The organism is Sphingopyxis sp. J-6 (assembly GCF_046603995.1).
GTDB lineage: Bacteria > Pseudomonadota > Alphaproteobacteria > Sphingomonadales > Sphingomonadaceae > Sphingopyxis.
On the sequence record NZ_CP145810.1, the window covers coordinates 2,254,959 to 2,481,996 of the forward strand.

At 65.4% G+C, this 227,038-nt stretch carries 214 protein-coding genes, 3 tRNA genes, 1 other RNA gene and 1 riboswitch (2 of these 219 only partly in view); of the genes, 86 read left to right on the forward strand and 132 right to left on the reverse strand.

The genetic code is table 11. The features are described from left to right. The 3 genes in view from thiD to glmM are tightly spaced (each overlapping or abutting the next) and all read right to left on the reverse strand, a layout consistent with a single transcriptional unit that may run on beyond the window. Positions 1-128, reverse strand: partial view of a bifunctional hydroxymethylpyrimidine kinase/phosphomethylpyrimidine kinase gene (thiD, locus tag V6U71_RS10900; protein ID WP_411342245.1) — the 5' end (the start) only. Its footprint begins 1,015 nt before the window's first position; only the first 128 of its 1,143 coding nucleotides appear in the window; the start codon lies at positions 126-128; its stop codon lies beyond the left edge, outside the window. After that, entirely contained in the window at positions 125-349 is a 225-nt protein-coding gene (locus V6U71_RS10905) for a DUF1272 domain-containing protein (RefSeq protein WP_054587981.1), read from the reverse strand. Before V6U71_RS10905 ends, thiD begins: the two co-directional genes overlap by 4 nt. Beyond that, positions 342-1,688 carry a phosphoglucosamine mutase gene (gene glmM, locus V6U71_RS10910; RefSeq protein WP_411342246.1) on the reverse strand — a complete coding sequence of 449 codons (1,347 nt, stop codon included), beginning with the start codon at positions 1,686-1,688 and terminating at the stop codon, positions 342-344. Before glmM ends, V6U71_RS10905 begins: the two co-directional genes overlap by 8 nt. 124 nt (positions 1,689-1,812) lie before the next feature. On the opposite strand from glmM, the gene V6U71_RS10915 reads away from it, so the two are divergent. From V6U71_RS10915 to arr, 3 genes are all read left to right on the forward strand, one after another. Next, positions 1,813-3,066, forward strand: a complete 1,254-nt coding sequence (locus tag V6U71_RS10915) for a dicarboxylate/amino acid:cation symporter (RefSeq protein WP_411342247.1) — start codon at positions 1,813-1,815, stop codon at positions 3,064-3,066. Continuing rightward, positions 3,063-4,058 carry an aldo/keto reductase gene (locus V6U71_RS10920; protein WP_411342248.1) on the forward strand — a complete coding sequence of 332 codons (996 nt, stop codon included), beginning with the start codon at positions 3,063-3,065 and terminating at the stop codon, positions 4,056-4,058. Before V6U71_RS10915 ends, V6U71_RS10920 begins: the two co-directional genes overlap by 4 nt. A gap of 143 nt (positions 4,059-4,201) precedes the next feature. Beyond that, complete coding sequence (gene arr, locus V6U71_RS10925) at positions 4,202-4,624, forward strand: NAD(+)--rifampin ADP-ribosyltransferase (protein ID WP_411342249.1); 423 nt, start codon at positions 4,202-4,204, stop codon at positions 4,622-4,624. Here the strand turns inward: arr and V6U71_RS10930 are convergent. From V6U71_RS10930 to V6U71_RS10950, 5 genes are all read right to left on the reverse strand, one after another. Further along, on the reverse strand, positions 4,617-5,159 hold the full coding sequence (locus V6U71_RS10930) for a DUF1003 domain-containing protein (RefSeq protein ID WP_411342250.1): 543 nt from the start codon (positions 5,157-5,159) through the stop codon (positions 4,617-4,619). The genes arr and V6U71_RS10930 overlap by 8 nt on opposite strands. Before the next feature lie 7 nt (positions 5,160-5,166). Next, entirely contained in the window at positions 5,167-5,865 is a 699-nt protein-coding gene (locus V6U71_RS10935) for an NnrU family protein (protein WP_411342251.1), read from the reverse strand. A 140-nt stretch (positions 5,866-6,005) separates the two neighbouring features. Further along, on the reverse strand, positions 6,006-7,307 hold the full coding sequence (locus V6U71_RS10940; RefSeq protein WP_411342252.1) for an amidohydrolase family protein: 1,302 nt from the start codon (positions 7,305-7,307) through the stop codon (positions 6,006-6,008). Beyond that, entirely contained in the window at positions 7,304-8,716 is a 1,413-nt protein-coding gene (locus tag V6U71_RS10945; RefSeq protein ID WP_411342253.1) for an amidohydrolase, read from the reverse strand. Before V6U71_RS10945 ends, V6U71_RS10940 begins: the two co-directional genes overlap by 4 nt. Before the next feature lie 3 nt (positions 8,717-8,719). Beyond that, positions 8,720-10,360, reverse strand: a complete 1,641-nt coding sequence (locus V6U71_RS10950) for a peptide MFS transporter (protein WP_054727486.1) — start codon at positions 10,358-10,360, stop codon at positions 8,720-8,722. 187 nt (positions 10,361-10,547) lie between these two features. Between V6U71_RS10950 and V6U71_RS10955 the strand changes: the two genes are divergently transcribed. Together V6U71_RS10955 and V6U71_RS10960 are read left to right on the forward strand one after the other, a co-directional pair. Then, positions 10,548-11,129 carry a nitroreductase family protein gene (locus tag V6U71_RS10955; protein ID WP_411342254.1) on the forward strand — a complete coding sequence of 194 codons (582 nt, stop codon included), beginning with the start codon at positions 10,548-10,550 and terminating at the stop codon, positions 11,127-11,129. A gap of 71 nt (positions 11,130-11,200) precedes the next feature. Then, a complete protein-coding gene (locus V6U71_RS10960; protein ID WP_054587989.1) occupies positions 11,201-11,548 on the forward strand; it encodes a GntR family transcriptional regulator in 348 nt (115 codons plus the stop codon). 222 nt (positions 11,549-11,770) lie between these two features. Here V6U71_RS10960 and V6U71_RS10965 read toward each other — a convergent pair whose 3' ends face one another. From V6U71_RS10965 to V6U71_RS10980, 4 genes are read right to left on the reverse strand one after another with little or no spacing between them, the layout of a single operon-like run. Next, positions 11,771-13,615: a tetratricopeptide repeat protein gene (locus tag V6U71_RS10965; protein WP_411342255.1), complete on the reverse strand. Its 1,845-nt coding sequence runs from the start codon at positions 13,613-13,615 to the stop codon at positions 11,771-11,773. Position 13,616: 1 nt separating this feature from the next. Further along, positions 13,617-14,993 (reverse strand): PEP-CTERM-box response regulator transcription factor, encoded by a 1,377-nt coding sequence (prsR, locus tag V6U71_RS10970; protein WP_411342256.1) that lies wholly within the window; start codon positions 14,991-14,993, stop codon positions 13,617-13,619. Beyond that, positions 14,990-17,125 carry an XrtA/PEP-CTERM system histidine kinase PrsK gene (prsK, locus tag V6U71_RS10975; RefSeq protein WP_411342257.1) on the reverse strand — a complete coding sequence of 712 codons (2,136 nt, stop codon included), beginning with the start codon at positions 17,123-17,125 and terminating at the stop codon, positions 14,990-14,992. The genes prsR and prsK overlap by 4 nt, the downstream gene beginning before the upstream one ends. 2 nt (positions 17,126-17,127) lie before the next feature. Beyond that, positions 17,128-18,516, reverse strand: a complete 1,389-nt coding sequence (locus V6U71_RS10980; protein WP_411342258.1) for a TIGR03013 family XrtA/PEP-CTERM system glycosyltransferase — start codon at positions 18,514-18,516, stop codon at positions 17,128-17,130. A 319-nt stretch (positions 18,517-18,835) separates the two neighbouring features. Here V6U71_RS10980 and V6U71_RS10985 point away from each other — a divergent pair, with 319 nt between their 5' ends. The 5 genes from V6U71_RS10985 (at position 18,836) to V6U71_RS11005 (ending at position 26,161) form a co-directional block, all read left to right on the forward strand. After that, on the forward strand, positions 18,836-19,738 hold the full coding sequence (locus V6U71_RS10985) for a carbon-nitrogen hydrolase family protein (protein WP_411342259.1): 903 nt from the start codon (positions 18,836-18,838) through the stop codon (positions 19,736-19,738). Between the two features lie 231 nt (positions 19,739-19,969). Beyond that, complete coding sequence (locus V6U71_RS10990; RefSeq protein ID WP_411342260.1) at positions 19,970-20,941, forward strand: NAD(P)H-dependent flavin oxidoreductase; 972 nt, start codon at positions 19,970-19,972, stop codon at positions 20,939-20,941. A 93-nt stretch (positions 20,942-21,034) separates the two neighbouring features. After that, positions 21,035-22,069, forward strand: a complete 1,035-nt coding sequence (locus tag V6U71_RS10995) for a mannose-1-phosphate guanylyltransferase (RefSeq protein WP_411342261.1) — start codon at positions 21,035-21,037, stop codon at positions 22,067-22,069. A gap of 105 nt (positions 22,070-22,174) precedes the next feature. Then, positions 22,175-24,001, forward strand: coding sequence for a DUF885 domain-containing protein (locus V6U71_RS11000; protein ID WP_411342262.1), 1,827 nt, complete (start codon positions 22,175-22,177; stop codon positions 23,999-24,001). 99 nt (positions 24,002-24,100) lie between these two features. Then, a complete protein-coding gene (locus V6U71_RS11005) occupies positions 24,101-26,161 on the forward strand; it encodes a transglycosylase domain-containing protein (RefSeq protein ID WP_411342263.1) in 2,061 nt (686 codons plus the stop codon). Positions 26,162-26,251: 90 nt separating this feature from the next. Here the strand turns inward: V6U71_RS11005 and V6U71_RS11010 are convergent, their stop codons facing one another. From V6U71_RS11010 to V6U71_RS11025, 4 genes are all read right to left on the reverse strand, one after another. Next, on the reverse strand, positions 26,252-26,590 hold the full coding sequence (locus V6U71_RS11010; RefSeq protein ID WP_411342264.1) for a hypothetical protein: 339 nt from the start codon (positions 26,588-26,590) through the stop codon (positions 26,252-26,254). A 40-nt stretch (positions 26,591-26,630) separates the two neighbouring features. Further along, positions 26,631-26,966 (reverse strand): hypothetical protein, encoded by a 336-nt coding sequence (locus V6U71_RS11015; RefSeq protein WP_411342265.1) that lies wholly within the window; start codon positions 26,964-26,966, stop codon positions 26,631-26,633. A gap of 107 nt (positions 26,967-27,073) precedes the next feature. Continuing rightward, positions 27,074-28,378, reverse strand: a complete 1,305-nt coding sequence (locus V6U71_RS11020; RefSeq protein WP_411342266.1) for a sensor domain-containing diguanylate cyclase — start codon at positions 28,376-28,378, stop codon at positions 27,074-27,076. A 123-nt stretch (positions 28,379-28,501) separates the two neighbouring features. After that, positions 28,502-29,890, reverse strand: a complete 1,389-nt coding sequence (locus V6U71_RS11025) for a helix-turn-helix domain-containing protein (protein WP_411342267.1) — start codon at positions 29,888-29,890, stop codon at positions 28,502-28,504. 139 nt (positions 29,891-30,029) lie between these two features. Between V6U71_RS11025 and V6U71_RS11030 the strand changes: the two genes are divergently transcribed. Then, the gene (locus V6U71_RS11030; RefSeq protein ID WP_411342268.1) at positions 30,030-31,622 is read left to right on the forward strand and encodes an isocitrate lyase; all 1,593 of its coding nucleotides are present in this window, start codon (positions 30,030-30,032) and stop codon (positions 31,620-31,622) included. A gap of 217 nt (positions 31,623-31,839) precedes the next feature. Then, positions 31,840-32,139, forward strand: coding sequence for a hypothetical protein (locus V6U71_RS11035; RefSeq protein WP_054588000.1), 300 nt, complete (start codon positions 31,840-31,842; stop codon positions 32,137-32,139). 44 nt (positions 32,140-32,183) lie between these two features. On the opposite strand, the gene V6U71_RS11040 is transcribed toward V6U71_RS11035, so the two are convergent. Then, entirely contained in the window at positions 32,184-33,173 is a 990-nt protein-coding gene (locus V6U71_RS11040) for a TerC family protein (protein WP_411342269.1), read from the reverse strand. Between the two features lie 72 nt (positions 33,174-33,245). Next, complete coding sequence (locus V6U71_RS11045) at positions 33,246-33,428, reverse strand: hypothetical protein (protein ID WP_411342270.1); 183 nt, start codon at positions 33,426-33,428, stop codon at positions 33,246-33,248. Positions 33,429-33,675: 247 nt separating this feature from the next. On the opposite strand from V6U71_RS11045, the gene V6U71_RS11050 reads away from it, so the two are divergent. Next, a complete protein-coding gene (locus V6U71_RS11050) occupies positions 33,676-34,443 on the forward strand; it encodes a crotonase/enoyl-CoA hydratase family protein (protein ID WP_411342271.1) in 768 nt (255 codons plus the stop codon). Positions 34,444-34,445: 2 nt separating this feature from the next. Further along, on the forward strand, positions 34,446-35,333 hold the full coding sequence (locus tag V6U71_RS11055) for an alpha/beta hydrolase family protein (RefSeq protein ID WP_411342272.1): 888 nt from the start codon (positions 34,446-34,448) through the stop codon (positions 35,331-35,333). A 117-nt stretch (positions 35,334-35,450) separates the two neighbouring features. Here the strand turns inward: V6U71_RS11055 and V6U71_RS11060 are convergent, their stop codons facing one another. The 5 genes from V6U71_RS11060 to V6U71_RS11080 all read right to left on the reverse strand — a co-directional run bounded on the left by V6U71_RS11060 (position 35,451) and on the right by V6U71_RS11080 (position 40,484). Continuing rightward, a complete protein-coding gene (locus V6U71_RS11060; protein ID WP_411342273.1) occupies positions 35,451-36,275 on the reverse strand; it encodes a helix-turn-helix domain-containing protein in 825 nt (274 codons plus the stop codon). 164 nt (positions 36,276-36,439) lie between these two features. Continuing rightward, positions 36,440-37,756, reverse strand: a complete 1,317-nt coding sequence (locus tag V6U71_RS11065; protein WP_411342274.1) for an amidohydrolase — start codon at positions 37,754-37,756, stop codon at positions 36,440-36,442. 20 nt (positions 37,757-37,776) lie between these two features. Further along, positions 37,777-38,364 carry a DUF4893 domain-containing protein gene (locus V6U71_RS11070; RefSeq protein WP_411342275.1) on the reverse strand — a complete coding sequence of 196 codons (588 nt, stop codon included), beginning with the start codon at positions 38,362-38,364 and terminating at the stop codon, positions 37,777-37,779. A gap of 159 nt (positions 38,365-38,523) precedes the next feature. Next, complete coding sequence (locus V6U71_RS11075; RefSeq protein WP_411342276.1) at positions 38,524-39,309, reverse strand: 3-hydroxybutyrate dehydrogenase; 786 nt, start codon at positions 39,307-39,309, stop codon at positions 38,524-38,526. A gap of 26 nt (positions 39,310-39,335) precedes the next feature. Next, positions 39,336-40,484 carry a patatin-like phospholipase family protein gene (locus V6U71_RS11080; RefSeq protein ID WP_411342277.1) on the reverse strand — a complete coding sequence of 383 codons (1,149 nt, stop codon included), beginning with the start codon at positions 40,482-40,484 and terminating at the stop codon, positions 39,336-39,338. A gap of 156 nt (positions 40,485-40,640) precedes the next feature. On the opposite strand from V6U71_RS11080, the gene V6U71_RS11085 reads away from it, so the two are divergent. Both V6U71_RS11085 and V6U71_RS11090 read left to right on the forward strand, forming a co-directional pair. Continuing rightward, positions 40,641-41,546, forward strand: coding sequence for a neutral zinc metallopeptidase (locus tag V6U71_RS11085; RefSeq protein ID WP_411342278.1), 906 nt, complete (start codon positions 40,641-40,643; stop codon positions 41,544-41,546). After that, on the forward strand, positions 41,519-42,805 hold the full coding sequence (locus tag V6U71_RS11090) for a metal-dependent hydrolase family protein (RefSeq protein WP_411342279.1): 1,287 nt from the start codon (positions 41,519-41,521) through the stop codon (positions 42,803-42,805). Before V6U71_RS11085 ends, V6U71_RS11090 begins: the two co-directional genes overlap by 28 nt. Here V6U71_RS11090 and V6U71_RS11095 read toward each other — a convergent pair. Then, positions 42,802-43,560 (reverse strand): HPP family protein, encoded by a 759-nt coding sequence (locus V6U71_RS11095; protein ID WP_411342281.1) that lies wholly within the window; start codon positions 43,558-43,560, stop codon positions 42,802-42,804. The genes V6U71_RS11090 and V6U71_RS11095 overlap by 4 nt on opposite strands. A gap of 116 nt (positions 43,561-43,676) precedes the next feature. Further along, on the reverse strand, positions 43,677-44,360 hold the full coding sequence (locus V6U71_RS11100; protein WP_411342282.1) for a hypothetical protein: 684 nt from the start codon (positions 44,358-44,360) through the stop codon (positions 43,677-43,679). 53 nt (positions 44,361-44,413) lie between these two features. Here V6U71_RS11100 and V6U71_RS11105 point away from each other — a divergent pair, with 53 nt between their 5' ends. Beyond that, on the forward strand, positions 44,414-46,483 hold the full coding sequence (locus V6U71_RS11105; protein ID WP_411342283.1) for a prolyl oligopeptidase family serine peptidase: 2,070 nt from the start codon (positions 44,414-44,416) through the stop codon (positions 46,481-46,483). A 116-nt stretch (positions 46,484-46,599) separates the two neighbouring features. Here the strand turns inward: V6U71_RS11105 and V6U71_RS11110 are convergent, their stop codons facing one another. After that, positions 46,600-46,941, reverse strand: a complete 342-nt coding sequence (locus V6U71_RS11110) for a cupin domain-containing protein (RefSeq protein WP_411342284.1) — start codon at positions 46,939-46,941, stop codon at positions 46,600-46,602. A gap of 86 nt (positions 46,942-47,027) precedes the next feature. On the opposite strand from V6U71_RS11110, the gene V6U71_RS11115 reads away from it, so the two are divergent. From V6U71_RS11115 to V6U71_RS11140, 6 genes are all read left to right on the forward strand, one after another. Then, positions 47,028-49,709, forward strand: coding sequence for a valine--tRNA ligase (locus V6U71_RS11115; protein ID WP_411342285.1), 2,682 nt, complete (start codon positions 47,028-47,030; stop codon positions 49,707-49,709). Continuing rightward, the gene (locus tag V6U71_RS11120; RefSeq protein ID WP_411342286.1) at positions 49,709-50,194 is read left to right on the forward strand and encodes a hypothetical protein; all 486 of its coding nucleotides are present in this window, start codon (positions 49,709-49,711) and stop codon (positions 50,192-50,194) included. The genes V6U71_RS11115 and V6U71_RS11120 overlap by 1 nt, the downstream gene beginning before the upstream one ends. Before the next feature lie 107 nt (positions 50,195-50,301). Next, complete coding sequence (locus V6U71_RS11125) at positions 50,302-51,657, forward strand: MATE family efflux transporter (protein WP_411342347.1); 1,356 nt, start codon at positions 50,302-50,304, stop codon at positions 51,655-51,657. 95 nt (positions 51,658-51,752) lie between these two features. Then, complete coding sequence (locus V6U71_RS11130; RefSeq protein ID WP_411338539.1) at positions 51,753-52,919, forward strand: sensor histidine kinase; 1,167 nt, start codon at positions 51,753-51,755, stop codon at positions 52,917-52,919. Next, positions 52,913-53,650 carry a LytR/AlgR family response regulator transcription factor gene (locus V6U71_RS11135; RefSeq protein WP_411338540.1) on the forward strand — a complete coding sequence of 246 codons (738 nt, stop codon included), beginning with the start codon at positions 52,913-52,915 and terminating at the stop codon, positions 53,648-53,650. Before V6U71_RS11130 ends, V6U71_RS11135 begins: the two co-directional genes overlap by 7 nt. Before the next feature lie 61 nt (positions 53,651-53,711). Continuing rightward, a complete protein-coding gene (locus V6U71_RS11140) occupies positions 53,712-54,212 on the forward strand; it encodes a hypothetical protein (protein ID WP_411338541.1) in 501 nt (166 codons plus the stop codon). 7 nt (positions 54,213-54,219) lie between these two features. On the opposite strand, the gene V6U71_RS11145 is transcribed toward V6U71_RS11140, so the two are convergent. After that, positions 54,220-54,633 (reverse strand): hypothetical protein, encoded by a 414-nt coding sequence (locus V6U71_RS11145; RefSeq protein ID WP_411338542.1) that lies wholly within the window; start codon positions 54,631-54,633, stop codon positions 54,220-54,222. A gap of 128 nt (positions 54,634-54,761) precedes the next feature. On the opposite strand from V6U71_RS11145, the gene V6U71_RS11150 reads away from it, so the two are divergent. Next, the gene (locus V6U71_RS11150) at positions 54,762-56,294 is read left to right on the forward strand and encodes a BCCT family transporter (RefSeq protein WP_411338543.1); all 1,533 of its coding nucleotides are present in this window, start codon (positions 54,762-54,764) and stop codon (positions 56,292-56,294) included. 17 nt (positions 56,295-56,311) lie between these two features. Here V6U71_RS11150 and V6U71_RS11155 read toward each other — a convergent pair whose 3' ends face one another. Next, complete coding sequence (locus tag V6U71_RS11155; protein WP_411338544.1) at positions 56,312-58,387, reverse strand: M13 family metallopeptidase; 2,076 nt, start codon at positions 58,385-58,387, stop codon at positions 56,312-56,314. 245 nt (positions 58,388-58,632) lie between these two features. On the opposite strand from V6U71_RS11155, the gene uvrA reads away from it, so the two are divergent. Beyond that, positions 58,633-61,527 carry an excinuclease ABC subunit UvrA gene (gene uvrA, locus V6U71_RS11160; protein ID WP_411338545.1) on the forward strand — a complete coding sequence of 965 codons (2,895 nt, stop codon included), beginning with the start codon at positions 58,633-58,635 and terminating at the stop codon, positions 61,525-61,527. A 92-nt stretch (positions 61,528-61,619) separates the two neighbouring features. After that, positions 61,620-62,354 (forward strand): hypothetical protein, encoded by a 735-nt coding sequence (locus V6U71_RS11165; protein ID WP_411338546.1) that lies wholly within the window; start codon positions 61,620-61,622, stop codon positions 62,352-62,354. Between the two features lie 74 nt (positions 62,355-62,428). Here the strand turns inward: V6U71_RS11165 and V6U71_RS11170 are convergent, their stop codons facing one another. Further along, positions 62,429-62,977, reverse strand: a complete 549-nt coding sequence (locus tag V6U71_RS11170) for a hypothetical protein (RefSeq protein WP_411338547.1) — start codon at positions 62,975-62,977, stop codon at positions 62,429-62,431. Positions 62,978-63,387: 410 nt separating this feature from the next. Further along, positions 63,388-63,699, reverse strand: a complete 312-nt coding sequence (locus V6U71_RS11175; RefSeq protein WP_411338548.1) for a putative quinol monooxygenase — start codon at positions 63,697-63,699, stop codon at positions 63,388-63,390. A 359-nt stretch (positions 63,700-64,058) separates the two neighbouring features. Here V6U71_RS11175 and V6U71_RS11180 point away from each other — a divergent pair, with 359 nt between their 5' ends. From V6U71_RS11180 to phoB, 8 genes are all read left to right on the forward strand, one after another. Beyond that, positions 64,059-64,685 (forward strand): AAA family ATPase, encoded by a 627-nt coding sequence (locus V6U71_RS11180; protein WP_411338549.1) that lies wholly within the window; start codon positions 64,059-64,061, stop codon positions 64,683-64,685. Between the two features lie 36 nt (positions 64,686-64,721). After that, positions 64,722-65,339, forward strand: a complete 618-nt coding sequence (locus V6U71_RS11185) for a hypothetical protein (protein ID WP_411338550.1) — start codon at positions 64,722-64,724, stop codon at positions 65,337-65,339. Positions 65,340-65,482: 143 nt separating this feature from the next. Continuing rightward, positions 65,483-66,544, forward strand: a complete 1,062-nt coding sequence (locus V6U71_RS11190) for a substrate-binding domain-containing protein (RefSeq protein ID WP_411338551.1) — start codon at positions 65,483-65,485, stop codon at positions 66,542-66,544. A gap of 172 nt (positions 66,545-66,716) precedes the next feature. Next, a complete protein-coding gene (pstC, locus tag V6U71_RS11195; protein ID WP_411338552.1) occupies positions 66,717-68,093 on the forward strand; it encodes a phosphate ABC transporter permease subunit PstC in 1,377 nt (458 codons plus the stop codon). Then, positions 68,086-69,342 (forward strand): phosphate ABC transporter permease PstA, encoded by a 1,257-nt coding sequence (gene pstA, locus V6U71_RS11200; protein ID WP_411338553.1) that lies wholly within the window; start codon positions 68,086-68,088, stop codon positions 69,340-69,342. Before pstC ends, pstA begins: the two co-directional genes overlap by 8 nt. A 7-nt stretch (positions 69,343-69,349) precedes the next feature. Then, on the forward strand, positions 69,350-70,132 hold the full coding sequence (gene pstB, locus V6U71_RS11205) for a phosphate ABC transporter ATP-binding protein PstB (protein ID WP_411338554.1): 783 nt from the start codon (positions 69,350-69,352) through the stop codon (positions 70,130-70,132). 25 nt (positions 70,133-70,157) lie between these two features. Next, entirely contained in the window at positions 70,158-70,880 is a 723-nt protein-coding gene (phoU, locus tag V6U71_RS11210) for a phosphate signaling complex protein PhoU (protein ID WP_411338555.1), read from the forward strand. Further along, positions 70,880-71,575: a phosphate regulon transcriptional regulator PhoB gene (gene phoB / locus V6U71_RS11215; RefSeq protein WP_054588028.1), complete on the forward strand. Its 696-nt coding sequence runs from the start codon at positions 70,880-70,882 to the stop codon at positions 71,573-71,575. The genes phoU and phoB overlap by 1 nt, the downstream gene beginning before the upstream one ends. A 75-nt stretch (positions 71,576-71,650) precedes the next feature. On the opposite strand, the gene V6U71_RS11220 is transcribed toward phoB, so the two are convergent. Both V6U71_RS11220 and V6U71_RS11225 read right to left on the reverse strand, forming a co-directional pair. Continuing rightward, complete coding sequence (locus tag V6U71_RS11220; RefSeq protein WP_411338556.1) at positions 71,651-72,058, reverse strand: hypothetical protein; 408 nt, start codon at positions 72,056-72,058, stop codon at positions 71,651-71,653. A gap of 235 nt (positions 72,059-72,293) precedes the next feature. Continuing rightward, a complete protein-coding gene (locus tag V6U71_RS11225; protein ID WP_411338557.1) occupies positions 72,294-73,655 on the reverse strand; it encodes an OprO/OprP family phosphate-selective porin in 1,362 nt (453 codons plus the stop codon). Between the two features lie 197 nt (positions 73,656-73,852). Here V6U71_RS11225 and V6U71_RS11230 point away from each other — a divergent pair, with 197 nt between their 5' ends. Together V6U71_RS11230 and V6U71_RS11235 are read left to right on the forward strand one after the other, a co-directional pair. Continuing rightward, a complete protein-coding gene (locus tag V6U71_RS11230) occupies positions 73,853-74,755 on the forward strand; it encodes an SDR family oxidoreductase (RefSeq protein WP_411338558.1) in 903 nt (300 codons plus the stop codon). A gap of 121 nt (positions 74,756-74,876) precedes the next feature. Beyond that, positions 74,877-75,950 carry a hypothetical protein gene (locus V6U71_RS11235; RefSeq protein ID WP_411338559.1) on the forward strand — a complete coding sequence of 358 codons (1,074 nt, stop codon included), beginning with the start codon at positions 74,877-74,879 and terminating at the stop codon, positions 75,948-75,950. On the opposite strand, the gene V6U71_RS11240 is transcribed toward V6U71_RS11235, so the two are convergent. The 8 genes from V6U71_RS11240 to eno form a co-directional block, all read right to left on the reverse strand. Next, positions 75,928-76,275 (reverse strand): DUF2794 domain-containing protein, encoded by a 348-nt coding sequence (locus V6U71_RS11240; protein ID WP_054727583.1) that lies wholly within the window; start codon positions 76,273-76,275, stop codon positions 75,928-75,930. The genes V6U71_RS11235 and V6U71_RS11240 overlap by 23 nt on opposite strands. Next, positions 76,275-76,985: a serine O-acetyltransferase EpsC gene (epsC, locus tag V6U71_RS11245; protein ID WP_411338560.1), complete on the reverse strand. Its 711-nt coding sequence runs from the start codon at positions 76,983-76,985 to the stop codon at positions 76,275-76,277. The genes V6U71_RS11240 and epsC overlap by 1 nt, the downstream gene beginning before the upstream one ends. Before the next feature lie 86 nt (positions 76,986-77,071). Continuing rightward, positions 77,072-77,647, reverse strand: a complete 576-nt coding sequence (locus V6U71_RS11250) for a hypothetical protein (RefSeq protein ID WP_411338561.1) — start codon at positions 77,645-77,647, stop codon at positions 77,072-77,074. 46 nt (positions 77,648-77,693) lie between these two features. Further along, complete coding sequence (locus V6U71_RS11255; protein WP_411338562.1) at positions 77,694-79,076, reverse strand: pyruvate dehydrogenase complex E1 component subunit beta; 1,383 nt, start codon at positions 79,074-79,076, stop codon at positions 77,694-77,696. A gap of 1 nt (position 79,077) precedes the next feature. After that, complete coding sequence (pdhA, locus tag V6U71_RS11260; RefSeq protein WP_054588037.1) at positions 79,078-80,148, reverse strand: pyruvate dehydrogenase (acetyl-transferring) E1 component subunit alpha; 1,071 nt, start codon at positions 80,146-80,148, stop codon at positions 79,078-79,080. Between the two features lie 139 nt (positions 80,149-80,287). After that, positions 80,288-80,614 (reverse strand): FtsB family cell division protein, encoded by a 327-nt coding sequence (locus V6U71_RS11265; protein WP_411338563.1) that lies wholly within the window; start codon positions 80,612-80,614, stop codon positions 80,288-80,290. A 92-nt stretch (positions 80,615-80,706) separates the two neighbouring features. After that, a complete protein-coding gene (locus V6U71_RS11270; RefSeq protein WP_411338564.1) occupies positions 80,707-82,167 on the reverse strand; it encodes an EF-hand domain-containing protein in 1,461 nt (486 codons plus the stop codon). A gap of 133 nt (positions 82,168-82,300) precedes the next feature. Further along, on the reverse strand, positions 82,301-83,575 hold the full coding sequence (gene eno / locus V6U71_RS11275) for a phosphopyruvate hydratase (RefSeq protein ID WP_411338565.1): 1,275 nt from the start codon (positions 83,573-83,575) through the stop codon (positions 82,301-82,303). 212 nt (positions 83,576-83,787) lie between these two features. Here eno and V6U71_RS11280 point away from each other — a divergent pair, with 212 nt between their 5' ends. The 5 genes from V6U71_RS11280 (at position 83,788) to V6U71_RS11300 (ending at position 85,821) form a co-directional block, all read left to right on the forward strand. Continuing rightward, positions 83,788-84,333 carry a hypothetical protein gene (locus tag V6U71_RS11280; protein WP_054727599.1) on the forward strand — a complete coding sequence of 182 codons (546 nt, stop codon included), beginning with the start codon at positions 83,788-83,790 and terminating at the stop codon, positions 84,331-84,333. A gap of 6 nt (positions 84,334-84,339) precedes the next feature. Further along, complete coding sequence (locus V6U71_RS11285; protein ID WP_411338566.1) at positions 84,340-84,789, forward strand: phage holin family protein; 450 nt, start codon at positions 84,340-84,342, stop codon at positions 84,787-84,789. Next, complete coding sequence (locus V6U71_RS11290) at positions 84,789-85,181, forward strand: hypothetical protein (RefSeq protein ID WP_411338567.1); 393 nt, start codon at positions 84,789-84,791, stop codon at positions 85,179-85,181. The genes V6U71_RS11285 and V6U71_RS11290 overlap by 1 nt, the downstream gene beginning before the upstream one ends. Then, a complete protein-coding gene (locus V6U71_RS11295) occupies positions 85,165-85,521 on the forward strand; it encodes a hypothetical protein (RefSeq protein ID WP_411338568.1) in 357 nt (118 codons plus the stop codon). The genes V6U71_RS11290 and V6U71_RS11295 overlap by 17 nt, the downstream gene beginning before the upstream one ends. A gap of 81 nt (positions 85,522-85,602) precedes the next feature. After that, the gene (locus V6U71_RS11300) at positions 85,603-85,821 is read left to right on the forward strand and encodes a DUF4170 domain-containing protein (protein ID WP_411338569.1); all 219 of its coding nucleotides are present in this window, start codon (positions 85,603-85,605) and stop codon (positions 85,819-85,821) included. Between the two features lie 30 nt (positions 85,822-85,851). On the opposite strand, the gene V6U71_RS11305 is transcribed toward V6U71_RS11300, so the two are convergent. From V6U71_RS11305 to V6U71_RS11320, 4 genes are all read right to left on the reverse strand, one after another. Continuing rightward, positions 85,852-86,130, reverse strand: a complete 279-nt coding sequence (locus tag V6U71_RS11305) for an ETC complex I subunit (RefSeq protein ID WP_411338570.1) — start codon at positions 86,128-86,130, stop codon at positions 85,852-85,854. A 190-nt stretch (positions 86,131-86,320) separates the two neighbouring features. Further along, complete coding sequence (hrpB, locus tag V6U71_RS11310; protein ID WP_411338571.1) at positions 86,321-88,786, reverse strand: ATP-dependent helicase HrpB; 2,466 nt, start codon at positions 88,784-88,786, stop codon at positions 86,321-86,323. Then, positions 88,783-89,166: a DUF1801 domain-containing protein gene (locus tag V6U71_RS11315; protein WP_411338572.1), complete on the reverse strand. Its 384-nt coding sequence runs from the start codon at positions 89,164-89,166 to the stop codon at positions 88,783-88,785. Before V6U71_RS11315 ends, hrpB begins: the two co-directional genes overlap by 4 nt. 10 nt (positions 89,167-89,176) lie before the next feature. Continuing rightward, positions 89,177-90,190: a polyprenyl synthetase family protein gene (locus V6U71_RS11320; RefSeq protein WP_411338573.1), complete on the reverse strand. Its 1,014-nt coding sequence runs from the start codon at positions 90,188-90,190 to the stop codon at positions 89,177-89,179. A 108-nt stretch (positions 90,191-90,298) separates the two neighbouring features. Between V6U71_RS11320 and V6U71_RS11325 the strand changes: the two genes are divergently transcribed. Beyond that, positions 90,299-90,586 carry a chorismate mutase gene (locus V6U71_RS11325; RefSeq protein ID WP_411338574.1) on the forward strand — a complete coding sequence of 96 codons (288 nt, stop codon included), beginning with the start codon at positions 90,299-90,301 and terminating at the stop codon, positions 90,584-90,586. Next, positions 90,583-91,275, forward strand: a complete 693-nt coding sequence (locus V6U71_RS11330) for a glutathione S-transferase N-terminal domain-containing protein (RefSeq protein ID WP_411338575.1) — start codon at positions 90,583-90,585, stop codon at positions 91,273-91,275. Before V6U71_RS11325 ends, V6U71_RS11330 begins: the two co-directional genes overlap by 4 nt. Positions 91,276-91,314: 39 nt before the next feature. Here the strand turns inward: V6U71_RS11330 and V6U71_RS11335 are convergent, their stop codons facing one another. The 12 genes from V6U71_RS11335 to V6U71_RS11390 all read right to left on the reverse strand — a co-directional run bounded on the left by V6U71_RS11335 (position 91,315) and on the right by V6U71_RS11390 (position 101,686). Further along, complete coding sequence (locus V6U71_RS11335) at positions 91,315-92,619, reverse strand: sensor histidine kinase (protein ID WP_411342348.1); 1,305 nt, start codon at positions 92,617-92,619, stop codon at positions 91,315-91,317. 99 nt (positions 92,620-92,718) lie between these two features. After that, positions 92,719-93,384: a response regulator transcription factor gene (locus tag V6U71_RS11340; RefSeq protein ID WP_054727617.1), complete on the reverse strand. Its 666-nt coding sequence runs from the start codon at positions 93,382-93,384 to the stop codon at positions 92,719-92,721. A gap of 110 nt (positions 93,385-93,494) precedes the next feature. Continuing rightward, positions 93,495-93,806 (reverse strand): hypothetical protein, encoded by a 312-nt coding sequence (locus tag V6U71_RS11345; protein ID WP_411338576.1) that lies wholly within the window; start codon positions 93,804-93,806, stop codon positions 93,495-93,497. 101 nt (positions 93,807-93,907) lie between these two features. Further along, a tRNA-Val gene (locus tag V6U71_RS11350) sits at positions 93,908-93,982 on the reverse strand. A 171-nt stretch (positions 93,983-94,153) separates the two neighbouring features. After that, complete coding sequence (locus V6U71_RS11355; RefSeq protein WP_054588053.1) at positions 94,154-94,426, reverse strand: HU family DNA-binding protein; 273 nt, start codon at positions 94,424-94,426, stop codon at positions 94,154-94,156. 171 nt (positions 94,427-94,597) lie between these two features. Then, positions 94,598-96,994, reverse strand: coding sequence for an endopeptidase La (gene lon / locus V6U71_RS11360; RefSeq protein WP_411338577.1), 2,397 nt, complete (start codon positions 96,992-96,994; stop codon positions 94,598-94,600). Between the two features lie 125 nt (positions 96,995-97,119). Continuing rightward, positions 97,120-97,455 (reverse strand): YbaB/EbfC family nucleoid-associated protein, encoded by a 336-nt coding sequence (locus V6U71_RS11365; protein WP_054588055.1) that lies wholly within the window; start codon positions 97,453-97,455, stop codon positions 97,120-97,122. Continuing rightward, entirely contained in the window at positions 97,452-99,164 is a 1,713-nt protein-coding gene (locus V6U71_RS11370) for a DNA polymerase III subunit gamma/tau (RefSeq protein WP_411338578.1), read from the reverse strand. Before V6U71_RS11370 ends, V6U71_RS11365 begins: the two co-directional genes overlap by 4 nt. Before the next feature lie 43 nt (positions 99,165-99,207). Then, an RNA gene (gene ffs, locus V6U71_RS11375) (signal recognition particle sRNA small type) lies at positions 99,208-99,305 on the reverse strand. 73 nt (positions 99,306-99,378) lie between these two features. Next, positions 99,379-100,260 (reverse strand): class A beta-lactamase, encoded by an 882-nt coding sequence (bla, locus tag V6U71_RS11380; protein ID WP_411338579.1) that lies wholly within the window; start codon positions 100,258-100,260, stop codon positions 99,379-99,381. Beyond that, a complete protein-coding gene (locus tag V6U71_RS11385) occupies positions 100,260-100,598 on the reverse strand; it encodes a 2Fe-2S iron-sulfur cluster-binding protein (RefSeq protein ID WP_411342349.1) in 339 nt (112 codons plus the stop codon). The genes bla and V6U71_RS11385 overlap by 1 nt, the downstream gene beginning before the upstream one ends. Further along, a complete protein-coding gene (locus V6U71_RS11390) occupies positions 100,595-101,686 on the reverse strand; it encodes a cysteine desulfurase family protein (protein WP_411338580.1) in 1,092 nt (363 codons plus the stop codon). The genes V6U71_RS11385 and V6U71_RS11390 overlap by 4 nt, the downstream gene beginning before the upstream one ends. A 141-nt stretch (positions 101,687-101,827) precedes the next feature. Here V6U71_RS11390 and V6U71_RS11395 point away from each other — a divergent pair, with 141 nt between their 5' ends. Then, complete coding sequence (locus V6U71_RS11395) at positions 101,828-102,484, forward strand: alpha/beta hydrolase (protein WP_054588059.1); 657 nt, start codon at positions 101,828-101,830, stop codon at positions 102,482-102,484. A gap of 6 nt (positions 102,485-102,490) precedes the next feature. Here the strand turns inward: V6U71_RS11395 and V6U71_RS11400 are convergent, their stop codons facing one another. Beyond that, positions 102,491-103,132 carry a hypothetical protein gene (locus V6U71_RS11400; RefSeq protein WP_411338581.1) on the reverse strand — a complete coding sequence of 214 codons (642 nt, stop codon included), beginning with the start codon at positions 103,130-103,132 and terminating at the stop codon, positions 102,491-102,493. A 56-nt stretch (positions 103,133-103,188) separates the two neighbouring features. Continuing rightward, on the reverse strand, positions 103,189-103,380 hold the full coding sequence (locus tag V6U71_RS11405; RefSeq protein WP_411338582.1) for a hypothetical protein: 192 nt from the start codon (positions 103,378-103,380) through the stop codon (positions 103,189-103,191). Positions 103,381-103,492: 112 nt separating this feature from the next. On the opposite strand from V6U71_RS11405, the gene rpiB reads away from it, so the two are divergent. From rpiB to V6U71_RS11430, 5 genes are read left to right on the forward strand one after another with little or no spacing between them, the layout of a single operon-like run. Continuing rightward, on the forward strand, positions 103,493-103,957 hold the full coding sequence (rpiB, locus tag V6U71_RS11410) for a ribose 5-phosphate isomerase B (protein ID WP_411338583.1): 465 nt from the start codon (positions 103,493-103,495) through the stop codon (positions 103,955-103,957). Next, positions 103,954-105,261, forward strand: coding sequence for a serine hydroxymethyltransferase (gene glyA, locus V6U71_RS11415; protein ID WP_411338584.1), 1,308 nt, complete (start codon positions 103,954-103,956; stop codon positions 105,259-105,261). Before rpiB ends, glyA begins: the two co-directional genes overlap by 4 nt. 4 nt (positions 105,262-105,265) lie before the next feature. After that, positions 105,266-105,484: a hypothetical protein gene (locus tag V6U71_RS11420; RefSeq protein ID WP_411338585.1), complete on the forward strand. Its 219-nt coding sequence runs from the start codon at positions 105,266-105,268 to the stop codon at positions 105,482-105,484. A gap of 3 nt (positions 105,485-105,487) precedes the next feature. Beyond that, on the forward strand, positions 105,488-105,952 hold the full coding sequence (gene nrdR / locus V6U71_RS11425; protein WP_054588065.1) for a transcriptional regulator NrdR: 465 nt from the start codon (positions 105,488-105,490) through the stop codon (positions 105,950-105,952). After that, positions 105,949-106,686 carry an RNA methyltransferase gene (locus V6U71_RS11430; RefSeq protein ID WP_411338586.1) on the forward strand — a complete coding sequence of 246 codons (738 nt, stop codon included), beginning with the start codon at positions 105,949-105,951 and terminating at the stop codon, positions 106,684-106,686. The genes nrdR and V6U71_RS11430 overlap by 4 nt, the downstream gene beginning before the upstream one ends. Here the strand turns inward: V6U71_RS11430 and V6U71_RS11435 are convergent. Beyond that, entirely contained in the window at positions 106,683-106,991 is a 309-nt protein-coding gene (locus tag V6U71_RS11435) for a chorismate mutase (RefSeq protein WP_411338587.1), read from the reverse strand. The two genes, V6U71_RS11430 and V6U71_RS11435, sit on opposite strands and share 4 nt — an antisense overlap. Before the next feature lie 200 nt (positions 106,992-107,191). Here V6U71_RS11435 and rpsD point away from each other — a divergent pair, with 200 nt between their 5' ends. Next, on the forward strand, positions 107,192-107,803 hold the full coding sequence (rpsD, locus tag V6U71_RS11440) for a 30S ribosomal protein S4 (protein ID WP_037557879.1): 612 nt from the start codon (positions 107,192-107,194) through the stop codon (positions 107,801-107,803). Between the two features lie 72 nt (positions 107,804-107,875). Here rpsD and V6U71_RS11445 read toward each other — a convergent pair whose 3' ends face one another. Beyond that, entirely contained in the window at positions 107,876-109,849 is a 1,974-nt protein-coding gene (locus V6U71_RS11445) for an alpha/beta fold hydrolase (protein ID WP_411338588.1), read from the reverse strand. Between the two features lie 130 nt (positions 109,850-109,979). Here V6U71_RS11445 and V6U71_RS11450 point away from each other — a divergent pair, with 130 nt between their 5' ends. The 3 genes from V6U71_RS11450 to aguB are packed head-to-tail and all read left to right on the forward strand — an operon-like array spanning position 109,980 to position 113,519. Then, a complete protein-coding gene (locus V6U71_RS11450; protein WP_411338589.1) occupies positions 109,980-111,662 on the forward strand; it encodes a M28 family metallopeptidase in 1,683 nt (560 codons plus the stop codon). Between the two features lie 12 nt (positions 111,663-111,674). Further along, a complete protein-coding gene (locus V6U71_RS11455; RefSeq protein ID WP_411338590.1) occupies positions 111,675-112,658 on the forward strand; it encodes an agmatine deiminase family protein in 984 nt (327 codons plus the stop codon). 9 nt (positions 112,659-112,667) lie between these two features. Beyond that, positions 112,668-113,519, forward strand: coding sequence for an N-carbamoylputrescine amidase (gene aguB, locus V6U71_RS11460; RefSeq protein WP_411338591.1), 852 nt, complete (start codon positions 112,668-112,670; stop codon positions 113,517-113,519). Positions 113,520-113,522: 3 nt separating this feature from the next. On the opposite strand, the gene V6U71_RS11465 is transcribed toward aguB, so the two are convergent. Beyond that, on the reverse strand, positions 113,523-114,983 hold the full coding sequence (locus V6U71_RS11465; protein ID WP_411338592.1) for a helicase HerA domain-containing protein: 1,461 nt from the start codon (positions 114,981-114,983) through the stop codon (positions 113,523-113,525). 104 nt (positions 114,984-115,087) lie between these two features. Between V6U71_RS11465 and V6U71_RS11470 the strand changes: the two genes are divergently transcribed. Next, positions 115,088-115,351, forward strand: coding sequence for a hypothetical protein (locus V6U71_RS11470; RefSeq protein WP_054727653.1), 264 nt, complete (start codon positions 115,088-115,090; stop codon positions 115,349-115,351). Here the strand turns inward: V6U71_RS11470 and V6U71_RS11475 are convergent. Together V6U71_RS11475 and V6U71_RS11480 are read right to left on the reverse strand one after the other, a co-directional pair. Beyond that, positions 115,341-115,655, reverse strand: a complete 315-nt coding sequence (locus tag V6U71_RS11475; protein ID WP_054588073.1) for a DUF1905 domain-containing protein — start codon at positions 115,653-115,655, stop codon at positions 115,341-115,343. The two genes, V6U71_RS11470 and V6U71_RS11475, sit on opposite strands and share 11 nt — an antisense overlap. A gap of 6 nt (positions 115,656-115,661) precedes the next feature. Further along, a complete protein-coding gene (locus V6U71_RS11480) occupies positions 115,662-116,681 on the reverse strand; it encodes a peptidylprolyl isomerase (protein WP_411338593.1) in 1,020 nt (339 codons plus the stop codon). A 74-nt stretch (positions 116,682-116,755) separates the two neighbouring features. On the opposite strand from V6U71_RS11480, the gene V6U71_RS11485 reads away from it, so the two are divergent. After that, positions 116,756-116,846 (forward strand) — tRNA-Ser (locus tag V6U71_RS11485). 34 nt (positions 116,847-116,880) lie between these two features. Here V6U71_RS11485 and V6U71_RS11490 read toward each other — a convergent pair. Genes V6U71_RS11490 through V6U71_RS11510 form a run of 5 tightly spaced genes read right to left on the reverse strand, consistent with a single transcriptional unit; the run spans position 116,881 to position 124,481 of the window. Next, a complete protein-coding gene (locus V6U71_RS11490; RefSeq protein ID WP_411338594.1) occupies positions 116,881-118,188 on the reverse strand; it encodes an erythromycin esterase family protein in 1,308 nt (435 codons plus the stop codon). After that, positions 118,185-119,786, reverse strand: coding sequence for a serine hydrolase domain-containing protein (locus V6U71_RS11495; protein WP_411338596.1), 1,602 nt, complete (start codon positions 119,784-119,786; stop codon positions 118,185-118,187). Before V6U71_RS11495 ends, V6U71_RS11490 begins: the two co-directional genes overlap by 4 nt. Continuing rightward, positions 119,783-120,835 carry a DUF1611 domain-containing protein gene (locus V6U71_RS11500; RefSeq protein ID WP_411338597.1) on the reverse strand — a complete coding sequence of 351 codons (1,053 nt, stop codon included), beginning with the start codon at positions 120,833-120,835 and terminating at the stop codon, positions 119,783-119,785. Before V6U71_RS11500 ends, V6U71_RS11495 begins: the two co-directional genes overlap by 4 nt. After that, on the reverse strand, positions 120,832-122,334 hold the full coding sequence (locus V6U71_RS11505) for an amidohydrolase family protein (protein WP_411338598.1): 1,503 nt from the start codon (positions 122,332-122,334) through the stop codon (positions 120,832-120,834). The genes V6U71_RS11500 and V6U71_RS11505 overlap by 4 nt, the downstream gene beginning before the upstream one ends. 5 nt (positions 122,335-122,339) lie before the next feature. After that, positions 122,340-124,481 (reverse strand): TonB-dependent siderophore receptor, encoded by a 2,142-nt coding sequence (locus V6U71_RS11510; RefSeq protein WP_411338599.1) that lies wholly within the window; start codon positions 124,479-124,481, stop codon positions 122,340-122,342. 152 nt (positions 124,482-124,633) lie between these two features. On the opposite strand from V6U71_RS11510, the gene V6U71_RS11515 reads away from it, so the two are divergent. Beyond that, positions 124,634-125,551 (forward strand): MurR/RpiR family transcriptional regulator, encoded by a 918-nt coding sequence (locus V6U71_RS11515; protein WP_411338600.1) that lies wholly within the window; start codon positions 124,634-124,636, stop codon positions 125,549-125,551. A 57-nt stretch (positions 125,552-125,608) separates the two neighbouring features. Beyond that, positions 125,609-125,717: riboswitch (SAM-I-IV-variant riboswitch) on the forward strand. A gap of 50 nt (positions 125,718-125,767) precedes the next feature. Beyond that, complete coding sequence (locus tag V6U71_RS11520) at positions 125,768-126,844, forward strand: threonine aldolase family protein (protein WP_411338601.1); 1,077 nt, start codon at positions 125,768-125,770, stop codon at positions 126,842-126,844. Here V6U71_RS11520 and V6U71_RS11525 read toward each other — a convergent pair. From V6U71_RS11525 to V6U71_RS11540, 4 genes are all read right to left on the reverse strand, one after another. After that, on the reverse strand, positions 126,835-128,379 hold the full coding sequence (locus V6U71_RS11525; protein ID WP_411338602.1) for an AMP-binding protein: 1,545 nt from the start codon (positions 128,377-128,379) through the stop codon (positions 126,835-126,837). The genes V6U71_RS11520 and V6U71_RS11525 overlap by 10 nt on opposite strands. A 13-nt stretch (positions 128,380-128,392) precedes the next feature. Beyond that, a complete protein-coding gene (locus tag V6U71_RS11530; RefSeq protein WP_411338603.1) occupies positions 128,393-129,517 on the reverse strand; it encodes a DUF5938 domain-containing protein in 1,125 nt (374 codons plus the stop codon). Positions 129,518-129,549: 32 nt separating this feature from the next. Beyond that, positions 129,550-130,320, reverse strand: coding sequence for an SDR family NAD(P)-dependent oxidoreductase (locus V6U71_RS11535; RefSeq protein ID WP_411338604.1), 771 nt, complete (start codon positions 130,318-130,320; stop codon positions 129,550-129,552). A 77-nt stretch (positions 130,321-130,397) separates the two neighbouring features. Further along, a complete protein-coding gene (locus V6U71_RS11540) occupies positions 130,398-132,998 on the reverse strand; it encodes a TonB-dependent receptor (RefSeq protein WP_411338605.1) in 2,601 nt (866 codons plus the stop codon). Positions 132,999-133,178: 180 nt separating this feature from the next. On the opposite strand from V6U71_RS11540, the gene V6U71_RS11545 reads away from it, so the two are divergent. Continuing rightward, positions 133,179-135,875 carry a LuxR C-terminal-related transcriptional regulator gene (locus V6U71_RS11545; protein ID WP_411338606.1) on the forward strand — a complete coding sequence of 899 codons (2,697 nt, stop codon included), beginning with the start codon at positions 133,179-133,181 and terminating at the stop codon, positions 135,873-135,875. Position 135,876: 1 nt separating this feature from the next. Here the strand turns inward: V6U71_RS11545 and V6U71_RS11550 are convergent, their stop codons facing one another. The 12 genes from V6U71_RS11550 to V6U71_RS11605 all read right to left on the reverse strand — a co-directional run bounded on the left by V6U71_RS11550 (position 135,877) and on the right by V6U71_RS11605 (position 154,507). After that, positions 135,877-136,968, reverse strand: a complete 1,092-nt coding sequence (locus V6U71_RS11550) for an amidohydrolase family protein (RefSeq protein WP_411338608.1) — start codon at positions 136,966-136,968, stop codon at positions 135,877-135,879. Further along, positions 136,965-138,149 (reverse strand): dipeptidase, encoded by a 1,185-nt coding sequence (locus tag V6U71_RS11555; protein ID WP_411338609.1) that lies wholly within the window; start codon positions 138,147-138,149, stop codon positions 136,965-136,967. The genes V6U71_RS11550 and V6U71_RS11555 overlap by 4 nt, the downstream gene beginning before the upstream one ends. Further along, positions 138,146-139,723, reverse strand: a complete 1,578-nt coding sequence (locus V6U71_RS11560) for a serine hydrolase (RefSeq protein ID WP_411338610.1) — start codon at positions 139,721-139,723, stop codon at positions 138,146-138,148. The genes V6U71_RS11555 and V6U71_RS11560 overlap by 4 nt, the downstream gene beginning before the upstream one ends. Continuing rightward, the gene (locus V6U71_RS11565; RefSeq protein WP_411338611.1) at positions 139,720-140,859 is read right to left on the reverse strand and encodes a hypothetical protein; all 1,140 of its coding nucleotides are present in this window, start codon (positions 140,857-140,859) and stop codon (positions 139,720-139,722) included. Before V6U71_RS11565 ends, V6U71_RS11560 begins: the two co-directional genes overlap by 4 nt. Beyond that, complete coding sequence (locus V6U71_RS11570) at positions 140,856-141,896, reverse strand: DUF1611 domain-containing protein (RefSeq protein WP_411338612.1); 1,041 nt, start codon at positions 141,894-141,896, stop codon at positions 140,856-140,858. Before V6U71_RS11570 ends, V6U71_RS11565 begins: the two co-directional genes overlap by 4 nt. A 20-nt stretch (positions 141,897-141,916) precedes the next feature. Then, positions 141,917-144,067 carry a TonB-dependent receptor gene (locus V6U71_RS11575; RefSeq protein ID WP_411338613.1) on the reverse strand — a complete coding sequence of 717 codons (2,151 nt, stop codon included), beginning with the start codon at positions 144,065-144,067 and terminating at the stop codon, positions 141,917-141,919. 34 nt (positions 144,068-144,101) lie between these two features. After that, positions 144,102-145,244, reverse strand: coding sequence for a dipeptidase (locus V6U71_RS11580; protein WP_411338614.1), 1,143 nt, complete (start codon positions 145,242-145,244; stop codon positions 144,102-144,104). A 137-nt stretch (positions 145,245-145,381) separates the two neighbouring features. Continuing rightward, the gene (locus tag V6U71_RS11585) at positions 145,382-146,422 is read right to left on the reverse strand and encodes a dipeptide epimerase (protein ID WP_411338615.1); all 1,041 of its coding nucleotides are present in this window, start codon (positions 146,420-146,422) and stop codon (positions 145,382-145,384) included. Continuing rightward, positions 146,422-148,401, reverse strand: a complete 1,980-nt coding sequence (locus tag V6U71_RS11590; RefSeq protein ID WP_411338616.1) for a serine hydrolase domain-containing protein — start codon at positions 148,399-148,401, stop codon at positions 146,422-146,424. Before V6U71_RS11590 ends, V6U71_RS11585 begins: the two co-directional genes overlap by 1 nt. A gap of 324 nt (positions 148,402-148,725) precedes the next feature. Further along, positions 148,726-150,135: an efflux transporter outer membrane subunit gene (locus tag V6U71_RS11595; RefSeq protein ID WP_411338617.1), complete on the reverse strand. Its 1,410-nt coding sequence runs from the start codon at positions 150,133-150,135 to the stop codon at positions 148,726-148,728. Continuing rightward, on the reverse strand, positions 150,132-153,323 hold the full coding sequence (locus V6U71_RS11600) for an efflux RND transporter permease subunit (protein WP_411338618.1): 3,192 nt from the start codon (positions 153,321-153,323) through the stop codon (positions 150,132-150,134). Before V6U71_RS11600 ends, V6U71_RS11595 begins: the two co-directional genes overlap by 4 nt. Further along, positions 153,320-154,507, reverse strand: coding sequence for an efflux RND transporter periplasmic adaptor subunit (locus V6U71_RS11605; RefSeq protein WP_411338619.1), 1,188 nt, complete (start codon positions 154,505-154,507; stop codon positions 153,320-153,322). The genes V6U71_RS11600 and V6U71_RS11605 overlap by 4 nt, the downstream gene beginning before the upstream one ends. A 158-nt stretch (positions 154,508-154,665) precedes the next feature. Between V6U71_RS11605 and V6U71_RS11610 the strand changes: the two genes are divergently transcribed. After that, on the forward strand, positions 154,666-155,250 hold the full coding sequence (locus tag V6U71_RS11610) for a TetR/AcrR family transcriptional regulator (RefSeq protein ID WP_411338620.1): 585 nt from the start codon (positions 154,666-154,668) through the stop codon (positions 155,248-155,250). Positions 155,251-155,264: 14 nt separating this feature from the next. Here the strand turns inward: V6U71_RS11610 and V6U71_RS11615 are convergent, their stop codons facing one another. Continuing rightward, positions 155,265-156,269, reverse strand: coding sequence for a pyridoxamine 5'-phosphate oxidase family protein (locus V6U71_RS11615; RefSeq protein WP_411338621.1), 1,005 nt, complete (start codon positions 156,267-156,269; stop codon positions 155,265-155,267). Beyond that, positions 156,266-156,655, reverse strand: a complete 390-nt coding sequence (locus V6U71_RS11620; protein WP_411338622.1) for a hypothetical protein — start codon at positions 156,653-156,655, stop codon at positions 156,266-156,268. Before V6U71_RS11620 ends, V6U71_RS11615 begins: the two co-directional genes overlap by 4 nt. A gap of 214 nt (positions 156,656-156,869) precedes the next feature. On the opposite strand from V6U71_RS11620, the gene V6U71_RS11625 reads away from it, so the two are divergent. After that, positions 156,870-158,000 carry a GGDEF domain-containing protein gene (locus V6U71_RS11625; protein WP_411338623.1) on the forward strand — a complete coding sequence of 377 codons (1,131 nt, stop codon included), beginning with the start codon at positions 156,870-156,872 and terminating at the stop codon, positions 157,998-158,000. Between the two features lie 9 nt (positions 158,001-158,009). On the opposite strand, the gene V6U71_RS11630 is transcribed toward V6U71_RS11625, so the two are convergent. From V6U71_RS11630 to V6U71_RS11660, 7 genes are all read right to left on the reverse strand, one after another. Next, positions 158,010-159,119 carry an NAD(P)-dependent alcohol dehydrogenase gene (locus V6U71_RS11630; RefSeq protein ID WP_411338624.1) on the reverse strand — a complete coding sequence of 370 codons (1,110 nt, stop codon included), beginning with the start codon at positions 159,117-159,119 and terminating at the stop codon, positions 158,010-158,012. A 70-nt stretch (positions 159,120-159,189) separates the two neighbouring features. Then, positions 159,190-160,206, reverse strand: a complete 1,017-nt coding sequence (locus V6U71_RS11635; RefSeq protein ID WP_411338625.1) for a Rieske 2Fe-2S domain-containing protein — start codon at positions 160,204-160,206, stop codon at positions 159,190-159,192. Further along, positions 160,203-161,366, reverse strand: a complete 1,164-nt coding sequence (locus V6U71_RS11640) for an ATP-grasp domain-containing protein (protein ID WP_411338626.1) — start codon at positions 161,364-161,366, stop codon at positions 160,203-160,205. Before V6U71_RS11640 ends, V6U71_RS11635 begins: the two co-directional genes overlap by 4 nt. After that, entirely contained in the window at positions 161,359-162,609 is a 1,251-nt protein-coding gene (locus V6U71_RS11645; RefSeq protein ID WP_411338627.1) for a hypothetical protein, read from the reverse strand. Before V6U71_RS11645 ends, V6U71_RS11640 begins: the two co-directional genes overlap by 8 nt. After that, a complete protein-coding gene (locus V6U71_RS11650; RefSeq protein WP_411338628.1) occupies positions 162,599-163,447 on the reverse strand; it encodes an MBL fold metallo-hydrolase in 849 nt (282 codons plus the stop codon). The genes V6U71_RS11645 and V6U71_RS11650 overlap by 11 nt, the downstream gene beginning before the upstream one ends. Further along, a complete protein-coding gene (locus V6U71_RS11655; RefSeq protein ID WP_411338629.1) occupies positions 163,444-164,439 on the reverse strand; it encodes an NAD-dependent epimerase/dehydratase family protein in 996 nt (331 codons plus the stop codon). Before V6U71_RS11655 ends, V6U71_RS11650 begins: the two co-directional genes overlap by 4 nt. Beyond that, the gene (locus V6U71_RS11660) at positions 164,439-165,431 is read right to left on the reverse strand and encodes a 3-oxoacyl-[acyl-carrier-protein] synthase III C-terminal domain-containing protein (RefSeq protein WP_411338630.1); all 993 of its coding nucleotides are present in this window, start codon (positions 165,429-165,431) and stop codon (positions 164,439-164,441) included. The genes V6U71_RS11655 and V6U71_RS11660 overlap by 1 nt, the downstream gene beginning before the upstream one ends. 102 nt (positions 165,432-165,533) lie before the next feature. Between V6U71_RS11660 and V6U71_RS11665 the strand changes: the two genes are divergently transcribed. After that, positions 165,534-166,139: a TetR/AcrR family transcriptional regulator gene (locus V6U71_RS11665; RefSeq protein ID WP_411338631.1), complete on the forward strand. Its 606-nt coding sequence runs from the start codon at positions 165,534-165,536 to the stop codon at positions 166,137-166,139. A 3-nt stretch (positions 166,140-166,142) separates the two neighbouring features. Here the strand turns inward: V6U71_RS11665 and V6U71_RS11670 are convergent, their stop codons facing one another. The 20 genes from V6U71_RS11670 to coxB form a co-directional block, all read right to left on the reverse strand. Further along, complete coding sequence (locus tag V6U71_RS11670) at positions 166,143-167,447, reverse strand: sugar MFS transporter (RefSeq protein WP_411338632.1); 1,305 nt, start codon at positions 167,445-167,447, stop codon at positions 166,143-166,145. A 44-nt stretch (positions 167,448-167,491) separates the two neighbouring features. Next, positions 167,492-169,978 (reverse strand): glycoside hydrolase family 3 protein, encoded by a 2,487-nt coding sequence (locus tag V6U71_RS11675; protein WP_411338633.1) that lies wholly within the window; start codon positions 169,976-169,978, stop codon positions 167,492-167,494. A 78-nt stretch (positions 169,979-170,056) separates the two neighbouring features. Further along, positions 170,057-171,259: an MFS transporter gene (locus V6U71_RS11680; RefSeq protein ID WP_411338634.1), complete on the reverse strand. Its 1,203-nt coding sequence runs from the start codon at positions 171,257-171,259 to the stop codon at positions 170,057-170,059. A gap of 26 nt (positions 171,260-171,285) precedes the next feature. Beyond that, a complete protein-coding gene (locus V6U71_RS11685) occupies positions 171,286-172,350 on the reverse strand; it encodes a LacI family DNA-binding transcriptional regulator (RefSeq protein ID WP_411338635.1) in 1,065 nt (354 codons plus the stop codon). After that, positions 172,350-173,282 carry a glycoside hydrolase family 16 protein gene (locus V6U71_RS11690; RefSeq protein WP_411338636.1) on the reverse strand — a complete coding sequence of 311 codons (933 nt, stop codon included), beginning with the start codon at positions 173,280-173,282 and terminating at the stop codon, positions 172,350-172,352. Before V6U71_RS11690 ends, V6U71_RS11685 begins: the two co-directional genes overlap by 1 nt. Beyond that, on the reverse strand, positions 173,279-174,778 hold the full coding sequence (locus tag V6U71_RS11695) for a tryptophan halogenase family protein (protein WP_411338637.1): 1,500 nt from the start codon (positions 174,776-174,778) through the stop codon (positions 173,279-173,281). The genes V6U71_RS11690 and V6U71_RS11695 overlap by 4 nt, the downstream gene beginning before the upstream one ends. Continuing rightward, positions 174,775-175,806 carry a cupin-like domain-containing protein gene (locus V6U71_RS11700; RefSeq protein WP_411338638.1) on the reverse strand — a complete coding sequence of 344 codons (1,032 nt, stop codon included), beginning with the start codon at positions 175,804-175,806 and terminating at the stop codon, positions 174,775-174,777. Before V6U71_RS11700 ends, V6U71_RS11695 begins: the two co-directional genes overlap by 4 nt. After that, on the reverse strand, positions 175,799-176,518 hold the full coding sequence (locus V6U71_RS11705) for a SapC family protein (protein ID WP_411338639.1): 720 nt from the start codon (positions 176,516-176,518) through the stop codon (positions 175,799-175,801). Before V6U71_RS11705 ends, V6U71_RS11700 begins: the two co-directional genes overlap by 8 nt. Next, positions 176,515-178,080, reverse strand: a complete 1,566-nt coding sequence (locus tag V6U71_RS11710) for a tryptophan halogenase family protein (protein WP_411338640.1) — start codon at positions 178,078-178,080, stop codon at positions 176,515-176,517. The genes V6U71_RS11705 and V6U71_RS11710 overlap by 4 nt, the downstream gene beginning before the upstream one ends. 104 nt (positions 178,081-178,184) lie before the next feature. Continuing rightward, positions 178,185-181,226, reverse strand: coding sequence for a TonB-dependent receptor (locus tag V6U71_RS11715; RefSeq protein WP_411338641.1), 3,042 nt, complete (start codon positions 181,224-181,226; stop codon positions 178,185-178,187). 169 nt (positions 181,227-181,395) lie between these two features. Next, on the reverse strand, positions 181,396-182,286 hold the full coding sequence (locus V6U71_RS11720; protein ID WP_411338642.1) for a class I SAM-dependent methyltransferase: 891 nt from the start codon (positions 182,284-182,286) through the stop codon (positions 181,396-181,398). Next, positions 182,279-183,676, reverse strand: coding sequence for a threonine synthase (gene thrC, locus V6U71_RS11725; protein ID WP_411338643.1), 1,398 nt, complete (start codon positions 183,674-183,676; stop codon positions 182,279-182,281). Before thrC ends, V6U71_RS11720 begins: the two co-directional genes overlap by 8 nt. 182 nt (positions 183,677-183,858) lie before the next feature. Further along, entirely contained in the window at positions 183,859-184,503 is a 645-nt protein-coding gene (locus V6U71_RS11730) for an SURF1 family protein (RefSeq protein WP_411338644.1), read from the reverse strand. Beyond that, positions 184,496-184,933, reverse strand: a complete 438-nt coding sequence (locus tag V6U71_RS11735) for a DUF983 domain-containing protein (protein WP_411338645.1) — start codon at positions 184,931-184,933, stop codon at positions 184,496-184,498. The genes V6U71_RS11730 and V6U71_RS11735 overlap by 8 nt, the downstream gene beginning before the upstream one ends. Continuing rightward, the gene (locus tag V6U71_RS11740) at positions 184,893-185,768 is read right to left on the reverse strand and encodes a cytochrome c oxidase subunit 3 (RefSeq protein ID WP_054588118.1); all 876 of its coding nucleotides are present in this window, start codon (positions 185,766-185,768) and stop codon (positions 184,893-184,895) included. Before V6U71_RS11740 ends, V6U71_RS11735 begins: the two co-directional genes overlap by 41 nt. A gap of 81 nt (positions 185,769-185,849) precedes the next feature. Then, a complete protein-coding gene (locus V6U71_RS11745; RefSeq protein WP_054729331.1) occupies positions 185,850-186,407 on the reverse strand; it encodes a cytochrome c oxidase assembly protein in 558 nt (185 codons plus the stop codon). Continuing rightward, positions 186,404-186,553 carry a hypothetical protein gene (locus tag V6U71_RS11750; protein ID WP_167346282.1) on the reverse strand — a complete coding sequence of 50 codons (150 nt, stop codon included), beginning with the start codon at positions 186,551-186,553 and terminating at the stop codon, positions 186,404-186,406. The genes V6U71_RS11745 and V6U71_RS11750 overlap by 4 nt, the downstream gene beginning before the upstream one ends. After that, positions 186,550-187,461: a heme o synthase gene (locus V6U71_RS11755; RefSeq protein WP_411338646.1), complete on the reverse strand. Its 912-nt coding sequence runs from the start codon at positions 187,459-187,461 to the stop codon at positions 186,550-186,552. The genes V6U71_RS11750 and V6U71_RS11755 overlap by 4 nt, the downstream gene beginning before the upstream one ends. 72 nt (positions 187,462-187,533) lie before the next feature. Then, positions 187,534-189,204 (reverse strand): cytochrome c oxidase subunit I, encoded by a 1,671-nt coding sequence (gene ctaD, locus V6U71_RS11760; RefSeq protein ID WP_054729337.1) that lies wholly within the window; start codon positions 189,202-189,204, stop codon positions 187,534-187,536. A gap of 17 nt (positions 189,205-189,221) precedes the next feature. After that, complete coding sequence (gene coxB / locus V6U71_RS11765; RefSeq protein WP_411338647.1) at positions 189,222-190,331, reverse strand: cytochrome c oxidase subunit II; 1,110 nt, start codon at positions 190,329-190,331, stop codon at positions 189,222-189,224. Between the two features lie 232 nt (positions 190,332-190,563). Between coxB and pyrE the strand changes: the two genes are divergently transcribed. Genes pyrE through V6U71_RS11790 form a run of 5 tightly spaced genes read left to right on the forward strand, consistent with a single transcriptional unit; the run spans position 190,564 to position 194,263 of the window. Next, on the forward strand, positions 190,564-191,154 hold the full coding sequence (pyrE, locus tag V6U71_RS11770; protein WP_411338648.1) for an orotate phosphoribosyltransferase: 591 nt from the start codon (positions 190,564-190,566) through the stop codon (positions 191,152-191,154). Then, a complete protein-coding gene (locus V6U71_RS11775) occupies positions 191,151-191,900 on the forward strand; it encodes a pyridoxine 5'-phosphate synthase (RefSeq protein WP_411338649.1) in 750 nt (249 codons plus the stop codon). The genes pyrE and V6U71_RS11775 overlap by 4 nt, the downstream gene beginning before the upstream one ends. After that, positions 191,897-192,298 carry a holo-ACP synthase gene (gene acpS, locus V6U71_RS11780; protein WP_411338650.1) on the forward strand — a complete coding sequence of 134 codons (402 nt, stop codon included), beginning with the start codon at positions 191,897-191,899 and terminating at the stop codon, positions 192,296-192,298. The genes V6U71_RS11775 and acpS overlap by 4 nt, the downstream gene beginning before the upstream one ends. Before the next feature lie 7 nt (positions 192,299-192,305). Next, positions 192,306-193,148, forward strand: coding sequence for a signal peptidase I (gene lepB, locus V6U71_RS11785; RefSeq protein ID WP_411338651.1), 843 nt, complete (start codon positions 192,306-192,308; stop codon positions 193,146-193,148). Between the two features lie 11 nt (positions 193,149-193,159). Then, positions 193,160-194,263 (forward strand): AI-2E family transporter, encoded by a 1,104-nt coding sequence (locus V6U71_RS11790; protein ID WP_411338652.1) that lies wholly within the window; start codon positions 193,160-193,162, stop codon positions 194,261-194,263. Positions 194,264-194,355: 92 nt separating this feature from the next. On the opposite strand, the gene V6U71_RS11795 is transcribed toward V6U71_RS11790, so the two are convergent. Continuing rightward, positions 194,356-194,889, reverse strand: coding sequence for an FKBP-type peptidyl-prolyl cis-trans isomerase (locus V6U71_RS11795; protein ID WP_054729359.1), 534 nt, complete (start codon positions 194,887-194,889; stop codon positions 194,356-194,358). Between the two features lie 161 nt (positions 194,890-195,050). Then, positions 195,051-195,395: a DNA-directed RNA polymerase subunit omega gene (rpoZ, locus tag V6U71_RS11800; protein WP_054588129.1), complete on the reverse strand. Its 345-nt coding sequence runs from the start codon at positions 195,393-195,395 to the stop codon at positions 195,051-195,053. Between the two features lie 145 nt (positions 195,396-195,540). On the opposite strand from rpoZ, the gene V6U71_RS11805 reads away from it, so the two are divergent. Next, positions 195,541-196,737, forward strand: a complete 1,197-nt coding sequence (locus V6U71_RS11805) for a phospholipase D-like domain-containing protein (protein ID WP_411338653.1) — start codon at positions 195,541-195,543, stop codon at positions 196,735-196,737. Between the two features lie 3 nt (positions 196,738-196,740). Here V6U71_RS11805 and V6U71_RS11810 read toward each other — a convergent pair whose 3' ends face one another. Next, positions 196,741-197,376 carry a class I SAM-dependent methyltransferase gene (locus tag V6U71_RS11810; RefSeq protein WP_411338654.1) on the reverse strand — a complete coding sequence of 212 codons (636 nt, stop codon included), beginning with the start codon at positions 197,374-197,376 and terminating at the stop codon, positions 196,741-196,743. 162 nt (positions 197,377-197,538) lie between these two features. Between V6U71_RS11810 and V6U71_RS11815 the strand changes: the two genes are divergently transcribed. Further along, entirely contained in the window at positions 197,539-198,837 is a 1,299-nt protein-coding gene (locus V6U71_RS11815; protein WP_411338655.1) for an MFS transporter, read from the forward strand. 3 nt (positions 198,838-198,840) lie between these two features. Here the strand turns inward: V6U71_RS11815 and V6U71_RS11820 are convergent, their stop codons facing one another. Then, on the reverse strand, positions 198,841-201,165 hold the full coding sequence (locus V6U71_RS11820) for a CDC48 family AAA ATPase (RefSeq protein ID WP_054729368.1): 2,325 nt from the start codon (positions 201,163-201,165) through the stop codon (positions 198,841-198,843). 162 nt (positions 201,166-201,327) lie between these two features. Here V6U71_RS11820 and V6U71_RS11825 point away from each other — a divergent pair, with 162 nt between their 5' ends. After that, on the forward strand, positions 201,328-202,206 hold the full coding sequence (locus tag V6U71_RS11825; RefSeq protein ID WP_054588133.1) for a LysR substrate-binding domain-containing protein: 879 nt from the start codon (positions 201,328-201,330) through the stop codon (positions 202,204-202,206). 122 nt (positions 202,207-202,328) lie between these two features. Here V6U71_RS11825 and V6U71_RS11830 read toward each other — a convergent pair. Continuing rightward, positions 202,329-202,403, reverse strand: a tRNA-Thr gene (locus tag V6U71_RS11830). 118 nt (positions 202,404-202,521) lie between these two features. Here V6U71_RS11830 and V6U71_RS11835 point away from each other — a divergent pair. Beyond that, positions 202,522-202,650: a hypothetical protein gene (locus V6U71_RS11835; RefSeq protein WP_411338656.1), complete on the forward strand. Its 129-nt coding sequence runs from the start codon at positions 202,522-202,524 to the stop codon at positions 202,648-202,650. 86 nt (positions 202,651-202,736) lie between these two features. Beyond that, on the forward strand, positions 202,737-203,177 hold the full coding sequence (locus V6U71_RS11840) for an MAPEG family protein (RefSeq protein ID WP_411338657.1): 441 nt from the start codon (positions 202,737-202,739) through the stop codon (positions 203,175-203,177). A gap of 6 nt (positions 203,178-203,183) precedes the next feature. Here V6U71_RS11840 and V6U71_RS11845 read toward each other — a convergent pair whose 3' ends face one another. Next, the gene (locus tag V6U71_RS11845; protein ID WP_411338658.1) at positions 203,184-203,861 is read right to left on the reverse strand and encodes an MBL fold metallo-hydrolase; all 678 of its coding nucleotides are present in this window, start codon (positions 203,859-203,861) and stop codon (positions 203,184-203,186) included. A 41-nt stretch (positions 203,862-203,902) separates the two neighbouring features. Next, positions 203,903-204,787 (reverse strand): EamA family transporter, encoded by an 885-nt coding sequence (locus V6U71_RS11850; RefSeq protein ID WP_411338659.1) that lies wholly within the window; start codon positions 204,785-204,787, stop codon positions 203,903-203,905. Between the two features lie 83 nt (positions 204,788-204,870). Here V6U71_RS11850 and V6U71_RS11855 point away from each other — a divergent pair, with 83 nt between their 5' ends. Next, on the forward strand, positions 204,871-205,359 hold the full coding sequence (locus V6U71_RS11855) for an Lrp/AsnC family transcriptional regulator (protein ID WP_411338660.1): 489 nt from the start codon (positions 204,871-204,873) through the stop codon (positions 205,357-205,359). A 25-nt stretch (positions 205,360-205,384) separates the two neighbouring features. Here V6U71_RS11855 and V6U71_RS11860 read toward each other — a convergent pair whose 3' ends face one another. The 3 genes from V6U71_RS11860 to V6U71_RS11870 form a co-directional block, all read right to left on the reverse strand. Next, on the reverse strand, positions 205,385-205,945 hold the full coding sequence (locus V6U71_RS11860) for a retropepsin-like aspartic protease family protein (RefSeq protein WP_411338661.1): 561 nt from the start codon (positions 205,943-205,945) through the stop codon (positions 205,385-205,387). A 61-nt stretch (positions 205,946-206,006) separates the two neighbouring features. Then, entirely contained in the window at positions 206,007-206,618 is a 612-nt protein-coding gene (locus V6U71_RS11865) for a hypothetical protein (RefSeq protein ID WP_411338662.1), read from the reverse strand. Between the two features lie 32 nt (positions 206,619-206,650). Further along, entirely contained in the window at positions 206,651-207,376 is a 726-nt protein-coding gene (locus V6U71_RS11870) for a YgfZ/GcvT domain-containing protein (protein ID WP_411338663.1), read from the reverse strand. Positions 207,377-207,432: 56 nt separating this feature from the next. Here V6U71_RS11870 and pyrC point away from each other — a divergent pair, with 56 nt between their 5' ends. Beyond that, on the forward strand, positions 207,433-208,458 hold the full coding sequence (gene pyrC, locus V6U71_RS11875; RefSeq protein WP_411338664.1) for a dihydroorotase: 1,026 nt from the start codon (positions 207,433-207,435) through the stop codon (positions 208,456-208,458). Here the strand turns inward: pyrC and rarD are convergent, their stop codons facing one another. Both rarD and V6U71_RS11885 read right to left on the reverse strand, forming a co-directional pair. Then, positions 208,459-209,376, reverse strand: a complete 918-nt coding sequence (gene rarD / locus V6U71_RS11880) for an EamA family transporter RarD (RefSeq protein ID WP_411338665.1) — start codon at positions 209,374-209,376, stop codon at positions 208,459-208,461. It lies immediately after the preceding gene. Positions 209,377-209,400: 24 nt separating this feature from the next. Continuing rightward, a complete protein-coding gene (locus V6U71_RS11885; RefSeq protein WP_054588143.1) occupies positions 209,401-209,622 on the reverse strand; it encodes a hypothetical protein in 222 nt (73 codons plus the stop codon). A 185-nt stretch (positions 209,623-209,807) separates the two neighbouring features. On the opposite strand from V6U71_RS11885, the gene V6U71_RS11890 reads away from it, so the two are divergent. The 4 genes from V6U71_RS11890 to V6U71_RS11905 all read left to right on the forward strand — a co-directional run bounded on the left by V6U71_RS11890 (position 209,808) and on the right by V6U71_RS11905 (position 212,233). Beyond that, positions 209,808-210,215, forward strand: a complete 408-nt coding sequence (locus tag V6U71_RS11890) for a glycine zipper 2TM domain-containing protein (RefSeq protein ID WP_054588144.1) — start codon at positions 209,808-209,810, stop codon at positions 210,213-210,215. Between the two features lie 181 nt (positions 210,216-210,396). Continuing rightward, positions 210,397-210,948 (forward strand): GNAT family N-acetyltransferase, encoded by a 552-nt coding sequence (locus V6U71_RS11895; protein WP_411338666.1) that lies wholly within the window; start codon positions 210,397-210,399, stop codon positions 210,946-210,948. Next, positions 210,945-211,391, forward strand: coding sequence for a DUF1330 domain-containing protein (locus V6U71_RS11900; protein WP_411338667.1), 447 nt, complete (start codon positions 210,945-210,947; stop codon positions 211,389-211,391). The genes V6U71_RS11895 and V6U71_RS11900 overlap by 4 nt, the downstream gene beginning before the upstream one ends. Before the next feature lie 86 nt (positions 211,392-211,477). Beyond that, positions 211,478-212,233: a hypothetical protein gene (locus V6U71_RS11905; RefSeq protein ID WP_411338668.1), complete on the forward strand. Its 756-nt coding sequence runs from the start codon at positions 211,478-211,480 to the stop codon at positions 212,231-212,233. A 70-nt stretch (positions 212,234-212,303) separates the two neighbouring features. Here V6U71_RS11905 and V6U71_RS11910 read toward each other — a convergent pair whose 3' ends face one another. Together V6U71_RS11910 and rpsU are read right to left on the reverse strand one after the other, a co-directional pair. Next, on the reverse strand, positions 212,304-212,486 hold the full coding sequence (locus V6U71_RS11910) for a CsbD family protein (protein ID WP_054729406.1): 183 nt from the start codon (positions 212,484-212,486) through the stop codon (positions 212,304-212,306). A gap of 343 nt (positions 212,487-212,829) precedes the next feature. After that, the gene (gene rpsU, locus V6U71_RS11915; protein ID WP_003047635.1) at positions 212,830-213,036 is read right to left on the reverse strand and encodes a 30S ribosomal protein S21; all 207 of its coding nucleotides are present in this window, start codon (positions 213,034-213,036) and stop codon (positions 212,830-212,832) included. Between the two features lie 273 nt (positions 213,037-213,309). On the opposite strand from rpsU, the gene V6U71_RS11920 reads away from it, so the two are divergent. Then, entirely contained in the window at positions 213,310-214,074 is a 765-nt protein-coding gene (locus V6U71_RS11920; protein ID WP_054729410.1) for a class II aldolase/adducin family protein, read from the forward strand. Positions 214,075-214,101: 27 nt separating this feature from the next. Continuing rightward, a complete protein-coding gene (locus V6U71_RS11925) occupies positions 214,102-214,647 on the forward strand; it encodes a (2Fe-2S)-binding protein (RefSeq protein ID WP_054588150.1) in 546 nt (181 codons plus the stop codon). 31 nt (positions 214,648-214,678) lie between these two features. Here the strand turns inward: V6U71_RS11925 and V6U71_RS11930 are convergent, their stop codons facing one another. Further along, entirely contained in the window at positions 214,679-215,155 is a 477-nt protein-coding gene (locus tag V6U71_RS11930; RefSeq protein ID WP_411338669.1) for a hypothetical protein, read from the reverse strand. Here V6U71_RS11930 and V6U71_RS11935 point away from each other — a divergent pair. Further along, a complete protein-coding gene (locus tag V6U71_RS11935; RefSeq protein ID WP_411338670.1) occupies positions 215,114-215,713 on the forward strand; it encodes an RcnB family protein in 600 nt (199 codons plus the stop codon). The two genes, V6U71_RS11930 and V6U71_RS11935, sit on opposite strands and share 42 nt — an antisense overlap. A gap of 120 nt (positions 215,714-215,833) precedes the next feature. After that, entirely contained in the window at positions 215,834-217,114 is a 1,281-nt protein-coding gene (locus tag V6U71_RS11940; protein ID WP_411338671.1) for a metal-dependent hydrolase family protein, read from the forward strand. 15 nt (positions 217,115-217,129) lie between these two features. On the opposite strand, the gene V6U71_RS11945 is transcribed toward V6U71_RS11940, so the two are convergent. Then, positions 217,130-219,781 carry an EAL domain-containing protein gene (locus tag V6U71_RS11945; protein WP_411338672.1) on the reverse strand — a complete coding sequence of 884 codons (2,652 nt, stop codon included), beginning with the start codon at positions 219,779-219,781 and terminating at the stop codon, positions 217,130-217,132. Between the two features lie 146 nt (positions 219,782-219,927). Here V6U71_RS11945 and V6U71_RS11950 point away from each other — a divergent pair, with 146 nt between their 5' ends. Next, positions 219,928-220,959 carry a fatty acid desaturase family protein gene (locus tag V6U71_RS11950; RefSeq protein ID WP_411338673.1) on the forward strand — a complete coding sequence of 344 codons (1,032 nt, stop codon included), beginning with the start codon at positions 219,928-219,930 and terminating at the stop codon, positions 220,957-220,959. Positions 220,960-220,962: 3 nt separating this feature from the next. On the opposite strand, the gene V6U71_RS11955 is transcribed toward V6U71_RS11950, so the two are convergent. From V6U71_RS11955 to V6U71_RS11965, 3 genes are all read right to left on the reverse strand, one after another. Continuing rightward, positions 220,963-221,442: an asparaginase domain-containing protein gene (locus V6U71_RS11955; protein ID WP_411338674.1), complete on the reverse strand. Its 480-nt coding sequence runs from the start codon at positions 221,440-221,442 to the stop codon at positions 220,963-220,965. Beyond that, complete coding sequence (locus tag V6U71_RS11960) at positions 221,439-223,040, reverse strand: lysine--tRNA ligase (RefSeq protein WP_411338675.1); 1,602 nt, start codon at positions 223,038-223,040, stop codon at positions 221,439-221,441. Before V6U71_RS11960 ends, V6U71_RS11955 begins: the two co-directional genes overlap by 4 nt. A gap of 220 nt (positions 223,041-223,260) precedes the next feature. Then, the gene (locus tag V6U71_RS11965; RefSeq protein ID WP_411338676.1) at positions 223,261-223,650 is read right to left on the reverse strand and encodes a hypothetical protein; all 390 of its coding nucleotides are present in this window, start codon (positions 223,648-223,650) and stop codon (positions 223,261-223,263) included. Positions 223,651-223,989: 339 nt separating this feature from the next. On the opposite strand from V6U71_RS11965, the gene V6U71_RS11970 reads away from it, so the two are divergent. The 4 genes from V6U71_RS11970 to V6U71_RS11985 form a co-directional block, all read left to right on the forward strand. After that, on the forward strand, positions 223,990-224,316 hold the full coding sequence (locus V6U71_RS11970) for a PilZ domain-containing protein (RefSeq protein WP_411338677.1): 327 nt from the start codon (positions 223,990-223,992) through the stop codon (positions 224,314-224,316). Between the two features lie 95 nt (positions 224,317-224,411). After that, the gene (gene istA, locus V6U71_RS11975; protein WP_068878314.1) at positions 224,412-225,926 is read left to right on the forward strand and encodes an IS21 family transposase; all 1,515 of its coding nucleotides are present in this window, start codon (positions 224,412-224,414) and stop codon (positions 225,924-225,926) included. After that, positions 225,913-226,641: an IS21-like element helper ATPase IstB gene (gene istB, locus V6U71_RS11980; RefSeq protein WP_031304487.1), complete on the forward strand. Its 729-nt coding sequence runs from the start codon at positions 225,913-225,915 to the stop codon at positions 226,639-226,641. Before istA ends, istB begins: the two co-directional genes overlap by 14 nt. Before the next feature lie 302 nt (positions 226,642-226,943). Beyond that, positions 226,944-227,038, forward strand: partial view of an ATP-dependent DNA helicase gene (locus V6U71_RS11985; protein ID WP_411338678.1) — the 5' end (the start) only. Its footprint extends 2,647 nt past the window's final position; 95 of the gene's 2,742 nt are visible here — the first part of the coding sequence; its start codon is at positions 226,944-226,946; its stop codon lies beyond the right edge, outside the window.

Sequence of the window (227,038 nt, forward strand, 5' to 3'; positions counted from 1 at the left end):
TGCGCGGTGATCGCGGCAATCGCGGTCATCGCATGGCCGCCGAGCATCGTCACCGTCTTGATATCGGCCTGGATGCCGGCGCCGCCGCCGCTGTCCGATCCGGCAATGATCAGAACGCGTGCGGTCAACCCTTATACTTTCGCACCGTCGATCCCGGGAATTTCGCCAGCGCCGCGCCTTCGCGCAGCGGCCGGTCGAGCAGGTCGCCGCCGCAATTGGGGCATTGCTCGTCGAGCCGGTCGGCGCAATTCGCGCAGAAGGTGCATTCGAACGAGCAGATGAACGCCCCATGGGCGTTCGCGGGCAGATCACGCCCGCACTTTTCACAATCGGGTCGCATTTCAAGCATGGCGGTTCGCTGCCTCCTTTACGGCGTCGCATATCATATCGACGACCTGTTCAACCTGTTTCGCGTCGTCCCCTTCGGCCATCACGCGGATCACCGGCTCGGTGCCCGAGGCGCGGATCACGAGGCGCCCGCGCCCGGCGAGCGCCGCCTCGCCGTCGGCGATGGCGGTCTGGACATTGCCGTTTTCGAGCGGCTTGCCGCCCGCGAAGCGGACATTCTTCAAAAGCTGCGGCACCGCATCGAACTGGTGGAGCAATTCGCTCGCCGGCCGGTCCGCCGCGACCAGCTCGGCGAGCACCTGAAGCCCGGCCAGCGTGCCGTCGCCGGTCGTCGCATGGTCCGACAGGATCATATGCCCCGACTGTTCGCCGCCGACGTTGAAGCCGCCTTCCTTCATCCGTTCGAGGACATAGCGGTCGCCGACCTTGGTGCGTTCGAGCCGCAGTCCTTCGCCTTCGAGGAAGCGCTCGAGGCCAAGGTTCGACATCACCGTCGCGACGACGCCGCCGCCCTTCAGCCGTCCCTGCCGCGCCCAGCTCGCGCCGATCAGCCCCATGATCTGGTCGCCGTCGACGATCGCGCCCTTTTCGTCGACCACGATCAGCCGGTCGGCGTCGCCGTCGAGCGCGATGCCGATGTCGGCGCCGCTCGCAACCACGGTTTCCTGGAGCAATTGCGGTGCGGTCGAGCCGCATTTGTCGTTGATGTTGGTGCCGTTGGGCGAGACCCCGACCGAAATCACGTCGGCGCCGAGTTCCCAGAACACCGTCGGGGCGCTGTTGTAAGCGGCGCCATTGGCGCAATCGAGGACGATCTTCAGCCCGTCGAGGCGGACCGATTCGGGCAGGCTCTGCTTCACCGCGTGGATATAACGGCCGCGCGCGTCCTCGATGCGCTTGGCGCGGCCGATCTGCGCCGGTTCGGCAAGCTTCGGCTCGCTCGCGAGCAGCATTTCGATCTGGATCTCGTCCTCATCGGACAATTTATAGCCGTCGGGCCCGAACAGCTTGATCCCGTTGTCGTAGAAGGGGTTGTGGCTGGCCGACAGCATAACGCCAAGGTCGGCGCGCATCGAGCGCGTCAGCATCGCCACCGCCGGGGTCGGCATCGGCCCGACCTGCACGACGTCCATGCCGACGCTGGTAAAACCCGCGACGAGCGCGTTTTCCAGCATATAGCCCGAAATACGCGTATCCTTGCCAATGACGACGCGATGCTTGTGATCGCCGCGCAGGAAATGCGCGCCCGCCGCCATGCCGACGCGCATCGCGACCTCGACGGTCATCGGAATCTGGTTGGTCAGTCCGCGGATACCGTCGGTTCCGAAAAACTTGCGCATGCCACCTCTGCTACTTAAGCGGAACATCGAGACAAGAGCTTGTCCCGGCCACCCCCGGCGACGGCCCTAGGTCACCCGTTTTTGCTTGGCAAGCTGGCCGGAGGGGTTCGCAGGTGAATCGGTCGTGAAATCCGCATGGATCATCCTCTCGGCGCTGATCGTCGGCATGTTGCTGGGCGTCGCGGTCGAGACAATCTCGGCCCCGTGGGGCACGGCATCACTGCCCTATATCGAATGGGTCGGCCTGCTCTGGCTGAACGCGCTCAAGATGACGATCATCCCGCTGATCGTCGCATTGCTGATCACGGGTATCACCGCGACCGCAGATGCCGCGCGGGCAGGCAAGCTGGCGGGCCGCGCCGTGGCGATCTTCATCGGCGCCAATCTGCTCGCCGGGCTGATGACCCTGCTGGTGCTGCCGCTCCTGCTGCGCGCCTTCCCGATGTCCGCTGCGGCGGCCGAAGGGCTGCGGCACGGGCTTGGAGGGGCGACCGACGCCGTCCCCTCGCCCACCTTCACCGATTTCGTCCTCGGCCTGATCCCGACCAATCCGATCGCCGCGGCGGCCGACACCTCGATCCTGCCGCTGATCGTCTTCACGACCATTTTCGCCTTCGCGATCAGCCGCATCGGCAGCGCCGAGCGCGCAACGCTGTCGGGGTTTTTCAAGGCCTTGGGCGATGCGATGCTCGTCGTCATCGGCTGGGTGCTGGCGCTCGCGCCGCTCGGCGTCTTCGCGCTCGGCTATGCGCTGGCGATCAAGGCCGGGGTCGCGGCGTTCGGCGGCCTCGTCCATTATGTGCTGATGCTGTCGGCGATCGGCGTCTGCACGATCATCCTCGGGATCGTGCTTGCGGTGTTCGTCGTCGGCATAGCCTTGCCGCGTTTCGTGCGCGCGATGGTGCCGACCTTTGCGGTCGCGATCAGCACGCAAAGCTCGCTCGCCAGCCTGCCCGCGATGCTCAAATCGTCGGCCGAGCTCGGCGTCGAACCGAAGAAAGCCGACATCGTCCTGCCGCTCGCGGTCGCCTTGTTCCGCTTCACCAGCCCGGCGATGAACCTCGCGGTCGTCGTCTATGTCGCGTGGCTGTTCGGGGTCGAACTGACGCCGTTCGAAATGGCGGTCGGCCTCGGCGTTGCGCTGGCCGCGGCGCTCTCGTCGGTCAGCCTACCCGGTTCGATCAGCTTCGTGACCTCGATTGCGCCGATCGCCATCGCAATGGGCGTGCCCGTCGCGCCGCTCGGCCTGCTCGTCGCGGTCGAGACCTTTCCCGATATCTTCCGCACCCTCGGCAATGTCGTGGCGGACGTCGCGGCGACCAAATATGCCGCCGACGGTGTAGAAGACGACAGTCCCCCCGCAGGAGTCGCCCCATGAAATATCGCACGCTCGGCCACGGCCTTAAAGTCTCCGCCATCGGCATCGGCTGCATGCCGATGATCAAGGGCGGCAACATCCTCTACGGCGAAAATGCCGATCTCGGCGAATCGACGCGCACCATTCATCGCGCGATCGACCTTGGCGTCACCTTTTTCGACACCGCGCAAATCTATGGCCCGTTCAGCAACGAGGAACTGCTCGGCGAAGCGATCCGCGGCAAGCGCGACGGGCTGGTCATCGCGACCAAATTCGGTTTCCGGTTCGAGGGGCAGAAGATCGTCGGGGTCGACGGATCGCCCGCCAACGCCCGCGCCGCGTGCGAAGGCTCGCTCCAGCGGCTCCGCATCGACACGATCGACCTGTTTTACCAGCACCGCGTCGATCCCTCGATCGCGATCGAGGAGGTCGTCGGCGGGATGATGGAGCTGGTGAAGGAGGGCAAGGTCCGCCACATCGCACTGTCCGAAGCCGGCCCCGAAACGATCCGCCGCGCCGCCAAAGCGGCGCCGATCACCGCATTGCAGAGCGAATATTCGATCTGGGAACGCGAGATTGAGGATGAAATCCTGCCCGCCTGCCGCGACAACGGCATCGGCTTCATCCCCTATTCGCCGCTCGGCCGCGGTTTCCTTGCCGGCACGATCCGTAGCCGCGACGAATTGCCCGAGAATGACTGGCGGCGGAACGACCCGCGCTATTCGGAGGAGAACCTCCCCGCCAACCTCGCGATCGTCGATGCGATTGCCGGGGTCGCGGCGAAGCACGGCGTGTCGAACGCGCAGGTCGCGCTCGCCTGGCTGCTCGCGCAGGGCGACGATATCGTCCCCATCCCCGGCACCAAGCGCCGCGCGACGATGGAGGACAGCGTCGGCGCCGCCGACGTGACGCTGACCGCCGACGACCTTGCGGCGATTGACGCAGCCGCGCCGAAGGGCGGGACGAACGGACCGCGCTACGGGGAACAAGGGATGCGGATGGTGCGTCTGTAGGGCGGCCGACGGCAGGTCTTTTTTGCCTTCGTCACCCCGGACTCGATCCGGGGTCCATGACTTAGGCGCTGCGATGGACACCGGATCAAGTCCGGGGTGACGATGAGAAATCGCAAGCAGGGTCGCGAATAGGAACGATGACGATGGCCGAAATGCTGGACGAGGGGCCGTTCTTTCACGGCACGATCGCCGATTTGCGCGTCGGCGATTTCCTCATGGCGGGCCACCGCTCGAACTATCGCCCCGAAGTGGTGATGAACCATATCTACTTCACAGCGCTCGTGAGCGGTGCAGGGCTTGCCGCTGAAATTGCGGCAGAACTTATCGAAGGCGACGCCGTCCCGCGCGTCTATCTCGTCGAGCCGACCGGGGCATATGAGAATGACCCCAATGTGACCGACAAGAAATTTCCGGGCAACCCCACCCGGTCTTACCGCAGCAGTGCGCCGCTCAGGATCCTTGGCGAAATCACGGATTGGCCGCGATTGACGCCCGAAGCGCTGCAGATGTGGCGAGAGAGGTTGATCGCGCTGCCTTCGGACGAGCGCGGCGAAATCATCAACTGATGCCCTTCTTATCCATGCGCGCGCACAGTTCCTCGACCTTCGCCGCCAGCTCGCCGATCCGCATCTGGTCGAGCTTTTCGTGCAGCCGCATGATTTCGAGTTCGGCGCGCAGGTTGATCTCGTAGTCGACGCTGGCGGTCAGCCGGTCCTTTGCCGACTGGCGGTTCTGGCTCATCATGATGATCGGCGCCTGCACCGCGGCGAGCGTCGAGAGCATCAGGTTGAGGAAGATGAAGGGATAGGGGTCGAAGGCGAGCCCGAAGCGCTGCAATACTTCCGAATTGAGCAGCATCCAGCCGAGCAGCACCAGCGTAAAAACGATGATGAAGCCCCACGAGCCGCCGACCGCCGCAACGCGGTCGGCGAGCCGGTCGCCGGTGCTCGCCTGCGCATCGCCGATATCGGCGGCGTCGCGGCTGCTCGGCGCGCGCGCGGCGATCGCCTGCACGACGCGGACTTCTTCGGGATCGAGCTGGTCGAAGGCGCGGCCGAGCAGGCGCAGCGACAGGTCGTTAAAGTGCGTTCCCGCGTTCATGCCGCTCCTATCCGATCCAGCGCCAGATGCCCGCGACCATATAGCCGAGCGCGCCATGCGCCCAGGTCGCGGCGATCCACAGGACGATGCCGCCGAACAAGGCGTGCGGCCGCGGCAGCGTATCGCCCCATGGCGCACCGCCGAGTTGGCGGGCGAAGGGTATGAAGTTCGTCCGCGCCGCCCAGTGCCGCCAGCTATCGCCCATCAACCGCGCCTTTTTCACATCCTGCCCCGCCGACCCGGCAAGCGCGAGGAAGGCGATCATCCCCGAGAGTATGAACTGCGCCGGCGTCGGCATCACCAGCGCGTGCGCGAAGGCCCAGAGCGCGAAGCCCCACATCATCGGATGGCGCGTGATCGCATAGACGCCGCGCGGTGCGCCCTGCGCGGCAAAGGCGGCGTTCGGCGCGGGCAGCGCCGGGTTGCCGATCAGCGACCCCATGAACAATATGCTCGCGAACAGCACGACCAGCGAGGCAAAGGCCCAGAGCGCGTCACCGGCGACCCACAAGGGCGGCTCGGGCGGCATGCCGCGCCACGCCTGCACGACCATGATGAACGTCGCGATCGCGACGATCGAATAGATGATCAGGAACGCCCGCTCGCCCATCCGCCCGGCGAGCGGGGCGCGCAGCGGATGCGACAGCGCGAAATGCGTGCCGACGAACAGGACGCATGTGGTGATGAGAAGCGACATGGGTTGCATTGGAGCGCTCTCCCTCTCCTCCCGGCATCAGCCAGCATATCATATTCGTCATCCCGGCGCAGGCCGGGATCTCATCGGCTCGTTATAACGCGAAGTCGAGATCCCGGCCTGCGCCGGGATGACGGTAAGGGGGTAGCAATCTACCGATCATAGGCTTTCGGGAGCGCGCCCTCGCCCGGCGTCGCATAGCGGTCGCGCAGGCGATCCTGCCGCGTCGTCAGCGACTGCGCCTTGCCGTCGATCCACACGGCGGTCGGCCGGCTGCCGAGTTCGAGCGGATCGTCGTCCCAGATCACGACGTCGCCGACGCGGCCGGGGCGCAGCGATCCGATGCTGCCCTCCATGCCGACGGCGCGCGCCGGGGCGCTGCTGATCGAGGCGAAGGCCTGATCCCAGCTCAGCCCGCTCGCGCCCGGCAGCTTCGCCAGCCCGACGAGGTTGCCGGCATATTGCATAGCATAGCCCATTTTATGCGCATCGTCGTCGTCGAAGACACCGACCGAGATGTCGACGCCCGCGGCTTTCAACCGCCCGGCGTTGGATTGCGTGGCGCCGAGCCGTTCGAAACTGTCGGGCAGGTCGCTGAGCGGCGACACCAGCACCGGCACCTTCGCCGCCGCGATCTCGCGGGCGACCAGCCAGCCTTCGGTGACGCCGACGAGGACGAGTTTCAGCGCCGGGAATTCGCCCTTCAGCTTGATGACGTTCAGGATGTCGGCGGCGCGGTCGACGCGGACGAACAGCGGCGTCGTGCCGTCGATCACCCGCACCAGCGCCTCGGCATCGGCGCGCTGGATCATCGCGTCATTGCCCCATTCGGCCAAGGTCGCGGGATTGCGCGCATAGCTGCGCGCGGCGAGCAATTGTTCGCGGAACAAGAGGAAGGTCGCGGCGCGGCTGCCGCCCGCCTTAGCCGACCCGTCCTCGCCGAACGCGACGAATTGCAACGCGCGCGGACGCGTCACCATGTCCATGTCGTCGGCAAGGTCGACGACCGCGCCCTGCCCGGCGAACAAATTGCTGCTCGCGCTCGGCGCGACGATCGCGCGGGTGACGCCCGAGGCGCGGTTGACCGCGACCGGCGAGCCCATCGGGTTGAGCGCGGGCGCGATGTCGAGCCCGGCAGAAAAGCGCGAACGCGCCGCGCCGCGGTCGTTCGTCCCGGCAACGGCATCGACCTCGACCAGCCCGACGCGGCTGAACGCCGCGACGATGCCCGGCGTCACATAGCGGCCCTGCGCATCGACACGTTCGATCCCGGCGGGCACGGCAACGCCGGCGCCCGCCGCGACGACCTTGCCGCCGCGGATGACGACCGAACCGCCCTCGACCGGGGCGCTGCCGTCGCCGATGACGAGCTTCGCATTGACGATCGCGACGTCCTGCGCGGCGGCGGGAAGCGCGACCAGCGCGGCGGCGGAAAGAAGCAGCGCGCGGATCATTTCACATCTCCCTCGCCCGGCTGGCCGAGCTCGAAGTCGCTCACCGGCCGCCGTTTCGGGTCCATCGCGTCGAACATCAGCGCGCCGTCGATCCACACCTTTTCGGGGCGCGTATAGGCGCTGAACGGATTGCCGTTCCACAGCACGACGTCGGCCATCTTGCCGGGTTTCAGGCTGCCGGTCTTGTCGCCGATCCCCAGCGCCTTTGCCGGGTTCCACGACAGCCAGGTCCACGCCTGTTCGTCGCTGATCTGCATTCCCATGCGGCGCCCGGCCTTCAGCGCCTTCGCCGCTTCCTGATTGAGCCGCTGGATCTGGTTCGCATCATCCGAGTGGACGATCGTGCAGGCGCCCGCCTTGTACACCAGCGGAATATTCTCGTTGACGCTGTCATAGGCTTCCATCTTGAAGCCCCACCAGTCGGCCCACATCGCCGAACAAATACCCTCTTTCGCAAGGATATCGGCGATCTTGTACGCCTCGACCGCGTGGTGGAAGGTCGACACCTTATAGCCGAATTCCTTCGACATATCGATGACCAGCGCCATTTCGTCGGCGCGGTAGCAATGGTTGTGGACGAGGATTTCGCCCGCCAGCACGCCCGCGAGTGTTTCCATCGCGAGGTCGCGGTCGACGACCTTGCCGTCGTCCATCTTCTTCTTGTACGCCGCCGCCTTCTGCCACGTCGCGCGATTGACCGCGAAATTGCCCATGCGGGTCGAGGGCATCCGCCCCTTGGCGCCATAGACGCGCTTCGGATTCTCGCCGCACGCCATTTTGAGGCCGTAGGGGGCGCCGGGGAATTTCATCCCCTGCACCGTGCGCGAGGGCACATTCTTGAGCGTGATCGAGCGTCCGCCCATCAGATTGGCGCTGCCCGGCAGGATCTGGAGCGACGTCACGCCGCCATTGGCCAGCGCGCGGCTGAACCCCGGATCCTGCGGCCAGACGCTGTGTTCGGACCAGACTTCGGGCGTCGTCGGCGAGGTCGCCTCATTGCCGTCCGAATGCGCATCGACGCTGGGCGAAGGATAGTCGCCGAGGTGGCTGTGGATGTCGATCACGCCCGGGGTCACGAACTTGCCCGTCCCGTCAACGATATCGGCGCCCTCGGGGATCGGCGTGTCGGCGCCACCGACCGCTTCGACCTTGCCGCCCGCGAGCAGCACGGTGCCATTGTCGATCCGTCCGCCCTCGCCGTCGAAGATGGTGACGCCGCGCACCGCCGTCGGGCGGCCCGGATAAGGCTTGTAGGTCGACGGATAGGGATCCTTGTCGAACTTGACCGGCTTCGCCGCCGGCGCCGCGGGCTCGTCGCCCGCCGATTTCGCATCGGACCCCGTCGCCGCACAACCGGCGAACGCCAGCGACACCGCAGCCAGCAGGCTGCCCTTCACGCCCCGGATCATCGCTTACGCCCCCTTCGGTTCGGGATGGGTGCCGGCGGCTTGCGGTTCGCCGAGTTCTTCGCGGCCGGCGATGTCGCGGTCGCGCAGCGTGTCGAGGTGCATCCACTTCTTCACGATCGGCGACAGCGCGAGCACGACGACGCTGACGCCGATGGTGATCAGGCCGATTTCCCAATAGATGCCGAGCGTCGCTTCCTTCGTCATGTTGCCGCTTTCGCCGCCCGTCGCCTCGCCGATCTTGCCGGCGACGAAATTGCCGACCGCGGTCATGTAGAACCAGGCCCCCATGATCAGCGACGCAAGGAAGCTCGGCGCCAGCCGGTTCATCGCGCTGAGCCCGACCGGCGACAGGCAAAGCTCACCCGTCGTGTGGAGCAGATAGAGCATGAAGACGAAGAAGACCGGTGTCGCGACCGCGGGCCCGACGCTGTTCGCGCCCCAGACAAAGACGAGGAAGCCAAGGCCGACTTGGGCGAGCGCCAGCGCGAACTTCGCGGGCGCCGACGGTTCGAGCCCGCGCTTGCCGAGCCATTGCCACAGCGCCGCAAAGACCGGCGCGAAGAGGATGATGTAGATGGGGTTGATCGACTGGAACACCGACGCGGGGACGCCGCCCTTGTCGACAAAGCGGTCGGTATAGAGGTTGAAGCTGCCACCGGCCTGTTCGAAGAGGCCCCAGAACAGCGGGTTGAGCGCGATCAGGAACAGGATCGCGAACATGCGCTCGCGCGGCTCCTTGTCGAGCTTGAAGCTTTCGTAGAGGACATAGCCGAGCAGCGCGAGGCCCGAGACGATCAGGATATTCTGGATGACGTCCTGATACTGGACCAGCGCCCACATCACCGCGACCGCGGCGATGCCGATGCCATAGATGGAAATTTCCTTGTTGCGCGCCAGCGGCGCCGGCGCCTCGCCCGCGCCGAGCAGAACATTCTTGCCGAGCACGAAGACGATCAGGCCGGCAACCATGCCGATGCCGGCGAGGCCGAAGCCATAGGCCCAGCCGATCTTCTGGCCGAGATAGCCGACGAGGATCGTGCCGAGCGCGGCGCCGACGTTAATCCCCATGTAGAAGATGGTGTAGGCGGCGTCGCGGCGGGCATCGGTCAGACGATAGAGCTGACCGACCATCACCGAGATATTCGCTTTCAGGAAGCCCGAACCGACGATGATCAGCGCCAGCGCCAGCCAGAAGACGTTGATCGCGCCTTCGGACTGCTTGACCGCGGCATCGGTGATCCCGTGATCGCCCTCGACCGCCATGAACAAATGGCCAAGTGCGAGCAGGACGCCGCCGAACAGCACCGCCTTGCGCTGTCCCAGATAGCGGTCAGCCAGATAGCCGCCGAGCACCGGCGTGATATACACAAGGCTGGTATAGGCCCCATAGATCAGGTTCGATTTGCCGTCCGAAAACAGCCAGTGCTGCGTCAGGTAGAAGATCAGCAGCGCGCGCATGCCGTAATAGGAAAAACGCTCCCACATCTCGGCAAAGAACAACATGTAAAGGCCCTTGGGGTGGCCGGCGAATTCGGGTTTCTTGCTGCCCGCGATCAGCGCCCCGATGGTCAGGAACACCCCCAGCACGACCAGCGCGATAACCGCGATCCAGTCGCCTTCGTCCCAAAGGCCCATGTCTTTCATGTAAATGCGTCCCTTTTCCCGGATATTTTGACCGCGGCTTCCCGCCGCGCGAATGGGGCAACCTAGCGCGAAAATTTCTCATGGGAAGAATCTAATTGCGCGTGAAACCGGTTCATCCGGGCCAAAAACTGTTGCGAACGATTCGCAACACTTGCGTTATGCGCCTGAAAACGCCACATGCGCTGCCATGTTCAACGACACCTCCTCGCTGCTCGCCCACCTCGCCACCCGCCGCTCGGGAAAGGCGCGCGACATGATTGCGCCCGGCCCCGATGCCGCCACGCTGAAGGACATTATCGCGCTCGCGCTGCGCACCCCCGACCATGGCAAGCTCGCCCCCTGGCGCGTCGTCACGATCGCCGACGGCCAGCGCGAAGCCTTCGCGACCTTGCTCAAAAATGCCTGGGTCGCCGAAAATCCCGGCGCGGCGGGAATGGACCTGTCGGCGCTCGACCAGTTCGCGCATCAGGCGCCGACGCTGCTCGTCCTTCTGTCCACCCCCGTGCAGGGCGTGAAAATCCCGCTGTGGGAACAACAGATGTCGGCCGGCGCCGTCGGCATGAACGTGCTCCACGCCGCGCACGCGCACGGTTTCGTGGGAAGCTGGCTGACCGGCTGGGCGGCGTACAGCCCTCAGGTGGCGCAGGCTTTCGGCGCGCGCGAAGGAGATACGATCGTCGGCTATTTCTTCCTCGGCACCGCCGGCGGCGCGCTGTCCGAACGGCCACGGCCCGAATATGACGACGTCGTGAGCGCTTGGGACATTTAATTTCAGAGGCGTGCCAGAATTTGTAAGGAAGCACGTTTGACTGTGCTGCTGTCTTATGGCATTAAGGCGGCATGCTCGATCAGTCCAAACCCGTGTACCAGCGCCTGCGCGATGTCATCGCCAACGCCATCCTCGACGGCAGCTTCCGCGACGGCGACATGTTGCCGTCGGTACGCTCGCTCGCGGCCGAGCAGGGCGCCAACCCGCTGACCGTCGCCAAGGCCTATCAGACCTTTCAGGACGAGGGGCTCGTGACGGTAAAGCGCGGGGTCGGGATGTTCGTCGCGCAAGGTGCGACCGAGCGGCTGCGCACGCTGATGCGCGAAGACTTCCTCGCCAATGTCTGGCCCCCGGTCGCGGAGCAGATGCGGCGCATCGGGCTGGACGCGCGGACCTTGCTCGACCTGACCGAGGCCTGAGACGGACGAAACCCGGCTCGGTCGTGGTGACCTTATCGGCTGGAGGGGCTTTGGGGTGGAGAGCTGCCGTTCCCAATCCGTCGCCCCCGCGAAGGCGGGGGCCGCTGGCAACCTTGCGCTAGGCCGATAGCGGCCCCCGCCTTCGCGGGGGCGACGGTTATTGGGCTAGTGTCCGCAAACGGCCGTTAGCCGTCATCCGAACCCTGAAACCCGACTTCGCCCTTACCGTCCGATCTGTCGCGCCTTGTCGCGCAAATCGGCGGCGCCCTGCGCATCGCCCGCTTCGGCCAGCCGGTCGGCATAGAGCCGCATGATCTCCGCATTCAGCGGCTGCAGGCGATAGGCAAGCGCGATCAGCCTCGTCGCCTGCGCGCGATCACCCTTGGCACCCCAGGCCTTCGACAATTCGCGCAGCACGACGACGTCGCGGTTGCCGATGCGGCGGCGGACGCGCTCGAAATGCGCGATCGCCTGATCCCAATGTTCGAGGTCCATCGCCAGATGACCCGCGAGCCGGTCGGCGGCGATGCTCGACGGCTGGCTGTCGCGCAGCGCAAGGATCGCGGCGCCCGACCCGGCGGCATCGCCGGCCCGGAACAGCGCATGCGCCAGCCGCAACGTCGTCCGCTCGCCCGCATCGAGATCGCGCGCCGCGCGATAGGATTGGACCGCAAGCGCGAACTGCCCGCCCGCCATCGCGGCATCGCCGAGCAGGATATGCGCGTCGGCAACCCCGCGGTTGGCATCGCGCAGCCGCGTCGCCCTCTCGATCGCGCGCCCCGCCTGCCCCGCCATGATGTCGGCGCCGATCGCCGGGATCGCCCGCGCCGGATTGAGCGGCTCGGCATCGGCGGCCATCGACAGGAACCCATAGTCGTTATCGGCCGCGAACGGCGCCGCATCGCCGCGCGACAGTGACGCCGCGCGCGCGAGATAGTCGGCCGACTCGCCGCGCCGGCCGAGTTCGGCCGCCACGCGCCCGGCCAGCAGCAGCGACCAGCTGTCGGCATCCTCGCGGTCGACGATCGGGATCAGCGCTTCGGCCGCGCCGTCGGCATCGCCGCCTGCCCAGTCCGACAGCGCGAGGATCCGCCGCGCGGTCATATTGCCCGGCTGTTCGGACAGCAGCCGGTCGGCCCAGGTCGCCGCGACGGCTTCGCCCCCCAGCTCCAGTTCGACGATCGCGCTCAGCAGCATGAAACCGGGGACTTCGTCCATCTGCCCGCGTGTCCGCTGCAACAGGCTGCGCGCCAGACGATAGTTTCCGCCGCGCGCCGCAAGGACCGCCTGCAGATAATAGATGCGCGGATTGCCGGGCGTGAGCGTCGCGGCATGGCGGAGCGCGCCGAGCATGTCGCGATAACGGCCGAGGTCGCCGAGCGTCGCCGCCTGGTCGATCAGCGCGCCGGCGTTGTCGGGATCGGCGGCGAGCGCCGCGTCATACCATTCGAGCGAGGCCGTCAGCCCTTCTTCGGTGCGGATGAGGTTCGCCTTGTAGGCGAGCGCGGCGCCGTTCGCCTTGTCGAGCTCGATCGCATAGTCGATCGCGTCGCGTGCGCCCAATGTGTCGGCATTGGCGTCGCGAAAGCGCGCGACATCGACCCACAGCGCCGAAGAGCGCGGCAGTTCGCGCACCGCGCGGTCATAGGCGTCGCGCGCTGCGCCGAGATCGCCGTCGTCGAGATGGACATTGCCAGCGACCCACGCCGCCTCGCCCATCGCTTCCGGCGCGATCGGTCCGGCGTCGAGCGTCTGGAGCGCCCGCATACCGTCGCCCTGCATGGCAAAGGCGCGCGCCAGCAGCGGGCGGAGCATCGCCTCGTTGCCGCCGGCGTCGATCGCCGCCTTCACCGCCGCTCCGGCCGCCACCCCGTCGCCCAGCCGGAACGCGATGCGCGCCAGTTCGACGCGTTCGGCGATCGCTTCCGGATTGTCGGCAACCGCGTCCTGCAATTCGGCGCGCCGCTGTTCGAGCGCCTGCCGCGTGTCGACCGGGCGCGGTCCACCGCATCCGGCCAGCATCGCCGCGATCAGCAGCGTGCCTGTCCAGAAACGGCCTTGCCTCATTTCAGGCGTGCATCCGATATTGCTTGAGCAGGTCGTAAAGCGTCGGCCGGCTGATCCCGAGCAGCTTGGCGGCCGCCGAAATATTGCCCTCGCTCTGCGTCACGGCGCGGCGGATTGCGACGCGGTCGGCCGCCTCGCGCGCGCTGCGCAGGTTCAGCCACGCCTCGTCGTCGCCGTCCGCCCCGCCCGACATGTCGAGGTCGTCCCGCGTCACCAGCTTGCCGTCGGCCATGATCACCGCACGCTTGATCCGGTTTTCCAGCTCGCGGACATTTCCCGGCCAGCGCGCCTCGTCGATCGCCTGCAACGCATCGGGCGCGAAGCCGCGCACCGCCGGGTTCATCTCCGGCGCATAATGATGGAGGAAATGCCGCGCGAGCAGCACCGCGTCGCCGGGCCGCTCGGCGAGCGCGGGGATCTTCACGACCATTTCGGCGAGCCGGTAATAAAGATCGTCGCGAAAGCTTTGCGCGGCGATCATCGCATCGAGGTCGCGGTGCGTCGCGCAGATGATGCGGGTATCGACGGCAATCGCCTTGCGCCCGCCGATGCGTTCGATCGTCCGTTCCTGCAGGAAGCGCAGCAGCTTGACCTGAAGCGGCAGCGGGATGTCGCCGACCTCGTCGAGGAACAGCGTGCCGCCATGCGCCAGTTCGATCTTGCCTTCGGTCGTCTTGACCGCGCCGGTGAAGGCGCCCTTCTCGTGCCCGAACAGCTCGCTTTCGAGCAGATTCTCGGGGATCGCGGCGCAGTTGATCGCGACGAAGGCGCCATCGCGGCGGCCGCTCGCCTCGTGCAGCCCGCGCGCCAGCAATTCCTTGCCGGTCCCGCTGGCGCCGAGCAGCATGACCGAGACGTCGAGATTGGCGACGCGCTCGATCGTCCGCGCGACCTTCAGCATCTCCGGCGCGCCGGTGATCATCCCGCCGAGGATGCGATTGTCGCTGGCGCCCTGCTCGGCGAGCCGGGCGTTTTCGACCTCGAGTTCGCGGACGTGAAAGGCGCGGCGGACGATCAATCCCAGTTCGTCGATATCGATCGGCTTTTGGTAAAAATCCCACGCGCCGCTCGCGATGGCATTGAGAGCGCTGGCGCGTTCGCCATGCCCCGATACGACGATTACCTTGGTGTCGGGTTTTGCCTCCAGAATCGCCTTCAAAACCCGAAACCCCTCGCGCGTCCCGTCGGGATCGGGCGGCAGGCCGAGGTCGAGCGTCACGACCGCGGGCTCCTCGGCGCGCAGCAGGTCGATCGCGCTGTCATGATCGCCCGCGATCAGCACCCGATAGCCGTCATAGGCCCATTTGAGCTGCGCCTGCAGCCCGGGATCGTCCTCGACGATCAGCAGCGCGGGAAGGTCGGAGCCGGTCTCGCTCATTTCGTCGTCACTTTCACTATAGAATCTGGCGCCATCGGTTCGGGCGACCCCACGTCGCCCCCTGCGCTGCCCTCCGACAGCCATAGCGAGAATTTGCTGCCGCGCCCCGGCTCGCTCGCCACGTCGATCGTCCCGCCCATCGCCTGCGCCAGTTGCAACGCCTCGAAGGCGCCGAGACCGAAACCGGCTTCCTTGGTCGAGACGAAGGGCTTGAACAATTGCTCGCGGACAAAGGCGCGGCTCATCCCGCTGCCCTCGTCGATCACGTCGATGCGCACCCGCCCCTGCTCGTTCGCCGCGACAAGCTGTACCACGCTGTCGGGCGGCGACGCGTCGATCGCGTTGGCGGCGAGTTGCTGGACGATCTGGCGAAGCGAGGCCGCATCGCCCCATGTCGCGAGCCCGGCCTGGCAGCCGACGAACAGCACCCGGCGTGGCCGCAACTCGGCCGCCACCGCCTGAAGCACCGGTTCGACGAGCACCCGCTCCGCCTCCGCCGCGCGGCCGCGCGCGCGCGGCGACAGGCGAACGAGCAGGTCCGACAGGCGGCCAGCCGAAATCTTCAGCGTCTCCACCATGTCGGCGCGGAATTCGGGCTTGTCGGCGTGGCGCTCGGCATTGCGCGCGAGCAGGCCGAGCTGGCTCGCGAGATTCTTGATATCGTGCATGATGAAGGCAAAGCGGCGGTTGAATTCATCGAAGCGCCGCGCTTCAGACAGCGCCTGCTGGCTCTGCGCCTCGGCCAGATAACTTGCCGCCTGCTGCCCCGCGATACGCAGCACGTCGAGATCCTCCCAGTCGAGCGCGCGCGAGATTGCGGGGCGGTGGAGGACGACGACCGCGATCATCCGCTGGAAATGCAGCACCGGCACGATGACCCACGCCCGCGGATCGGCGACCAGCCAGTCGGGGATCGCCAGATCGGCGGCGACGCCCGTCGCGCCGCGGCGCAGCGCGTCGAGTTCGACGATATGCCGCGTTTCCTGCAGCATGAAGGCCGACCGCAGCGACAGCGTCGTCTCGTCCGCCTCTCCCGTCGGCCAGTGCCAATGGTCGGTGACGCGAAACCCGCCGAGCGCGTCGGGGCGCATCAGCAGCGCCGCCGGGCTGCCGGTCAGTTCGGCAAGCGCCTTGGCGACGCGGCGGTGGAGATTGTCGTCGTCGGGGCCCGCCTGCTCGCCCCCGTCGCCGAGCGTCGCGGTGAAGCGCATCCATTCGGTGCGATAATCATAGCGATGCTCGAAAAAATGCTTCGAGATGGTCACCGACAGCCAGGCGCGGGCCCGGCCCGACAGAAACAACAGCCCGCCCGCACCGAGCGCGACGATCAGCGAGATGCCCTGCGCCAGATCGCCATAGTCACCCCCGACGAGCCGCGCGACCGCGCCGGTCAGCCCGATCAGGATCAGATAGGCGGCGGCGCCGAGCAGGACGATCGTCCGCATCGCCGCGGTACGCGACAATTGCATGCGCTCGCGCCCGATATCCATCGCCGCGACGACATAGGCCGGCAAGGTCAGCAGCGCCATCGCCGGGAGCAGCGCGATCAGCGCCGACGCCGGCTTGCCGGTCAGCGCGCCGAGCAACTGGAAATTGAGTTCATAGCCCCACAGCATCGCAAAACCGCCCGCGACCGCCATGACCGGCATGCGCAGCGTCGTGCTCGCGTGGCGAACACCGCCATCGATGATCAGGAGGCCGCCCGATGCGACGATCATCGCCGCAATCCCGAGCGCCGGACCCAGCCACTGTCCCGCCGCGGCGCTGTCGCGCAGATGCGCCGCCGCGCCCATGATCAGGCTGATCAGGCTGATCGTGACGAGCAACCGGACGATCAGGCGCAGCGGCCGCGACATCGGTGCCGCGGGCGACCAGAAGGTTGCGGCGAGCCAGCCGAGCATCACCGCGTTGCGCAGCGACTGCGCGACGAGCGCCTCGGACGACCCGGAATCGAAGACATAGAGCGCGGCGCACCACAGTCCGGTCGCGGCGGCGGCGGCAATCAGCCAGCGCGGTGCGGGCACCAGCACCGCCATACGCGCCCGCGGCCGCGCCAGCAGCCACAGGGTGACCCCGACGAAGCCGAGCAGCGCCAGTCCCGACAGGATGTGCGAGGCGCCCCCCAGCACCATCGTCAGCGCGCCCCCTCCGGCCACAGCACGACACGGACGGTCTGCAGCAGGATCAACAGGTCGAGGAAGGGGGAATAATTCTTGGCGTAATAGAGATCATATTCGAGCTTCACCCGCGCATCCTCGACCGACGCGCCATAGGGGTAATTGATCTGCGCCCAGCCGGTCAGGCCGGGCTTCACCATGTGCCGTTCGGCATAATAGGGTAGTTGCTGTTCGAGTTCCTCGACGAAACTCGGGCGTTCGGGGCGCGGGCCGACAAAGCTCATGTCGCCCTTCAGCACGCACCAGAGCTGCGGCAGCTCGTCGATCCGCAGCTTACGGATGATGTTGCCGACGCGGGTGATGCGCGGGTCGTTCTCGCTGGCCCACACCGCCTTGCCCGCGGCTTCGGCGTCGGTCCGCATCGACCGGATTTTCAGGATGTCATAGGGCTCGCCGAACATGCCGACGCGCGACTGGCGATAGAAGACCGGTCCCTTGCTGTCGAGTTTCACCGCGATCGCGGCGATCAGCATCAGCGGCAGGCCGATGACCAGTACGAGCAGGCTGGCGAGGATGTCGAACACGCGCTTGCCCGCCTTCGAAATCCGCTGCCCCGCCGAAAAGCCGTCCGAAAAGATCAGCCCGCTGGGGTTGGTCGTCGCAAGGTCGACGCGTCCCGTTTCACGCTCGATGAAACTCGCGATATCGTTGACATGGACCCCCGTCGTCTTGACGCGCAGCAGGTCGGCCAGCGGCAAGGCGTTGCGCCGTTCCTCGAGCGCCAGCACGACCTCGCCGGCGCCGAGCGCGACGACATGATCGGACAGGTTGGCGATCTTCTCGCGCGGCACCGCGCGCGTCATCGTCCTTTCGACATCGGCCATCGCGACGAAGCCGGCGATCGTCAGCCCGCTTCCCGGCTGGTCGGCCAGCGCCTGCAACCGCGCCGCGCGCGGCCCGGCGCCGAGCACGAGGACGCGGCGGCGAAACGCCTCGGGCGCCGCGGTCTGGGTCAAGGCAAGCCGGATCAGCAACAGGGCGGCGATCGCGATTACCATCGCGTAGAGGCTGTTGGCGCGCCACAGCGTCGCCGTCGGCAACAGGAACCCCACCACCGCGAGGAAAATGACGCCCAGCGATACGGCGACGAGCAGCCGCGCGGTCGCGAAACGCATCGAACGCAGCGCCTCGGTCCCGTACATGCCGGTCGCCATCATCGCGAGCGAATTGGCGATCGCGAAGGTCGCAACGGGAAGCAGGCGGTCGCCGAACGTCCCCGCGTCGAAATCGGCCTGGTGCGCGTAAATGTGCCACGCCCCCTCGGCCGACAGGAGCAGCGCGAGGAAATCGACCAGCGCCAGCCAGACGACCGCATGGGGGACATAATGTTTGAACAAACGGAACATGCAGCACTGCGCCCTTTCGGGCTGCGACCCTAAGCGACAGGCGTGAAGTGTCGGTTAATTTTACACATGTTTATGCCGGGTCGGGATGGGCTGTAAACCGAAAGTTGGGATGGGTGGTTTCGGCCGGTAGTGGCCAAACAATCGTCGCCCCCGCGAAGGCGGGGGCCGCTATCGGCCTTGCTCAATGCTGCCAGCGGCCCCCGCCTTCGCGGGGGCGACGAATATGGAACGGCAGTTCACCACCCCAAAGCGGACATTCGCCTCACCCTCCCCGGCATCCCGATGGACAGCAGCCCGGGAGCGAGCCTAAAAGCCCGCCATGACCGCACCCGCTACGCCCGCCGCCGCCCCCGACAAGATTCGCGTCGCCGCCGTTCAATACAGGTTGCACGGCATTTCAGCGCCCGACGAACTCGAACGGCAGGTCGAATATTTCACCGCCTCGGCATCGGATTACGGGTGCGATTTCATCACCTTCCCCGAGCTGTTTCCGATGCAGTTGCTCTCGCCCGCGCGCCTGTCCGCCGCCGCGGCGATGGACGCGATCGACGCGCTGACCCCGCGCTTCAACGCCTTTATGGCCGGTCTTGCGCAGCAATATCGGATCAACATCATCGGCGGCTCGCATCCGGTGCGGATCGCCAGCGGTGCGATGCGCAACCGCGGCCATATCTTCCTGCGCGACGGCACCACGCACCATCGCGACAAGATCCATCCCACCCCCTCCGAGCGCGAGACATGGGGGATCGAGGGCGGCACTACGTGCGATGCCGACGTCATCGAGACCGATTGCGGGCCGGTCGGCCTGATGATCTGTTACGACAGCGAATTTCCCGAACTCGCGCGCCGCCTCGTCGATCAGGGCGCGACGGTGCTGTTCGTCCCCTATTGCACCGACGACCGCCGCGGCCATTTGCGCGTCCGCTATTGCTGCGCGGCGCGCGCGGTCGAAAATCAATGCTATGTCGTGACCGCAGGGGTTACCGGCAACCTGCCGAACGTCTTCAACATGGACATCCACCACGCCGAAAGCGCGATCCTGACGCCGTCGGATTTCCCCTTCGCCCGCGACGGCATCGCGGCCGAAGTCACACCGAACAGCGAAGGCATGGCGGTCGCCGACCTCTCGCTCGCCGACCTGCGCAAGGCTCGCGAAGGCGGCGCGGTCCGCAATCTCGCCGACCGGCGGCTCGATCTCTACAAGGTCGAATGGCTCGATTGAGCGCCGTCCCTACACTCCCGTCATCCCGGGCTTGACCCGGGACCCGCCTCTCTTGGCACGCTCGAAAGACAAGGCAGGCCCGGGGTCAAGCCCGGGGTGACGAAGAAGGACAGGGCCGCTTCCGGCCGAACCCCCCATTTCTTCCGCCCGCACAATTCACTCCGGCTCCCCCCTTGCGCAGCTTTCCGTTTACGTTAAGGTCAGTTGCAATTGGCAACCGGAGAGTGATTCATGGCCCTTCCCCCGATTTTCGACCGTCTGCGCCTGCCCGTCATCGGTTCGCCCTTGTTTATCGTTTCGGGCCCCGATCTGGTGATTGCGCAGTGCAAGGCGGGAATCGTCGGCAGCTTTCCGGCGCTTAACGCGCGCCCGCAGACGTTGCTCGACGAGTGGCTGCACCGGATCACCGAGGAACTGGCGGCGTGGGACCGCGACAATCCCGATCGCCTGTCGGCGCCCTTCGCGGTCAACCAGATCGTCCACAAGTCGAACGACCGCCTCGAACAGGACATCGCGACCTGCGAAAAGTGGAAGGTGCCGATCACCATCACCTCGCTCGGCGCGCGCGAGGAGCTCAATCAGGCCGTCCACAACTGGGGCGGCATCACGCTGCATGACGTCATCGACGACCGCTTCGCGCGCAAGGCGGTCGAAAAGGGCGCCGACGGGCTGATTCCGGTCGCGGCGGGCGCCGGCGGACATGCCGGCCGCCAGTCGCCGTTCGCGCTCGTGCAGGAAATCCGCGAATGGTTCGACGGCCCGGTCGCGCTGTCGGGCGCGATCGGCCATGGCCGCTCGATCCTCGCCGCGCAGGCGTGCGGCGCCGACCTCGCCTATATCGGCAGCGCCTTCATCGCGACGGCCGAGGCGAATGCCGAGGACGGATACAAGAACGGCATCGTCGAGGGGCGCGCCGCCGACATCGTCTATTCGAACCTCTTCACCGGGGTGCACGGCAATTATCTCCGCCAGTCGATCGTCGCCGCGGGCATGGACCCCGAAAATCTTCCCGAAGGCGATTTGAAGACGATGAACTTCGGTTCGGGCGGCAACACCAAGGTCAAGGCGTGGAAGGATATCTGGGGTTCGGGCCAGGGTATCGGCCCGGTCAGCGCTGTCCGCCCGGTGGCCGAATTTGTCGCCGAACTCGAAGCGCAATATGCCGCCGCACGGCGCGAGTTGGCGGCGAAGGTTCGTCTCTGACAAAGATGATGCAGATTGAGCGCACGAGACGCTATTCGCCGTATCCTGCCGATATGGCGTGACCATCGCCGCGCGGCGCGATAGGCTTGCGGCATGACCCTCATGATCCAGCCCGTCATCCTCTGCGGTGGCGCGGGCACCCGCCTGTGGCCCGAATCGCGTGGCACGCGTGCAAAGCAATTCCTGCTGCTGCACGGCCAGCGCAGCCTGTTCCGCCAGACCGTCGAGCGCACCCCCGCCGGCCCCGATTTCCTGCCGCCTATCGTGCTGTGCGGTGACGGCCATGTCGCGATGGTCCGCGAACAGATGGACGATCGCGAGGAGATGCTGCTCGTCGAACCGATGCCGCGCAACACCGCCGCCGCCATCGCGCTCGCCGTCGCGCAGGCCGATGCCGATACGCTGCTGCTCGTGATGCCGAGCGACCATGTGATTACCGACGTCGCGGCGTTTCACGCCGCCATCGGCAAGGGTGTGCGGCTCGCACAACGGGACTGGCTCGTCACCTTCGGCATCACGCCCGATCGCCCCGAAACCGGCTTCGGCTATATCGCCGCCGGAGCAGCGCTTGGCGAAGATGGCTTCGCAGTCGACCGGTTCGTCGAAAAGCCACCGCTCGCCGATGCCGAGGCGATGCTGGCGGCGGGCGGATATAGCTGGAACGCCGGCATTTTCCTGTTCCGCGCCGGCCGGATGCGCGACGCGATGCTGACCCATTGCCGCCCGATCTTCGAAGCGGCGGACAAGGCGCTCGCGGCGGGGATGCGCGATGGCGACGCCGTCTATGCCGACGCCATCGAATTCGCCAGGGCGCCGTCCGACTCGATCGACTATGCCGTGATGGAAAAGGACGATCGCGTCGCCGTCGTCCCTGCGGCGATGGGCTGGTCCGATCTTGGCAACTGGCACACGATCCACGCGCTCGCCGAAAAGGACGGCGCCGACAATGCCGTCACCGGCGACGCCTTTCTGCACGAAAGCCGCGGCAATCTGGTCCGCGCCGGCGACAAGCGCGTGTCGATCCTCGGCATGAACGATATCGCGGTGATCGTCGACGGCGACGACATCCTGGTCATCCCGCTCGAACGGTCACAAGAGGTGCGCGCCGCGGCGAAGGCGCGCGAATAGAGCGCCGCGACATCAAGCGCTTGCGCCAGCGGCGTCTTGCTATAACAGTACACCTATGAGGCGCGGGCCGAGGGCCCCGCCAAGCTCGATTCCGGGAGATCCAACATGCTCGAACGTCGTACCCTGCTGGCCGCCGCGGCGGCCTCCTCGCTGCTCGCGGCCATGCGCTCGCCCGCGCAGGCGGCGCTCGCGGCGCCCGACGGCGAGGGCGCAAAGCTCACCGCGCTCTACGAGCGCATCTATAATATGCTCGTCGACCAGGACCCCGAATTCGCGACCGCGCTCGGGCTCGACAAGGGCGAGCGTGCTGCGGCGAAATCGAAGCTCGCCGACCGCTCGCCCGCCGGGATCAAGCGCGGGCAGGATCTCTACCGCCTTGGCCTCAAGGAACTGCAGGCGATCGACGCGTCGAAGCTGTCGGGGATGGACCTCGTCAACTACGACACCTTCCGCGGCCCGTGGGAAGATTATGTCAAGGCTTACGACAGCTTCTCCTACGGTCTTCATAGCTGGCCCGAACCGCATCCGGTGACCCAGCTCAGCGGCACCTATCGCTCGATCCCCGACTTCCTCGTCAACCAGCACAGCATCGCGAACGCCGCCGATGCCGAGGCCTATCTGGCGCGCTGCATCGATTTCGCGGCGCAGCTCGACAATGAGACGGGGCGGATCAAGGACGACCATGCCGCGGGCATCATTCCGCCCGATTTCGTGATCGACCGCACGCTGAACCTGTTCGAGAGCATCATGGCGCCCGCCCCCGACGCCAATGTGCTAACGAAGAATATCAAGGCGAAGACGGCCGAAATCCCCGGCGAATGGGCCAGCCGCTGCGCCGCGATCATCAAGGACAAAATCTATCCGGCGATGCAGCGGCAGGCCGGCGAACTGCGCGCGGTTCGCCCGCGCGCGACGCACGACGCCGGGGTCTGGCGCCTGCCCAAGGGCGACGAATATTATGCCTATGCGCTGCGCTATGCGACGACCACGGGCATGTCGGCCGAGGAGGTGCACAAGCTGGGGCTCGACCGCATGGCCGAGTTGTCGGCGCGCGCCGACGCGATCTTCAAGGAACAGGGGATGAGCAAGGGCAGCGTCGCCGAACGGATGCGCGCGCTCGGCAAGGATCCGCGCTTCATCTATCCGAACACCGACGCCGGCAAGGCCGACCTGATCGCCAAGCTCAACGAGCAGATCCAGGAAATGCAGCGCCGCCTGCCCGAAGCCTTCGGCCGCCTGCCGAAAGCCAAATGCGATATCCGCCGCGTGCCGCCGGAGATCGAGGCAGGCGCACCGGGCGGCTATTACCAGATCCCCGCGCTCGACGGCTCGCGCCCCGGTGCTTATTATATCAACCTGCGCGATACCGCCGAAAATCCGTCGTGGACGCTGCCGACGCTGACCTATCACGAAGCGACGCCCGGCCATCACCACCAGATCGCGCTCGCACAGGAAGCCGAAGGCATCCCGAGCCTCCGCCGCCTCCCCGCTTACTCGGTCTATACCGAAGGCTGGGGGCTTTATGCCGAACAGCTCGCCGACGAGATGGGCGTCTATGCCAGCGATCCGTGGGGCCGCCTCGGCTATCTGCAAAGCTATATGTTCCGGGCCGCGCGCCTCGTCGTCGACACCGGGCTCCACCATTATCGCTGGAGCCGCGAGAAGGCGATCCAATATTATAACGAGGCGCTCGGCACCCCCGAGGGATCGAACGTCACCGAGATCGAACGCTATTGCGTCTGGCCGGGCCAGGCGACGAGCTACATGGTCGGCCAGACGAGTTGGGTCCGCATCCGCGAAGCGGCGAAGGCGGCGCTCGGCGACAAATTCGACCTCCGCGGCTTCCACGATACCGCGCTGTCGGCGGGCGCGATGCCGATCGAGGTGCTCGAATCGGTGATCGAACGGTGGACGGCGGGACTCAAGGCGTAAGGACGGCCGCCGATCCTCCCTGCCGCACCACGGCAGGGAGGACCCGCATGTTCAAGATATTTGCTTATGCTGTGTTGGCCCTGTAATACGGGGCGGTAGATGCTGTTTTTTCGCCGCCCCGCCACCCCCCAGCCCGAGCCCGTTCCGGCGGGTCTCCCGCCCTTTGCGGATGCCGCGCAGCCTGCGCCCGCGGCGCCGCTGTCACCGCGCCGCAAGTGGCTGCGCCGCATCTCGCGCGGCTTTGCGATCTTTTCGATCCTCTTCATCCTGCTCGTCGGCTGGCTCGCGATCACCGCGCCGCTGTCGAAATCGCTCGAACCGATCGCGCCGCCGCAGATCACCCTGCTCGCCTCCGACGGCACGCCGATCGCGCGCATGGGCGCGGTTGTCGACACGCCGGTCAAGGCCGCCGCGCTGCCGAAACATGTCACGGGCGCTTTCCTCGCGATCGAGGACCGGCGCTTCTACACCCATTGGGGGGTCGATCCGCGCAGCATCGCGCGCGCGGTGTGGAGCAACGTCACCGGCGGCCGCACGCAGGGCGGCAGCACGATCACCCAGCAACTCGCCAAATTCACCTTCCTGACCCCGAAACGCACGCTGGGACGCAAGGCGCGCGAAGCTCTGATCGCCTTCTGGCTCGAAGCCTGGCTGAGCAAGGACGAGATTCTCGAACGCTATCTTTCCAACGCCTATTTCGGCGACAACACCTATGGCCTGCGCGCCGCGTCGATGCATTATTTCCACCGTCAGCCCGAAAAACTCACCCCGGCGCAAGCGGCGATGCTCGCGGGGCTGGTGCAGGCTCCGTCGCGCCTCGCGCCGACGCGCAACCCCGATCTCGCCAAAAAGCGCATGCTCCTCGTCGTCGATGCGATGGTCGACACCGGCTATCTGACCGCCGGCGAGGCAAAGGCGATCCGTCCGCCGCGCCTCGACGTCCGCACGAAGGGCGCGCTACCGACGGGGACCTATTTCGCCGACTGGGCCCTGCCCGAGGCACGCAAGCTCAGCGACGTCGGCTATGCGCGCCAGACGATCCGCACCACGCTCGATTCGCGGCTGCAGGCGGCCGCCCGCCGCGCGATCAACGGCGCCAGCCTCGGCAAGGCGCAGGTCGCGCTCGTCGCGATGCGCCCGAATGGCGAGGTCGTCGCGATGGTGGGCGGACGCGATTACGCCGACTCCCCGTTCAACCGGGTGACGCAGGCGCGGCGCCAGCCGGGATCGACCTTCAAGCTGTTCGTCTATCTCGCCGCGCTCCGCGCCGGCTGGGAACCCGGCGATACGATCGCCAACGGCCCGATCGAAACCGGCTCCTACCGTCCGAAAAATGCCGGCGACGCCTATTCGAAGACGATCACGCTCGAGGATGCCTTTGCCTCGTCGAGCAACGTCGCCGCGGTCCGCCTGTTGCGCGAGGTCGGCGACGACAAGGTGATCGACATGGCGCGCGACCTTGGCGTCACCGCGCCGCTCGCCAGCGGCGATCCCAGCCTTGCGCTCGGCACGTCGAGCATGACCTTGCTCGAACTCACCGCGGCCTATGCCGGGGTGGCAGCGAACGCCTACCCCGTCGCCCCGCATGCGTTCAAGGCCGAGGAGCCGGGCTGGTTCGAGCGCTTTTTCTCCGGCCCCGACAGTTTCCGCTCGGGCGTGCATGACGATATAGAACAGATGCTCCGCGCTGCGGTCAATCGCGGCACCGGCCGCGCGGCGCGACTGCCGCAGGCCAATTTCGGCAAGACGGGAACCAGCCAGGACAATCGCGACGCGCTGTTCGTCGGCTATGCGAACGGCCTTGTCGTCGGCGTGTGGGTCGGCAACGACGATAATTCGCCGCTGAAGGGCGTATCGGGCGGCGGCGTGCCCGCGCGCATCTGGCGCAGCTTCATGACCGACGCCAGCGGCGCGAAGCAGCGTTCCGCTCCTGCGGCGAAAAACCCCGCCGGCCCGGTCGAACCGCTCGACATACCCGACATCGGTGCCATTCCGGTCGGCGAGACGACACGCGTCGGCGTACAGGACGGCAATGCAGTGGTCTCGACCGAAATCGGCGGCACGCGGATCGACCTGAAACTGCCGCTGGGCGGAAACCGCCCGGCCGAAACACCGCCGCCCGCGCCGACGCCGCCGCCTCAGCCGGCGCAACGCGAATAGGTGGCACTCGTAGTCGGGGGAACGGAGCTGTCGGCTTTGGGGTGGGGAGCGGACAAACAGGTTTTGCCGGGAGGATCAAATCGGGGGTAGTTAGTCCCATGCCTCTAAGGGTTCATCGAATACCCGCACGTTGTATTTGACCCGAAGGGCGTCGATGACTTGCTGAACATGTGGGCCGGCGGTGCAGGATTTCACCTGATGTGTCATCGACGTGAAGGTATCGATCGCCACCTTGTCAGCGCCATCCATGATCCAAATCCATGAATCTCCCTGGAGTCCTGCTTCCACGCTGGAGAAACAGCCCTTCAGAGTTTTCACCAAGTCTGCATGCGTATCCGCATAGTTTTCATGACCAGCCAATTCCGCGAAAATCATTTTTCCCACGACCTTGTGCCCTTCAAAAGTTCTGCAATGGGTCGGTTGCTGCATTTCCGTCCGATTCAAGGCGATTGCCCGAAATGGGGAGCCTCTATGCCTTCATACCATCCAGAATCGATTGCGCTTCGGCGCGGATTTGGCCCATTTCAGAGGATGCTAAAATCGCCTCGACATCCCCCGACGTTTTATCGACAAGATCACAAAACCTCTCTCCCAGAGCCATGATCCGTGCGTCCCAAGGCCCGAACACCGGTCGTCTAGCTTTGACATTTAGCGACAGGTTACTGCCGAAGAGCATCGAATGGCATAGCTCTTCCGGCACGCACATGACGCTCTGATCACGTCCCATCCAGTAATAGTCTTGGAAGTCCTTGTCGCTCAGCTCTTGAAGAGCCTCTAGCACTGCTTCTTTGTTCGGTTTGAACATGTCGGGCTTGCCTTGCTGCGATAGTTGCCAGTGGCTCTTTGGCCAAAAGGTCGAATGTCCACAATCGACCGAAACCGGCTAAGCCTTACACCGGTCGCTTCCCGCCGCTACGCGGTCGTCGCCCTTCGCTCGTCGAGCCGCACCACATGAACGCGATTCCGGCCTTCGGCCTTGGCCTGGTAGAGTGCCCGGTCGCACTGTTTGAGTAGCTCGACAGGGCCGACATCGGCGAGTTCGGGCGCAACGACGCTCCCGCAACTGATCGTCAGCATCGGGCCGACCGGCGACCCCCGGTGGGCGATCTGCCGTTTCGCGAGTTCCGCGATGATATGGTCGAGGATCGGTTCGGGCTCGTCGACGCCGGGCAGCATCAACAGATATTCGTCGCCGCCATAGCGCACCGCGAGATCATAGGGGCGCCGCGCCACCGACTGCAATATTTCGGCCACCGCCTTCAGCGCCTCGTCGCCGCGCACATGTCCCTCGGCATCGTTGTACAGTTTGAAATGATCGACATCGATCATCGCGAGCGTCAGCGGCTCGCCGGTTCGCGTCGCGTGAAAACAGGCCTTCGCCAGTTCTTCGTCGAGCCGCCGCCGGTTTGCGAGGCCGGTCAGCGGATCTTCGCGCGTCTGCTGTTCGAGCCGCGCCGTCGCATGCTGCACGTCGGTGACGTCGACGACGAAGCCGACCGCCCGCACTGGCAAGCCATCGTCGTCCGCGACGACCGAAGCGGTCGAACGGATCCAGCGTATCTCCCCGTCGGGCCGGACGATGCGGAAGACGATGCCGTAATTGTCTGCGTTGTCGGCGATCCTGCTCGCCGCCTGATGGACTTCGGTCGCGCGGTCGGCGTCGTCGGGATGGATGAAGCCGCGGAATTCGGCAATCGACCGGATCGGGCGCGCGGGGTCGCGGCCCATGATATGATACCATTGCGGGTCGCACTGCATCGCGTCGCGGGCGATATCATAGTCCCAGATGCCCAGCCCGCCGACCGCCGCCGCGATCGCCAGCCGCTCGTGCGCCGCACGCAGGTCGGCGGTGCGATCGTCGGTGCTCTCGGCCTCGGCCACGTCCAGCGCGACACCGAGGAACAGCTTGCGGCCGTCGACGACCTGACAGGTCAGCCGGACCTCGACCGGAAAGCGCGATCCGTCCTTGTGGACCGCGACGTCGCGATAGCTCATCGACAGCCCGGCGCGCGCCGCCTGCCAGGTCGCCAGATTGGCTTCCTTCGCCTCGCCGCCCGAAATATCGAGGATCGACATGCCCAGCAGTTCGTCGCGGGTGTAGCCGAGGTCGGTGCAGCAACGCTCGCTGAGATCGAGCAGGCGCCCGGTTTCGTCATGGACAAAAAAGCCGTCGGGCACGCCTTCCAACAGGGTTCGAAAGCCTTCGGCGCTGATCATGTTCAATGTCGGACCTCATGCATCGTCTGTCGGCCTATCGTGCCAGCTTTCAATCCGCTTCGCTAGGGTGTGCGACAAGGTTCGTCCAAATTGCCCGCTATTCCAGCGCCCTGCGCGGCATCGCTAGTCCGCGGCGAAATCGAACGCGCTGACCCCGCGCTCGCCTTCGCGGAAGCGCAGCGGCCGGCCGAGCGGCGGCATCGAACGCTGGACGCAGCCGTTGCGCGTGCAGCGGCGGCAACCAAGACCGATCGGCGTGGCAGGCGACCGCATCAGGTCGATCCCGCGCGCAGCGATCAGCGGCGCGGCGACCTTCGCGTCGACGCCGACACACACCGCAAAGCGCGCGGGCGTGCCGCTGCCGGTCGCGCCGGGCGCCGCGACCGAGCGCGACTGGGTGAACCAGCGCGACCCGTCCTCCAGCTCGACAAGGTCGGCGACGACCTCCCCCGGTCGCGCGAACGCGTCGTGTACGCCCCACAGCGGACACCGCGCGTCGCCATCGACCAGCGGCGACTGGCTGGCCCCGGCATAGCGCTTGCTCCCCTGCCCGGCGCGATCGATGCGCAACATGAAGAAGGGCAGCCCGCGGGCGCCGACGCGCTGGAGCGTGGTCAGCCGGTGGGCCACCTGCTCGAAACCCGCGCCGAAACGCCGCTGGAGCAGCAGCAGGTCGTAACCGGTCGCGTCGCATGCGCGGAGGAACCGGCCGTAGGGCATCATCAGCGCCGCGGCGAAATATTGGATCAGGTGGCGCTCGAACAACCGCGCCGCCGCGTTTTCGGCAAATTCGGCGCCGGCGACGAGCGCATCGATCTCGTCCTTCGCCTCGATCTGGGCGAGCGTCGCCGCGGCCTGGAAGGTGCGCGAAGCCGGACGCAGCAGTTCGTTCAGCATCAACTGCCGCGCGTGCCAGTCGAGCCAGCGGAGGCGGTCGGGCATCACGTCGCTCGGCAGGATACGGATGCCGAGCTGATGGCGCGTGCGCAAACGCTCCGAAATCGTCCCGTACAGGTCGCCGCCCGCGAGGCGCAGTTCGTCCGCCAGTTCCTCGGCGCGCGCGTCGAGATCGGGGAAATGGTTGCGCCATTTCTCGATCGCGCGGCGCACCGCGGCAACTTCGGGCGCATCGCCTTGCGCTTCGGCGCGGCCCTCGGGTGCGGCATCGAACAGCCGCGCAAAGGCCGCGGCGGTCGCGGGGGTGCTTTGCAGCCATTCCTCGACCTCCTGCGCCCCGATACCGAGATCGGCGAAGCGCGGATCGGCAAGCCGCCGCCGTAGTCCGGCGATGCCCCCAGGCAGGTCCTCGGCGCCGAGCTTTGCGGCATCGAAACCGAAGCGTTCGGCGAGTTTGACGATCACCGTGGCGGAAAGCGGCCGCTGGCCATGCTCGATCAGGTTGAGGTAGCTCGGCGAAATGGCGAGCGCCTCGGCCATCGCCGCCTGCGTCATCCCCGCCTCGCGGCGCACCTTGCGCACCGCCGGCCCCGCAAACACTCGCCGCTCCGCCATATTTGTAACTTTCTTTACTAATTTACACGCATTTTTACACCTAAATGCCATATTTCACAAATATTATTGACAAAGCTTTTCACTTTGTGCGGCACTTTCGCCACCTTCCACCCATCACCTCCGCACAAGGATCAAGACGATGGGTTATCAGGAAGACATGGCGCAGGCTGGCCGCCTCATCCGCGATTACGACGGCACGTGGGATGGCATAAGCGGCGAAAGCGTCGCCCGCATGCGCGCCCAGAACAAGTTCCGCACCGGCATCGACATCGCGCGCTATACCGCGCGGATCATGCGCGCCGACATGGCCGCCTATGACGCCGATCCCGCGAACTACACCCAGTCGCTCGGCTGCTGGCACGGCTTCATCGCGCAGCAGAAGATGATCTCGATCAAGAAGCATTTCGGCACCGTCAAGGGCCGCTACATCTATCTCTCGGGCTGGATGATCGCCGCGCTGCGCAGCGAATTCGGTCCGCTGCCCGACCAGTCGATGCACGAAAAGACCAGCGTCCCGGCGCTGATCGAGGAAATCTACACCTTCCTGCGCCAGGCCGACGCCCGCGAACTCGGCATGCTGTTCCGCGACCTCGACGCCGCGCGCGCCGAGGGCGACGAGCTCAAGGCCAAGCAGGTCCAGGCCGCGATCGACAATCATGAAACGCACGTCGTGCCGATCATCGCCGATATCGACGCGGGCTTCGGCAACGCCGAGGCGACCTATCTGCTCGCCAAGAAGATGATCGAAGCCGGCGCCTGCGCGCTCCAGATCGAAAATCAGGTCTCGGACGAAAAGCAGTGCGGCCACCAGGACGGCAAGGTCACCGTGCCGCACGAGGACTTCATCGCGAAAATCCGCGCCTGCCGCTACGCCTTCATGGAACTCGGCGTCGAGGATGGCATCATCGTGACGCGCACCGACAGCCTCGGCGCGGGCCTGACCAAGCAGATCGCCTTCTCGAAAGAAGCCGGCGACCTTGGCGACCAGTATAACAGCTTCCTCGATTGCGAAGAGGTCGAAGGCGCGGGCAACCCCGGCGACGTGCTGATCAACCGCGACGGCAAGCTGGTGCGCCCGAAGCGTCTTCCGTCGAACCTCTATCAGTTCCGTTCGGGAACCGGCGAGGACCGCTGCGTGATGGATTGCATCGCCAGCCTGCAAAATGGGGCCGACCTGCTGTGGATCGAAACCGAAAAGCCGCATATCGAACAGATTGCCGGCATGGTCGACCGTATCCGCGAAGTCGTCCCCAATGCGAAGCTCGCCTACAACAACTCGCCGAGCTTCAACTGGACGCTTAACTTCCGCCAGCAGGTGTTCGACGCGTGGAGCGCCGAGGGCAAGGACGTCAGCGCCTATGACCGCGCCAAGCTGATGAGCGCCGATTATGACGCGACGCCGCTGGGCGAAGAGGCCGACAATCGCATCCGCACCTTCCAGCGCGACGCGGCGAAGCGGGCAGGTATCTTCCACCACCTGATCACGCTGCCGACCTATCACACCGCGGCGCTCAGCACCGACAATCTCGCCAAGCAATATTTCGGCGACGAAGCGATGCTCGGCTACGTCAAGGGCGTCCAGCGCGCCGAAATCCGCCAGGGCATCGCCTGCGTGAAGCACCAGAATATGTCGGGCAGCGACATCGGCGACGACCACAAGGAATATTTCGCCGGCGAAGCAGCCCTCAAGGCTGCGGGCAAGGACAATACGATGAACCAGTTCGCCGCCTGATCCCGAATTGGCGCGGGGCGTTATGGCCCCGCGCCTCCCGAGCTTTCCTGGGGAGGAAAGCCTGTCCGTCGGAAGCCTCCGGGCCTCCGGCGGACATTTTTTGGTGCGCCGCAGACGAATTCGTAAAGAAACTTGTCGGTTTGGCCCTTGTCAGAACGCGGGGCTTGTGAAATTATGTTGCAATGCACAACGAATTTATCCCGGCGGCGGCCTGCGCATGAGCGATACCCGCCTCAAGATGATGGAAGCCATCGCGCGGCGGCGAAAGGTCACCGCCCAATATAATGGCAACCAGATGCTGCTTGCCCCGCACCTGATGTTCGAGCGGCGGGGCGACCTGTTCGTCAGCGCCCTCAACCTCAGCAAGAACTGGCGTTCAGCCGACGACTGGCGCCTCGGCTATTTCAAGCTCGACGGTCTTGCCGCGACCGAGGTACAGGAAGAGGGTTTCGACCCGCTCCCGACCTATGAGGCGGTGCCGCCGCACGAAGAGGATACGCTGGTTCTCGCGATCTGAGGGGCGGACACGCGAACGCCCGCCCCTCTTTTCGGACGCGGCCGCTACATCGGCAGCGCCGCCTTCCCTTCTTCGCGCGTCTTGACCAGCGACCAGATCACCCCGCCCGCGATCAGCGCCACGGTGACGCCAAGGCTGACCAGCGGCGGGAATTTGTCGCCGCCCAGCACGAAGTCGGCGACGAATATCTTCGATCCGATAAAGACGAGCACCAGCGCGAGCGCATATTTGAGATAGTGGAAGCGGTGCACCATCGCCGCGAGCGCAAAATAAAGCGCGCGCAGGCCAAGAATCGCCATGATGTTCGAGGTGTAGACGATGAAGGTGTCGGTGGTGATCGCGAAGATCGCCGGCACGCTGTCGACCGCGAACACGAGGTCGGCGAGGTTGATCACCACGAGCGCGAGGAAGAGCGGCGTCGCCGCGAGAACCAGCTTGCCCGTCTTCGTATCGGGCACCCGCACGAAGAATTTCTCGCCATGCAATTCGTTCGTGATCGGGATGTGGCGTGACAGCCATTTGACGACGGGATTGCCCGCAACGTCCATCGGCTTTTCGCCCGCGAACAGCATCTTCACGCCGGTGAAGACGAGGAAGGCGGCAAAGACATAGAGCAGCCAGCCATATTCGGTCACCAGCGCGGCGCCGCCCGCGATCATGATCCCGCGCAGCACGATCACCGCGACGATGCCCCAGAGGAGCGCGCGATACTGATAGCGCGGCGGGATGGCGAAGGTCGCGAAGATCAGCGAGATGACAAAGATATTGTCGATCGACAGCGCCTTCTCGATGAAGAAGCCGGTGAAATATTGGAGGCCCGCCTCGCCGCCCTTCGCGGCCCAGATCCAGCCGCCGAATGCCAGCGCGATGCCGATATAGAGGGTGGAGAGCTTCAAGCTCTCCTTGATGCACATTTCCTTGTTTTCCTTGTTCAATATGCCAAGGTCAAAGGCGGTCAGCGCGACCACGAGCGTGATGAAGGCGAGCCAGAACCAGGCCGGGGTACCCAGCCAGTCGGCGAAAAGAAAATCCATGATGACGATCCCTGGAACGCGCCGATCGCGCCGCCTTTTCAGGCAGCGCGTCCGGACAGCGGCTATATCGGCTTAAAAGGCGAGCGCGGGCCGCGGAGACAACGCCGCGAGGCGGCGCTTCACCGCAAGCTTGAGCGTCTTGAGCCGGAGCAGGCGGAACGGGTCGGCACCGCGCCGGCGCGACTCGCTGCGCTCGGCATCGTCGAGCTGGCGATGCAGGACGGTCAAGCGGTAGAGGTTGGGATTATATGTCACGAAAAGGGCCTCCTGATTGAAAATCAAGCAGGTGACGCCGATGCAAGGACCCCGGTTCAGGGGGGAGGAGGGCCGCAGAGCATCGGTGTCACCCGATGCGGTCCGACATCACGTGGCGGGAAAACTCCCGCCGACGCCAGAGGGGCCCGGCCCGCACAATTGTTATGTAGGAAGTCGATGCGGCGCTTGCAAGTCCCCGGCACGCGCGGCACCTTCGCGCCGGACTCGCTACAAGGAATATATCGCCATGTCCGTCCTTATCGACCGCGACGGTCCGGTCCTGATCGTCACGATCGATCGCCCCCAAAAGCGCAATGCCGTCGATCCGGATACCGCTAGCGCGCTTCGCGAAGCCTTCGCCGCCTTTGCCGATGACGAAACGGCGCGCCTCGCGATCCTGACCGGCAGCGGCGGCCATTTCTGCGCAGGGTTCGACCTCGGCGCCGTCGGCACGTCGCGTTACGATCCCGAAGGCCCTGGTCCGATGGGCCCGACACGGATGCTGCTCGAAAAGCCCGTCATCGCCGCGGTCGAGGGGCACGCCGTCGCCGGCGGGCTCGAACTCGCGCTGTGGTGCGATCTTCGCGTCGCCGCGGCGAGCGCGGTCTTCGGCGTCTATTGCCGGCGTTGGGGCGTTCCGCTGATCGACGGCGGCACCGTTCGCCTGCCGCGTATCGTCGGGCAGGGCCGCGCGCTCGACATGATCCTGACCGGCCGGCCGGTTGCCGCCGACGAGGCGCAGCGCATCGGCCTCGCCGACCGGCTGGTCGCCGACGGCGAAGCACTGTCCACGGCGGTCGAACTTGCCAAACAGATCGCCGCTTTTCCGCAGCTCTGCATGAACAGCGACCGGTTGAGCGCCTATCGCCAGTGGGATTTCGATATCGACGGCGCGCTCGCGCACGAAGCCCACGCCGGAGTCGCGCCCTTGCGCGAAGGCGCGGCGGCGGGCGCCAGACGCTTTACCGAAGGCGCCGGGCGCGGCGGCAGCTTCGCCGCTTTCAAGGGGGACTGACGATGAAGCCAATCAGCATATCGATCGCGGCCGCGCTGCTCGCGCTGCCCCTGCCATCGCTGGCGCAGGCGCCTGGCCTGCCCGCCGCCATCTACAGCGATCCGCCCGCCGACAAGGCGCATCCCGCAGCAATGGAGGTCGTCCACATCCCGAGCGGCGGCGTCGAAATCAACGGCGTCGTCTACATTCCGGCGGGCGCCGGCCCGCACCCGGCGGTGATCCTTTGCCACGGCCTGCCCGGCAATGAAAAAAGCCTCGATCTGGCGCAGGCGATACGCCGCGCGGGCTGGACGGTGATCACCTTCAACTATCGCGGCTCATGGGGCAGCCCCGGTCAATATCGCTTCGGACAGAATCTCGAGGATGCCGACGCCGTCCTCGCTTTCGCGCGCGACCCAGCCAATGCGGCAAAGCTGCGCATCGACCCCGAACGTCTCGTCATCATGGGGCACAGCATGGGCGGTTGGGTCACCGCGTTGACCGCAGCCAAGGACAGGAAGCTGCTCGGCGCCGCGATGATTTCGGCCGCGAATCTCGGCGCCTTCGGCCAGATGCCGCGCGAGCAGCTTGCCGCCGGCATGAAGGCCAATGGTCAGGAGGCACTCGCCGGCACCTCGCCCGAGATCATGGCCGACGAACTGATCGCAAAGGGCGACGCCTTCGACTTCCTGAAAGCCGCGCCCGCGCTCACGAACACCAGCCTCTTCATTCTCTCCTCCGACGATGGCCTCGCCCCGGGAACCGATGCGCTGGCCGCAAGTATCCGCGACAGTGGCGGAACAAAGCTGAGGACGCTGCACGTCGCAACGGACCATAGCTGGTCGGATGCCCGCGTGCGGTTGCAAACGGAGGTTTTGCGATGGCTCGAAACCCTGAAGACCAGAGAATGAACCGCCGCTACGCCGCTGCAACCGCCGCACATTCATCGACGTCCCCGGCCAGGCGGCCTGGTCGACAATAGATGCGTGATCATCGCACAATGCCCGGCCGTGGGCGCCAGACCGCGATCAACCGATCCGGTTGAAATGCGTCGTTTCCAGTTTTTGCCGATTGTCGCTCGACCAGACAATCGTTTCGGTCATGGATTTCAGATCCTTGGCAACGGTATAGACTCGCGTCGATACCCGCGTGCCGTCCTTTCCCAATGTCATGACCAATGTGTCCGGCGCCGGTTGGCGCAAGGCAACGCTGTCGATGAAATCCATGTTGCCGGTGATCGGTACGGGGACGCCATCAAGGGCGGCCGTCGATTCCGAATGCCTGATGGAGCCGTCCGGCGCGATGATTTCGACGCGCGTTGTCCATTTGCCATCTTGCGATGCGCGGAACGTCATCGTCACCCGTTGCGGCCGTTCTTTCTCCGGCATGAGCGATGCGTCGAGCGACCAGTTTCCGACCAGCGGCAACTGACTGGATGCGGCGCTGTAAACGGCGTTCGACGTTCCGGCGTGATCGGCGGAGGGCGCGGCTGCAACCATCAATCCAGCGGCAGCCATGGGTATTGCGAAGAGCATGACGATCATTCCTTTCGAACCGCGAACCCCCATGGTTGCGGTGTGCGCCACGTCCTTCACGGTGGAACGCGGTCTCGAAAGATCGATTTTTTTGTCACAAGTTTTCTGGAGGTCGAGAAGGCGCGCCAATTCGCGGCTGCTGCCCACTCCCGTCTTACGGCGGGCAGAGCGCAAACGCTCGTTGATCGACGTTTCCGAGCGGCCTAGCCGCGCTGCGATGGTCTTTACCGTATGCCCCGCGACCAACAGGCGCAGAACTTCCATTTCCCGGTCGGTGAGGAATGCAGAAACACCGGAAGCGGGTTCATCGGCAGACATGTCTTTTGCTCACCACAGCCTCACGAACAGGTCCATCCCAATTTATTTGGGAAACGGCAGCGGAGCCAGAGCATTGAGAGAGCGGCGGGATTGGACGAGCCCGCCCGCATCCGCAAATGCCTGCAACGTCGGCGGCCCGAACCGGGTTCTGCGTTTCCGCCCGGCTATTTCTTCGCCATCAGCTTCATCGCCATCGAGGTCAGCGCTTCGGTTGCGGTCGATATCACCGCGGGCGCATCGGGCGCCCAGAAGGGCGAGTGCAGGCTCGGCAGGGTGCGGCCTTCCTTTTTCGCCGCGTCATACTCGGCCTGCGGCACACCCCCGACCCAGACGATCAGGCCCTTCACATCCTTGTGTTCATCGCGCGAAAAGCGGCTGAAATCCTCGCCGCCCATGACCGGCGGCATTTTCACGACGCGCTCCTCGCCGAAACCCGTCTTCAGATAGGCAGCCATCTCTTCGGCAAATTCGGGGGTGTTGTACGTCGCGGGCGTATATTCGTCCTTTTGCACCGACACGACGGGCATGCGATCGTCGGGAATGCCCGCCGCGATCGCCTCGCCCTTGGCGATGCGGGCGATCCCGTCCAGCAGATGCTCGCGCACTTCGTCGGTGTAGCTGCGCACCGTCAGTTGCAACCGCGCCTCGTCCGAAATGATGTTGTGCTTGGCACCCGCGTGAAAACTGCCGACCGTCACCACCGCGCTGTCGAGCGGGCTGATCTCGCGCGAGACAAGCGTCTGGAGCGCGCCGACGATCCGGCTTGCCAGCACGATCGGGTCCTTCGTCGTCTGCGGATAGGCGCCATGACCGCCAAGACCCTTCACCAATATATCGACGCTGTCGACATTGGCGAGCGCATAGCCCGGCGTGTAGCCGATCTTGCCCGCCGGAAACTGCGCCGCGTCGTGAAAGGCGAGCGCATATTGCGGCTTCGGAAAGCGCGTGTAAAGGCCGTCGGCGAGCATCATCCGCGCCCCCGCGCCGCGTTCCTCGGCAGGCTGGCCGATCATCACCAGCGTGCCCGACCAGTTCGCCTTGTTCGCCGCCATCAGCCGCGCGACGCCGATCCACGCGGTCATATGCGTGTCATGCCCGCACGCGTGCATCACGCCCGTCTCGACACCCTCCTTTGTCGTGACGCGCACTTTCGACGCGCCGGCAAGCCCGGTCTGCTCGGTCACCGGCAGCCCGTCCATATCTGCGCGGACCATTACAACGGGTCCGGGGCCGTTTTTCATCACGGCGACGACGCCCGTTCCGCCGACCTTTTCCGTCACCTCGAAACCCAGCTTGCGCGCCTCGGCGGCGAGGATGCCCGCCGAGCGCACCTCCATGAAGCTGAGTTCCGGATTGGCGTGCAGATCCTTGTAGATCGTCATCAGCGACGGCATCTGCTTTTCCACGTCGCCGCGCAGCGTCTGCGCCGCCGCAGGCATGGCCAAAGCCAGCGCCGCCGCGCCGGTCCACAAAATCCGCATCCTTATTCCCCTGCTTTGCGTCAGCCCGCCGGGACCAGTTCGATCACGTCGAGCAAGGATTCATAGGCCGGCGCCGGCAGCACGAGCCGCCAGCGGTTGTCGCCGATCCGTTCGACCAGCCCCGCCATGTCGCGCATCCGGTCGCTGCCGTAGTTGACCGGGAGACTCTCGTCGCCGAGTTCGAGCGTCCCGAGGAATATCTGGCGGTTCAGATTGTCGGGGAAGATCAGCCCCACCGGGCGCTGCGATCCGGTGAGCTTGACGAGGCTGTAAAGCCCCTGCTCGGCCGCGACGCGGCAGCGGAACCAGTCATAGGCGATGTAACCGAGCCCGCCGCGCCCCTGCGTCCCGAGCTTGATCGTGCGGCACCTGTACTCGCCCGCCGGCAGGTGCGGGTTGGGCAGCGCGGCGGTCGGCTGCAGCAGGACGCCCTCGCGTTGGACAGCCCCGCCAAATCCCTTGGCGCGTGCGTCGGCGAGCGCGGCTTCCCAGCTCGAATACCAGCCGCGGACGCGTCCCTTGTCCTGTTCGGTCGCGGTCGCACGCCATGTGCCGGCATCGGACGGCTGCACGGGGGCGTCGGCCGCCGAGGGCGGCTGCGACGGCACCGTCTGACAGGCGCCAAGGCATAGCCCGAGCGCAAGGGTGGATATCGATGTGGCGCGACCCCGCATGGTCCGTCTCTCCCGGTCCGGTTCGTCTTAACCATAGGAGGACGAACAGGAATGCTCAAGGCTGCAACAAATCTATAGCTTTGCCGCAGATCCCTATGCCGCGGTCCAGCCGCCATCGACGCTGAGGTTCGCGCCGGTGATATTTGCCGCCTCGTCGCGGGTCAGGAAGGATGCGAGTGCCGCGACCTGTTCGACGGTCACGAACTGCTTGGTCGGCTGGCCGGCGAGCAGCACATCGTTGATCACCTGCTCGCGCGTCATCTTGCGCGCCTTCATCGTGTCGGGAATCTGGTTTTCGACCAGCGGCGTCCAGACATAACCGGGGCTGATGCAGTTCACCGTGATGCCTGCCTCGGCGACTTCGAGCGCGACGGTCTTGGTCAGCCCCGCCAGCCCGTGCTTCGCAGTGACATAGGCCGATTTGAACGGCGAGGCGACGAGCGAGTGCGCCGACGCGGTGGCGATGATCCGCCCCCATTTCTTCTTGCGCATCCCCGGCACGGCATGACGGATCGTATGGAAGGACGCGGTCAGGTTGAGCGCGATGATCATGTCCCATTTCTCGACCGGGAAATCCTCGACCGGCGAGACGAACTGCATCCCGGCGTTGTTGACGAGAATATCGACGCCGCCCAGATCCTTGTCGGCGCGCGCGAACATGGCCTCGATTTCTTCGGGCTTGGTGAGGTCGGCGCCGTCATAAGCGGCCTTGCCGCCGTTCAGCACCTCGAGCGCCGCGCGTTCGGCCTCGATCGCGGCCGCGTCGCCGAAGCCGTTGATGATGATATTCGCGCCGTCGGCGGCGAGCGCCTTGGCGATGCCGAGCCCGATGCCCGAGGTCGAGCCGGTGACGAGGGCGGTCTTGCCTTTGAGATGCATGGCGTAATCCTTTCGGTGGGGGGAGATCAGGAGCCGGCCTTGGGACGGAGGTCGCCCGACTGGACGGCGAAACTGTCGGAGCGCCCTTCGGCGATGCTTTCGGCCAGCAGATGGCCGTCCTTCATCGCGGCCTCGACCGCCGCGCGGCCGAGCGCCCAGTTGACCTCCATCGTCGTGCGCGAAAATTCGAAATCGCGCGCGCCGGTCTGCCAGGCGGGCGGCTGGTGGATGAGTTGAACGACGTTGAGCGCCTTGCTGTCGATCATCCGCTGCACCGCCTTCACTTCGGCAAGATCGGCGAACTCGGGCGGCAGCCTGTCGAGCATCCGGTCGATCAGTGCATGCTCCTTGCGCCGCCGCACGAGGCCGTCCGAAATCCGGCGCGTACGGCTGGAAAAACGGATATCCTTCTCGCGCGACCAGGCTTCTTCCATATCGTGCGGACGCTCGCCGCGCGCGGGAAACAGATCGACTTGAAAGACGAGCATATCGTCCCTCGCCGCCTCGACGACATGTTCGAGCGGGGTGTTGGATACCAGCCCGCCGTCCCAGTACCATTTGCCGTCGATCTCGACCGGCGGCAGCCCGGGCGGCAACGCGCCCGACGCGAGGATATGGCGAGCATCGAGAGCATCGGATTTCGTATCGAAGTAACGAAAATTCCCCGTCTCCACCTCGACCGCGCCGACCGACAGCCGCACCTTGCCGTTGTTGACCCGGTCCCAATCGACCAGCCGGCCCAGCGTTTCGATCAGCGGTGCCGTATCGTAAAAGCTGACCGCAGCGGGGGTCTGCCGCTCGGCAAACGCCGGTGGCGGCCAGCGCGGCGTGAAGAAACCGGGGACGCCGAACGCCGCGACCTGTCCCGCCGCCGCCCAGTGCGTCCATTCGCGAAACAGGTCATTGTCGACGGCTGGCAACTCCGGCAGCGCCGACGATACACCCTCCCAGAACTCGCGCATCCTGCCGACCGCCTGATCGCGCTCATTGCCGGCGATGATCGCGGCGTTGACCGCGCCGATCGAAATCCCCGCGACCCAGTCGAGCTCGATACCAAGGTCGATCAGCGCCTCGTACACCCCGGCCTGAAACGCGCCGAGCGCGCCCCCGCCCTGCAACACAAGGACGACAAGATCGGGCAGTGGCAAGGCAGCACGGGCGGCGCGGCGGGGCATGGACTCGGGACGATCCTTTGACGCGGGGCCAATTGGTGCACCGCAACACAAGCCTTTGCAAGCTCGCGATGAATCGAAGCGACGCGAAGCCTCTTCCAATTGCCGCACGCTACTGTCAGAACCGGGACAAACGGACCAAGTTCTGGAGTGCCTGAGATGCGTCTCGACGATTATGATCCCGGCGACGATATCCGCGACCTGGGCCGCGGCGGCGGTGGTTTCGGCGGTGGCGGGGGCGGCGGCATGGGCGGCCTCCTCATCGGGCTCCTGCCGATGCTGCTCGGGCGCAAGATGGGCTGCGGCACCCTGCTTCTGATCGGCGCGGTTGCCTTTTTCCTTCTCGGCCCCGGTGCCAACATGTTCAGCAGCGGTGGCAGCAGCGCCGACCCGATGGCCGACAGCCGCGGCGCGCAGGGCGTCGCGTGCGACACCGAAGGCGAGCGCTTTGCCTGCAACGTGTTCGGCTCGACCCATCAGGTCTGGGGCAGCCTGATCAGCGGCTATCAAAAGCCGACGCTCAATTTCTATCAGGACGAGAATGAATCGAAATGCGGTGCCGCTCAGGCCGCGATGGGCCCCTTCTATTGCCCGGCCGATCAGGGCGTCTATCTCGACACCAGCTTTTTCAACGAACTCGACCGCAAATTCGGTGCTGCCGGCGATGCTGCGCAGGCCTATGTCGTCGCGCACGAGGTCGGCCATCATATCCAGACGATAAGCGGCATTTCCGATCAGGTCCGCCGCGCGCAGGCGCGCGGATCGCAGGCCGAGGGCAACGCGCTGCAAGTCCGCATGGAGTTGCAGGCCGACTGCTACGCCGGCGTCTGGGCATCGCGCGCGAAGAACAGCGCCGGCCAGCCAGTGATGGAAGCGGGCGATATGGAAGAAGCGATGCGCGCCGCCAATGCGATCGGCGACGACACGCTGATGCGCGCCGCAGGCCAGCGCCCCGTCCCTGAAAGCTTCACCCACGGGACGAGCGAGCAACGCATGACCTGGCTGCGCCGCGGCCTGCAGACCGGAGATCCGCGCCAGTGCAACGCGTTCGATACCGCCATCTGACCGCCGCGCTCGCCGCGACCTTTCTGGCGACGTCGCCGGCTTCGGCCGCAACCCTCTATGTCCAGACGGGGCGGCTGATCGACGGGGTGACGAACGAGGTTCGCACCGGCCAGTGCATCACCATCGAAGCGGAGAAGATCAAGGCTGTCGGCGCATGCGGCAAAGCGCCGGACGGCGCGGCGGTGGTCGATTGGTCCGACTTCACCGTCCTGCCCGGCCTTATCGACCTTCACACCCACCTTGCCGACCTTGGCCAGAGCGCCGACCTTGCCGCGCCGATGAAGGCCTCGCCCGCCGAAACCGCGCTCGTCGGCGCCCGCAACGCGCGCGTGACGCTCGACGCGGGCTTTACCAGCGTGCGCGACGTCGGCACCTATCGCGGGCTCACCGATGTGACCTTGCGCAACGCGATCGACCGCGGCGACGTACCGGGGCCGCGCATGTGGGTCGCGGGCGCCTATCTCACTATTCCGAAGGGCGGCGGCGAGCTCAACGGCGTCGTCCCGAACGAGCAATTGCCGCCCGACATGCGCCTCGGCGTCGCCGCGACGCCGGAGGAAGCGGCCGCAAAGGTAACTTACCTGCTCGATCACGGTGCCGACTTCATAAAGGCGATCGCGACCGGCGCCGTTCTCGCAATCGGCACCGAACCCGGCGCCCCCGAACTCTCAGAGGACCAGCTCCGCGCGATCGTGACGGTGGCGCATGCCCGCGGCAAGAGGGTGACCGCACATGCCCATGGCGCGATCGGCATCCAGAATGCGATCAACGCGGGGGTCGACAGCATCGAGCATGCCAGCCTCGCCGACGAAGCCACGCTGCAACTTGCGAAAAAGCACGGCACCTGGCTGGTGATGGATATCTACAACGGCACCTACATCGACGAGGAAGGCACGAAGGAAGGCTGGCCCGAGGAATATCTGCGCAAGAATCGTGAAACCACCGATACCCAGCGCGTCGCCTTCCGGCGCGCGGTCGAGCTGGGCGTCAATATCGGCTATGGCACCGACGCGGGGGTCTATCCGCACGGGCTCAACGGCCGCCAGTTCCGCAACATGGTAAAATACGGGATGACGCCGATGCAGGCGATCCAGTCGGCCACCGGCCGCGCTGCCGAGGAAATGGGCCGCGACGACGTCGGCGCCGTCGTTCCGGGACGTTATGCCGATCTGGTCGCGGTAAGGGCAGATCCGCTCGCCGACATCGGCGTGCTCGAAAAGATCGATCATGTGATGAAGGGCGGCGCCCTCGTCCGTTAGGGGCCGACTTTTTCGCGCGGCCGCCCTTTGCCTTTCGCGGCGGCGACCTTTTTGCCTGCAGCCGCTATTTTTGCGTTCGCCACGCGCGCGGCGGCATGGGTTTCGGCGCGGCGCAGCAACAGCGCCAGATCCTCGCGGCTGATATCGAAGGTCTCGCCGAGATCGGCGAGCGCCCCGTCGATATCGTCCATCAACAGGCCGACCGGTTCCTGAGCCACGGCTTTTCCGTCGACCGGCCGGGCGCGGTGCGGATAGCTGTGCCCCGAGAAGCGATGGAACAGCATGCCAATCCCGACGAGGATCAGCGAGTTGAGCAGCACCGGCACCAGAAAATCGGTCGGATGCCCGGCAAAGCTCTGCCACCCGAGCACCGCGCTCAGCGCAGCGGCGCCGCCGGGCGGATGCAGGCAGCGGAGCAGCGACATCACGAGGATCGCGGTCGACACCGCCAACGCCGCGGCAAGTGCCGGCTCGCTGACCGCCTGCGCGACGACCACACCGAAGACAGCCGACAGGAAATTGCCGCCGACGATCGACCAGGGCTGCGCGAGCGGGCTCGCCGGGACAGCGAACAGCAGCACGGCGGACGCACCGATCGGGGCGATCAACCAGGGCATCGATGCGGGAAACAGCGCTGCGCACACCGCGCCGGCCAGCCCGATGCCGACCAGCGCCCCGATGCTTGCGATCATCCGGTCGCGCAGGCTCGCGCCGGCGAGCAACGGCACGAACAGCTTTTTGGGGAGGGATTTCAATCGGGGCACGCCAGCATCTCTCACGGGAGGCGTGATCCGATGGAGCGCCGCGAAGTTTTTCGCCAGAGAGCTTTGGTTTGCCGGCACCAAGTCCAATTTCGCTCACTAATCGACGACTAGGGTGGTGCGGGAACGAAGCGGTTGATTTTCACAACCTGCGGATCGGGGAAAATAAAACGCACTTCGGTGACGGTCTGCTGCGGTTCGCCCAGCCACATCACCGCCTCGCCGCTATTTTCCTTCACATGCCATGCCCGAAGATCGCGCAGCGCTGCCCTAATTCGCTCGTCATCGCGACATAAGCCGCTGCGGGTTGAATCCGAACATCGGAAACGAACCGCTGTCGCTTCGAGAGCAAACGACTTGAGCGCCGCGACCAGTTCGACGCCACGCTCGACAGACAATTCGGCGGATAGTTCCGAATAGATTGCCAGTTCGCATGGCAGATTTGATGAAAGCGCCACTTCTCTTGACGCATAAGGCGGTTGCATACGCCCAGTTCCGATCCGGCCCTCGATCGGCAACAGAAAACTCGTCGTCCATACCCGGCGCTCACATCCGGATCCTCGCCGTTCAGGGCTTTCCGCCAGTTTCAATTCGACCATCCCGGGAGGGCCAAATATTTTTTGCTGGCTTATCGCGATGATCGGACGGTGTTCGAAGCCCGCAAGGACCAAGTCACCGGCTTTTTCGGTCGACAGCCCCTCGATATCGATCAGTTGCGGTGAAGCAGTTGTTTGTGTCGAAAGCAGGATCGCAAGAATGGCAGAGAGCATGAATTCCGAAGTATCGGCCCACATCAGCGTTGGCAATCGGTCCTTGAACCTGCCCGCCGCGCCGCTAAACCGCTTTCATGCGTAACCACCTCCTCCCCAGCGCGATCGCGCTCGCCGCCGCCCTTTCCTCCCCCGCTTTCGCCCGGCCGATGACCGAGGTCGACCTGGCGACACTGAAACGTGTCGCCGCGCCTGCGGCGTCGCCCGACGGACGCTGGGTCGTGTATCAGATGACCGAAACCGAGCCGGCGACCTATAAGCGCTCGACCGGGCTGTGGGTCGTCGACCGCAACGCGAAGAATGCGCTGCCGATGCGCATCGCCGACACGCCCGGCAAGAATGAAACCTCGCCCGCCTTCGACAAGGACGGCGCGCTTTTCTTCCTTTCGAACGCTTCGGGCAGCGATCAGGTCTGGCGGATCGATCCCAAGGCCGCCAACGCCGCCGCGACGCAGGTCACCGATGCCAAGGCCGAGGTCGCGGGTTTCAAGATTTCGCCCGACGGTACGAAATTGCTCGCCTGGGGCGATGTGCCGCGCGAATGCACCAGCTTCGGCTGCGATGCAAAGGACAAGGGTGCGCAGCCCGGCCCCGGCACCGGCCGCCTTTACAAGGACGGGAGCGGTTTCGTCCGTCACTGGGACCAGTGGGAAACCCCGGGCACCTACAGCCGCCCCTTCGTCTTCAACCTCGAGGGCGGCAAGGCGACCATGGACCGGGCGGTTGACGGCGGCCTGGTCGGCGACACGCCGTCGAAACCGTTCGGCGACGGCAGCGAACTCGCCTGGGGGCCCGACAGCCGCACCGTCTATTTCACGCTGCGCAAGGCCGACCGCAAAGAGCCGACCTCGACCAATCTCGACATCTACAGCATGCTTGTCGATGCGCGGATGCCGCCGATCAACCTGACCGAGGCCAATCAGGCGACCGACACCCTTCCCGCCCCCTCGCCCGACGGCAAATGGCTCGCCTATGCGGCGATGGCACGCCCCGGTTACGAGTCCGACCGGCAGGTGCTGATGCTGCGCAACCTCGAAAGCGGCGAAACGAAAAAGCTCACCGACGCATGGGACCGCTCGGTCGCCTCGATCGCCTGGGCCCCGGACGGCAAGTCGCTTTATGTGACCGCGCAGGACGTGCTCGACCATCCTCTCTTCCGCGTCGACGCGGCGAGCGGCAAGGTCGAGAAGTTGAAGGCATCGAACGAGGAATATGACGGCAATATCGGCGACGTGACCCCGCTGGCGAACGGCGCTTTGCTCTATTCGCGCAACACCGTCCTCCTGCCGACCGACCTTTGGGTCCGCGATGCCAAGGGCAAGGCCGCGCAGCTCACCAACGTCAACGCCGCCGAACTGGCGCAGTTCGACCCGGTCAAGGTCGAGCGCCTGCAATTCGCCGGCGCGGGCGGCGACAAGGTGTGGGGTCAGATCCTCAAGCCCGTGAACGCCACCGGCAAGCTGCCCGTCGCGCTGCTCGTCCACGGCGGGCCGCAGGGCAGCTTCGGCAATGCCTGGTCGACGCGTTGGAACCCGCGCCTCTTCGCGCAGCAGGGCTATGGCACCCTCACGATCGATTTCCATGGCTCGACCGGTTACGGGCAAGCCTTCACCGACAGCATCAACAAGGATTGGGGCGGCAAGCCGCTCGAAGACCTGAAGCTCGGCCTCGCCGCGGCGGGCAAGCAGGATGCCGGGATCGACGTCGCCAACGCCTGCGCGCTCGGCGGGTCGTACGGCGGCTATATGATGAACTGGATCGCGGGCAACTGGCCGGACGGGTTCAAATGCCTCGTCACCCATGCCGGTATCTTCGACCTGCGCGCCATGTCGATGGAAACCGAGGAGCTGTGGTTCGACGAATGGGATCATGGCGGCCCGTGGTGGGAACGCACCGACGGCGAAAAATGGAATCCGGTGAACCATGTCGACAAATGGAAGACGCCGACGCTCGTGATCACGGGCGAACTGGATTACCGCGTCCCCTATTATCAGAGCATCGCACCGTACACCGTACTCCAGCGCCGCGGTGTGCCGTCCGAACTTCTCGTCTTCCCCGACGAGAATCACTGGGTGCTGAAGGGCGCGAACAGCGTGCAATGGCACCAGACGGTGTTCAACTGGCTGGGCAGCTATCTCAAGAAATAGGGCTGGTCTCCCGTCTTTCGTCACCCCGGACATGATCCGGGGTCCATCCCTGCGCCGGCGGGATGTATGCCGGATCAAGTCCGGCATGACGAGGAGGGATAGGACCGCTCAAACGATCACCCCTCGCCGCCCGCCTTGCCATAGAATATCCGCCACAACGCCAGATCGTCGCTGAAATCGGCGTAATGATGCTCGACCCCGGCGGCAACGAACAGCAAATCGCCCGCGGCAAAGGCCGTCCGCTCGCCGCCGTGGATCAGCACGCCTGCGCCGCGGATGACCGCGTAAAGCTCGTCCTGCTCGTGCGGCGTCTGGCGGTTCGGCGGGACGGGAACCGACAAGCGGACGTCGAGCGTGCCGCGTTTCAGCGCCAGCACCGATCGTTCGCCCTCGGGCGTCGGCACTTTCGCGGCATAATCGGCAAAGCGGATGACACCGCTACGCATTGCGTCGTCCATGACCTCGCTCCTGCAAGCCTGCGGCAGCTTAATCTCTGCCGATCCGGCTTGCCAGTCCGCACCCCGGCTGGCAAAGGCGCCCGGCTATGCCGATGGAAAAAACCTTCGATCCCGCCGCTATCGAGGCGAAATGGGCCCATGAATGGGAAAGCCGCGGGCTGTTTCGCCCCGCGCGTCCCGACGCGACGCCGTTCACGATCGTCAACCCGCCGCCGAACGTCACCGGCGCGCTGCACATCGGCCATGCGCTCGACAACACGCTGCAGGACGTCCTGATCCGTTACGAGCGGCTGCGCGGCAAGGATGCGCTGTGGGTCGTCGGCATGGATCATGCCGGCATCGCGACCCAAATGGTCGTCGAACGCCAGATGGAAGAGCGGCAGGACAAGCGCACCAATTACACGCGCGACGAGTTTGTCGAGAAGGTGTGGCAGTGGAAGGCGGAGAGCGGCGGCCAGATCACCGGCCAGCTCCGCCGCCTCGGCTGTTCGATGGACTGGGCGAACGAACGCTTCACGATGGACGACGGGCTCAACCGCGCGGTCGCCAAGGTGTTCGTCGACCTGCATAAAAAGGGGCTGATCTACCGCGACAAGCGGCTGGTGAACTGGGATCCGAAGCTGAGGACCGCGATCTCGGACCTCGAGGTCGAGACGCACGAGGTCCAGGGCGGCTTCTGGCACTTCAAATATCCGCTCGCCGACGGCGTGACGCTCGACGACGGACGCGACTATATCGAGGTCGCGACGACGCGTCCCGAAACGATGCTCGCCGACATGGCGGTCGCGGTTCACCCGGACGATACGCGCTACCGGAGCGTGATCGGAAAGGACATCCTCCAGCCGATCACCGGCCGCCGTTTCAAGGTCGTCGCCGACGAACATGCCGATCCCGAACTGGGCAGCGGCGCGGTGAAGATCACGCCCGGACATGATTTCAATGACTTCGACGTCGGCAAGCGCGCTGGGTTCAAGCCCGGCGAGATGCTCAACATGTTCGATGGTGATGCTAATGTCATTCAGACCAGCGATGGGCTGATCCCCGAGGAATATCTGGGCCTGCATCGCTTTAAGCGCGACGGCAAGGACGGCGCGCGCGAGCTAGTTGTGGCGCGGATGAAGGAAGCAGGCTTCCTGATCTCGCATGTCGACAAGGACGGCAACGAGCACGACGCCGAACCGCGCACGATCCAGACGCCGTTCGGCGACCGCGGCGGCGTGGTGATCGAGCCCTGGCTGACCGACCAATGGTATGTCGATGCGGAGACCTTGGCGCAGCCGCCGATGGCCGCGGTGCGCGACGGGCGCATCAACATCGTCCCCAAGACGTGGGAAAAGACCTTCTTCAACTGGATGGAAAATATCCAGCCGTGGTGCGTCTCGCGGCAATTGTGGTGGGGTCACCGGATTCCGGCCTGGTATGCCGAGGATGGCCGCATCTTCGTCGCCGAAACCGAAGAGGAAGCGCAGGCCGAAGCCGGCGCGGGCGTCGCATTGACGCGCGACGAGGACGTTCTCGACACCTGGTTCTCCTCGGCGCTCTGGCCGTTCGCCACGCTCGGCTGGCCCGAGAACACCGACCTCCTGAAACGCCATTACCCCAATGATGTCCTCATCTCCGGCTTCGACATCCTCTTCTTCTGGGATGCGCGCATGGCGATGCAGGGGATGGAGTTCATGGGCGACGTGCCGTGGCGGACGCTCTATCTCCACGGCCTGGTCCGCGCGCCCGACGGGGCGAAGATGTCGAAGTCGAAGGGCAATGTCGTCGACCCGCTCGGGCTGATCGACCAGTACGGCGCCGACGCGCTACGCTTCTTCATGTCGGCGATGGAAAGCCAGGGCCGCGACATCAAGATGGATGACGCCCGCCTCGCCGGCTATCGCAACTTCGCGACCAAACTGTGGAACGCCGCGCGTTTCTGCGAAGCCAATGGTATTTCGGCGTCGACCAGCTTCGAAGCGCCCGCCGCGACGCTGCCAGTCAACCGCTGGATCATCGGCGAAGTCGCTGCGACCGTCGCCGCGATGGAAACCGCCTTCGCCGCCTATCGCTTCGACGAGGCCGCCAACGCGATCTACAGCTTCGCGTGGGATCGCTTCTGCGACTGGTATCTCGAGCTGATCAAGGGCGCGATCGACGACGAGACCAAGGCCGTCGCCGGCTGGGTGCTCGACCAGATCCTCGTGATGCTCCATCCCTTCATGCCCTTCATTACCGAAGAGCTGTGGACCGGGCTCGGCGACCGCGCCGACTATCCGCTGATCACCGCGAAATGGCCCGAACCGAAGGCCGAGCGCGACACCAAAGCCAGCGCCGATATCGACTGGCTGATCAGGCTGGTCAGCGAGCTGCGCACCGCCAAGGCCGAGCTCGACCTGCCGCCGGGCGCGCGCCTGACCGCGCATTTCCCGGCGTCGCTGAAGGGCCGCACCGATAAGCTCGCAGCACAGCTCGACCGCCTCGCACGCCTCGAAGCGGTCAGCTTCGATCCGGCCCCCGCGGGCGCATCGGCGCAGCTTGTCGTCGAGGGCGAGACGATCACGGTTCCGCTGGAGGGCGTCATCGACATCGCCGCCGAGCGCGACCGCCTGACCAAGGCGCTCGCCGCAGCCGTTAAGGAACGCGACGGCCTTGCCGGGCGCCTGGGCAATCCGTCGTTCGTCGAACGTGCCAAGCCCGAAGCGGTCGAAAAGGCGCGCGCCGACCATGCCGCGAAGGAGGCCGAGGCCGATCGTCTGACCGCCGCACTGGCGCGGCTGGGGTAATGCGGAACGGGCGGATCCTGCTTCTGGCCACGGCGCTGCTTGGCGCCGTTCCGCTGGCTGCCAGAGACGCCTCGCCGTTGACGCCCGCCGCCGGCAGCGCCGACCGCACCGCCATATTGGCGGCGCTGCGGACCCATCCCGACATGCGCTTCACCTTCCGCTATCTGCGGGTGTGGCGCGACGGCGACCGCGCCATCGCTTATGCCGAGGGCGACAATGGCGTCATCGGCGGTTTCAAGTCGATCCTGACGCGCGACGGCCAGACGGGCTGGCGCACCGTCTGGGCCGAAGGCGATGGCGGCAGCGATAGCTGCGCCGCCGGCGCGCGGCATTATGCGTGGGCCATCGAACTGATCCAGTCGTACCACATCGCGCCGGACCGGCTTTTTCCCGACGTGACCCGGCAGACCAGCGACCTCGCACGCTCGGCAAAAAGCGATCCCGACCTGCAATGCGTCGGCGATCTCGAAGGCGGACGCGAATGAGCCCCGACTTGAACGATGTCCCGATCACCCCGACGCCCGTCGCGGCGGCAGCGGACCCGGCCGCGAGCCCCGTCCCGCCGCGCCAGACGGCGCGCGGCGGCGGACGGATGGACCTGACCAGCGGGCCGATCACCAAGACGCTGATCCTGTTTGCGCTGCCGACGCTTGCCTCGAACATCCTCCAGACGCTGTCGGGTTCGGTGAACTCGATCTGGGTCGGGCAATTCCTCGGCGAAGGCGCGCTCGCCGCGACCGCCAATGCGAACATCATCATGTTCCTGATGTTCGGTGCCTTCTTTGGCTTCGGCATGGCGGCGACCGTCCTGATCGGCCAGTCGATGGGGCGCGGCGACATCGATGCGGCACGCCGCGCGACGGGCGGCGTCATCGGCCTTGCGCTGCTCTTCTCGGTCCTGATCGCGGTGGTCGGCTGGTTTGCGTCGGATCGCATCCTGCGCTGGCTCGAGACCCCGCCGGAGGCCTTCACGCTCGCGCATGACTACCTCCGCGTCACCTTCCTCGCCGTCCCCGCCTCGATGCTGTCGGTGACGCTGATGATGGCCTCGCGGGGCGCCGGCGACGCAATCACGCCGCTCCGCTTCATGATCCTTGCCGTCGTGCTCGATGTCGTCTTCAACCCCGTGCTGATCCTCGGCCTCGGGCCCTTCCCGCGCCTCGGCATTGCGGGGAGCGCGCTGGCCACGGCGGCTGCCGGGACGATCAGCCTGATCGGGATGATCGCGTGGTTCTATCGCAAGAACCATGTGCTGCGCCTCCGCGGCCGCGAGCTTTCCTATCTCTATCCCAAATGGTCGGAACTGCGCTTCATCATCGGCCGCGGTCTGCCGATGGGCGCGCAGATGTTCGTGATTTCGGGGGCGGGCCTCGTCATGATCGGGCTCGTCAACCGCGAGGGCCTCGTGACCGCCGCCGCCTATGGCGCGACGCTGCAGCTCTGGAACTATATCCAGATGCCCGCGCTGGCGGTCGGTGCCGCGGTCAGTTCGATGGCGGCGCAGAATATCGGCGCGCGGCGCTGGGACCGCGTGTCGGCGGTCACCACCAGCGGCATCACGATCAACCTTGTCATGACGGGGGTGTTGATCGTCCTCCTGCTGCTTTTCGACCGCGCCGCGCTCGCGCTGTTTCTCGGTAGCGAAAGCCCCGCGATCGAGGTGTCGCGCAATATCCAGCTCATCGCGACCTGGACCTTCCTGCCGTTCGGAACGACGATCGTGCTGATCAGCACCCTGCGCGCCAACGGCTCGGTGGTCCCGCCGCTGATCATCCTGTTCCTGTCGATGTTCCCGATCCGCTTCGGCATCTATCATTTCGGCTATCCACTGATCGGCAGCGACATCATCTGGTGGAGCTTCCCGCTGTCGTCGCTCGCCTCGCTCGCGATGGCATGGGTCATCTACCGGCGCGGCAACTGGCGCGGCCCGATGCCGCAGCCTGCCTAAGGTGGCTTTCGACCAAAGCGCGCGCGCGTTCGACTGATGTCCCGGCGGCCGCTGGCCCTTGCATCGCCTTTGGCGCTAAAGCAGAGGCGATGAAGATGACGATCGACGACAATATCCAGCGCGACCAGCGCGCCCGCATGCTGGCGGCGGCGCCCGACTGGCGCGCGTCGGACGCGCGGGTCAATCCGCGGGTCGCTATCGGTTCGATCGTCGCGATGTGGCTGCTCTATTTCCTGATCAGCACCGGGCTGGCGCTGCTCACCGGGACGTCGGACCAGTGGGAGTTCGTCGGGCGCCGCGGAATTGTGGTGGTTGCGGGGATCCTCTGTACCTTCGTCCTCTACAAGCTGCTGCAGCGGATCCAGCCGCAAAGCTTCGGGGCCAGGCTTGCGGTCGCAATGGGCGCGGCGGTGCCGCTGGTCCTCATCTACGCCACCGTCAATCTGCTCGTTTTCTATTACTGGTTCCCCGCCGCCGATACCCACCAGATTATCGAGGAATTGCAGGCCCAATATCCGGTCGCATGGGAAACCGTGCTGATCCTCGACAGTTCGATCCGCTGGTATTTCTTCTTCGCGGTGTGGGCGGCGCTTTACGTCGCCTTCGGCTACGCCAACGAAATGCGCGCGGTCGAGCGGCGTGCCAACCATTTCCGCCTCGAGGCGAAGAACGCCCAGCTTCGTGCGCTCCACTATCAGGTCAATCCGCACTTCCTGTTCAACACGCTCAATTCGCTGTCGACGCTGGTGATGCGCGGTTCGAAGGCCGAGGCCGAGACGATGATCATGAACCTCTCGTCCTTCCTCCGTTCGAGCCTTGCCGTCGATCCCGAGCAGCTTGTCGCGCTCGACGAGGAAATCCGGCTCCAGCGGCTCTATCTCGACATCGAACAGGCGCGCTTCCCCGACCGTTTGCAGGTCGAGGTGACGATCCCCGAAGAGCTGGAGGATGCCTGCGTCCCGGTGCTGATCCTGCAACCGATCATCGAAAACGCGATCAAATATGGCGTCGCGCCGAGCAAGGGAAAGATCGCCGTCCGCCTGACCGCGACCAGCGAATACGGGCTTCTCGTCATCAGGGTCGAAAATGATATCGATCCGAAAGCGCCGGCGCCGGCGCCGGGCACAGGCCTTGGCCTCGGCAATGTCCGCGAACGGTTGCTGACGCGCTATGGCCCCGCGGCGGGTTGCGAGTGGGGGCGTTCGGACAATGGCGGCTTCGCCGTGTCGCTCTGGCTGCCGTTGGCACGGAACGGATGTTGACGATGCAGACGCTCCGCACCTTGATTGTCGACGACGAACCGCTCGCAATCGAGCGGTTGCAGATTCTGGCCGGCCAGCAGGAAGGGGTTTCGCTCGTCGGCACGGCCAGCGACGGTGCGTCGGCTTTGCGCATGGTCGATGCGCTAGCGCCCGATCTCCTGCTCTGCGATATCGCGATGCCGGGCCTCAGCGGCATCGATGTCGCGGCGGCGATCGAACGGCTCGACAATCCGCCCGCCGTCGTCTTCGTCACCGCCTTCGACCAATATGCCGTCGCCGCCTTCGACGTCGCGGCGGTCGATTATCTGCTGAAGCCGGTGTCGCCCGACCGGCTGTCACGAGCGCTGGCGCGCGTTCGCGAATGGCGCGCCGCCGATCGCAGCGGCACCGAAAAGAGCAAGTGGATCGGCGAGTTCTGGGTCCAGAACCGCGGCGAGATGTTGCGCATCGACGCAGGCCAGGTCGACCTGATCGAAGCCGAGCGCGATTATATGCGGCTGCACGTCGGCGCGCGAAGCTGGCTGATCCACCAGACGATCAAGTCGCTGGAGGCGCGCATGGACCCCGACCAGTTCATGCGCATCCACCGTTCGAAGATGGTCCGCCGCGACGGCATCGTCGGGCTCAAGCATCATGGCGACGGCGCATGGAGCGTCGACCTCGGCGAAGGCGGCATCCACCGCATCGGGCGCACCTATCTGCACGACGTCAAGGCGATCATGCAGCCTTGAACCGGGGCGCCGGAAAAGCCCGGGCTTGCTATTGGCGGCGCGGCATGGCCTGTTGCGCGCCATGGCGAGGAAAAGGGATCGGACCGCGAGTCGCGATGCCGGTTTCACCCGGCTCCTCATCGCGTTGACGCTTGGCGGCGCCGGGATTGCCGGCGGCATCCTGCTCGGTAGCGTTACGGTCGGGAACGGCCTCCGCGGCTCCGGAGGCGGCCCCTCCTACGCCGCGCTCAGTGCCAATCCCGACGCCTTGACCGCCGACAGCATAGCCGCGCCGGATTGCATCGACTGCCCCGGCAGTTACGGCGCCGCCGCGCGGCTGCGCGCGATCCATGCGGTGCGCAGCGACGAAGGTTTTCGCAAGCTCGGCGCGGTGGAAGTCGATTATCCGCCGATCCACCAGCCCAGTGACGATTATGTCTATGGGGGGCGCTTTCCCGACCGGGAACCCGCGACGGCAAGCGACCGGGCCCCGATCGTTGCGGCGCTGGACGGCGAAATGCCGATGACGATTCCGGCCACTGAACTGCCCCCTGCCGACGCACCGCCCGTCGTTCAGCAATGAAGCGCGATCAGGGGTGCTGCGGCGGCGGGCTTGCCGGTTTGGCGCAGCGGGTAAGATCGCCGGCCCGACACGCCACGGCATCGGCCTCCCACTTCATCCGCTCCTCGGCCGACATCGCCGCGACGCGCGCCTTTTCGGCCTCATAGGCGGCAGTTTCTTCGGCGAACGCGGCCTGATCGGCAGCGACCTGCTGTGCGGCGGCGGACACTTCCTGCTCATAGGTGACATTTTCCGCCTTGGCGCGGGCCGCCTGTTCGGCGTTGAGCCGGGCGGTGTTCGAACGCTCTTCGGGCGTCGTGCCGTCAGGCAATGTCTTGCCCGCGACGGGCGCCTCGGACTCGGGCTCGGCCTGAAAAGCCATGGCCTGCCCCGAAGCGATCAGCGCAAGTGCCGTAGCGGCCGCCAATATGTTCCTGTTCATCGAAGCATATCCTTCCATCATATACCTGCCCGCCCAACGTTCTTGCGGAGCGGCCGTTCCCGACAGTTTGACCTCGGCGCGCGGCGCCGTCATGCTGCCCTGCCACTCTTGTCCGAACGGCGGATCATTTGCCACCATCATCGCGCCATCCGATCAATCGCCCCGTCTTTTTTATTCCGCTGGCGGTGCTGTCGGCGGCGTTGATCGTCAGCGTGTGGCAAGGGGCCGCCTTTGTCGCGGCCGAAACCGCGGTCAATGACTGGATATTGCGCGTCTTCGGCCCCACCTTTGCCTTGGCTGGTGTCGCTTTTCTCATCCTCCTCGCAGTCGTGGCGCTGTCACCGCTTGGCAAGGTGATCATCGGCGGCGCGGAGGCGCGACCGCTGCTGGGGCGGTGGCGCTGGTTCGCGGTGATGCTCTGCACCACGATCGCGACGGGCATATTGTTCTGGGGCGCCGCCGAACCCCTGTTCCATCTGAATACGCCGCCTGCGATGCTCGGACTCGAACCCGGCAGCGACGGGGCAGCGACGTTCGCCATGTCGACGATGTTCCTTCATTGGACGCTCACGCCCTATGCCATCTATACCGTCGCCGGCTTGGCCTTCGCGCTCGTCTATTACAACCGCCGCGAACCGTTCAGCCTGTCGTCGCTGTTCGTCCCGCTGATCGGGCAGCGCGCGCACGGGCCCGTCGGCACGACGGTCGACATCGTCTGCCTCTACGCGCTCGTCGCCGGCATGGCCGCGTCGCTGGGCGCGGGCATCCTGTCGCTCGCGGGCGGGATCGAGGGGCTCGGCGGCTTTGCCGGCGGCACGCCCCTGCGCTGGGGGATCGCAGCGCTGATCGTCGGGAGTTTCCTGATCTCCGCGGCGACCGGACTGCAAAAGGGCATTGCCGGGCTGTCGGTGCTCAACACCTGGCTGTTCTTCGCTATCATTGCTTTCGTTCTGGTCGCCGGGCCGACCGCGAAGATGCTCGGCCTGTCGCTCCGCGGCGGCGCCGATTATTTCGCGACCTTCGTGCCGCGCAACCTTGGCCTTGACGTCGATGGCGACTGGCACCGGCAATGGACGATCTTCAACTGGGCGAACTGGTTTGCCTGGGCGCCGGTGACCGCCTTGTTTCTCGGGCGTCTCGCAGTCGGCTACAGCGTCCGCGCTTTCATCGTCGTCAATCTGATCCTGCCGGCGCTGTTCGGCGCGGTGTGGATGACCGCGATTGCCGGGGCGACGATCGCCCTCGACCGGCAGAGCGGCGCCAGCCTCTATGCGATCCTCAGCGAACAGGGCCCCGATCCCGTGCTGTTCCGGCTGTTCGACGCACTTGGCGGCGGCCCGATCGTCACCGCGACCGTGCTGTTCGCGATCTTCCTGTCCTATGTCGCCGGTGCCGATGCCAATGTGTCGGCGATGAGCGCACTGTCGACGCGCGGCATCTCCCCCGACGCGCCCGAAGCGCCGCTGGGGGTTCAGGCCGTCTGGGGCGTCACTGTCGGGCTAGTCGCGGTGATGCTGGTCGCCTCGTCGGGGATCGACGGCATCCGCATGATGTCGGTGCTCGGCGGCTTTCCCGCCCTGTTCGTCATCATCGGTGCGGCGCTGTCGCTTGTCGTGATGACGATACGGGGACGGCGCGAAGCCGCCCCCGCCTCATCCTGAGAAAGGGGTCTCAGGACTTACCAGATACGTGTGCGATCGTCGGGCTTCAGATAATATTTCGCGCCCGCGCCGACGTTAAACGCCTTGTACCAGGCATCGACGTTGCGCACCGGCCCGATGATGCGCCAGCGCGCCGGGCTGTGCGGATCGCTCGCCACCTGCTGCTTGATCGCATCCTCGCGCGCCTTGTCGCGCCACGCCTGCGCAAAGGCGAGGAAGAAGCGCTGGTCGCCGGTCAGCCCGTCGATCACCGGCGCTTCCTTGCCGTTCAGCGAGCGGTGATAGGCGTCATAGGCGACCTCGAGCCCGGCGAGGTCGGCGATATTCTCGCCCATCGTCAGGTCCGGATTGACGAATGCGCCGGGCGCCGCCTCATAGGTTGCATATTGCGCCCCGAACGCCTTCGCCTGCGCCTCGAAGCGCGCGGCATCCTCGGGCGTCCACCAGTCGCGGACCGCGCCACTGGCGTCGATCTTGCGCCCCTGATCGTCGAAGCCGTGGGTGATCTCGTGGCCGATGACGGCGCCGATTGCGCCATAGTTCACGGCGTCGTCGACATTCTCGGCAAAATAGGGCGCTTGCAGGATGCCGGCCGGGAAGACGATCTTGTTTTCGAGCCCGCCATTATAGGCGTTCACTTCCTGCGGGTTCATCGACCATTTCTTGCGGTCGACCGGTTTTCCGAGGTCCGACAGGCCATAGGCATATTCGAACGCCGCGCTGCGCTTCACATTGCCGTACAGGTCGGCGGGGTCGATCCTGAGCCCCGAATAGTCGCGCCACTTGTCGGGATATCCGACCATGACGTCCATCTTGTCGAGCTTCGCAAGCGCGGCTTCCTTCGTCGCCGGTGCCATCCAGCTATTGCTCCGGATGCGGTCGCCCATCGCGAGCTTCAGGTTGGCGACCAGCGTCTCCATCTTCGCCTTGGCGCTCGCCGGGAAATATTGCTGCGAATAGGTTTCGCCGACCAGTTCGCCGAGGCTGCCGTCGACCAGCGTCAGCCCGCGCTTCCAGCGCGGCCGCAATTCGCCAACGCCGCTCAGCGCTTTCGTATATTCGAAGCGGCTGTCGACCCAGTCCTTCGACAGATAGGTGGCGGCATTGTCGGCGACATGGAATTGCTGCCACAGCTTGATCGTGTCGAGCGGTGTCTTGGCATAGAGGGCGGCGATGTCGCGGATCGCGGTGTTTTCGTTGACGATGATGCGCTGCTGCGGCGCGATCCCGGCGCCCGCGAACCACGCCGTCCAGTCGAGGCCGGGGGCATAGGCGGCGAGCTCGGCCGACGACATCGGATTGTTGATCTTGCCGACGTCGCGGCGGTCGGCGATCGCCCAGCTTACCTTGGCGATCTCGGTCTCGAACGCGAGGATCGCATCGGCGGCCTTTTCGGGGTCGGCGTTGCCGATCATCTTCATCGACCGCGCGATATAGGCGCGATAGGCATCGCGCTGCGGCTTGAAGGCGTCGGTCAGATAATATTCGCGGTCGGGCAGCCCCAGCCCGCCCTGCCCCAGCCACAACACGTTCGTCGTCGGATCGTCGGTGTCGGCATAGGGCCCGCCGCCGACGATCGTCGCCCCGAACGTGCCCTGCGTCGTCCCCATGAAGCGCGCCATCGCGCTCTTGTCCTTGATCGCGGCGACCGCGGCGATGTCCGCCATCAACGGCTTCGAGCCGAGCGCGTCGACACGCTTCTCGTCCATGAAGCTCTGATACAGGCCGCCGACCTGGCTCGTCGCCGGCGCCTCGGTCACCAGCTTGCGGAGCTGGCGCTGGGTCAGGTTATAGACGTCGTAATCGACCCCCGCCGACGCCTGATCGGCAGGAATTTCGGTGCGCGCGAACCAGGTGCCATTAGCATATTTGTCGAAATCGTCGCCGGGCTTCACCGTCTCGTCGCGCGCCGACAGATCGACGCCCCATTTGCCGAAGGTCAGCGCCGTCAGCGATGCGTCGCCCGCGGTGCCCGCTTCATCGGCGCCCGCCGTCAGCGTGACCGCCCGTTCCATATCCTTTGCCGATGCCGGCAACGATGCCAGCGCCGCGGCGATCGCCAGCGACGCCGCGCCCGTAAAAACTGCTTTCATGTCCCCAACTCCTGAAATGCGTCCGCGCCGCACCGAAAGGGGCGGCGAGCATGACCGGAGTTGTCCGCCCGCGACGTCAAGCGGTCAAGCGGACGGGGTGCCATTGGTCGAAGCCCTTGGGGAGTTGGTGGAAACTTGTTCTGCGGCGCCCGCATTGCAGCGGCTGCACCCAGCGCCTATCTTGTCGTCAAAGTCCGCAAGCCCCCTCTTGCACCTCAAGAACAAATCTGGAACACACCTCTCCCATGAGTCTCACCCATATTTCGGTGCGCGGCGCGCGCGAGCATAATCTGAAGGGCGTTGACGTCGACCTGCCGCGCGACGCGCTGATCGTCATCACCGGCCTGTCGGGCTCGGGCAAGTCGAGCCTCGCCTTCGACACCATCTATGCCGAAGGCCAGCGACGCTATGTCGAGAGTCTCTCCGCATACGCCCGCCAGTTCCTCGAGATGATGCAGAAGCCCGATGTCGAGCATATCGACGGGCTGTCGCCGGCGATCAGCATCGAGCAGAAGACAACGTCGAGAAATCCCCGCTCCACCGTCGCGACGGTGACCGAAATCTACGACTATATGCGACTGTTGTGGGCGCGCGTCGGCATTCCCTATTCGCCCGCGACGGGTGAGCCGATCAGCGCGCAGACGGTCAGCCAGATGGTCGACCGTGTGATGGAATTGCCCGAAGGAACACGCGCCTACCTCCTCGCCCCGGTCGTGCGCGGCCGCAAGGGCGAGTATAGGAAGGAACTCGCCCAGTGGCAGAAGGACGGCTTCACCCGCGTCCGCATCGACGGCGAATTTTACGAGATCGGCGACGCACCGGCGCTCGACAAGAAATATAAGCATGACATCGAAGTGGTCGTCGACCGCATCGCGGTCCGCGAAGGCCTCGGCAGCCGGCTCGCCGACAGCTTCGAGACCGCGCTCAAGCTCGCCGAAGGGCTCGCTTATGTCGACCTCGCCGACGGCCCGGTACCGGGGCGCGAGGAGGAAGACACCGGTGGCGCGATGAAGGGCGCCGGCATCCCCGCCAACCGCCTGATCTTCTCGGAGAAATTCGCCTGCCCGGTTAGCGGCTTCACGATCGCCGAGATCGAACCGCGGCTGTTCAGCTTCAACGCACCGCAGGGCGCCTGCCCCGCATGCGACGGCCTCGGCGAGCGGCAGGAGTTCGACCCCGACCTCGTCGTCCCCAACCATGCGCTGAGCCTGAAAAAAGGCGCGGTCGTGCCGTGGGCGAAATCGAACCCGCCTTCGCCTTATTATATGCAGGTGCTCGAAAGCTTGGGCAAAGCCTATGGTTTCGACCTGACGACGCCGTGGCAGGATTTGCCCGGCGAGGTGCAGCTCATCATCCTCTACGGCACCGGCGGCAAGCCGGTCGAGCTGACGTTCAAGGATGGCAAACGCACTTACACGACGCACAAGGCGTTCGAGGGCGTCATCGGCAATCTCAACCGCCGCATGTTGCAGACCGAAAGCGCGTGGATGCGCGAGGAGCTGAGCAAATATCAGGCGGCGCAGCCGTGCGAGACCTGCCACGGCGCGCGCCTGCGCCCCGAACCGCTCGCGGTGAAGATCGCGGGCGAGGACATCAGCATGTCGGCGCAGCGCTCGGTCGCCGACGCGCTCGGCTGGTTCAGCACGCTCGAGGCGAAGCTGAACGACACGCAAAAGCAGATCGCCAAGGCGATATTGAAAGAGATCAACGAGCGGCTCGGCTTCCTCAACAATGTCGGGCTCGACTATCTGAACCTCAACCGTACCTCGGGCACGCTGTCCGGCGGCGAAAGCCAGCGCATCCGCCTCGCCAGCCAGATCGGCAGCGGGCTCAGCGGCGTGCTCTACGTCCTCGACGAGCCCAGCATCGGCCTTCACCAGCGCGACAACGACCGGCTGCTCGCGACGCTGAAGCGCCTCCGCGACCTCGGCAACACGGTGATCGTCGTCGAGCATGACGAGGATGCGATCCGCCACGCCGATTATGTCGTCGACATGGGGCCCGGCGCGGGCGTCCACGGCGGCGAGATCGTCGCCGAAGGCCCGCTCGCCGAGGTGCTCAAGAATAAGAAGAGCCTCACCGCCGCCTATCTCACCGGCGCGAAGAAGATCGAGGTGCCGACGCGCCGCCGCCCCGGCAACGGCTTCGACCTCGTGCTCAAGGGCGCGCGCGCCAACAACCTCCAGAATGTTACCGCGAAGATCCCGCTCGGCACCTTCACTTGCGTCACCGGCCTGTCGGGGTCGGGCAAGTCGAGCCTGATCATCGACACCCTCTATGCCAGCGCGGCGCGAACGCTCAACGGCGCGCGGATGATCGCCGGGCCGCACGACAGCCTGAAGGGGCTGGAGCATTGCGACAAGGTGATCGACATCGACCAGTCACCGATCGGCCGCACCCCGCGCTCGAACCCCGCCACTTATACGGGCGCCTTCACCGTGATCCGCGACTGGTTCGCCGGGCTGCCCGAGGCGCAGGCGCGCGGTTACAAGCCGGGGCGGTTCAGCTTCAACGTCAAGGGCGGGCGCTGCGAGACCTGCACCGGCGACGGGCTGATCAAGATCGAGATGCACTTCCTGCCCGACGTCTATGTGACGTGCGAGACGTGCCACGGCAAACGCTACAACCGCGAAACGCTCGAGGTGAAGTTCAAGGGGATGAGCATCGCCGACGTACTCGACATGACGGTCGAGGATGCGGCGGACTTCTTCAAGGCGGTGCCCGCGATCCGCGACAAGATGGCGATGCTGGTGCGCGTCGGGCTCGGCTATATCAAGGTCGGGCAACAGGCGACGACGCTGTCGGGGGGCGAGGCGCAGCGCGTCAAGCTCGCCAAGGAACTGTCGCGGCGCTCGACCGGGCAGACGCTCTACATCCTCGACGAGCCGACCACCGGGCTGCATTTCGAGGATGTGAGGAAGCTCTTGGAAGTGCTGCAGGCGCTCGTCGACCAGGGCAACAGCGTCGTGGTGATCGAGCATAATCTCGACGTCATCAAGACCGCCGATTATATCCTCGACCTCGGCCCCGAAGGCGGGGTCAAGGGCGGAGAGATCGTCGCGGCGGGGACGCCCGAGCAGGTGGTGAAGGAAAAGCGCAGCTTTACGGGCCAGTATCTGGCGCCGTTGCTGGGGAAGTAGTCGATAGAGCCCAAGTAAAGTCCCCAATTGACAAGGGTTTTTTGCCTTATCAATAGGGACGAACCGCGCTTTTGCGGTTTGGGGGAATATCTATGTTTTTCAGGGTCGCAACCGCTTTTGCGGGTTCCTTTGTCGTGCTCGCCGCTCCGGTCCATGCGCAGGATAGCGCGGCGCCGACCGCCGTCGCCGAAGCTGCCGTCACGACGGCGGACGACAGCGCACCGGTCGCCGCCGTCCCGGCAGCCGTAGCGCCGGTCGTCGCGATCGCCGCCACGGCACCCGCACTGGTGCTGCCGACCGCCACCGAAATCATCCTGACACCCGATGCGGAGGCGAACAGCAAGAAGCTGCGCGAGGGGCACAGCGTTCCGATGCACACCATGTTCGACGTGATGCATGGTGGCGCGATCGTGATCCCGAAGGGAACGCGCGGCATGGGCACGGTGACCTGGCGCACCGGCAAAGGCGCCTTCGGCAAATCGGCGAAGATGGAAATCACCTTCAATGAGTTGATCCTGCCGAATGGCGACAAGGTCGCGCTGACCGGCATGCATCGACAGGAAGGTCAGGGCAACACCGGCGCCGCCGTCGGTGCCGCGGTGGCGGTCGGCGTGTTCGGCGCTTTCGTCACCGGCAAGTCGGCGATCATCCCGACCGGCCAGCAACTGAGCGCGCGGACCGCGGGCCCGCTGGCCTATGCCCTTCCCGCGGAAGCGAGAATTGCGCCGGTTGCCGTGCCGCTACCCGCCGCAGCGGCGGAAACGGCCACGACGGGCGCCGCGCCTGCGGCGACGGCCGAAGCCGCCGACACGCCGACGACCAACTGATGTGAAGGGGGGAGCGGGCGCGCGTCCGCTCCCTTCCCGTCAGATCGGGCCGCCCCCGCAGCGCGCGCGAAAGCTCAATGCCACACCGCCGACAGCGGGTAGAGCGCGATCAGCCAGACGAGGCAGGCGACCGTGACGCGGCGGTGCCTTGTCCAGACGCCGAGCAGCGCGACGGGGAAGAAGGACCAGCTCACCACGAGGTTGCGGGCGCCGAACGACGGCGCCCCGGCATAGGCCGCGACGGTTGCCATCAGCGCGATATTGGCGAGGAGGACGCCGCCGAGCACCTTGCGCCGCTGGCGGTCGAAATGCGCGTCGAGGTCAGCCCATGCCGCGGGGTCGTCGGGAAAGACGAGGCTGGCGGCGATGAAATAGATGGCGGTGACGACGAAGCCGCCGAACAGCAGCGGCCAGCTCAGCGGCAACAGCTCGCGCATCGCCCAGCCGTACATCCAGAAGGTGACGACATCGCACGACACGAACAGCCCGAGCAGCGCGGTCGGCCAGCCGATGCGGACATGGTGGCTGGCCTTCAGCGCCCGCGCCAGCCCGCCCAGCCCCTCGGCCAGCGCAAGGCCGAGGATCAGCCCGAACAGCGAAAAGATGAATTCGAACCCGCTCATTTGCCCCCCGATGCGGCGCGCATGCCCCGCGGCGAAGCTGTGGCAAACAATGGCACGCCGGGCAAGGCGAAGCCCCGCCCCTGCCCTCGTCGTCACCCCGGACCTGATCCGGGGCCCGCGTGAGGACGCCAGCCCTGGTTCGGGAAAAGATTATCTCACACAAAGACGCGAAGGCACGAAGAGGGCTGTTTTCTATCGCTACCGGTCGATTGCCAAATGAGCGCCGTGTCGATCAATGCCGGACGAAGTCCGGCCATCTTCGCGCCAACGCCCAAGCGACACGCGGCATCGGCGGCCGAAGCCGCCCTCTTCGTGTCTTTGTGTGAGACTGAACGCCGCCGCGGCCGAACCCGCCGCCAGACACCCCACGCAACCCCTTTTTCGCCTTTGCGGCTTTGCGTGAGATTAATCTAAGGCGCCATCAGCGTCGCGGTGATATCCTCCGCCGCATAGATGCGGATCACCGGCGGCGCGGGCGACAGCGCGCGCATTTCGGCGACGAAGCCGCGCGCGGCGGGCAGCGCGAAATGGGCGCGGACCGCGTCGACGCTCTCCCACTCCTCGACGAACATCAGCCGGTCGGGGTTTTCGACATCGATATGGCAATTATGCGCCAGACACCCCGGCTCGGACCGCGACCGCGCGCTATGCTTGGCGCCGAGCGCGATCATGCGCTCGCGATGCTCGGGGGTGAGAATGACGTGGCCGGTGATAAGGATCATGCTTCGCCTTCAATTGGTTTCAAGGATAGACTAAATCCGCCTCAAACTCCCGAGCATTGACGTATCTCAGAATCAGCGCAAATGTCTACGCATGGTCTCTGCTATCAAATTTCCCTGTGATCTGTGTGGCTCGTCGGTGCACTTCGGCGGTGGTCGATATGAAGGACACACATTACCGCACTACGAAATGTTTCTTTGCCATCCCTGCTACTCAATGAATTGGGACGGAATTTCACCACTCCTTGAACCAAAATTCTTGGCACATTTGAAGCTTAATAATATACCGGTTCCGAAACGAAACCCTAAGGGATGGTTCCCAAGGTAGCTCACCTCCCTTTAACAGAAGAATTTGGTAGAAAATGACATCGAATCTAAAGCTAAAAGATGTTTTCACGCCGGGCGGCCAACCGTCGGTGACCTATGTTAGTCGAGACCATTTGAAACTGGAACAGCGAGTCAAAGAGGCCCTTGCCCGAGGCTACGCAATAAATGTGGTGACGGGGCCAACAAAGTCGGGAAAAACTGTTCTGTGCAATCACGTTCTATCTCAAGCTGGGGCCTCTGTATCTATAGAAGGCGGTCAAATTAGGACCGATGAGGAATTTTGGTCTCAAATTGCCCATCAACTTGAGCTGGGCCGGGAACGAGTGCGAACAGAATCTGGTAGTCAAACAGATACCGCATCGGGCGGACTAAAGCTCGGTATTGCGAATGTAGCGGAAATAAATTTCGGAGGAGACAGTGCTGTTGGCCGAACTACCGAACGCTCTATAACATACGATGTGAACCACAAGCTAGCTTCTTTACAGCACATGGTCGACAATGATGTCGCATTGCTGGTTGATGACTTTCACTACATACCTCAAGACGTTCAAAAGTCCATAATACAGACATTGAAGGGTGCAGTTTTTAAAGGTCTTTCTGTAATACTCCTAGCTGTACCACATCGCGCATTTGATCCAATTACTGTAGAGCAAGAACTATAAGGTCGATTTAAGCATATCGAAATCCCGCCATGGGACATGAATGACCTAGTCTTAATTCCTCAACGGGGATTCGAGGCGCTGAACGTCGAAACATCCACGCGACAGAATAATACAATTTGCGCAGAAGGGTTTGGGAACCCCTTGCTCGTTCAAGAGATATGCAGCGAGTTCTGCATAAAAAGCGGCATTTTCGGATGGTCAGCCGATAAGCAGAAGCTCGATATAGGCTCACTTGAGACCGCATTAAATGAAATTGCAAAAAGCAAAGGTTTTCCAAAATATAGCAAATTGAAGGCGGGACCCGATGCCAGAAAGAAAAGGCAATCTCGACAATTCAAAGACGGGACGTCGCAAGATAAATACTCAGCGATCTTGATGGCCGTCGCAACGCTCGGCCCGAAAACCCGCACGAGCTATGATGAAATTCGTTCCACATTACAGGCTATGCTTACCCCCTCTTCAATGCCCGCAAAGCACGAAATCACTTCTGCTCTTGTCAATATGAGTAAAATTGCTCGAGAAAAGATTGAAGGTGAGCCACCGATTGAATGGGTATCAAGTGAAGACAGCCTTGTTATTACGGATCCTTTTTTGTTATTTTACATGAAGTGGGCGACCCACCATGAAGCCCCTGGGACGCAAACACTACTATGAGGTAGGCAGCCATAGCTGCCTTCATGACACTTCCGTGACACTCCCTGTCACAAACACGTCACAGTACTCCCCCATTTGCGGCTCAGCGAGTCGCCGCGGGGGTGGCGGCTTGGATTGGTAACACCCCCTCAACAGGATTACCCATGCTGCAGAAATTTGCTCCCAAGGTCCTGGGCATCGCTGGCGCCGCGACGTGCGCTTTGGCGCTTTCCGCGTGCCAGGATCAGGCCTCCTCGGGCGGCGGCGCGCGCGATTATATCAGCGCGGTCGGTTCGTCGACCGTCTATCCCTTTGCAACCGCGGTCGGCGAGAAGTTCGCCGAAGCGACCGGCAACAAGACGCCCAAGATCGACAGCACCGGCACCGGCGGCGGCTTCGAGCGCTTCTGCGCCGGGGTCGGCGGCGACACGCCCGACATCGCGAACGCATCGCGCCGCATCAAGAAGAAGGAATTCGACACCTGCGCCAAGAATGGCGTCAAGGACATCGTCGAAATCCAGGTCGGCATCGACGGCATCGCGCTCGGCGAAGCGCAGCGCGGCCCGGGCTTCAAGCTGAGCGAAGAAGATGTTTACAAGGCGCTCGCCGCGAACCCCTATGGCAAGCCGAACGCCGCGAAGACGTGGAAGGACGTCAACCCCGCCCTTCCCGCGGTCGCGATCTCGGTCTTCGGGCCGCCGTCGACCAGCGGTACCTATGACGCGTTCAAGGAGCTGATCCTCGGCAAGGGCTGCGACGCCAATCCCGAGATGAAGGCGCTGAAGGACAGCGACAAGGACAAGCATGAGGCGACCTGCACCACGCTGCGCGGCGCGCCCTATTATGTCGAGCAGGGCGAGAATGATAACCTCATCATCTCGAAGCTCGACAAGAACCCGACCAGCCTCGGCATCTTCGGCTTCAGCTATCTCGATGCCAACAAGGACAAGATCAAGGCGGTTCCGGTGCAGGGCGTTTCGCCGACCTATGCCGCGATCGCCGACGGCAGCTATCCCGGTTCGCGTCCGCTCTTCATCTATGTGAAGAAGGCGCATGTCGGCGTCGTCCCCGGCCTCGCCGAATATGTCGCCGAGTTCCTGAAGGGCGCCGGCGAAGGCGGTTATCTGAACGCCAAGGGCCTGATCGTGTCGCCGAAGGATATCGCGGCGACCGCCGCGGCCAACGGCAAGGCGATGACCGTGCTCGACGGGTCGGTGCTGAAGTAAGGTTGCTCCCGATGGTGGCCGGGCGGGCTCGTCCGGTCCGGCCGCCGCCCCTTTTTATCGTCATTGCGAGCGAAGCGAAGCAATCTCCAGCAGGCGTCCAGCATTGCGATAGCTGGAGATTGCTTCGTCGCTACGCTCCTCGCAATGACGGGAACGGTTTGATGAGAAACACGTGACCTTCAACGCCGCCGCCCTTTTGCTTTTGATCGCGGGTCTCGCGCTGATCGGCTGGCTCGCCGGCCGCGCGCGGTCGAGTCTGCTCGCCGGCCGCGCCGGGACCAAGCTCCACTCGCGCCCGCAATATCATGGCTGGTATGTCGCGCTGTGGCTGTTCGCCCCCGCCGCGCTGTTCCTTGCCGTCTGGTCGTCGGTCTCGCCGGCGCTGATCACCAACCAGGTGCTCACGAGCGAGGCGGCGCAAAGCCTGCCGTCGTTCGGGTTCGAGCGCGGCGCGATCCTCTCCGACGCGCGCAACGTCGCCGAGGGCAAGCAGGCCGCGGTGCGGCTGCCCGCCGCGGCGCCGCTGGTGAAACCCTATAGCGACGCGACGCACCGCTATGCGTGGATCGGCATCGCCGCGATGCTGGCGCTGGCGCTGGCGGGCGGGCTCTACGCCTTCACGCGCATCCGCCCCGATTTCCGGGCGCGGACGCGGGTCGAAAAGATCGTGATGCTGTTCCTGCTGCTCGCGTCTTTGGTCGCGATCCTCACGACCTTCGGCATCGTGCTGTCTTTGCTCTTTGAATCGATCCGCTTCTTCCGCCTCGTCTCGCCCGCCGAACTGCTGTTCGGTACGACATGGGCGCCCACCAGTGGCGCGCCGCAGCCCGACACCTTTGGCGGCATCCCGCTGTTCTGGGGCACGGTGCTGATCGGTGCGATCATCGCGATGATCGTCGCGATCCCGATCGGGATGATGACCGCGGTCTACCTCACCCAATATGCCGCGCCGACGGTGCGCAAATGGGTGAAGCCGTTGCTCGAGATTCTCGCGGGCGTGCCGACCGTCGTTTACGGCTATTTCGCCGCGCTGACGGTCGCCCCGGCGCTGCGCGAGTTCGCGGTGATGCTGGGCATTCCGAACGCCTCGACCGAAAGCGCGCTCGCCGCCGGTATCGTGATGGGCGTGATGATCATCCCCTTCGTCTCCTCGATGGCCGACGACAGCATCAACGCGGTGCCGCAGGCGATGCGCGACGGCTCGCTGGCGCTGGGCGCCACCCCGAACGAGACGATCCGCCAGGTGCTGATCCCCGCCGCGCTGCCCGGTGTGATGGGCGGCATCCTGCTCGCGGTCAGCCGCGCGATCGGCGAGACGATGATCGTGGTGATGGCCGCCGGCCTCTCGGCGAACATGACCGCCAACCCCTTTGCCAGCGTCACCACGGTGACCGCGCAGATCGTCAAGCTGCTCACCGGCGACCAGGAGTTCGACAGCGCCAAGACGCTTGCCGCCTTCGCGCTCGGCCTCGTCCTCTTCATCGTTACGCTGCTGCTCAACATCGTCGCGCTGCGCATCGTCAAAAAGTATCGTGAAGCTTATGAATAGGCAGACCACCCCCACCGACTGGGAGGGCGCGACGATGCAGAAACGCATCGCGGGCCGCTATGCCGCCGAACGCCGCTTCAAGCTGATGGGGCTGGGCGCGGTGCTGCTCTCGGGCGCCTTCCTCGCCTTCCTGCTGTTCGTGATGGTCGGCAACGGCGCGCGCGGCTTTACCTATACGCATGTTTCGGTGCCGGTTGATTTCAAGGCGATGCCGCTGACGATCGACACGGCGCGGCTGGGCGACGCCGACGCCGATCAGGTGATCGCGAACGCCGGGCTTGCCGACATCGTCGCCTTTGCCGCCGACGAGGCGCTTGGCAGCGACGGATCGAAGCTGATCAGCGAGAACGCGTGGAAGGAAGTGCGCTCGGCGATCAAGGCCGATCCCGAATTGCTCAAGAGCAAGACAATGTTCGAACTGCCCGCGTCGAGCGAGGTCGATATCGCCGCCAAGGAAGGCGCCAAGGGCGCGCTCGGTGCGAAGGTCGACGCGCTGGAAAAGGACGGCAAGCTGTCGACCGGCATCCACTGGCCCTTCTTCAAGAACGCCGATGCGACCGACCCCGCGGTCGCGGGCATCTGGGGCGCGCTCAAGGGATCGGTGCTGACGATCTTCATCGCCTTCCTCATCGCTTTCCCGACCGGGGTTCTGGCCGCGCTGTATCTCGAGGAATATGCGGCGAAGAACCGCTGGACCGACCTCATCGAAGTGTCGATCAACAACCTTGCCGCGGTGCCCTCGATCATCTTCGGCCTGCTCGCGCTCGCGGTGTTCATCAACTGGTTCGGCCTCTGCCAAGCGAGCCCGCTCGTCGGCGGGCTGACGCTGGCGCTGATGACGATGCCGGTGATCGTGATCGCCAGCCGCAACGCGATCAAATCGGTCCCGCCGTCGATCCGCGATGCCGCGCTGGGTGTGGGCGCAAGTCCCGTGCAGGTGGTGTTCCACCATGTCCTGCCGCTCGCCCTTCCCGGCATCCTCACCGGCACGATCATCGGCATGGCGCGCGCGCTGGGTGAGACCGCGCCGCTGCTGCTCGTCGGCATGCGCGCCTTTATCGGCGACGTGCCGGGCGGCATCTGCTCGCCCTCGACCGTGCTGCCGATGCAGATCTTCCTCTGGTCGGATGAAGTCGACCGGGGCTTTGTCGAGAAAACCTCCGCCGCGATCATCGTGCTGCTTATCGTGCTGCTGTCGATGAACGCCTTTGCGATCTACCTTCGCAACAAATTCGAAAAACGCTGGTGACCCCACAATGACCCAAGACGATCTCACTATCGCCGATCCCAAGATGAAGGCGCACGGCGTCGACGTCTTCTATGGCGAGAAACAGGCGATCAAGGATGTGTCGATCGACGTCGGCACCGACCTCGTCACCGCCTTCATCGGTCCGTCGGGCTGCGGCAAGTCGACTTTCCTGCGCTCGCTGAACCGGATGAACGACACCGTCGCCAGCGCCAAGGTGACCGGCCGGATCGAGCTCGACGGCGAGGATATCTATGCACCGTCGATGGACGTCGTGCAGCTTCGCGCCCGCGTCGGCATGGTGTTCCAGAAGCCGAACCCCTTTCCCAAGTCGATCTATGACAATGTCGGCTATGGCCCGCGCATCCACGGCCTTGCGCCGTCGAAGGCCGAGCTCGACGTGATCGTCGAGCGCGCGCTGATCCGCGCCGGCCTGTGGGACGAGGTCAAGGACCGGCTCGGCGAAAGCGGCACCGCCTTGTCGGGCGGCCAGCAGCAGCGCCTGTGCATCGCGCGCGCGATCGCGGTCGACCCCGAAGTCATTTTGATGGACGAGCCCTGCTCGGCGCTCGACCCGATCGCCACCGCGAAGATCGAGGAGCTGATCCACGAACTGCGCGGCAAATATGCGATCGTCATCGTCACGCACAATATGCAGCAGGCGGCCCGCGTGTCGCAGCGCACCGCCTTTTTCCACCTCGGGACGTTGGTCGAATATGGCAAGACCACCGATATCTTCACCAACCCGCGGCAGGAACGCACCAAGGACTATATCACCGGCCGTTACGGCTAAGCCCGGCCGAAAAAGGACGAAGTAGATGGCAGTTACCAACGATCACACCGTCAAGGCCTTCGACGAGGATCTGAACCGCCTGCGCGGTCTGATCAGCGAGATGGGCGGCCGCGCCGAACAGGCGCTGCTCCAGGCGATGAACGCACTCAACAACGGCGACCTCGACCTCGCGGCGCAGGTCGTGCGCGACGACAAGAAGATCGACGCGCTCGAAGCCGAGGTCGAACAGCTTACGGTCCAGACGATCGCGCTCCGCGCGCCGATGGCCGACGACCTGCGCGAAATGATCGCGGCGCTGAAAATCGTCTCGGTCGTCGAGCGGATCGGCGACTATGCGAAGAATATCGCCAAGCGCGTCGCGCTGATGGACCCGACGCGCCAGATCGAAGCGATCCCGGTGCTGATGTCGATGTCGTCGGCCGTTGCCGAACTGGTGCACGACGCGCTCGACAGCTTCGCCGCGCGCGACCCCGAACTCGCCGTACGCGTCACCGTTCGCGACAAGAATGTCGACGATTTCTACAACAGCATTTTCCGCACGCTCGTCACCTTCATGATGGAAAATCCCAAGCACATCACCGAAAGCGCGCACTTGCTGTTCGTCGCCAAGAACCTCGAACGCATGGGCGACCATGCGACCAACATCGCCGAGATGGTCTATTATGTCGTCACTGGCGAGCGGATGGAGGAGCGTGAACGCGGGGAGACCCCCGAAGGCGCCGCGTCGGCGGAGCAGGAGCAAGGCTGATGCCGCAGCCCGACCTGCTGCTGATCGAGGATGACGAGGCGATCGCCGAACTCATCGTCTGGCACTTCGCCCGCGAAGGCTTTTCGGTCCGCCAGACCCCCGACGGCGAACAGGCGCTGGTCCTCGTCGAGGAACGCGTCCCCGATATCGTCCTGCTCGACTGGATGATCGAGAGCCTGCCGGGCATCGAGGTCTGCCGGCGCCTGCGCCGCAACCCCAAGTCGGCGAACGTGCCGATCATCATGCTCACCGCGCGCGGCGAGGAAGAGGACCGCATTCGCGGCCTCGAAACCGGCGCCGATGATTATGTCACCAAGCCGTTCAGCCCGCGCGAACTGGTCGCGCGCGTCCAGGCGGTGCTCCGCCGCCTGCGCCCCGCGCTCGCCGGCGAGATGCTGAGCTATGCCGACATCGAGCTCGATTCGGTCGCGCACAAGGTGGTGCGCGCCGGCCAGATCGTCGCGATGGGCCCGACCGAATTCCGCCTGCTCCGCCATTTCATGGAGCATCCGGGCCGCGTCTTCTCGCGCGGGCAGTTGCTCGACAGCGTCTGGGGACAGGACAGCGACATCGAACTCAGGACCGTCGACGTCCATATCCGCCGCCTGCGCAAGGCGATCAACCTGCCTGGCACCGCGGATATCATCCGCACCGTGCGTTCGGCGGGCTATGCGCTGGATGCCGGCAAGGGTTGACGCCATGCCCTATTTTGCGGTGGCTGGATACGACCGCTTGATACAGGGGCCGGACCGAGGCGGCTTATCCCACATTCACTTCTGGTGAATGGTCTTCAACCATTCACGGGACCCGATAGCGGCAAATACCGCTTCTTTGGGAGCGGCGCCGAGCGGCAGCGCGATCACCGCTTCCGTGCATGTCCCGCCAATATATATGCGCTCGCCGGCGAGCCCGTTATCGACCAAAGACCTGCGTGTCATCGCAAGCAAAACATCCGGCGCATGCTGCGGCGGCGATGCCGTGGAGCAAAGATAAACCGCCCCGTCGGGGATCAGCCTCACCGTTTCGATGACGTTGGAGAGCACCCGTGCGCGATCCTCCTCACTGCCGTCCGGCCCGTATCTCAGATAGAAAGGACCGTTGGCAACAACATCGGCTGACGCGAACGAACATTGCGCCAGCCCTGCAACGAATAGAGATAGAATTCGCAACGAGCGCATAGCTCGTCATTGTCCAAAATTTATCCCGCAGCAACGTCCGATTTCGGCCCTGGATGCTGCTGCGGTCGGATATATTTGGGTAGGAAGCGCCCTTACCCCGGTTCCTCTTGTGTCGGACGACTTCGAGACACCATCGACATGGCGAACAGCCAAGCGGCGTCTCGATTGCGCTCGACGCGAACGGCGAGAGGCGCGAAGTGTAGCGCCGTCCGAACCCCGGACGGCGCCCACCCGATCAGAAATCGACCTGCGTGCGCAGCCCGAACACGTCGGCCGAATAGTCGCGGTCGCCGGTCGCGCTGGCGATCGCGGCGTCGTTGATCTTCACCCGGCCGTAGTTGGCGGTGATCCGGATATAGTCGATCGGCGCCCACACGACGCCGATCAGCGCGGTGCGCTGGCGCCCGCCGATAATTCCGCCGTCGTTGAGGTCGAGATGGTCGTAGCGCGCGTTGATCTCGATCGCGCCGATGCCGCCGTCGGTGATCGGCTTTGCCGGCTTCAGACGATCGAAGGCGCCATCCTTGTAGCCGCGGCTTTCGCCCGTCAGCACAAAGCCCGCTTCGGCATAACCGCCGAAGAAGGTCGGATCGGTGTCGCCCGTCCGCCGCATCGTCTGCCAGAAGCCTTCGCCCGCGGCATGGAACGGCCCCGAAACGATCGCGGCCTCCAGCCCCATCCCGCGCTCGCCGCTTGCGCCGAGGGCGCGCGTATCGACAAGGCGCAGGTCGGTGGTGTGCGCGAAAGGCCGCGACCGGTAGCGCAGCGTCGCCGCCGGGTCGTTGAGATCGCGCCAATGCGCCGAACCGCCGAGATGGAGCTGCGTGTTGCCGAATTTCGGCATCCAGACGACGCGGCCGTCGACGCCGATGCTGTTGTTCGCATCGTCGAGCAGGTCGTTGGCATTGTCGCCGAACACGCCCGCCTGCACCAGCACCGCCTTGCCCTTATATTGCGTCGACAGGCCGACCCGACGCTCGAAACCGAAGGCCTGGGTAAAGGCCGCACGTTCGGTGAAGCTGGTGAACAGGTCGCTGGTCATATCGTCGAGCGACGAAAAGGGCTTGAGCTGACCGGCGGTGACCGACAGCGGTCCGGGGCCGTAGGTCATATAGACATCGGTCAGTTCGACCGAGCTGTTCGCGATATCGGCTTCGACGCGATAGGAAAAGCCGCCCGGAATCTTGCCGTCGACGCCCAGATAGACACGGCGAAATTCGGTCTTGAGCCCGCCGCGCGCGCCGGTCACCCCGTCGGGGGCGTCGATGCCCGCGAGGTCGAGCTGGATGCGGCCACGCGGCTTGAAGCTCCAGCCGTCGGCGGTCTTGATCTCGGGCGCGCCCTTCCAGCTGATTTCGGTCGCGGGCTTCGCAGTCACTGCGGGGGCGGCGGGAGGGGTCGGTACCGGAGCGGAAGCGGGCGCCTGCCCGGTTGCGGCGTCGAGCCGCGTTTCGAGCGTCTGGACCTGCGCCTTCAGCGCGGCGAGTTCGGCGCGCAGCGCGGCGGCTTCCTCGGCGCTCATCGCCTGCGCGTGGGCGAGCGTCGGGACGCCGAGCATCGAAGTGCCCAGCAGGGCGGCAGTCAGGAAGGAACGCATGGTTGTTGCTCCGTTGCGAAAGGGTGACAAACTCGGGGCGCTGTTATGACCGGTTCATGACAGATGCACGTCAATTGGATGACATTTTTGTTTCACAGATCGATTTTCACACCCCCTTGCCAGCGAAGTGCGAACGGTTAAGGACGTTCCGGTTTTTCGGGCAACCTTTCACGGGGCGCCCCTTCCGGGAGACCATCATGACGATCAAATTTGACGGGCGCGTTGCTATTGTGACCGGCGCCGGCGGCGGGCTCGGTCGCGCCTATGCGCTCGAACTCGCCCGGCGCGGCGCGAAGGTGGTCGTCAACGACCTGGGCGGCGCGCGCGACGGCACCGGCCATTCGGACGCCGCGCTGCAGGTGGTCGAGGAAATCCGCGCCGCGGGCGGCACCGCCATGTCGAACGGCGGCAGCGTCACCGAATATGAGCAGATGGTCGAAATGGTCGCCAAGGCGAAGGAAGAATGGGGCGGCGTCCACGTCCTGATCAACAATGCCGGCATCCTGCGCGACAAGAGCTTCGCCAAGATGGAGCCCGCCGATTTCGACCTGGTGCTGAAGGTTCATGTGTCGGGTAGCGCCAATGTCACCAAGGCATGCTGGGACATCATGCGCGAACAGGCCTATGGCCGCATCCTGATGACCGCGTCGTCGACCGGCCTCTACGGCAATTTCGGTCAGGCCAATTACGGCGCCGCCAAGCTCGGCCTCGCTGGGCTCACCAAGACACTGCACCTCGAAGGCGCGAAGTATAACATTCGTTGCAACACGATCGCGCCGGTCGCCGGCACGCGGATGACCGAGGACATCTTCCCCGCCGAGCTGTTCGAGAAGTTCACTCCTGAAAATGTCGCGCCAGCCGCGCTCTTCCTCGTCAGCGAGGATGCCCCGACGAACATGATCGTCGGCGCGGGCGCCGGCGCGTTCCACGCCGCCTATGTCACCATGACCCCCGGCGTCGCACTTTCCGAAGACGAGCGGACCCCCGAAGGCGTTGCCGCCGCCTGGGAGAAGATCATCGACCGCAACGGCGAAACCGTTCCGCAATCGGGCAGCGAACAGTCGATGGCGGTGATGCGCGCTCTCCAAGCACTGGGCTGACGATAGACCCTCCCCGTCGCGAAGCGATGGGGAGGACATAGCGCATCACTGTATTGACACACCAATACGCCGATGGCATAACATCTTCGGGGCAAGGGGATCGGACAGAAGGACGACCCCGATGTATAGTGAAAGCGACCTGCAAGCCGCGGTCGATGCGAACGTCTTGACGCCGGAGGCCGCAGCGGCATTCCGGTCGCATATCGCGTCGGTTCGCGCCGCGCCCGGGGCGGATGAGGAATCATTCCGCCTGATTACCGGCTTCAACGATATTTTCGTCAGCATCGCGGCGGTGATCCTGCTCGTCGCGGTCGGCTGGATCGGCGCCTCGATCCATCCCGCGCTCGGCGGCGCCTTCGTCGCCGCGTCGGCGTGGTTCCTTGCCGAATATTTCACCCGCCAGCGCCGCATGGCGCTGCCCAGCATCGTCCTCGTCCTCGCCTTTTCGGGCGGCGTCTTTGCGACGATGGTCGGTTTCCTGGTCAAGCATGGCGAGAATATTTTCGGCAGCAATCCGGGCGACACGGTCGGGGCGCTGCTGGTCGGCGGCATCGCGCTCGTCACCGCCGCGGCGACCTGGCTGCACTGGAAGCGCTTCATGGTGCCGATCACCGTTGCCGCCGGAACCGCAGCGTTGGCCGCGACGGCAGTCGCGCTGGTGCTCGCGGTGACCGGCGTACCGAGCCCCGATGGCACCCTGCCGATGATCCTCGTGCTGATCGCCGGCCTCGGCGTCTTCACCCTTGCCATGTGGTGGGACCGCAGCGACCGCGTGCGCCAGACGCGGCGCAGCGACGTCGCCTTCTGGCTTCACCTGCTCGCCGCGCCGATGATCGTCCATCCGATCTTCCACCTGCTCGGCGTGACGCAGGGCGACGATATCGGCAGCGGTGCGGCGATCCTTGTCGTCGGCATCTATATCGCTTTCGGGCTCGTCGCGCTGGCGATCGACCGCCGCGCGCTGCTGGTCTCGGCGCTCGCCTATGTACTCTTCGCGATGACGCAGCTCTTCAACACCTTCGGCGCGGTCGAGCTCAACGTCGCGCTGACGGCGTTCGTCATCGGATCGGCGCTGCTGCTGCTGTCGGCCTTCTGGCAGAATGCGCGGGCTGCGGTGGTCGGACTGCTGCCCGAAAATCTGGCCAACCAGTTGCCGGCGACGGCGCGGCCGGTCAGTCCCCAACCAGCTTCATAAGCTTGCGTTCGACGGGGGCGAGCACATTGGAAAGCTCGTCCCCGCGTTTAAGGATCGCCCCGGCTTCGGAGACAAGGGCCCACATGCCCTGCCGGCTCCGCAAGGCGGGGCGTTTTTCGATGCGATATTCGGGCCGCTCGGCGGTGCGGCGAAAGGCCGAGAAGATCGCGGCGTCGCGGTGGAAGTCCATCGCATAGTCGCGCCAGTGCCCCGCCGCGACCATGCGGCCATAGAGGTCGAGGATGCGCAGGAGTTCGGTGCGCTCGAAGCCGGTCTGCTGCGGTGCCGCCCGGTTCGCGAACGGCAGAGGCGTCACCGTTCCCATCAGGCGCTATTCCGGCTCCCTTTGCGCCGCGGCGCCTGCTCTTCGGCAACCTCGCGCTCGGCAAGCAGCGCCGAGAGTTGCTTCTGCATCTGTTCGAGCTGGCATTGCAGCAGTTCGACCTTCTGCGTCGCCGGGTCGAAAGTTTCGCTGCAGGGCGTGCCATAGGGCACGAATTCGCGCGCATATTCGGTCGCGTCGAGCAGGGTAGAGCGCGCCGGAATGCCGACCATCACTGCGCCTTCGGGCACGTCTTTCGTCACCACCGCATTGGCCCCGACGCGCGCGCGCGCGTTGACGATGACGGGGCCGAGAATCTGTGCGCCCGATCCGACGATGACGTCGTCGGCCAGCGTCGGATGCCGCTTGCCCGCGATGCCATTGGCGGGATCGGTGCCGCCCAGCGTCACGCACTGATAGATGGTGACATTATCGCCGATCTCGGCGGTCTCGCCGATCACGGTAAAGCCATGATCGATGAACAGGTGGCGGCCGATCTTCGCGCCCGGGTGGATGTCGATCGCGGTCAGCCAGCGCGAGAAATGATTTACGAAACGCGCGAGGAAGAACAGGTCCGCCTCGAACAGCCAATGCGCGATACGGTGCATCCCGACCGCCAGCAGGCCCGGATAAAGAAGGATTTCCCAACGCGAACGCGGCGCCGGATCGCGCGCCTTGATCGAATCGAGATAGGCGATCAGCCCGTTGAACATGCAGATGTCCCCTGCGACCCTATTTCTGTACCGGGCAAGATAGATGTTCGACGGCGGCATTTCCACCCCCGAGCGCGTTTTAATCGTCAGCGCCCGAACAGGCCGATACGGAGCAGTAACAGGCCTTCGCTGCGCCAGCGCCGCTCGCCATCGCGCGCGGCGATGGCTGCCGCCCAGCGGTCGAGCATCAGCAAGGCCTTGTTATCGCTGAAAGACCGAGCTTGCGGCGCTTTCTCGTTTCGCGCATCGGCGAACAATTGCCTGGCATCGGCGACGCTTTGCTGAAGCCCCGCGCCCCACAGCAAACCCCAGCGCGCGCCGCCTTCCCCGCCCGACAGCGCGAACAGCGCTTCGCCGAACGCCGCTGCCGCAGCCTTCGACGCCGCATCATCCTCGGCAAGCAGCATCGCCTCGGCAGCATCGACCAGCGCGTCGAGCCCGCCCTTGCCGACCCATGTCGCCTGCAGTTCGGCAAGCAGCGGCTCGCCCTTGGGTAGCGCCGCGGGGTCGCTCGCGAGCAGCGCCATCATGTCGCGCCACCAGGCGAGCTTGATCTGGCCGATCAGCGGCTCGCGCGCATCGTGCAGCAATCTGGTCAGCCGCTCGGCGAGCGCCCACAGCGCAGCGATGGCGGGGCGCCTCTCGCGAGGCACCGCCACCATCACGCGCGGATCGCGGATGTCCGGATAGGCGGCCGTTTCCGGCGCGTCAGGCGCGATTGCAGACAGCCTTCACCGCCGCGATGACGCGCGGCGTGTCGACGAGCGCCGCCTTTTCGAGATTGTGCGCATAGGGCAGCGGCACATCCTCGTTGCACACGCGCATCACGGGCGCATCGAGATCGTCGAAGCCATGCTCCATCGCGACCATCGCGATTTCGCTCGCGATCGAACAGGTCGGCCAGCCTTCCTCGACGACGACCAGACGGTTCGTCTTCCTGAGGCTGGCAAGCACCGTCACGGTGTCGAGCGGACGCAGCGTGCGCAGATCGATCACCTCGGCATCGACCCCCTCTCCCGCCAACGCATCGGCGGCCTCGAGCGCGAACCCGACGCCGATCGAATAGCTGACGATGGTGACATCGCTGCCCGCGCGCATGATCCGCGCCTTGCCGATCGGCAGGACGAAATCATCGACTTCGGGTACCTCGAAGCTGCGGCCGTAGAGCAGTTCGTTCTCGAGGAACACGACCGGATCTTCGGTGCGGATCGCCGCTTTCAACAGGCCCTTGGCGTCGGCGGCGTCATAGGGCGCGATCACGATCAGACCGGGAACGCTGGCATACCAGGGCGCATAATTCTGACTGTGCTGCGCGCCGACACGCGCCGCGGCGCCGTTCGGGCCGCGGAAGACGATCGGACAGCGCATCTGACCGCCCGACATATAGTTGGTCTTCGCCGCCGAGTTGATGATGTGGTCGATCGCCTGCATCGCGAAGTTGAAGGTCATGAATTCGATAATCGGCCGCAGGCCGCCCATCGCGGCGCCGGTACCAAGCCCGGCAAAGCCATATTCGGTGATCGGGGTATCGACGACGCGCTGTGCGCCGAATTCCTCGAGCAGCCCCTGCGTGACCTTGTAGGCGCCCTGATATTCGGCGACCTCTTCGCCCATCACGAAGACGCGGTCGTCCTTGCGCATCTCCTCGGCCATCGCGTCACGCAGCGCCTCGCGGACGGTGAGCTTCGCCATCGCGGTGCCTTCGGGGATCGCGGGATCGGCGGCGCGTTCGGTCGCGGCGGGCTTCTCCGCCACGGGCGCGGGAGCCGGCGCCGGAGCCGGCTCCGCGGCCTTGGGCTCCTCGGCGGGCGCCGGTGCAGGCGTGGCCGCAGGTGCCGCTGCCTCTTCGCCCTCGCCCGTGATCGTCGCGATCACGGTGCCGACCTTCACATTGTCGGTTCCTTCGGCGACGAGGATCTGTCCGACCGTGCCTTCATCGACCGCTTCGAATTCCATCGTCGCCTTGTCGGTCTCGATTTCTGCCAGGATATCGCCCGACTTCACCGTGTCGCCTTCCTTGACGAGCCACTTGGCGAGCGTGCCTTCTTCCATCGTCGGCGACAGCGCCGGCATCTTCAATTCGATGGCCATCTCAATATTGCTCCACCAGCACGTCGGTATAAAGTTCGTGAAGTTCGGGTTCGGGCGCGCTTTCTGCAAAGTCGGCCGATTCCGCGACGATCTGGCGGATTTCCTTGTCGATATCCTTGATCTTGTCTTCGGTGATCCCGGCGTCGACCATCAGCTTCTTGAGATGCTCGATCGCATCCGACTTGTCGCGCACCGCCTGCACTTCCTCGCGGCTGCGATATTTGGCGGGGTCGGACATCGAATGGCCGCGATAGCGATAGGTTTTGAGTTCCATCAGCACCGGCCCCTTGCCCGCGCGCACCCATTCGAGCGCCGCTTCGGCGGCACCGCGCACCGCGAGCACGTCCATGCCGTCGACCTGCATGCCCGGGATGCGGAAGCTTTCGCCGCGGCGATAGAGCTGGTCCTCGGCCGACGAGCGGTTGACCGACGTGCCCATGGCGTACTGGTTGTTCTCGATCACGAAGATGATCGGCAGCTTCCACAGCTCGGCCATGTTGAAGCTTTCATAGACCTGGCCCTGGTTCGACGCGCCGTCGCCGAAATAGGCCATGGCGACTCCGCCGTCGCCGCGATATTTGTGCGCAAAGGCAAGCCCGGTGCCGAGCGACACCTGCGCGCCGACGATGCCATGGCCGCCGTAGAATTTATGCTCGACGCTGAACATGTGCATCGAGCCGCCCTTGCCGCGCGAAATGCCCGCGGCGCGCCCGGTCAGCTCGGCCATGATCACCTTGGGATCGATGCCGTAGGCGAGCATGTGGCCATGGTCGCGATAGCCGGTGATGACGCTGTCCTTGTCGCCGTCGAGTGCCGATTGCAGGCCGACCGCCACGGCTTCCTGACCGATATAGAGATGGCAGAAACCGCCGATCAGGCCGAGGCCGTAAAGCTGCCCGGCCTTTTCCTCGAAGCGGCGGATCAGCAGCATCTCGCGGTAGAATTTCTCGAGTTCTTCCGGCGTGGCGTCATAGGGTGCGGGATCGCGCGGGGATTCGCGATTGGTCGCGGGAGCTGGGGTGGAAGCGACTTTTTTTGGCGCGGCAGTCTTGCGCGCAGGTGCTTTGGCCAAGGGAGGTTTCCTTTGCATTTAGCCGTTACGGCAAGGCTCCCTATAGGACCGCCATGTCATGCTTGGCAACGCCCCCGAACGGCGGCGCGCCATTGTCTTACGTATGCAGCAAAATACGAAAAACTACCCGTAGCAGCGCTCAGGGTTTCGCGTCGGGTTCCATCGGAATGATATATTCGTCGGGGTGATAGGCGCCGAGCTTTTCGCGCACATATTCCTCGGCCAGATCGGGATCGACCCGGCCGCGATCGAGCAGGTTGACGCGGTTCTGCAGCTCGTTCTGCTTCTTGGTCAGTTCGGTCAGCACGACGCGCTTCTTTTCGACCGACTGGCCATAATCGCCCCAAGCATAGAGCCCGGTCGGGCCGAAGATGATATAGCCGATCATCGCCAGCACCGCGATCACCGCCACCGCGGGGCCGACGGCCCGGTTCATCGATTTGCGGAATTTGTGGCGCTGCGTCATTTCGGCCCTTGAATCAGAGTTGATTCGTGGCGTCAAGGCGTCATTGCCCGTCTCTCCACAGCATCCCGACGAAATATGCGCAGCCTCCGCCGCTATTGCGACGAACGACACCTCGTACCACGGGACTCGCCGCTATTTTCGTTCACGATGCAACTGTGCCCCTGATCGCCTGGCGCAACGGGTACGCCCTTCGAGAAAATCAACGTCATCGAATGCGCCCCACCCATGCTGGGCGGCATATGGGCTATAGGCCGCAAAACACGAAATACGTCACTTTTTTCGCGTTTCACCGCGCCCGAACCGACGAGTTGCGAGATTCCCATCTGGCTCGGAAGCACGAGATATTTTTCGACCTTCGATTTCGAAACGACCTGCCCCGGATCGACCCTTACCAGCCCCGCCGGCCAATAGCGTACGGCGTCGGCCCAAGTCGCTGCATCGAACCCCTTCGGCACCGCAGCGTCCGTCTCCCGGGCCGATGCGATCTGCCCCGACGGCAGGGAAATGCCCTGCGGCGAATAGGTCGCGAACACCGCGTCAGGCTCGCGCTGCAGAGAGGACCGGATCGAGGCGAGCGACCTTTGGGCATCGGGCTCGCCGAGCTGGCTGAAATAGTTCGGGCATCCGGCCGGCGCGATCTGCACCTTGTCTGCCGAAACGCCGGTCACCCCCGAGGCCGATGTTCCGCCCGGCGCTGCCTTCAACGAAGACGCCACCACCTGGCGCACCCGGCCGGTCGCGCCGCGCAGCCGCCAGATCATCGATTCATAAGAGGTCAGGATCAAATAAAGCGGCCTCGAACCCGGCTCGATCGTCACGTCGATCAAATTGGTCTCGCTGTCCTGGCCGCCGATCACCGCCGACGAAATGGCCTGACCGTCATAGGTGCCAAAGACAAGCAGCTGCGCATCGGGCGGCAATGCCGCAAGGTTACAGATCGGAGCATTGCGTGCCGTCCGAATTTGCTGCACGCGATCCACGATTTGAGCATATTCGTCCTTCGACAGCGTCCCGTCGCCGTCGCTGTCGACGCGTTTGAACAATTGTTCGGCGCGCGCGATCAATTCGACCGCAGTCAGCTTGCCGTCGCCGTCCGGATCCAGCGCCAGAAAGCCGTCGAACGAACGGTCGCGGCGGCCACTGGGTTCGCGGTCCGCCGCTTCGCGCAAGGTCACGACGCCATCGCCGTCGGCGTCGTAAAGCGCCATCATCGCGGCAGCCTCCCGCGACCGCTGATCGGCGTCGCGGCCCGCCCCCCGTTCGATTTCCGCACGCGTCACGCGAAAATCGCCGTCATAATCATATGACAGGATCTGCTGGATGTTCCGCGCACGCTCCTGCGTTTCGCCCTGCAACCGCTGAAAATCGATATCGGCCCGGTCGAGGCCGTCACCGTCCCGGTCGATCGCTCGAAGGCGGCTCACCACCTGTGCGGTATATTGTTCGATATGGGCGCCGGGGTTGAGCCCTTCGGCCAGCGGTTCGGCGATTTCAGCCGCGCTGTTCTCTTGCGCAGCCTTCGCCACCGCAACCACGACCACCGCGGTTGCCATCGCCGCCGCGCCCGCTGCCAGAGCTCTTTTACCTTTGACCCACATGCAGCTTTACCCCTGCCAAACCGGCCGATGACCGGCCGGCCGATTTATCAGCGCGGGGTTAACGCATGCCTATCCGCGATCCATCCCATCAACCGAAAATCGCCGCTCCCGGATAGCGCGCCATGTCGCCCAGTTCTTCCTCGATGCGGATGAGCTGGTTGTACTTGGCGAGCCGGTCCGAGCGCGCGAGGCTGCCGGTCTTGATCTGACCGCAGTTGGTCGCGACCGCAAGGTCGGCGATGGTCGAATCCTCGGTCTCGCCCGAGCGGTGCGACATGACGGCGGTGTAGCGCGCGCGGTGCGCCATATCGACGGCGTCCAATGTTTCGGACAGCGTGCCGATCTGGTTGACCTTGACGAGCAGCGAGTTGGCGAGGCCGTCCTTGATGCCCTGCTCCAGCCGCAGCGGGTTGGTGACGAACAGATCGTCGCCAACGAGCTGGCACTTGTCGCCGACGAGGTCGGTCAGCGCCTTCCAGCCGATGAAATCGTCCTCGCTCATGCCGTCCTCGATCGACTTGATCGGGTAATCCTTGACGAGCGCGGCAAGATAATCTGCCATCTGTTCGGGGCTGAGCGACAGCTTCTCGCCGCTGATCTCATACTTGCCGTTCTTGAAAAATTCGGTCGCGGCGCAATCGAGTGCAAGCACGACGTCGGTGCCAAGCTTGAAGCCTGCCTGGTCGATCGACGCGGCGATGAAGTCGAGCGCATCGCGCGTCGAAGCGAGGTTCGGGGCAAAGCCGCCCTCGTCGCCGACCGCGGTCGCGAGGCCCTTCGCCGACAGGCCCTTCTTCAGCGTGTGGAAGATTTCGCTGCCCCAGCGCACCGCCTCGGCGATGCTGTCCGCGCCGACGGGCATGATCATGAATTCCTGCACGTCGATCGGATTGTCAGCATGCTCGCCGCCGTTGATGATGTTCATCATCGGCACCGGCAGCGTGCGCGCCGAAACGCCGCCGACATAGCGGTAGAGCGGCAGGCCGCGCGCGTCGGCGGCGGCCTTCGCGGCGGCGAGGCTGACGCCGAGGATCGCGTTGGCGCCGAGGCGGCTCTTGTTCGCCGTGCCGTCGAGGTCGATCATCGCCATGTCGATTTCGCGCTGGTCTTCGGCATCGAGGCCGATGAGCGCTTCGGCGATCTCGCCTTTCACCGCCGCGACCGCCTTGGTCACGCCCTTGCCGAGATAACGGCCCTTATCGCCGTCGCGCAGTTCGACCGCCTCATGCGCGCCGGTCGACGCACCCGAGGGTACGGCGGCGCGGCCGAAGCTGCCGTCCTCGAGCAACACGTCGACTTCGACGGTCGGATTGCCGCGGCTGTCGAGGATTTCTCTGCCGTGGATGTCGATGATGGCGGTCATGGATGTCGTCCTGCTGGCGGGCGCGAACGGCCCGGTGGGAAAGGCGCCCGCCTGTTATCGACGGCTTGCCGCTAGTGCAACCGTTCGATCGGGCGTGCAGGAATTTTGCTGGGCTATGGAACCATTGGGCGCGCCTTGCTATATATCCAGACAGGACCAAAGGGGACGTTTGCGAATGCAGCGCCCGACATAAGAAGAAGAGGACAAAGCCGATGGCCAAAGCCGCTACTCCCGCGACGAAGAAAGTTGCAGCTCCCCGTCCCAAGGCGCCCGCGAAGGCAGCCGCCACCAAGGCCGCGCCCGCGCGTAAGCCCGTCGCCGCGAAGGCCGCCAAGGATCATCCGATCCGCGACCAGATCGCCGCGACGCGCGATACCATCAAATCCGAAGCATCGAAGAAGGCCGCCTCGCTGAAAGACGAAGCGACGGCGCTGAAGAACCAGGCCTCGGCGAAGGCGCGCGACGCCGCGACGAAGGGCAAGGACAAGGCCGCCGAAGCCGTCGGCAGCCTCGCCAAGCTGCTCGAGGACAGCGCCGGCACCGTCGATACGAAATTCGGCAAGCAATATGGCGACTATGCCCGTTCGGCCGCCTCGACCGTCGCCGGCCTTGCGACGACGCTCGACAAGAAGGATCTCGACGAGCTCGCCGCTTCGACCAAGGATATGGTCAAGAAGAACCCGGCGATCGCCGTCGGCGCCGCCACGGTGATCGGCTTTGTCCTTGCCCGCATGCTCAAGGGCTCGAACAACGGCTGATCCGACTTGCCCTCTCCCGATCATGACACCCCGCCTTCCCCGGATCAGCGCAGCTTTGACGGCATAAGTCACGGCTACGCCCCCGGCGGGCGGCCGATCACGCCGCCGCCGGTGCCGCTCGAAAAGATCGTCGGCGACGTCGTCGACAATCTGCAATCGGCGGCCGAGGCCGAACTGACCCTGCTCAAGGCGCGCGGCGCGCTGGCGTACCACGGCGTTGGCTGGACCTCGGCGTGGGGCTTCGTCGCCGCGTGCGCGTTGCTTGTCGCTATGCTGGCGCTAGCGTTCGGCGCGATCCTCGTGCTTGCCCAGCATATCGGGCCGTTGCTCGCGACGCTGATCGTCTTTGCGGTGCTGCTGGCGATTGCCGCCTTTGCCGGATGGCGCGCGCGCCTCAGCTATGGCGACGTCAAAGCGGCATTTCGTGACGATCTGCTGGCGGAGGGAGACGATTGATGCGCCCTTCACGGACCCGCCTGATCAACGCCGCGCGGCGATCGATGATCGAACGTGCCGAATTGCGCCGCAAGCTGGGGGTGGCCGGCAACGCGTTCAAACCCGGCGCATTGCTCAGCCGCGGCAAATATCGCGTCGGCGAAAAGGTCGACGATGCCGCGCATGCGGTTCGCAAGGAATTTCAGAGCAACCGCCTGCCCATCGCGCTCGCCGCAGTGGCGGGCGTCGCGTGGCTGTTTCGCGAACCGATCAAGGAACATGTGCCCAAACTCGGGCGCAAAATACAGGAACTCGCGGCCTCGGTCGCCGACCGGCTGCACCCCGGTGACGCCGAACCAGCCGATGACGACGATATCGAGATAGTGGAGGACGATGATGAAGCCGCTCAGTGAAACCGCCAGCGACGCCCGCGCCAAAGCGAGCGAACTTGCCGAGAAGACCGCCGAAAACGCCCGCGCGACCGCCGAGGCGGCAAAGGCGCGCATCCAGGACGGTTATGGCCGCGCGCGTGCCGCAACCGGCGAGCTTGCCGCAAAGGCAAGCGAACAGGCCGAGGTCGCCCGCGAAGCCGCGGGTCAGGCTTATGAGAAAGGCAAGGTGCAGGCCAAGCGCGCGGGCAGCAAGCTCAAGACGGTGGCCGAGGAACAGCCGCTGGCATTGCTCGCCGGCGCGGTCGCGGTCGGGGCGCTGCTCGGTTCGTTGCTTCCCAAGGGCCGCAAGAACGAGGACTGAGGCGGACTTGCCGGAATGGCGCTGCACTGGTAGGGGCCGCGGCTTCTCCCCTCCCCGGCGCTAGCCCGCAAGGAAAGCATCATGAGCAAATTGCATCTCGTGTTCGGTGGACGCGTCAGCGATCCGCAGACGCTCGACTTCGTCGATCTCAGCAATCTGGACGTCGTTGGGCTGTTCCCCGACTATAAGTCCGCCGAAAAAGCGTGGCGCGCCGCCGCGCAGCGCACCGTCGACGATGCCGAGATGAAATATGTCGTCGTCCATCTGCACAAGCTGCTGCAGCCGGACAGCGAAGCCTGACGCCAGCGGCCCTTCGGGGCCGTTGTCATGTCAGCGAAAATTGTCGGCGTAAGCCTGGATCTTGAGCGTCCGCACCGGCGTCGCCGTCACCTCGACCTCGATGCCGTTTTTCTCGGCATAGGCGAGCGCCTCTTCCTGCGTCGCAAAGCCCAGCCGCAACTGGCGCTGCGTGTCGCCGCTACCGGCCCAGCCCATCAGCGGGTCGGCCTTGCGCGCTTCGGCAGGCGCGAATTCCAGCATCCAGCGCTGCGTTCCCGCGCGCCCCGACTGCATGGCATTCTTGGGCTTCTGGAAAATACGCGCTTTCATCGGGTCGTCCTGATCAGGTGGCTGTGCCGCCGCCTTAGCGCCAAGCCCTTCCAACGAAAAGAGGGAAAGCCCCGGTGCAATCCTTTCCATCGTCACCCCGGACTTGATCCGGGGTCCATTTGCGCCGGCGCTGGAAGAATGGATCCCGGATCAAGTCCGGGATGACGAAGATTTGGACGGATTGGGGCAGCTATTGCGCGTCGCGGCGTGCCTGTGCAGCTTTGGTCATCAGCGTCGGACGCGCATTCGCCGGGTCGTCGGGCCAGCTATGCTTGGGATAGCGCCCGCGCATCTCCTTCGCGACCTCCGCCCAGCTACCGCTCCAGAAGGAGGCGATGTCGCGCGTCGTCTGGATCGGGCGATGCGCGGGCGACGTAAGCGCGAGGACGAGCGGCACCGGGGGATCGCCGATCAACGGATGACGCGCGAGCGAGAACATCTCCTGCGCGCGTACGGCAACCGTCGGGCCGCCGTCGGCGCCATAATCGATCGCGTGGCGGCTGCCCGCCGGGGTCGCATAATCGGCCGGTGCCAGCTTCTCGAGCAATTGCCGCGCCGGCCAGTCTAGCAGCCCGGTCAGCGCGTCGGCAAGCCGCTGGTCGCCGATGTCGCGCAGCCCGCGCGATCTTTCGAGCAACGGCGCGAGCCAGATGTCGAGACTGTCCGCGAGCGCCGGCGCCGAGAGCGTATCTAGCCCGGCGAAGGACGCACGCTGGCGCAGCGCGTGCGAAGCAGGTCCCCAACCGAGGAGCCCGAGCCCCTTGTCGCGCACCGCGGCGAGACGCACCGCGACATCGTCTTCGGCGCCCTCGCTGCGCCCCGCCTGTCCGCTCGCCAGCGCGATGGCGCCGAGCCGGCGTTCGCGGCGATGGTCGACCCGGTCGGTCGCGGCGTCATAGCTGCTGGCCTGATGCGACACGACCTGTCCGGCGAAAATGGCCTCAACCTCGGCGCGGTCGATCGCCGCCGCCGCGAGGATGCGCACCCCCGCAGCATGGCCCTGCGCATCGGCAATCGCGAGCCACTCGCTGCCCGCCAGCGGGTCGAGCGGATCGATACGATAGGCGCGCCCGCCGACACTCAGATAGTCGCCGCGCTGGCCCGCCCGCGCACGCGCCACCCGGTCGGGCCAGGCCGTCGCGATCCAGCCGCCGACCGAACGCGTATCGATGGCGGCTGTATCGGCCGCCAGCTTTTCGCCGATTCCGGCCAGTCGCCGCGCGAGCCGCCAAGCCCCTTCGGCGCGGTCGCCCTTCGACCCTTTCCAGCGCGCGAGCCGCGCCTCGACATCGACACCGCGTCCGCCGAGCCCCGGTTCGGTGAGCAGCACCGCCAGCCGCGCCGCCAGTTCGCCTTCGCCCGCGCGCGCGGCATCGAGCAGCATATGCGCGAGCGGCACCGGCAGCGGGATGGCGGCGAGCGCCTTGCCGTGCGCGGTGATGCGTCCGTCGGCGGTCAGCGCCCCGATCGCCTGCAGCCGCGATTTCGCTTCGGCGATCGCGGCGGGCGACGGCGGGTCGAGCCAGCCGAGCTGGCGCGGATCGACGATGCCCCAGCTCGCGCAATCGAGCACGACGGGCATCAGGTCATTCTCGTGGATTTCGGGCGGGTCGAACGGCGGCATGCCCGCGGTCGCGGCCGCTTCCCACAGGCGATAGGCGACCCCCGCCCCCTGCCGCGCCGCACGCCCGGCACGCTGGGTGGCCGACGCCTGGCTCGCACGTTCGGTGACGAGGCGCGCGATGCCCGCCGCCTTGTCGAAGCGCGGGCGGCGCGACAGGCCGGCGTCGATCACGATCCGCACGCCCTCGATCGTCAGGCTGGTTTCGGCGATGCTCGTCGCAAGGATCAGCTTGCGCCCGCCGCCGGGATCGCGGACGAGCGCCTTGCGCTGCATGGCGGGATCGATCTGGCCATGCAGGCGATGGACGACGAGCGGCAGGCGCGCATCCTCGACGGCTTGCGCGGCGCGTTCGATATCAGCGGCACCGGGCAGGAAGGCGAGCATGTCGCCCTCACCCTCTTCGGCAAGCGCCTGCCGCACCGCGCCCAGCACGCTTGCCTCCAGCCGGTCCTCGGCGCGGCGACCGACGTGCCGCAGTTCGAGCGGCCAGATCTTGCCCTCGCTCCGCACCACCGGCGCATCGCCGAGCAGCGCCCCGAAGCGCGCACCGTCGAGCGTCGCCGACATCGCGACAAGGCGGAGGTCGTCGCGGAGCCCCTGTTGCGCGTCGATCGCCAGCGCCAGCGCGAAATCGCCGTCGAGGCTGCGTTCATGGACTTCGTCGAACAGCACCGCCGACACGCCGGCAAGTTCGGGATCGGCGAGGATGCGGTTGCGGAACAGCCCCGGCGTCATCACGAGCAGGCGCGTGTCCTTCGACTGTTTGCTGTCGAGGCGGGTCGCATAACCGACCGGCCCGCCCACCGCGACGCCCATCTCCTCGGCAATCCGTTCTGCCGCCGCGCGCGCGGCGAGGCGCCGCGGCGACAGCAGCCAGACCTGCCCCTTGCACCACGGCTGATCGAGCAGCGCCGGGGCGACGCGCGTCGTTTTGCCTGCGCCCGGCGGCGCGACGACGACGGCATTGGGTTTCAGTACCAGCGTCGCCATGATGTCGGGGAGCACGATATCGATCGGCAGCGGGATCGTCATGCGCGGGCCGCCGGATTGCCGAGTTCGGCGTTGAGCCGAAAGGCTTCGGAAGCAAGCTGCGTCACCATAGCGGGCGACACTTCGGTCGCCGGGGTTAGCACCAGATTACCAAGCTCGTATTTTCCGCTCGCTTTGATCCGCGGTTCGATGTCGCGGAGCCGCTTGCCGCGCCAGAAGCCGAGCAGGACGCGATGTTCTTCGGCGCGGATCAGGATGCACGGACCATTCGCCAGAAAGACGAGATTGGTCCATTTGATCGCTTCCTCGAACGGCGCCGCGGCCATGATCGCGGCGCGCATCGTCTCGCAGCGATCGCGCTGCCAGCCCGACAGCGCGGCGATATAGGCATCGGGGCTTTCGGCGGCCGGCCCCATCGTCATCGCGCCGGCCTCAATAGGCGCGCGCGACCGCGAAGGCGACCGCTTCGGTGAGCGCCGCTTTCGCCTGGCTGGCGCGGAAGCCGCCGATCGCGTCGACCGCGCGCTGGCCATAATGACGCGCCCGCGCAAGCGTGTCTGCGATCGTGTCATGCTTGCGGAGCAGGCTGGTCGCGAAAGCAAGATCCTCGTCCGACGTGCGATGACCGACGATCGCCTGCTTCCAGAACTCGCGCTCTTCGGCGCTGCCGCGAGCATAGGCGAGGATGACGGGCAGCGTGACCTTGCCGTCGCGGAAGTCGTCGCCGACGCCCTTCCCCATCGTCTCGGCGTCGGAAACATAGTCGATCGCATCGTCGACGAGCTGGAAGGCGATGCCAAGGTTGCGGCCATAGGCGTCGAGCGCCGCTTCGGTGGCTTCGTCGCGCTCGGCCACGACCGCCGCGATCTTGCACGCCGCCGCGAACAGTTCGGCGGTCTTGGCGTTGATAATCGCGAGATACTGGTCCTCGCTCGTCTCGATCCGGCGCTGGGCCGAAAGCTGGTTGACCTCACCCTCGGCGATCACTGCCGAGGCGCGGCTCAAAATCTTGAGCACCTTCAGCGATCCGTCCTCGACCATCACCTCGAAGGCGCGGCTGAACAGGAAATCGCCGACGAGCACCGAGGCGCTGTTGCCCCAGATGAGGTTGGCGGTTTTGCGGCCGCGGCGGAGATCCGATTTGTCGACGACATCGTCGTGGAGCAGCGTCGCGGTGTGGATGAATTCGACCGCGGCGGCGAGCTTGCAATGGCGGCGGCCGGGGTAGTCGAGCAGCTTGCCGCAGGCGAGCGTCAGCATCGGCCGCATCCGCTTGCCGCCGCCGGCGATCAGATGGCCGGCAAGCTCCGGAATCAACGGGACTTCGGACTGCATCCGGTCGAGAATGACCGAATTCACCTCGTTCATATCGGCGGCGACGAGCGCCATCATCGGGTCGAGCGAGGGCGGCCGGTCGCCGTGTAGCTGGTGGATTTCCGCAGTCATGACGTGGGCCGCCTTGGCGCCGCGGCCGCTATTTTGCAACGACTTTCGGCTTGCCTTGCAGCCCTGCGCGGTGCCAAGCGTGCCAGGCACAAGAGGAGCCGCGCACCCATGGACGACCAACTGAGCCGCTATCGCCAGAGCATCGACAATATCGACGCGGCGCTCGTCTATATGCTGGCCGAGCGGTTCAAGGTGACCAAGGCGGTCGGCGAACTCAAGGCAAGGGGTGGCCTGCCGCCCGCCGACCCGGCCCGCGAGGAACGGCAGATCGAACGGCTGCGCGACTTGGCGCGCGACGCCGATCTCGACCCCGAATTCAGCGAGAAATTCCTCCGTTTCATCATCGACGAGGTGATCCGCCACCACGAGCAGGCGAAGCGGGAGAATGGCGCATGAGCACGCATCCGATCTTCGACCGCTGGCCCGCCGAATATCCCGACCGGTTGCAGCTTTTTTCGGCCCCGACGCCGAATGGCGTGAAGGTGGGTATCATGCTCGAGGAAACCGGCCTGCCCTATGAGCCGCATCGCATCGATATCATGGCGAACGAAAGCCACGATCCGGCCTTCCTCGCGCTCAATCCCAATGGCAAGATCCCGGCAATCTACGATCCCGACGGGCCCGACGGCAAGCCGCTGGCATTGTTCGAGTCGGGGGCGATCCTGATCTATCTCGCCGACAAGAGCGGACAGTTCCTGCCGGCCGATGCGGGCGCGCGTTACGAAGCGATCCAGTGGGTGATGTGGCAAATGGGCGGCGTCGGCCCGATGTTCGGACAGCTCGGCTTCTTCCACAAATTCGCCGGCAAGGATTATGAGGACAAGCGCCCACGCGATCGTTACGCGGCCGAATCCGCGCGGTTGCTCGGCGTCCTCGACGACCGGTTGGCGAGCCGTGAATGGGTGATGGGCGACGATTACGGTATCGCCGATATCTCGCTGCTCGGCTGGGTGCGCAACCTGATCGGCTTCTACGGCGCGCGTGAGATCGTCGGGTTCGACCGGTTCGGGAATGTCCAGCGCTGGCTCGATACCGGGCTTGCGCGGCCTGCGGTGCAGCGCGGGCTGGAGGTCACCGCCGCCTGAAACATTCGGGTCGATGATCGGTCGGCGAGCGCCGAGCAATTAACCCGCCGGCAGCCGGAGCCGCACCAGCAGCCCGCCCAGATCCTCGCTCTCTTCGAGCGCGATGCTGCCGCCATAGATTTCGGCGACGTCGCGGACGATCGCCAGCCCCAGCCCCGTACCCGGCTTGCCGCTGTCGAGCCGCACGCCGCGGTCGATGACGCGATCGCGGTCGGCGAGCGATATCCCGGCGCCATCGTCCTCGACCAATACCTCGGCCATGTCGCCGTCGCGCTGGATGGTGACGAAAACGCTGCCGCCGCCATATTTGGCGGCATTCTCGAGCAAATTGCCGACCAGTTCGTCGAGGTCCTGACGCTCGACCCGCGCGACGATTGTCTTGTCGCCCGCGACATCGAGCCGCACGTCGGGATAGAGCGCCGCAACGGCACGCGACACGCTGTTCGCGCTGTCCCAGACGACCGCGCGCGCCTGTGCCGCCCCGCGCCGACCGACGGCACGTGCACGCGCCAGATGGTGGTCGACCTGCCGCTGCATCGTCGCCGCTTCGCGCCGCACCGTGTCGGCAAGCTCCGAGTCCGAACTCGTCGCGCTGTTGACGAGGACGGTGAGCGGGGTCTTGAGCGCATGCGCGAGATTGCCCGCATGCAGCCGTGCTTCTTCCGCCTGTTTCTCGTTATGCGCGAGCAAAGCATTGAGTTCGTCGACCATCGGCTGCACCTCGAGCGGCAGCGGTGCGGTGACGCGCCGGTGATGGCCCCCGCGCATCGCCGCGATCGCGCGGCGGATGTGGCGGAGCGGCCACAGGCCGTAGAAGGTCTGGAGGGCAGCGAGAATGATGAGCCCGAGCCCGAGCAACGCCAGGCTGGGGATCAGCGTCGCGCGCACGGCGCCGACCTGCAGGTCGAGTGCCTCGCGCGACTGGGCGATCTGGTACCGCCAGTTCACCTTGCTCCCCGGCAACAGGACATTGCGTTCGAGCACGCGCAACTCCTCGTCGGGGAATTGCGTGCTGTCGTAGGTGTGAATTTCATCGTCGATGTGCGGCGTCGGCGCCTTCAGCGAGCGTTCCCACAGCGAACGCGAGCGATAGGGCTCCTGCTCGCCGCCGCTGATCTGCCAGTAAAGCCCGCTGTAGGGCTCAAGGAAGCGCTGGTCGCCGAGCGGCTCGATCAGCCGTACCTCGCCGTCGGGGCCGATTTCCGACGAGCGGATCATCGCGATCAGCACATATTCGAGGCTCGAATCGAAATTCCGCGTAATCGCGCCGGTCAGCACCCGGTCGAGCGCAAAGCCGCCGCCGATCAGCAGCACCGAAATCCACAGCGCGGCGATCGCGATCATCCGGCGCGCCAGCGAGCCGGTGATACGACTGGTCAGCGCCGCGGGTTTCGCCGCCTCGGTATCGGCTGCGGGGGCCGGGGCGTCGGCCTCGGCCATCACTTAGCCCTGCGGATCGTCGAGCTGGTAACCGAGGCCGCGGATCGTCGTGATGATGTCGGCGCCCAGCTTTTTGCGGATCCGGGTCACGAACACCTCGATCGTGTTCGAATCGCGGTCGAAATCCTGATCGTAAATATGTTCGATCAGCTCGGTCCGCGACACAACCTTGCCCTTGTGATGGAGCAGGTACGACAGGAGCTTATATTCCTGCGCGGTCAGCTTCACCGGCGCGCCGTCGAGCGTCACCCGGCCCGAGCGCGTATCGAGACGAACGTCGCCCGCGATGAGTTCGCTCGATGCATTGCCCGCGGCGCGGCGGATCAGCGCACGCAGGCGGGCGATCAGTTCCTCGGTCTGGAACGGCTTGGCCAGATAGTCGTCGGCGCCAGCGTCGAGCCCTGCCACCTTGTCCGACCAGCTGTCGCGCGCGGTCAGGACAAGCACCGGGAAATTGCGCTTTTCCTTGCGCCAGCGGTCGAGCACGGTGAGCCCGTCGATCTCGGGCAAACCGAGGTCGAGGATCGCGGCGTCGTAGCTTTCGGTCGAGCCCAGGAAATGCCCGTCCTCACCGTCGGTCGCGAGATCGACGGCATAGCCGGCGCCCTCCAGCGTCGCCTTGAGCTGCGGGCCGAGCGTGGGTTCGTCTTCGACAATCAAAATCCGCATTCAGGCGCCTTTCCTCTGCGCACCGGACCGGCCGGCCGCTATGTTTCGACTGTGTATCAAGTCCGGACGGTCATCGCAAAATCTCGTTGCGATGGCGCCCGCTGGGAATGTCAGGGTTTGCGTCCGACGATCCGGCCGGTGCGGGCGTCGACATAGACGACGACGACCTGGCTGCCGTCCATGAACTTCAGCGCATAGATCATCCGGCGCGCATCGAATTGCGGTCCGCCGAGATAGGTCATGTCGCTATAGGGCGGACGCGATTTCACATCGGCGATCAGCCGGCCGAGCGGGATCACCTGCCCCTGCGCCGCGGCTTCGCGCAGATTGTCCTGGTCGCGGTCGCCGCGCGCGGCCGCGGGTGCCCCTGCGGTGAGCATCAGTGCCGAAGCAGCGGCGGAGAGGATGAGCGTGCGGATCATGCCCCGATACCTAGTGCGAACGCATTGAATAGGTGATGAATGGCCGGGTCAGCCCCTGTTTTGTTTCGGCGTTCCGGTTTCGGCCATGGCCCCCGGGGCCATGGTGGGCGCGACAGGGATTGAACCTGTGACCCCACCCGTGTGAAGGGTGTGCTCTACCGCTGAGCTACGCGCCCGTCCGGTGCCGACCGAAGTCCGGCGTCCGAAAGCCGGACGTCCATAGCCGCTGCGGCGATGATTGCAACGGCCTTTGCTCGATCTTCACGCACAAACAGGTCCGGCACATGCAAATCGGGCCGCAGCAGATGCCGCGGCCCGAGATGTTTTTCACCAGAAGGTGCCAGCAATCAGTTGCAGGCGTCCTTGAGGGCCTTGCCGGCCTTGAACTTCGGCTGGTTCGATGCCGCGATGGTCATCGTTTCGCCGGTGCGCGGGTTGCGACCGGTCGATGCCTTGCGTTTGCTGACCGAGAACGTCCCGAAACCGACCAGACGGACTTCGCCGCCCTTCTTCAGTGCCGCGGTGACCGCGTCGAAAACGGCTTCAACCGCCTTGCTCGCATCACCCTTGGTAAGGCCGCTCGAGTCAGCGACGGTGGCGATCAGGTCTTGTTTGTTCATGCCTCAGGAACCCCTGCAGATGGTTGGTTAAAATGATTCATGGCCCGAAGCCATGGCGCGCCACTAACGCTGTTTGCCCCTGCCTTGTCAAAGCAAAAAACCGCGAAAAACGCCCCAAAATGACGTTTTTGCGACGAAAAGCCGCCCGGACTGAGACCAGTGGCGATCCGGTCAGTGCCGAATCGCCGTTTCGGGGTCCGAACCCGGCACGATCGGCGGCGAAGCGGCGAGTTCGTCGGCCTCGGTCCACTCGATCGGTTCAACCGGCGAAACGAGCGCCTCGGCCAGCACCTGGTCGACGTGGTTGACCGGGATGATCTTCAGGCCGCTTGTAATATTGGCCGGAATTTCCACGAGGTCCTTTTCATTCTCCTCGGGGATCAGCACCGTCTTGATCCCGCCACGGAGCGCCGCGAGCAGCTTTTCCTTGAGGCCGCCGATCGCGAGCACGCGGCCGCGCAGCGTCACCTCGCCGGTCATCGCGACATCCTTGCGCACCGCGATGCCGGTCAGCGTCGAGATCATCGCGGTGACCATGCCGACACCCGCCGACGGGCCGTCCTTCGGCACCGCGCCTTCGGGCAGATGGATATGGATGTCCTTGCGCGCGAACAGGCTGGGCTTGATGCCATAGGAGGGCGCGCGCGCCTTCACGAACGACAGCGCCGCCTGCACCGATTCGGTCATCACTTCGCCAAGCTTGCCGGTGGTGCGGACCTGGCCCTTGCCCGACGCGGTGACCGCCTCGATCGTCAACAATTCGCCGCCAACCTCGGTCCAGGCGAGGCCGGTGACGGCGCCGATCTGGTCCTCGAGGTCGCTGATGCCATGCTTGTATTTGCGCACGCCGGAAAATTCGGCGAGGTTTTCGGGCGTCACGACGACCGCCTCGGCCTTGCCTTCGAGGATGCGGCGCAGCGCCTTGCGCGCCAGCTTCGCGATTTCGCGCTCGAGCGTACGAACGCCCGCTTCGCGCGTATAATAACGGATGAGGTCGCGCAGCCCGTCTTCGGTCAGCTCGAACTCGCCGGCTTTCAGGCCATGCGCCTCGACCTGCTTGGCGACGAGATGGCGCTTGGCGATTTCGACCTTCTCGTCCTCGGTATAGCCTTCGAGCCGGATGATCTCCATGCGGTCGAGCAACGGCTGCGGCAGGTTCAGCGAGTTTGCCGTGGTGACGAACATGATGTCCGACAGGTCGACGTCGATTTCCAGATAATGGTCCTGGAACTTGCCATTCTGTTCGGGGTCGAGCACCTCAAGCAGCGCCGAGGCCGGATCGCCGCGGAAATCCTGGCCGAGCTTGTCGATCTCGTCGAGCAGGAACAGCGGGTTCATCGTGCCGGCCTTTTTGAGGTTGGTTACGATCTTGCCCGGCAGCGAGCCAATATAGGTGCGGCGGTGGCCGCGGATTTCGGCCTCGTCGCGCACGCCGCCGAGCGACTGGCGAATGAATTCGCGACCGGTCGCCTTGGCGATCGATTTGCCAAGGCTGGTCTTGCCGACGCCCGGGGGGCCGACGAGGCAGAGGATCGGCCCCTTCAGCTTGTTGGTTCGCGCCTGCACGGCCAGATATTCGACGATCCGGTCCTTGACCTTTTCAAGCGCATAATGGTCGTCATCGAGGACGTCCTGCGCCTTGGCGATGTCCTTCTTGAGCTTCGACTTCTTGCCCCACGGCAGCCCGATCAGCGTGTCGAGATAGTTGCGCACGACCGTCGCTTCCGCCGACATCGGCGCCATCGCGCGCAGCTTCTTCATTTCGGCCTGCGCCTTGGCCTTGGCTTCCTTCGACATTTTGAGGCTGTCGATCTTGAGCTGCAGCTCGGCAAGGTCGTCGCCGCCCTCGCCATTGTCGTTGCCGAGTTCGCGCTGGATCGCCTTCAATTGCTCGTTGAGATAATATTCGCGCTGGCTCTTTTCCATCTGGCGCTTCACGCGGCCGCGGATCTTCTTTTCGACCTGCAGCACACCGAGTTCGCCCTCCATGAAGGCGAAAACCATTTCGAGCCGCTTCGACGGCGCATCCTCGACGAGCAGCGCCTGCTTGTCGGAAACCTTGATGTTGAGGTTGCCAGCCACCGAATCGGCAAGCCGCGAGGCTTCTTCGATCTGCGAAAGCTGGACCGCGGTTTCGGCCGGCATCTTCTTGTTGAGCTTGGCGTAATTTTCGAACTGGTCGACGACCGAGCGCATCAGCGCCGCCGTATCGACGCTGTCGTCGACGGTATCGGCGACCGGCTTCACCGTCGCCATCACTGCCTTGTCTTCGGTGGCGAGCGCCAGCAGCTTCGCGCGCTCCTTGCCCTCGACCAGCACGCGGACGGTGCCGTCGGGCAGCTTCAAGAGCTGAAGCACGGTGGCGATCACGCCGACATCGTAAAGATCGTCGCGCTGCGGGTCGTCCTCGCCCGGATCGAGCTGGGCGACGAGGAAAATTTCCTTGTCGCTTTCCATCGCGGTTTCGAGCGCGGCGACCGAACGGTCGCGGCCGACGAACAGCGGCACGATCATGTGCGGGAAAACGACGATGTCACGCAGCGGAAGAAGGGGATAAGATTGCGTCATTACGGCTCCTGGGCGGGCGTCCGGAATCGACGCGCCACCCCTGTTATAGGATGTTCCCGGCTAATATGGCGTAAGTTGCGCCGCATTCAATGTCGCTGCGGTGAATGACCACGGCGCGATGCGGCTCAGAAGGGCAGCTTGAACCCCGGCGGCAACGGCAGGCCGCTGGTCATCTTGCCCATTTCCTCGTTGCTGACCTGATCTGCCTTTTCGCGCGCATCGTTGAACGCCGCAGCGAGCAAATCCTCGAGCATCTGCTTGTCGGCAGGGACGATCAGGCTGTCGTCGATGGCGATCGCCTTGATCCGCCCCTTAGCGCTCGCCCGGATGCGCACCAGCCCGCCGCCCGACACGCCTTCGACCTCAAGGGCATCAAGCTTGGCCTGCGCCTCCTGCATCTGGGCCTGAACGGTGGCGGCGGCTTCCTGCGCCGCCTTCATCATCTCTTCGATCGATTTCATAGCTGGGACTTATGGCGACTGTCGTCGTCTTCGACAAGCTTCGCATCGGGAAAAGCGGCCAGGGCGGCCTTGACGACCGGCAATTCGCGAATCCGTTCGCCATTGTCGGCAACGCGTGCCGCGCGGACTTCACCGAGACTTGGCCGCGCCTCGCCCTCGCCGGGGCGGACGTGCCAGCGGCTTCCGGTTTGGGTCAGCAGCGTGTCGCCGAGGTCGCGGGCAAACGATCCGCCCAGCGCGGGAACGGCGGCGAAAACGATATTGCCGGGTTCCAGCTCGATAATTCGCAAATGGTCATAAACTTGCACCGCAAGCCTATGACTTCCTGTCGCTTCGAGCAGTTGATGGATTTGCGCCACGGTCAGTGCTGTTGGCGGCGGTTCGGTACCTGCGTCCGCATCGATAGGGACTGCGGCGCTATCGGACGGCCCGTCATGCGCCGATCCCGGGGCCGGCGGTGCCAGCGGCATCGTCGGCAGATTTCCCGATTCGAGCAACTTCGCAAGCTCGCCCGGATCGGGCATCGACGCCGCATAGATCACGCGGAGCAGCAGCATTTCGAGATGTTCGAGCGGGTTGTTCGCGCGGAGCACCTCGTCATGCCCCTTGAGGAGGAGCTGCCAGAGGCGGTTGAGCGGCGCGAACCCGAGTTTTTGCGCCCAATCCACGATGCGCTCGCGATCACCGGCGGCCAGCGCGGGATCGTCGTGGCGCGACACCTTGGCAAGCGTGATCGCATGCGTCAGGTCCATGAGCCCGCGCACCATCGCCACCGGTTCGATGCCCAGTGCATATTGAGCGCGGGCAAGGTCGATCGCGCCGCCGCTGTCGCCGCCGAGGATCGTCGCCATCAATTGGGTGATCGCGGTGCGGTCCGACAGGCCGAGCATCGCGCGCACCTGATCGGCGCCGATCTTGCCGCCGCCGTCAAGATCGGCATGGGCGATGGCCTGATCGAGGATTGACAGCCCGTCGCGTACCGACCCCTCGGCGGCATTGGCGATCAGCCAGATCGCGGGCGCCTCGGCCTCGACGCCTTCCTTCTGCAAAATCGCGCTGAAATGCGCGAAGAGCATGTCGGGGGTGATGCGACGAAGGTCGAACCGCTGGCAGCGAGACAGCACCGTCACCGGTACCTTGTTCACTTCGGTGGTCGCGAACAGGAATTTGACGTGCGGCGGCGGCTCTTCGAGCGTTTTCAGAAGCGCGTTGAAGGCGTTACGCGACAACATGTGCACTTCGTCGATGATATAGATCTTGTAGCGCGCCGAGACTGCGGCGTAGCGCACCGCCTCGATAATCTCGCGTACGTCGTCGACGCCGGTGTTCGACGCGGCGTCCATCTCGATCACGTCGATATGGCGGCCTTCGGTGATCGCGCGGCACGGCTCGCAGACCCCGCACGGATCGATCGTCGGCCCGCCCTGCCCGTCGGGTCCGATGCAGTTGAGCGCCTTGGCGATCAGGCGCGCGGTCGACGTCTTGCCGACCCCGCGCACCCCGGTCATCAGGAAGGCATGCGCCAGCCGGTCGCGCGCGATCGCGTTGCCCAGCGTTTTGACCATCGCATCCTGGCCGATCAGCTCGGCAAAGGTTTGCGGGCGATATTTGCGGGCGAGAACGCGGTAGGGGCCGCTCGATGGCTGCGGCGTCACCTCGGGCAGGTCCATTCCCAGCATCGGGGTATCGTCGTCGGCGGAATCATCCATGGCCCCGTCTTAGGGGCGCGCCGCGGTCTTGTCGAAGGGTGAAATGGGTGGGAGCCGGAACGACCCGCAGCGAATTCGTTGCGGCTGCTTCCTTCCGGACCTGACCGGGTTGGCGAAGACTGCGTCCGCCCGACTCCCGCGGCGCATATGGCGGGGAAGACGGCGAATTGCAAGGCGTGCCTGCCAAAGGCCCGTTCACGTCTGCGGATGGCGGTCAGCCGGTAATTTCGATCGTCTCCACCGTCAGGCGCGTCGCCTCGGCAATCACCGCGCTGGCGTCGTCCCCCGTCACCGCCGGCCGGTCGAGGTAGATCGCGATGACATATTTGCGCCCGTCCGGCGCCTCGACAAAGGCGACGTCGTTATAGGCCGTGCCGCAGGTTCCCGTCTTGTCGCCCGCCGTCCAGCCTTGCGGCAATCCGGCACGGATACGCTTGAGGCCGGTTTCGCTTTCGATCATCCAGCCGCGGAGCTGCTGGCGATGCCCCGCGTCCAGCCGGTTGCCGAAAACATAGCCAGCGGCGCTGGTCGCCATTGCGATCGGCGTCGTGGTATCGCGTTCGTCGCCCGGTGCATTTTCGTTGAGTTCGGGCTCGATCCGGTCGAGCCGGGTGACGCTGTCGCCCGTCCGGCGCAGCGCGGCGGTAAAAGCCTCGGGCCCGCCCATCTGCTTCAGGATCAGGTTCGCGGCGCTGTTGTCGCTGAGCACAACGGCGTCGCGCGCCGCCATACCGAGCTGCTGCTCGCCGCGCCCGTCGGGGCCGACCAGTTTCTCGGTTCCCGGCGACCACGACACCAGATCGGCGCGGGTAAAGGCGAGCGGCGTCCGCAGCGAAACGCCTTTCGCTGCGCGTTCGAGCACCTGTCCGGCAAGCAGCAGCTTGAAGGTCGAGCACATCGCGAAGCGTTCGTGGCCGCGGTCGGCGGAAACCAGCTTGCCGCGCGCATCGACGACCGCGATGCCGAGCCGGCCGCCGCTGCGCACTTCGAGATCGCGGATCGCCTTGGCCTGGATCACCGAATCGCCGGTCGGCTCTCCGGGCACGGCGGCGCAGGCCGAGGTCGCGAGCAGAACGGCAGCGAGCAGCATCCGCATCAGCGCGGTCCCTGCATATTGCGGCTTTCGGCCGGGATATGGACCGTCAGCCCGTCAAGTTCGTCGGTCAGCACGATCTGGCAGGCCAGCCGGCTCGTGCGCCGCACCCCGGCGGCGAGGTCGAGCATATCCTCTTCCATCTCGCTCGCTTCGGGCAGCCGGTCGAAATCCTCTTTGGCGACGATGACATGGCAGGTCGAACAGGCCATCTGGCCTTCGCAGGTGCCTTCCAGCGGCATCAGATGCGCCTGCGCGACGTCGAGCAGGATCGAGCCGGGCTCGGCTTCGGCCTCGGTGCGCTGCTTGCCGTCGGCATGGATGAAAGTGACGCGCATCAGTTCACCCCCTGAAGACGCGCAGCTTCCCTGATCGCGGTCAGGCCGTCGCGCAGGTCCTGCTCCGACGTATAGCGTCCCCAGCCGAGGCGGATCGAGGCGCGCGCGTCGGTTTCGCTGACGCCCATCGCGCGCAGCACATGACTGACCTTGCCCGACCCGCTGCCGCACGCGCTGCCGAGCGAAAAGGCGACATTGCGCGCGTCGGACATCAGCCGCAGGCCGTTCACGCCCTCGCGCCTGACATTGAGGTTGCCATGATAGCGGCGCTCTGCATCGCCGTTGATCGTCCATTCGGGGAGCATGTCGAGCGCGAGCGACCAGAGACGTTCGACATGCGCGGCATCCCTGTCGAAGCGCTCGGCAGCCAGCGCCGCGGCGGCGCCGAAACCGGCGCAGAGCGCGGGCGAGACGGTGCCCGAGCGCATCCCCTGTTCCTGCGCGCCGCCGAACATCAGCGGTTCGAGATCGATCCCGTCGCGCACCCACAGCGCGCCGATTCCCTTGGGCCCGTGGATCTTGTGTGCGGAGACCGCGATCAGGTCGGCTTCCTCCGGGATCGCGACACGGCCATAGCCCTGCACTGCGTCGCAAAGCAGCAGGCTGTTTTTCGCGTGCGCGGCGGCGGCGAAATCGGCGACCGGCTGGATCGTCCCGACCTCATTGTTGACGAGCATCGTCGCGACGATGCCGTTTTCGGGAATCAACGCATCATCGACGGGCAATGCCAGCCCCGCTCCGTCGACGGGGAGGATTCGGGCGCTCAGCCGTTCGAGACATTGCAGCGACGCCGCATGTTCGATGCTGAGCCCCGCGACGCCTCCGGGTTTCGCCTTGGCGCCGCTGAACAGCGCCCAGTTGAGCGCTTCGGTCGCGCCCGAGGTGAAGAAGACGCGCCCGCCCTGCGGCAGCAGCGCCACGACCTGATCGCGCGCGACCTCGACCGCGGCGGCGGCGGCGCGGCCGGCCTTGTGCGTGCTCGACGGGTTGGCGAAGCCGACTCCGTCCCCCGGGCCCGCAAGCCAGCGCAGCATCGCCTCGCGCGCCTCGGGAGCGAGCGGCGTAGTGGCTTGATAGTCGAGGTAAATCATTCGCTGCGAGAGTCCTTATTGCGAACGATTCGCAAAAGTTGCATGTTGAGACCTATTTTCTATATAGGCGCCATCCTCGCTCCGCCACCCCGCCGCTCCGGCGAATCACTGGCAAGCCCAAAAGACATAGAAGGTGCACCCATGCCCGACGTCATTTTCCCCGGCCCCGAGGGCCGCATCGAAGGCCGTTTCTCGCCCCCGCCGCGCCCGCGCGCGCCGGTGGCGCTGATCCTCCACCCGCACCCGCAGGGCGGTGGCACGATGAACGACCGCATCACGCAGGCGATGTACAAGAGCTTCGTCGCACGCGGTTTCGCGGTTCTGCGCTTCAACTTCCGCGGCGTCGGCCGCAGCCAGGGCACGTTCGACAACGGCATCGGCGAGCTCTCCGACGCGGCTTCGGCGCTCGACTGGGTGCAGTCGATCCACCCCGAGGCGCAAACGACGTGGATCGCGGGCTTCAGCTTCGGCGCGTGGATCGGCATGCAGCTTTTGATGCGCCGTCCCGAAATCCGCGGCTTCCTGTCGGTCGCGCCGCCGGCGAACATGTACGATTTCAGCTTCCTCGCCCCCTGCCCCTCGTCGGGTATCATCGTTGCCGGCGGGCAGGACGAGATCGTGCCGCCGGGCGCGGTGCAAAAGCTGGTCGACAAGCTGCGCACGCAAAAGGGCATCACGATCCATCACGACGAGATCCCGCGCGCGAACCACTTCTTCGAGCATGAGCTCGACCAGTTGATGAAGTCGCTCGATAACTATCTGGATATGCGGCTCGCTCCCGATTCGCCGATCCGCTGACCGACGCTAATCGAGCAGGCCCGCCTGCTCGATCATCGCGGCGGGCATATAGACGAACAGGATCAGCGCGAGTTCGCCGCAGAGGATCGCGGCGATCGCGCGGATCCACCCGCCGCGTCCTTCGCCGGCATAATATTGGCGGACGGCGAAGATGGTGAAACCGAGCCCGATGGCGAGGCGCGTCAGATTGCGCCCGATGCTGCGGTCGGTCATGAACAATTGCATCGCCAGATCGACCGCGACGACGAGCAGGGTCGCCTGCGCGAGGACATAGAGCCGCATCACCATCGTACCGAACAGCCCGGCTGACCCGCCGCGATAGAAGACGAAGTGCAGCACCAGCGCCGAAATCAGCGCCGAGAGCAGCGGGATGACCAGCGGCTCCTGCTGCAGCGTCTCGATGATCGACAGCTCGGTCGTCGTGCTGCCCGGCAGAAAGCGCGCGCGCAGTGCGTAATTCAGGGCGAGCGCAACCGCGATATAGGGCACCGCCTTGACCAATATGTCGCGGTCGCTTTCGATATAGCGGCGGATCAGCACCCCGGGCTGGCGGAACAGCCCGATCAGTGTGTGAAGGACGCCCTTTTCCCACCAGTTTTCGGCGAGTTCGCTCATCACGGTACGGCGGTCGATCGGTTGGGGTTGCAAATCCTTGCCGCAATCGGGGCAATATCGCCCAACCCGCCGGTGTGCGCAATCGTCGCTCATTCAGCGGCAGTGCTAGCCGGCGCGCCCTTCACCGGCACCAGCCAGATCGCGACATTGGCAAACATCACCAGCGCTGCGACGAGCATCAGCAGCGCACGGCGCCGGTCGCCCCCCCGAAAGACATAGACGGCGCCACCAGTCATGACGACCCCGGTAAGCATCAGCACGGACATGATGGTGTCGGACATAGAGCCGCTTTATCGACGGCGTCACAAATTTGCCACCTCGCTTATGGCCAATGCACGCGGCTTCGCCTAAAGGGCGCTCATCGATTCCCTTCCTCCAGCGGGAGCCGCGCCGATGCGCCTTGCCATAGCCTCTGACCATGCCGCCTGGGAGCTGAAAGCCCTGCTCGCCGACTGGCTTCGCGAACAGGGGCACGAGGTCGAGGATCTCGGGACGAACGGTCCCGACAGCGTCGACTATCCCGATTATGGCTACCGCCTCGCCGAAGCGATCGCCGACGGCCGCGCCGAGCGCGGCGTTGCGCTTTGCGGCTCCGGAATCGGCATCTCGATCTCGGTCAACCGCAACCCCGCGGCGCGCTGCGCGCTCGTTTCCGAGCCGCTGTCGGCGAAGCTGTCGCGCGAGCATAATGACGCCAATGTCATCGCGATGGGCGCGCGCCTGACCGGCATCGACATGGCAAAAGCCTGTCTCGACGCCTTCCTCTCGACCGACTTCGCCGGCGACCGCCACGCGCGCCGCGTCGACAAGCTTTCCAATCCGCCCGCCAACCTCGCCCAACTGGAGACCAGCCGATGACCACAGACACGCTCGACAAGCCCATCCGTTCGGCCGGTTTCTTCTCGGAAGGCGTCGGCGCGACCGATCCCGCCGTCGCGGCAGCGATGAAGCATGAACTCGAACGCGAACAGCATCAGATCGAACTGATCGCGTCGGAGAACATCGTTTCGAAGGCGGTACTCGAGGCGCAGGGCAGCGTCTTCACCAACAAATATGCCGAGGGTTATCCCGGCCGCCGCTATTATCAGGGCTGCGCGCCGTCGGACGAGGTCGAACAGCTCGCGATCGACCGCGCCAAGCAGCTTTTCGACTGCGGCTATGTGAACGTCCAGCCGCACTCGGGCGCGCAAGCCAACGGCGCGGTCATGCTGGCGCTCACCAAGCCCGGCGCGACGATCCTCGGCATGAGCCTCGACGCCGGCGGCCACCTGACCCATGGCGCAGCGCCCGCGATGTCGGGCAAATGGTTCAACGCGATCCAGTACGGCGTGCGCCCTGAGGATCATCTGGTCGACTTCGACCAGGTCGAGGCGCTGGCTAAGGAGCATCGTCCCTCGCTCATCATCGCGGGCGGCTCGGCCTACCCGCGCACGCTCGACTTCGCGCGCTTCCGCCAGATCGCCGACGATGTCGGCGCGCTGCTGATGGTCGACATGGCGCATTTCGCCGGCCTCGTCGCCGGCGGCGCGCACCCCTCACCGCTGCCGCATGCGCATGTCGTGACCACGACGACGCACAAGACGCTGCGCGGCCCGCGTGGCGGCATGATCCTGACCAATGACGAAGCGATCGCGAAGCGCATCAATTCTGCGGTCTTCCCCGGTCTGCAGGGCGGCCCGCTGATGCACGTCATCGCAGCGAAAGCCGTGGCGTTCGGCGAAGCGCTGCGCCCGGAATTCAAGGATTATGCGAAGGCGACCGTCGCCAACGCGCAGGCGCTCGCTGGCCGGCTGAAAGCACGCGGTGCCGACGTCGTCGCGGGCGGCACCGATACGCATCTGGCGCTGATCGACCTCCGCCCGCTCGGCGTCACCGGCCGCGACGCCGACGAGGCGCTCGAACGCAGCGCGATCACCTGCAACAAGAACGGCATCCCCTTCGATCCGCTGCCGCCGGTCAAGACGAGCGGCATCCGCGTCGGCTCGCCCGCGGGCACGACGCGCGGCTTCGGTGTCGCCGAGTTCGAGGAAATCGGCGACATGGTTGCCGACGTGCTCGAAGCGCTGCGCGACAAGGGCGAGCATGGCGACGCCGATGTCGAGGCCGATGTCCGCAAGCGCGTCCGCGCGCTGTGCGAGCGCTTCCCCATCTATCAGGGATAAGGCGATGGCGCGGCAGCACCCCGAGGAACCGACGCTGGTCGAACTGACGATCGAAGAGGTCAAGGCGATGGGTAAGGAGGGGATCAAGCATCCCTCGACGCGCCCGGTGCTGACCGGCGGCGCGATTGGTGCGGTCGCGGGGGTTCTGCTGCCTGTCGTTTCGTGGCCGGTCGGGCTGTTCGCGGGCGCCGCAATCGCGCTCTATTCGCGGGTGAAACGCTAAGCAATGCGCTGTCCCTATTGCGGCCATGAAGACAGCCAGGTGAAGGACAGCCGTCCGACCGAGGACGGCGCCGCGATTCGCCGCCGCCGCCAGTGCGAGGATTGCGGCGCGCGCTTTACCACCTTCGAACGTATCCAGCTGCGCGAGGTCGCGGTCCTGAAGGCGGGCGGCAGCCGCGAACCCTTCGATCGCGAGAAACTGATGCGCAGCGTCCAGATCGCGTGCCGCAAGCGCCCGATCGACGGCGCGCGGATCGAACGGCTGGTGTCGGGGATCCAGCGCCAGCTCGAGACGTCGGGCGAGAGCGAGGTGCAGGCGGCGCAAATCGGCGCGATGGTGATGGAAGCGCTGAAGGGCTTCGACAATGTCGCCTATATCCGTTTCGCCAGCGTCTATCGCGACTTCACCGAAGCGAGGGATTTCGAGGAATTCGCGTCGAGCGTCGCCGAAGCGGCGAAGAAGAGTTGAGCGCCGCCCCGCCTCCCGTCATCGTTCTCGTCCGTCCGCAGCTCGGCGAAAATATCGGCAAGGCGGCGCGCGCGATGCTCAATTTCGGGCTGACCGAGCTGCGGCTCGTCGCGCCGCGCGACGGCTGGCCGAATCCCGATGCCGGGCCGGCCGCGTCGGGCGCCGATATCGTGCTGGCCGGGGCGCAGGTTTTCGACAGCGTCGCCGAGGCGGTTGCCGATTGCACCCATATCTATGCCACTACGGTGCGCAAACGCGGGGTCACCAAGCCGGTGCTCACCCCCGAAGCAGCGGCGAAACAGGTCCATGCGACCGCCGGGCGATCGGCCTATATCTTCGGTCCGGAGCGGTCGGGCCTCGAAACCGACGACGTCGCGCTCGCGCACAGCATCGTCACGGTGCCGATCAATCCCGAATTCGGGTCGCTCAACCTGGCGCAGGCGGTGATCCTGCTCGCCTATGAATGGTCGAAGGGCGTCGCGCTGGCCAGCCCGCCCGAAGTCCCGCTCGACCCACCGGCGGATCATGGCGAGATGGAGCAGCTGATCCAGCATTTCATCCGCGACCTCGACAAGACGGGTTATTTCTTCCCCGCCGACCGCACCGAGGCGACGCTGCGGACGCTGCGAACCATGCTGACCAAGACCGGCTGGTCCTATAACGATATCAGGATGATGCACGGCATCGTTACGACACTGGGTAAAGCACGCAAATCGGCACGAACCGCGGATTAGGCCCGTTCGCGATCCCAGCGGTCGAATTCATAGGCGATCGACTGTTCGACCAGCTCGTTCCACACCGCGCGCATCCGGTCGGGCTCGAGCCCCGCAGCCTCGGCCGCGCGCGCGACATTGTCGAGCACCTCGGCCTTGCGGACCTCGTCGCGGACCGCCTCGCGGTCGGGCTTGATCCGGGCGGCCGCATCCATATAGCCGAAACGGCGGACGAGCAGCGCGACAAGTTCGCGGTCAACCTGGTCGACTCCGGCACGGACTTCGGTCATCGTTTCGCACTGTTCGGGAAGTTTGGCGGACGTCATGGCCGCTGCCTTTAGCGGCTTTTTCCGCTGTGTCGAGCCGCGGCTGTAAGGCTTGACTTTACGCCGGTCGCCGTCTAGTCGCGCGCCTTCGCAATGGACCCCGCACCCCGGTGAAGCGGCGGTCGCATATGGCTCAGCCCATATGGTGCGACCCGGGAACCGCCGAAATCCTTCGGCACACAGCAAATTGGAGACGACATATGTCGAAGCGCCAGAGCGCCAAGTATAAACTCGACCGCCGGATGGGCGAAAACATCTGGGGTCGCCCGAAGAGCCCGGTCAACCGCCGCGAATATGGCCCCGGCCAGCACGGCCAGCGCCGCAAGGGCAAGATGTCGGACTTCGGCATCCAGCTCCGCGCCAAGCAGAAGCTGAAGGGCTACTACGGCGACATCACCGAGAAGCAGTTCAAGAAGAACTATTTCGAAGCATCGCGCATGAAGGGCGACACCGGCCAGAACCTGATCGGCCTGCTCGAGCGCCGCCTCGACGCGGTCGTCTATCGCTCGAAGTTCACCCCGACGATCTTCTCGGCGCGCCAGCTCGTCAGCCACGGCCACGTCTATGTCAACGGCGTGAAGTGCAACATCGCCAGCCGCCTCGTGAAGCCGGGCGACGAAGTCACCCTCGGCAAGAAGGCGCAGGAAATGGCGCTGGTCGCCGAAGCACAGAGCCTGCCCGAGCGCGACCTGCCCGAATATCTCGCCATCGACGGCACCAAGGCAACCTTCGTCCGCGTCCCGACGCTCGACGAAGTGCCCTATCCGGTGAAGATGGAACCGAATCTGGTCGTCGAATTCTATTCGCGCTGATCGGATTTCCTTCGATATCGAACGCAAAGGGGCGGCCTGTACGGGCCGCCCCTTTTTCGTTGGGGGCTGCGTTTACGGCAGGCCCAGCGTTTTCTTCAGGAACATGTCGGAGCGCCGCAGCATGTCGGCGCGCGCCGACGAATCGTAAAGCTGGTGATCGAGCCCGGGGTAGGTGACCATCTCGACCGGTTTGCCCGCCGCCTTCAGCGCCGCTTCCATCGACCGCGCCTGCGAGATATCGACGTTCAGATCCTGGTCGCCGCTGAACATCAGCACCGGCGCCTTCATCTTCGCCACCTGCTGCACGGGCGACCCCTCGACCAGATGCGGCCCGGTCCCGATGAAGTCGCTGACCAGCCGCGCATTGGTGAAATTCCGTGCCTTGCCGACGAGTGCCTTGAGGTCGGTCACCGGGGCGATGGCGACCGTCGCCTTGAACAGGTCGGGATCGAGCGCGGCGGACTGCAAAGCCGCATAGCCGCCATAGGACCAGCCGACGACGGCAAGCTTCGCCGGGTCGGCAATCCCTTCCTTCACCAGCCAGCGCCCCGCGTCGTTGACGTCGCCCACCGCGACCCGCCAGCTCCTGAAGCCGTTTTCGACGTACCAGTCGTCGCCATAGCCCGCCGATCCGCGAAAATTGGGCTGGATGACGGCATAGCCCTGCGCCGCATAATATTGCGCCAGCCAGTCGAAACCCCATTCGTCGCGCGCCGAGGGGCCGCCGTGCGGCATCACGATCGCCGGCAGCTTGCGGCCGTCGCTCCCCGGCGGCAGGGTCAGATAGGCGGGAATGGACGTACCGTCGGCGGCCGGATAGCTGACCGGCTTGACCTCGGCCTGCGGCCTTCCTTCGAGGTCCGGGCGCGCCAGCGCAACCTCTCCCAGCTTCCGGCTTGCCTTGTCATAGACATAGTAGCGGCCGGGATCGGTGTCGCTGCCCGCGAACAGCAGCAGCCGGCTTTCATCGCGGCTCGCATCGATGAAATTGACGATCGGCAGACCCGGCAGCGCCTTCTGCAATCTCGCGGCGAGCGCCGCATATTCCTCGTCGAACAGCTTATATTCGGGTTTGTCGGTCGTGTAGGACACGCCGATCACCCGTCCCGTCCGCCCGATCCGGATAAATTCGCCGACATCGACGCGGTCGTGCGCGAACAGCAATGTTTCGGGCGCGGTTTCGCCAAGCGTCACGGCATAGGCAGCGCGGCGCCCGTCCTTGTTCTTGAAACCATAAGCAAGATTTCGCTCGGCATTCACCGCCTCGGGATCGAAGGCATCGCCCTCGCTCGTCACCCGCGACAGCGGCTTCCAGTCGCGCGATCCGGGTTTGCGGTAGCTGTAGATCATCAGGTCGCGCATCATCCCCTGCGCGTCGGTCGAGCGCACCCCGACGATGCGGACCGCCCCCGTCTCGTCGGCCAGATAGCGCGAAGCGTCGATGCGCGGATTCTCGACACGCCGGACCCGCAGGCTAGCAGTATCGACCATATCGACGCCGACTCCCTCGGCCACGCTCGCAAGCCGGGTATTGGTCTGCTCTTCCTGGCGATATTCGCGGGTCATTACGACCTGCCCATCGTCGGCCGCCGGCCAGGCGATGATCTGACCATCGAACTGCCGCAGTCCATAGGCGCTGTTAAGACTGTTCTGACCGAGCTGCTTCATATTGCGGCCATCGGTTCCCACCGCCACCAGCCGCGTGAACGGCAGGACATAACCATAGCCCGGGTCGTATACGCCATAGAGCGTGCACACGATCCGCACGTTCGACGCCCAACTGCACCAGGCGAGATGCCACGGCGCGCCGTCGGACTGGAACACCGGTTTTGGTTCCCCGCCCTCGGCACTGGCGACGAACAGCACCAGACCGCGTTCGCGCGCGGGCTGGATATAGGCAAGCTGTGACCCGTCGGGCGACATGCTGATGTCGCCAATGCTGTTGCGCATGCCGTAAAGCGTGGCGTTGTCGGCCTGCGCCGCCACCGATGCCGGCAACGCGCTCAGCGCCGCCAGCACGCCAAGGAAAAACCCGTTTCTCAGCATGATACTCCCCCTGTTGGCGCCATATCTGCCGCCCGGCCGCGATGGAGGCAAGGCCAAATAGCTGCCTGCTCGCTTGCGCCCGCCGCCCGGGTCTGGCAGGGTCCGTAACATTATTACAAAGAGGATCGATATGCGCATTTCTTCCACCCTGAAGGTCGCCGGGCTTGCAGGCCTCGCGATGCTCGCCGCCTGCAAACAGGGCGACACCCCCGCCGCGGCTCCGGTCATTCCCGATATCGCGCTGCCTGACCTGTCGCTGACCACGTTGCAGGATGTGACGAAGGAACTGTCGTCGGACGCGTTCGAAGGCCGCTCGCCAGGTACCGCGGGCGAAGAGAAGACCGTCGCCTATCTGATCAAGAAGTTCGAGGAAGCGGGGCTGAAGCCCGGCAACAACGGCAAGTGGACGCAGGACGTGCCGCTGGTCGAAATCACCGCGAAGAACGCGACCCCGCTTTCCTTCACCGGCGGCAAGACCCCGGTCACGCTGCAATATGCGAAGGACTATGTCGGCTTCAGCTATCGCGTCCAGCCGAAGACCGAGATCAAGGACAGCGACGTCGTCTTCGTCGGCTATGGCATCAACGCCCCGGAAAAGGGCTGGAACGACTATGCGGGGCTCGACGTGAAGGGGAAGACCGTCGTCATCCTCGTCAACGACCCCGACTGGCAGACCAAGGAAGCCAAGGGCGAATTCAACGGCCGCGCGATGACCTATTACGGCCGCTGGACCTATAAATATGAGGAAGCGGCACGGCAGGGCGCCGCGGCGGCGCTGATCGTCCACGACACCGAACCCGCCGCTTATGGCTGGAACGTCGTCGAATCGAGCAACACCGGTACCCAGTATCTCGCCGACAGCAAGGATGGCGGCGCCAAGGAAACCGTCGCCAACGGCTGGATGCAGCTTGGCAAGGCGAAGGAACTCTTCGCCAGCGCGGGCCAGGATTTCGACAAGCTGCGCGATGCGGCGAAAGTGAAGGGCTTCAAGCCCGTCGCGCTGACCGGCGTCAAAGCCTCGTTCAGCTTCGACAATATGATTTCGAAGAAGATGTCGCGCAACGTCATCGGGGTGCTGCCGGGAACCAAGCGCCCCGACGAATATGTTCTCTACACCGCGCACTGGGACCATCTCGGTCGCTGCCAGCCGGTTGCGGGCGATGACATCTGCAACGGCGCGGTGGACAATGCGACCGGCACCGCCGGCCTCGTGACCCTGGCGCAGGCCTATCAGAAGGCCGGTGCCGCCGACCGCAGCATCGTGTTCCTTGCCGTCACTGCCGAGGAATCGGGCCTGCTCGGATCGAAATATTATGCCGAAAACCCGATCTTCCCGCTCGCCCAGACCGTCGGCGGGGTCAACATGGACGCGCTCAATGCGGTCGGTCCGACGAAGGACATCGTCGTGGTCGGCCGCGGCAAGTCCGAACTCGATGCCTATGTCGAAAAGCTCGCCAAGCTCGACAAGCGCGTGATCAAGGACGAGCCGACCCCCGAAAAGGGCTTCTACTATCGTTCGGACCATTTCAGCTTCGCCAAGCTCGGCGTGCCGATGTTCAACTTCGGCAGCGGCGAGGACCTCGTCACCGGCGGTGTCGAAGCGGGCAAGAAGGGTTCGGAAGATTATGAGAAGAACCGCTATCACGCCCCCGGCGACGAATATGAGGCGATCACCAATTGGGACGGCATGCTCGCCGACCTTCGCCTCTATTATGTCGCGGGCCGGATGCTGGCGATGAGCGATGCATGGCCGAACTGGGTCGAGGGCGACGAATTCCGTGCCGCCCGCGACAAGTCGCGGCCTGCGAAATAAGCGAGGGCGCCCATGACGTTGTCGATGGCGGCCGAATGGGCGCCGCACGAAGCGGTGTGGATCGGCTTTCCGCACCTTGCCGAGGAATGGTCGGGACAGATCGACGCGGGCCGCCGCGACGTCGCCGCCTTCGCCAACGCCGTCCATGACGGCGGCCGCGGCGAGGAGGTGCGGCTGGTCGTCAACGATGCGCGGCAGGCCGATATCGCCACCGCGCTGGTCGATCCCGGCGTCCGCATCCTGATCCAGCCGCTCGGCGACATCTGGTTGCGCGACACCGGGCCGATCATCGCCGGCACAGGCGCGGCGCGGCGAGCGCGCAATTTCGAATTCAACTGGTGGGGCGAGAAATTCGTCATGCCGGGGGATCAGGAAGTCGGCGCGGCGCTCGCTGCCGGATCGGGCCTGCCGGTCGACGATCAGGACTGGGTGCTCGAAGGCGGCGGCATCGACGTCGACGGCACCGGCCTCTGCGTCACCACTGAGGAATGCCTGCTCAACACGAACCGCAACCCGACGTTGACGCGTGAGGACATATCGGTTCGGCTCCACCAGTCGCTCGGCATCGACCGGCTGCTCTGGCTCGGGAACGGGCTCACCGGCGACCACACCGACGGCCATGTCGACAATCTTGCGCGCTTCGTCGGCGAAGGGCGGCTCGCGTTGCCCGTCGCGGCGGGCGATGACGATCCGAACGCGCATATCTATGCCGACGCCCGCGCGCGGACCAGGGCGTTCGGCGGCGTCGAGATCGTCGACCTCCCCTCGCCCGGCCGCGTCATGGTCGGCGGCGAGATCGCGGCGGCGAGCTATATGAACTTCTATATCGGCAACAGCGTCGTGGTCGTGCCGACCTATGGCGTCGCCAACGACCGGGCCGCGGTCGATACGCTCGCGGCGCTCTTCCCCGATCGCCGCGCCGTCGGGGTCGATGCGCGCGGCATCATCGCCGGCGGCGGCAGCTTCCATTGCTCGAGCCAGCAGCTTCCGGCATAGGGGCGCCATATGACCCGCACCATTACCGTCGCCGCGCTGCAGCTCCCCCTGCCCGGTCCTGTCGCACCGAATATCGACGCGGTGACCGCGCTCGTCGAGCAGGCGGCCGCGAAGGGCGCGCAGGTCATCCTGCCGCCCGAACTTTTCGAGGGTCCCTATTTCTGTCAGGTCGAGGAGGAAGAACTCTTCGCCAGCGCACGCCCGACGACCGAGCACCCCAGCGTCATCGCGATGCAGGCGCTCGCGGCGAAGCTGAAGGTCGCGATCCCGACGAGCTATTTCGAAAAGGACGGGCCGCATTATTACAACACGCTGGCGATGATCGGCCCCGATGGGGAGATCATGGGTATTTACCGCAAGAGCCACATCCCCGACGGCCCCGGCTATGAAGAGAAATATTATTTCCGGCCCGGCAACACCGGCTTCAAGGTCTGGGACCTGTTCGGCACGCGGATCGGCGTCGGCGTCTGCTGGGATCAATGGTATCCCGAATGCGCGCGCGCGATGGCGCTGATGGGCGCCGAACTGCTCTTTTACCCGACCGCGATCGGGTCCGAACCCTATGACGCCGACCTCGACACCAGCCGCATGTGGCGCCGCGCGATGCAGGGTCATGCGGTGTCGAACTGTATGCCGGTGATCGCTGCGAACCGCATCGGCACCGAAGGCGACGCGAATTTCTATGGTCACAGTTTCATCAGCGACGAATGGGGCGACCTGACGCAGGAATTCGGCGCCGGCGAAACCGGCGTGCTCGTCGAAACGATCGATCTCGATCGCGCCGCGAAGCACCGCGCCGGCATGGGCTTTTTCCGCGACCGCCGCCCGCAGCTCTACGGACGCCTCGCCGAGGATATCTGACGGCTATTCCGCCTCGGTGCTGAGCCCCAGTTCGGGAATGCCGATCGAGCGCCGGCCGCCGAAATCCGAGCGCACGACGATTGCGCCCTGCTTTTCCATATATTCGACAAGGCGGCGGATGCGGCCGGGCGAACGCGTGCCATAGGCGCGGCCGAGCGCGTCGTCGTCGGGACAGGCGCTGCCCTCCATCGCGGCGCGGGCGATCTGCAGAAAGGGCGCGAGCATGTCGTCGGGAAGCCGCGCCGATGCTTCAATGGGCGCGCGCCATTTCGGGTCTGCGGGATCGAACACCCCGCCCTTGGCCAGTGCGAAGCGGCGCCGAAACGCCGCGAGGTCGAGCGGCACGCGCCCGATCTTCTGCATCCGGCAGCGCACCGAGAAATCCTGATACAGAAAGGCTTCGGGATGGAAGGCGCAATCGGGGTCGGCGAGCATATCCTCCAGCGTCGCGATCACGATCGCTTCGGCGTCGACCGCATCCTGCACCGCTTCGACGAGGTCGCCGGGCGGTGCGGGGTCCGCCTCGCCCTCCTGTTCGGCGATCCGGCGCATCAGCTCGCCCGCCTCGACCGGTGCGGGCTCGAAAACCGGCGCGGGGACAGCGGCCAGTTCCATCTCGGCGAACAGCATCGTCCGCATCTCGGCGGTCTCGGCGGCCGGGAGCGGCAGCAACTCGTGCGTTCCCGACTGCGTCGAGGTCCGCGTCGAACCGATCCGTACCGATACCGGGCGACGCGAGATGGCGGGGCCGAGCCCGAGGAAATGCCCGCGTTCGAGATCGCGGATCGTCTCGGCCTGCCGCCGCTCCATGCCGAGCAGGTCGGCGGCGCGCGCCATGTCGATATCGAGGAAGGTGCGCCCCATCAGGAAATTGCTGGCCTCTGCCGCGACATTCTTGGCGAGCTTGGCCAGCCGCTGCGTCGCGATCGCGCCCGCGAGCCCGCGCTTGCGACCGCGGCACATCAGGTTGGTCATCGCGGAGAGGCTGGCGCGGCGCACCGTATCGGACACATCGCCCGAAGCACTCGGTGCGAACATCTGCGCCTCATCGACGACGACCAGCGCCGGAAACCAGTGCGCCCGCGGCGCATCGAACATCGCATTCAGGAAGGCAGCGGCACAGGTCATCTGCGCCTCGATCTCGAGCGTGTCGAGCGCGAGGATCACCGACGCGCGATGTTCGCGGATGCGCGCGCCGATCGCCGCGATTTCGCGCTCGTTATAGTCGCCCGCGTTGATCACGACATGGTTGTAGGCGTCGGCCAGAGTGACGAAATCGCCCTCGGGATCGATGATCACCTGCTGCACCAGCCCGGCGCTTTCTTCGAGCAGGCGGCGGAGGAGATGCGATTTCCCCGACCCCGAATTGCCCTGCACGAGCAGGCGGGTCGCCAGCAGTTCGTGGACGTCGATATGCACCGCCCTGCCCGTGCCGTCGGTCCCGATTTCGATGCTGCTGCTCACGCCGCCGCCCTACCGGGCCGCCCGCGCGATGACAACCGAGTGCGCCGCGCGGCAGCCGAATTTTGCCATCTTGCCAAGCGGCGCCCGAACGCCAAGGAAGGCGCATGGATTTCGACGATCAATTGCGCCGCTATTTCGGTACCACCGACCTCGCCTCGCTGCGCCCCGAAGCGCTGGAGGCCGGCACCGAACGCATGCAGGTCGATTTCGGGCTCGAAACGAACAAAGGCCGCCGCTTCGCGCTGTGGACCTTCATGTATATGCTCGGCGCCGCGCCCGACCTCGACGTTGCGTTCAAGGACGAGGCCGAGCGCGATTCGGCGCGCGATTTCATGGATCTCGTCGACCGGGTGCAACCTAAAGACTGACCGTCACGGTCACCATATCGCCCTCGGCCAGCCCCTCGGCCTTGCGCACCGCCGCCTTGACCGGCAGCAGCCAGCCGCCGCTCTCGCGATGCGGAAATACCGACGTCTTCCACCGCGTATCGCCGATCGCCGCCTCGACCCGCGCCGAGCCGAATCCCTTGCGCCCGTCGAGCCATTGCCCGCCGATCGCGGCGAGGCGTATGCCGTCGGCAACGTCGCCCGATATGGTCACGAAGAACCACGCCGCGGGCGCCGTCGCGGCCTGCCAGCGCCAGAGCGGCGTCGTGACGGTGAAATCCTCCACCCTGCCCTACTTGGCGGTCACCGCGCGCACCGGCACAGGGATATTGCAGATATCGGCGCCGCCCGCCGGCGTAATGAAGAAGGGGTCGCGGCGATTGGCGCGGGCATCGGCATAACGCGCGAAGCTCTCGCTCTCGGTCGACAGATATTCGAACTTCGGTTGTTCGGCCGCGGGCAATTCGCTGGCGATCCGGATCGATACGATCGGCACGCGCTCCTTCTCCTCGGCGTAAAATCCCAGCGCCTCGGTCCCGCGCGGCAGGCTCGACAGATATTCGATGCCGCTGATCACCCGGCCGACCAGCGCAATATTGCGGTCGAGGTGGCGCGGCGCATGCCCGATGACCGCGTAAAGCTCGGCGCCGCTGCCGGTGTCGGGAGACATGTTGCGCCCGACCCCGACGGCGCCGTAGCAATGGACCGGCCAGAGAGCCGGCTGATACTTGCCCTTTGCTCGAGCAGACAATTCACCGACGACGGGCCAGCCTTTGGAAAAGCCGGTCTGATAGCCATAACCGTCTTGCCTCTTCCCCTTGCCATCCTTTGCAACGGTAAGCTCTGCCGAAATCATTTCAACGAAGGGGTATCTATAATAGGCCTTGGGATCAGCCTCATTACCCGACACAAAGGTCTGAAAATGGCTTACATATTCGCTCTCGGGCACCACGGCCAGACCAGAGGGGAGCGGCTTCTTCTCGGTCGCATCGCCCCATTGCGCGACATAATTGTCCTGGACGCGGTTGACGCTCGTTCCGTCCCACCAATGCGCGGTGGCCAGCTTGCGGATATTGCCAATCCAGCCTTGGCTGAAGGGTGCAGGCATGAGCTGGATGACGACGCGGCGTGTCTTGCCGGCGGCGCCGGAAGCGAGGTCCATCACCAGCAGGTCTGCTGCGTCGATGGCGACCCATTCGTCGGGCTTGGCCGCCGCAGCAATCTCCCCGGGCGATGGCGGCGGTGCAGCATCCTGCGCCAGCACAGGGACAGCAAGCGACGCGGCAGCAACCGTCAGGAGCAGATATCTCATTGTCGCTGTCTGCCATGGCCATGCGACTTGCGAAACCCCCGCCGAGCGATTAGGGCGCGCCTTCCAGTGCATGCGGAGCGGTGGCCGAGTGGTCGAAGGCGCTCGCCTGGAAAGTGAGTATACGTCAAAAGCGTATCGAGGGTTCGAATCCCTCCCGCTCCGCCATCATCCCGCCTCACCGGCCGGATCGAAACCGGCGTCAGCCCCCGTCGTCGAGGCGCTGAACCGGGCTGACCGTCCCGAAGAAGACCATCGCGTCGAACGCCCTTGCCGGAACAATCAGGTTTTCGGTGCTGGAATTGACCTGCAGCGACTGCGTCCGCCGCAGCCAGGATCGGGCGGCGGGACCGTCCGGTTGCCGAAAATCGAGCAGGAAATGATCGGCGCCGACCTTCGCCAGCGCGGCGTCCAGCGTTGCCGGCTTCCGCTCGGAGGCGACGCCGCGAACCGATCCGCTGGTCCCGATAATCACCAGTTTCCGACCCAGCGCGACGCGGAGATGCTCCCCCATCGCGGCGGGCGCACGCGTATAGACCGACCAGATACCGCCGCGGGTTCGGCCATTCATGACATGGCCGTTGTGCGCGAAGACAAGGACACGGCCGCCCGCGCGTTCGCGGTCGATAACCCAGCGAACATTGGCGGCCATTGCGGCGTCGCGCGCGGCGTCGCTTTTATAGTCGCCGGGCGACAGATTGCCGTCGGGATCGGGCCTGCCCGATACCGCAAACAGCGTTTCAAGCTGCCGGGCCGCGACCGCATTCTGCCGCGCCCAATCATAATCGGCCTGCGACGCGGCGGCGATCAGCGCGGCGCGGTGCGCATCGAAGAAAGCGCCAAGCTCACCGATCGCCGATCGCAATCGCGCCCGCTCGCCCGCTGGCAGTTCCCGGTATCCGGTCAGGTTGAACCGGCCCGCGAACGACGCGAGACGCCCGCGAAGACCCATGGATTCCGATGGCGCAGCGCGGGCAAGGAACGCCATGCTGCCGTCGAGCGTCCGGCGCGCGTTGCGCCACTCGCCGCTCGCCTCGCCGCCGCTCATGTCGATGCCATAGATGCGGATCTTCCGGCCATGCCGGGGATCGGCGTTATAGGCACGGATCCAGTCCAGCAGCTCGATATTCTCGGGGAAGCGCCAGAAACCCCAAGTGAAGCCCTGCCGGGCCACGTCGCGCACGGTTCCCCCGCCGCCCGCGACGTAATTGTCGAGCGCCCGCGATTCGCTGAGCCCCGTTTCCAGTGCGATTGCCGTGAAACTACGTTCCTCGACCAGATAGCGGAACAGGCAGTTGCGAAAGGCGAGCGGTTCGTGCCCCCCGTGCACGGGTTCGCCAAGCGCGACGACCGGCGCATCGCCGATGGCCCTGCCGGCGGCGTCGAGACCGGTGCAAAGCGATAGCGGGCTGGCGTTCGCCCGCGCCCATGCGACGAAGGCGGTATCGTCCGCCGCCCGCGCCGGCGCCATCGCCAGAAGCGCGAGCCCGGCGGCGGCGAGCAGCCTCACGGCAAATCGATCCGGTACAGCGGCACCCCGCTGAAGATCAGCCGCTGTGCCTGTCCGTCGATGATCGTGTCGAAGGCCAGCCATTCGGGCGCGTGCGCCGGCTCGGCGAAGCGAAAACGGCCCGGCGCCTCTTCGGCCAGTTCGGTAGCGACAGCCGCGTCGGCATAGGCGAAGCTCAACCGGCCCTTGCGCGCGAAGACGCGGACGCTCGGCCCCTCCTCGCCATGCGCGGCATAGCGGCCGACGAGCGGCAGCGCGGCGGCGGGCGCCTCGACAGGCGGCGTGCCTTGCCTCGCGTAGCTCGCGGCGCTGTCGGACACATCGGTTACCGCGCCGGCCGCATCGCGAAAGAACAGGAAGGCGCGCGGGCCGGTCGCGGTCTGATAGAGCCCCCAGGCCTCCCTCCCAAGGCGGTCGAGCGGTACGGTCCTATCGCCTTCGACGAGACCGAGCCCGCCCGACACGTCGGCCCGGAATGCAAGCTTGCGTCCCCCTGCCCCTGCGAAGCTGCCCGCAAAGCTGTTCGCGTCCCGCCATGCGACGGACGCTTGCGGCGCCTGGGGTTCGCTACCCGCCAGCCGCGCGACGATGCGGTCGCGCAATGCCTTGTCGATCGGCCCGTTGCCGAGAAAGACAACGGCGAAGCCGTCCGCCACATGCGCCGAAAGATAAGCTTGAAAACCCGCAATCGACCCGCTGTGAGCGAGCACGCGTCCCCCTTCCAGCACGTCGACGCCATAGCCGTAATCGTCGAGCCCTGCGGTCGCGAAGCGATTGAAGGCGGCCGCAGAGATCAGCCGTCCGCCGGGCGTATCGCCGCGTGCCAGCAGCATCCGCGCATAGGCCCCCATGTCGGCGGCATCGGACACCACCGCGCCATCGGCCGACAGATAGTCGAACCACGGCGCTTCGGCGAACTTGCCATCGGGGGTTCGCGCATAGCTGGTCGCGATCCGGCCGCGCAGCCGGTCATCGATCTGCGGCGACGTCGCCGCCATCCCGAGCCGGCCCAGCACCCGACGTTGCAGGATCAGCGGAAAGGGCTGGCCGTCGATCCGCTCGGCGACATAACCGAGCAGCTGGTATCCCGAGTTCGAATACCAGAAATGCGCGCCCGGGGCATAGCGCGGCTCGAAACCGTCGAGCGCCTTGATCAGGAAACGCATCGAGGCGACGTGCGCCAGATAATTGGGCAGCCCCGACGTATGCCGGAGCAGCGAATGGCCGGTGATCGGCGCGAATTTGGATGCCGGATGAAAATCGGGAAGATAGCGCGCGACCGGCGCATCGGGGTCGAAGCGCCCTTCGTCGGCCATCTGCATCAGCCCGATCGCGGTGAAGGATTTGGAGATCGACCCGATCGCGAAGCGGGTGTCCGCCGTCACCGGCTGTTTGCGGGCGATATCGGCATAGCCGTGGGTCGCGACGAGCCGCATCCGTTCGCGATCGGTGACCGCAACCACCAGCCCATATTCGCTCGGCGCCGCCTCGACCATCGCGCGGACATCGTCGAGGGCCGGCTGCGAAAGCGCGGTCTGGCCGAAAGCTGCACTCGCCAGCCCGAGCATCGAGGCGAGAAACGGGAGCAGACGGATCATGCGAGACAAGCATCCACCAGCCGGTCGAACGCCGCCCCCGGCCGCATCGGGTCGGCAACGGGCATGCCCCACTCGCTCGACAGTGCCGCCATCGCCGCTTCGGCCTCCTCTGCCCGCAGCCCCGCCGTGTTGAGCGAGACCCCCGCACAGCGCACGCGCGGGTTGGTCAGCCGCGCCTGATCGAGCGTCACCTCGATCGCACGGCCGATCGACGGCAACGGATAGCCCGTCAGGCCGACGATCCGCTCGCGCCCATGGGCATGGCATAGCACAAGCACATCGGGCTGCGAGCCATGAAGCAGGCCGAGCGACACGCCGGCATAGGAAGGGTGAAAGAGCGACCCCTGCCCCTCGATCACGTCCCAATGCGCGGGATCGGCGTCGGGGCTGAGCAGCTCGGCCGCGCCGGCGACGAAATCGCTCACCACCGCGTCGATGGGGATGCCCGACCCGGCGATCATGATCCCGGTCTGGCCCGTCGCCCGGAAATCGGCGGCGAGGCTGCGGATGCGGAACGCCCCGGTGAGCGCCAGCGCGGTATATTTCTTGCCGAGCGCGCAGTCGGTGCCGACGGTGAGCAGCCGCTTGCCGCTGCGGCGGCGGCCGGTCGCGATCGGTAGCCCCGGCGGCGGCGAACGGACGTCGATCAGCCGCCGCCCTTCGGCCTCAGCAACGCGCTTCAGCCGCGGATCATCGGCGAGGCGATCATGCGCGCCGCTGACGATATCGAGCCCCGCTTCGAGCGCCTCGACCAGACAGGGAATCCAACCGGGCCGGATCGCGCCACCGATCGAAGCTGCGGCAAGCACCAGCGCCCGCGCCCCTGCCGCATAGGCCTCGCGCGGACGCATGACCGGCAGGCCGAGCGAGGCGGCGGCACCGTCGCATTTATATTCGGCGACACAGAGCCCCGGCGCCCAGTCGATCAGGCCCTGTCCGGTCTTCAGATAGGTGGTGTCGTCGGCGTCGCCGAGAAAGAGAAGATAGGGCTGCGGCAGGTCGATGCGGACACCCGCAACCGACGGTGCGATATCGATGACGTCGCTCATCGTGCGATCTCCGATCGTATCGGCCGCCCGGGCGTGACGCCCTCGACCAGTTCGCCCCCGTCGACCACGAACACACCATTGACCATCACATAGCGAAAACCCTCCGACGCCCGCGCAGCGTCGCCATAGGTCGCCCTGGTGCCCACCGTGGTGGGATCGAACAGCACGATGTCGGCGTCGGCTCCGGGCTGGAGCCGTCCCTTGCGCGCCATCGCGGGCACAAAGGACTGCAACCGCTGCGCCGGTGCCAGCGTCATCTTGCGGATCGCTTCGCTCAGCCCGAGCGCCTTCGTCTCGCGCACATAATGGCCGAGCACGCGCGCAAAGGTGCCGGCGGAACGCGGGTGGCCGTTCGGCCCCTCGATCCGGCCGCCGTCGCTCGCGACGATCACCGTCGGGTCGGCGAGCAGCGCGGCGATCGTCGCCTCGCTGTTCATATGCATGATGATGCCGTCGTCGCCGCTGCCCGCGCGCAACGCGTCGAAGTCGGCCTGCGTCAGCCGCTTGCCGGTGCTGCGCGACTGAAGATCGCCGACGCCGACGCCCCAGCGCTTTTCCCACCCCGGATCGAAGAAATGGCTGCGTACCGCATCGACCGATCCACCCCATGGATAGGTTTCGGTCGAGATATCGACGCCGCGTCCGCGCGCGTCGCGCATCAGCGCAACCATCCCCGGCGCCTCCGACATCGCCATGCTGTTGATATGTGCGATATGGACGCAAGCACCGGTGATCGCTGCATTGGCGATATTTTCCTGCACCGCTTCCAACGTGCTGTCGGGCTCGACGAGACTGCCGAAGCGGATATGGGTGAAGAGGCAGCTCTTGCTCTGCGCGGCAACGCGCGTGACGTCGAGCAGTTCGCGATGTGTGATGCCCGGCGCATATTGCGTGCCGCTGCCGATTCCGATCGCCCCTTCCTCAAGCCCCTTTTCGAGGAGCGGGGCGAGGCGCGGATAGGCGGCATCGGCGATCGGCCGGTCGGCTTCGGGCGCCGCGAATTTTTCGGCCGGATCGCGCAGCGCAGCAAGGCCCGCCTCCCCTTCGCCCTTCTGGAGATAATAGCGGGCAGCCGTATGCCCGACGCTGGTGCCATAGTTCAGCAGTTCGCGACCACGCTTCGCCTGATACCAGTCGGCCACCGGCCAGGTCCCGATCTCCAGCTCGAGCCGCGTCGTCACCCCGTCCCTGACCTGATAGGTGGCCGCCTCGCGCGTCGTTGCGTGCGAGTGGAGGTCGATGAAACCCGGCGCCGCAACCAGTCCGCGCGCGTCGATCATCCGCCGCCCTTCGAGCCTGGCCGCGGTTACGGCGACGATCCGATCGCCGTCGACCGCAACGTTGCGGATCGCATCGAGCCCCGTTTCGGGATCGATCGCGCGCGCGCCGGTAAAGACGATGTCGTGGACCGGCTCGGCACGCGCGCCGGTTGCCGAGAGGGCGGCGGCCGCCAGCAGCATCGCGCCGCGCATCATCACCGCCTTTCGCCCGCCGGCCATGACGATCAGAAGTTCGCGCGCAGCGAAACCGTCACGCTCCGCGGTTCACCGACGACATTGCCGTAAAACAGCGTCTGATAGTTGTTCACGAAATAATGCTTGTCGAACAGGTTCTTGACGTTGAGCTGGACACGGAAACGCTCGAAATCATAGCCCGCCGACACGTCGGCCAATACATAAGACGGCAGGTCGCGCGTCGCGCGATCGATGTCGGTCTTCACCGAATCGACATAACGGATGCCGCCCCCGACGAAAGCGCCGCCGCCGAATTCATAGCTGGTATAGAGGCTCGCCGTGCTCTTGGGCAGAAAGGCGACCGTCTTCCCGATCAGCGTCGGATCGTCATCCTCGCGGATTGTCGGATCGAGGATGGCGAGCCCGGCGTTGACCTGCCAGCCCTTCACAACCTCACCGACCGCCTGCAATTCGAAGCCGCGGTGCCGCACCTTGCCGACCGGAGAATAGCGGTCGATCAGGTCGATGGTCTGGTCGTAGCGCGCCTGATTGGCCTGCCGGACGTCGAAGACCGCCGCGGTGAGCAACAGCCGCCGGTCGGGCGACACATATTTGACCCCGGCCTCATACTGCTCGCCGGTCAGCGGCGGCAGCACGTCGCCGACCGCGTCGATGAACAACTGCGGCTGGAAGGATTCGCTGTACGACAGATAGAAGTTGAGGCCCTGCACCGGCTCCAGCGTCGCGGCGAGGCGCAGGCTGGTCTGGCTGTTGCCGCTGAAATCCTCCCACGGCGCCGTGCCCGATTGCTTGCTCACATCGGGCTTTGCCCAACTGATGCCGCCGAGCAGCGTCAGCGGCTCCGCGACCTTGATGTTGGCCTGCGTCGACAGGGTGAAATAGCGGAGCCGGCGATTGAGGCTGTAATCGAAGATCCCGGGATAGGTCCGCGTGTTGAACAGCGCCTCGATCGCGTCGACGCCGTCGAAAATGTTCGCCACATCGCCTTCCGGCATATCGGGGATCGTCCCGGCCTGCTTCGTGTCGTAATGCTGATAATTGGCAGCGACGGTGACGAAGCTGTCGGCCAGCCCGAGGTCGTCGAGCTTGTACACCGCCGAAAGTCCGGCGCTGAACGCCTTGGTCACGCTTTTGGTGATGTTGTTGATCGCGAGGAAGAAGTCGCCATTCTCTTCAAGCCCGAAACCGAACCCGCTCTCTCCCGTCGTGTTCGAACGGAGATAGTTGAGCTTCAAGCTGACCGACAGCGCCTCCGACGCCTCCCAGTCCAGCCCGCCGTTCACGCGCACGACCGGGGTCACAAGGTCGAAATCGCCCGACCCGATGAAGAAGGACCGGCCGACCGGCGCCGGCGATCCGTCGGGAAAGGTCGGGATGCCGTCGAACGAGGTACGCCGATAGCGTTCATAGCCGCCATGGATATAGCCGGTGAGGCCGGGCGTCAGCTCGGCATCGATCCCGGCGTAGAGCACCGTCTTCGCCGAATCGACGCGCTGCATGAAGCTGTCCGCCTCTTCGTGGGCGGCGATACCGATCACATTGACCGTGCCCGCCGTGTTCAGCGACGCGGCGACCTGCCCCTCGATCCGCCAGCGGTCCCACGAACCGCCGAGCAATTCGATATGCGAAGGCGTGTTCGCTTTCGCGCTCTTGGTCACCTGATTGATGATCCCGCCGGGATTGGCGGCGCCATAGACCACCGACGTCGGGCCTTTGACGATTTCGAGCCGTTCGAGCGTCGCGAAGTCGGGCTCGTAATCGAGCGCGCCGACGTTCAGCCCGTCGATCGCATTGCCGGCGGCAAAGCCGCGCAGCTTGACGATCGACGCGGTGCCGCCCGGATTGCCGTCGAACAGCGCGCCTGGCGTATATTGTGCAACATCCCCCAGCGAGCGGACATCGGTCGCATCCATGAAGTCTTCGCTGACGAGGCTGATCGATTGCGGGACCTTCTCGATCGGCACCGGAAGCCCGGTCGTGCCGCTGGTGTCCTCGGCAAGGTAGCGGTAGCCGCTGACGACGATCGCATCGCCTTCGCCGCTTTCGCCTGCTTCCTGAGCATAAGCGCCCGTTGCCGCGAGCGCCGCCTGCATCGCCAGCGCCCCTGCTGCCAGCCGCAGCCGCGTGCGGCGCGATCCAACCCGATACCCGTTCCGGCAAAGCCCGTTCATTGCCCATTCCCCTCAAACGACCAGTGATCATCGAACGGCCCCATTTCCCGAGATGCGGGGCCGGTGTGACTTGATTAAAAGTGATTTGACATATTTCTGTCAATTGATAGTTTTGACAAAATTACTAACATAACGCCGAAGGGAATGGGGACATGAGCGACCAGAACACCGATCGGCCCGCGATCCCCAATGTGCCGCTGCTTCAGCGGCTGCAGGCGGACCTCGAACATTATTCGCCGGCCGAACGCGCGATCGCGGCCTATATCCTCGGCCATTATGCGACGCTGGCGTTCGAGACGGCGCTTTCGCTGGCCGACAAGGTCGGGGTCGCCGAAATCACCATCGGCCGCTTTGCCCGCCGGCTCGGCTATCGCAACTTCAAGGCGCTGAAGAATGAATTGAAGGACAATAGCGAAGAAGGTTTTCCCTGGCTGATGGGCGACCAGCTTGCCGAGTTCGTCGAATCGGGCGATGCCGGGGACGAAAGCGAAACGAGCATCCAGCGCGAAATGAAGTCGCTGATCGAAGTTTACAGGCTTGCCGAGACCCCGCAATTCGCGAAGGCGGTCGAACTGCTCGCCCGGTCGCGGCGCGTCCAGATCGCGGGATTTCAGACCGAACGCGGGATTGCGATGCTGCTCGCCAACCATCTGCAATTCATGCGCGACGGGGTCGGCCTGGTCGACCTCAGCGCGGGCAATTATGCCGACGTGTTCGCCGCCGACGAGACCGACCGCTGCCTCGTCGTCATCGATATCCGCCGCTATTCGCGCCAGTCCTATCTGCTCGCCGAGCAAGCGAGCCAGCAGGGCATCCCGCTGATCGTCCTCACCGACCTGTTCTGCGACTGGGCGCCGCGGTTTACGCCGCATGTGCTGGCCGTGCCGACGCAGACGGGGATGTTCTGGAGTTCGCCCGTCGCGCTGGTCTGCGCCGTCAACCTGCTCGTCAACAGCGTGATCAAGACGATCGGGACGCGCGTCGAACAGCGGCTCGAAAGGCTGACACAGCTCCATCAGGCGTTCACCGGCTATGCCGGGCATCAGCCGCCGCGGCCGAAATTATCCTGATTGCAGGGCTATCGGGTCCTCCGGATTGACGCCGCCCCCGCCGCCGACTAAAGGGCGGCCATACATCAAGAGTCGGGCCGACGCCTGACACCAACCTGCTCCCGAGCAAGGTGGTACCCCGTCAACGACGGGGGATGTGGCCGGACCGGCAAAAAACGGGACCATCAGCCGCACCTGCGTCGAACCGCTTCTCGATATTTCGAAAGGGAGTTCGACATGACAGGAAAGCCGCAACAATTCGCCAGCGATAATTATGCCGGTATCTGCCCCGAAGCCTGGGCGGCGACGGCCGCCGCCAACGACGGCTCGGCGCGGGCCTATGGCGACGATATATGGACGCAGCGCGCCGCGGACGCGTTCCGCACGCTGTTCGAGACGAAGTGCGAGGTGTTTTTCGCGTTCAACGGCACCGCCGCCAATTCGCTCGCGCTCGCCGCGCTCTGCCAATCCTATCACAGCGTGATCTGTTCCTCGTCGGCGCATGTCGAAACCGACGAGTGCGGCGCGCCCGAATTTTTCTCGAACGGGTCGAAACTGCTCGTCGCGCAAACTCCCGACGGAAAACTGAACCCCGAGGCGATCCGCGCGCTCGCCTGTGGCCGGTCGGATATTCACTTCCCCAAGCCGCGCGTGGTGACGATCACCCAGCCGACCGAGACCGGGCAGGTCTATTCGATCGACGAAATCCGCGCGATCTCGGCGACCTGCCGCGAACTGGGGCTGAAGCTCCATATGGATGGTGCCCGCTTCGCGCATGCCTGCGCGACGCTCGGCTGCGCGCCGGCCGACATCACCTGGCGCGCCGGGGTCGATGTCCTGTGCTTCGGCGGCACGAAGAACGGCATGGCGGCGGGCGAGGCGATCATCTTCTTCGACACGAGCCTCGCGACCGACTTCGACTATAGGTGCAAGCAGGCGGGGCAGCTCGCCTCGAAGATGCGCTTCCTGTCGGCGCCATGGATCGGGCTGCTCGAAAGCGGCGCCTGGCTGGGCAACGCCCGCCATGCCAATGGCTGCGCCGCCAGCCTCGCGACAACGATCGCCGGTCTCCCCGGCGTCCGGCTCGCCTTCCCCGTCGAAGCCAATTCGGTGTTCCTCAGCGCCCCCGACGCGGTGCTCGACGGGCTGCGCGAGCGCGGCTGGCTGTTCTACACCTTCATCGGCGGCAGCGCCCGCTTCATGTTCGCGTGGGATTCGGACATCGCGGTGGTCCGGGCGCTGGGACGGGATATCGTCGAACTGTGCGCGCCCGCGGCCGAAATGCCGCTGGCGCCACAATCGAGCTATGGCTGATCGAGGGTCGCGAGCTTGCCCGCGCGGATGTCCTTCTTCAGCACCTTGCCGACCTTCGAGCGCGGCAGGTCGTCCCATATCTCGAGCTCTTTCGGCGCCTTGACGCTGCCGATCGCCGCCTTGACGTGGGCGATGATCGCTTGCGGATCGGCGCTCTGCCCCGCCCGAAGCTGGACAACCGCGCAGACACGTTCGCCCCATTTGTCGTCGGGCAGGCCGAACACGGCGCCGTCCTGCACCGCCGGATGCGCCAGCAATGCCTGCTCGACCTCGGCCGAATAGACGTTGAAGCCGCCGGTGATGATCATGTCCTTGGCGCGGTCGACGATGAACAGGAAATTGTCGGGGTCGAGATAGCCGATGTCGCCCGTGCGGTGCCAGCCGTCCACGGTCGCTTCGGCGGTCGCGGCCGCGTTCTTGTAATAGCCGTCCATCACCAGCGAGCCGCGGACGACGATCTCGCCGCGTTCACCCTGCGGAACCGGGTGGCCCTCGCCGTCCAGAATGGCGACCTGCACCAGCGGCCCCGGCCGGCCGGCCGACGACAGGCGGTGGCGTGCGATCGTTTCGTCGGGATTGAAATGGTCCTTCGGTGCCATCATCGAGATCATCATCGGCGCCTCGGTCTGGCCGAAAAGCTGCGCCATCACCGGGCCGAGCTTGCCGATCGCCTCTTCGAGCCGTGCCGCCGAGATCGGGGCCGCGCCGTACCAGAAACATTGCAGCGAAGAGAGGTCCGTCGCCGCAAGGTCGGAATGGTCGAGCAGCATATAGATCAGCGTCGGCGGCAGAAACGTATGCGTTGCCCGGTGCCGCGCCGCGAGCGCTAGGAACTCCCCGATATCGGGATAGGGCATGATCACGATCTCGCCGCCATGCGCCATGATCGGAAAAGCCAGCACGCCCGCCGCATGGGTGAGCGGTGCCATCGCGAGATAGACCGGCCGCCCCTCGAACGGATAACCCATCAGGGTGAGCGCGGTCATCGCTTCAAGATTGCGGTTCGTCAGCATGACGCCCTTGGGGTGCCCGGTCGTTCCGCCGGTGCCGGGGATCATCGCCAGATCGCTGACGGGCGCCGCCGTGAATGGGGTGTCGGGGGCGCCCGCCAGCCACTCGTCGAGCGACTGCGCGAAGGGCTGTTCGGCATCGAGGCAGACAAGCAGCTCGAGCTTGGGCAGATCCTTCCTGAGCGCGTCGACCAGTTCGGCGAATTTGCTGTGGAAAAACAAGGCCGCGCAGTCGAAATTGTCGAGCACGTAGGCGTTTTCGGCCGCTTCGTTCCGCGGGTTGATCGGACACCAGATAGCGGCGGCGCGCGAGATGGCAAAGACACAGGCGAAGGCGACCGGATCGTTGCCCGACAGGATCGCAATATGCTTGCCAGCGGTGATCCCCGACGCGTGGAGCCCGCGCGCAACACGGTGCGTCAACGCCTGCACCTCGCCATAGGACAGACTTTCGCCGTCCATCGTCAGGCAGGGAGCATAGGCGCCGAGCGACGCCCCCTTGTCGAGCCAGTCGACCAGCCGCATCGCCGCCCTCCCCTCAGTCGTTGACGGTGACGATCGGTTTCAGCACGAGGCCGAACTGGCGCATCGCCCCGAAAATCTCGCGATGCCCGAACGCCTGGCAGGCCGAGGCGAAGCCGGCACGGCGCGGCGGCTGCTGGAGCAGGTTCGCGGCGCACCACGCCTGCATCAGCCCGGTCTGCTTGTAATTGCAATTGCCGTGGATCAACACATGCACCCGGCCGAGCGGCCCCGAGGCGTAAACCGAATCGATGCTGGTGTTGAGCCGCGGATTCTCGCGCGGCGGCATGTCGCCCTGCACCGATTCCGCCATCTTCGACAGCGCCGCTTCCTGTTCGGCGAAGGGCAGCGGCTTGATGTCGGTGTCGATCATCTTCGTCATGTTGACGACATTGTCCATGACCTCGCGCGCGAACACGCCGCCATAGACCTTGACCGTCGAGACGCGCGGGTCATCCTTGAACCAGATCGGGTGCGACGTTCCGCCCCACGGCAGCGTCAGCGCGGTGGCATGCTGGCCAGGCACCTGACATTCGGTCGCGGTCAGCGTCGGCCACTGAACATATTTATTGTTTTCAAGATAATACCAGTCGGCCTTCAGGATCGTGAAGATCGTCTGGACCGAGGCATAGGTCGGGAAACCCTTCCACAGGACGAGCATGTCGAGCGTGTCGAGCCCGGGCATCGTCTCGAGTGCGATGTTCGCCGCGATCTCGCCGGTCGTGTACATCTGCGCGACGCAGGGCGACAGCAGCAGGCCCTTTTTGGCGAAGGCATCGCCCCATTTTTCCTGCGCCAGCAGCATCCAGTCCTGCTCGCCGGTGGTGTCGAGATAATGGACGCCCGCGGCAAGGCAGGCCTCGACCGTTTCGGGCCCATATTTGATGAACGGCCCGACCATGTTGCACACGACCTTCGCGTCCTTGAACAGCTTGGTCAGCGCCTTGACGCTATGATCGACCTCGGCGACCTCATAGTCGGCGGTTTCGATGCCGGGGATCTTGTCCATCACCTCCTGCACGCGCTTCGCGTCGCGCCCGGCCGCGATGAACGGAATGCCGAGTTCGCGCAAATATTCGCAGACGAGGCGGCCGGTGTAGCCCGAGGCGCCATAGACGATGACAGGTTTCTTCTTGCTCATAACCCCGATCCCTCTTTGATTGATTTCATTGGTCAAACTGCGGTGTAGCCACCGTCGACGATCAGTTCGCTGCCGCACATGTACGCCGCGTCGTCGCTGGCGAGGAACAGCAGCGGCCGCGCAATCTCGCGCGTCGTCGCCATGCGGCCCAGCGGAATGGCGGCGGCGGTCGCGGCGGCAAAGCCCGCCGCCTCGTCGCCGAGCGCCCCGACTGCATCGGCGACCAGTTTCGTCTCGCAATATCCCGGGTGCAGCGAGTTGATCCGCACCGGCCAGCCCTTGCGCGCGCAATCGACCGCGACCGCCTTGGTCAGCATCGCGACCCCGGCCTTGCTGGCATTATAGGCGGGAAACAGCGGCTCGGCGACGTTCGCGGCGATCGAGGCGACGTTGACGATCACCCCGCCCCGCTCCTTCATCGCCGCGATCCCGGCGCGCACGCCGAGAAAGACACTCTCGAGGTTGACCGCCATCAAGCGCTGCCATTCGGCGATATCGGTATCGACCACCGATTTCAGGAAACCCATGCCGGCATTGTTGACGAGAATGTCGAGTTTGCCCTCGCGCGCCACGACGTCGGCGACCAGCGCTTCCCACGCGGCCTCGTCGGCGACGTCCTGCCGCCGCGCCTCGGCCTTCAGCCCCTCGGCGCGGATTGCCCCGGCCGCGCGTTCCGCTTCTTCGGCATCGATATCGGTGATCGTCACCGATGCCCCTTCGCGCGCGAACTCCTGCGCTGCGGCGAGGCCGATGCCGCGCGCGGCGCCCGTGATCAGTACGCTCTTGCCCGTAAATCGCATCATGCGACGCTCCTCTCGTAAATATCGGGATCGGGAACGACGGGCGGGAGGGGGTGCCCGCCGTTCCCTGCTCCGGAGGTTCAGAAGCTGAACGTCGCTTCGACGCCGTAGGTCCGCGGGGTGCCGCGGTTCAGATAATCGAGCCCGAAGACATCGATATTGAGGCCATAGGTGTAGTAATATTTGTTGGTCAGATTCTTGACCCACGCGCTGACCGACAGATTGTCGTTGGCCTTGTAGGTCAGGCGGCTGTTGAAGAGCCAGTAACCCGGATTGCCGCAGGTAAAGGCAACGCCGGCGGGGCGGACGGCGCCGGGCGCGCCCGGCTTGTCACACGGATCGAGCCCATAGTCGCCAAAGGCATCGAAATAATATTTGCCCATGTAACTGGCGTCGCCGCGCAGCGTCAGCTTGCTGTCGCCACGCTCGAAAATATCCCAGTCGAAGCCCGCGTTGAAGGTGATCTTGGGCGCATTCGGGAAGGGATTGCCGTTGACGTTGCGCGTGAACTGCGTCGCGGGGTCGGCCGGGTCGACGACATTGCCCCTATATTTGCTGTTGAGGTAACCGAAGGATGCGTTGAGCTGAAGGCCGTCGGCTGGCGCGACGGTCAGTTCGGCCTCGCCGCCCCAGACGCGACCGTTGGCGCTGCGGGTGAAGGTGGTCGCACCGACGACCTGCGTGGTCTGCTGGTTCGAATAATCATAATAGAAGCCGGCGAGATTGAGCTGGACGCGGCGGTCGAGGAACTGCGTCTTCAACCCGCCTTCATAAGCGTTCACCTTTTCGGGCTTGATATAATAGACCTGGTTCGTGCCCTGATAGGCGAGACCGTTATAGCTGCCGCTGCGATAGCCGCGGCTGTACTGGACGTAGCCCATGACATCGTCGGTGAACTTGTAGCTGATATTGGCCCGGCCGGTCAGACGGTTCGCCTTTTCCTGCAGGTTCATCGTCGGCAGGTCGGGGTCGTAGGGGAAGGCATAGGGGATCAGGTTGACCACCGGCGTCACGCCATCGAGGGCGTAGATGATCGTGCTGCCGTTGCGGAACTTCACCTTGTCCATCGTGTAGCGGAGCCCGATGGCCACGGTGAGCTGGTCGGTGGCCTTCCATGTCAGGTCGCCATAGATCGCCTTGGACGGGCGTTGGACGTCGAACTTTTGTTCGCCCAGGATCGGGCCGAACGGGCCCGCGCCGGCGGCGAGGCATCCCTGATAATAGGCACCGCCGGCGGGGAAATTGCCCGAGTTGTTGATCGCGGCATCGGTCTGGTACGCGACCAGCGTCCGCGCATCAAAAAAGCCGTTCGGGTTGACGACGACGGGGTCGCAAAAGCCCGCCGAGCCCGGGGTCAGGGTCGGATCGAGCGCAAACGCAGGGAGCACGCGGATAGAGTCAGGCGTCCCGATCGGGGCGTTGTTGTAACCGCCGGGAACGCCCAGCCCCAGTAGCATAGGCCTGAGAGCACCGAAGAAGTCGGGCTCGTTCCGCGTTTTGATGGTGTCCTTGCCGTAATAGAGCCCGCCGACGAAATCGATATTGTCGTCGGAGTAGTTCAGGCGGAGATCCTGGTTGAAGTTCTTGCTGGTGCTGTTGAACCGGATCGAGCAGACGTCCAGCGGCGAGCCGTCGCAGTCGTTGGGCGAGATGCTGTATTTGCCCGTGTCATAGCCGGTGATCGAGGTCAGCGTGAAATAGTCATTGAGTTCCAGCGCGATGTTGAGTGCGACGCCCTTCGACGAGGAGAGCGACTTGCCCCCCTGATCGGCGGATACCTCGTTCTTGCCGAGCGCGCGGCCGCCGTTCTGCGCGGGATTGAAGCGCGAATAGCCGACGATATCCTCGCCGTTCGCGAACTGGCCGATCGAATAGGCGTTGGCCGTCCAGGGATCGTCCTTCGCCGCATAGGCTTTCAGGTTGATGTCGAGCGTGTCGGTCGGCTTCCAGCGCAGCGAAATGCGGCCGGCCATCGAATCGGTGGTGGCGACATGGCGATCCTGCGCCGGATTATATTGCCAGCCGTCGCCCTTCGCGACCGTCCCCGCGATGCGAATGCCGAGGACGTCGGGGATCAACGTCTTTTCGAAACCGCCCTCGACCGTCTTGGTGTCGTAATTGGCGTAGCCGATGGTGAAATAGCCCTCGTCTTCGCCCAGCTTAGGTTTCCGGGTGAAGAAGCTGATCGCGCCGCCGGTGGTATTGCGGCCATAGAGCGTGCCCTGCGGACCGCGGAGCACTTCGACGCGGTCGATATCGTAAAGCTGCCCGCCGTGGCTGGCGCGGAAGCTCTGATAGACCTCGTCGACGTAGACGCCGACCGGCGACGCGGTGGATGCGGAGAATTCGTTGGCGACCGAAATCCCGCGCAGCGAGAAGTTCGGCTGGGTCTTGCCGTAAGGCGTCGAGATCTGGAGGCTCGGCACCGCACCCATCAGGTCGGAGGTTTCATTGATGCCCCGCGCCGCGAGCGCATCGCCGCCGATCGCCGACACCGCCGCGGGAACATCCTGCAACCTCTGTTCGCGCTTCTGCGCGGTGACGACGATCTCCGCGATCCCCCCGCTCTCCGTCCCGGTGGCTTCGGGAGCCACGGGCGCCTCTTGGGCCGATGCGGCGCCATGCCATCCCATCAGCATCGTGGTCGACAGGCAGGTTGCCAGAAAAGCTTTGTTGGTCACGCCTTCTCTCCCGTGGTTGGAGGCCCGTTCTGTGCAAGGCCTTCGTCGGGATAGAGGCTATGGCGACCGGCGCGGGTACGACAGACAAGGCGGCGGGGGGAGCGATGGGGGGGATGAGCGCTTCGCCTTGCCGTTCGCGCGCGGGCGCGATAGCCAGCGTAAACAGATGGAGGGCAAGCGATGACCATCCAGCCGGGATCGAGGACAGACATCAGGCCGCCGCGCGAAGCGGCAAGGGCGCACGGCGTCACGCCCTTCGCCCCGCGCAAGTTCATGCCGCCGCGTTTTCCCTCCGACCTCGTCGGCCGCGACCGGCGCGCCCGATGGCTCGATGCATTGGCCGAGCGCGAGATTTGTCTGGTCCGGGCGCCCGCAGGATATGGCAAGACCGCCTTTTGCGCGACGCTGTTTGCCGAAGCCGAGGGCATCGGATGGGACGCCGGCTGGGTTTCGTTCGATCCCGAAGACAATGAACCGGCCGCCATCGCCCATGTTTTCGAAGCCGTCCGCATCGCACGCCATGCGTCCGCCGAGGACGGCATCGCCGGGGAGCCGTCCGCGCCCGCTTCCACCCCGATCCTCGCCGATATCCTCGCGCAGCGGATCGATGCGGCAGACCGGCCGCTGCTCCTCGTCCTCGACGATGTCGACCGGTTGACCGACGCGCGCGCGATCGACGTGCTCAATCGGTTGCTCCGCCATCCGTCGCAGCAATTGCGCTTGGTGCTGGCGGGCTGCGCGCAGCCCGCCGTGCAGATCGAAGCGGCGGAGCGCCGCGACATGGTGCTGCACGTCGGACGCACCGATCTGGGGCTGACCGACGAGGAGATCCATATGTTCCTGCAGAACGCCGGAACGCCGGTCGATGCACCCGGCTGCGCGGCGCTCAACAATGTCCTCGAAGGCTGGCCGGCGGGACTGAGGCTTTTAATGCGCGCGGCGCCCTCTCCGGACCTCACCGATTCACGGGCGCTGACCGGCCGTCTCGACGCCTATTTTGCCGCCTTGCTCGACGAGCTGCCCCCCGCAGCGCAACTGCTCCTGCAACGTTACGGCATCGCCCCCTCTCTCAGCGCCGATCTGTGCCGTCTGCTCGGCGGCGAAAAGCAGCCCGCCAGGCTGCTCGAAGACCTCGCGGCGCGGGGCGTTTTCGTCGACGCGCCGCGCCCGGGCGGCACTTGGTACCGCCTCCATCCCGCCTTTCGCGCCGCGCTTCAATCGCGCCTCGATATCGCCGAACCGGGTCAGGCGAGCCAGTTGCACCGCGTGGCCGCACGATATTATGCGGCGCAGGGCATGACGGCGGAGGCGATCGAACAACTTCTGGCGTGCGGCGATTCCGGCGAAGCGGCAACGCTGATCGCCGGCGTCGCCGCTTCGATGCTCGAACGCGGAGACATCGCGACGCTTTCCGGCTGGATGGGACGGCTCGCATCCGCCGAGGTCGAGACGACGCCCGGCCTTCCGGAAGCCCATGCATGGCTCCTGACCCTGACCGCGGATCGCGACGCCAACGGGGCAATTGCCGCGCTGGAAAGCACCGGAGCGGCGGAAGCCCACGCGCTTGCCCTGTTCCACCGGGCCTGCGTCGAAGACCGGCCCGAGGCGGTGATCGAAACATGCGACCGGTTTCTGGCCGCGCCGGGCGACGCATCGGCCTTCGCGGTGTCGATGATCCGCGTCATGCAGGCGCAAGGCGCCCTGAAACGCGGGTTGTTCGGGCTGGTGCATGACGCGATCCGTCCCCTGTCGCTACGCAGCGCCGGAAGCCCACTCGACCTGCCCTTTGCTCTGGCGATATGCACTCGCGCGGGCGCCGCGCGCGCGCAGGGCCAGTTGGGCGAGGCAGAACGCGTGCTGCGCGAGGCAAGGAGCGGCGCCGCCACACCTACCCTCGCCACCGCGCTGATCGACGCCGCGCTGGCGCGATGCGCCTATGAAGGCGACGAGGTCGGCAAGGCCGCCGGACTGGCGGCCGATGCGCTCCCTCACCTTGCGCGAAGCTGTTTTCAGGACGCGCTGATCCAGACTCTTCTCGTCAGCATCCGCGCCGCGGCCGGGCTCGATCAGCCCGATCGCGCGGCCTCGCTGATCGACCGCGCCGAAGTGATCGCGTTCGAACGCAACTGGGCACCGCTGAAGGCGCTGTGCGTCATCGAGCGCGCGCGCCTTCGCCTGCCGCAGACGATCGACCCCGAAGCGGTCATCGCCATCGCCGACGAGGACGCGGCGGTATGCGATCCGCTGTCGGCGCCGGGCCGTGCCTTTGCCCTGTTATCCGAAATGCGTGCTTATGAAGCGATTGCCCTTGGCGATCGTCCGCGCCTGACGCTGGTCGCCGAACGGCTGTTGCGGCTGGCTTCGAACGCCGACGATGCCGAACTGCGCGCTTCGGCCACGCTGTTCAACATCCTGCCCCAGCTCAGCGGGCGCTGTGACAAGATGGTCGCGCTCGAAACCGTGCGGTTCCTCAATCACGCGGCGAGCACCGGTTTCCGGCGTACCATCGTCGATGTTCTCGACGTCACCGGCGTCCGTGCGGTGCAGAATTTCTGCAGCGAGGCCTATTCGTCGGGTTCGTTCCTCGCGCTGCTCAAACTCGCCGATCCGTCGCGCCGCGACCACCGGCTGGAAGGGCATCATGCGACCGCGCCGGGAGAGGACTTCTCTTTCCTCACCGAACGCGAAATCGACATATTGGGCGCGCTGAAAGCCGGCGAGTCGAACAAGGAGATCGCGCGGACGCTGAACCTCGCGCCCGAAACGGTAAAATGGCACCTCAAGAATGTCATGCGCAAGCTGCGGGCGACAAGCCGCGAGGAAGCGGTCCAGAACGCCGCGACACTCGGCCTGCGGATGGCCGAACAGGCGGGCTGAACTAGCGCGCCGCCGCCTCGCCGGCCGCCTCCCGCTTTGCCAGCCATTCGGGGCGCAGATAGGGCGCCACATTTTCGCAAAGCTGCTTCCATTCGGCCGGCGTTACCGGAAGCGCCAGCTTTTCCGCGGCGAAATATTCGGCGGGTGGTGCGATCGCAGGCCAGTCGCTGGCGAGAACGAACCGATCGAGCCCGATCTTGCGCATTCCCGCGACATAAATGCCGCGAAGTTCGTCATAGCTGCGTTTTTCGGTCGAGGTCTTGGCGTCGGGCAGCTTGGACGGATCGAACTGCATCACCGCCGAAATATCGAGAACGAGATTGGCCGTACCCGGGGCCTTGCGAGCGATCGCATCGCCATAGGCAGCGAGCGCGTCGAGCGTCGGCTGATCGATCCCGGCATAGCCGCCACCATGAGCGATCTGGATCGGCAGGTCGCCCGCCTGCGAAACGACCCGGTCGAGGAAAATATTGACGCTAGCGGCGCTGAACGGTGCCGCGCCGCGCAAATGGACGACGAGCGGCATCCGCGCCTTGTTCGCGGCGGCGAAGAAGCGGCCGAGCGCTTCGACCTGTTCCGCATTGGCCGTATCGAACCCGCTGTTGCCGAGGTGCAGCTTGACCCCCGATGCGCCGGGCTGCTTCGACCAATAGTCGAGCTCGTCGAACGCATTGGCTGCGAAGGGATTTATGCCCACAAAGGCGAAGAGCCGCCCCTTCGATGCCAGCGCGGCATCGACGTTGAAGCGGTTTTCGCCGCGCATTTTTTCGGCCCTGACCGCCGGCTCCATCGGCACGGCGGTGAAACCGAACATATAGCCGGTGGATAGCAGCACACCCTTGTCGATGCCCGCCCGGTCGAGTTCGCGCAGCGCGTCGGCCCCAGTGCGCTCGGCGAACAGATCGGCCGAGATTCCGTCGAATATATCGGGCTCGGCCGCCTGCATCGCGCGGAGCTGCTCGGTGATCAGCTTGCTCTGGATATGCATATGATGGTCGGCGCGTGGCGCGGGATCGGCCGGCGCGGCGTCCTGCGTCCACGCGGGAGCAGCGCCCAGCATCAGCGCAGCAGCCAGCAAGGCCGTACGGATCATCGGCCTTTGCCCTGTGCGGCGAGCACGCGCAGGATGTTGCCGCTCCACATCTTCTCGATGTCGGCGTCCGAATAGCCTGCCGCTTTCAGCCGCTCGGTGACCTTGGGCAATGCCGAGATATCCTCGATCCCCGTCAGCCCGCCGCCGCCGTCCCAGTCGGCGCCGAAACAGATATGATCGACGCCGCCGACCTCGATCGCGCGCAGCACCATCGCCATATATTTTTCGAAATCGGCCGCCCACATCGTCTCAGTCTTGTCGAGTTCGCGCCAGCGGCGCGTGAGGTCCGCCTGCTCGGCCGGCGACAACGCACCGATCGTCTCATATTTGCCGAACAGTTCGGCGCGTTCGGGTGACATCTTCATGTCCGACAGGAAGATCGTCGAGATGCACATCGCGCCGCCCTTGGCCGCGAGCGCCTTCAGCCGCCCCTCGTCGAGGTTGCGCGGATGGTCGTTCGCCGACCGCAGGCTGGAATGCGAGAGCAGGATCGGATATTTCGACAGCGCGAGGATCTGGTCGAAGGTCGCATCCGACGAATGGCTCGCGTCGATCACGATGCCGAGCCGGTTCATTTCGGCAACCCATTGCTTGCCGAGCGGGCTCAGCCCTTTCCAGCGCCCCTCGCCCGTCGCGCTGTCGGCGAACTGGTTGTCCTTCGAATGCACCGGCCCCGCCAGCCGCACGCCCTTCTTGTAGAATTCCTCGAGCAGCGACAGGTCTTCGCCAAGCGGATAGCTGTTCTCGATCGACTTGAAGGCAATCAGCTTGCCTTCCTTGTTGAGCCGCCGTGCATCGTCGGCGGTCAGCGCCGGGCCGATCGCATCCTTGTGCGTCGCGATGGTCCGGTCGATCAGGTCCGACCGTTTGCGGGCATGGTCGAGCGCCGCGGCATAGCCCGCCGGGGTCAGCGGTCCCTGATCGGTATAGATGGCGAAAAAGCCGCCATCGAGATTGCCGTCCTTCATCCGCGGGATGTCGAGCTGCGACAGGTCGGTCGCGAGGTCGTGGCGGTCGGCGAAATTCCAGCCCTTGCGCTCGAAATGCAGCGGCGTGTCGAGATGGGTGTCGAGCACCAGCATACGGCTGTGCAGCGGGGCCTCGGGCGCCTTGGGCTTTTCGCCGCCGGTCGAGCAGGCCGACAGCGCGGTCGCCGCCGCGAGGATCGCGATCCGCTTCACTTCTTGTCCTCCACGGGTTTCAGGTCGAGGTCGTGATAGTCCCAACTGAAGTCGGCGATCTTGCTCACCGCCTTCATCGTCACGCCGGTCACCTTGCCGTCGGCGTCGAGTGCGAAGGTCACATAGGCGGGCTCGATCGCCGGATCGTCGAAATCGGTGACGAAGCTGTCATATTGCCAATGCTTGAGCCGACCCGCCATGCGCGGGGTCGAGGTGAAGTCGATGGTCAGCCCCTGCGGCGTCGATGCGACGACCACATCCCCGTACCAGGGATCGCGGTAGCGCCCGGCATAGCGCGCCGGGTCGAGCGACGGGCCGACCTTCGCCGGAGCTGCCTGAGCCTGCTTCAGATATTCGACGCCGCCGGCAAGCCGTTCTTTGTACCAATCCTGCCATTTTTTGGTCCAGCCTTCGTCGGGCTGGTCGAGATAATGGTCGAGCAACTTGTACGTCAGCCCGAGCAGCATGCCGCTCTCTTCGCTGTTCATCATGATCGCAAAGCCGACATTTTTTTCGGGGATCATCACGACGCGCGTGATCGACCCGAAGACGCCGCCGCCGTGCGAGATGATCTGGTGGCCGCGATAATCCTGCACCTGCCAACCGAGCGCATAGGATTGCATCGTCGGCTGCGCGGGTTTCAGCGCGTCGGGCAGCGGGGTGATCGGCATCATCGTCACCGGCTTCCACATCTCGGCCGCCTGCGCTTCGCTGAACAACGGCTTGCCGTTCGGCAGCGCCCCGTGCGCAAGCTGGATTTTCAGCCACGCCGCCATGTCGTCGGCGCTGAGCGCGAGCCCGCCGGCGGGCGCGCCGTTGCGGCCGAGTTCGTCGCGTTCGTTCAGCGCCTGCTGGTCGCCGAGCCCGCGCAGCGGCCCCGACAGCCGCGCATGCGGCCACGAACGGTTCGGAATACGGAAGCGGTCCTCGCTGTCGCTCGTCGCGTTCTTCATGCCGCCGGGCCGCAGCACGCGGTCGCGCATGAAGGCTTCCCACGTTTGTCCGGTGACCTCCTCGATCAACTGCCCTGCGACGGCATAGAGAATGTTGTCATAGGCATAGGACGAGCGAAAACTCGTCTGCGGTTTGAGGTAGGCGACCCGCTCGACCGTCTGCTTACGCGTCAGATGCGTGCGCGGCACGAACATCAGATCGCCCTGCCCGAGCCCGAGCCCGCTGCGATGGACCAGCAGGTCGCGGATCGTGATCTCGCGCGTGACCCAGGGGTCGTACATGCGGAACCATGGCATATGCTGTATCACCGGGTCGTCCCAGCCGATCTTGCCCTCGTCGACGAGGATCGCGAGCGCCGCCGCGGTCATCGCCTTGCCCGTCGAACCGGTCTGGAAGATCGTTTGTGCATCGACCGGCGCGCGCTCGCCGAGCTTGCGCACGCCCCAGCCGCGCGACAGCGTCGTCTTGCCATCCTCGACAATCGCGATCGACACGCCGGGGGCACCGATTTCCTGCCGCAGCGTCTCGACCTGTTCGGCAATATCCTTCGGCGGCTCGGCCCACGCCGGGACGGCGGCGCCGAGCAGGAGCGACAAGGTGATCAGACGGGCGGAGGTCATGATGCAGTCTCCAGTTGGGAAGGCGGAGTGCCCCGCAGCAGGCGGTAAACACCGATAGTCAGCAGCGGCGCGACAAAAACGACGAGGAACAGCCAGGCGAGGAAGCGGTATCCGCTGGCGATGAGGTCGACGAGCCCGATGCGGCCGGCGACGAACATGCATCCCGCGAGGATGACGGCGCCGATGACGGCGCGCGCCGCGGTCGAGAGCGGCGGGCGCCCGCGCGCTTCGACGACGCCCGATAACCGTTCGTTGATGGCATGGATCGCACCGACGCCGCTTTCGAGCAACGCCGCGAAAATCATCAGCTGAAACAAGATGTGGAAGCCCGGTACCGCCATCTGACGCAACAGAAAATCGGATGGCAAGGTTTCGGTGCCGATGGCCGGATAAAAGGCCATCATCGAAACGAAGAACAAAATGGCGGGCAGCATGGTCAGCGGCCCCGCGATCATCCCCGCGATCACCGCGTCGCGCTGACTGGTCAGGTGGCGCAATATCGGAAGGATCACCACTGCGCCGACGATGTTGTAGCTGGCATAGGTGATCCCGCCCGCCATCCAGTTGCCCGACGGCGGCGGCGCGTTGGCGAAACCATCGCCGATCAGCCCCCCGAAGCTCACGAGCGCGAAAACGATGAACAGGGCATAGACCGCGTAGATCAGCATCGAGGCATATTTGAACAATTGCTCGACGATCCCGGTCCCGAACGACGTCACCGCAATGATGCTCGCGGCGAGCACGAGCGGGCCCATCCATTCGCTCCAGCCGAAGGTCGCGGCGCCGATCGCCCCTGCCGCGGCGCCGAACACGGCGAGGATCAGGATGACGAAAATGATATAGGCGGCCTCGAACGCACCCCATGCCGGGCCGAGCAATCCCTTGAAGAAGGCACGATAATCATAGGCGCCGAGCTTGCGGGCGAGCGCGAAGGTGAGCGCCGCGACGACGCTCCAGATCAATGTTGCGAGCAGCATCGCAGCGAGCCCGCCCCACGGCCCCGACGGCACGAAATATTCGGCCAGTTCGCGCCCGGTGGCATAACCGCCACCAATGATGACGGCTTTCAGCGCGAAACCCGGCAGCAGGAAGCGCTGGAACCAGCTCGATCCCGCTGCCGTCTCGCCCACACTCATGCGAGACAGCTATCGACCAGCGCGTCGAACGCCGCGCCGCCGCGAATGGGATCGGCAACGGGCAGACCGAGTCGCTCACTTTCCGCCGTCATCAGCGCTTCGGCCTCTTCGGCCGAATAGGCCGAGGTATTGAGGCTGACACCCCCGCAACGGATCGCCGGATTGGTCCGGCTGCCGAGGCGGATGGTCAGGTCGATCACCTCGTCGACGCTCGGCATCGCAAAGCTTTCCATGCCGAGGATTACCGTGCGCGCCGGGTCGTGGCAGACGACGAAGACGTCGGGCTGGCTGCCGTGAAGCAGTCCGAGCGACACCGCGGCATAGGCGGGGTTGAAGATCGAGCCCTGTCCCTCGACGACATCCCAGTGAGCGTCGGGCGCGTCTGGGCTGAGGATTTCGGCGGCGCCTGCCTCGAAATCCGAAATCACCGCGTCCATCGGGATACCGCCGCCGGCGATCATGATCCCGGTCTGGCCGGTCGCACGAAAATCGGCATCGATGCCGCGCTGGACGAAGGCACGGTGCAGCGCCAGTGCAGTATATTTTTTGCCGAGCGCACAGTCGGTGCCGACGGTAAGCAACCGCTTGCCGCTGCGCTTCCGCCCGTTGCCAATCGGGATGCCTACCGGCGGCGTGCGCACATCGATGAGCCGCTGGCCGGTACGGCGCGCCGCCTCGGCAAGCGCAGGCACGCTCGCCAGCCGGACGTGCAGCCCGCTGATCACGTCGAGCCCGGCCTCCATCGCGTCGATCAGCGCCGCGACCCAGCTATCGGCGAGCACGCCGCCCTGGTTCGCGACCCCGATCACCACCGACCGGGCACCCGCCGCCCGCGCATCGGCGGGCGAGAGACGTGCAAGGCCGGTGGTTACCGTACAACCGCCGATCGCCATTTCGCCGACGCAGCGATCGGGCGCCCAGTCGGCAAGGCCGAATGCGGTCTTGGCATAGCTCGCCTCCACCGTATCGCCGAGGAAGAGAAGATAGGGCTGCGGCAGCACGAGGCTGTCGGCAAGCCTGCCGGTCGGCGCGTTCATCTGGTTCAACTCCAATTCGCTCAGAAAGCCATGTCGAGCGCGACGCCGATCGTGCGCGGCTGTAGCGGCACGTTCGTCTGATAGGCCTGCGCGCCAAAGGCGTTCAACGTATAGCTGCGCTGCGTCGATGCCCGCTTGTTGGTCAGATTGCGCGCATAGACGCGCACCGTCCAATGGTCGTCGAAGGTGACGGCGGCATTGGCATCGAGCGCCGTATAGGGGTCCGACCACAGATTATTCGGGCTGCTGGAAGGCAGCGATGCCAGCCGCGACGAATGGCGCAGGCCCAAACCGACCTTGCCCGACGCATTTTCGCCGATCCCGAAGCTGTAATCGGCCTGCACCGACCCGGTGAATTTCGGCACGCTGGGCAGGCGCGCGCCGTCGACGCCGGAAATTTCGGGCGCATCGGCGGTCAGCTTCGCGTCGGCATAGGCGGCGCTCGCCACCAGCGACAATCCGCGCACCGGTCGCCAGGTCACGGTGCCTTCGACGCCCTTGCTGACCGCCGACGGACCATTGGCCTGTCCCGTCACGCCGCCGAAGGGCTGCACCACCTGAATGTCGGTCCAGTCCATGTAGAAACCGGCCACCTCGACCGCGAGCGTGCTGCCCAGATTGCCCTTGAAGCCGATTTCGTAATTAACCAGCGTGTCTGCCGCGACCTGCGGCGGCACCCCGGGGAACACGACGTTCGGGCCGCCGGGACGATAGCCGTTGGCGACGCGCGCATAGAGCATGGCATCTTCGCTGATGTGGATCTGCGGGCTGATGCTGTAGATGAAGACATCTTCCTTGGAGGAGCCGGTGAAATTGGCAACGCCGATGAACGGGCCTTCGCTGATCTGCTGGAAGTTCTGCTTGTTCTTGGCGTAACGCAGGCCGCCCGACAGCGCGAACATGTCGCCGAAATAGGCCGTGGCATTCGCGAACACCGCCATTTCCTTGAACGTCGAGGGCAGCGACACGATAGCGCCCGGGTCGAACAGGTTCGGTTCGCCCGAGAAGTCGAAGGTGCGGACCAACTGGTGATTCTCGCTGGTCTCTTTGGTGTAGAAGGCACCGATCATCCACTCGAAGCGGTCGTTGCTCGGCGACGCGAGGCGGATTTCCTGCGTGAACTTTTCAAGGCCGAGCTCGATGCTGAACGGCGCGAGACCTTCGGGCACCGCCCCGCCGCTCAGCGCCGGGAACGCGACACCGAAAACGAGCGAGGCATCCTGCACGCTGCTGGTCTTGGTTTCGCTATAGGTCGAAACCGAGGTCAGCGTTGCAAAGCCGAGGTCATAGTCGAGCACCGCCGAATAATAATCGATGCTCTTGTGGAAAGGCTCGGGCAAGAAGGCGTTGTAGGACCAGCCGTCGCCAAGGGGAACGCCCGCGACGGTCGAAACGACGTTATTGGTCGCGTTCGCGTCGATGGTTTGCCAGATGCCGCCGAGGCGAACGGTGAAATCCTCGGTCGCGTTCCAGAGCAGGCTCACCCGGCCGCCGACCTGTTCGACCGAATTCGCGTCGTTCAGCGCCGGATTGTTGACCGAGCTGACAAAGCCGGGAGTCTTGCGCCACGAGAAGCTGCCCGTCATCCCGAGCTTGTCCTGGACGATCGGTGCATTGACCATCACCTGCGCCGCCCAGCCCGGATTGCCGGCATGATCGATCGTGAAGAGTTCGCCGCCGGCCTTGACGCTGAAATCGGTCGTGCTCGGCGCGACGGTCCGGTATTTCAGCAAACCGCCGATCGAGCTTGCGCCGTAAAGCGTTCCCTGCGGCCCGCGCAGGATTTCCAGCCCGGCGATGTCGTACGGCATCAGGTCGAGCGAATAGGTCGCGCTGCGGGCGTAAAGGCTGCTCGATCCCACCGGCGCGTCATCGAGGTAGATGCCGACCGCCTGTGCCGAACCCACCGGCGCGATACCGCGAAGCGAAATGATCGACGTACCGGGCTGCGAGCTGATTACCGTCATCCCGGGAACATAACCGGCATAGTCGACCAGCGATCCGGCACCCTGATCGCGCAGCGCCTCGCCGTTGACGACGGTGATCGAGATCGGAACATCCTGAAGCGCTTCCTCGCGCTTCTGTGCCGTCACGACGATCACTTCGCTTTCAGCTTCGGCGAGTTCCGCTTCCTGCGCCCCGGCCGGCATCGCCGCCGTCAGCGCGGCCATGCTTCCTGCAATAAGAAATCCCTTTTTCATCGTCTTACCCCCAGACTTGAGCGAGCAGGCGGCGGAAATTGCCCCCGAGCACGGCTGTGATATTTTCGTTGGAATATCCGCGACGGATCAGTTCCTCGGTCAGGTCGAAGACCTTCTTCGGATGATCGAACCCGTCGATGTCGATCTTGTCGCGAAAGGCGTAGCTGCCCTTGTAGCTGCCCTTCAGAGCAGCATATTCGTCGGGCTTCATATCGTCATAGCCGTTGAGGTCGGCGTCGGAACCGATGCCGACATGGTCGATCCCGACCAGCTTCGCGACATGGTCGATATGGTCGGCCATATGGCCCACATTGGTCGGATCGGTCGCGCGAATGAACATGCGCACCCCGGTGATCCCCATCACCCCGCCCTTCGCCGCGAGCGCCTTGATCGCCTCGTCGGTCTTGACGCGCGGATGGTCGATCAGTGCGCGGGCATTGCTGTGGGTGATCGCGATCGGCCCTTTGGCCAGTTCGATGGCATCCAATGTCGTCTTGTCGCCGCAATGCGACACGTCGACCAGCATCTTCTGCTTTTCCATTTCGGCGATGATCGCCGCGCCATAATCGCTGACGCCGCCATCGACGCGTTCGGTGCTGCCCGACCCGATCATATTCTGGCTGTTATAGGTGAGTTGCGCGCAGCGCAGGCCAAGCCGGCGGAACAGCGCGACATCCTCGATGCTCTGGAACTGTTCGGCATTCTGGATGCCCATGATGACCGCGCATTTGCGGTCCCTTTTCGCCTGATCGAGATCGGCGACGCCATCGACCAGCGTGAAGACATGGCTGTTACGTCCCGCAAAACCCTGCCAGCCGGCGAGGAATTCCAGCGCCTGCTGCTTCGCATTCGGCCCGCCGAGCCCATAGGCATTGTGGAAACCGGTGATGCCACTGCTGCGAAACTCCTCCGCCTCGGCATCGGTCAGGCGATGCGCGACATAATCTTCCGACAGCGTGATCTTGAGCGGCGCCAACATGTCGATCACCAGCGACGCGCCGACAAGGTCGACCGCCCGCCGCGAATAGCTGCGCCCCGGCGCCGCAGCGAAGGCATAAGCACCGCGATTGATCATCGGCATAGACACAGCCGCACCCACCGCGCCGGCAACCAGTGCGCGGCGCGTCATCGGGAATGATGATGTCATTCCACCCTCCACCTCAGGTAAGTTTCATTCTCAAGACTATTGTCCTGATCAGAAAAATGTCAACCCATTTAGGACAAAAGTTACAGTTTATTTCGTCATCCCGGCAAAAGCCGCGATCTCGCCGGGGCGTCCTGACCCTAAGGCGAGACCCCGGCCTGCGCCGGGGTGACAGGAGAGCCCCAAATTTCTGCCGGACAATGGATCATGCCTCCGGCATAGCGGACCCCCGGCTCGCGGTCGCGGGCCAGGAAGATTGGTCCGTCGAGATCGACGATGTCGCAGAGCTGCCCGACCACATAGGAAGGCGCCATCGACAGGCTGCTGCCCATCATGTTGCCGACCATCACGTCGAGCCCGAGCCGCCGCGCCTCGCGCGCGATCGCGAGCCCCTCGGTCAGCCCGCCGCACTTGTCGAGCTTGATGTTGACGACGTCGAACCGACCGACCAGCGAAGCCGTATCGGCGAGCGTTACCGCGCTTTCGTCGGCGGCGAACGGCAGCGGCCGCTGGAAGCCGTCGAGGTCAGCTTCGCGCCCGCGCCGGAGCGGCTGTTCAAGCAGCGACACGCCGTTCGCGACGAGCGTCGGGAGCAGACCCGGCAACGTCTCGATACTATAGCCCTGATTGGCATCGACGCCGATCCACGCATCCGGACGCGCCGAGCGGATCGCGATGACACGGGCAATATCCTCCTCGACATCGCCGGTCAGCTTGACCTTGATCGGGGTCTCGGGATCGAATGCCAGCATCCCTTCCACCATCACCTCGGGCCGGTCGGCGCCGAGCGTCATCGTCGACCGCAGGGGTTTCGGCGCATCGAGGCCCGCGAGGTCCCAGACGGGCCGGCCGGCCTGTTTCGCCTCGAGATCCCAATAGGCACAATCGAGCGCATTGCGCGCGCCGCCCGGCGGCAAGAACTGCTGCAGATCCTCGCGCGTCGCGCCGCTTTCGATCGCACCGCGCACGCGCTCGGCCTCCGACATCATATGGGCGATGTCGTCGCCGAGATAATAGACGCCGGCACCCTCGCCGCGCCCGCTGTGCGTCCCGTCCGAAATTTCGGCGACGAGAAGCTCGGTTTCGGTGAAGACATGCCCCGAAATGCGGAACGGCCGGTGATAGGGAAAGCGCTCGACCCGAAGGTCGAGCGCCAGATTGTGTACCGATTGTGTCGTCATCAATATACCATTCCAAAACCGTAGAGGTGGAAGACCAGCGTCACCCAGACCAGCACCAGCCCTGCGAGCAGGAGCAGCACCGCGCCGAACTTCATCGTCCATTTGCGCTTGTCCTTGATGCTCAGCCACAGATGCCATCCGGCGGTGGCGAGCAGGCCGAACGCAGCGACCGGGGTCAGGATACGCAGCAGGTGGATCAGCCAGTCGAGCGGACCGCCGATGCTGCCGATATCGGCCGAGAAAGCAGCGACCAGGCCGATCCAGCCGGCAAGCGCCGCCAGCACCAGCCAGGCGAAGAGGCGCGACAGGCGATAGGCGCGCCGCGCCTTCCCTTCGAGCGCGAAAGTCGCACCGAAGTTGCGGCGGACCAGCGCGCGGACCGGCCAGGCGAGCGCCGCGAGCAACACGATGCCGAGTGCCGCGATCAGCGCCGGGATGAGCCAGGCGGCGTTGGCGCTTGCCCGTGCGGGTTCGAACACCATGAACGGCGATCCGGCATCGAGGCTCCAGCGGGTAACCCGGCCGTCCTTCACTTCGGCGGCAAGGCGTTCGCCGGTGCCGGTGTCGCGCCACACGAACGGCTCGACCTCGACCCAGTCGCGCGCGCCCGCACCAAGGCCGTCGAGCCCCGGAATGCTGAGCTTGCCATCCTCGGTCAGCCCGACCTGCGCCTGCCCGAGCAGCCCGAACAGGCTCATGAAGTTGGTGAAGCTGCCGCGGCTGCTCTCATAATGGCCGACCATCATCTGTGCATGCTGGCGGGCAGTCTTGGCATCGACGGTGCCGGGCGTTGCAGTGCCGGGCAGGTAGCGGTCGGCGAATTTGTGGAACAGCGCGCTGCGTACCGCGCCTGCATCGCCCGCCTTGCCGGCGCTGTTCATCGAGATGAAGACGCCGATATCGGCATCGGGGAACAGCCACAGATAGGAGTGGAACCAGACGGTATCGCCGCCGTGCGCGATCGCGCGGTGGCCGTTGACCCATTGTTCGTAGAAGCCAAGCGCCATGCTGTTGAGCGGGCCGACGCCGGGCGCCTTGAAATCATGCATCATCTTCGCGGTTTCGGGCTTCAGCAGCCCCGCACCGTCGTTGAGGTGCGCGATCATGAACTTGCCCATGTCGGCGCCGCTCGCCGACAGGCTGCCCGCAGGGGCCGGGATGACGATCTCGAAAGGCCGCGCCTTTTGCGTGATGTCGGGATAGCCGTTCGACATGAAGGGCGCGAGGCGCGCCGGCAGCGGCTGGCGGAAGGTCGCATAATTCATGCCGAGCGGCTTGAAGATGTGGTTCTCGACATAATTGTCGAACGGCTCGCCACTGACCCGCTCGACGATATAGCCGGCGAGCGCGGTGGCATAGTTCGAATAGGCCGGCGTCGTACCCGGCGCGAAGACGCGGTCGGGCAGCGCGAGCGGCATCTGCTGCTTCAGCGCCATCACCGCCTTGGGGTCGCTGCTGATCAGATAACGGACCGATTCCTGAAAGCCCGCGGTGTGCGTCATGATGTTGCGCATCGTGACCGGCTTGCCCTGATAGGGCGGAATCTTGAAATCGAGATAGGCGTTGACGTCCTTGTCGAGATCGATCTTCCCCGCCTCGACCTGCTGCATCACCGCGGTCCAGGTGAACAGCTTGGACACCGAACCAGGACGGAAAAGCGTGGTTTCGGGGTTGACCGGCGCGCGCTTCGCGACGTTGGAATAGCCATAGCCCTTTTCGAGCACGACCTGATTGCCGCGCACCACGACGACGACCGCCCCCGGAATATTCGCGCGTTCCAGCGCATAGGGGAGATAGCCGTCGAGCCACGCCTCGAGGTCGGCGCGGTCGAGCGCGACCGGCTGGCCCGTTTTCGGTGCCGCCGCCGCCCCCGCAGTTACGGCCTTTTTCGCCGGTTCGGGCGGTATCGGCCCCTGCGCCGCCAGCGGCAGCGCGACCAGCGCGGTCAATCCAATCATCAGCTTGCGAAGGAAACGCATCGTCATCCCCTTGTTCCCGCCGCGCCCGTCTTTCGCAGCCGCGCGGCCCCATTATCCACGCCAACACATATTGGCCCGATAGGGACATAATGATCCTGATTGGAAAATTGTCAAACGGGAAATGAAAGGTGGCCGATATGGCGGCTTGGCCGGTGCCGTCATGGACTGGAATGTCGTCGGTTTCGGGGTGGTGAGCTGTCGTTGCTTCCCCCGCTTTCGTCATCCCGGACTTGATCCGGGATCCATGACGACGGCGCCGCTATGGATCCCGGATCAAGTCCGGGATGACGAATGGAAAAGGTCCGCTAACGGCCGAAGGCGGCCTCAGGCCGCGGCCTGCCAGCCGCCGCCGAGCGCGAGGAACAGCGACACGAGATAGGTGGCGCGTTGCTGTTCGGACTGGGCGATACTCGCCTGAATCTGCGCCAGCGAGCGTTCGGCGTCGAGGACGACCTGGAAATTCTCGCGCCCTGCCTCGTAGCGGAGCCGCGCGATGCGCGCCGCCTCGCCCGCCTCGTTCGCCGCACGGCGCAGCGCCGCGAGCCGGTCGAGTTCACCGGCATAGGCGGCCAGCGCGCTTTCGGTTTCCTCGAGCGCTGACAGCCAGTTCCCGTCGAAGCTCGCCAGCGCCGCGTCGGCACCCGCCTCCGCCTGCTTCAGCCGCGACCGCGCCACCTCCATATTGGGGAAGTTCCACGAAATCAGCGGCCCGAGCGAGAAACGGAAGCCATCCGACTTGCCGAGCCCCGAAATCGAGTCCGCCGTCGATCCAATCGAGCCGCCGAGGCTGATGCTCGGATAGAGGTCGGCAGTGGCAACATTGACCCGCGCCGATGCGGCGGCCAGTTCGCGTTCGGCGCGGCGGATATCGGGCCGGCGCGCGAGCAGCGAGGCGCCGTCGCCGACCGGAATCGGCCGGTCGAGTTCGGGCGGCGCCTGACAGGCGAGAACCGCCGCGGCGGGCGCTTCCGCCGGTGGCTTGCCGGTCAGCACCGCGAGCCGGTAAAGCGCCGCCGACCGCTGGGCGGTCAGCGTCGGGATCGTCGCGCGCGTCTGTTCGAGGAGTGCCCCCGCCTGCCCCGTTTCGAGCCGCGTCGCGCGGCCGCCCTCGAACAACCGGCGCGTCAGGTCGAAAGTCCGCTCCTGAATGCGCAGCGTCTCTTCGGCGACCGCGATCTGGCGGTTGAACGAGCAGACGTCAGCATAGGCACGCGTCGTTTCGGCGGCGACGGTGATGCGCGTCAGGTCGAACGCCGCCTGCACCGCCTCGGCATCGGCACGGCTGGCGCGGATCGCGCTGCCGACACGCCCGAACAGGTCGACCTGGTAACCGACGTCGAGCCCGACGTCGTAGCTTTCGCCCTCGACCGTCCCCGGCCCCAGCGGATTGCGCTGCCGCGCATAGGTGCCGCTGGCACCGACGCTGGTGGTGGGCAGCCGCCCGGCCCGCGACTCGCGCAGCACCGCGCGCGCCTGCGCCAGATTGGCGGCGGCGACGCGCAGGTCGGTGTTGGCGGTCAGCGCCTGCTCGACGAGGCCGTCGAGCGTCGGGTCGGCGAACAGGCTCCACCATTCGCCCGGCGGCTGGTCGCCGGTAAAGGCGGGCGACTTGCCCGTTTCGAGGAACGGCGCCTGCGACGGCGCCGCCGGAGTCGGCGAGACATAGGCGGGGCCGACCGTGCAGGCCGACAGCGCCAGCGCGCCCGCGCCGATGAACAGGTTACGGATCATCATTGCGCCTCCAGCGGCGTATCTTTGTGTTTGTCGCGCGGTCCCATCAGCCGCTTCGCGCGGTCGCCGAGCTTGCGGCAGACGACGTAGAAGATCGGTGTGAAGATCAGCCCGAAGATGGTGACGCCAAGCATGCCGAAGGTCACCGTGGTGCCCAGCGCCTGCCGCATCTCCTGCCCCGGCCCGCTCGCGATCGCGAGCGGGATGACGCCGAAGATGAAGGCAAAGCTGGTCATCAGGATCGGCCGCAGACGCGAGCGCGCCGCGTGGACTGCGGCGTCGAGCGGGCTCATCCCGTCCTGCTCCTCGGCCTGCTTCGCGAATTCGACGATCAGGATCGCATTCTTCGCCGCGAGCGCGATGAGCACGACGAGCCCGACCTGCGTCAGGATGTTGTTGTCCATCCCGCGCAGGTTCACGCCGAGCATCGCCGCGAGGATACACATCGGCACGATCAGGATCACCGCGAGCGGCAGCGGCAGTGATTCATATTGCGCCGCGAGCACGAGGAAGACGAACACCACCGCGAGCAGGAAGATCAGCACCGCGCTGCTTCCCGCCGCCTTTTCCTGATAGGCGAGGCCGGTCCATTCATAGGCGAACCCGGCCGGCAGCGTCTTCGCCGCCAGCCCCTCCATCGCGGTCAGCGCCGCACCCGACGAGACACCCGGCGCTGCCTGCCCCTGCAGTTCGACCGCGGGGAACAGGTTGTAGCGCACGACGCGCGTCGGCCCGCTGTCGTTGCGGAAGGTCGCGACCGACGACAAAGGCACCATCTCGCCCGACGTCGAACGCACCTGCAGGCGGCCGACGTCCTCGATCTTGCTGCGTGCCGACGGTTCGGCCTGCGCGGTCACGCGGAAAGTGCGGCCGAGGAAGTTGAAGTCGTTGACATAGGTCGACGCCAGATAGGTGCCGAGCGCCGAGTAGACCTGCGTCGGGTCGACGCCCAGGATCTGCGCCTTGTCGCGGTCGACCTCGGCGAAGATGCGCGGGCTGCCGGTGTTGAAGAGCGAGAAGACCTGCGTCACCTCGGGCACCTGCTGCGCCCCGCCCATCATCGCCATCGTCGCCTGTTCGAGCTCGCGATAGCTTTCGCCGCCGCGCGCCTGCAGCATCATCGTGAAGCCGTTGCCGTTGCCGAGGCCCTGCACCGCGGGCGGTGCGATGACGAAGGCATTGGCTTCGGGGAGTGCATTGGCGAGCGCGCCCGAAAGCTGTCCCGACAGCGCCGCGGCGCTCAAATCCTTGCCGCGCTCTTCCCAGTCCTTCAGGCGGATGAACATCGTACCGGCGTTCGATGCGGTCGAGAAACTCGACCCGTCGAGCCCCGAAAAGGCGGCGATACTCTCGACCCCGTCGATGCCCGACACGGCCGTCCGCGCCCGTGCCAAGACCTCACTCGTGCGGTCGAGCGACGCGCCCGGCGGCAACTGGACGACACCGATCAACACGCCCTGATCCTGATCGGGAATGAACCCCGTCGGGGTCGCGGTTAGGCGCCAGCCGGTGAAGGCGAGCAGCACCGCATAGATGACCAGCATCATCCCGGTCTTGCGGATCAGCGACGCCGTCGTGCGGCCATAGCGGTCCGACAGCTTGTCGAAGCCGCTATTGAACTTGTCCGCGGCGCGGCGGACGAAGCGCATCACCGGGTTCTTCGGCTCCGCATGATGCTCCTCGTGCGGCTTCAGGAACAGCGCCGCCATCGCCGGCGACAGCGTCAGCGAAGTCAGCAGCGAGAACACCGTCGCCGCGGCAATCGTCACCGCGAACTGCTGGTAGAAGATGCCCGGAATGCCGGGAACGAAGGCCGTCGGCACGAACACCGCGACGAGCACCAGCCCGATCGCGATCAGCGCGCCCGACACTTCGCCCATCGTGCGGTGCGCCGCCTCGCGCGGGGTCAGCCCCTCGCGGATATGTTTCTCGACCGCCTCGACGACGACGATCGCGTCGTCGACGACGATGCCGACCGCGAGCACCAATGCGAAGAGCGACAGCGAGTTGATCGAGAAACCGAGCGCGAGCTGGACCGCGAAGGTCCCGACGAGCGCCACGGGAATGGCGACGATCGGGATGATCGCGGCGCGCCAGGTCTGGAGGAACACCAGCACGACGAGCACGACCAGCACGATCGCCTCGAGCAGCGTTTCCTGCACCGCGGTCACCGACGCCTGGACATATTCGGTCGGATTGAACGGAATCTCATATTCGAGTCCCGGCGGGAAATCCTTCGATGCGTCCTGGACTTCCTTGAGCACGAGGTTGGCGGCGTTGAGCGCATTGGCGCCGGGCTGCTGGATCACCGCCATGCCGATGCCCGGCTGACCGTTGAACACGCCGCGGACGCCATAATCCTGCGCGCCGAGCTCGACGCGCGCGACGTCCTTCAGGCGGGTGATCGCGCCGTTCGTCGTGTCGGTCTTGACGACGACATTCTGGAACTGTTCGGGCGTGACGAGGCGACCGGGGACTTCGACCGGCAATTCGAAGGCAGGATTGCCCTTGCCATAGGGTGGCGCGCCGACCGAACCACCGGCAACCTGCACGTTCTGGCTTTGCAGGGCCGCGACGATTTCGGTCGCGGTCATGTTGCGCGCCGCCGCCTTGTCGGGGTCGATCCACACGCGCATCGAATAAAAGCCGCCGCCGAAAATCTGCACGCCGCCGACGCCCTCGAGCCGCAACAGGCGGTCGCGCAGCGTCGAGTTCGCATAGTTGCCGACATAGTCGATATCGATCGCCGGATCGGTCGACTTCAGCGCGACGATCATCAGGAAGCCCGATTCCTGCTTGTTCACCTGCACGCCGATCTGGCGCACCTGTTCGGGCAGCCGCGGTTCGGCAAGCGCGACGCGGTTCTGTACCAGCACCTGCGCGGCATCGAGGTCGGTGCCGGGCTGGAAGGTGACGGTGATCTGCGCCGCCCCCTGCGTCGACGACGACTGGATATACAGCATATTCTCGACGCCGTTGATCTCCTGCTCCAGCGTCGACGCAACCGTTTCGGCGATCGTGTCGGGTGAGGCGCCGGGATAGGCGGCGTTGATGCTGATCGTCGGCGGGGCGATCTCCGGATATTGGGCGAGCGGAAGCTGCGGATAGGCGAAGGCCCCGATCAGCGTGATGAAGATCGCGATGACCGCCGCGAAGATCGGGCGGTCGACGAAGAAGCGGCTGAAATTCACTTGCCCGCGTCCTTGTTCGCCGGCGCCTTCTTCGCCTGCCCTGCCGGCGCGGCGCCCTTGGGCATCAGCACCTTGCCGTCAGGCGCGATCCGGCCCTGCTGCGTCTTCACCGGCTTGCCCGGCATCGCGCGTTGGATACCGTTGACGATGACGCGGTCCTTGGCCGTGACGCCCGAACGGATCACGCGCAGCCCGTCCACGACGGGGCCGAGTTCGACCGGGCGCGCCTGCACCACATCCTTGGCCCCCACGACATAGACGAGGCGGCGGGCGGCGTCGGTAACGATCGCCGTATCGGGTAGCAGGATCGCGGATCGCGGTGCCGACGCCGCAAGCTGGAGCTGGCCGAACAGGCCGGGGCGCAGCTTGCCGTCAGGGTTCTGGACGACCGCGCGCACGGCGATCGTGCCCGACCCGTTGCTCAGCGCATTGTCGACGAAATCGATCCGTCCGTTCAGGCGGTAATCGTCTTCGCCCTGCAACCGGATGCGCACCGGCGAGCCGTCGATCGTGTCGCCGCGCCGCTCATATTCGAGCAGGCTCGCTTCCGATCCCTGGAAGGTGAAATGGAGGGGATTGGTCGATACGATCGTCGTCAGAATGGTCTGGTCCGCCGTGACCGAGTTGCCCGGGTCGACCAGCCGCTGCGACACGCGGCCCGAAATCGGCGCGGTCACGCGGGTGAAGCCGACATTGAGCTCGGCACCGCGAATCGCGGCGCGATTGGCCGCGACATCGGCCTCGCCCGTCCGCACCGCGGCGCGGCGCTGCTCGACCTCTTCCTTGCTCGCTGCCTGCGACGCCGCGAGCGTTTCCGATCGCGCCAGTTCGGTGCGTGCATTGGCGAGCGTCGCCTGCGCGCGCGCCAGTTGGGCGCGCGCCTGATCGAGCGTCGCCTGCGACGGGCGCGCGTCGATGGTGAACAGCAATTGCCCGGCGCGCACATATTGGCCGTCGGTGAAATGGGCGCGCTGCAGATAGCCCGAGGCGCGTGGCCGCACTTCGACGCTGGAGACGGCTTCGAACCGGCCGACATAATCGTCCCATTCGGTGACCTCGCGGACGAGCGGGGCCGCGACGGTCACGGGCAAGGCGGGCGGCCCGCCCTGCTGGTCGCCGCCGCCCGAACAGGCGGTCAGCAGCAGCGAAAGAAAGATTACGGGCGCAAGGAAGGGAGAGCGCATGGTTTTGGACCTATGTCTTTTTTCTAGGGGCATGTTCCGACATCGCGCCGCAGGGAGGGGGGAAGCGCAGCACGATGCCGGACAATGCCGACTAATGCGCAAGCCGAAATAAGTCAACAGATGTTGATTTATGTCCAGACCCGTGCAAAGGCGCCACCATGGAGCGGACCACATCCATCAAAAAGCGCGATGCCGTCGCGACACGCGCCACCATATTGGCCGCCGCGCGTCAGCGTTTCCTCCGCGAAAGCTATGACAGCGTCGGGCTGCGCGACATCGCCGGCGACGCCGGCGTCGATGTCGCGCTGATCAGCCGCTACTTCGGCGGCAAGGAAGGCCTCTTCCGCGAAGTCGTCAGCCATGACGACAGACCGGGTGTTTTTCGCGAACCGAAAAGCATCGCCGAACTGCCGGGCTTCCTCGCCCAGCTCGTCGTCGAGGATGAAGGCGACGACCGCCAATTGCGCATGGAAATGTTCATCATCATGCTGCGTTCGGCCTCTTCGCCCAAGGCGGGCGAAATCATCCGCGACCTTGTCCATCTCGACGTCCTCGGGCCGCTCGCCGAGCTGATCGGCGGCGACCACAGCGAGCTGCGCGCCAACATGCTGCTCGCGATCCTGATGGGCATCGGCGTATTGTCGACCATCATGCGGGTCGACAATTTCGGCGGCAGCGGCGCCGGCCGCGACGAATGCACCGAACGCTTCCGCTGCCTGTTCGAGGCGGCGCTGACCTGCTGACGCCATGTCCGGCATCAATAGAGATTGTCCTTATAATCCTTGGCGAGGCCGCGCTCCATCAGGCCCGGCACCGATACGAAGGCACCGGCCAGCCGCGCCGCGAGCCCCTTGTCCTTGTTGAGCCGCACATGGTCCGCGAACATCTTGGCCGGCCGGATATCGCCAGGCGCTGCGGCGGCGGGCCACAGCCGCGCGCGACCGAGCGCCGCGCTGGCGCGCATCTCCATCGTCACATCGTCGATGCGCGCCGCCAGGAGCGGCGTCTTGTCGCGAACTGCAAAGGCCGCCCGCGCCGATTCGTCGGCGGTCAGCCGGGCCTGCCCCCGCACCGACACCACCCCTGTCGATCCGGGAATCAGCAGCGCCGCAGCGATTCGCGGCTGGACGACGATGTTGCGAAAACTGTCGGCGCGGCGGTTGCCCGGCCGATCGGCAAACCAGAGCCCGTCGGCACCCATCCGCGCCATGCTGCCCGCAGGATCGCCCTTCGGGCTGAGGTCGGCGCCGCCGCCGGCGTCGATCGTCGCAAGCGCCATGAAGCGGCTCGCATTGACGAAGCTGCCGGGATCGCCGGGCCAATCGCCGAGCGGCTCGGCCGACCAGAAATCCGAACGGATCAGCGCCTTGGCGCAATGGCCATAGCATTCCTCGATGGCGACGCGCAGGATGCCGCCATCGGTGCCGGCGACGCGGCCGTTGATGCGCAAAGTTTCGCCGACGCCGGAAATGAGGAAAAGCGACCCGAACCCCGCGCCGGGCACCGCGAGTGCGGGATCGTCGATCAGGTCGACCGGGATCGCCAGCACGGCCGGGTCCGCGGTGGACGCAAAGCCCGGATCGCCGCCGCCGAGCGTAATCGCGATCCCCTGCCCGTCCCCGAACCCGGCGAACATCAGGGGCGACGCAGCGAGCCAGCGCCGCGCGTTGGCATCGGCATGGTCGATCACCTTCAAATTGACCGGCGCCGGCGTTTTCCCGATCACCCCCTCGAGCGCCGCGAGGCTGTCGATGGCGCTCATTGAAGGTCCCGCGGCGCAAGAGTGAGGAGGATGCGCGTCGAGCAGAGCGCGCAGTCGAGCGCCGTGGCAGCGCCTTCTTTCGCGGCAAGGCAGCCCGGCACGCTTCCTCCTCCGCCGAGCAGCTTGGCAAGGCGTATTTCGTCTTCCGACAGCCCGTCCGCGCTGCCGACCGCGAAAGGATGGTCGAGCGCCTGTTCGTAAAGGTGGAGCAGGCTGTCGAACGCCGCGGCGAGCATCGGGCAGCGCCGTTCCGACAACAACGCGTGGAGGCGCGGCTGCGTCGCTTCGCCCTTGTCGCGCGCCGATCGCCAGCAGCGCGCCGCAGCCGTCGCCAGTTCGTCCCGGTCGGGCGAAACCGCGGTGCCGTCGATCGCGACATGCATCATCGTCTTTTCCTTCGTTCCGGCCCCCCAAAACCCGTTACGAGGCCTATGCCATATTTGCGAATGATTCGCAATAAGTCATTCACCGGGACCAAGCCAATGATATTGCAGCTTGTTTCTGCGGGTGCGATTCTCTCCTCCTCGCCCGCTCCGGGCCCGTGGCCATAAAGCGCTGAAACCCGCTTAAATCTCGCAACCAGCGCCCGTTAAACGTCGCATGACCACAAAAGCGACATCATCGAACGAGCCGGTAGGGCGGCTCCTAGATTGGCTGGGGCTGCGCAACCCGCACGGCAGCGCCCCGACGCAGGAGAGTCCGCCACCCGGCGCGCGCCCTGCCTCGCTCGACCTCGCGCGGCAGGCCCGGCAACAGCTTGCCCAGGCGATCACCGGCTTCCTGCTCGATCATGATCTCGACATATCGGCGTCCAACCTGTCGCTTGCTCACGGCGTCTTTTCGGGCAGCAACCCCGGTCTGGCGCGACAGATCAACAGCCGAATCGCATCGGGCGAGGGCATCACCCAGCAGTGGCTCGACGAGTTCGCCAAGGAAGAGGCAGCCGGGCTCGACCATAGCGAAATCGACCGCATCGTCGCCCGTCTCGAATCCAACCTCGACGCCTTCCAGACCCACACCAAAGCGGCGCGCAGCGTCACCAGCGACTATGGCAGCGAGCTCGAACGCCATGTCCTCGACCTCGAACAGGTGCAAAAGACCGGACAGCTCGTTTCGAGCCTCGCCGATCTTGCGAAAGCCATGCTCGAACGCACCCGCCGCGCCGAAGACGATATGCGCAAGAGCGAAGACGAAGCGAAGGCGCTGCGCCGCAGCCTCGCGCGCGCCAAGCGCGACGCCGAAATCGACTATCTGACCGGCCTTCCCAACCGCCGTGCCTTCGAGGTGCTTCTCGAACGCCACCATGCCGAAGCCCGCGCCGCGTGCGAACCGCTGAGCGTCGCTTTCTGCGACATCGACGAATTCAAGCGCGTCAACGACGTCCATGGCCATGAAGCAGGCGACCGCGTGATCAAGCTGATCGCCGACACACTGTCGAAGATTTCGGACGATCATTGCCATGTCGCACGCCACGGCGGCGAGGAGTTCGTCATGCTGTTCCGCGGCCTTGCGCCAAGCGAGGCGGCGAAGCGGCTCGACGAGGCGCGCGAGCAGCTCGCCGAACGACGGCTGATCAACCGCAAGACCGACGAGCCGTTCGGACAGATCACCTTCTCGGGCGGCGTGGCCGACGTCTTCGGCTATGGCGAGGTGCGCGAGGCGCTGAAAGCCGCCGACGAGGCGCTGTACCGCGCCAAGCAGGCCGGGCGGAACCGCATCGAACTCGCCTGACGGCTGCGGTCAGGGAATCAGCACGACCTTGATGCAATCGCCGCGCGCCTGCGCGGCGATTGCCTCGTTGATCTCGGCCAGCGGAAACGTCCTGATCAGCCGGTCGAAGGGGAAACGCCCCGCGGCATGATGCGCGATCAGCTCGGGAATGAAGGTCTGCGGGTCGCTGTCGCCCTCGATGATCCCGATGATGCGGTGACCGGGGGTCATCAGCGCCGCGATATTGACGTTGATCGACGCCTCGGCCTTCGCCGGAACCCCGACCAGCCCGATCGCGCCGTGGCTGCCAAGCGCCGCCAGCCCCGCCTCGATCACCTCGGTCCGGCCGCTGCTGTCGAAAGCGAAATCGACGCCGTCCGGAACGATCGCGCGGATCGCTTCGGCAATGTCGCCGGCCCCCGGATCGATCACATGCGTCGCGCCCAGTTCGATAGCGATATCGCGGCGCGCGGCGACAGGTTCGACGAGGATGATCGACGAGCAGCCCTGGATCACCGCGCCCATCACCGCGGCAAGCCCGACCGGCCCGCCGCCGAAGATCGCGATGCTCGACCCCGCCGGACAGGCAAGCGAGCGCATCACGCCGCCTGCGCCGGTCTGGAACCCGCAGCCGAGCGGCCCCAGCAGTTCGAGCGGCGCGGCGCTGCCGGTCACTTTGACGACGTTGCGCGCGCGCGTAATCGCGTGGCTCGCGAACGAGGACTGGCCGAAGAAATGCGATCCGACCGGTCCCTCGCCGTCCGCCCATGATTTCGACCCGTCCTCGAGCCGCATTCCCGCATAGTTGAGCGGCACGAAGCTCCGGCAATAGCTCGGCAGTCCCTCGTCGCAGCGCGGACAGGTGCCGCAGCTCGAAAAGCCGAGCACGACTTCATCGCCCACCGCGAGGCCCTCGACCCCTTCGCCGACCGCTTCGATCACCCCCGCGCCTTCATGCCCGAGCACGGCCGGCAGTTGATAGGGGACGAACTGGTCGCGAAAGATCAGGTCGGTGTGGCAAAGCCCCACCCCGGCGATGCGCACCAGTACCTCGCCCGCGCGCGGGCCCTCCAGTTCGAGTTGTTCGACCGAAAAATCGGCGTGCGGCGCGCGCGCCACGGCTGCGGTGGCCTGGGTCATCCTCTTCTCCTGTTTTTTTCGTCGTGTAGCGGTGGCGTCCGCGGACGGCAATCGTCTGACGACTTGACGGTCACAGCATCGCGTCGACCGGCGCATCCTGCCCCGCGGCGATCGCCTCGCCCTGCCACAGCCGCGACAGGCGGCTACCCAATATATCGCCGGGCCCGGCGGTAAAGCGCGGAAAGCCAAAGGTCGTCATCACGTCCGACTGGCTCGCCAGCGCGCGGCGGTCCTGCGCAACGACGGGCGCCAGGAACAGCCGGATCGCCGCCTGCTTGAGCCAGCCCGGAGCTATCCCCCGCGGGGTGGTGAAACAGGCGAAGGGCATGAAGCTATCGTCGGTCGACGGGGTGAAGAAAGCGGTGACGCACAGCGTCAGCTTTTCGGGCCCCTCCCAGCGTGCCTGCACGACGGTCGGCGGATAATAGCGCGATATGCTGCGCGACCGGTCGCGTTCGAGGAAACGCGACATCAGTCCGAGGTCAGGCTGTTGCTGCTCGATCACCATCGCGATGCCGGCGCCGTCGCTTTCGACGAGCAGCGAGACGGGCAATCGTTTGTCGCGGCGACGGATGAAACCATGATGGAGGTGATTGGTATGGAACGGGTCCATCACATTTTCGATCGCGTCGAACGCCCGCCCGCGCCAGGTCCCCTGCTGCCACCAGAAATGATCGTGCCCCGCCGCACCCAGCGTCGGCGGCAGCGGCGGGTCGGCCGGGGCGGCCTCGCCCAGCGCCACGAAGATCCCGCCATGCCGCTCGGCGACGCGCAGCGCATCAGCACGAAGAGTCTCGCCGCGCGCCGCGTCGATCCGGCAGCCCGGCACCGCAAGGCATTCGCCCGCGGTGTCGAAGCGCCAGCCATGATAGGGACATTCGATCCCGCCTTGATGCACCCGTCCTTCGGACAGCGGAAAGTTGCGGTGCGGGCAGCGATCGACCAGCGCTCCCGCCCTGCCATCCGCCCGGAACAGGACGATCGGCACGCCGCAGAGCTTCAATCCCCGGACCTGCCCGTCCTTGAGCTGGTGCGACAAGGCGACAAGGTGCCAGGCATTGCGCACCGCATCGGGGAGTTTCATCATGGCAGATCCTCTCCGTCCCATGCGATATCGGCGACCGTCATCGCGCTGGCGCTCGTCCCGCGCAGCATGCCCTTGAAGGTAAAGCCCAGTCCATCGGCAAATGCGCCGAAGGCGGGAAGTCGGTCGCCGGGCTGGCCGATCACGTCGCGGCCCTCCCGCAACGCCGCGATCCAGCCGCCAAGATCGCCGCGGCGCAACGCAACGCCCAGCCCGAAACTGAGCATCGCCGGAAGCAGATGGCGCGGGCGGCCGTCGCCGTCGAGGCACCCCTCGCCGCCGCCGTCGATCGCCGCGGCCAGCCGCCCTTCGCCAGCGAGAAAATGGACCCCGCTCGTTGCGCGCGGGTTGCATTCGATCAGCCAGGGTTGCCCATTTGCATCGAAGATCGCGTCGCAGGCGAACTGCCCGGTCAGCGACAGGCGTCCCGCGAGCGCGGCCGCAATATCGCGCAGGGCCGCCGCCTTCGCTGCATCGAGCGGCTCGAACCCGAAACTCGCGCCGCCGCCGAGGCGCCAGTCCGACCGATAGGCGGCGAATGCGCGCAGCTCACCGTCGCGGGCAACGGCGTAGAAACAGGCTTCGCCGCCGGGCACCCGCCGCTGCGCCACCCAGCCGCGACCGGACGAAGGTTCGACACGGCGCAGTTCGCCCGCGGCAGGGCCAACCAGCGCGGCTTCGCCGAAGCGGCTGAAGCAGGGCTTGAACACCCACCCCGCAGACCTGTCCGCCAAGCGCGCGACGTCGGCCTCGCTCTCCAGCAAATGCGTTTCAGGCACCGGCAGGCCGAAACCCGCCGCCAGCCGGGCGAAGCGGTATTTGTCGTGCAGGTTGCGCAGGGTCGCCAGCGGCGGCTGGAAAAGTTTGCCCGCAAGCCGCGGCGCCAGCGCCGGTGCTGCAAGGTGGAACGCTTCCTCGCACGTCGGGACGATCAGATCGACCGACAGTTCGTCGACCAGTCCGCAGATGCGCTTGCCAAAGGCCGCAGCATCCGCGCGCGGCGCGGGATAGGACAGGAATGTCCCGGTCCGCCGCGACCAGCGGCTGATCCGTGCCGATGCGCTGTCGGCGCAAAAGGTCCGGTACCCCGCCGCCGTGAAGTCGCGGGCGATATCGAGCGCCGCGGCGGCGCGCGCTCCGGTGACCAATACCGTCCTAGTCATGCCAGATGACCCGTCGCCGCTTGGGGAAGGGTTCGGCGGGCCGTTCGTGCGACAGGCTGACGGCAACCGGAATGGCGAGCCGCTCCCGAAACTGCGCGGCCGCCCGCTCGGCGCTTTCGGCCGGAATGCGCGGGTCGAGGCGCAGTTCGACTGTCTGCGGACCGCCGATGGCCTGCCAGAGTGCGGGGACGCCGAGCAGGCTGTCGAGACAATCCGCGACCGCGCCCGGCGCGATCGCGTGCCTGCCCCACCGCCAGATATCGCCGACCCGCCCCGCAACGGGGCGGATGACACGCCCCGCATAACCGCAGGCGCAACTTTCTCCTGTTGGTTCGAGATAATCGTCGAGCCGCACCCGAACGACGGGCTGGCTGTGGCGGCGAAGATCGGTAACGACCGGACGAAAACCGGGGGTATCCGCGACAGGTTCGAGCTCGATGGCAAGGCTGTGCTCGTTGAGATGCAACGCGCCGGCGGCGCAGGCGGCACCGACAAATCCTTCGGTCGCCTGATAGATCGAACGCGGCCGGACCCCGAACACTTCCCCCACCCAATCGATTTCCGCCTCGCTCATCGGTTCCGAACCGAAAAAGATGTGTTGCAACGCCGGCATGGCGCCGCCGCCGCGCCCACCATCCTGGGCGAGTGCGAGCAGACGATGCGGCGGCGCGATCAGGATCGTCGGCGCGAACGCGGCAAGGGCTGCGCGCGTCACAGCCGCCGGCTCCGCCAGCGGAAAATAACGAAAGGCAAAGAAGCGGCCGCCGACATCGCTGTAGAGGTTGCTGTTTGCACGAAGGTGGAGCGCAATGCGCTGCGGCCGGAGCATCGCCCGAAGCGGCAGCAGGCGCGCAAGGCTTTGCCCGATATAGTCGGCGCGTTCGCCCGCGTCGGCGATGAACAGGCCGCGCTGGCCGCTTGTTCCCGTCGACCAGCCGACCCCGAGGTTGGCGATGATCCCCTCCCCCGACCCGGTTTCCGCGGCATCGGCGGCGCGGCACAGGCGATGATGGTCGAGGCCGAGGCTGTTCCATGCGCCATAATCGCGCCGCATGTCGGCGGGCGCGACAACGGGAAAGGCGCCCAGCTCCTCGCCCGCCACACCGGCAAGCGCCGGCGTCCGCCGCAGCGCGGGCTGCAACGCCGCCCATTGGCGATCGCGCCGCCGCGCCAGTTCGGGCGCCGTCATGCGCATCGCCCGGCGCGTCCGCAGGATCGAGGCGAGGATAGCGCTAGACCGCATCGCCGTCGTCATAGGCCGCGGCGGCCCGCGCGCAGTGCGATGGCAGAATGGCGAGTGCGCGATTGCTCGTCAGCGCGGCATGCAAACTCCCGAGCGTCTCGCGATAAGTCCGCGTTTCGCCGAGCAATGCGGTCGTCAGCCGCGGCGGTGGCACGCAGCGCCGGATCGCCTCGATCGACCAGGAAGCATCGCCCGCGAGCAGCACCGCACGATCGGCCCGATCGCGGAGGGCAAGGCCCCAATGCCCTTTGCAATGGCCGGGGAGCGGCACCGCGATCAGGCTGCCGTCACCGAGGATGTCGGCGCCTTCGGTAAAGGGCGCGAAATCGGCGGGCAGCGCCGCCACCGGCGCATCTTCGAAGAAGGAGCAATCGGCATCGCAGGCGGCGGGGACCAGATCGGCGAGCAAGCCCTGCCGGACCCGGCGCAACCGGCCGGGGCGGCGCAATTCGGTCAGCCCCGCCGCCGAGCAATGGATCGGCAAGCCGGCAAGGTTGCGCATCCCCGCGACATGGTCGCCGTGGAAATGCGACACCACGACTGCGGCGATCTCGTTCGCCGCAATGCCATGCGTCGCGAGCCACGTCTGCCAGGCAAGATCGGGCGAGATCCGCACCGGAGTGGTCCAGCGATAGAAACGCTCGGGGAACGGCCTCGTCGCCTCGATGAAAGCCGGATCATAGCCGGTGTCGAACAGGATGATGCCGCGTTCGGGATGGCGGATCACCCCGACCATCGCCGGAAAATCAGTCGCGCACAGGCTGGCGCCGCGCATCGTCATATATTCGGGGTGACGGCACGACCCGCGCGCCAGCCATTGCAGTTCGACGCGCCTCATCGCTTTGCCTTCCATTGCGCGGCCTCGGCCAGCAGGGTTGCCAGCGCATCGTGGCGCGGGCGAAAGCCCAGCAAGCGCTCGGCGGGCGTCATGTCGAAGCTTTGCGAACAGGCGAGCGTCGCCAGCGTATAGCGCGTCAGTACCGGCTCAGCCGCGGATCGGGTCAGCCGCCCCCATCCCTCTGCGACCACGGCGATAATGCGCGCGAGCCGCACCGGCAGCGCGACCAGTTCCGGGTCGGTGCCCAGCACCGCCGCCAGCCGCTCCGCGACGTCGCGCACCGCAACCGGCCGGCCGCCCGAAATGTTGATCGCGATCCCGCCGATATCCGGCGCGCGGTCTTCGGCCAGCAGGATCGCGTCGGCGGCGTCGCGAAGGTCGGTGAACTCGACGCGCGCATGCCCGCCGCCGGGAAGCGGCATCCGCCGCCGCATCGCAAGTTCCGCCAGCTTCGGCAGGATCACCCGGTCGCCCGGCCCGACCAGCGCGCGCGGGCGGATGGCGCAGCAGGCCATGTCGGCCGAATCGGCGGCAAGCACCATCCGCTCGGCGGCGAGCTTCGTCCGTGCATAATCGTTGAGCGGCGGATCGGCAGGGGCAGCGTCGATGCCGATATTCTCGCGGTCGCGGAAGGAGGCAAAAATCGACGGCGAGGAAATGAAGACGAAGTGCCGACACGCCGCCGCCCGCGCGGCGTCCAGCAACCGCGCGGTCGCCGTGACATTGGCGCGGACGAAAGCCTCTTTCGGCCCCCAGCTCGCCGACAGGGCCGCCGCGTGAATGACCGAAACGACACTTGTGACGAGCGGCGCAAGGTCGCGCGCTTCCGCAAGGTCGGCTGGTACGAACCGCGCACCCAGCGCTTCCAGCGCCCGCGCCTTGTCCACCGAGCGTCCGGTCGCGACGACGTCATGCCCGCGCGCGCGGGCCGCGCGCACCAGCGCGGCGCCCAGCCCGCCGGTCGCGCCGGTGACAAGGAGGCGCCGCGCCATCAGACGCGCAGCACCATCGCACCGGCGCTGATCCCGGCCGCGGTGCCGAGCATCAGCACCGTCGATCCTGCCGCGATCCGCCCCGTCTCCAGCCCGTGCGCGAGCACGGTGGGGATCGACGCCGCGATCTGGTTGCCGGTGTGCGCGAAAATGTCGATCACCCGCTCGGGCCGCGGCTCGAACAGGCGGCGGACATGCTCGACCCCCGGTGCGCTCGCCTGATGGCAGACGACGGTGTCGATATCGTCGAACGTGCAGCCGGCATCGGCGAGGACGCGGTCCAGCACGCCGGGCAGGCAGCGTGCCGCCGCCTTGAAGATGCCGAACGCATCCATCTCGAACCGCGATCCGGCGACGAGCGCATCATAGCCTTCCTCGACTCGAATGCGCGTGCCCCCGGCGCGAAGCTGCGCGAGCGCATGATCGGCGCCGTTGGTGACGAAATGCGACGACAGCAGCCCCGCCGTTCCGCCCGGCGCCGCCTCGACCGCCAGCGCGGCGGCCCCGTCGCCAAAGATCGACATCGTCTTGGGCCGCGACGGGTCGAGCCCTGCCGAAGCGATATCGCTCGCGAAGACGAGCGCGCGGCGCCAGCGGCCGGTCGACAGCCCCATGGCCGCGATGTCGAGCGCGGTCAGAAACGACAGGCAGGTCTGGTTGACGTCGAACGCCATGATCCCCGACCGGCCGAGACCGAGGCGGTCCTGCACCAGCGCCGCGGTCGACGGGATCGGCTGCTCCATCACGCCGCAGCCGCCGATCAACACGTCGAACGCCCCGTCGTCCCAGCCGGCGCGCGACAACGCGCCCTGCGCCGCGGTTGCCGCCATCATCGAACTCGTCTCGTCCGGGCTGGCGACATGCCGCGCCGCAATCCCGAACTCGGCCGCGCTCCAGCCGCGTGGCCGGTCGAAACGCACGTCGAGTTCGTCGGAGGTCACCACCCGCTCGGGACGATAGGCGCCCCAGCCAGCGATCTTCATCGGGATCATGTCTCGTCTTCCCATCAACATGAGCCGACTTCTACCCGATTAATTATGCACTGTTCAATATCTAAATTAGACAGTGTCCAATTTTGGTGCTAGCGCGATGTCATGGCCCGCCGCTCGGATCACACACCCAAGGAATTGCACCAGCTTCTGGTGAATTGCGGCCATGCGCTGATGGCCGAGACGGGCTTTGCGAAATTCTCCGCGCGGGCCGCGGCGCGGCGGGCGGGCTATACCGTCGGGACGATCTACAATGTCTTCGGATCGCTCGATTCCTACCTGCTCGCGATCAACACGCGCACCTTCACGCTATGGGCCGACTGGCTTGAAGCGGCACTGGCACGCTGCGAGGACCGCGACGCGCGGATCGAGGCGCTGGTCCGCAGCTATTTCTCTTTCGCCGAGGCGAACCGCCATTGCTGGATGGCAATCTACGACCACCGCCGCCCGTCCGGCCTGTCGCTCGACGAGGCCGACATGCGCGAACGCCACCGGCTGACCGCGATCGTCGATCGCGAGGTGACTGCGGCGCTTGGCATCGACGAGGGCGAGGCGACGCGCCGCCTTGTCCGTTCGCTCATTGCGACGGTGCACGGGCATTGCGCGCTGCACCTCGGCGGCAGCTATGCCCTGATGGACGAGCCCGATCCGACGGCGCAGGCCGTTGCCCGCGTGCGCGAGATATTGGAAGCGAACCGGACTCGCGGCTGATGGCTACGCCGTCGCCCGGCGCGCCGCCCACAGCCCGAAACCTGCGATGATCGCGTAGCAGATCAGCGGCACCGCGAGGGCGAGCCGGATGTTGCCGCTGACGTCGGCTACCATTCCGAACAGATAGGGGACGATCGCGCCGCCGACGATCGCGGTGCACAGGATGCCCGATCCCTGCGGCGTCCGTTCGCCCAGCCCCTCGGTCCCGAGGCTGAAGATCGTCGGGAACATCAGCGAATTGCAGAAACCGACGAGGATCAGCGCCCAGCCCGACAGCGCGCCGGTGGTGACGGCCGAGAGGATGATCAGCGAAATCGCCCCCGCCGCAAAGGTCGCGAGCACGCGTCCGGGCTTGGCGAGGCGCAGGATGAACCCGCCAAGCAACCGGCCGACCAGCGCGCCCAGCCAATAGATCGCGACCAGCTTGCCGGCATCCTGCATTCCCAGCCCCATCACGCTCGGGTCGCCGAGATAGGCGATGAGGTTCGAGCCGATCGCGACCTCGGCGCCGACATAGGTGAAGATGCACAGCGCCCCGAGCTGGACGCGGCGATTGTGGGTGAGCAGGCTCCATGTCCCCTCGAGCTTCACATCGTCGGCCTTGGCGTGGTCGAGCGCGCCGCGGAAGATCCAGAACACCGCCGCGATAACCAGCATCAGCACGCCGAGCCACATATAGGCGGTGCCGATCGAGGCGCCCTCGGCGACGCGATAGGCCTGGATTTGCGCTTCGGTCGAAGTTTCGGGGTCAAGCGGCTTGGAATCGCCGAGCAGGAAGGTCGCGCCGCCATAGACCATCAGGAACACGCCGATCGAATTGAACGCCTGCGCGAAGGTCAGGCGGCTGTGCGAGGTTTCGATCGGTCCCAGCGTCGTGATCACCGGATTCATCGCTACCTGCAGCACCGTGATCCCGGCGCCGATGCAGAACAGCGCCGCAAGGAAACCGGGATAGGATGCCGCCGCCGATGCCGGAACGAACAGGAACGCCGCCGCCGCGACCAGAACGAACCCGAGCACGAAGGTGCGGATATAGCCAAGCTTCGACATGATGATGCCGGCGGGGATCGAAAAGGCCGCATAGGCGATGAAGAACGCCATCTGCACGAGGTTCGCCTGCGCGTGTGTCAGGTGGAACATCGACTTGAACTTGCCGACCAGCAGGTCGTTGATGTTGGTCACCCCGCCCAGCAGGAAAAACACTGCAAAGGCGAGGATCAGCACGACCAGCGTGCCGCCACCGCTCTTGCCCGACCGTCCGGCCGGGTTCGGGTCCGCGCTCGTCGCAACATTCGGCGCCAGTGCCATGCTCTTCTCCCCTTCCACTCCTGCCCGCTATGTTGCGGGTCTGGTCATTTCGCGGCTGGCGGACAGGGCAGATTCTCCCCGACCGCCTCGACATTCGCGTTCAGCAGCGTCACCGCCAGTCCCTTGTCGCCGCCGAGCGTCACCGCATGGGCGACGCGCGTCAGGTCGGCGCCCGCATCGGCGAAGCAACGCAGCGGCAGCTTGATCGTCGAAACCTGCCCTTTCGGCGCGGCGCTGACCAGCGCAGAAACGTCGAACGCGGGGCCGCCGAGCGCGACCTTGACCGGCCCCTGCCCGACCGCGTCGACACGCCAGTCAAGCCGCAGCGCGAAGCTGTTATTGAGCTGGCGCGACAGGTCAGCGTTCGGCCCCGACAGACTAAACGACGCCGGGCCGCTCCACACGAAGCTCTTGCCGTCTTCCTGCGCCTTCACGTCGACCGAGCGCGTTTTGAGCAAGCCATAGCTGCTGTCGACCGGTGCCGATCCGACTTGCCGCGAGCCGCCCGCATCGACGATCGACAGCGTCCACGGCGCGCGCGCGCGGCCGCCGCTGAAGAATTTCTCGACATTGAGCATGCCCGCAATGTCGACGCCCGGCGCTTCGGACAGTTGTGGCACGGCGGTCTTGTCGCCATAGGCCAGACCGTAACCGGCCGCGAACTGCGGCTTTTCGACCGGCGAACGCGCGTCGGCGGGCCAGGCGAAGGGCAGCTTGCCGGTAAAGCCGCGCGCCGTCTTGCCGTCCTTGCCCGCAACCAGCACATCGGCGATGCCCACCGCCTGCGATCCGGGCAGCCAGCCGGCCACAAAGGCATCGGCGGCGTTGATTTCGGGGTTGGTGAACAGCGGCCGCCCCGACAGGAACAGCGCAACGACCGGGATACCCGCCGCCTTCAGTTTCTTGAGCGTTGCGAGATCCTTCGCCTCCGCCGGCTGGTAATCGAGCGTCGGGACGTCGCCCTGGAATTCGGCATAGGGCTCCTCGCCGAACACGACGATCGCCACATCGGGCTTTTCGGTGAAGCTGCCGTCGGCCGAGAGCGTCGCCTTGCCGCCCGCCTCGCCGACCGCCTTGTTCAACGCTTCCCAGATCGTCTGCCCGTTCGGAAAGTCGGCGTGGGTCACGTCGGTGCCCTGCCAGCTGATCGTCCAGCCGCCCGACTGCATCGCCATATTGTCGGCACCGGGCCCCGCGACGAGCAGCTTCGCGCCGGGCTTGATCGGCAGCACGCTGCCATTATTCTTGAGCAGAACGAGCGACTTGGCGACCGCTTCGCGCGCGACTTCGAGATGTGCGGGCGCGCCCACCGCAGCGAAATCGCCGCGGCTGCCATGCCCCGCGTCGAACAAGCCGAGTTTGTATTTCACCCGCAGGATGCGCCGCACGGCATCGTCGAGCCGGACCGCCGAAATCCGGCCGTCCTTCGCCTGCGCCAGCGTCGTCTCGTACAGCCCCTTCCAGCTATCGGGCGCCATGAACATGTCGAGCCCGGCGTTGATCGACTGGGCGCAATCGGTAACGCTGCATCCGGCGACCTGACCATGGCCGTTCCAGTCGCCGACGACGAAGCCGGAAAAGCCCATCTTGTCTTTCAGCGCGTCGGTCAGCAGCCCCTTGTTGCCGTGGTGCTTGATCCCCTGCCAGCTCGAAAAGCTCGCCATGACGGTGAGCGCGCCGGCATCGATCGCGGCCGGATAGCCCTGCGCATGCTTGGCGATCAGCTCCTGCTCGTCGATCTTGGCGTCGCCCTGGTCCTTGCCCTCGAACGTCCCGCCATCGGCGAGGAAATGCTTGGCCGTCGCCGCGACGTGCGTCGCATCGACCGTCTTTCCGGCGACCAGCGGCCCCTGCAGGCCGACCACCATCGCCTTGGCATAATCGGCGATCAGTTTCGGATCGGCGGCATAGCCTTCATAGCTGCGGCCCCAGCGCAAATCCTGCGGGACCGCCAGCGTCGGCGCGAAGGTCCATTCGATGCCGCTACCCGCAATCTCGGCCGCCGTCACAGCGCCGATCCGCTGGATCAATTCGGGGTCGCGCGCCGCGCCGAGCCCGATATTGTGCGGAAACAGCGTCGCGCCGGGGATATTATTATGCCCGTGGACGGCATCGACGCCGAAAATGATCGGGATCGCCACCCCGTTCGCCTGCGGACGCAGCGACACCGTGCGAAATTCGCCGACCAGTTTCGCCCAATCAGCGGCGCTCGACCGCTCGTTGCCGTTCGGACCGCTATTGCCGCCGGCGAGGATCGAGCCGAGCGGATAGGTTTCGAGGTCTTTGGGCGTGATCGTGCTGATATCGCCCTGCACGAGCTGGCCGACCTTCTGCTCGACCGTCATCTTCGCGATCAGCGCATCGATCGCTGCTTCGGTCCTTGCATCGGTGATCGCGGAGGGGCTCTTCGCTGCGGGCCAGCGTTCGGGATGGACGGCCGCAGCCTCGTTGTCGGCGTTCTCCGGCGCCCCCGCCAGCGCGGTGCCTGCCAACAGCAGCATGCTCGCCGCAGCTATCGCCTGTCGCCGCATAATCTCTCCCGATCCTCATTATGTGAACGTTATCAAAACTCCTCTCGCATAGCGCTGGGGTGAAATCAAGCGGTTGTTTCAGGCGGGGCGGGAAAGCCGCGGCATCGTCGCGAGCAGCAGCACCGCGACGCTCGTCAGCGCAGCGAGCAGCAGGAACAGCGCATCGAAGCCGAAGCCGGGAACGAGCGAAATCGTCAGCCAGGGCATGATCAGCGACGGCACGGTGTTGGTCAGGTTGAAGATGCCCAGATCGCGGGCGCGGCGCTCGGGGCGCGGCAGGATGCGCAGGGTCTGGCTGGTGTGCAGCGACAGAAAGACGGTCGTCGCGATGCCGAAGACGAGATAGCTCGCCTTGGCAAGATCCGGCGTCGCCGACAGCGCCATCCCGACCATACCGACCGCCGAAATTCCCGCCGCGAAGACGAGCGGGCGAAAGGGCCGGTCGTGGCGGTCGGCCCAGCGCCCTGCCGTCAGTGCGATCGGCACCGCGAGCGTCAGCGCGAGGCTGAATATCCGCGCCTTTTCATTGTCGTGCATATCCGGATCGATCGACCGGAACCAGAAATAAAGATAGGCGAACAACGCCGCCTCGGCGATCTGGACCAGCAGCCGGGCGAGCCACATCCGCACCGCGGGGCCTGTCGGGCGCACCCCGCGATCGCCCGCGACGGCCGACGCCGGCGCGCTAAGTTCGGGAAAGGCGCGCGGCCGGCCGAACAGCAGTACCGGCAGCACGGCTGCGGCGACCAGCGCAGCGATCAGAACCAGCCGGTCATTCGCCGATACCAACCCGGGCAGCGTCACCAACGCCCCCGACCAGGCGCCGAGGGCTGGCGAGAAGGCGAGGAGCCCGCCGAGCAGCCCCTTCTGATCGTCGGGGACGCAATCGCCCGCCCATGCGGCAAGCGGACCGAGGATCATGTTGAGCGCCAGTTGCCAGGCGACGATCAGCCCGACGAGCGTCGTCACATCGTCCGCCTGCGGCATCGCGATCAGCAATCCGATGGTGAGCACGAGGCCGGCGGCCACCCAAGACCTCCGGCCCTGCGTCCGGTCGCTCAGCCAGCCGAACACGATCCCGCCGATGCTCGCGGCAACCGCGCCGAAGAAGGTGACATAGCCGAGCGACTGCACGTCGGCCGCACCCGCGAGCCCGCTCATACGCGCCGGCAGCCAGATCGTCAGAAAGGGGACATAGGCGATCGCACCGCCAGCCGACGCGAGCGCATAGAGCAGCAGAAAGCGGAGCGACTGGCGGCGCGAGACGCCCGTGTCAGCCACGGCGATCCGCTTGCGGAGCGCCCTCCTCAGCCATTGCGATCCGCTGGCGGGGCAGCCGTCGATCCGCGCTGGACGAGGCTGCCCTTGACCACCGTCGGAGTGTCGGGACGCGGTCCGCCGCGCTGCGCCGCGATGATCAGTTCGACCGCGCGCGAGACGGTATCGGCGACCGGCTGGTCGACCGCGGTCAACGGCGGCTGCGTGAAGCGCACGATCGGGGTATTGTCGAAACTGACGATCGACAGGTCGCGCGGCACATCCAAACCGCGCGATCGCGCCGTTTCGAGCGTCGCGAGCGCCATCTGGTCGTTGCTCGCGATGATCGCGGTCGGGCGGTCGGCACCGTCGAGCAATTGTGCTGCCGCCGCTTCGCCCGAAGCAAAACCGAAATCGCCCTCCGCAAGCAGGCCATCGGTGGCCACCCCGGCTTCGGCCATCGCCGCCCGCCAGCCGTCGACCCGCCACCCGCTCAGATTATATTCCGACGATCCGGCGATAAAGCCGATGCGCCTGTGCCCCAGGTCGATCAAATGCCGCGTCGCGAGTTCTGCCGACCCTTCGTCATCCATCGTCAGCGCGATGCCCGCCTCGCCGCCATGCGACCCGATACGTGCGAAGGGGATTTTCTGATGATGGAGCAGATTGACGATCAGCACATTGTCGGAGTGCGGCGGGGTCAGGATCACACCGTCGGGCTGGAGCGCCGCGATCGTCGCGCGCAACTCGCGTTCGACATGATCGCTGTGCGTGTCCACGAGTTCGAAGATCATCCGGTAACCGAGCTCGGCGCATTTCAGCATCCCGCCGAGCAGCATCTGGTCGACCCAGTCGACCCCCTGCCGCCCGCGCCAGTCGGCGATCGTCCGTTCGCGGTCGTTGATCGCAAGGATCAGATAGGACCGCGAACCGCTCATCCGCTGCGCGGCGATCGATGGGACATAGCCGAGCTTGTCGATCGACGCCTGCACGCGCTCCTTCATCTCGGGGCGCACATTGGGTTCGTTGTTGATGACGCGGCTCACCGTCTGCAGGGACACGCCCGCGTCGGCAGCCACATGCTTGATCGTAACCGATTGACGTCGCCGCCCCATCATCTTCCCCGGTGGCTGATTGCGCTGCAATCGCTAATGGCATCGTCACCACATTGCCAGACGCGAACCCAGTCTATTTCCATAATTTTGGGATATCCGCTTTCATCAACGCCCTTCACTCCGCGTCCTTCGGCGAGCCCGCCGCCGATGGCGAGGTTCAGAATCAGGTGAAAGGGCCGGTCGAACGGCGCCGCCGGATCGTCAGCCCCGCTCGTCGACCATTCGCTCGCGACGCGCGTGGCATAGGGCTGGCCATCGACCGTCCAGACGATCTTTCCCTTTTCCCAAACGATGCCGAAGACATGAAATCCGTCGAGCGGTGCGGGCAGCGCCGTTTCGTCGCCCTTATGCTTGTTGTCCGGCCACGCGCCGCCGAAATGCAGCGTGCCGAGGATGCGGTTCTCGATTCCGCCGGCGCAGCTTTCGCAGCGGACGCCAAGGTTCACCGCCTCCAATATGTCGATCTCGCCCGACGCGGCCCACGATCCATAGACGGGCCTTTCGGGCAACATCCAGCTCGCCGGCCAGGTCCCCTGCCCCTGCGGCAATTTCGCGCGCACCTCGATCTTGCCATAGGTCCATGCCGCCCGGCCGCGCGTGACAAGGCGCGCGGAGCTATAGTCCTTCGTCGCGGTCGCTTTCGCCTTTGCGGCATCGTCGCGCTGCGACAGGGGGAAAGCCGGGCCCGTCGTCCGTTCCCGCCGCGCCGTGATGACCAGCCGGCCGTCTTCGATCGCGGCGTTGGCGGCCTTGTCAGTGTAGCATTGCCGTTCGTCATTACCGCCGCCCCAGCAATCGACATCGAAATCCCATTTGCTCCGGTCGATGGCCGGGCCGTCGAACTCGTCCGACCACATCAGCCGCCAGCCATCCCCGGCCGATCCGGCCGCGGCGCCGCTCGCCAGCAAAAGGATCGCAGCAGCAGCGGTCATGCCGTCGCTGGAGCCTCGGCCCCGCAATAGCGCGCGACATAGGCGTGGTGTTCGGGCAGCGTCGCAACGGTGCTCGTCACATTGTCGCGGAGCATCCGCAGCAGCCGGTCGAGTTCGTCGTCGCGCAATTTCTCGGCGATCGGGTGATAGCTTTGCGGTTCGATCCCCTGCCCCATCATCACCTGCACCCAGCTATTCTCGGCGAACAATTCCTCATTCTTGCGGAAAACGCGGCCGGTCTCGCGGAACAGCTCGATCTTCTGCTCGAGCGAGGCGGGGATCGGCATGTTCGCGACATGGCGCCAGAACGGGCTGTCGCGGCGGTTGGTCGCCTTGTAATGCAGGATCACGAAGTCGCGGATCTGTTCGATGTCCAGACGCTGCTGGTCGTTGAACTCGGCAGCGTCGCGCTCGCTGACCCGGCCGTTCGGCATCATGCGGATAAAGCGCAGCACCGCGCGCTGGATCAGGTGGACCGTGGTCGCCTCAAGCGGCTCGACGAAACCGCCGGCCAGCCCGACGGCAACGCAGTTGCGGAACCACTGCTTGCGCCGCACCCCGCCCCTGAACTTGATGTCGAAGGGCTCGATCCGCGGCGTCCCGACGCTCGACATCAGCCGCTCATAAGCGGCGTCGCGCGACAGATAGCCGCTCGAATAGACGATGCCCGCGCCCATCCGGTGCTGCAGCGGGATGCGCCATTGCCACCCCGCATCGTGCGCGATCGCCTGGGTATAGGGCATCGGCGGGCCGAGATGGTCGGACTGGACCGCAATCGCGCTGTCGTTCGGCAGCCAGTGCCCCCAATCCTCGAACCCCGCGTGCAGCGCGCCGTCGATCAGCAGGCCGCGAAAGCCGGTGCAGTCGACGAACATGTCGCCCTCGATCCGGCGGTCGCCGTCGAGTAACAACGCCGCAATGTCGCCGCTCTCTCCGTCGAGCTCGACGCGCGCGACCTTGCCCTCGACGCGCCGTGCGCCATCCGCCTCGGCCAGCTTGCGGAGGAAGCGGCCATAAAGCGTCGCATCGACATGATAGGCATAATTCATCCGCTCTTCGGGCAGATGCGCAAACTTGCCCTGCAGCCCCGCGACCAGTTCGAGGCAATAATCGTCATAGGATTGCGCGTGCCCGCGCGCCTTGCCGTGCAACCAGAAATGCTGGAACCCCGCCGACCAATGGTCCTTCCCCGACAGGCCGAAGCTGTGGAAATAACTGTGGCCGTCGTGCTTCCAGTTGTCGAACAGGATGCCGAGCTTGAACGTCGCCTGCGCCGCTCGCATGAATTCGGGCTCGGGAATGCCGAGGATGCGGTTGAAATTGACCAGCGGCGGGATCGTCGATTCACCCACCCCGATCGTCCCGATCGCTTCGGACTCGACCAATGTCAGGTCGACGGTCGGACCCATCGTGCGCGCGATCGCCGCCGCCATCATCCAGCCGGCGGTGCCGCCGCCCGCGATCACGACACGGCGGACGGGTTTGTCTTCATTCATCGGCTGAGCATCCTTAACAGGAAGGCCCGCAGCCGCCCCGCACTCTCATGAGTGAGCGGGGCCAATATGCCGCGGGCCGGTTCGGGAATATGGTCGGTCACATGCGCGCCATTGTCGAAGACATAATGGTCGAACATCGCGCGCCAGATCGCCTTGTCGGCGTCAGGCAGGTCGCGGATCGCGAGGACCGCGTGGTGCAGCGCATCCTGCGGCTGACCGAGCCAGGCCGGGCTGCGCCGCCACCAGTAATTGACCAGCACATTGAAATCTTCGAGCCCCTCGACATGGTGCCACCACATCGACGGGATGAAGATCGCGTCGCCGGGTTCCAGTTCGACCGTCCGCGCTTCGGCCATGGCGTCGACGAAGCGCGGATGCGCGGCAAGGTCGGGCGCATCGAAATCGACCATGCTGACCACCCGTCCGGCGGGCGTATTGTCGATCGGTCCCAGATAAAGGTTCGGAAACTGGTGCGGCGGGAACAGCGTGAAGCGGCGGCGGCCGACTGTGCAGCAAGCAAGATTGTCGGGGAAGTCGTTGTGCGCCGCGATCCTTGTCCGCGTTCCGATCCAGATGCTTTTCAGTGGATCGCGCGCGCCAAGGTCGACAGGATTTGCCTCGTCGAGCCCGTCGAAATGCGACGGGATATCGATCGAAGCCAGATAGACGGTGCGGATGTCGCCGAGGTCCTCGGCCTTGTCGAGCCCGGCGAAGATATCCCCGAGCTTGCCCGTTCCGACGCGGAAATTCATTTCCATCGCGGCATCGTAAAACAGGCGTCCGTCGTGCCCCGGCGGGCCGATCGAGACCTTGAACGCGCGGTCGCGGGCATGATCGAGCAGGTACCGGCGCGCCGCGCGTGCCCCGTCTTTTCCCGCCGCGACCAGTGGCCAGTCGCCGACCAGTCCGCGCAGGACAAAGGGCTCGCGCGCGCCTTCCAGCAACGCGTCGAGCCCCGCCCCCTTATTCCATGCGCGCTCAGGCACCGGCGCAAGCCGCGCGTAAATGGCGCTATCGCGTTCAGCCACCGGCGATCCTGCGGTTTTTCCGCGCCACCAGCGCCGAGAGCTGTGACAGCGATGCGAGCGCCATGAAGATCGGCATCAGATGCCCGTCGGCATGCAGGCACGCCAGCGCGCCGGTGTCGAGCGCCTGCAGCTTCGTCTCGTCGATGATGTGAAAGCCGACGAGCGAATGGAGCGACCCGTCGTCGAGCGTCACCTCGAGGCTGAACGGTTCGAGCAGGTCGTGCTCGCGCAGCGCAGCGAAAAATGCGCCGCTGGCCCGGTAACCGTCGTCGAGATCGCCCATCCGTTCGGCAATATCCTCGAGATAGGGCGTCGGACCGCCCTCGGCATCGAACAGCCGCACACCTTCTCCGCCGGTCGCGACGCGCGGGTGATCGAGGTCGATATGCACTTGCCCCGGCCCCTCGCCGCTTGCCGGGCGCCCGATCAGGAAGGGCTGGATCGCCAGCGACCAGGGGCGATAGCGCGCGTCCCAGCGGGCGCCGTCGAGGAAGAGATTTTCGGCAGGTTCGAAGCCGAACAGCGCCAGCGCGGTAAAATCGTCGCGCCCCGTCTCGCGCCGGAACAGGATCGGGAAATGGCCCTGTACGCTGCGAAACTCGCTCGGCACGGTCAGTGTCGCCATCACCCCGTCGCCCAGTTCCGCCCCGGCATTGGCGCGCACGCGCAATTCGCGGTGGCTGTTGCTGTCGAGGACGGCGTGACTGGTCATTCAGCAGCTTCTTTCTGTTCGGCCGCGGCGCGGTCGTCCGCCAGCGCATCGAGATAAAGACGGTTGGTCGGCAGTCCGGCCGCGAGCGTACGCGCACGTTGCCGCATCTCGGCCAGCGCCGCCAGCGCACGGTCGCTCGCGGGCCAGCCGGCCGGCGCCGGGAAGCCCATGCCATAGAGGATATATTGATGGCTCTGTGCCGAGAAAATCTCGTCAACGTAGGGAAAGTCCCACGCCGATGGCGGCTGGCCGCGCCACAGTTCGAGCATTTCCGCCAGATGCGGCGGGATATGCGCCGGGTCGCGATGCGCGCGCCAATAGGGCTCCTCGCGGCGGCTGAGCACATAATGGAGCTTCAGGAATTCGACGATGCGGTCCCAGCGATAGCGGAACAATGTGTTGAAACGTCCGGCGTGGATATCCATCGCGGCGCGGTCGGCGGGAAAATTGTCGGTCAGAGCGCGCAGCGACAGTTCGATGAGCACGATTGCCGAGGCTTCGAGCGGCTCGATGAACCCTGCCGCCAGCCCGATCGACAGGCAGTTTCTTTCCCAGAAACGCGCGCGGTGCCCGGTCTGGAAGCTGATATGCTTGAACGGGACGCCGAATGCCTTCGTTTCCGGCACCGCGCCGGGCAATTCGCGGGCGATATAGTCGCGCAGGATCGCCTCGGCGCGTTCGTCATCGATGAAGCGGCTGGAATAGACGCAGCCGATGCCGCGCCGCGACGGCAGTCCGATGTCCCAGATCCATCCCGCTTCGTGCGCGGTCGCGATCGTTTGCGAGGCGATGGGGCTGCCGGGCGGCACCGGCACCTGCGACGCGATGGCGCGGTCGTTGAAGGCGTGGTCGCTGCGATCGATCCAGTCGACCCCCAATGCATCGCCGATCAGCAGTCCCTTGAAGCCGCTGCAATCGATGAACAGGTCGCCCGCGATCTCGCGGCCGCTGCGCGTCGTCAGCGCCGCGATGTCGCCGCTGTCGCTATGCCGGACGCCCGTCACATGGTCGAGGATATGGGTGATCAGCGGGCTCTGCTTCGCATGCTGCGCGAGCAACGCGCCGAATTTCTCGGTCGCGAAATGATAGGCATAGTTGGTCGCGCCCTGATAGTCGGGCATCGAGCGCTGGCGCGGCGCGAGGTGGAGATTGCAGACTGCCGCCTGCGCGCTCATCGCCGCGGCAAAGGGCTGGTCGGGCGCCGACGCCTGCCAGGCGGCAAGCAACTCGCCGGTCGGCAGCGCCGGCGGCGTGGTGAAGGGATGAAGGTAGCTGTCGCCCGCCGAACCATCGACCCAGCCGTCGAAGCGCGACGCCTGCTTGAACGCCCCGTCGCACGCGGCAAGAAACTCGCTCTCGTCGAGGCCGATAGTCGCCAGCGTCGTCCGCATCGTCGGCCAGGTGCCTTCGCCGACGCCGACGATGGGCACGTCGGGCGCCTCGACCAGCGTGATCGACAGCGGCGCCGCTTTCGCACGGCGGGAGTTTGCGATCAGCGATGCCGCCAGCCAGCCGGCGGTGCCGCCGCCGACGATGACAACCCTCTCCACCAAATCGTTCATTGCACCCGATCCTAGGCCCGCGTTGGCCCCGCGTCACGCAAAAGAGCCGCACCCGGCGCGGGCGCGGCTCTCTCACCAGGGGGACTGGCTGACAAATGCCCGTCCTAGAAGCTGAACCTCACCCCGGCCGCATAGCGGGCAAAGCCGGGCGATGCGAAGGTCACGTTGTTCGTGTGCCGAAGGTGTCCGCGCCGGCTTTCCCCGGTCAGGTTGATCGCCTCGACGAACGCCGTCAGGCCGGGCATGAACTCGTAACTCGCGCTGGCGTCGATCTGCCAATATTCCTCTATATAGGTCGGGTTGGCGCCCGTCTGCGAGAGGAACTTGTCGCGCCAGTTCCATGCGACGCGCGCCTGGATCGGCCCCTTGTCGTAATAGAGGACGGCGTTGGCACTGTCACTGAGACCGGTTAGCGCGAACTGCGTCACCGACGACGGCTGCGTATTGTCATAGGTCGCGCTGCCGTTGACGATCGTATAGTTCAGGATCACGCCGAAGCCGGTATCCCAGAAGCTGTGCTGGAGCGCGAACTCCCAGCCGTTGAGCGACGCGGTCTGATCGCTGTTGACCGGCTGGGTCACCTCGAAATTGACCAGCGGATCGCCGGCTGCGGCGTGGATGACCCCGGTAAAGGGCGTGTTACCGCCACCGCCGGTGATCGTTACCGAGTCGGGGAAATTCTCGAAGATATATTGCCGGATGTCGCCGACGGTCGCACCGGTCCCCAATGCCGCAATGGCCGCCTGCCACCGGGGTCCGTTGACCGGTGTGGTCAATCCGAAGGCGTTGGTGTCGACGCGGGTGGTCGAGATGAAATTGCTGACATCCTTGTGGAAATAACCCACCGACACATAGCTGTCGGGCGCATAATACCATTCGGCCGACAGATCGATGTTCTTCGACTTGTATGGGACGAGACCCGGGTTGCCTTGCGCGCCGGTGCCGCCGCCGACGCGGAACAGCGTATCGAGCGTCCGTCCGCCCTGCATATTGGCATAGTCGGGACGGGTGATGGTGTGGCTGTACGAGGCGCGCAGCTTGACATTCTCCATCGGCGAAACGTCGAGGTCGAATGCCGGCAGCCAGTTGTCGTACGATCCCTTGAAGCGGGTGAATTCACTTTCGCCCGAGAATACGACGTTGAACTCGTTCTCGCCGACCCAGTCGGTGGTTGCGGGCGCAGGAACCAGCGCCGCCGACAGAATATCGGTCGTTTCGTAGCGGATGCCCGCGACGAAATGCGCCGGATTCTGGAACAGGTCGAATTCGGTAGCGACCTGCAGATAGGGTGCGATCGTGCGTTCGGTGATGCGGCGGTCGGTGTTGAACACGGCAAGGCAGGTGCCCGGCTGTGCGGCACCGGTCAGCGGGTTGCTGCACGTCTGGTAATTCTGCTCGACAAGGTCGGCCATCCGCTCGAAATCGAAAGTGTAGAAGCTCTCGATCATTCCCGGCTGCGCCAATCCCGGGAACTTGTCGGGCACCGTCACCAGCTTGAAAATATCGTCGGGAATGTCCGACGCCGGTCCCGCGCCGCCCCAGGTGTCGTCGTTCTGGATCGTACCGAAGGCCGAACGCACCTTGCTGTCGATATAGGAGACCCCGAAATCGATGCTGTCGAGGAAGCCCGCATCATGGTCGTAATGGCCGCGGAACTGCACCTGATTGATCCGGTTGCGGAAATAGGCGTTGCGGAAGGCGTTGCCGGTGGGGGTGATCAACGAGACGTCGAGCGGGTCGATCCCCGGATACATTTCGTACGAAATCACCGGGAGATCATTTTCGAAATTGATCCCTTGCCCCCGAACCCCGAACACGGCGTTGCCCAGCGACATGCTCGAACCGAAGCGGTTGACCGGCTTCACCGTCGAGACCGAATGATGCGCATCGAGCTCGATCGTCACGCCGCCCGGCGCGTCCCATTTCAGGTTGGTGCCCAGCGACTTGTTTTCGCCGCGATTCTCGGTCAGCGCGCCGCTGTACGAAAGATCCTTGCCGCCATAGAGCGCGTTCGGCCCCGGCGTCCCCGACGGCGGGCCGAAGATTTCCGAATAGAAGAGCGGGCCGGCGATCGGACCGTCGGTCCACGCGCTCGACGTATCCTCGTGATTGAACCAGACGCCGACATTGCTGTTCCGCGTTTCGACGGTGTTGCGCGAATAGACATAGTCGATCGTCGCGGTCAGATCGTCGGTCGGACGGAATTGCAGGACAGCCTGCCCGTTGATCCGCTCGCGATTGATGTCATTGAGGTCGTAAGAGGCGTTCTGCGGCACCTGATAGACGTCGGTCGGCCCCGGACGGTTGGTGATATTGTCGTAACGCGGATCGGGAACTTCCACCCCATTGACGATGCGCGTCGGGTTGGCCAGCGACCCCCAATTGTTTTCGTTGCCCAGATAGCCGTCGCGCCAGCCGACATTGGCGGTGTTCACGCTCGCCTTGCGCTTCTGGTACGATCCCGCGATCATGATGCCGATCCGGTCGTCGGCGAAGGTCGAACTGACGATACCCGAAATCTCGGGCGTTACCGGATTGCCCTCATTGCGCGATGAATCATAGACCCCCTTGACCGCGAGGCTGCCGTGCGTGCCGGGCTTGTCGAGCGGGCGCGGGGTGCGGATGTTGATGGTCGAACCGATGCCGCCCGACTCGTTCGTCGCGCGGCCGCTCTTGTAGACTTCTACTGCGGCAATGCCTTCGGACGCCAGATTGGCGAAGTCGAACGAGCGCGACGACGGCGCGCTGCCGCCATCGCCGATCAGCGCGGTCGGCATCTGCCGGCCGTTCAGCGTCACGAGGTTGAACTCGGGGCCGAAGCCGCGCACCGTCACCAGCGATCCTTCGCCGTTCGAGCGGTCGATCGACACGCCCGTGATGCGCTGGAGCGATTCGGCGAGGTTGGTGTCGGGGAATTTGCCGATATCTTCGGCGGAGATCGCATCGACGACCCCCTGCGCTTCGCGCTTGATGTTCGCCGACGCCTCGAGGCTGGCGCGGATGCCGGTGACGACGATCTCGTCGCCGCCTGCTTCGCCGTCGACGGGAGCTTCCTGCGCCATTGCCGCCTGCGCCATGCCCATCAGGGCCAGCGCGGAACTCCCGGCCAGAAATTTGGCAAACCACTGTTGCTGAGACGCCCGCATCCCTTTTCCTCCCACATCGACCGCTCTTTTCGTGGCGGCATACCGTTATGTGAACGTTATCTAAATGGGAACGTTATCATTGTCAACGCATCGACAGTCGGTTTCCGGACATTTTGCTGCGCATTTGATGCAGCAAACGTATGCAACATAATCTTGCTGACAGTAAGCGTCAGCGACTCCAGCGCGCGAAAATCGCCGTAGGCAGCAACAGCCCCCTCGCCTCCTCCCGCACCGCGAGTTCGCCGCATTCGATCGTCCCGGGCAGATCGGCGAACAATTGCGCCAGCAATTCGCCGATCGCCAGCGCCGACATGCGCACGGCATAGACAGTCAGGAACAGCGCGCGGCTGTCGGCGTCGAGCAACCGGCGGCAGTCGGCTAGCAGCGGCGCCAGCCCCTCCTCGATCTGCCAGCGTTCGCCGCCCGGACCGCGGCCGAACTTCGGCGGATCGAGCAGGATCGCGTCGTACCGGCGTTCGCGCCGCACCTCGCGCGCGGTGAATTTGCCGGCGTCGTCGACGATCCAGCGCACCGGCTTGTCGGCCATGTCCGCCAGCGCCGCATTCTCGCGCGCCTGCGCCACCGATTTCTTCGACGCATCGACGTGGGTCACCGACGCGCCGACTGCGGCCAGCGCCTGGCTGCCGACCCCGGTATAGCCGAACAAGTTGAGGAAGGCCGGATCGGGTTTGTCCGCAAGCCTTTCGCGCAGCCAGTCCCACACCGGCGCCATGTCTGGAAAGAAACCGAGGTGGCGGAACGGCGTGCACGACGCGGTGAACCGCGTTTCGCGCCAGCCGAGCGGCCAACCTTCCGCCGGTACGGGCTTGCCGTAATACCAGCGGCCGCCGCCATCGTCGTCCGACGCCGGAATGAACTCGCCATCGGCGGCATCCCATTCGCTGGCCGGCAGCGCGGGCTGCCACATCGCCTGCGGTTCGGGGCGGATGAAGCGATAGCGTCCGTATCGCTCCAATTTGCGCCCGCCGCCGCTGTCGATCAGCCCGTAATCGTCCCAAGCCTCCCCGACGAGGGTGCGCAGGGGCGCAAGCTCAGCCACGCGCCGCCTCGGCGAGAATATGAGCCTTCACCGCGTCATAGTCGCCGGGCAGCTTCGTATAGCGCTCTTCGCGGTCGAAGAGATTGCCGAGCCGCGCCGGGAGCGGCGGACGAACGCCGGTCGCGCGCTCGACCGCGTCGCGGAACTTCGCCGGGTGCGCGGTCGCGAGCGTGACCACGGGAATCGCCGGATCGATGTCGAGCCCGCGCGCGGCTGCCAGCCCGACCGCGCTGTGCGGATCGATGATCTGACCGCCATGCTCCTGCGCCCAGCGCAGCGCGAGCGTCATCGCGTCGCCGTCGATCCGGGCGCTCGAAAACAGCCCGCGCGATCCCGCGAGCATGTCGGCGGGAATGGTCATCGCACGGTTGCGGTCGAAATCGCCCATCATGCCGTTGATCGCGGCGCCATCGCGGCCTGAAAGGTCGAACAGCAATCGTTCGAAATTGCTGCTGACCTGGATGTCCATGCTCGGCGTCGCGGTCGGGGTGACCGTGCCGGCGCTATAGTCGCCGCTGGTCAGCGCGCGGTGGAGGATGTCGTTGACGTTGGTCGCGACAACCAGCCGTGCGATGGGCAACCCCATCTGCGCCGCGACATAGCCCGCGAAGATATCGCCGAAATTGCCCGTCGGGACGCTGAACGCCACCGGCCGGTCGGGCCCGCCGAGCCGCACCGCAGCGTAGAAATAATAGACGACCTGCGCCATCAGCCGCGCCCAGTTGATGCTGTTCACGGCCGACAGCGTGATCTGCCCACGCGCTTCCTCGTCGCCGAACAGCCGCTTCACCATCGCCTGCGCATCGTCGAAGCTGCCGTCGATCGCGATATTATGGACGTTCGGCGCCAGCACCGTCGTCATCTGGCGGCGTTGGACGTCGCTGACCCGACCTTCGGGATGGAGCATGAAGATGCGGATATGCTCGCGCCCTGCCACCGCTTCGATCGCCGCCGATCCGGTATCGCCCGAGGTCGCGCCGACGATCGTGATGTCAGTGTCGCCGCCCGCAAGGAACTTCTCGAACAACTGGCCGAGCAATTGCAGCGCGACATCCTTGAACGCCAGCGTCGGGCCGTGAAACAGTTCGAGCAGCCAGTGGCGATGATCGAGCTGGACCAGCGGCGTCACCGCATCATGCCCGAAGCGGCCGTAGGCAGCCTTGCACAGCTCGCGCAATTCGTCCTCGGTCAGCACGCCCTCGACAAAGGGGCGCATGACGCGCACCGCGGTTTCGACATAGTCGAGCCCGGCAAGGGCGCGAATCTCGTCGATCGACATTTGCGGCCAGCGTGCCGGCACATAAAGCCCGCCGTCGCCGGCAAGCCCCGCGAGCGTCGCGGCACGAAAGTCGAGGGTCGGCGCAGAGCCGCGGGTGCTGATATATTCCATGACGCCGATGCGCCTAGAGCGGTTTCAAGCGAAATGGAACATGGGTTGTGGGTTGATCGAAAGCAGCGGCATGATTTCCACTTCTTGGTCACCCCGGACTTGATCCGGGGTCCCGCTTTTCACCGTCGCCGAGCGGGACCCCGGATCAAGTCCGGGGTGACGAGAAAGGCGATGGGACGAGATCAAGGCCGCAAGCGGCGACGGACCGCCAAGATATAGATGACCAGCGCCGCGATCGCGAACAGGAACCATTGCCCGGCATAGGCAAGATGATTGTTCGGTGTGTCGGCCGCCGAAGGCACCGCGCTCGCGCGCAGTCCGGCGGCAGGCGCATCGGCGACGAGCATCGCGCGTGCCGGCGTCGCCTTGCCCGTCATCCGCGCGATCAGCGTCGGCTGCTCGGGGCCCGGGACGATCGTTCCCTGCACGATGCCGCCGGTCCATTTCGGCGGCGCGAAATCATCGCCGATGCCGATATCGACCAGCACGCCCGGCCCTTCGGCGCCAGTGCGGCAATCGGCGACCATCCGGATCCCCGCCTTGCCGGCGCGGTCGGTGCCGCTGCGCGGGTCCCAGCGTACCGGCTCGAGGCAGACGACGCTGCTCTTGCGATACAGAAACCTGTCCTCGACCGGCGGCAGTTCGGGATAGGTGACCAGCGACGACATCGCCATGTTGCGCTGATAGAGCGCGATCAGCGCTTCCTTCTCGCCCTTGCGCTGCAACTGCCACACGCCGAGCGCGATCATCACCGCGACGGCGGCGAGCACCAGAATCGTCGGGATCAGCGGCCAGCCCGGCCCGGCCTGCGGCGTCTCGTCAGTCATGCGGTTCATCCATGCGGCGCCCTTCCGCTGCCTTGCGCTGATGCTCGCTCGCCAGCAGCGCGCCTTTGCCGACCCTGAGACCGTAAACCACCGCCGCGGCGGTGAGCGGCACCCAGAGCACGATATGCACCCAAAGCGGCGGCCGGACCAGGGAATCGAGCGTCAGCGCAGCCGCAATCAGCAACGCGCCGATGATCAGGGTCAGGAACGCCGCGGGCCCGTCGCCGACATTATAGGCGCCATAGTCGAGCCCGCACGCCGGGCAGCGCTCGCGGAACTTCACCGGTCCCTCGAACAGCGACGGCGCGCCGCATTCGGGGCAGAGACCAAAAAGGGCAGCACGCCAGACCGGCGGCTGCCCCTTTTGATTTGAACCGGCGTCGGCCAACTCAGTGCGCGGCGACAGGTGCGCCCCAGCCGCCCCAGACATAGACGATGATGAAGAGGAACAGCCACACCACATCGACGAAGTGCCAGTACCAGGCCGCCGCTTCGAAACCGAAGTGCTGCTGCGGGGTGAAGTGGCCCTTGTAGGTGCGAACGAGGCAGACGATCAGGAAGATCGTGCCGACGAGGACGTGGAAGCCGTGGAAACCCGTCGCCATGAAAAAGGCCGAGGTGTAGTTGATCGTGCCGAAGGGGAACGGTGCTTCGGCATATTCATAGGCCTGAATGCAGCTGAAGACCGCGCCCAGGATGATCGTCGCCCAGAGGCCCTTCTTCAGCCCTTCGCGGTCGCCGTGGATCAGCGAATGGTGCGCCCAAGTGATCGTCGTACCCGAGCAGAGCAGGATCAGCGTGTTGAGCAGCGGCAGCGAGAAAGCGTCGATGACGTGGATGCCCTTCGGCGGCCACATGGTCGCGGCGGCGGCGCCGTCCTGCCCGAACAGCGAGGTCACCGCACCGTCGACGAGTTCGACGGGCACCGGGAAGAGCGAGAAATCGAACCATGCCCAGAACCAGCCGACGAAGAACATCACTTCGGACGCGATGAACAGGATCATGCCGTAGCGCAGGTGGAGCTGGACGACCGGGGTATGATCGCCGGCATGCGCTTCGTTGATGACGTCCGACCACCAGCTGAAGAAGGTCGCGATCACGCCCATGAAGCCGAGGCCGAGCACCCATTTGCCGGCGCCGCCGAAATAATCGGCGTGCATCGCCATCACGAGCCCGAAGAACATCACCAGAGCCGCGACCGAACCGATCAGCGGCCAGACGCTGGGATTTACGAGGTGATAGTCATGATGTTTTGCACCGGACATTGCATATTTCCCGTTTTTGCAGCCCCAGCATCGCGATTCCCCATCGCCCGCCGGTCTTGAAAGACTCTGTCGATCGCGGCCTTAGCTCGCGTTTTTGTCCTCGTCTACAGGGTGGAAGGTGTAGCTGAGGGTGATTTCCTGAATGTCGCGCGCGTCGGGGTCGTCCATGATCTTGGGATCGACGAAAAACAGCACCGGCATACGCATCTGCTGCCCCGGTTCCAGCCGTTGCTGGGTGAAGCAGAAACACTGGATCTTGGTGAAATATTTGCCTGCCTGATCGGGGGTGACATTGAAGCTCGCGGTCCCGACGACCGGATGCGCCGATTGATTCTCGGCGATGAAGATGGCCATGTCGCGCGCGCCGATGCTGACCGTATCGGTCGGATGTTCGGGATAGAATTTCCACGGCAGCTTCGGCGAGACATTGGCGTCGAAGCGAACCGAGATGGTGTCGCTGAGAATCTTCGGCGTTTCGGCGGCGGCGACCGGATCGTAGCGCTGCGTCGTGCCGCCGAAGCCGGTCACGCGGCAAAACAGATTATAGAGCGGCACCGCCGCGAAGCCGAGCCCGACCATCGCCACGGCGAGCAGGGCGGCAAGACTGCCAGTCTTGGCATTTCGCGACATCGTCTTCATTTGGGGCCCACCATCCGCGCGATCGTGATGAAGAAAAAGAGGAAGGCCAGCCCGCCGAGCAGCCAGCCCATCAGATTGGCGCGGCTGCGCTGGCGGCGGCGATATTCTGCCTCGTCGAACGGTTCTTGCGTCGGCTCTTCGGTCATAATGTCCACCAATGGTCGGCGACGACGGCGCCGAAGAGAATGAAAAGATAGGCGATCGAATAAGCGAAAAGCCGCTTTTCGGGCTGCATCGGATCGCCCTCGCGCGAAACGCGTGTGCCGACCTGGATCGACAGCAGCACGAACAGCGCCGACAGCAGGGTCGCGGTCCAGCCATAGAGCGCGCCGGTGTAGCCGAGCGGCCAGGGCGCGATCGCGGCGACCGCCATGATCAGCGCATAGAAGAGGATCTGGCGCCGCGTCGACTTTTCCCCGGCGACGACCGGCATCATCGGAATACCCGCGGCGGCATAGTCCGACCGCACGAACAGCGCGAGCGCCCAGAAATGCGGCGGCGTCCACAGGAAGATGAGCATGAACAGCAGCACTGGCAGCGGCGCGATGCTGCCCGTCGCGGCCACCCAGCCGATCAGCGGCGGAAACGCCCCGGCAGCACCGCCGATGACAATATTCTGCGGCGTCCGCGGCTTCAGCCACATCGTGTAGATGAAGACGTAGAACAGGATCGAGCCGGCGAGCAGGAGCGTCGCCTGCCAGTTCGACGCGAACAGCATCAGGAACAGCGAAAAGGCAGCAAGGCCGACGCCGAACTGCAACGCGGTCTGCGGGTTGAGCCGACCCGCGGGAAGCGGCCGCCCTGCGGTGCGCTTCATCTTCGCGTCGAGGCCGGCTTCATACCATTGGTTGAGCGCGCCCGACGCCCCTGCCCCCAGCGCGATCGCGAGGATCGAAGAGAAAGCGAGGACGGGATGGACGCTGCCCGGCGCCGCGAGCAGCCCGCACAGCGCGGTGAACACCACCAGCGACATGACGCGCGGCTTGGTCAGCGCGAACAGGTCGCGCCAGTCGGCGGGAAGCGCCGTTTCGCCATGGGTCAGGCTCTGCGCCATGTTTACTCCGGCCCGAAGGGGCGACGCCCCCTGCCGAAGTCAGCAGGGGGCGAAACCGATCAGGCGATAGTCTTACGCGATCCGGGGCAGTTCGTTGAACTGGTGGAACGGCGGCGGGCTCGACAGCGTCCATTCGAGCGTCGTCGCGCCTTCGCCCCACGGATTGTCGGCGGCCTTCTTGCCGGCGAACAGCGAGTAGATGATGTTCACGAAGAAGAAGATCATCCCGACGCCCATGATCACATATCCATAGGACGAGATCAGGTGCCAATGGGCATAGGCTTCCGCATAGTCGGGGTAACGGCGCGGCATGCCCTGCTGACCCAGGAAGTGCTGGGGGAAGAACATGACGTTGACGCCGATGAAGAAGATCCAGAAGTGCAGTTGGCCAAGCGCTTCGCTGTACATCCGGCCCGACATCTTCGGGAACCAGTAATAGAAGCCGGCGAAGAGCGAGAAGACCGCGCCCAGCGACAGCACATAGTGGAAGTGCGCGACGACATAATAGGTGTCGTGCAGGTTGGTGTCGACGCCGCCGTTGGCGAGAACGACGCCGGTGACGCCGCCCACGGTGAACATGAAGATGAAGCCGAGCGACCAGACCATCGGGGTCTTGAAGCTGAGCGAACCGCCCCACATCGTGGCAATCCAGCTGAAGATCTTGATGCCCGTCGGGACCGCGATGACCATCGTCGCTGCGGTGAAGTACATCTTCAGGTTCACGCTCATACCGACGGTGAACATGTGGTGCGCCCACACGATGAAGCCGACGACGCCGATCGCGACCATGGCGTACGCCATGCCGAGATAACCGAACACCGGCTTGCGGCTGAAGGTCGAGATGATCTGGCTGACAATGCCGAAGCCCGGCAGAATCATGATGTACACTTCGGGGTGGCCGAAGAACCAGAAGAGATGCTGGTAAAGCACCGGATCGCCGCCGCCCGTGGCGTCGTAGAAGGTGGTGCCGAAGTTGCGGTCGGTCAGCAGCATGGTGATCGCCGCAGCGAGAACCGGCAGCGCGAGCAGCAGCAGGAAGGCGGTGACCAGCACCGACCACACGAACAGCGGCATCTTGTGCAGGGTCATACCCGGCGCGCGCATGTTGAAGATGGTGGTGATGAAGTTGATCGCACCGAGGATCGACGCCGCACCCGCAAGATGGAGCGAGAAGATCGCCATGTCGACCGCAGGCCCGACCGAGCCGCTGGTCGACAGCGGAGCATAGACCGTCCAGCCCGTCCCGGCACCATTGCCGCTACCGCCCGGGACGAACAACGAACCGCACAGCATGACGAACGCGACCGCCGTCAGCCAGAAGGACACGTTGTTCATGCGCGGGAAGGCCATGTCGGGCGCGCCGATCATCAGCGGCACGAACCAGTTGCCGAAACCGCCGATCATCGCGGGCATGACCATGAAGAACACCATGATCAGGCCGTGCGCCGTGATCATCACGTTCCAGAAATGCTTTGCCGCCGTCAGGTCCTGCGCGCCGCCCATCGCCTGCGCCCAGGTCCCCAGATACTGGATGCCGGGGTGCGCGAGTTCAAGGCGCATCAGCCCCGACAGACCACCGCCGACGATGCCGGCGATGATCGCGAAGATCAGGTAGAGGGTGCCGATGTCCTTGTGGTTCGTCGACATGAACCAGCGGACAAAGAAGCCCGGGGTGTCGTGATCATGGTCGTCATGCGCATGGTCGTGGCCGTGCGCGGGTGCAGTCGCTGCGATATCGGTCATCTGTCGGACCCCTTGGATTATTTCTTGGCGGCCGGGACAGCGGCGGGAGCCGCAGCCGGCGCTGCTTCGGTCGTGGTGGCAGCCGGCGTGGCCGGCGCGGGAGCGGGCGCAGCCGCAGGCGTTGCGGCAGGAGCCGGCGCCGCAGCGGCAGGCGCCGCGGCCTCGGGACCGGCCGGGTTACCGCCCTTCGAGCGGACCCACGCTTCCCACTTGTCGACCGGCAGGACTTCGACCGCGATCGGCATATAGCCGTGATCGACGCCGCACAGTTCCGAACACTGGCCGTAATAGACACCGACCTTGGTCGGGGTGAAGGTCGTTTCGTTGGCGCGGCCGGGAACCGCGTCCATCTTGGTCCAGAAGGCGGGAACCGCGAAGCTGTGGATCACGTCGGCGCCGGTGATGATCAGCTTCACCTGACGGCCGACGGGAACGACCATGCGGTTATCGACGGCGAGGTGATAGGGCTCGCCGGCGGCCTTCGCCTGATCTTCGGTCAGGATCTTCGAGACATATTCGCCAATGCCCTGATCGGGATAGGCATAGCCCCAATACCATTGATAGCCGGTGACCTTGATCGTCAGCGCGTCCTTCTTCGGCGGTTCATATTGCGCCGCAAGCAGGCGGATCGACGGCACCGCGATCACGGCGAGGATCAGCACGGGGATCGCGGTCCAGATGATTTCGATGAAGGTGTTGTGCGTCGTCTTCGACGGCACCGGGTTCGCCTTGGCGCGGTAGCGAGCGATGACCCAGAGCAGCAAGCCCAGAACAAGCAGCGTGATGACCGTAATCACCGGCAACAGGATATAGTGGTTGAACCAATAGGCCTGCTCGCCGATCGGAGTGACCTGCGGCTGGAAGTTGATGCCCGCATCGACCGGCTGGCCAACACCGGGGGTCGGCTTCATCGGGACGTAAGTCGCATCGCCCGCAGGAACGGCGGCATCCTTTGCAGCCGGCGCAGCAACCGGAGCCGCCGAGTCAGGCGCTGCCGGTGCCGGATTCGCAGCCGTCGTCGCGGCGGGTGCTTCGGCAGGAGCCGCCGCCGGCGCCTGCGCATGGCCGGCGCCCACGGCGCCGAGCGACAAAGCCGCCGCGATTACAAGGGTTTTCAAGCTCTTCATAAGGATAGTGCCGCCCGTTGCTTGTTGTTATTCTGATGCTTCATTCCCGCCTTCGCCGACCGCGGACATGCGTCGCGGCCGCCGTCCGGCGGGCTGAATCTCGCGGGCGCTATAGACCCGCTTGCCGCTTGCCTCAAGCATCTCTAACACTATTTTACGGCAGGCAAATCCCGGCCGCCCAAACCCCGCCGTCCACCATGGACGACGACAGCAACAAAAGACCGATCTCCCGATGACCGACGATGAAATCCTGGCCGAATTCCGCGCCGCCGACGCCCTGCTGCAGGGCCATTTCCTTCTCTCCTCCGGCCGCCACAGCGAATATTATCTGCAGTGCGCGCGCGTGCTGATGGACACAGAGCGCGCCGGCCGGCTCGCGAGCGCCCTCGCCGCCAAGCTGCCGCGCGACCTTCGTCAGGCGATCGACATCGTTGTTTCGCCGGCGATGGGCGGCGTCATCATCGGACATGAAATGGGCCGGGCGCTCGGCAAGCCGGCGCTCTTCGTCGAGCGTCCGACGGGAACCTTCGAACTGCGCCGCGGCTTCGCGATCGAACCGGGCGCCAAGGTGCTGATGGTCGAGGACGTCGTGACGACCGGCCTGTCGTCGCGCGAAGCGATGGACGCCGTGCGCGCCGCCGGCGGCGACGTGATCGCCGAGGCCGCGCTCGTCGACCGCTCGGCCGGCAGCAACATCGACCTCGGCGTGCCCTTCTATCCGCTCGTCGCGATCAACTTCCCGACCTATGCCGCCGACGAACTGCCGCCCGAACTCGCGGCCACCCCGGCGATCAAGCCCGGCAGCCGGAGCGTCGCAGCTTGACCGGCAACGCCCCTTCCCGCCTGCGGCTCGGCGTCAACATCGACCATGTCGCGACGATCCGCAACGCGCGCGGCGGCGAGCATCCCGACCCGGTGCGCGCCGCCGAGATCGTCGCGGCGGTCGGCGGCGACGGTATCACCGCGCATCTGCGCGAGGACCGGCGTCATATCCGCGACGACGACCTTGCCCGCATTCAGGCGGCGACCGACCTGCCGCTCAATCTCGAGATGGCGGCAACCGACGAGATGCTCGAGATCGCGCTGCGCCACATGCCGCATGCCGCGTGCATCGTCCCCGAAAAGCGCGAGGAGCGTACGACCGAAGGCGGGCTCGACGCCGCGGGACAGCACAACCACCTCGCGCCGATCGTCGGCCGCCTCAATGACGCCGGTATCCGCGTCAGCCTGTTCATCGAACCCGATCCGCGCCAGATCGAGGCGGCGATGCGACTCAAGGCACCCGTCGTCGAATTCCACACCGGCCGCTACGCCCATTGCGAGGGCGAAGAGCGCGCCGCCGAGCTGCGCCGCCTCGCCGACGCCGCCGCGCTCGCATGGAAAAACGGCATCGAACCGCACGCCGGGCACGGCCTTACCTATGACAATGTCATTCCGGTCGCCGCGATCCCCCAGCTCGCCGAACTCAACATCGGCCATTATCTGATCGGCGAAGCGATCTTCACCGGGCTCGACACCGCGGTCCGGCGGATGCGCGACCTGATGGACGAGGCGCGAGGCGCGGTGTGATCATCGGTCTCGGCTCCGACCTCTGCAATATCGAGCGCATCCAGAATTCGCTCGACCGTTTCGGCGAACGCTTCGAAAAGCGCGTCTTTACCGACGTCGAGCGCGCCAAGGCGGCGCGTCGCCCTTTCACCCGCGCGGGAACCTACGCAAAGCGCTTCGCCGCCAAGGAGGCTTTTTCGAAAGCGGTCGGCACCGGCTTCAAGCGCGGCGTGTTCATGAAAGATATCGGCGTCGTCAACGCTCCCTCGGGCGCGCCGACGCTCGCGCTGACCGGCGGCGCGGCCGAACGGCTGGCGCAAATGATCCCCGCCGGCCACACCGCGCATATCCATCTGACGCTGACCGACGACCATCCTTGGGCGCAGGCCTTCGTCATTATCGAAGCAATCAGGGACTGACCGGGTTATGGCGAAGCAGGCGAACAAGGATGACGGAAGCTGGGGCAAGCTGATCCGCGATATCGTGGTCATTCTTCTGCTCGTGCTCGGCATCCATAGCTGCGTTGCCAAGCCTTTCTATATCCCGTCCGATTCGATGATGCCGGTGCTGCGCAACGGCGACCGGCTGATCGTCAGCAAATATCCCTATGGCTGGTCCTATTCGTCGGTCAGCTTCCACCTCGCGCCCAAGATCGAAGGCCGGTTGTTCGGCAAGCTGCCCGAACGCGGCGACATCGTGGTGCTCGAGCATCCGGTGACGCGGATCGACTATATCAAGCGCGTGATCGGCCTGCCCGGCGATACGATCGAACTCAGGAACGGCGAACTCAGCATCAACGGCAAAGCGGTGAAGCGCGAAGTCCAGCCGATGCTGTCGATCCCGGCCGACGCCAACACGCCCGGCCCCGACAGCAGCCTGTTCCGTTTCATCACCCGCGGCGCCGACGGGCGAACGGTCCTCGAACTGCCGATCGTTCGCGAAACGCTGCCCGGCGGCGCGACCTTCGACACGATCGACATGGGTCCGGGTTATACGACCGATGATTATGGACCGATCACGGTGCCCGCGGACCATGTCTTCCTGATGGGCGACAACCGGGACGGCAGCGCCGACAGCCGCGTGTCGACCGACCGCAAGGGGCTGGGCGGCCCGGTCCCGTTCGACGCCATCGCCGGCCGCGCCGAAATCATCAGCTTTTCGACCGACGGCACGGCAAAATGGTTTAATCCGCTGAGCTGGTTCCAGGCGCTGCGATCGGGACGCGCGGGAACCGATCTACGGCCGGAGCGTGACGCCAAGACAAAGTAGGAGCGCGGGACATGGTTGAGCGGAAAGAGCGCGCGCAGGCCCGCGCCAAGGCGACCGCCAACGCCCCCGGCCCGACCGAGATCCGCAGCCAACTCGTTCGTAGCGAGCTTTTGAAGGCAAGCGTCTGGATCGGCCTTGCGCTGTTCGTCGGCGTCTGCGTCATCCTGATCCAGCCGATCCTGCTGATCTTTGCCGGCATCGTCATGGCGTCGATGCTCGACGGCGGCACCCGCCTGCTAGGCCGCGTCCTGCCGATCGCTCGCGGCTGGCGGTTGCTGATCGTCTGCCTGTCGCTCGTCGTCTTCCTTGTCTGGACGATGATGTTCGCGGGCTCGCAGATCGCCGATCAGGCCGCAACGCTCCAGACCGTGGTGATGGGACAGGTCGAGCGCATCGCCGCTTGGGCGAGCGAGCATGGCATGGGCAATTTGCAACTCGACACAAAGACGATCACCGACAATCTGGCCGGCACCTTCGGCCGGGTCACGGCGGCGGTCGGTACGGTGCTCGGCGCGCTGACCAGCCTCGTCATGGTCCTCGTTCTCGGCATCTTCATCGCGATCGAACCGCGACTATACGAACGCGGCGTCGCGTGGATGCTGCCGATGAAGAGCCGCGAGAATTTCTATATCACCACCGCGCGCATGGGCTTCACGCTGCGGCGGCTGATGGCGGGGCGCCTGCTCGGCATGCTGGTCGAAGGAATCGGAACCTGGCTCGCCTGTCTGATGGTCGGCATTCCGATGGCGGCGCTGATGGGCCTCCTCACCGGGCTGCTCGCCTTCATTCCCAATATCGGGGCGATCGTGTCCGGGGTGCTGCTCGTTCTCGTCGGTTTTTCGGCGGGCACCGACACCGGCCTGTGGGCGATCGCCATCTATTTCATCGTCCAGACGGTCGATGGCTATCTGATCGTGCCGATGGTCGCGAAGCAGACGGTCGACCTCGCGCCCGCCCTCGTCCTCGGCGCACAGATATTGTTCGGCGCGCTGCTCGGCATCATGGGCCTGTTCCTCGCCGACCCGATCGTCGCGATGATCAAGGTCGCGCTGGAACGCGAGGCCGAACGCAACGCCGGGGCGCTGCCCAAAACGAAAGCGGCGGCAGGCTCCTAAGCCGAGAACGTCGCCCCCGCGAAGGCGGGGGCCTCTGGCAACCTTGCGCTATGCCGACTGCGGCCCCCGCCTTCGCGGGGGCGACGGCTATTCTATTGTTGCGGCGCGCCCGGCGGAGGACCCGCCGGTGCGCCCGGACCGCCCGGACCACCCTGCTGCATCATCTGTTGCTGCTGCATCATCTGCTGCATCGCGCGGACTTCCGCTTCCGACCGGAAATCGAGCAGTTCGACGTCGAAGTGGAGCGTGCTGCCGGCGGGAATCGGTCCCGTCTCGCGGTTGCCATAGCCGAGCTGCGGCGGGATGCTGATCTTGTACTTGCCGCCCTTCTGCATCCGGGTCAGCGCGTCGGCAAAGCCCGGAACGACCTGCGCCACCTGCATCGGCGCCTGTTCGTTGGCGTCGAAAACCGTGCCGTCGTCGAGCTTGCCTTCATATTTGACGAGCACGACATCGGCCTTGGTCGGGCTGGGTCCGGTGCCCGCCTTTACCACCTCGAACCCGATGCGCGGCGTGCTGAAAACGGCGAAACCGATCGCCACCGCGACCAGCGCGGCAAGCGATACCCACAGCAGCCACAGGCCGCCCTTGCTTACCGGACGCAATGGAACCGTTGTGACGCTCATGACCGCTGATCCTTCCCCTGCCCCGGCCGGGGCGCGAATACCGCGCCCGCCTATAGGCGGAGCGGCGCCGGGCGGTCCAGAGGCAATTGCCATTCTCCCGGCCATGAAAAAGGGGCCACGGTTTCCCGCGGCCCCTTTTTTGTCCAGTCGAGCGTTGGCGCTTATTCGAAGTCGCCGCCACCGCCGGCCGGGCTGCGCGGCGGAGCCGCGGCCGTGAGGCGAAGCGCTTCGGCCGAACGGCTGATCGAGCTGATTTCATCGGGGGTATCGTCATCGTCGACGACGACCTTCTGCATCGAACCGACCAGCGTTTCCGACAGATCTTTCGGGCGCACAGTTTGTTCGGCGATCTCGCGCAGGGCGACGACGGGATTCTTGTCGCGGTCGCGGTCGATGGTCAGCTCCGAGCCACCCGAGATCTCGCGCGCGCGATGCGCCGAGAGCAGAACCAGGTCGAAACGGTTGGGAACTTTGTCGACGCAATCCTCGACGGTAACGCGGGCCATAGTAATTCCTTGATAGAGGAGAGGCCAGCCTTTGGGGGGCTGGCGGCAAGCGCTGCGCGCTAGCAGCGGCGCGGGCGAATGTCAATCAAACCGCCCGCTCGTCGCCCCCTTGCCCCCGTCGCCGCGCCCGGCCTATGAGCGACCCATGTCCGCACATCCCCTCCCCGTCGGCGACGCCAGGACGCTGACGGCCGATGTGGCCGGGCATCGGCTCGAGGTCATCGTCGACGGCGAAGCCCGGCTTGCGCGCATCCTGTCGCTGCTCGGCGGCGCGATCCGCAGCATCGATATGGTCATGTACATCTTCAAGCACGATGCCGCGGGCAGCCGGGTGCTCGACGCAATGACCGCGGCGGCGAAACGCGGAGTGCGCGTCCGCGCGGTGATCGACAGCTTCGGATCCTCGGACATCTCCGATAGCGTTTTCGGACCGTTGCGCGCCGCCGGAGGCAGCGTGACCTTCTTCTCCCGCCACTGGCGGTCGAGCTATCTGGTCCGCAACCACCAGAAGCTGCTGCTGATCGACGACCATGTCGCGGTGACCGGCGGCTTCAACATCGCCGATCCCTATCTCAGCAACCGGCGCACGCATTGCTGGTTCGACCTTGGCATCGTCGTGCGCGGACCGACTGTCGCGCGCATGGTCGAATGGTTTGCCGAAATCCATGACTACACCGTCCACAACGACGGCAAGCTGCTGATGCTGCGCCGGCTGATCCGCGAATGGCCGGTCGACGGCGGACCGGTCTCGTGGCTCGTCGGCGGCCCCACACAGCGCCTGTCGCCCTGGGCGCGGTCGGTCCGCGCCGATCTCGACGGTGCGAAGCAACTCGACATGGCGATGGCCTATTTTTCGCCCGGCCAAGGCATGCTGCGACGGCTCGGGCGGCTGGCAAAGCGCGGCCGCGCCCGCTTCGTGATGGCGGCAAAGTCCGACAATCCCGCGACGATCGGCGCCTCGCGGCTGCTGTTCGGCTATCTGTTGCGCAAAAGAGCAACAATCTGGGAATATCTCCCGTGCCGGCTGCATATGAAACTGATCATCGTGGACGACGTCGTCCATGTCGGCACCGCGAACTTCGACATGCGCAGCCTGTTCGTCAACGTCGAGGTGATGCTGCGCGTCGCCGATGCCGGATTCGCACGTCAGATGCGCGATTTCATCGCCGGGCTGGAGCCCGATTGCGACGTCATTACGCCCGAAATCCAGAAAGCGCGCGCCGGCTGGCTGACCCGGCTGCGCTGGATATTGTCGTGGTTCGTCGTCGGCGTCGCCGATTACACCGTCACGCGAAGGCTCAACTTCGGTCTCGCCGAAACGGATCCCGATACCGAGGTTTAGAGCTCAGTCTTTCCAGCCCCAGAAGAGGAAGCAGGGCGGCACATTCACCCATTCGAACGCATTGTCGATGCGGTTGAAATGCGTCGCGAGGAAATCGCGCGCGCGGGCGCGGAACTGATAGACGAGGAAAGCGCCACCGGGGCGCAGCGCGCGATGCGTCGCCGCCGCGATGGCCGGGCCGACACCGGCGGGCAGCGTCGAGAACGGGAGGCCGGAGAGGACATAATCGGCATGCGCGAAGCCGTGCGCGGCGATGATTTCCTCGACATCCGCCGCCGACCCGTGAACCGCGATGAAGCGGCTGTCACGGATATCCCCCCGCAGATAGTCGATGAAATCCTCGTTGGTGTCGATCGCGATCAGCGTCGCATCGCCCGCCATCTTTTCCAGCACCGGGCGACAAAAGGTGCCGACACCGGGGCCATATTCGACGAACAGCTTCGTATTCTTCCAGTCGACGGGCTTCAGCATGTGGCGGATCAGCGTTGGTGACGACGGCACGATCGATCCCACCATCACCGGGTGCTTGATGAACCCGCGGACGAACATGCCCCACGGCCCGAAAAAGCGCTTCAGCCTTTCGCGGATCTTGCGGATCGGCGCGACGTTCGATTGGGCCTGCGCCCGGGGATTGGTCATGATGGCTTTCGCGTTGTTGCGGCTGGCCAATTGCGTGGCAAAATCGGCGCGCGGGCGCAAGGAAAGAGTGGGGGTTGACTCTGGACAGAACGCCCTGCCGGTGTAGGGAGAGTGTCGCACGCGACGAGCCGAAGGCGGCAGGCACAGGCAGGGGAACAGGACATGGCGACCGTATCGCACTCCATCCCCGCCGACCGGATGGCGGTGCTGTTCGCGGTCATGCTGGTCGCGGCGGCGGGAAATACCGCGATGCAGTCGATCCTTCCCGCGATCGGGACGACGTTGCACATCCCCGACGTGTGGGTCAGCCTGGCCTTCAGCTGGTCGGCGCTGCTCTGGGTCCTCACCGCGCCGCACTGGGCGCGCCAGTCGGACAAGCGCGGGCGCAAGGCGCTGATGGCGCTTGGCGTCGTCGGCTTCCTTTCGTCGATGGCGCTCTGCGGCATTGTGCTCTGGGCGGGGCTGAAGGGCCTGATCGGCGCCGGCATCACCTTCATCGTCTTCGCACTGTTCCGCAGCCTTTACGGCGGGCTCGGTTCGGCCGCGCCGCCCGCGGTACAGGCCTATGTCGCCTCGCGCACCGACCCGGCGGAACGCACGCAAGCGCTGTCGCTCGTCTCCTCCTCCTTCGGCCTCGGAACGGTGATCGGACCGGCGGTCGCTCCCTATTTCATCCTGCCCGTCGTCGGCCTCGCGGGGCCGATGATCGTTTTTGCGGTCATCGGCCTGGTTGTGCTGATCCTTTTGCGCTGGCGCCTGCCGAACGACACGCCGAGGTTCGCGGCGCGCGGCGCGATTGCGCCCTACCCGCTGTCCGCCGGACCGGCCGAACCGACCAGCGAGGAAGAGAATGATCCCGACGCGCCGCCGCAGGAAGCGCTGAGCTGGCGCGATCAGCGCGTTCGCCCGTGGCTGCTCGCCGGCTTCTGGGGCGGACAGGCGCAGGCGATGATGCTCGGGGTTATCGGGTTCCTGATCCTCGACCGGCTCGATTTGCGGACTGATCCCGACACCGCCGCCAGATTGACCGGAACGGTGCTGATGGCGGGCGCCTTCGCGACCCTGCTCGCGCAATGGGGGCTGATTCCGCTGTTCAAGCTGACCCCGCGCCCGACGGTTTTGTGGGGCGCCCTGCTCGCCATCGCCGGGATATTGATGACCGGCCTCGCGCAGGACCTCCACGGCATCGTTATCGGCTTCGCGCTCGCCTCGCTCGGTTTCGGCCTCTTCCGCCCCGGTTTCACGGCAGGGTCGTCGCTCGCGGTGCCCCGCCGCGATCAGGGTGCAGTCGCGGGGATGACCGCGTCGATCAACGGCTCGGCCTATATCATCTCGCCCGCGATCGGCGTGCTGCTCTACAACTGGCACCCAATGGTCGCTTATGGCCTGATGGCGGCATTCTGCGGCTGGCTGGTGCTGTGGGGCTGGTCCGCGCTGCGGCTGGACCAGCCCAAAGCCTAGGAATTACTCCTTGTCGACTTCCTCATGCTTCCGCTCGCGGACCGGCTTGAGCATGCCCGGCGCGAAGAAGCCGATCGGATTCACGCTCATCGCCGCCTGCTTGATCTCGCCCTGGATCTTTTCATAATCCTTCTCCATCGCCTCGGTCACCGAGGCGCGGGTGTCCTTCAGCGCTTCTTCGAAGTCGGCCATCGTCACCGTGTCGCTGTCCATCGACCGCTTGAGCGCCGCGAGCCCGGCGCGGCGCGTCAGATCTTCCAGATCGGCACCGGTGAAGCGATCCGTCCTTTCGGCGAGCGCCGCCAGATCGACATCGCCCGCCAGCGGCATCTTGCCCGTCTGGATTTCGAGGATGCGCTGGCGCCCCTCGGCATTGGGCACCGACACATAGATGAGCTCGTCGAGCCGGCCCGGCCGCAGCAGTGCCGGATCGATCAGGTTCGGGCGGTTGGTCGCGCCGATAACGACGACCGACTGCATCTCCTCGATCCCGTCCATCTCGGCGAGGATCGTGTTGACGACACGCTCGGTCACCTGCGGTTCGCCCGACGTCCCACCGCCCCGGGCGGGAACGAGGCTGTCGAGTTCGTCGATGAAGATGATCGTCGGCGCCACCGCGCGGGCGCGGGCGAACAGCCGCGCAATCTGCTGCTCACTCTCGCCATACCATTTCGACAGCAGGTCCGACGATTTGATCGAGATGAAATTGGCATCGGATTCGCGCGCCGCCGCCTTCGCGAGCAGGGTCTTGCCGGTTCCCGGCGGGCCATAGAGCAGGAAGCCCTTGGCCGGACGGATGCCGAGGCGGCGGAACGCCTCGGGGTTCTTCAGCGGCAGTTCGATACCTTCGATCAACTTGTCGCGCGCCGCGTCGAGCCCGCCGATGTCGCTCCACCGCGTCTTCGGCGCCTGCACCATCACCTCGCGCATCGCCGACGGCTGCACGCGCTTCAGCGCATTGTTGAAGTCCTCGCGCGTTACCCGCAGTTCGTCGAGCACCTCGGGCGGGATCGTCCCTTCCTCGAGGTTCAGCTTCGGCATGATCCGCCGCACCGCTTCGATCGCCGCCTCGCGCGTCAGCGCCGCCATGTCGGCGCCGACGAAGCCGAACGTCGTCCGGGCAAGTTCGTCGAGGTCGACATTCTCGCCGAGCGGCATACCGCGGGTATGGATGCCCAGGATTTCGCGCCGTCCCTTTTCGTCGGGAACGCCGATCACGATTTCGCGGTCGAAGCGGCCGGGCCGCCGCAGCGCCTCGTCGATCGCGTCGGGACGGTTGGTCGCCGCGATGACGACCAGATTGGTGCGCGGTTCGAGCCCGTCCATCAGCGTCAGCAATTGCGCGACGAGCCGCTTTTCGGCCTCGCCCTGCACCTGCCCGCGCTTCGGCGCGATCGAATCGATCTCGTCGATGAACAGGATCGATGGCGCCGACTTGGCCGCCTGTTCGAAGATATCGCGCAGCCGCTTTTCGGATTCGCCATAGGCGGACCCCATGATCTCGGGTCCGTTGATCAGGAAGAATTGCGCCTCGCTTTCATTCGCGACGGCGCGCGCCAGCCGCGTCTTGCCCGTTCCCGGCGGGCCGTGCAGCAGCACCCCGCGCGGCGGATCGACGCCGAGGCGGCGGAACAGCTCGGGGTAGCGGAGCGGCAGTTCGACCATCTCGCGAAGCTGGTCGATCGTCTCGCCCAAGCCGCCCAGATCGTCATAGGTGACGTCGGTGCGGCGCGAATCCTGCGGCTCCTGAAATTCGGGAAGCAGCTCGACCTCGGTATTTTCATCGATGAAAACGACACCCTTGGGGCTCGCCGACACGACGAGCAGGCGCACTTCGGCGAGGGCATAGGCCGGCGCGTTGAGCATCTGGCGGAGCTGCGGCGGCATATCGCCCGCCGACACCCGCTGCTGCCCCGCGGTCGCGACGGTATCCCCCGCGACCAGCGGCCGCCCGAAGAAGCTGCGCTTCAGCGCGTTCGCCGACCCCTGGAGGCGGAGATTTTCCTGCGCCGGCGCAAACACGACCCGCGTCGCGGGGCGCGTCTCGACCCGGCTCAGCGTCACCATGTCGCCGGCACCCGCACCGGCATTGGCGCGTTGCAGGCCGTCGAGGCGGACGACTTCGAGCCCCTCGTCCTCGGCATAGGGCGCCATCACGCGCGAGGCAGTTTCGCGCTTGCCGTTGATCCCGATAATATCGCCTTCGGTCACCCCGAGTTCGGCCATCGCGGCGCGCGAAATCCGCGCGACCCCGCCGCCGCTTTCCTCGGCGCGCGCATTGGCGACCTGCAGCTTGACTTGCTTTTCTTTTACCGGTGCATCCGCCAACGCGTTTCTCCCTCAAAAAGGTCAGAACGGCAAAGATAGGATGGTCGTTCCCGATTTGCGACCCCCCGGCGAAGCGATCGGCGCGAAAGCAAATTATACTGCACCGCACAATAATTCTGGCGTGACTTCGCACGCCATGGCATCATTGTGCCCGGCACGAACATGGCACGTCTTCCTCCCCTCAGCAGCATGGAGGCCTTTCTCGAGGTCGCCCGCCACGGCACGGTAAAGGCCGCGGCAACCGAGCTCGGACTGTCGATGCCGGCGCTGTCGCGGCGTATCCAGACGCTCGAACATGCGGTCGGCCGGCCATTGTTCAACCGCCACCATCACGGGCTCAGCCTGACCGAGGCGGGTCGCGAGTTGCAGGATCATCTGGCACCGATTCTCGACGAACTGCGTGGCGCGATCAGCCGTGCCGGCAGCCCGGATGCCTCGCTCCGACTTCACCTCAACGTTCTGCCGCTCTTTGCGCAGCAGCGCCTCTTCCCGCGCCTGCCCGAACTGCGCCGTGAGCACCCCGAACTGCATATCGATATCGAGACGATGTCGCATGGTGAGGCACGGCTGGGTGACGGCATCGATGCCGCAATAGCCCTGGCGCGGGCGATCGACCCGGCACTTTATGCGGCGCGGCTCGATCAGGACAAGGTGTTCCCGATCGCCTCACGCACGCTGACCGACGGCGACCGCCCGCTCACCGTCCCCGAACAATTGCAGCGCTCGACGATCCTGCTCCACCGCGAAATGCCCGAGACGTTCAGCGAGTGGAAACAGGCGATCGGCATGCCCTATCTCGAACCGGCGGGGACCGATTTCTTCGATTCGGGACCGTTGATGCTCGAAGCGGCGGCGCAGGGCATCGGGGTCGCCTTCATGCACGGCCATCATTTCGACGATGCGCAGGATCCGCGGCTCGTCCGGCTGTTCGATTTCGACGTCGACAGCCCGTACAGCTACTGGTTCGTCTGCCGCCCGCGCGCGCTGCGCCAGCCGGCGGTCAAGCTGTTCCACGACTGGTTGCTGGCGGCGAAAATCTGATTTTTCCGAAGACGAAAGCGGCACCGGCCCGCTCCCCCTCCCGGCCTCCCCGACGATAGTAGCCTATGGGAGGCCGGGAGGGGGAGCGGGCCGGTGCCGAATTGCGTATCAAAGCCGGAAAATGGTGCTGCTGGAGAGGATTGAACTCTCGACCTCACCCTTACCAAGGGTGCGCTCTACCACTGAGCTACAGCAGCAGCCTGATGCCGCAGAGCACGTCGGTGCCGGGCAGGCGCGGCCTATGGCGGGGCGCCCTTCGCCTGTCAAGGTGCGAAGGCTTGACGCTGCGCCGATTTCGCGGGCAAGGATCGCGCCGTGAGCAAGCCGCCCTCCCCCGCCGATCTCGAACGCGAACGCCGCCTCGCGGAGGCGCTGCGCGCCAACCTGCGCAAGCGCAAGGCGCAGGCGCGCGAGGCGAAGCCGGAAACCCCGCCGGAAAACTGAGCCGTACCGCGCGGCCTTGCGCTCGCTTTCGGCCGATGCCACACCCGGCCGAGGGCCGCAGTCGCCGGCCGGGAGGGGGACCCGATATGATAATGTTGCCGATCAGCCTGACCATCGCCGCGGGCGCGGCGCTGCTCAACCTCTGGCTTACTGTCCGCGTCGGGCGGGTGCGAAAGCAAGAGAAGATTTTCGTAGGCGACGGCGGCAACGAGGCGGTGATCCGCCGCATGCGCGCGCACAGCAATTTCGTCGAAAACACCGCTTTCGTGCTGATCCTGCTCGCGCTGATCGAACTCGGTATCGGCTCGTCGCTGTGGCTGTGGGGCGCAGGCGCGCTCTACCTCGTCGGGCGCATTCTCCACGCCCTCGGCATGGACGGCATGCGGTGGGGCCGGATGGCGGGGACGATCATCACGATCCTGACCCAGCTCGGGCTCGCGATCACTGCGCTCGTCGCGGTGTACCTGACGCCGGTCAGCTTTACGTCGACCGAGATCGTCGAAACCGAAGCGGTCACACCTCGATAGGCGGGATTACCCGCCCATCGCCATATCGCTGACATAGGGGTTCGTCCGCCGCTCGTGCGCGAAATTGCTGTGCGGGCCGTGACCGGGCAGGAAGGTCGTGTCGCCGCCGAGCGGCCACAGCTTCTGCGTGATCGAATCGAGCAGTTGCTGGTGATTGCCGCGCGGAAAGTCGGTGCGGCCGATCGATCCCTGGAACAGCACGTCGCCGACTAGCGCCAGCTTCGACGGCGCATGATGGAAGACGACATGACCGGGCGTGTGTCCCGGACAGTGGATGACGTCGATGACCAGATTGCCCACGGTCACCGTGTCGCCGTCGACGAGCCAGCGGTCGGGCTCGAAAATCTCGCCGGTCATGCCGAAGCGCGCGCCGTCCTCGCCCAACCGCTCGATCCAGAAACGATCGTCCTCGTGCGGCCCCTCGATTGGCACGCCCAGCTCTTTCGCCAGCACACCGGCCTGACCGCAATGGTCCATATGACCATGGGTGACGAGGATCTTTTCGACCTCCACCCCGGTCTGTCGCACCGCTTCGCGGAGCTTTTCGAGATCGCCGCCCGGATCGATGAAGGCCGCCTTGTTCGTCTCGGTGCACCACATCAGGGTGCAATTCTGTTCGAAGGCGGTGACCGGCACGATCGCGGCGCGCATCGGGGGATTCGGGGAGGGATTGGGAGCGTTCATGGCGGCCGATGTGGGGAAAGCCGGCCAAAATGGCAAGCCTGTCAGGTCTCCAGCGTGGTCGTCGGCCGCGATGCCACCACCGAGCTGCCGATCGCCGAAACGATGATGCAGCCAATCGCGAGCCACTGGACCGGCGTCAATACCTCATCGAGAATCACATAGCCCGCCAGCGCCCCGACCGCCGGGGAAGCGCCCAGCAGCATGCCGAACACATGCGCCGGCAAGCGGCGCATCGCTTCGATCTCCAGCGAATAGGGGATCGCGCTCGACAGGAGTGCAATGCCGGCACCGATCAGCAGGACGGCGGGCGAGAATAATATCGTCCCCGTCGTGCCCAGCCCGATCGGCAGGGTCAGCACGGCCGCAACGAGCATGCCCCACGGCGCCGCGTTGCTCCCGAGCGTGCCCGCCACCCGCTTGCCGAAGATGATGTAGAGCGCCCAGCAGGCGGCGGCGGCGAACGCAAAGGCGATTCCGACAGGATCGAGCCTGTCGTCATGCCCGAGCGGCAAAAGCAGAATCAGGCCGAGAACGGCCAGCGCGAGCCACAGGAAATCGCGGGGACGGCGCGACGCCAGCAGCACCACTGCCAGCGGACCCATCACCTCGATCCCCGTCGCAATCCCGATCGGAATGCGGGCCAGCGCCTGATAATAGGTCAGGTTCATGGTGCCCAGCATCGCGCCATAGATCAGCAGCGCCGGGATGGCGGAGCGGGTCACGGGTCGGCGCCACGGGCGATACAGGGCAAAGAGCATCGCCGCCGCCAGCGCGGTCCGAAGCGATGTCACGCCATAGGCGCCGAGCATCGGAAACAACTGCTTGGCGAAACCCGCGCCGAGGTTCATCGATATCTGGGACGCCAGCGCCGCGCAGATGCCGATCGCGGCGGCGTGCTGGCCCGAGGTGGATCGCATGTCTATCATGGCGGCGGGAAATAATCTCGTTTAAGCGGGTTGTGCGCGCAAATTCGGGCGCAGAAATGCAACAATCGCTCAGGACGGTGCCGATGCGCGTATCATCCCCTCATGCCAACCGGTCGCTCGACGATTTCGACCGGGCGATTCTCCGGATCATCCAGTCCGACAACAAGACACCCCAGCGCCGGATCGCCGACGCGGTCAACCTGTCGGCCGCGGCCGTACAGCGCCGGATCGCCGCAATGGAGGCTGCGGGCGTCATCGAAGCCAATGTGGCCGTCATTGCGCCCGAGGCCCTGTCGCTGGCGATCACCGCCATCGTCGAAGTGCATCTGCTCGACGAGCGCGCAGCGACGGTCGATGCGGCCAAGACGCTCTTTGCCGCCGAACCCACGGTGCAGCAGGCCTATTACGCCACCGGCGGCGTCAGCTTCGTCCTGATCATCGTCTGCCGCGACATGCGCGAATATGAAGCCCTGACGCGGCGGCTGTTTTCCGAAAGCGACCTTGTCGACCATTTTCGCACCCTGATCGCGCTCGATCGGGTCAAGGCCGGAAGCACCCTTGTGATTTCATAGCCGCGTCCCGCGCGGCCCGGCGGCCTCACCGCAGCGTCATCGTGTCGCCTTCGACATTCACTGCGGCGAGCCTTGCCAAATAGCTTTGCCCGAGCAGCGAAACGCCCATGTCGGCGTCGACCACCGCCGCCTGCACCCGCCGCACCTCGATCCCGTCGATGTCGACGCTGTCGAGCATGACCGTGCGCATCGGAACGTCGCCGCCCGCGGTGCGCGCGGTGCCCGAAACGGGCAGGCTGTCGACATCGATGCCGATCGCCTCTGCGTCGGGCCGGGTCAGCGCAATGATCGATGCCCCGCTGTCGACCATCATTTTGATATCGACGCCGTCGATTTCGGCGGTGGCGTAAAAATGCGAATCGCCGGACCGGTTGATGCGTACCCCGCCCGACGAGGCGCGGGCCTGTGCGGTCGTATAAGCGCTTCGGTCCTTGCCGCGCTGGGTCGTCCAGTTTTCATTGTCGTCGCCGCCGCGATCGACAACCGGCCCGGTAGCGGCCAGATTCGTCGAACGGCCGGCGATGCCCGCCATGCCGACCGATACGGCCGCGATGACCGCGGCCAAACCAAGAAAGCGCCCCAACATGCGGCGCTTGTCGCAGACTATCGTTGGTTATTGGTTAAGTGCGGCGCACGCTCGCCCATATTCAACCGCGCTCGACGAAGGCCCGCCAGTTCGCGATGCCGCCGCGCAGCGAATAGGCGATGCGCGCGCAGGCATAGGGACGACCCGCCGCATTGTCGGCCTCCGCGGCAGTGCGCGGCCAAGCCGCGTCGTTGCCCTGCCCTGCCGACCAGCAGACCAGCGCTTCCGCCTCGGGCCGCGCCGCGATTTCGGCGCGGTCGGCGGGGCTGTAGGATGCCGGAATATTCCAGCCGAGAATCCGGCGTTCGATCGGCCCCCGGGCCGTGAGCAGCGGCGCAAAGGCCGCGCATTCATCGGCGAGCAGCGTCGCGACCGCCGCGCGCTCCCGCTCGCCGAGCCAGCGCCCGCCGAGCAAGGGCTGCCAGCGGGCCGGCTGGCCCGACCGCAGCGCCGCCAGCAGTTCGTCGGCCGCCGCCTCGAAACGCGCGCGCCAAGGTGAGTCGGCCGCAAGCGGCGCCAGCAGCGATGGCACCGCAGTCATTTCGGCCTCGATCGGCACGAGTGGTGCGGCATCGTCGGCCAATGCAGGTTCGGCTGTGCAATCACCAGCCGCGAGGGCCGGGGTCGCGGCGAAAACGGCGACAAGCGCCGACGGGATCAGAAGCGCGCGCATGGACGATATATTAGCAGCGATCGCTGCACCTGTCATGAACCGGCAGCCAACCCCTCACGCATCCAGAACGGCGCCGTGGAAGGATCGATATTCTCGACGCGGCGATGCTCGACCGACAGGCCGAGTTCGGGATAAGCGACAATTTGCCGCTTTTCGTCGGCCTCGCCGATCGGCACCACGACGAGCCGCCGGTTCACCTTCTGCCGCCAGTTCATCCGCGCGGTATTTTCCTGTCCGACATAGCAGCCCTTGGTAAAGCTGACCCCGTTCAGTTCGGCGGCATTGCATTCGAGCCATAAGGTCGCACCGTCGCCGAGTTCGCGGCGCCCTTCGGTCACGCCGAGCGACAGGCGATGCGCCTGCCAGACGGCATCGGCGCCCTCGCCTTCGCCGGCGGGGGCCAGCCAGCGCTGGCCGAGTTCGGCAAGCCGCGGATCGACGACGCCGAGGTCGCCTGCCGGAGCCCAATGCACCGCAAGACCGGGCTCGACCGCAATCGTGATCGGGCGGCGCAAGCGATAGAGGGTCAGCCGCTTCGCCAGCGCATCGGCGGCGTCGCGTTCGCAATCGACCAGCACATCGTCGCCATCGCCCCACAGCAGGAAATCGAACAGCACCTTGCCCTGCGCGGTCAGCAGCCCCGCCCACACCGGCAGGTTGCCCGACGTATCGTTGGTGACGAGCCCTTGCAGGAAGCCGCGGACGTCCTCCCCCGACAGACGGATCAGGGCGCGGTCGTTGAGGGTGGTATTGGCCATGGCGATAATCTAGGGACGCCCCAGCCAAAACCAACCCCAAGTTGACGAGCCCGCTCATGACCGACCGCCTGACCATCCGCCGTCCCGACGACTGGCACGTCCATCTGCGCGACGGCGCGATGCTGGAACATGTCGCGCCCTACACCGCGCGCCAGTTCGCGCGGGCGATCATCATGCCGAACCTGTCGCCGCCGGTGACGACCGCAGAGGAAGGCCGGGCGTATCGCGACCGGATCAACGCCGCCGTTCCCGCCGGGCTCGACTTCACGCCGCTGATCGTCGCCTATCTCACCGATCACAGCGACCCCGACGAAATGGCGCGCGGCCATGCCGAGGGTGTTTTCACCGCCGCAAAACTCTACCCCGCGCATGCGACCACGGGCAGCGCCCACGGCGTTACCGATATCGCGAACATCATGCCCGTGCTCGAGCGCATGCAGGATATCGGCATGCCGCTGCTGATCCACGGCGAGGTTACCGACCATGACGTCGATATCTTCGACCGCGAGGCGGTGTTCATCGAACACACGCTCGTACCGCTCGTGAAACGGCTTCCGGCGCTCAAGATCGTCTTCGAGCATATCACGACCGCCGAAGCCGCTGCGTTCGTTGCCGATGCCCCGGCGAATGTCGCCGCAACGGTGACGCCGCAGCATCTGCACATCAATCGCAACGCGATGCTTGTCGGCGGCATCCGCCCGCACGCCTATTGCCTGCCCGTCGCCAAGCGCGAGCATCATCGCCTCGCGGTGCGCAAGGCCGCGACCTCGGGCTCGCCGAAATTCTTCCTCGGCACCGACAGCGCGCCGCATGCGGTGCACACCAAGGAAGCTTCCTGCGGCTGCGCCGGAATTTTCAACGCCCCCTATGCGCTCGAAAGCTATGTCACCGCCTTCGACGAGGACGGCGCGCTCGATCATTTCGAAGGCTTCGCGAGCGAGCACGGCCCACGCTTTTACGGCCTGCCGCTCAACGAGGGTACCGTGACGCTCGAACGGGGCGAAACCGTCGTCCCCGATCGCATCGGCGAGGTCGTTCCATTCCATGCCGGCGAGACGCTGGGCTGGCGTCTCGCCGGCTGATCAGGCGATCTCGATCATCCGTTCGGCGCGCATCTTGCGCCACATGTCGAAACTGAACACCGCGATGCTGATCCAGATCAGCAGGAAGCAGGCCAGTTGCGCCGGCTTCAGCGGCTCGTGGAATATGAAGAGGCTGAGCACGAACTGGATCGTGGGCGCGAGAAACTGGACGAAGCCGAGCGCGGCATAGCTCATCCGGCGCGCGGCGGTCGCAAAGAGCAGCAACGGCACCGCGGTTACCACCCCGCCCGCAACCAGCAGCCAGCTAATTCCGCTATCGGCGCCAAACCCGCGGCCGTCGCCGGCCCCGACATAATAAACCGCGACCGCCAGCGAAACGGGCAGCAACACCGTCGTTTCGATCGCGAGGCCGGGCAGCGAACCGACCGGCACGACCTTGCGGATCAGGCCGTACAGGCTGAAGCTGAACGCCAGCGTCAGGCTGATCCACAGCGTATCGAGCGCCCCCCCGAGCAGGATCGCGACGCCGACCGCGGCGATCGCCACCGCGACCATCTGCAACCGCGAAAGCCGCTCGCCGAGGAAAAGCATCCCCACCATCACATTGACCAGCGGGTTGAGATAATAGCCAAGGCTGGCGGCGAGCACATGGCCGCTGAAGATCGAGTGGATATAGACCAGCCAGTTGATCGCGATCAGCACCGCACTCGCGAGCAGCATCCGCAGCACGCGCCAGTCCTTCAGCGCGACAAGATAATCGCCAATCTGCCGACGGAACGCCATGACCAGAAAACAGAAGGGCAGCGACCAGACGATCCGCTGCGCGAGCACCTCCAGCGGCGGCACGCTTTCCAGCAGTTTGAAGAACAGCGGGACGAAACCCCAGAACCCGTAGGCCGCGAGGGCATAGGGCAAGCCGCCCTGATTGCTCCCCGCCGGGGCGGTTTGCGATGCCATGACGAAAAGCCTTTCGGCGAGAAATCAGATGATGCCGCCGCCCAGCATCAGGCGAATGACGCCGATCACGATGACGACGATGTTGAGATTGCGCCCGCTCGTCTTGTCCGACATCGCGCCAAGCGCGAGACCGACAACCGCAAACGGGATGATCACCCAGTTCGCCCAGCCGAGCAGCGGAATGAAGGCGAAAACGGCCAGAACCAGCGCGATAACGCCAATGACGAGCGATCCGATATTGAGCATGGCCGATATGTCGCATGACCTTTGAAGCCCCGCAAGACCTTTCGGTTCATCGACAACGGAACTCGGTTCGTCTTGTTGCCTTGGGTTCATGCAACGGGAATTGGACCCCGGTCGTTTCCCCTTCGAAGCGCCCGATGCCCTCTTGCAAGAGCGGGCGAGGCGCCGAACCAGGAAAGGACATAAGAATGCGTAATTTCACCAAGGCCCTGTTCGGCACGATCGCCGCGGCCGGTGTCATGGCTTCGGCCCCCGCTTCTGCCGGCGTTTCGACCGCTGTGCAGGCTCCCGGCTACCACGCCAGCGAACAGACGAGCGATTTCTACAAGAAGCGCCGTCATCGTGACCGCGACTATTATGCCCGCAACGACCAGCGCGTGAATTCGAACACCCGCGTCTGGCGCGGCAGCGACGGACGTTATCGCTGCAAGAAGGACAATGGCACGACGGGTCTCCTGATCGGCGGCGCAGTCGGTGGCCTCGCCGGGCACGAGATTGCGGGCAACGGCGACAAGCTGCTCGGTACGGTGCTCGGTGCCGCAGGTGGCGCGCTGCTCGGCCGTGAGATCGACAAGGACAAATATCGCTGCCGCTAAGCGATAGCGTTACCGTTACGGGTGTGGGTCCGAGACCCCTCCGCCCGCACACGTGATGGCGAGGACGCCGGCCGGGAGGTCGGCGTCCTCAACATCGTGTGTGCGGGCCGCCGTGCGTCGGGGGCTTGCCCCTCCCGCGCTCTTCCCGCAGAAGCATCGGCCAACGCTGCGGAGAGATATCATGCTGAACGGCCCCCTGCTCGTCACCGAGCGCTTGATCCTCCGTCCGCCCGCAACCGAGGATTTCGACGGCTTCGCGGAAATGTGCACCGAAGCCGATACCATGCAGTTCATCGGCGGCAGCTGCGAGCGATCGCAGGCGTGGCGCATGTGGTGCACGCTCGCGGGGGCATGGCACATTCGCGGGTTTTCGATGTTTTCGGTGATCGAACGCGACACCGGCGAATGGGTCGGACGGCTCGGCCCCTGGGAACCCGACGGTTGGCCGGCGCCCGAGGTCGGCTATGGCGTGCGTGCGAAATTCGCCGGCAAGGGCTATGCCTTCGAAGGCTGTGTCGCCGCATGCGACTTCGCGGTCGAATTTTTGAAATGGCCCGAGCTGATGCACAGCATCGACCCGGCCAATACGCGCTCGCAAGCCCTCGCAAAGCGGCTGGGTGCGACGAACAGCGGCCCGACCCGCCTTCCCGCACCGTTTCAGGATGCGCCGGTCGATGCATGGACGCAGAGCGCCGATGCGTGGCGGGTCAAGCGCAAGGAATTCCGGCTGTGATCGACCGTCACGTCGATCCCGAGCGCGCGCAGTTCGACGCCTTCAAGGCGTTGCCGCGCGATACGGTGATCCACATGCTCAACCTCGTCCGCTTCCGGGACAAGGCCGCTTACCCTGCAGGTCACCCGCTCGCCGGGCACGACCTGACCGGCGCCGATGCCTATGCGAACTACGGCCGCGACAGCGGTCCGGTCTTCCAGCGTGTCGGCGGCCGCATCGTCTGGCGCGCTACGATGGAGGCGATGCTGATCGGGCCCGACGCCGAGCGTTGGGATGCGATCTTCGTCGCCGAATATCCGAACAGCGGCGCGTTCATGGCGATGGTGACCGACCCCGTATATCGCGAAGCGGTCGTCCACCGGCAGGCCGCGGTCGCGACCTCGCGCCTCATCCGTACCGCGCCGGGGCTGAATCCGTCCCGGTCCGAGACAGTTTTCGGCTAACAAAGTCTTACCCGTTAACGCATTTTCTTCGCACCTTTTTAACCAGGATCGGGCATTCCGGAGAAGATGTTAAGGGAGTGTTAGCGATGATCATGCGCGGAAAATGGCTGGTTGCGGGTTTGCTGGTGGCCACCGCTCCGTTGGCCGGCTGCCGGGACAATCCCAATGCCAAGGCCGAACTGTCGCCGCTCGACGACGGCCTGACCAATGCCGACCCGACGATCAAGGGCTCGCTCGAAGACAAGATCATGGTCGACCCGAAGCTGGCCGGCCAGTCGAACCAGAATGCCGTGGGCCCGGGCAACAAGCCTGTCGACGGCGGCGTCCCGGGCGTTGCCGGCGCCAAGGCCGCCAGTGCCGCCGAAGCCGCAGCGGCGCAGGCAGCCGGCAAGCTGCTCCCCGCGCCCAAGGCGCTGCCCTATGAAGCCGATTGCAAGGGCGATTGCGCCACCGCCGCGAAGCGCCCGGTCACGATCGGGGCGCTCGCACGCGAACAGGCAAAGGGTAGCTGCGATGCCAAGCTGACCTATGGCAATGCTTGGGCCGACCGCCTGCCTCCCGCCTTCCGCCTCTATCCGCGCGCGACCTTGCGCGAGGCAGCGGGCGTCGCCGGCGGCAAGTGCAACATCCGCGTCGTCAATTTCCAGACCGCGGCGTCGATGCGGGCGGTGCTCGACTATTATCACACCATGGCGGTCCGCGCCGGCTACACCAGCGACCACCGCGTCAATGGCGACGAGCATGTGCTCGGCGGCACGAAGGGCGAACTGGCCTATGTCCTCTTCATGCGCCGCGACGGCGGCATGACCGACGTCGATCTGGTCGCTTCCGGCGGCAAATAAGCCCGCGCTGATCGCGTAACAAAAAAGGCCCCGGTTTCCCGGGGCCTTTTCTTTGCGGACGAACGTGCCGTCAGATCTTGTCGCCGAGCGCGCCCTGGACCTTGCCCTTCAGATTCTGGGCTTCGCCCTTGCGCTCCTGCGCCTCGCCTTCGGCGCGCAGACGCTCGTTATCGGTCGCCTTGCCCGCCGCCTGCTTCACATTGCCGGCAGCCTCGTTCGCAAGGCCTTTCGCTTTTTCGGTGAGTTCACCCATCGGGATTCTCCTTTGTCGCAGAGGCGGGAGGGGCTCGCCTCTTGCAGGAGAAACGGACGGACGGGGTGCATGTTCCGCGGCGCAAGACAAGGCGTTGCAAAGCAACGCCAAATGCGCTGCGTGATTGAAGAACGCCCCCTATCCTCGCCTTCGTCATCCCGGACTTGATCCGGGATCCAGGCAACAGCCGTGGTTATGGATCCCGGATCAAGTCCGGGATGACGAAAAAGGAGATGTCTGAAATCACCGCAGTCGAATCCATCCCGCAAGATCAAATGAAAAGGGCGCCGCGGTTTCCCACAGCGCCCTTTTCACGAACTGGATCCCGAACGGATCGACGGGCTTACTTGATCCCGTCGCGCTCCATCCGCTTGCGCTCCATCTTGCGGGCGCGGCGGACGGCAGCGGCGCGTTCGCGCGCACGCTTTTCGCTCGGCTTCTCGTAATGACGGCGCAGCTTCATTTCGCGATACACGCCCTCACGCTGCAGCTTCTTCTTGAGCGCGCGAAGGGCCTGGTCGACATTATTGTCGCGAACGATGATCTGCATACGCCGTGTCGTCTCCTGTTCGTCAAAACGATTCCGGTACCGGAGAGCCGGTTTGCCGTAAATCGCCGATATTCGGGCAATAAAAAGAGCGCCGCGAAAGCGCGACGTTCCAATGAAAGGCCAACTAAAAGGATTCGCGCCGAAATGCAAGCCCCCACGCGGCGAACCGCGCCTCACCCGCCACGGGACAGCGCGGCCCTCGCCGGGATTGGCCTGCCCGCTGCCTTGTGGCATAGGTAGCAGGACGAAACCAATCACAGTAAGGGACAGGCCATGGCGACGCAGCTCAAGCGCAACAGCAAATATAGCGAAGCCGAATGGACGGCGCGGCAGGAACTGGCCGCTTGCTATCGCATCTTCGCGATGATGGGCTGGGACGAGATGATCTTCAACCACATCACGGTGAAGCTGGAGGACCAGGAAGGCGCGTTCCTGATCAACCCCTATGGCATGCATTTCAGCGAAGTGACTGCCTCCAGCCTGATCAAGATCGACATCGACGGCAACAAGCTGGACGAGGACAATCCCTGGCACGTCAACAAGGCGGGCTTCGTCCAGCACAGCCTGTTCCACCGCGTCCTCCCCGACGCGCATGCGATCATCCACACCCACACGACCGCGACGATGGCAGTGTGCGGGCTCGAAGGCGGGTTGCAGCCGACGAACTTTTATGCCTGCAATTTCATGGGCCAGCTCGCCTATCATGATTTCGAGGGCGTGACGGTGCGCGAGGAAGAGGGCGAGCGGCTGGTCGAGCATCTCGGCAACAAGCGCATCCTGATGCTGCGCAACCACGGCCCCGTCGTGATGGGCAAGTCGCTGTCGGACGCCTTCATCAAATATTGGGCGCTCCAGCGCGCCTGCGAAATCCAGCTCGCGACGATGAGCATGGGCAAGCCGATCCTCGTCGACGAGGAGGTCATCAAGGTTCACCAGCGCGACCTTTATATGGCCGCCATCCCCGGCCAGTCGGGCAAGGCCGAATTCGACGCGATGGTGCGCAAGGTCGACAAGATCGACACAAGCTGGCGTGACTAATCCGGCGGCTGCGCTAACAGGGAACGCATGACGCGATTCTCGGTCAACGACCGCCCGGTCGAATATCGCATGGACCCCGAAACGCCCCTGCTGTGGGCGCTGCGCGACGCGTCGAACCTGACGGGGACCAAATATGGCTGCGGCACCGGCGAATGCGGCGCGTGCACGGTCGACATCGACGGCGAGGCGATTCGCAGTTGCCTCGTCACGATTGCTGAATGCGAGGGCCGCTTCGTCACGACGATCGAAGCGCTGTCGCGCGACCGCAGCCATCCGGTGCAGCAGGCCTGGGTCGCCGAACAGGTGCCGCAATGCGGTTTCTGCCAGTCGGGAATGATCATGGCGGCCGCGGCATTGCTCCGCACCAACAGCAATCCGACCGACGCCGAAATCGATGCCGCGATCACCAATATCTGCCGCTGCGGCACCTATCCGCGGATTCGCGGTGCGATCCGCCTTGCCGGACGGGTCCTGCGCGGTGAGGAGCGTATCGCCGCCGCCCCGCCGCCCGGCATCCGCCCCGAGGATGCGGCCCGCGCCGTTCCCGCCATGCGCAAGCCGCCGGGAAGCTGAACCTAAGGCAACACCCCGGTTCAGCGGCCGATCATCTTGCCTTCGGTAACTTTCTCTTCATCTTCCCGGCTGGTGCCTCCAGCGTGCGGGACATGAATTGGAGTATGGCGAGATGAAGAAGATGTTCGGAGGGTTGCTGATCGCTGCGACGGTCCTCACCCCCATCGCTCCCGCCGCGGCACAGGCCTCCGGCGAGCGAATGCAGATCGCGCAGAATGATCGCGGCAATCGCGGCGACCGTGGTCCACGCGGCCCAGAGGTCCGGCGCGGTGGCGGCGGTGAAGGGCGCGCTCAGCGGCAGGCACCGCGTTCGCAGCCGCAACGCGAGCAGGTGCAGCGTCAGCAGGTCCAGCGCCAGCAACGCGGCGATGCGCGGGCCGACCGCGGCAATCGCTGGAACGGCCAGCAACAGCAACAGCGCCAGTGGCAACAGCGCGGTAACGATCAGCGAGTGCGTCAGCAGCAGGTGCAACGTCAGCAGGCACAGCGCCAGCAGCAGATTCGCCAACAGCAGATCCGGGGCCAGCGCGACACCTATGATCGCAACCGCGACGGCCGCGTCGACCGCCAGTGGGACCGCGACCGTAACGGTCGGGTCGACCGCCAGTGGGATCGCAACCGCAACGGGCAGGTAGACCGTCGTTACGACCGCAATCGCAACGGCGACCTCGATCGCCGCTGGGATCGCAACGACAACAACCGTGTCGACCGCCGCTATCGCGACGGCCGCAACGATCGCTGGGACCGCAACAACAGCCGCTGGAACCGCGACTGGCGCAGCGACCGCCGCTACGACTGGCGGAACTATCGCGACCGGAACCGCAGCTATTACCGGATGCCGCGCTATTACAATCCGTACCGCGGACGCGGCTATACGCGGTTCAGCATCGGCTTCACGCTGGGTTCGCTGTTCTATGGCTCGCGCTACTGGATCAACGACCCGGGCTACTACCGCCTGCCGCCGGCCTACGGCGGGTATCGCTGGGTGCGCTATTATGACGACGCGCTTCTGGTCGATACCTATTCGGGCGAAGTGGTCGACGTGATTCACGACTTCTTCTGGTAATATTCCTTTCGGTTATCAGATGAATAAACTGAAGGGGCCGGTTCGCCGGCCCCTCTTTTTATGGGCTTGCCCTCCCCTGCCCGACGCGCCACGGTCGCGCCACGAAACAGGGGAGCGAATATGCGAAAATCGGGATTGGCAACTGCCACGGCAGTCGCGCTGGCGCTTTGGGGTGCCACCTCGGCGGAGGCACGCACCACAGTCATCTATGCCGGGCACGTGATCACCGATGCCGACAAGCCGGTGCAGGGACCCGCGACCGTTACCGTCACCGACGACCGCATCACGTCGATCACGGCCGGGCGTGCAGAACCGCCGGCGGGCGCCGAGGTCGTCGATCTCGGCGACAAGACCCTGCTCCCCGGCCTCGTCGACCTCCACGTCCATCTGACCGGCGATCCCGGCGACGATTATCGCGCGGCAGCGGTCGACCCCGACGAATGGGGTGTGGTCGTCGGCGCGAAGAATGCCGCAATCACGCTGCGCGCCGGTTTCACCACGGTGCGCGAGGCGGGGTCGGCGCAATATACCGCCTATGCGCTCCGCCGTGGTACCGCGAACGGCTTTATCGAGGGGCCGCGCATCGTCGCGGCGGGCCCGGCGCTGTCGATCATCGGCGGCCACGGCGACGTCACGGGCTTCCGCGAAGATGTCCATGCCGTGCTCGATCAGGGCTACACCTGCACTGGCCCGCTCGAATGCGCCGAGAAGGTGCGCAAGGCGTCGCGCGCCGGGGCCGACGTCATCAAGATCACCGCGACCGGCGGCGTCCTGTCGCAGCAGGCACGCGGGCTCGAGGGCCATTTCACCAGCGCCGAGTTGCAGAGCATCGCTGATACTGCGCATTCGCTCGGCCTCAAGGTCATGGCGCATGCACATGGCGCGGGCGGGATCACCGCGTCGGCGGCTGCGGGCATCGACAGCATCGAGCATGGCACCTTCGCCGACGATCCGACGCTGAAGGTGATGAAGGCCAAGGGCACCTATCTCGTGCCGACGTTGATGGCATTCGAGGGCATAAGGGAACGGCTCGGCAAGGGCATCTATACGCCGACGGTCGAGGATAAGGTTCGGATGACTCTGAACGACGTCGGCAAGGCGGTTACGCGCGCCAAGGCGCTCGGCGTGCCGATCGCCTTCGGCACCGACGCCGGGGTATTCGAACATGGCCGCAACGGCGGCGAGTTCGCGTTGCTCGTCAAATATGGGCTGACGCCGCGCGAGGCGCTGGCCAGCGCGACGACGGTGGCGGCGAAACTGCTGTCGCTCGAAAACGAGATCGGCCGTATCGCGCCCGGCATGTCGGCCGACCTGATCGCGGTCGAAGGCGATCCGCTCAGCGACGTGACGACGCTCGAAAAGGTCGACTGGGTGATGGTTCGCGGCCGGATCGCCGGCTGACGGTCGCGCTGCGGATCAGGCGATGCGCTGGATGCGTGGCGGCTGTGCTGCCCTCGTCGCCCGGCCCTGTGCGGGACTGATGAGCATTTCGATGTCGACGGCTTCGGTGAACTGCACGCCGACGCGATTTTCGCTCGACCAGCGCGCCTGCGCGTCGAGCGACAGGTCGGAACCGAATTCGAGGATCAGGTCGGTCCCGGCGGGGACGTTCCACAGCCCCTCGATCAGCGCGCCGCGCGACGACATGTTGCGGACGATGGCTTCATATTGATAGCCGCCGCTGGTGACCTGGATCGTGCGGAAGGTCGTCCGGCGCGGCTCGCGGGCGCTCTTATAGCCTTTCGCCTCGACGCGGCCGCCGCCCTCGCCGAGCAGCACGAGAACTTCGTCGAGTTCCATCGGCTTGCCATAAATATAGCCCTGGACATGGCTGCAGCCCAAGCCGCGGATCAGCGCCAGATCGTCGTGCGTCTCCACCCCCTCGGCGGTCGTCTCCATGTCGAGCGCGGTCGCAAGGCCGACGATCGACGAGATGATCGCGGCGTTCATACTGTTCGGATCGGCGGCGCCGAGCACGAAGCTCTGGTCGATCTTGATCTTGTCGAACGGGGCCTTTTTGAGATAGCCGAGCGCCGAATAGCCGGTCCCGAAATCGTCGAGCGCCAGCCGTACGCCGGTGCGCTTCAGCTTCTGGAACATCGCCAGATTCTCGGGACTTTCGTCGAGGAAGACGCCCTCTGTGATCTCCAGTTCGAGCTGGTCGGGCTGGATGCCCGCCGCCGATACCGCGCTCATGATCGTCGTCGGTAACTTTTCGTTGGCGAATTGTCGCGGCGAGACATTGACTGCGACACGATAGCCCGGCCCGAGCCGTGCAATCGTCGCGCAGGCGGTGCGAATGATCCATTCGCCGATCGGGATGATGAGGTTCGATTCCTCGGCGATCGGGATGAACTTCGACGGGCTGATCACACCCTCGGGTTCGCGCCGCCAGCGGATGAGTGCCTCGAAACCCGAAATTCGCTCAGTTCCGACATCGACGATCGGCTGATAGAGCAACGCCAATTCGTCTCGCGCGAGCGCGTCGCGCAGCGCATCTTCGATCGCCTTGCGCTCGCTCGCCTGATTGTGCATCGCATCGGCGTAGAAACGATAGACGCCGCGTCCCGCGTCCTTGGCGGCATAAAGCGCAAGGTCGGCATTGCGGACCAGCGCCGGCACCGACACCCCCTGCCCTTCGGATACGGCAATACCGATCGACGAGCCGATACGGACCTGTTCGCCCTCTATGGCGAAGGGCTTGGCAAGGCTGAGGATGATTGCGTTGGCGATGCCAGCGAGCTTTTCGGGCTGGGTGAGCTGCGGCAACACGATCTGGAATTCGTCGCCGCCAAGGCGTCCCACCTGTCCCTTGTCGCCGACGATCTGGGTCAGCCGCCCCGCAACCTGCTGGAGAAGCTGGTCGCCGACCGGATGCCCCAGCGTGTCGTTGACCGCCTTGAACCGGTCAAGATCCATCATCAGCAACGCGCACGGCTGCGCCTGTCCGGCGTGGCTGCGCAATGCCCGCTCCAGCAGGTCGGTGATGTGCAGCCGGTTCGCGAGGCCGGTCAGCGTGTCGTAACGCGCCAACTGGTTGATCTCGCGCTCCGACCTTTTCTTCTCGGTGAGGTCGGTGCCGCTGCCGCGAAATCCCTGAAAATTGCCGAGCTCGTTGCTGATAGGGTTGCCCGAGATCGACCACCAGCGCTCTTCGCCCTGCACCGCCGCCTGAACGGTCAATTCGTTGAACGGGGTGCGCGACGAGAGGCTGAAACCCAGCGTGCGCTCTTCGCTCTCGTCGTTTCCGATGCGCTTGCGAATGATGTCGGTAAAAGGCCGGCCGAGGATGTCGGACAGCGACAGCCCGAGCTTCGCCGCGACGGTCGGCGAAATATAGACGAGCTGCCCATAGCGATCGGTTTCCCAGAACCAGCCGCGCCCGGCCCGCTCGAAATCGCGGACAAGGCCCAGCGCGCGCTGCTGGTCGCTGATCGCAAACCGCTGCGCCCGGGTCGCGCGGCGCTGATGGCGGATATCCTCGCGCATCATGACGATCAGCAAACCCAGAAAGACCAGCCCCGCGACGGCGAAGGGCCATGATGCAATCCCGATCGCTCCGCCCAGCGCAGTCGCGCCGGCAAAGGCAAAGAAGGCGGGGCGTGCGATCGCCACCGCGGACGCCGCGACAAGGATCGATCCGATCTGGATCGCGGTGAAGGCATCGAAGAAGAAACGGCCGTCAGGAACCGCAATCGCGGCGAACATCGCGGCGGCGTTGAGCAACGTACCCAGCGCGATCAGTGCCATGCTGGCCATCATGACCAGCCGCAGCCGTTCGGGGTGCAGCACCCGCCCGCCCCGCATCGCCTGCCCGACGACGGTCAGCGCGAGGTCGCAGAGCAGGCCGATGCCCATCACCAGCCACTGTGACGGCCGGTCGAGAAAGCCGGCCACGCCCGGGACGAAAGCGAAGACGAAGAAGGTCAGCGCGCGGCCGATGAGCACATAGTGCCACAACTGCGCAACACGCATCAGGCGCGTCACGAATTCGGGCGAATCGAGCAGCGATTCGTCCGTGGACGGATCGCTGACGACTGGCCGAACAATCTTGCGCTGCGCCCCCAACTACCCTCTTTCCTGCCTATCCGAAGGAGCCCGAAGCTCTGTCGGAAAGGGGTTGCCAAATCCTTATCATCGCAGGCGAAATGCGCCGATATTGTACCAAAATGGAAGATGTTCCGTTTCGCTTCGCAACTTGATATAGCGTCGGCATGCCCGCCGTCCGCCTCCTGCCGCCCGACCGCTTCTTCGATCGCGCCCAATGGTCCGCGATCACGACCGCATCGCGCTGGCGCGGTGCCTGGCTCGTCGCGCATGCATGGATCGTCAGCATTGCCGTTGTCGGACTTGCCGCGTGGACACAGAATCCGGCGGCGTGGCTGCTCGCGGTGATCCTTGTCGGCGGGCGTCAGCTCGGCCTTGCGATCCTGATGCACGATGCGGCGCACGGACTGCTGCATCCGGACCGCAAAACGAACAATTTCCTCGGCCAGTGGCTGACCGGCGCGGCGGTCGGATCGGACCTGATCGCCTATCGCACCTACCACCTCCAGCACCACAAATTCACCCAGCAGCCCGAGGACCCCGACCTTTCGCTGTCGAAACCCTTTCCGACGACGCGCGCAAGCCTGTGGCGCAAGGTATTGCGCGACCTGACCGGGCAGACCTTCTTCAAACAGCGTGCCGCCCAGTTCGGTTTCGCCCTCGTCGGGCTGAAGGCGATGCTCCGCGGCGAGAAGCCCGAAAAGGGCCGCGCCGGCACCAAGGCGGGGACGCCCTTTAACAAACAGTCGGACGACGGCATGACGTCACCGACGGTCGATGTGGCAGGTGCAATGACGGTGACGCGCGCGGTCGGGCGCTTCCTGACCGTCCAGGCGGTGCTGCTCGCTGCCTCCCTCGCGCTATACGGCTGGACGCCATACCTGCTTTGGCTCGCCGGGTTGGCAACGACGTTCCAGCTTTACCTGCGCATCCGCAACATCGCCGAACATGCGTGCACGACGACGGGGAGCCAGGACCCCTTCACTCACGCACGGACGACGCATGCCGGTTGGCTGGCGCGCGCAACGGTCGCGCCCTATTGGGTCAATTATCACGCCGAACATCACCTGTTCATGGGCGTGCCCTGTTACCGCCTGCCCGCGGTCCATGCGATGCTGGGCGCGCAGGGCAAGCACGACGCGATGACGATCGCACCCAATTATCGCACGGTGCTGCGGCAGGTCACCGCGAACGGCTGAGCCCTATTCGCTGACGAAGCGCGCGCCGGCGCGGTCCTTCACCGTCTTTTCGGGGTCGAAGATCATCCCGTTCATCGCGACATAGACCCCCGGCGGCAGCGTCTGCACTGCGGCGAGCGCGAAGCCGACGTTGAATTCGGCGTCGCTCGCGCGCACCGACGCGGGCTGCATCGCTCCCGTCAGCACGATCGTCTTGCCCGCGATGCCGCCGAGCACGCGGCCGGTGACGACCATCGTATCGGTGCCGTGGGTGACGAGGACGTGCGCCGCATCGCTGGCCTCGACCGCGGCGCGGATTGCCGCGCGATCGGCGTCGTCGAGCTCAAGACTGTCCTTGCGCATCAACTGGGTCACGCGGTGCGCGACATGGACGTTGTTTTCGCGCAGCATGTCGGGGATCGCCGCGGGGCCGATCTGGAACTCGCTGAGCGCGTCGAAATAGACCTTGTCGATCGTCCCGCCGGTGGTGAAGATGTCGATCATGCCAAAGCCTCGGCGATCAGCCGCCGCGTGTTGGCGATCCCGAACAGCGCGATGAAGCTGCCCATGCGCGGCCCGGCGCTCGACCCAAGCAGGGTTTCATAGAGCGCCTTGAACCAATCGCGCAGGTTTTCAAAGCCATAGGACTCGTTCTTGCCAATCTCGTACACGATATTCTGGATATCGTCGGCCGAGGCATCGACGGGCAATGCCGCAAGTTTCGCGTCGAGTTCCTGCAAGGCCGCGCCCTCACCGCCCGCCGGCTTGCGGCGCTGCAGCGTCGGCGCGACATAGTCGCGGTTATACGCCATCGCATTGTCGATCAGCCGGTCAAGCTCGGGATATGCCTCCGCATTCGCGCCCGCGACATATTGGCCGAGATAGCCCCAGATCTGGTCCTTCGACGCGTCGGCGCCCATGACGCCGACGAGATTGAGCAGCAGACCGAAGGTCACCGGCAATTCGGCGGCCGGAACCTGCTCGCCGCGCGCGACATGGACATGGTGCGCAGGGTTGCCGAGGCGCTTGTCGGGCTCCTGCGCGGGATAATTGCCCCGCATCTGCAGATATTCGTCGACCGCCTTCGGGATCACGCCGATGTGAAGCTGCTTCGCCGCCTTGGGTTCCCGATAGGCGAAAAAGGCCAGGCTTTCCTCGCTGCCATAGTCGAGCCATTGCTCGAGACTGAGGCCATTGCCCTTCGACTTCGAGATCTTCTCGCCCTTTTCGTCGAGGAACATCTCGTAAATCAGCCCCTCGGGCTTTTGCCCGCCGAGCGCGCGCGCGATCTTGCCCGACTGGATGCCGCTGTCGGTCAGATCCTTGCCGTACATTTCATAATCGACGCCGAGCGCGACCCAGCGCATCGCCCAGTCGACCTTCCATTGCAGCTTGGCGCCGCCGCCGAGGATCGAATGGGTGATCGTCTCGCCCTCATCCTCGAACGACACCAGACCCGCATCGGCATCGACGACGGTCACCGGCACCTGGAGCACGATTCCCGACTTCGGGCTGATCGGCAGGACCGGCGAATAGGTCGCCGCGCGCTCGGCGCGGAGCGTCGGCAGCATGATGTCGAGAATGTCCTGATTGTGGCGCAGGACATTCTTCAGCGCCTCGTCGAACGCACCGGAGGTGTAGCGCTCGGTCGAACTGACGAATTCATATTCAAAGCCAAAACGATCGAGAAATTCGCGCAGCATCGCATTGTTATGATGCGCGAAACTTTCATACTTGCCGAACGGATCGGGGATCGCGGTGAGCGGCTTGCCGAGATATTCGCGCAGCATATCCTGCTGCGGCACATTGTCGGGAACCTTGCGCAGCCCGTCCATATCGTCGCTGAACGCCACCAGCCGCGTCGCCGCGCCGCCAGTGATCGCCTCATAGGCGCGGCGGACCATTGTCGTGCGTAGCACTTCGTTGAAGGTGCCGATATGCGGCAAGCCCGACGGGCCATAGCCGGTCTCGAACAAAACCGCCTCACCGCCCGGCTTGCCGGCGGGATAACGTTTGACCAGCTTGCGCGCTTCCTCGAACGGCCAGGCCTTGGACGTTTGCGCGGGTTCGCGCAGCGAAGGATGAAGGTGCAAGTCAGTCATGCCAGCGCCCATAGCGGGAAGAAGGCGCGATGGGAAGAAGGGCGGAAAACTGCGCAACTTTGCACTGGAATTGCATATTGGCAGTCAGATTAGCGGCGTGGCTTTAGGGGTAAGCGCCAGTTCCATCGGAATAGCTTAGGCACAGCCCGATAATGTAGGAAAGACTTGTCGGTAGTTCGAGTGAAACGTCGGCCTAGGGGTGGAAGCAGACGAGCCAGCTTCATTCAGTATTCCAGCCACCAGCGTAATTAGCGATCAATGCAGGCATCATCTGCTGGGTCCACAAGTAAGAATCACCGTTCCCATTTTGCCCATTGGCTCTACGCGCATATCCGAGCTTGACGAGCTCACCCATCAACGATTTCAAATTATCCAAAATCGGACCGGTTACGGGTTCCCCGAATGATGGAACACCTACGGGCAGTTCGAACGGGTCCGGCGTTTCCGACAGAATATTATTGTAGATCGTCGTCGAAACCAACGCACTAAGAACTTCGTCAAATCGCGCAGATTGTAGCAGTATGTCAGCGCAACGGTCGAAATCTGGTTCAATTAATCTCCATCGCACCCCACCACCGTCTAGCAATCCTAACTCGGTGAGAAAATTCATTGGGTGCTGATCGTGGCTGAATACCGAATAGAACCCTAACCGACCGTCATCGTCGAAAACCTCAAACGTGTTGTTATCCAGCTCTAACAACAACCGGATTAGATGCCGACAAACCTCCCATTCAGGAGCTTCTCGCAGGCTTGAAGAGCTAGGCTTGCACATTGTTTCAACTCTAGGCGGACAATTGATAACAAGCGATTATTGTGGCGACCGATGCGCACACACCCGCGACCGGTCGTTTCTGCCGATCACGGCCGATATTCAAACGAGCCACACCGCCCGAACTGCGACGCCATCATGGTTACCCGAAATTTACCATCTTTGCCGTAGCAAGGGGCCATGCCGTTTCCGCCCCCACCTCGCGCTCGCCGCCATGCCCGCACCGCCGTCTCCATCGACGTCACCGTCAATGGCGTCCTCAACCATGTCGAAGGCTGCATCCGCGACCTGTCGGAAGGGGGCGCACGGATCGACGGCGCGAGCCTGCCCGAGCGGACGCGCTGCGAAATCCATTATGCGGGGCAGACGGTCTATGCCGTCGTCATGTGGTCGGAATTCGACCGCATGGGCGTGCGCTTCCCCTATGAACTGACCAGCGGCCCGCTGTACAATGCGCTCGAACGCGCGCGCGGGCCGGCGGCATTGCTGAGGATCAGCGTGCAATAGGCACCCCCTTCGTGGGGTGATCGGCGTGCAAAAAGGACCCCTTCATCCCGGGGATTTAGTCGGCCGACTGGTTTTGATCAGTTGGCGAGAACGGGATGTTGATCGTGGAGACAGTGGTTCGGATTCGGCGTGAGCATGCAGCGGGTAAGGCGATCAAGGCGATCGCTCGTGACCTTCGTTTGTCGCGGAAGGTCGTCCGCAAAGCGATCCGGTCGCCGGAGGCGGCGTTCAACTATCAGCGCAAAGTCCAGCCTTTACCGCGGATTGGCCCCTATCAGGAACGGCTCGATGTGCTTCTCGAGGAGAACGAGGCGCGAGGTCGCCGCGACCGGCTGCGGATGACGCGTATCCATGATCTGCTTGCGCGTGAAGGGTTCGAAGGTTCCTATGACGCGGTGCGCCGCTATGCGGCGCGCTGGCGTGCTGCGCGTCGGAAGGATGCCGGCGAAGGTGCACCGGCGTTCATCCCGATGACCTTCCAGCCCGGCGAGGCCTACCAGTTCGACTGGAGCCATGAGGATGTGGAGATCGCCGGCAAGCCGATGCGGATAAAGGTTGCGCACGCTCGTCTCTGCGCATCGCGCACGCCTTATGTCCGGGCCTATCCGCGTGAGAGCCAGGAGATGCTGTTCGATGCCCATGCTCGGGCGTTCGCTTTCTTCGGCGGCGTGCCCCGGCGCGGTATCTACGATAATATGAAGACGGCGGTGACGAGCGTGTTCACCGGCAAGGAGCGCGTGTTCAACCGCCGCTTCCTGATCATGACCGATCATTACATGGTCGAGCCGACGGCCTGCTCACCAGCAGCGGGATGGGAGAAGGGCCAGGTTGAGCAGCAAGTCCAGACGATCCGGGGCCGCTTCTTCCAGCCGCGGCTTCGGTTCGCCAGCCTGGCCGAGCTCAACGGGTGGCTGGAGGCGGAGTGCCGACGCTGGGCCGAGCATCACGCCCACCCCGAGCGCAGCGACATCACCGTCGCCGAGGCGCTGGAGATGGAACGACCGGCCCTGCAGCCGATCCTGGCACCGTTCGACGGCTTCCATGAGAGCGAGCATGCCGTCACCGGCACCTGCCTCATCAGCTTCGATCGGAACCGCTACTCGGTCATGTCGACGGCCGCGCGCCGGACCGTGCAGGTGCGTGCCTATGCCGATCGTATCGTCATCCGTTGCGGCGAAGAGATCGTCGGGGAGCATGAGCGCCACTTCGGTCGGAACCGCACCATCTACGATCCTTGGCATTATCTGCCGGTCCTCGCGCACAAGCCCGGCGCGCTCCGTAACGGGGCGCCGTTCCAGGACTGGGATCTGCCGCCCGCGTTGCATCGATTACGGCGAAGGCTCGGCACCGGGGACGAGGCGGATCGCAGGTTCGTGCGGGTCCTCTCGGCGGTGCTCACCGATGGCCTGGAGCCGGTAGAGGCTGCCGTGCGCGAAGCGTTGGCGAACGGAACGGCCAGCGACGAGCTGATCCTCAACATCCTCTCCCGGCGCCGCGAGCCGGCGACACCCCACAGCATCGTCACTTCGGAAGACCGGATGCTGCAGCATCCTCCGCTCGCCGACTGTGCCCGCTATGATCTGCTGCGAGGCTATGATGCAGCGGCATGATATGATCGACACGATGCGCGGCCTCGGACTCAAGGGCATGGCGGCGGCGTTCGACGAGGCGGTCACCACCGGCCTCCAGCGCAAGCGCACCACCATGGAGATACTGACCGACCTGCTCCGTGCTGAGGCGACCCACCGGGATGCAGCCTCCATCCGCTATCGGATGACGGCTGCGAGGCTGCCCGTGGTGAAGGACCTGGAGCGGTTCAGCTTCGAGGGCACACCGATCAATGAGGAGATGATCCGCTCCCTTCACGATGGCTCCTTCCTCCCGCCTCGCCGCAATATCGTGCTGGTCGGCGGCACGGGGACAGGCAAGACCCACCTCGCCATCGCGATCACCGCCAATGTCGTGCGAAGGGGCGCTCGCGCCCGCTACTTCAACACCGTCGATCTGGTGACACGCCTCGAAGAGGAGACCCGGATCGGCAAAGGCGGGACCCTGGCGGCGCAGCTGTCGCGGCTCGACCTGATCGTGCTCGACGAGCTCGGTTATCTGCCGTTCGCCCGCTCGGGAGGGCAGTTGCTGTTCCACCTCATCAGCAAGCTTTATGAGCGGACCAGCGTCATCATCACCACGAACCTCGCCTTCGGCGAATGGCCGACCGTGTTCGGCGATCCCAAGATGACCACGGCGCTGCTCGACCGCGTCACCCACCACTGCGATATCGTCGAGACGGGCAACGACAGCTGGCGCTTCAAAAACCGCAGCTGACAGCCACCTTCGGCGCCTTCAAAAATCTATCTTGCGCTGCGCGCGCCTCCGGTCGGGCTACGCCCGCCCTCCGCCGCACGCAGCGCAAGGCCATCTTCAACAAACCAGCATCATATTATCCGAAAAGGGGGTCCCTCTTCGACGCCGATCGGGGGTCCCTTTTGAACGCCGTTTGACAGGCATTGCCGCCGGGACAGGTCTTCCTCAACAATCGACAGGCCAGCTTCGGGCGCCGCGGATTGAGCTGAACCTTTCGTCGCGGCACGCTTGCCGCGTTCGCCTTTTGTCCCTAGCTTGGCGCGGTGCCTCCCGCTCCGCTTCCCCTGCCCGCTATCCACGCAAGCCATGTCGGCATCTGGATCGCCGACGCAGGCGGGCGCGTCCAGCGGGTCGGCCG

Coding starts and splice junctions, on each gene's coding strand:
- V6U71_RS11225 (WP_411338557.1), bottom strand. CDS start 73,655: ATGCGTTCCTTCCTGACTGCCGCCCTGCTGGGCACTTCGATGCTCGGC.
- V6U71_RS11515 (WP_411338600.1), top strand. CDS start 124,634: ATGAGCGACCAGAACACCGATCGGCCCGCGATCCCCAATGTGCCGCTG.
- V6U71_RS11255 (WP_411338562.1), bottom strand. CDS start 79,076: ATGGCCATCGAATTGAAGATGCCGGCGCTGTCGCCGACGATGGAAGAA.
- V6U71_RS11750 (WP_167346282.1), bottom strand. CDS start 186,553: ATGACCGAAGAGCCGACGCAAGAACCGTTCGACGAGGCAGAATATCGC.
- V6U71_RS11890 (WP_054588144.1), top strand. CDS start 209,808: ATGCGTAATTTCACCAAGGCCCTGTTCGGCACGATCGCCGCGGCCGGT.
- V6U71_RS11630 (WP_411338624.1), bottom strand. CDS start 159,119: ATGACCCAGGCCACCGCAGCCGTGGCGCGCGCGCCGCACGCCGATTTT.
- V6U71_RS11530 (WP_411338603.1), bottom strand. CDS start 129,517: ATGAGCAAGAAGAAACCTGTCATCGTCTATGGCGCCTCGGGCTACACC.
- V6U71_RS11675 (WP_411338633.1), bottom strand. CDS start 169,978: ATGCGGCGACAGGCGATAGCTGCGGCGAGCATGCTGCTGTTGGCAGGC.
- V6U71_RS11505 (WP_411338598.1), bottom strand. CDS start 122,334: ATGGCCGGCGGGCGAAAGGCGGTGATGATGCGCGGCGCGATGCTGCTG.
- V6U71_RS11065 (WP_411342274.1), bottom strand. CDS start 37,756: ATGCGGATTTTGTGGACCGGCGCGGCGGCGCTGGCTTTGGCCATGCCT.
- V6U71_RS11810 (WP_411338654.1), bottom strand. CDS start 197,376: ATGACCAATCCCCGGGCGCAGGCCCAATCGAACGTCGCGCCGATCCGC.
- phoB (WP_054588028.1), top strand. CDS start 70,880: ATGCCGCAGCCCGACCTGCTGCTGATCGAGGATGACGAGGCGATCGCC.
- prsR (WP_411342256.1), bottom strand. CDS start 14,993: ATGAGCGAGACCGGCTCCGACCTTCCCGCGCTGCTGATCGTCGAGGAC.
- V6U71_RS11010 (WP_411342264.1), bottom strand. CDS start 26,590: ATGCAGCAACCGACCCATTGCAGAACTTTTGAAGGGCACAAGGTCGTG.
- V6U71_RS10940 (WP_411342252.1), bottom strand. CDS start 7,307: ATGATCCGCGCGCTGCTTCTTTCCGCCGCCGCGCTGGTCGCGCTTCCC.
- V6U71_RS11300 (WP_411338569.1), top strand. CDS start 85,603: ATGAGCAAATTGCATCTCGTGTTCGGTGGACGCGTCAGCGATCCGCAG.
- V6U71_RS11910 (WP_054729406.1), bottom strand. CDS start 212,486: ATGGGTGAACTCACCGAAAAAGCGAAAGGCCTTGCGAACGAGGCTGCC.
- uvrA (WP_411338545.1), top strand. CDS start 58,633: ATGAGTCTCACCCATATTTCGGTGCGCGGCGCGCGCGAGCATAATCTG.
- V6U71_RS11500 (WP_411338597.1), bottom strand. CDS start 120,835: ATGAGCGACGTCATCGATATCGCACCGTCGGTTGCGGGTGTCCGCATC.
- V6U71_RS11660 (WP_411338630.1), bottom strand. CDS start 165,431: ATGATCCCGATGAAGATCGCTGGCTGGGGCGCCTATCGTCCCGAGCGG.
- V6U71_RS10945 (WP_411342253.1), bottom strand. CDS start 8,716: ATGATCCGGGGCGTGAAGGGCAGCCTGCTGGCTGCGGTGTCGCTGGCG.
- V6U71_RS11645 (WP_411338627.1), bottom strand. CDS start 162,609: ATGCGGTCTAGCGCTATCCTCGCCTCGATCCTGCGGACGCGCCGGGCG.
- V6U71_RS11345 (WP_411338576.1), bottom strand. CDS start 93,806: ATGATCCGCACGCTCATCCTCTCCGCCGCTGCTTCGGCACTGATGCTC.
- V6U71_RS11125 (WP_411342347.1), top strand. CDS start 50,302: ATGGACCTGACCAGCGGGCCGATCACCAAGACGCTGATCCTGTTTGCG.
- V6U71_RS11060 (WP_411342273.1), bottom strand. CDS start 36,275: ATGTCTGCCGATGAACCCGCTTCCGGTGTTTCTGCATTCCTCACCGAC.
- V6U71_RS11625 (WP_411338623.1), top strand. CDS start 156,870: ATGACCACAAAAGCGACATCATCGAACGAGCCGGTAGGGCGGCTCCTA.
- V6U71_RS11855 (WP_411338660.1), top strand. CDS start 204,871: ATGCGCGTATCATCCCCTCATGCCAACCGGTCGCTCGACGATTTCGAC.
- V6U71_RS11295 (WP_411338568.1), top strand. CDS start 85,165: ATGAAGCCGCTCAGTGAAACCGCCAGCGACGCCCGCGCCAAAGCGAGC.
- V6U71_RS11665 (WP_411338631.1), top strand. CDS start 165,534: ATGGCCCGCCGCTCGGATCACACACCCAAGGAATTGCACCAGCTTCTG.
- nrdR (WP_054588065.1), top strand. CDS start 105,488: ATGCGCTGTCCCTATTGCGGCCATGAAGACAGCCAGGTGAAGGACAGC.
- lepB (WP_411338651.1), top strand. CDS start 192,306: ATGGCGAAGCAGGCGAACAAGGATGACGGAAGCTGGGGCAAGCTGATC.
- V6U71_RS11925 (WP_054588150.1), top strand. CDS start 214,102: ATGACGCGATTCTCGGTCAACGACCGCCCGGTCGAATATCGCATGGAC.
- V6U71_RS11290 (WP_411338567.1), top strand. CDS start 84,789: ATGCGCCCTTCACGGACCCGCCTGATCAACGCCGCGCGGCGATCGATG.
- V6U71_RS11740 (WP_054588118.1), bottom strand. CDS start 185,768: ATGTCCGGTGCAAAACATCATGACTATCACCTCGTAAATCCCAGCGTC.
- V6U71_RS11435 (WP_411338587.1), bottom strand. CDS start 106,991: ATGACGTCCGCCAAACTTCCCGAACAGTGCGAAACGATGACCGAAGTC.
- V6U71_RS10920 (WP_411342248.1), top strand. CDS start 3,063: ATGAAATATCGCACGCTCGGCCACGGCCTTAAAGTCTCCGCCATCGGC.
- V6U71_RS11080 (WP_411342277.1), bottom strand. CDS start 40,484: ATGCCCCGCCGCGCCGCCCGTGCTGCCTTGCCACTGCCCGATCTTGTC.
- V6U71_RS11355 (WP_054588053.1), bottom strand. CDS start 94,426: ATGAACAAACAAGACCTGATCGCCACCGTCGCTGACTCGAGCGGCCTT.
- arr (WP_411342249.1), top strand. CDS start 4,202: ATGGCCGAAATGCTGGACGAGGGGCCGTTCTTTCACGGCACGATCGCC.
- glmM (WP_411342246.1), bottom strand. CDS start 1,688: ATGCGCAAGTTTTTCGGAACCGACGGTATCCGCGGACTGACCAACCAG.
- V6U71_RS11955 (WP_411338674.1), bottom strand. CDS start 221,442: ATGATCGACATCTTCACCACCGGCGGGACGATCGACAAGGTCTATTTC.
- rpiB (WP_411338583.1), top strand. CDS start 103,493: ATGCGCCTTGCCATAGCCTCTGACCATGCCGCCTGGGAGCTGAAAGCC.
- eno (WP_411338565.1), bottom strand. CDS start 83,575: ATGACCGCCATCATCGACATCCACGGCAGAGAAATCCTCGACAGCCGC.
- V6U71_RS11650 (WP_411338628.1), bottom strand. CDS start 163,447: ATGAGGCGCGTCGAACTGCAATGGCTGGCGCGCGGGTCGTGCCGTCAC.
- V6U71_RS11390 (WP_411338580.1), bottom strand. CDS start 101,686: ATGATTTACCTCGACTATCAAGCCACTACGCCGCTCGCTCCCGAGGCG.
- V6U71_RS11815 (WP_411338655.1), top strand. CDS start 197,539: ATGGCGACCGTATCGCACTCCATCCCCGCCGACCGGATGGCGGTGCTG.
- rpoZ (WP_054588129.1), bottom strand. CDS start 195,395: ATGGCCCGCGTTACCGTCGAGGATTGCGTCGACAAAGTTCCCAACCGT.
- V6U71_RS11365 (WP_054588055.1), bottom strand. CDS start 97,455: ATGAAATCGATCGAAGAGATGATGAAGGCGGCGCAGGAAGCCGCCGCC.
- V6U71_RS11055 (WP_411342272.1), top strand. CDS start 34,446: ATGAAGCCAATCAGCATATCGATCGCGGCCGCGCTGCTCGCGCTGCCC.
- V6U71_RS11495 (WP_411338596.1), bottom strand. CDS start 119,786: ATGATCCGTCTGCTCCCGTTTCTCGCCTCGATGCTCGGGCTGGCGAGT.
- V6U71_RS11575 (WP_411338613.1), bottom strand. CDS start 144,067: ATGGCCGCGCTGACGGCGGCGATGCCGGCCGGGGCGCAGGAAGCGGAA.
- V6U71_RS11850 (WP_411338659.1), bottom strand. CDS start 204,787: ATGATAGACATGCGATCCACCTCGGGCCAGCACGCCGCCGCGATCGGC.
- V6U71_RS11180 (WP_411338549.1), top strand. CDS start 64,059: ATGACATCGAATCTAAAGCTAAAAGATGTTTTCACGCCGGGCGGCCAA.
- V6U71_RS11175 (WP_411338548.1), bottom strand. CDS start 63,699: ATGATCCTTATCACCGGCCACGTCATTCTCACCCCCGAGCATCGCGAG.
- V6U71_RS11705 (WP_411338639.1), bottom strand. CDS start 176,518: ATGACCAGTCACGCCGTCCTCGACAGCAACAGCCACCGCGAATTGCGC.
- V6U71_RS11115 (WP_411342285.1), top strand. CDS start 47,028: ATGCCGATGGAAAAAACCTTCGATCCCGCCGCTATCGAGGCGAAATGG.
- V6U71_RS11075 (WP_411342276.1), bottom strand. CDS start 39,309: ATGCATCTCAAAGGCAAGACCGCCCTCGTCACCGGCTCGACCTCGGGC.
- V6U71_RS11040 (WP_411342269.1), bottom strand. CDS start 33,173: ATGGATTTTCTTTTCGCCGACTGGCTGGGTACCCCGGCCTGGTTCTGG.
- V6U71_RS11845 (WP_411338658.1), bottom strand. CDS start 203,861: ATGAACGCTCCCAATCCCTCCCCGAATCCCCCGATGCGCGCCGCGATC.
- rarD (WP_411338665.1), bottom strand. CDS start 209,376: ATGGCATCGCAAACCGCCCCGGCGGGGAGCAATCAGGGCGGCTTGCCC.
- V6U71_RS11455 (WP_411338590.1), top strand. CDS start 111,675: ATGACGTTGTCGATGGCGGCCGAATGGGCGCCGCACGAAGCGGTGTGG.
- V6U71_RS11610 (WP_411338620.1), top strand. CDS start 154,666: ATGGAGCGGACCACATCCATCAAAAAGCGCGATGCCGTCGCGACACGC.
- V6U71_RS11450 (WP_411338589.1), top strand. CDS start 109,980: ATGCGCATTTCTTCCACCCTGAAGGTCGCCGGGCTTGCAGGCCTCGCG.
- V6U71_RS11520 (WP_411338601.1), top strand. CDS start 125,768: ATGACAGGAAAGCCGCAACAATTCGCCAGCGATAATTATGCCGGTATC.
- V6U71_RS11280 (WP_054727599.1), top strand. CDS start 83,788: ATGGCCAAAGCCGCTACTCCCGCGACGAAGAAAGTTGCAGCTCCCCGT.
- V6U71_RS11235 (WP_411338559.1), top strand. CDS start 74,877: ATGTATAGTGAAAGCGACCTGCAAGCCGCGGTCGATGCGAACGTCTTG.
- V6U71_RS11395 (WP_054588059.1), top strand. CDS start 101,828: ATGCCCGACGTCATTTTCCCCGGCCCCGAGGGCCGCATCGAAGGCCGT.
- V6U71_RS11695 (WP_411338637.1), bottom strand. CDS start 174,778: ATGAATGAAGACAAACCCGTCCGCCGTGTCGTGATCGCGGGCGGCGGC.
- V6U71_RS11510 (WP_411338599.1), bottom strand. CDS start 124,481: ATGAACGGGCTTTGCCGGAACGGGTATCGGGTTGGATCGCGCCGCACG.
- V6U71_RS11110 (WP_411342284.1), bottom strand. CDS start 46,941: ATGGACGACGCAATGCGTAGCGGTGTCATCCGCTTTGCCGATTATGCC.
- V6U71_RS11690 (WP_411338636.1), bottom strand. CDS start 173,282: ATGACCGCTGCTGCTGCGATCCTTTTGCTGGCGAGCGGCGCCGCGGCC.
- V6U71_RS11525 (WP_411338602.1), bottom strand. CDS start 128,379: ATGCGGCTGGTCGACTGGCTCGACAAGGGGGCGTCGCTCGGCGCCTAT.
- V6U71_RS11960 (WP_411338675.1), bottom strand. CDS start 223,040: ATGACTGACTTGCACCTTCATCCTTCGCTGCGCGAACCCGCGCAAACG.
- lon (WP_411338577.1), bottom strand. CDS start 96,994: ATGACGCAATCTTATCCCCTTCTTCCGCTGCGTGACATCGTCGTTTTC.
- V6U71_RS11615 (WP_411338621.1), bottom strand. CDS start 156,269: ATGAGCGCCATCGACAGCCTCGCGGCGCTCGAGGGGGTGATCGGGAAA.
- V6U71_RS11755 (WP_411338646.1), bottom strand. CDS start 187,461: ATGGCGCAGAGCCTGACCCATGGCGAAACGGCGCTTCCCGCCGACTGG.
- V6U71_RS11590 (WP_411338616.1), bottom strand. CDS start 148,401: ATGCGTTTCCTTCGCAAGCTGATGATTGGATTGACCGCGCTGGTCGCG.
- prsK (WP_411342257.1), bottom strand. CDS start 17,125: ATGGTGCTGGGGGGCGCCTCGCACATCCTGTCGGGACTGGCGCTGCTC.
- V6U71_RS11950 (WP_411338673.1), top strand. CDS start 219,928: ATGCCCGCCGTCCGCCTCCTGCCGCCCGACCGCTTCTTCGATCGCGCC.
- V6U71_RS11105 (WP_411342283.1), top strand. CDS start 44,414: ATGCGTAACCACCTCCTCCCCAGCGCGATCGCGCTCGCCGCCGCCCTT.
- V6U71_RS11585 (WP_411338615.1), bottom strand. CDS start 146,422: ATGACGACACAATCGGTACACAATCTGGCGCTCGACCTTCGGGTCGAG.
- V6U71_RS10965 (WP_411342255.1), bottom strand. CDS start 13,615: ATGAGGCAAGGCCGTTTCTGGACAGGCACGCTGCTGATCGCGGCGATG.
- glyA (WP_411338584.1), top strand. CDS start 103,954: ATGACCACAGACACGCTCGACAAGCCCATCCGTTCGGCCGGTTTCTTC.
- V6U71_RS11565 (WP_411338611.1), bottom strand. CDS start 140,859: ATGAGTGTGGGCGAGACGGCAGCGGGATCGAGCTGGTTCCAGCGCTTC.
- V6U71_RS11340 (WP_054727617.1), bottom strand. CDS start 93,384: ATGCGGATTTTGATTGTCGAAGACGAACCCACGCTCGGCCCGCAGCTC.
- V6U71_RS11000 (WP_411342262.1), top strand. CDS start 22,175: ATGCTCGAACGTCGTACCCTGCTGGCCGCCGCGGCGGCCTCCTCGCTG.
- phoU (WP_411338555.1), top strand. CDS start 70,158: ATGGCAGTTACCAACGATCACACCGTCAAGGCCTTCGACGAGGATCTG.
- V6U71_RS11735 (WP_411338645.1), bottom strand. CDS start 184,933: ATGTCTGGGGCGGCTGGGGCGCACCTGTCGCCGCGCACTGAGTTGGCC.
- V6U71_RS10980 (WP_411342258.1), bottom strand. CDS start 18,516: ATGTTCCGTTTGTTCAAACATTATGTCCCCCATGCGGTCGTCTGGCTG.
- V6U71_RS11560 (WP_411338610.1), bottom strand. CDS start 139,723: ATGACCTCCGCCCGTCTGATCACCTTGTCGCTCCTGCTCGGCGCCGCC.
- V6U71_RS11605 (WP_411338619.1), bottom strand. CDS start 154,507: ATGCGCTCTCCCTTCCTTGCGCCCGTAATCTTTCTTTCGCTGCTGCTG.
- V6U71_RS11920 (WP_054729410.1), top strand. CDS start 213,310: ATGGCGACGCAGCTCAAGCGCAACAGCAAATATAGCGAAGCCGAATGG.
- thrC (WP_411338643.1), bottom strand. CDS start 183,676: ATGGAATATATCAGCACCCGCGGCTCTGCGCCGACCCTCGACTTTCGT.
- V6U71_RS11190 (WP_411338551.1), top strand. CDS start 65,483: ATGCTGCAGAAATTTGCTCCCAAGGTCCTGGGCATCGCTGGCGCCGCG.
- V6U71_RS11335 (WP_411342348.1), bottom strand. CDS start 92,619: ATGATCGCGATCGCCGCGCTGTGGATTTCGGTGCTGCTGATCGGCGGC.
- V6U71_RS11885 (WP_054588143.1), bottom strand. CDS start 209,622: ATGCTCAATATCGGATCGCTCGTCATTGGCGTTATCGCGCTGGTTCTG.
- V6U71_RS11965 (WP_411338676.1), bottom strand. CDS start 223,650: ATGAATTTTCTCACCGAGTTAGGATTGCTAGACGGTGGTGGGGTGCGA.
- V6U71_RS11305 (WP_411338570.1), bottom strand. CDS start 86,130: ATGAAAGCGCGTATTTTCCAGAAGCCCAAGAATGCCATGCAGTCGGGG.
- V6U71_RS11130 (WP_411338539.1), top strand. CDS start 51,753: ATGACGATCGACGACAATATCCAGCGCGACCAGCGCGCCCGCATGCTG.
- V6U71_RS11620 (WP_411338622.1), bottom strand. CDS start 156,655: ATGATGCATGTCGCGATCGACGGCACCGCGGTTTCGCCCGACCGGGAC.
- V6U71_RS11655 (WP_411338629.1), bottom strand. CDS start 164,439: ATGGCGCGGCGCCTCCTTGTCACCGGCGCGACCGGCGGGCTGGGCGCC.
- V6U71_RS11840 (WP_411338657.1), top strand. CDS start 202,737: ATGATAATGTTGCCGATCAGCCTGACCATCGCCGCGGGCGCGGCGCTG.
- istA (WP_068878314.1), top strand. CDS start 224,412: ATGTTGATCGTGGAGACAGTGGTTCGGATTCGGCGTGAGCATGCAGCG.
- V6U71_RS11715 (WP_411338641.1), bottom strand. CDS start 181,226: ATGCGGGCGTCTCAGCAACAGTGGTTTGCCAAATTTCTGGCCGGGAGT.
- V6U71_RS11165 (WP_411338546.1), top strand. CDS start 61,620: ATGTTTTTCAGGGTCGCAACCGCTTTTGCGGGTTCCTTTGTCGTGCTC.
- V6U71_RS11020 (WP_411342266.1), bottom strand. CDS start 28,378: ATGATCAGCGCCGAAGGCTTTCGAACCCTGTTGGAAGGCGTGCCCGAC.
- V6U71_RS11370 (WP_411338578.1), bottom strand. CDS start 99,164: ATGGATGATTCCGCCGACGACGATACCCCGATGCTGGGAATGGACCTG.
- V6U71_RS11120 (WP_411342286.1), top strand. CDS start 49,709: ATGCGGAACGGGCGGATCCTGCTTCTGGCCACGGCGCTGCTTGGCGCC.
- V6U71_RS10985 (WP_411342259.1), top strand. CDS start 18,836: ATGACCGCACCCGCTACGCCCGCCGCCGCCCCCGACAAGATTCGCGTC.
- V6U71_RS11805 (WP_411338653.1), top strand. CDS start 195,541: ATGTCCGCACATCCCCTCCCCGTCGGCGACGCCAGGACGCTGACGGCC.
- V6U71_RS11140 (WP_411338541.1), top strand. CDS start 53,712: ATGGCGAGGAAAAGGGATCGGACCGCGAGTCGCGATGCCGGTTTCACC.
- V6U71_RS11745 (WP_054729331.1), bottom strand. CDS start 186,407: ATGAAGACGATGTCGCGAAATGCCAAGACTGGCAGTCTTGCCGCCCTG.
- V6U71_RS11895 (WP_411338666.1), top strand. CDS start 210,397: ATGCTGAACGGCCCCCTGCTCGTCACCGAGCGCTTGATCCTCCGTCCG.
- V6U71_RS11730 (WP_411338644.1), bottom strand. CDS start 184,503: ATGACTGACGAGACGCCGCAGGCCGGGCCGGGCTGGCCGCTGATCCCG.
- V6U71_RS11685 (WP_411338635.1), bottom strand. CDS start 172,350: ATGGGGCGGCGACGTCAATCGGTTACGATCAAGCATGTGGCTGCCGAC.
- V6U71_RS11790 (WP_411338652.1), top strand. CDS start 193,160: ATGGTTGAGCGGAAAGAGCGCGCGCAGGCCCGCGCCAAGGCGACCGCC.
- rpsD (WP_037557879.1), top strand. CDS start 107,192: ATGTCGAAGCGCCAGAGCGCCAAGTATAAACTCGACCGCCGGATGGGC.
- V6U71_RS11905 (WP_411338668.1), top strand. CDS start 211,478: ATGATCATGCGCGGAAAATGGCTGGTTGCGGGTTTGCTGGTGGCCACC.
- V6U71_RS11445 (WP_411338588.1), bottom strand. CDS start 109,849: ATGCTGAGAAACGGGTTTTTCCTTGGCGTGCTGGCGGCGCTGAGCGCG.
- V6U71_RS11405 (WP_411338582.1), bottom strand. CDS start 103,380: ATGTCCGACACCATCATGTCCGTGCTGATGCTTACCGGGGTCGTCATG.
- V6U71_RS11535 (WP_411338604.1), bottom strand. CDS start 130,320: ATGATGCGATTTACGGGCAAGAGCGTACTGATCACGGGCGCCGCGCGC.
- pstA (WP_411338553.1), top strand. CDS start 68,086: ATGAATAGGCAGACCACCCCCACCGACTGGGAGGGCGCGACGATGCAG.
- coxB (WP_411338647.1), bottom strand. CDS start 190,331: ATGAAGAGCTTGAAAACCCTTGTAATCGCGGCGGCTTTGTCGCTCGGC.
- V6U71_RS11320 (WP_411338573.1), bottom strand. CDS start 90,190: ATGACTGCGGAAATCCACCAGCTACACGGCGACCGGCCGCCCTCGCTC.
- V6U71_RS11635 (WP_411338625.1), bottom strand. CDS start 160,206: ATGATGAAACTCCCCGATGCGGTGCGCAATGCCTGGCACCTTGTCGCC.
- V6U71_RS11265 (WP_411338563.1), bottom strand. CDS start 80,614: ATGACGCAGCGCCACAAATTCCGCAAATCGATGAACCGGGCCGTCGGC.
- V6U71_RS11145 (WP_411338542.1), bottom strand. CDS start 54,633: ATGAACAGGAACATATTGGCGGCCGCTACGGCACTTGCGCTGATCGCT.
- pstB (WP_411338554.1), top strand. CDS start 69,350: ATGACCCAAGACGATCTCACTATCGCCGATCCCAAGATGAAGGCGCAC.
- V6U71_RS11795 (WP_054729359.1), bottom strand. CDS start 194,889: ATGAGCGTCACAACGGTTCCATTGCGTCCGGTAAGCAAGGGCGGCCTG.
- V6U71_RS10935 (WP_411342251.1), bottom strand. CDS start 5,865: ATGCAACCCATGTCGCTTCTCATCACCACATGCGTCCTGTTCGTCGGC.
- V6U71_RS11545 (WP_411338606.1), top strand. CDS start 133,179: ATGACCATCCAGCCGGGATCGAGGACAGACATCAGGCCGCCGCGCGAA.
- V6U71_RS11550 (WP_411338608.1), bottom strand. CDS start 136,968: ATGATCCGTACGGCCTTGCTGGCTGCTGCGCTGATGCTGGGCGCTGCT.
- ctaD (WP_054729337.1), bottom strand. CDS start 189,204: ATGACCGATATCGCAGCGACTGCACCCGCGCACGGCCACGACCATGCG.
- V6U71_RS11940 (WP_411338671.1), top strand. CDS start 215,834: ATGCGAAAATCGGGATTGGCAACTGCCACGGCAGTCGCGCTGGCGCTT.
- V6U71_RS11315 (WP_411338572.1), bottom strand. CDS start 89,166: ATGACGATGGGGCCGGCCGCCGAAAGCCCCGATGCCTATATCGCCGCG.
- V6U71_RS11860 (WP_411338661.1), bottom strand. CDS start 205,945: ATGTTGGGGCGCTTTCTTGGTTTGGCCGCGGTCATCGCGGCCGTATCG.
- V6U71_RS11420 (WP_411338585.1), top strand. CDS start 105,266: ATGGCGCGGCAGCACCCCGAGGAACCGACGCTGGTCGAACTGACGATC.
- V6U71_RS11035 (WP_054588000.1), top strand. CDS start 31,840: ATGAGCGATACCCGCCTCAAGATGATGGAAGCCATCGCGCGGCGGCGA.
- rpsU (WP_003047635.1), bottom strand. CDS start 213,036: ATGCAGATCATCGTTCGCGACAATAATGTCGACCAGGCCCTTCGCGCG.
- V6U71_RS10930 (WP_411342250.1), bottom strand. CDS start 5,159: ATGAACGCGGGAACGCACTTTAACGACCTGTCGCTGCGCCTGCTCGGC.
- V6U71_RS11865 (WP_411338662.1), bottom strand. CDS start 206,618: ATGCGCGCGCTTCTGATCCCGTCGGCGCTTGTCGCCGTTTTCGCCGCG.
- V6U71_RS11240 (WP_054727583.1), bottom strand. CDS start 76,275: ATGGGAACGGTGACGCCTCTGCCGTTCGCGAACCGGGCGGCACCGCAG.
- V6U71_RS11595 (WP_411338617.1), bottom strand. CDS start 150,135: ATGATGATCCGTAACCTGTTCATCGGCGCGGGCGCGCTGGCGCTGTCG.
- V6U71_RS11250 (WP_411338561.1), bottom strand. CDS start 77,647: ATGGTGGCGGTGCCTCGCGAGAGGCGCCCCGCCATCGCTGCGCTGTGG.
- V6U71_RS11185 (WP_411338550.1), top strand. CDS start 64,722: ATGAATGACCTAGTCTTAATTCCTCAACGGGGATTCGAGGCGCTGAAC.
- V6U71_RS11050 (WP_411342271.1), top strand. CDS start 33,676: ATGTCCGTCCTTATCGACCGCGACGGTCCGGTCCTGATCGTCACGATC.
- V6U71_RS10905 (WP_054587981.1), bottom strand. CDS start 349: ATGCTTGAAATGCGACCCGATTGTGAAAAGTGCGGGCGTGATCTGCCC.
- hrpB (WP_411338571.1), bottom strand. CDS start 88,786: ATGACGATCCCGCTGCCGATCGATATCGTGCTCCCCGACATCATGGCG.
- V6U71_RS11025 (WP_411342267.1), bottom strand. CDS start 29,890: ATGGCGGAGCGGCGAGTGTTTGCGGGGCCGGCGGTGCGCAAGGTGCGC.
- V6U71_RS11470 (WP_054727653.1), top strand. CDS start 115,088: ATGGATTTCGACGATCAATTGCGCCGCTATTTCGGTACCACCGACCTC.
- V6U71_RS11640 (WP_411338626.1), bottom strand. CDS start 161,366: ATGACTAGGACGGTATTGGTCACCGGAGCGCGCGCCGCCGCGGCGCTC.
- V6U71_RS11710 (WP_411338640.1), bottom strand. CDS start 178,080: ATGAACGATTTGGTGGAGAGGGTTGTCATCGTCGGCGGCGGCACCGCC.
- V6U71_RS11330 (WP_411338575.1), top strand. CDS start 90,583: ATGAGCACGCATCCGATCTTCGACCGCTGGCCCGCCGAATATCCCGAC.
- V6U71_RS11085 (WP_411342278.1), top strand. CDS start 40,641: ATGCGTCTCGACGATTATGATCCCGGCGACGATATCCGCGACCTGGGC.
- V6U71_RS11030 (WP_411342268.1), top strand. CDS start 30,030: ATGGGTTATCAGGAAGACATGGCGCAGGCTGGCCGCCTCATCCGCGAT.
- V6U71_RS11670 (WP_411338632.1), bottom strand. CDS start 167,447: ATGGCACTGGCGCCGAATGTTGCGACGAGCGCGGACCCGAACCCGGCC.
- V6U71_RS11015 (WP_411342265.1), bottom strand. CDS start 26,966: ATGTTCAAACCGAACAAAGAAGCAGTGCTAGAGGCTCTTCAAGAGCTG.
- epsC (WP_411338560.1), bottom strand. CDS start 76,985: ATGTTCAACGGGCTGATCGCCTATCTCGATTCGATCAAGGCGCGCGAT.
- V6U71_RS10990 (WP_411342260.1), top strand. CDS start 19,970: ATGGCCCTTCCCCCGATTTTCGACCGTCTGCGCCTGCCCGTCATCGGT.
- V6U71_RS11870 (WP_411338663.1), bottom strand. CDS start 207,376: ATGGCCAATACCACCCTCAACGACCGCGCCCTGATCCGTCTGTCGGGG.
- pyrE (WP_411338648.1), top strand. CDS start 190,564: ATGACCGACGATGAAATCCTGGCCGAATTCCGCGCCGCCGACGCCCTG.
- V6U71_RS11270 (WP_411338564.1), bottom strand. CDS start 82,167: ATGGCAACCGCGGTGGTCGTGGTTGCGGTGGCGAAGGCTGCGCAAGAG.
- V6U71_RS11825 (WP_054588133.1), top strand. CDS start 201,328: ATGGCACGTCTTCCTCCCCTCAGCAGCATGGAGGCCTTTCTCGAGGTC.
- V6U71_RS10950 (WP_054727486.1), bottom strand. CDS start 10,360: ATGAAAGACATGGGCCTTTGGGACGAAGGCGACTGGATCGCGGTTATC.
- V6U71_RS11480 (WP_411338593.1), bottom strand. CDS start 116,681: ATGAGATATCTGCTCCTGACGGTTGCTGCCGCGTCGCTTGCTGTCCCT.
- pyrC (WP_411338664.1), top strand. CDS start 207,433: ATGACCGACCGCCTGACCATCCGCCGTCCCGACGACTGGCACGTCCAT.
- istB (WP_031304487.1), top strand. CDS start 225,913: ATGCAGCGGCATGATATGATCGACACGATGCGCGGCCTCGGACTCAAG.
- V6U71_RS11970 (WP_411338677.1), top strand. CDS start 223,990: ATGCCGTTTCCGCCCCCACCTCGCGCTCGCCGCCATGCCCGCACCGCC.
- V6U71_RS11135 (WP_411338540.1), top strand. CDS start 52,913: ATGTTGACGATGCAGACGCTCCGCACCTTGATTGTCGACGACGAACCG.
- V6U71_RS11155 (WP_411338544.1), bottom strand. CDS start 58,387: ATGAAAGCAGTTTTTACGGGCGCGGCGTCGCTGGCGATCGCCGCGGCG.
- bla (WP_411338579.1), bottom strand. CDS start 100,260: ATGCGGATGCTGCTCGCTGCCGTTCTGCTCGCGACCTCGGCCTGCGCC.
- V6U71_RS10995 (WP_411342261.1), top strand. CDS start 21,035: ATGACCCTCATGATCCAGCCCGTCATCCTCTGCGGTGGCGCGGGCACC.
- V6U71_RS11170 (WP_411338547.1), bottom strand. CDS start 62,977: ATGAGCGGGTTCGAATTCATCTTTTCGCTGTTCGGGCTGATCCTCGGC.
- aguB (WP_411338591.1), top strand. CDS start 112,668: ATGACCCGCACCATTACCGTCGCCGCGCTGCAGCTCCCCCTGCCCGGT.
- V6U71_RS10955 (WP_411342254.1), top strand. CDS start 10,548: ATGTTCAACGACACCTCCTCGCTGCTCGCCCACCTCGCCACCCGCCGC.
- V6U71_RS11005 (WP_411342263.1), top strand. CDS start 24,101: ATGCTGTTTTTTCGCCGCCCCGCCACCCCCCAGCCCGAGCCCGTTCCG.
- V6U71_RS11100 (WP_411342282.1), bottom strand. CDS start 44,360: ATGTGGGCCGATACTTCGGAATTCATGCTCTCTGCCATTCTTGCGATC.
- V6U71_RS11220 (WP_411338556.1), bottom strand. CDS start 72,058: ATGCGCTCGTTGCGAATTCTATCTCTATTCGTTGCAGGGCTGGCGCAA.
- V6U71_RS10960 (WP_054587989.1), top strand. CDS start 11,201: ATGCTCGATCAGTCCAAACCCGTGTACCAGCGCCTGCGCGATGTCATC.
- V6U71_RS11325 (WP_411338574.1), top strand. CDS start 90,299: ATGGACGACCAACTGAGCCGCTATCGCCAGAGCATCGACAATATCGAC.
- V6U71_RS11580 (WP_411338614.1), bottom strand. CDS start 145,244: ATGACATCATCATTCCCGATGACGCGCCGCGCACTGGTTGCCGGCGCG.
- V6U71_RS11230 (WP_411338558.1), top strand. CDS start 73,853: ATGACGATCAAATTTGACGGGCGCGTTGCTATTGTGACCGGCGCCGGC.
- V6U71_RS11570 (WP_411338612.1), bottom strand. CDS start 141,896: ATGAACGCGCCGACCGGCAGGCTTGCCGACAGCCTCGTGCTGCCGCAG.